We start from the raw sequence: 224,325 nt of genomic DNA on the forward strand, positions 1-224,325 counted from the left end.
GCTGATCGTATTTGCAATTTCTTGGGGCGGTACCTACGTCCTGCGCCGCTACGCGTTATCGAAAAGTTTGATGGATGTGCCAAATGAGCGCAGTTCACATACAGTGCCTACTCCTAGGGGGGGTGGTGTAGCCATAGTCATTGCGTTTCTCCTTTCCCTGCCGGTTTTGAATGGCTTGGGTCTGATTGCCAATGACGTGGTGTATGGCCTCCTGGGTGCCGGGGCGCTGGTTGCGCTGGTCGGGTTTGTGGATGATCACGGGCATGTTCCTGCTCGATGGCGTCTGCTTGGGCATTTCCTGTCGGCCAGCTGGGCGCTTTTCTGGTTGAATGGCCTGCCACCCATCAGGATTCTGGGGGTAGATGTCGATCTGGCATGGGGTGGTAATATCCTTGCCGTTATCTACCTGGTCTGGGTACTCAATCTCTATAACTTCATGGATGGGATCGACGGTATTGCCAGTGTGCAGGCAATTTTTGTATGTCTGGGGATGTGCATTAATTACTGGATTAGCGGAAACGCAAATCTACTGACTGTGCCCTTGGTTTTATCTGCCGCAGTGGCTGGATTTCTATATTGGAATTTTCCCCCAGCAAGAATATTCATGGGTGATGCCGGGAGTGGATTTCTCGGCATGATGCTGGGTGTTCTTGCAATTCAGGCTGCCCAGGCATCTCCCGAGTTGATGTGGTGCTGGATCATCCTGACAAGCGTCTTCTTTATTGATGCAACATGGACGCTGTTCAGGCGGTTGGTCAGTGGAGAAAAAGTCTATCAAGCGCATTGTTCTCACGCTTATCAGCACGCAGCCAAAGCTGCAGGATCGCACTTCAAGGTTACCATGGGTGTATTACTCATAAATGTCCTGTGGCTGCTACCTATTTCCGTTTTCGTAATGAAGGGGTTCCTGGACGGATTCTGGGGAGTGCTTGTTGCTTGGGTGCCACTCTGCACCCTCGCTATTCGATTTCGTGCAGGGAAGAGCGAGTGACCGTTTCGGTGGTTTCACACAAGTATGCTTCTTGAACGGTGGTATTGGCAGATGTTTGTGTTGACACGTTTCTTGTCGAGTGCTAGTCGGGCTTTGAATGTGTTTCGAAATCACAGCCCAAGTGGCGTGTTTGGCCTAATTATGCGAACCTAAGAGGTCGATTCGGCTGGTTCAAGATTTATGGCGCTCGCTCTTCAAACAGGTCTGAGTTGTCGAAGATATTAGAGAGTAAGAAATGATAGAGGTCAGTAACTGATGCGAGCTTTCTCATCATCACCTAAACAGATGATCCTTAGTCTTTACCTGAATCGTGGTTTGATTAGAGCATTAATCGAACGCGAGGTGGTTGGACGTTATCGAGGATCGTTCTTAGGGATCCTCTGGTCATTTTTTAATCCGATTTTCATGCTTGCAGTGTACACATTTGTATTCAGCTTCGTTTTTAAAGCCCGTTGGAATTCGGGCAGTGATTCGAAAACCGAGTTTGCATTGGTTCTTTTTGCCGGTCTGATAATGTTCAACCTTTTTGCGGAGTGCGTAAGCAAGGCGCCAAGTTTGATTCTGGCGAACGCAAACTATGTGAAAAAGGTGGTTTTCCCACTGGAGATTCTTCCTTGGGTCGCGCTGGGATCCGCGTTGTTTCACGCAGCAGTTAGCATAATAGTATGGGTGTCTGTATATGCCATTCTATTCGGAGTACCTCACGTTTCTATTCTGTTATTGCCAATGGTCATATTGCCGTTGGCATTTCTGATTCTGGGTTTGACTTGGGCACTTGCATCGCTAGGCGTATATTTGCGTGATGTCTCCCAATTTATTGGCTTGATCATTACAGTGTTGATGTTCCTTTCGCCGATATTCTATCCAGTAGAGGCCTTGCCTGAGGAATATCGTTATTTGTTGAATTTTAATCCGTTGACCCCTGTTATCGAAATGGCCAGATCAGTAATGTTTTGGGGACAAGTTCCCAATGTGATCAGCTGGTCGATCTATCTGCTGGGCTCGGTTGTTATCGCATGTTTGGGGTTTGCCTGGTTTCAAAAAACAAGGAAGGGGTTTGGCGATGTGCTCTGATGTCGCAATTAAGGTTAGCGAAGTCAGTAAATGCTTTCATATTTACGACAAGCCGCGGGATCGCCTTCTGCAAATGCTTACGCCCGACACCAAAAAATATTATCGCGAGTTTTGGGCGCTAAAGTCCGTTTCTTTCGATATAAAACGGGGAACAACCGTTGGTATCGTCGGAAGAAATGGCTCGGGAAAGTCAACCATTCTACAGTTGATTTGTGGGACGTTGAGCCAGAGTGAGGGTGAGATCAAAACGGTTGGCAGGATCGCTGCCTTGCTGGAGTTGGGCTCCGGATTTAATCCAGAGTTTACCGGACGTGAAAACGTCTACATGAACTCAGCTGTATTGGGCCTGACAAAAAACGAGGTCGATAGCCGATTCCAGGAAATAGTTGATTTTGCAGGCATTGGTTTGTTTATCGACCAGCCTGTTAAAACCTATTCAAGCGGAATGTTGGTTAGATTGGCGTTTGCGGTAGCGATCAATGTCGATCCGGAAATTCTGATCGTCGATGAAGCGCTTTCCGTCGGAGATGAGTTATTCCAAAGGAAATGTTTTGCTCGGATTGAAGAGATCAAGAATAAGGGAGCAACAATTCTTTTTGTATCTCATTCCGGGACAACAATTGTAGAGCTCTGTGATAGTGCGATCCTCCTCGACTCCGGTGAGATGCTGGCAATGGGATCTCCAAAGGAGATCGTCGCCAACTATCAGAAATTGCTATATGCCCCTGCGGAAAAGCGCAATGAGATTTGCGATGAGATTCGTCAATCGGTGGTGTTGGGCAAGGAGAGCGGCAGCTCCGCCTCGCACACTGCTGAGGTTGCGGTGCGCAATGAAGCTGACCAACTGGAGTTTTTCGATCCGCACCTGAAGTCAATTTCGACGATTGAGTTTGAATCCCATGGTGCCTATATTTCAAACCCGCATATTACGAACGATGCTTTACAAGTCGTAAATAACCTTCACCGGGGGCGAGTTTACAGATACTCGTTTGACGTAAAGTTCGATTTTGCGGCAACGGGCGTACGGTTCGGTATGGTAGTTCGCACAACGACGGGGTTCTCACTAGGCGGCGCTCATAGTTCATCCATGAAGAACTCCATGGCCAAAGTAGAGCAAGGTACCACGCTGAATGTCACTTTTGATTTTACGTGCTCGCTCAATCCTGGAACGTACTTTCTAAACGCAGGGGTGTTCGGCTGCGTGGACTCAAGTGGAGAGGAGACCGTACTCCACCGGCTAGTCGATGCGTTCGTTTTCAGAGTTTCCCCTATTCAAGATAACTTGGCGACCGAAATTATCGATTTTGGCTGTGTTTCAGGTGTGGCAAAGATATGAAAGAATTATTTTCTGATTTGTTTATTTCCTCGCCTAATGGCGGCGGGTTGTTTTTTGTTTGCGAAGGTAAAGTTGTTCAGTTGGACGGTATCAATACCGTCGGTCTGGGCTTCAGTGCTGATTATTTCTTCAGAGCAGTCCAGCCTGATCAGTTGTGGGCTCTTGGTGAAAAGACTTTTATTATCGATGAAAGTGTTGCTGATATTGGTGATATTCACGATGTCATCGCACTGAACGGGTTTTTCTATGTTGTCGGAACAACCCGAAATGAAGTCGTCAAATTCGATGCCAGTGGTCGCGAATTGCGCCGGTGGCGGATGCCCGGTGAAGAAGACTCTCAGCACCTTAATTGTTTGGCAGTATGGAATGGTAAGATCGTTTACTCCGCGTTCGGAGAGTTTTCAGAGCATCGAGGCTACAAGGGAAATACCCTTGAACAGGGTTTTGTAAAAGATCTTGAAAGCGGAGATGTGTTGATTCGAGGACTTTCCCAGCCGCACAGTGTGATTCAACATGGTCAGAATTTGCTGATTGCAAACTCTGAGATGAAAGAACTGTGTGAATTTTCCCCCGAAGGTATTCTGGTTCGCTCAAAGAATCTTGGTGGCTACACAAGGGGTATATGGGTCAAGCAAAACGTGATCTATGTGGGATTGAGTCGATCCAGGAACATTGACGCGCTCTCCTTGGATACCGCTGTCGTATTGGCATTGGATATTGGCAGTTGGGAAGAGCTTGGTCGAATCACCGTTCCTGCTAACGAGATCTACTCGATTGTCTCCGTCGAAGCGGGAACCCGACTATTGTCGACTCTGGTTAGTCTGTTCAGTCAATCTACGACGTTCTTGAGCAATCTGGCGGAGGAGAAGCTAAAAGTACAGGCCTCAGCCTATGAAGCTTTATTGGGCTTCAAAGGAAACGACGATAGTTCTAACGGTGTTCAAACGGAATTCTTTCTTTCAATGCACGAATATTTTCGAATTGAGCGTGAACAACTCATATCCGCTCAGCAACAATCTCGTATTGAAGTTGAAAAACTTTTACTTGCAAAAGCACAACTGAATAATCAAGTTCTAGAATTAACCAATAGCCGGGATTTATACCAAGGCATGGTTGATGAGATCAGAGCGTCTACAAGTTGGCGTCTGACTTCTCCACTTAGAGCTATAGTCACTTTCAAAAGGAAGGTCATTGTGGTGTTAGGAACACTGATACTGAGGTGCTACCGTGCCTTGCCAGTTAGCCAGTATCGTAAGCAAAAGCTGAAGAGTTTTGCATTTACCTATTTTGGTTTGTTTTTCCAGCGTTTTGGTGCGTACAAAACCTGGAAAGAGTTTCGTAAAGTTGACAAGCATTGGGATAATCCGGCTCCCGTCAGTTCCGGGTCGGTTAGCGATAACGTTATCGTGAGCGTTGACCTGCCACGTGCCGATGGCGTTTGGGAGTGGAAGGACTATCACTCGGTTAAACAACGCATCGTCGCTGAGAAGCGCAAGTTCATGGAGGATCGTCGGATTGAGCCGGTCGAACTGATCACTCTTGATTCCTCTACATTGGCCAGCGTCGCGACGGGCCTCCGGTTTCCGGAGCTGGTGGCAAACCCGAAAATTTCTATCATTATCCCGGTATTCAACAACCTTGCGCTTACTTTGGAGTGCTTGAGTTCTATCGCCAAATACAGTGGTTCTAAAGTTTCCTACGAAATCATAGTCGCTGATGATGCGTCAGTAGATGACACGCCACGGGTACTTGAACTGATAAAGAATATTCGTTACGTCAGAAACGAAAGTAATCTTGGCTTTTTGAGAAACTGCAATAACGCTCTTGAAATGGTGAAGGGCGAATTCACGCTATTTCTTAATAACGACGTTCAGGTAACAAAAGACTGGCTTGACACACTGCTAGCGACTTTTGTTGATTACCCTAATGTCGGAGTTGTCGGGCCAAAATTCGTATATCCGACAGGCCATTTGCAAGAGGCCGGTGCAGCACTGATGTCCGACGGAAGTTCGGTGATGGTGGGCTTGAATCAGGATGCGAGTCTGCCGAGATACAATTATATTCGTCGTGTCGATTATGTTTCTGGTGCTTGCCTTCTGTTACCTACGCCGGTGCTGAAGGAGATTGGAGGATTTTCGGAAGAGTTTCTGCCTTGCTATTGTGAAGACAGTGATCTTTGTTTGAGTGTCAGGGCTAAAGGCTATGATATTTACTACAATCCATTAGCAACAATTGTTCATCACCTGTCCAAAACGACTGACAGTGTCAATGAAGAATTTAAGCGGTCCTGCATTGCAAACAATATCAATACATTGCAGGCAAAATGGGGGCCAACACTCGAGCAGCACTCGACTCCGAGAATCATCAGCTTCTACCTGCCGCAATTTCATCCGGTAGCAGAGAATGATCAATGGTGGGGCAAGGGGTTTACGGAGTGGACTAACGTAAGTAAGGCTCGTCCAAACTTCGAGGGTCACTATCAACCTCGATTACCTGCTGATATCGGCTATTACGACCTGCGCTTGCTGGAAATTATGGAGCAGCAGGCTGAACTGGCGCGTAAATACGGCCTGCATGGTTTTTGCTTCTATTATTACTGGTTTGATGGAAAGCGTTTGCTTGAACGTCCGGTCGAACAGTTGCTTGAAGATAAAACCGCCGATGTTCCGTTTTGCCTGTGCTGGGCAAACGAAAACTGGACACGTCGATGGGATGGTCAAGAAAATGAAGTCTTGATGGCGCAAGCACATTCCGAAGAGGATGACAAAGCAGTTATCAGTGACTTGATCCGGTTTTTCCGCGATGAACGCTACATAAAAATCGATGGTCGCCCGCTGATATTGGTGTACCGAGTCACGCTGTTTCCTAACTTCGCGGAAACAGCTGCGAGATGGCGACAGGTATGTCGAGAGCAGGGGCTTGGCGAAATCTATATCGCTATGGTTGAGTCTTTCGAACTGGTTAGTGCCGGCACGCCACCTGCGCAATTTGGTTGTGACTCCGCTGTGGAGTTTCCGCCTCAGGGCTTGGCCGAACAGAAGAAACCTTCAGGAAAGTTGCTGAATCCGGATTTCAAGGGAAGCACGGCGGATTATCGCGATTTGGCAGTGAGGTACGCAACCAGACAAGCGCCTGCTTATACCCGATTCAAAGGGGTGATGCCGGGTTGGGATAACACTGCACGTCGTCAGGATAATAGCTTCTGTTTCGAAAATGCCTCTCCGGGAGCATTCCAAGCCTGGCTTGAAGATGCACTTGAGGAAACCAGGCATCAGAATTTTGGAGATGAGCAGATCGTTTTTGTAAACGCTTGGAACGAATGGGCTGAAGGTGCGTATCTGGAACCTGATCGTCGCTACGGGCACACATATCTTGAAGCTGTGAAGAATGCTACCGACGCATCGCTTTTGTTGAAAAAATAACAGACTGGTTAATATTATGACGCGTACTAGTGTGGTTAAAGATGATGTATGTCTGGTGGGGCATCCCTATGCTCCTATTGGTATGGGCGAGCATATTCGCGCTTCCTTCCGGTCTTTCAAGCGAGTTCATCAAACTCCAAATCTGATTGATATATATCAGATTGAAGCGCCCTCTGACGTGGAGTTGGAGGAATTTTCGGGGGTTATCGCTAAACGATTGGCACCCATCAATATTTTTCATATCAATGGGAACGAAGTTGAGCAGGCTCTTAAGCACCTTGCCAATCTTCATGAGATCTCCGGATACAACGTTATCTATCCGCTCTGGGAGTTGCCCAATTATCCAAAAGTCTGGGCTGACTACCTGGATAAGTTCGATGAAATCTGGGCACCTTCGAAGTTTATCCTGGATGGATTGTCAGAGGCTTGTTCCAAGGACGTCTATCACATGCCATTGTCGTGTGAGATCAGCCTTGATGGCTTTCTAGGCCGGCGGTATTTTGGTATCCCTGAATCGGATTACACCTTTCTGTTTTTTTACGACCTCCGCTCGTACTCGACCCGAAAAAATCCAGAGGGCGTGGTGGCAGCGTTCCGCAAACTCCTCGAGCAACGTCCCTATTCCAAAGCTCATCTGGTTATCAAGGTTAATGGGGTCGAAACCAATCCGGAGGCTTTCAAGGAGTTAAGCGAGCAGGTCAAGGACCTTCACCAGCAAGTCACACTGATTCACCGCGGTATGAGCAGTAACGAGGTGAAGAATCTGGCCCGATCGTGCGACTGCTTTGTTTCGCTGCATCGATCTGAAGGGTACGGCTTTGGAATTGCTGAAGCTATGGTTCTGGGCAAGCCGGTAATTGCCACCTCATACTCGGGGAACCTTGATTTCATGAGTGATGATGTTTCTTTGCCGGTTCAATATTCGCTAATTCCTGTCCTCGAAGGAGAGTATCCTTTTTACGAGAATCAGGTTTGGGCGGACCCGGATATCGAGCAGGCAGCAGATTACATGGTGAAACTTGTTGATAACCCCGGCCTTGGACGTGATGTGGGCAAGAAAGCCAGCACTCATATGCGTACTCACTTCAGTTACCGACAGACCGGTCTTCGCTATGCGGAAAGGCTGGCTCAGATTCGGAAATTAATCTCCTGACCTGATTGGTACAGGTTGCCGATGTCATGTGCCGAGAGGCACATGACAAAGAAATAATCAGGCTGAGAGAAGGGTGATGATAGTAAATCCGTTTGGCGACAGGTTCAGTATTTCCTTGCCATATTTATTGCTGATTGCAGCAATGCTGTTTTTTGGTTTCTCGGTTGTCGCGGGCACACCGATATTCGCATCTGATGAGTATGTTTACTTTATCAGCGGGAAATTTTCCTCTGATCTTCAAATGATTCATGAAAGAGATCCATCTCTCCAACAACTAACAAATGTACTGTATTTTTCGATCGTTCGTTTTTTTTATAATGTTTTCAATGAACAGTTTGTTATTGGTTACAGGCTTGTACATATCGCAGAGTATCTGACTGCCGCGGTTGTCTTGTTCAAGACGGTGTCACCGACTCTAGGTCGCAATTATAGTGTGTTGGGAGTGTGCGCATTTTTATTGCTACCGTCCCAGATATACATTTACGCCGTAATGCCCGAAGTCGAACTGGTACTGCTTTCTTCGATTCTCGGATATGTGATGGTACGTGGCTACACAAGTCGTCCATATCTGGCATGTGTGCTGGCGGGCGTCCTGGTGGCGGTTGCGATTCTGATTAAACCCCATGCTCTGGCGATTATGCTTGCCGTAATCGGGGCTATAGCGGTATACCGGATCTCTATTGATAAAATCGGTTACCTGAAACGCAGTGCGTTCCATGTGCTGATTTTTATCGTGTTCGCTTATTTAACGACTGTTCTTATATGGGGAATGCTAAGCGGGGTGTGGAGTTTCAATCCATCCAACGCACTGGGGCTTTCGTTTTATGGGCAGTATATCGAGCCCGCATCTGGAAAAGTCACCCTCCTAGGAAAAATTATTCTTTTCGGTTTGTATTTTTCGCTGCATGCAGTTGTTATTTGCATGGTTTTTGCGCCGGTGATTTATTGGGCGGTAGCCGGTACTTTTCGAGGATTATCCAGACCGGCCGATTCGCTATCCTCAGAATCTGCAAAGCTGATGCTGGCAGTCTTTGCTCTGGCTCTGATCGGGGTGCACGTGGCGATGACGGCGTGGTTCACCGCCGGCGCAGCCTTGTTAAAGGATAGTGAAGCCTTTCGTTTGCACGGACGTTACTTAGGGCCCGCAATAGTGTTACTGCCGGGACTTTATTTTTATGCGGTTGCTCAATGTCCCGAGAAAAATCGGAAATTAATGCTTGGCATTTCGTTATTGGCAGTAGTTCTGTCGTTGTTCTTGGTCAATGGGCTTATCAAGATCTACCCGTGGGATAACCCGCTGCTCTTTGCTTTCTTTAATAGCAAGAACTGGTATCTCTGGAACTATAACTCTCAGTTTGGACATTGGGGGTATGTGCTGTACGCGGGCCTGCTTGCTGGAATTGTTTATTGTGTAAGCCGGACGCGACTGTTTTTTCGAGGCTACACAATATTCTTGTTTGCAATATTGGTTGTCGGCTTGTTGCAGAATTACTCTTGGCTTGTTAAGCACTTATCAAATAATAAAGATGTATCGAGTAAAACCCGGGTATTAGGTCAATTGATAAATGCCGGTGATTATGGCGATGGCGTGCTGGTATCTCAAGAAAGGTTCGGCCGAGAGTCCTACGCGCTGTTTAATCTAGGGAAAGCAGTTCGGCCTCTTGATCGGTTACCAGGGAGTGTAATTACCGGTCAGGACATCGCAGGGGCAGACTGGCTCGTGGTTGATGGGGATTATGATCTGCAAATGAAAACCACGTTAATCGCGGATCTAAAGCCACTGAGATTTTATTTGATTGAAAGTGAAGGAACTCTTGCCGCAGGCGAGAAAATCTCGATAGACCTCAAGAAAGCCGGCAACCGAAGCGTATTCCGCGGGTTCAACGAGGCTGAAGAATGGGGGGTATGGACATCGGAGCGGGAAGCTTCGATCAAACTGTCCAAAGAGGTTTCTGGAAAGCTCAAGGTCAAAATTTCCGGATGGGCCCTCAAGGAGAATACCGTGGAGCCAGTTGAGATCAGGATCGGTGGAACGGTAACTCCTATAAAGATGAGTGATGTCCGGGAAGATTATGAGTTCTCCGTTGATGTTAAGGAGCCAACACAACATATTTTGGTGTCGTCAAAACCCTTGAAACCGCTCGGGTCGACCAGAGCGTTAGGTGTAGCACTCTCCTCGCTTTCAGTAGAAGTGATTTCAGTGCACTAAACTCACTTGTATATTTAGATGATGAGAGTGTCATGAGCAAAAATCGAGATAAAATAGCTGTCGTTATTCCTTGCTATAAGGTGCGAGCGCATATTGAAAAAGTCATTGCCGGTTTTGGTGACGAGGTCTGGCGGATTTACGCAGTAGATGACAAATGCCCGGAAGGTTCCGGCGATTACATCAAAGAAATATGTACAGATCCACGCGTAGTTGTTTTATACAATGAAATCAACCAAGGGGTTGGTGGTGCTGTAATGACCGGCTATAAGCAGGCGATTGCTGATGGCGCGGCGGTAATAGTAAAAGTTGATGGTGATGGGCAGATGGACCCGTCTCTTGTATCGTTCTTTGCTGAACCTATCCTCGCAGGTGAAGCGGATTACACTAAAGGTAACCGCTTCTATGACCTTGAAGAACTGCGGGCTATGCCGGGTATCCGGATTTTCGGTAACGCTGTCCTTTCTTTTATGACGAAGTTCTCATCGGGCTACTGGGATCTATTCGATCCTACCAATGGATATACCGCTATCCATGCTGATGTTGCTAAACACCTGCCGTTTGAAAAAATCAGCAAACGCTATTTTTTTGAAACGGATATATTGTTCCGTCTGAATATTCTTCGGGCGGTAGTTCAAGATGTTCCGATGGATGCGACTTACGGCGATGAAGTCAGTAATTTGAAAATATCGAAAATTGTTGGCGAGTTTTTGATGAAACATTGCCGAAATTTTTTCAAGCGAATTTTCTACAATTACTACCTGAGGGATTTGTCCATAGCTTCTTTCGAGCTACCCATCGGTGTCGCATTGATGGTGTTTGGTGTTGTGTTCGGTCTAGGGGAGTGGATCTCGTCGATCAATAAGGGAACGGTCACGCCAGCAGGGACGGTTATGCTTTCTGCCCTTCCAATCTTGACGGGCTTGCAATTGATACTGGCATTCATTTCTTATGATATTGCAGCAGTCCCTAAAAAACCTTGGCATCGCAGATTGCTGGATCGATATAAAACAGATGATGCCAAATAATGGGTTGCAAGTGCTGCTGATGGCGTGCAGGTAGGCTGTTGTTATTTAGTTAGCCCTGGAAACCCGGGCTAACTAAATATTCTTTTACTTTCTTCCGTATATATCATCAAACCGAACGATATCATCTTCTCCGAGATAACTTCCGGATTGTACTTCAATTAGCTCCAGCGGTAGCTTTCCTGGATTATGAAGGCGATGTACAGAGCCTAATGGTAAGTACGTGCTTTGGTTCTCTGATAGTAACAGCACTTTGTCGTCGCAAGTGACTTCTGCAGTGCCTGAGACGACTATCCAGTGTTCAGCCCTATGATAGTGTTTCTGCGAACTCAGAGAGGCACCAGGTTTGACAATGATTCTCTTCACCTGGAATCGCGCTCCAGAGTCGATTGAGTTGTAACATCCCCAAGGGCGATAGACGATTCGGTGAGAAAGATGCTCGGTACGATTCGATGCTTTAAGTTTGTCTACAATTGACTTGACGTGCTGCACCTTGTCTTTGGCAGCGATCAGTGTCGCATCAGGTGTCGACACAACGATTAAATTATCAATTCCCACAGTGGCGATCACATGACGGTCATGGCTCATGATCATACTGGCTTGGGTATCAATAGTGATAACGTCACCCTTGATGTGGTTCTGGTTTTCGTCCTTTGGTAGAACTTCCCAAAGAGCCGACCATGATCCGATATCATTCCAGCCACACTCAACTGGAATAACTGCCGCTTTCTTTGTTTTTTCCATCACCGCGTAATCGATGGATACGTCTGGCGAACACTCAAAAGAGGCTTGTTCCAGCCGGATGAAGTCCATGTCTTTGTCGGAATTCTTTACCGCATTGCTGACATTGGTTAATACATCCGGCGCATAGCGGGCAATTTCACTTATGAAATCAGCAGCCTTGAACATGAATATTCCGGAGTTCCAGTCGTAATCGCCGGATTCGAGGTATTCAATGGCTTTGGGCAAGTCGGGTTTTTCTACAAATTTATCAACTGCAAAAGCCGAAAAGCCAATGGTTTTTCCGCGACGAATGTATCCAAATCCTGTTTCTGGAGCTTGCGGGCGTATACCGAAAGTTAATAGATGCCCTTTCTCAAGCAGTGGATATGAATCTGTTACTGCCTTTATGAAGCTGTCGCTATCATAGATTATGTGGTCGGCCGGAAAAACGATGATGTTGGCGTTGCTGTCGATTTCTTGTGCCAACAACGCAGCCGCGGTGATTGCAGGCGCGGTATTTCTTGCGACAGGCTCCAGAATAATGGCAGCTGGTTTGCCTTCCAGTTGAGCCCGTGCTTGTTCGGCCGCTACGAAGCGATGCGTTTCACTGCAAACAATAATAGGCGCTTGCGCTTCAGGGAGACGGGACGCTCTTGCCAACGTTTGCTGAAAGAGCGTCTGCTCTTCATCAACCAGTGCCAGAAACTGCTTTGGTAAGTCCCTGCGGGACAGTGGCCAAAGCCGCGTTCCGCTTCCGCCACTCAAAATTATTGGAATTAACATCTATTTATCCCTGAGATTTGCTTCTCTAGCAGAAAAAGCTTCGGAGGTTGCGCGTACCATTAAAGCGCACGGTTGCGAAGGGCGGCGTTTTTCGATTGCTCCCTCCAATAGTTTAGAAGCGATCCTAGCGCATCCTCAATCGACTTCTCTGGGTGCCAACCGATATCAGTGGTTATCCTGTTGTTGCAGCCCACGGCAAACGGTATATCGGAAGGACGAAGCCTTGCGGGATCAAGTCTAATATCAATACTTGCATCGCTTTGGCTGAGCATCATTTCAAGCAGCTCTCTGATTTTGTAAGCCCTTCCTGAGCATATATTGTAAGTATTGTGCGGCAGGTCGTTTTGCTTCGACTCTAACAACTTGATATATGCACGACAGACATCGTGTACATCCAGAAAATCTCTATTGGCATCGAGATTTCCTACGTGGATGACTGGTTCTTGTTTGGAGTTTTCAATCATGGCGATTTGCTTGGCGAAAGAAGCCGTCACAAACTCGGGGGATTGCCCTGGGCCGATATGATTGAAAGGGCGCGCGATTATCCCTCTCAGGGATGTTGCGAAGTATTGACCAATCGCCGCTTCAGTGGCTAATTTGCTAGCCGCATATGGATTGAGTGGCAGGCATTTGCTCTCCTCATTCAAGGGGATGTTACTTTTGAATGCTGATCCATAGACTTCTGAAGAACTTACAAATAGCGAAAAACAATCTGGCGCTTGGGTTTTGATCGCTTCCAGAATGTTAATTGTGCCGAGGACGTTTGTTTCCCATGTCAGATAGGGGGCACTGAAACTGGTGGCGACATTGGAAATGGCTGCTAAGTGGATAAGGTGTGTCGGCTTTACTTTTCTGACGGCAGCCTCGACTGCTTTACCGTCACGAATGTCAAGATTGATGGATTCGTAATCGCCTGACTGTGATTTAGCAGGTGATGTGGTCGTGCAGGTTACCTGATATCCCGCATTGAGCAGGTGCTCAAGTAAAACGTTACCGACGAATCCGTTGGCGCCCGTTAAAAGTAGCTTTTTCAATGCTTGTCACCTCTGGATTAAAGCCGGCTGGCTCACCTCATGACCTTTCCAGGAGTGATGAGCCAGAAGAGGGCACGGTTTTCTCTTAGAACGAAAATCCTATCTGATTTCTTTTCATATCCGCTTCAACCATCATGCGGCACAGTTCTTCCAGAGATGTTTTTGCTTCCCAGCCGAGGGTTTCCTTGGCCTTGGTGGCGTCGCCCAGTAACAGATCTACCTCGGTAGGGCGGTAGAACTTCGGGTTCACCGATACAATCGTATTGCCTGTAGCTGTATCGATACCTTTTTCCTGCTCGCCGTTTCCTTCCCAGGCAAGATTGATATCTACGGCTTTACAAGCCAGAGAAACGAAGTCACGGACCGTTTCTGCACGATTAGTTGCCAGAACAAATGTGTCCGGTGTCTCCGCCTGGAGCATTCTCCACATGCCTTCGACATACTCCTTGGCATAACCCCAGTCGCGCTTGGCATCCATGTTGCCAAGTTCTAGAGTTTTTTGTTTACCAAGTTTGATTTTAGCAACGGCATCGGTAATTTTTCGAGTCACGAACTCTCTGCCACGAAGCGGGGATTCATGATTGAACAATATTCCGCTTGTCGCAAAAATATCATACGACTCTCTGTAGTTGATGGTCATCCAGTGTGCGTATAGTTTGGCAATGCCATACGGGCTTCTTGGATAGAAAGGCGTGTCTTCTTTTTGCGGAATAGCTTGAACTTTACCAAACATCTCCGATGTCGACGCCTGGTAGTAGCGAATTTTCTTGTTAACGATACGGATAGCTTCGAGCAAATTCACTGCGCCCAAGCCTGTAATCTCTGCTGTAGTGAGAGGCTGGTCGAAAGACACTCCAACAAAACTTTGTGCCGCCAAGTTGTAAACTTCAACAGCCTCGGTGGATTCCAGCAGGCGAATGCTTGCGGAGAGGTCAGTCAAATCATATTCGACCAAATGCAGATTCGGATGATTTTCGATGCCTAGTTCTTCAATGCGCCAAAAATTGACAGAACTGGTCCTGCGATAGGTGCCAAATACGGTATAGCCCTTTTCAAGCAGGAGCTGCGCCAGGTAGGCGCCATCCTGACCAGTGATTCCTGTAATAACGGCTTTCATTTGTGGTCTCCAGACACGAGGTACTTTCCAAAGCTTTTTTTAACATTATCGCGTTAGCTAAAATGTTCATCGGTTCAATCCGACTCGACCTTCGATTTTACGATATGCAGGAGGCTATTGCACTGTTCGAATGAATTTTTAGCCTTCAGGAGGCTAACGGAGGGAGGTGTTTCGGACCTGTGCAAGTGATGTCAAATTTTCGGCGGCGAACGAGGCTGTTTTTCTGAAGGGAGAGGGCTGTTCTGGAGGCGTTACAGCCCGTTCTGTCAGCAGGTTCTGTCAGAGTTTGTTCAAGATCGTTGCAAGGGCCAGGCTGATATTGCCCGCCACGGTTTGTCGATATACACCGGACTTTACGATGAGTGCGATCCGCCCAAATAAATGGCTGTTTCTTGCTTGTTCAAAAATCTCAAGTGTGGCTTTGTTCTGCTCGGTTAATAATGTTTTGAAGGAATTTATTATGACCAGATTGTGATCATTCCATTCGATGAAACTACCACTCAGCACCTTTCTCAATCGGCTCACACGTTCGCGCAGGTTCATGTTTCCGCCTATCAAATTGTTTTCGTGTTGCCGGTAGAGAACAGTAGGCTCGGGATCATAGACCACATGGCCGCCACATCCACTTACGACCAGATAAGTAATCCAGTCGTGGGAGATGATCTTCTGGTTGCTGTCGATACGCTTCAGCAATTCACGACTTTGTTGATTGATGAGCATGGTGTTGCCACCGGCCAGGCTTTGTACCAAAGCATTTTTGAAACTCGGTAAGGCTTGAAAAAGCGGAGACATTTCGCTTTTGGTTTGCGTGCTTCCAAATAATAACGTGCGTGAGCAGTATAAATTGGGTGCATTGCCAGGAGTGTTTGAGAGGAGATGTAAGCTTCTTTCGAGTTTGTCCTTGAGCCAAATGTCGTCCTGATCGGAAAATGCAAAATAATCTGCGTCAATTTCTTCGCGATTGATCAATGACAGGAAGTTCTTGGCGAAACCGTCTTGAGGGCCCTGGAAGATTTGCAGTCGCTCTTCGCCTAGTTGCTTTTTATAGCTTTCAAGTATTTGGAGAGTATCATCAGTTGAGCCGTCATCAGAGACGTATATCTTCCAGTTCTCATGGGACTGATCGATGATCGAGTCGATTTGCTGAGAAAGATATTGCTCACCATTGTATGTGCAGAGCAACACCCCGATTACTGCTTTAGAGCGCTGAGGAGGTGGCTTGCGGTCGGGGGCGTTTAGAAATGACTGATTTTCCAAAGGTGAGTCCGTTGTCCCTGAATTTTATGGAGATTGGCCTTGTTTAAACGGCATGGTTAGTGATTATACAGGTCTGATTGCTCCCACGCACCGCACTGCAAAATGTAATGGTTGTATCTATAGGGGACGGGTAGACACAGCTTTGAATAAATTAATGTTCCTGCGTTGGAGTGCCATCTTTACCAATGATTCTCCTGTTTATTGTACAACTGCCCCCAGTGACGCTTGAGCAGAAGTAGCGAGTCCTCCCCCTGGCATACCATGCTTGTGGTGGCAGTACGCTCGGGGAGGGTTGATGTGTGAAATTGACCAGACTAGGCTTTCAATGCTTCTTCATTGAATAATCTAACAATTTTTTTCGCTACTTCCGACGCATGGATACGTAGCTCAGGGACGGCGGTCGCTTCCCATAGATTCGCTTTCAGCATCGGCCCTACATAACTCAGCCAGGAAGAAGCATTTCCTGTCTGATCAATGACTGCCAGATCCTGAGTTACGTTGATTCCGAGTCCGTATGCGTCAATGCTGATCAGGTTTTCAAGCACCAGGTTTTTGATCAACTCTTCATTTATAAGCGAAGGGTTTGAATTCGGGCCGGTGCAGTTGATGATGTAATTAAAGGTCATATCTGTCAGATGCTGCTCACCTCGTAATCTGACCGATACTTTGGCGCCGGATGCGATCTCTTCAGCGCAATGCAAGCGGCCTGCGAGAGTCCTTATTTTTTTTACTTTAAGGCTCGCATCAAATACCTCATATGTCGCAGGCGCCACACGGTGGCGGTGCACATCCCAGTAGGGTTGCAGGTGGCGTAAGAATCTACGGCGCTCCTTGTCGGGAAGGTTCAGCCAGAGTTTGGGCGTTATAGGACGAATCGCCGCGATTACATCTCGCCAATTCATTTCAGGGTTGCTGCTTATATAACTTCTGATCGTGCGGAAATAACCCAGAATGTCGGGGACTTTTTGCGTCAGTTCCAGAGTAAGCTCAGGATGCGAGTGTGTCGAACCTCTGCTGACTCTGTGTGGAATGGGGAGCAAACCACGCCGGGAAAGCATTGTTATTTCGCCTGTGTGGTTCGATTTTTTTAAACTCGAGATCACATCCAGCGCCGTCAGTCCTCCACCGACCAGCAAGACTGGCGAGTCACTGTCCCGGAGCTTCGATATATCGTTCGACCAAGGATCTTTGATGAAGCACGGAGAATCCTGTAGCGGACGCAATGCTGCGGGTGACAGTGGCGGAAAATGCCCGAGCGCAAGAATGATCTGGTCCGCAAGTATTACTTCCCGGGTATCCAGTTCGATCCTGGCGCCTGTCTCAAACGGGGAAATGCGCTTGGCATTGCCGGTGATCTGCTTGAAATCAACGCGTCCACGCGCATCTGACTCCGCTTTGGTCAGCAAAGACTCCAAATACTCGCCATACATTTTTCTAGGCGTAAAGCAGTTCGAAGTGATGTCCTTGTCCTGAGATTTGCAGTAATCAAGATACGAGTCAGGTTCGGTGACAATTGCTGACATATTGCCAGCAGGTACATTCAGAAGATGTATCGCACTGTTAGTGCCATAAGCAAGGCCTCTGGCCAATTGTCCTGAACGATTGAGAATAAGGAGTGTGGAACCCTCAGGTGCTGTACGTAAAAATTCAATCGCTGCCACGGTCCCGCTAAAACCGGCTCCGATAATTACGAGAGACTTCATATGTACACTTCTTTCAGATACTTGAGGATTTGCGCTACGCAAGTATTCACATCATGTTCGAGTGTGTTGATGCGAATTTCAGGATTTTCAGGGGCCTCGTAAGCAGAATCGATGCCGGTGAAGTTCTTGATCAATCCTTGCTCTGCTTTTTTGTAGAGCCCCTTGGGGTCCCTTCTCTTGCACTCGGACAGCGGAGCGTCGACGAAAACCTCTATGAACGACTCATTGCCGACTACTTCCCGCGCCAACTGCCTGTCTCGGTGGAATGGAGAAATAAATGCAGTGATGACAATCAGGCCGGCATCGATGAAGAGCTTGGAAACCTCGGAAACTCGCCGGATGTTTTCCACTCGGCTGTCGTCGCTGAATCCCAGATCCCTGCACAACCCCATGCGCAGATTATCCCCGTCAAGCAGATAGGTGTGGTTGCCTGCTTCACATAGCGCCAGCTCCAGTGCATTGGCCACTGAGGATTTTCCGGCTCCACTCAGTCCAGTCAGCCAAATTACGACAGGGCGCTGATTTTTTAATGAGCTTCGACGCGCCGCGTCCACAGACTGTGTATGAACGGTAATATTTTTGGACATTTTGGCTCGTGAATTCGATTGGGTTTTCAATTGAAGTGCGACGGGGCGGTCATAAATGTCAGCGAAACTCGTCAGCGGAAACTCCGAAGTACTGCCCGACGCGTCAATTTTACGACAATTTCCTTGTGCCGCTTAGGTTACGATTGTAGCGAGGCTTTACGTAAAATGCTCGCTCGCTGGATGAAGCAAAAAGCGTACCGGCCAGCGCGCTTGTCCGGATAGTGCTTTATTCGTTTCTGCTTGTTCCAGCGAGGTGAGTACAATGAAGATCGCTGTGATTAAGGAGTGGGCGTCACGCTCAGAGAGGGGTAATGGATAAGGTACGGACTTTGTTGCTTGGCCTGCCTCGCAGGCAGAAAAGGCTGATTCAGGTCGCGACGGATGTCGTGCTCGTATGGCTCGCGCTGTGGTTGGCCTTTATCGTACGTCTCGGCATCGACGATATGTACAACCCGTTGAAGGTCCACTTCTGGCTTTTTGTCTGTGCGCCGGTCATTGCAGTGCCTCTTTTCATCCGGTTCGGCATGTACCGGGCGGTCATGCGTTATTTCGGTAACGATGCGCTCATTGCCATTATCAAAGCGGTCAGTCTGTCTTCATTGATTCTCGCCCTGGTGGTTTATTGGTACAGCAATCATCAGGCTGTGATTCCTCGCTCGATCATTTTCAATTACTGGTGGCTCAGCCTTGTCATCATCGGCGGATTGCGTTTGTGCATGCGCCAGTATTTCATGGGCGACTGGTTCGATGCCGCTCAACACGTTCCGTTCACGAGTCGGGATGACGGGCTTATCAAAGTCGCTATCTACGGCGCGGGTGTGGCCGGGAATCAGCTTGTCGCGGCGTTGCGAATGGGGCGTGTCATGCGCCCCGTAGCTTTTATCGATGACGATGCCGGGATTGCCGATCGGTCCATTTCCGGACTTCAGGTCTACAAACCCAAGCATATTCAACAAATGATCGATGAAACGGGGGCGCAGGAAATACTGCTGGCCCTACCGTCTTCGACAAGAGCACGCCGCAGGGAGATTCTGAATCTGCTGGAGAGTTTTCCGCTCCATGTGCGCAGTGTTCCCAACTTCACTGATTTGGCCAGCGGCAGGGTAAAGGTCGAAGACATCCAGGAGGTTGATATTGCCGACTTGTTGGGTCGCGATGCAGTCCCTGCGCAGCCTGATCTGCTTGAGCGTTGCATCAAAGCAAAGACCGTCATGGTTACGGGAGCTGGCGGTTCGATAGGTGCCGAACTCTGTCGGCAAATATTCGCGCTGAATCCGACCACACTGATTTTGTTCGATCACAGCGAGTTCAACCTCTACAGCATTCTTTCCGAGCTCGAACAGCGTGGGCGTCGGGAGTCAACGCCTGTCAGGTTGCTGCCGATTCTCGGGTCTATTCGTGATCAGCACAAATTGCTCGATGTGATGGCCACCTGGCAGGTCGAAACGGTGTATCACGCCGCCGCTTACAAGCATGTGCCGATGGTTGAGCACAACGTTGCTGAAGGCGTACTGAACAATGTGATAGGTACCCTCAATACTGCGCAGGCAGCTTTGCAGTCCGGGGTTGCCAACTTTGTCCTGATCTCGACCGACAAGGCGGTACGGCCGACGAATGTGATGGGCAGTACCAAGCGCTTGGCGGAGCTCACGCTTCAGGCGCTCAGTCGCGAAGTCGCACCGGTGCTATTCGGTGACAAGGCCAATGTCTCGCGAGTGAATAAAACGCGTTACACGATGGTGCGCTTTGGCAATGTGCTGGGTTCCTCCGGATCAGTGATCCCTCTGTTTCACAGCCAGATCAAAGCAGGTGGTCCGCTGACCGTCACCCACCCGAAAATCACCCGTTATTTCATGACCATTCCGGAGGCCGCACAACTGGTTATCCAGGCCGGTTCGATGGGGCAGGGTGGAGATGTTTTCGTGTTGGACATGGGGGAACCGGTGAAAATCGTTGAACTCGCCGAGAAAATGATTCACCTGTCTGGTCTGAGCATTCGTTCCGATCGCAATCCACAGGGTGATATCTCCATTGAGTTCACAGGGCTGCGTCCTGGCGAAAAGCTCTACGAGGAGCTGTTGATCGGCGACAACGTTGCCGCCACACCCCACCCAATGATCATGACTGCCAATGAAGATCACCTGCCGTGGGAAATATTGAAAGCACGGTTGAGCGAACTGCTTATGGCGGTTGAGGAAGATGATTACGCCAGGGTCCGTCAGCTTCTGCGCGAAACGGTCAGTGGCTACACGCCTGACGGTGAAATCGTCGACTGGATCCATCAGCAGCGCCGGCTGGAGCCTTGATTGTTTCACATTCTGTAACTCACGCATTTTTGACATGCGCCTGCCATGACCTAAGTTTGAGGAGCAGCTTCGGAAAAGCTGCTTTCTCAAACGATGACATGGAGCTTCATCAATGCGTACGGGTTACTTTTATTCGCTGATTTTTGCCTTTCTCAGCAGTGCTTCAATCGCCACTATTGCGGCGCCTGTCGCACCTTTGGTATCTGAAAAGGCGCCTTTGGTTACGCATTCTGCCGCGATTTCACAGAGTACAAAAATCGATCTTAACGACGCCGATGCGGCAACCTTGCAGAAAGAATTGTCCGGCGTAGGTGAGGCCAAGGCGAAGGCGATTGTTACGTATCGCGAAACAAATGGTCCCTTTGCCTCGGTCGATGAGCTGCTGGAAGTAAAGGGGATCGGCAAGGCCATTCTGGATCGCAATCGCGAGAAGCTGGAAGTCAACTAAGCTGATTATTCAACGCCAGGGGGCCGGTCATTGACCGGCCTTTTTGTTTTGCCTGATAGGGCACAACGGGAAGACACGCGGATGTTGGTCGGATCAGTAAAAATTACGGCTATCATATTGAGCTGAGATTATGCCTATAATAATTTGGCGTCTTCTGCATCGATTACACATCAGAGATTGTTTGTCCTCTCAGGTATTTCAGGAGCATTGTCATGAATTCTGTCCAGTCTCAAGGTACGGCAGTGGTAACGGGGGCATCTTCCGGTATCGGTGCGATTTACGCTCAGCGGTTGGCCGCACGCGGTTTTGATCTATTGCTGGTCGCTCGTGATCAGGAGCGTCTGGACAACACCGCGAGTCAATTGCGTGATGCCCACAGTGTTCAGGTTGAGGTACTCAAGGCGGATCTCACGCACAAGGATGACGTGGTCAGGCTGGAGCAGCGTCTGCGCAGCGATTCGAGTATCAGTTTGTTGGTCAACAACGCGGGTGTTGCCGCGGATGGTCTGCTGGCCAATGCCGATCCAGAGAAGCTGGAGCGTTTGATTCAGCTCAATGTCACCACGGTCACCCGATTGGCATCGGCTGCTGCGGCAGGTTTTGCCAAAGCCGGTCGCGGCACGATCATCAACATCGCCTCTGTGGTGGCGCTGTTTCCGGAGCGCTTCAACGCTACCTACAGCGCCAGTAAAGCTTATGTACTGAGCCTCACCCAATCACTGAACAGCGAACTCGAAGGCACCGGAGTACAGGTCCAGGCCGTGCTGCCGGGTGTGACCCGCACCGAAATCTGGGAACGCTCCGGTATCGATGCCAGTGCTATTCCGGCAGAAATGGTCATGGACCCGGACGAAATGGTCGATGCGGCGCTGGCCGGTCTGGATCAGGGCGAGTTGATCACCATTCCTTCGCTGCCTGATGCAGGCGAATGGCACGCCTTTGTTGCTGCTCGCCATGTCATGGCGCCGAACCTTTCCCGCAGCTCGGCAGCTCAACGTTACAAGTCCGGAAATTGAATTGATCAGAGGTCACCACGGTATGGATTCGCGTCGAATAGTCGTCACGGGCATGGGCCTGGTTTCACCCTTGGGCAGCGATCTTGAAGTCGTATGGCAGCGTTTGCTGGCCGGGCGTTCTGGTTTGCGTAACCTGCCTGAAGCAGTGGTCGCTGATTTGCCCACGCGAGTTGGCGGCGCGGTGCCGACGCTGGAAGAGGACGCTGAAGCAGGATTTGATCCGGATCGCGCCACGCCACCCAAGGAACAGAAGAAGATGGACCGCTTCATTCTGTTCGCCATGGAGGCTGCCCGGCAGGCGCTGGAGCAGGCTGGCTGGCATCCGTCAGAGAGCAAACACCAAGAGCGTACCGCAACGATCATCGGTTCCGGTGTCGGTGGTTTCGGTGCGATTGCCGACGCTGTACGCACCACCGACAGCCGTGGTCCTCGGCGTTTGTCGCCGTTCACCATTCCGTCGTTTCTGGTCAATCTCGCGGCAGGGCACGTGTCCATTCAACACGGCCTCAAGGGGCCTTTGGGTGCGCCGGTGACGGCGTGCGCTGCGGGTGTTCAAGCGATTGGCGATGCGGCGCGATTGATCCGCGCCGGCGAAGCGGATATTGCCGTGTGCGGCGGCGCGGAAGCCTGCATCGACCGCGTCAGTCTGGCCGGTTTTGCGGCAGCGCGGGCACTCTCGAGCGGTTACAACGACACCCCGGAGCGCGCGTCGCGACCGTTCGACAGCGGGCGTGACGGTTTTGTCATGGGCGAGGGCGCGGGCCTGTTGGTGATCGAATCCCTTGAGCATGCCCTGGCTCGTGGTGCGACACCGCTGGCGGAACTGGTCGGTTATGGCACCAGCGCTGACGCCTATCACCTGACCGCCGGGCCTGAAGATGGCAGCGGGGCGCGGCGGGCAATGACGCTGGCGCTGGCGCAGGCAGGTATTGCGCCGGATCAGGTGCAGCATCTTAATGCTCACGCAACTTCGACTCCGGTGGGCGACCTCGGCGAACTGGCGGCGATCAAAGCGTTGTTCGGCACGCAGAATAAAATCGCCGTGACCTCGACCAAGTCAGCCACCGGTCATTTGCTCGGCGCTGCAGGCGGGCTTGAAGCAATTTTCACGCTACTGGCGATTCGTGATCAGGTGGTACCACCGACGCTTAATTTCGACAATCCGGATCCGGCGAGTGCCGGTGTGGATATCGTCCATGGCCAGTCGCGGTCAATTCCGATCGAATATGCACTGTCCAACGGTTTTGGCTTCGGCGGGGTCAATGCCAGCGTATTGTTCAAGCGCTGGCAGGCTTAGTCCCGGTTCTTGAGGTGATCGCGGGTGACATCGAGGATGCGTTGCGCAAACTCGACATCCGCGACGCTGCGTGACAGCAGCAGCGCGCCGACCAGTGTCGACATGATAACGATGGCGCGGTCAGCGCTGTTCTTACCTTCGAGGCTGTTCTCGATCTGCTCCAGCCGTGCGTTGAGGACCACGTCACTGGTGGGACTCGGTTGCCCACGCAGGCCCAGCTCCGAAGAGATGGTCAGTAACGGACAGCCTTCATGGGGCGACGTTTGATGCCATTCGGACAGGTACGTCTCGATGAACACATCAAGCGGGTTGTCCTGTGAAAAAATCTCCGCACACAACCCGTCGACCTGGTTGCCGGCTTCTTGCAAAGCCTTCTCGACCAACTCGTCCTTGGATTTGAAATGTGAATAGAAACCGCCATGGGTCAAGCCCAGCGCTTTCATCAGGGGTTGCAGACCGGTAGCGCCGATTCCGTCCTTGCGAAAGCGTGCCGAAGCCTCCTTGATGATGCGCTGATGGGTCTGGGCTTTATGATCCTGCGAATAACGCATTTGAAACTCTCCGCAACAATGTCCCCATCTTAACCAAGGAAAATTAGATGGTGACTGTACTTCTACTTCTTAAAAGCGTGCAGATAGGTCCAATGGCTATAAAAAGCACAAACCCCGCCGATCAGGCGGGGTTGTGTTCAACGGTCTTGTGCATCTTTGGCATCAGCTTCGGCATTGCGTTGGGCAACGCGTCGGCGTTCTTCATCGGTCAGATCGACCTTGTTGGCGGTGTCGCGCAACATCATCAATCCGCCGACGATCGAGCCGATTGCTACCACCAGAATCAACCAGGCATACCAAGGCATAACGGCTCTCCTTAAGGGCAGGTCGACGGGCGAGGATTTCGCCGTGCGACGCTGCATACCACGTTTGAGCGAAGTGACTTCGCAGTGGTTCCATTCTAGGCCGCTTGCACCCGGTACACCCGAAATCCCTCAATTACCTGTCAGCATCGCATCGGCCGGTGCGTTGGCACGCAGTTGTCCGGTCAACAGGAAGTAGCCGAAACCGACTGCCATGAAGCCGAGGAAGATCAACCCGATCAGCGCGTTGAACCAGGCCATCGCCACCAGACACACCACCGCCAGCACCAATGCAATCAGTGGTATCAACGGATAGCACGGCGCGCGGAAAGTACGCTCCAGATTCGGTTCCGATTTACGCAGTTTGAACAGGCTGAGCATGCTCATGATGTACATCACGATGGCGCCGAACACGGCCATGGTGATCATCGCGGCGGTGAGGGTCATGCCGCCCAGGTTGATCAGACCGTCGCTGTAAATCGCGGCGATGCCGATGATGCCGCCGACAATGATGGCGCGGTGCGGCGTCTGGAAGCGTGAGAGTTTCGCCAGCGAGGCCGGTAGATAACCGGCGCGGGCCAGAGCGAAGAACTGCCGCGAGTAACCAAGGATGATGCCGTGAAAACTCGCCACTAACCCGAACAGGCCGATCCACACCAGCATGTGCAACCAGCCGGAGTTGTCGCCAACCACGGTTTTCATGGCTTGCGGCAGCGGGTCGTTGATGTTGGCCAGGGTGCGCCAGTCACCGACACCACCGGCAAAGAACATCACGCCCATCGCCAGCAGTACCAACGTCAGAATGCCGCTGATGTACGCCTTGGGAATCGTGCGTTTCGGATCCTTGGCTTCTTCGGCAGCCATTGCCGCACCCTCGATGGCGAGGAAAAACCAGATTGCAAACGGAATGGCCGCGAACATCCCGGCAATCGCCGGCGCGCCAAACACGTCAGATCCCGCCCAGCCATTGAGGGCGAAGTTGCTGAAGCTGAACGCAGGGGCGACCACGCCCATGAACACCAGCAATTCAGCCACGGCCAGCACGCAAACAATCAACTCAAAGGTCGCCGCCAGTTTCACCCCAAGAATGTTCAGGCCCATGAACACAATGTAGGCGCCGACGGCTGCGTGTTTCGGATCGAGTGCCGGAAACTGCACATTGAGGTAGGCGCCAATCGCCAGGGCAATGGCCGGTGGTGCGAAGACGAATTCGATCAGCGTCGCCAGACCGGCAATCAATCCACCTTTTTCACCGAAGGCGCGGCGACTGTAGGCAAACGGCCCGCCTGCGTGAGGAATCGCGGTGGTGAGTTCGGTGAAACTGAAGATGAAACAGGTGTACATGGTCGCGACCATGAACGAGGTCACCAGGAAACCCAATGTCCCGGCGACGCCCCAGCCGTAACTCCAGCCGAAATACTCCCCGGAAATCACTAGCCCCACCGCAATGCCCCACAGGTGCAACGTGCCCAGCGTGGGTTTGAGTTGTGTGTTCATGCGTTTGCTCCCTGAACGGTTTGGAAAGCTCAGCGGAGGGCGTTTGCAGCGGGCGTGCCATTGCGGTGAAACAAGTCGTAATGAGTTGAAAGCTGTCGTATCGGGGATGTTCGCGGGGGAATCGCTGCTTTTAGTGCGCCAGTTGAGTGCGATGTTGCTCGTTATGCCGTCTTCGCGAGCAGGCTCGCTCCCACAGGGGAATGCATTTCAAATTGTGGGAGCGAGCCTGCTCGCGAAGAGGCCCGGCCTGACGGCGCAAAAACCTGCTGTAACGCCCGCATAAACTCACTCTTTACGCTTTCTTTATGCCCAGCCAACACCCTCGCTCTCGTTCCTTTACAGCCTCCTTTCCGACAATGCCTCCACACGCGGCAATACGCCGTAACACGGAGATCTTCCATGAGCGTTCTGGACGGGGTGTCACTGCTATTGGCAGTGGGGCTGTTCATTTATCTGTTGGTTGCGCTGTTGCGCGCGGATCGGAACTAGGAGCGGCTATGCACAGTTATGACTATTGGCTGATCCTCGCGTTTTTCGCGCTGGTCTTGCTGCCGGCGCCGTTCCTCGGGCGCTTCTACTACAAAGTGATGGAAGGCCAGCGCACCTGGCTGACCCCGATTCTCGGCCCGGTCGAGCGCGGTTGCTACCGTATCGCCGGAGTCGATCCGCAGGCTGAACAGAGCTGGCAGAAGTACACGCTGGCACTGCTGGCGTTCAACCTCGCCGGTTTCCTGCTGCTGTTCGCGATCCTGTTGTTTCAGGATCACTTGCCGCTGAACCCGCAAAATCTGCCGGGCCAGGAATGGACGCAGGCGTTCAACACGGCGGTCAGTTTCATGACCAATACCAACTGGCAGTCCTACAGCGGTGAAGCGACCCTCAGCTACCTGAGCCAGATGGTCGGCCTCACCGTACAGAACTTCGTCAGCGCCGCTACCGGCCTCGCCGTGCTGGTTGCGCTGTGCCGTGGCATCGGCCGCAAGTCGACGAAAACCCTCGGCAACTTCTGGGTCGACATGACCCGAGCCACCCTCTACGGCTTGCTGCCGCTGTGCTTGTTGCTGGCGCTGTATCTGGTCTGGCAGGGCGTGCCACAGACCTTTGCGCAGTATGTGAACGCGGTGACGATGCAAGGCGTTGATCAAGTGATCCCGCTCGGCCCGGCGGCCAGTCAGATTGCGATCAAGCAACTGGGCACAAACGGCGGTGGCTTCTTCGGCGTCAACTCGGCGCATCCGTTCGAGAACCCGACCGCGTGGAGCAACTTGTTCGAAGTCGCTTCGATCATTCTGATTCCGGTGGCGCTGGTGTTCACCTTCGGCCACTACGTCAAGGACCTGCGTCAGAGCCGCGCGATCATCGCCTGCATGCTGGCGCTGTTCCTGATCGGCGGCGCGACCTCGCTGTGGGCCGAGTATCAGCCGAATCCGACCCTGAACAACGCTGCCGTTGAACAGACGGCACCGCTGGAAGGTAAGGAAGCGCGCTTCGGCACCACCGCCACCGTGCTGTGGTCGGTGACGACGACGGCGGCTTCGAACGGCTCGGTCAACGGCATGCACGATAGCCTCAACCCGCTCAGCGGTATGGTCGCGCTGGTCAACATGATGGTCGGCGAAGTGATCTTCGGCGGCGTCGGTGCCGGGCTCTACGGCATGTTGCTCAACGTGCTGATCGCGGTGTTCCTCGCCGGTTTGATGATCGGCCGTACGCCGGAATATCTCGGCAAGAAACTCCAGGCGCGTGAGGTGCAATTGCTGGTGGTGACCCTGCTGGTCATGCCGGTCGGCGTGCTGGTGCTTGGTGCGATTGCTGCAGCGGTTCCCAGTGCTGCGGCGACCATCAGCAACCCTGGTCCACACGGTTTCAGTCAGTTGCTCTACGCCTACACCTCGGCCAGCGCCAACAACGGCTCGGCATTCGGTGGTCTGAGCGCCAACACCCCGTTCCACAATCTGATGCTGGGCCTGGGCATGTTGATCGGTCGCTTCGGTTACATCCTTCCGGTTCTGGCCTTGGCCGGCAGCCTGGCGATGAAGAAAACCGCGCCGATCGGGCAGAACAGTTTCCCGACTCATGGCCCGCTGTTCGTGACCCTGTTGACCGTGACCATTTTGCTGGTGGGCGGCCTGACCTTCCTGCCAACCCTGGCGCTCGGCCCGATTGCCGAACACCTGAGCATGGGCTTCTGAGGACTGAATGATGAATATGCCCGCAATCAAACCCGCCGCCGTCAAGGCGCCGGAACAAGCGAAAACCGCGATCTCGGCCCTGTGGCGGCCGGCGCTGGTGCAAGCCTTCGTCAAGCTCGACCCTCGGCAACTGAAGCGCTCGCCGGTGATGCTGGTGGTTGAGCTGACGGCGATTTTCACCACCGTGCTGTGCTTCATTCCCGATGCCGACGTGCCGACCTTCGTCGCTGCGCAAATCGCCTTGTGGCTGTGGTTCACCGTGCTGTTCGCCAACTTCGCCGAAGCCTTGGCCGAAGGTCGTGGCAAGGCCCGCGCCGACAGCCTCAAGGCGGGTAGTGAAGGCCTCAGCGCCCGCCGCAAACTGGCCAATGGCAGCTTTCAAGTGGTGCCAGCCGCGAGTCTGCGCAAAGGTGATGTGGTGCGTGTCGAAGCGGGGGAGATGATCCCCGGTGACGGCGAAGTCATTGAAGGCATCGCGGCGGTCAACGAAGCGGCGATCACCGGTGAATCGGCGCCGGTGATTCGCGAGTCCGGCGGCGACCGATCGGCCGTCACCGGCAACACACGACTGGTGTCCGACTGGCTGCTGGTGCAGATCACCGCCAATCCCGGTGAGTCGACCCTCGACCGCATGATCGCACTCGTCGAAGGCGCCAAACGCCAGAAGACCCCGAACGAAGTGGCGCTGGATATCCTGCTGATCGGTCTGACCCTGATCTTTCTGCTGGTGGTCGTGACCCTGCAACCATTCGCCCATTTCGCCAACGGCAGCCTGCCGCTGGTGTTTCTGGTGGCGCTGCTGGTCACGCTGATTCCGACCACCATCGGCGGTCTGCTGTCGGCGATCGGTATTGCCGGGATGGATCGTCTGGTGCGCCTTAACGTGATCGCCAAGTCGGGTCGCGCAGTGGAAGCGGCGGGTGACGTGCATGTGTTGTTGCTGGACAAGACCGGCACCATCACCTTCGGTAATCGTCGTTGCAGCGCGGTGTATGCCGCGCCGGGTGTGAATGGTCGTGATCTGGCTGAAGGTGCGTTGTTTGCCTCGCTGGCCGACGAAACCGCTGAGGGTAAATCCATCGTTGAATACCTGCGCGGTCTGCACCCGCAGTCTGAGCCGGCGCTGGAAACCCTGACCGCGGTGCCGTTCAGCGCTGAAACGCGGTTGTCCGGCGTCGACTATCAAGGTCGTGTCTATCGCAAAGGTGCGGTGGATTCGCTGTTGAGTTTCCTCGGCCAGAAACGTTCGGATCTGGCCCCGGCCCTGTCGCGGGAAATCGACAAGATCGCCCAGAGCGGCGGCACGCCGTTGCTGGTCTGTGCCGACGGCAAACTGCTTGGCGCGATCCACCTCAAGGACGTGGTCAAACCGGGTATTCGCGAGCGCTTTGCCGAGCTGCGCAAGCTGGGGATTCGCACCGTGATGGTCACCGGCGACAACCCGCTGACTGCGGCTGCCATCGCTGCAGAAGCGGGCGTCGATGACGTTCTCGCCGAAGCCACGCCGGAGAAGAAACTCGCGCGCATTCGTCACGAGCAGAACGATGGTCGTCTGGTTGCGATGTGCGGTGACGGTGCCAACGATGCCCCGGCGCTGGCCCAGGCTGACGTTGGCATGGCGATGAATGACGGCACGCAAGCAGCACGCGAAGCGGCGAACATGGTCGACCTCGACAGCGACCCGACCAAGCTGCTCGACGTGGTGCAGATCGGCAAGGAATTGCTGGTGACCCGTGGTGCGCTGACGACCTTTTCCATTGCCAACGACGTGGCCAAATACTTCGCGATCCTGCCGGCGCTGTTCGCCTCGATCTATCCGCAATTGGGCGTGCTGAACATCATGCAACTGACCAGTCCGCAGAGCGCGATTCTCTCGGCGATTGTCTTCAATGCCTTGATCATCGTCGTGCTGATTCCGCTGGCGCTGCGCGGGGTTCGCGTGCAGGCAGCGAGTGCGGCGGCCTTGCTGCGACGCAATCTGTTGATTTACGGGTTGGGCGGGATTCTGGTGCCGTTCGTGGGGATCAAGGCGATCGACATGCTGCTCACGGCGCTGCATCTGGTGTGAGGCTGATATCGCAGCCCCTCACCCTAACCCTCTCCCGGGGGGAGAGGGGACTGACCGAGGTGTTTACGAGAGCTACACCGACCTGAAATATCGAGCCGAACTCAGGTTTTGAAAAGCACAGAAATCGGCTCCCTTTCCCCCTCGCCCCCTCGGGGGAGAGGGCTGGGGTGAGGGGGAAAAGATCTTCCTGACACCCCGCAAAAGTTTGCCCAACGAATTCGAGGATCCTGAAATGTCCACAATGATACGTCCGGCCCTGAGCCTGCTGGTGCTGATGACCCTGGTCACCGGCGTCGCCTATCCACTGGTGGTAACCGGTGTCGCACAAGTCGCCTTTCCCGAACAAGCCAACGGCAGCCTGGTGCACGACGCCGATGGCAAAGTCCGTGGTTCCTCCCTGATCGCCCAGGATTTCGTCGGCGATGCATGGTTCCACCCACGTCCTTCCGCCGGTGCGTTTGCTACCGTTTCCAGCAGCGCCAGCAACCTCGCGCCGAGCAATCCGGCACTCGCCACGCGGGTGATCGATGACGCCAACAAATTGCAGGTTCCCGGCCAGGGTCCGGTGCCGTTGGCCTTGCTGACCACCTCCGGCAGCGGCCTCGATCCGCACTTGCCACCGGCAGCAATTGCCTATCAACTGGCGCGTGTCGCGCAGGCGCGAAACCTGCCAGTGTCGACCTTGCAGCAACTGCTCGATGCGCATATCGAACAGCCGCTGGTAGGGCCGCCGGTGGTGAATGTGCTGGCGCTGAACATGGCATTGGAAAAATTGTAGATCGGCGGCGCGGCCATTCGCGAGCAGGCTCGCTCCCACAGGGATATGCGTTCCAAATGTGGGAACGAGCCTGCTCGCGAATAGGGCCGAAAGAACACCGCATAACTATCAGCAAGAGAGAACATCAAGCATGAGCGACTCCGGCCGCGCCGACGCACTGTTAGCAGACCTGCCCCGTGACGGCCGTGGCCGCCTGAAGGTTTTCCTCGGCGCCGCCCCCGGTGTCGGCAAAACCTACGCCATGCTTCAAGCCGCCCACACGCAGCTTCGCCAAGGCGTGAAAGTCCTCGCCGGCGTGGTCGAAACCCACGGCCGCGCCGAAACCGAAGCGTTGCTCGGTGGCTTGCCGCAGCAGCCGCTGGTGCGCTCCGAATACCGTGGCGTGATGCTCGAAGAAATGGACCTCGACGGCATTCTCGCGGCCAGGCCGAAGCTTGTGCTTGTGGATGAACTGGCCCACAGCAACGCCCCCGGCAGTCGTCACACGAAACGTTGGCAAGACATTCAGGAATTGCTCGCCGCCGGCATCGACGTGTTCACCACGGTCAACGTCCAGCACCTGGAAAGTCTCAACGATCAGGTGCGCGGCATCACCGGTGTGCAAGTGCGCGAAACCCTGCCGGATTGGGTCCTGCAAGAAGCCTACGAGCTGCTGCTGATCGACCTGCCGCCACGCGAATTGCTCGAGCGTCTGCGCGAAGGCAAGGTTTACGTGCCGGAGCAGGCGCGTGCAGCGATCGATGCATTTTTTACCCAGACCAACCTCACCGCATTGCGCGAACTGGCGATGCAAACCGCCGCCGCGCAGGTCGATAACGATCTCGCCCAAGGCTATCGCCAGCTCGGTCAGGCTGCCCCGGCGGTGCGTGGCCGATTGCTGGTTGGCGTCGATGGCGATGCACAGGCCGAACGCCTGGTTCGGCATGCCTGTCGAGTTGCTCAGCGCCGGCATCTGCCGTGGAGTCTGGTGCACGTCGATAACGGCGCGGTGCGCGACGAGCAATCACGTCTGCGTCTGCAAAGTGCTCAGCAACTGGCTGAGCGCCTCGGGGGGGAAGTGGTTTTACTACGCGCCGGTGAAGTCGCGAAAACCTTGGTCCAGCACGCCGCCGAGCGCCGTGCCAGTCTGGTGCTGGTCGGCCAGTCCCGGCCGAGTTGGCGGCGTCGACTGTTCGGTGGTGGCTTGGCCGCGCGTCTGTTGCGTCAGGCACATGGTCTGGAAATCAACGTCCTCGACAATGATCATGAACGCCCGCAATCGCGGCCGCGAAACCCGCTGACACTGGTGTGGTTCGACTATGCGCTGGCGCTGGTTGCCACAGTGTTGGCCAGTGCTCTGGCGTGGGCGGTGTCGAGTGTGCTGCCGCTGCCGAACATCTCGCTGGTGTTCCTCGCGGCGGTGTTGCTGGTGGCGGTGCGCAGCAGTCTCGGCCCGGCGCTGGCCTGTGCGGCGTTGTCGTTTCTGACCTACGATTTTCTGTTCATTCCACCGAATTTTTCCTTCAGCATCCAGCGCGAAGAAGACGTGCTGACCTTGCTGTTTTTCCTGCTGATGGCGGCGCTCACCGGTAACCTCGCGGCGCGTCAGCGTCGGCAATTGCAGGCCTTGCGCGATACCCAGGAAGAAACCACCGAGCTGCTCGACCTGTCGCGCAAACTCACTGCCGCTACCGATCGCCAAGCCGTGGTCAGCGCCGCCGCGCAACACCTCAACGGCTGGAGCGATCTGCAATTGTGTCTGCTCAATCGTGACGGGCAGGGCGGCTGGAAGGTCGAGACCGGCGGGCCGTTGGAGTTTACTGAGTCCGAACGCGCCGCCGCTGACTGGGCCTGGCAACACGATCAACCGGCGGGCATGGGCACCGGCACGCTGCCGTTCGGGCGCTGGTGGTGGTGGCCGTTATCGGTTGAGGACGGGCCGCTGGTGCTGCTCGGTGTCTGCGCCAAAGAAGGCCAGACTTTGAGTGGCCAGCGTCGACGCTTGCTCACCGCGTTGAGTCAGCCGCTCGCCCAGGCGCTGGCGCGCGCGCAGTTGGCCGATGATCTGGAAGCCGCGCGCCTGCACGGTGAAACCGAACAACTGCGCAGTGCGTTGCTGGCGTCGGTATCCCACGACTTGCGCACGCCGCTGACCGCCATGCGCGGCAGTATCGACAGCCTGTTGGCCCTCGGCGAAGCAATCCCGCTGGAAGATCGGCGTGAACTGCTCGAAGGCACTCGCGATGAAGCCGAGCGCCTCGACCGCTACATCCAGAATCTGCTCGACATGACGCGCCTTGGCCACGGTGCGCTGAAGCTCGCGCGGGACTGGGTGTCGCCCGCCGACATCGTCGGCAGTTCGCTCAATCGTCTGCGTGCAGTGCTGGCGCCGCTGCAGGTCAGCACTGATGTGCCGGCCGAGTTACCGCTGTTGTTCGTGCATGCGGCGCTGATCGAGCAGGCGCTGGTCAATGTATTGGAAAACGCCGCACGTTTCTCACCCGCTCACGGTCGCTTGCAACTGAACGCAGGCGCGAGTGACCAAGAGATTTTCTTCTCGGTCAGCGATGAAGGGCCGGGGATTCCCGAGGACGAGCGGGCGAAGATTTTCGACATGTTCTACACCGCTGCCCGGGGTGATCGCGGCGGTCAGGGCACCGGCCTCGGGCTGGCAATCTGTCAGGGCATGGTCGGTGCGCACGGCGGGCGCATCAGCGTCGCCGACGGCATCGACGGACGCGGCACTTGCATCACCCTGCATTTGCCCTTGCAGACGCAACCGGGGATGGACGATGAAGCCTGATGGCGACTGCGCTACTCTCTTGCCACTCTTTTATGTTGATGTGAATTCATGAGCCAGACCGCGACCATTTTGGTGATCGACGACGAACCGCAGATCCGCAAATTCCTGCGCATCAGCCTCGCTTCCCAAGGCTACAAAGTGCTCGAGGCTGGCACCGGTGCCGAAGGGTTGGCGCAGGCGGCGCTGAACAAACCGGATTTGCTGGTGCTCGACCTCGGCTTGCCGGACATGGACGGCCAGCAAGTGCTGCGCGAGTTTCGCGAGTGGGCAACGACGCCGGTGCTGGTGCTGTCGGTGCGCGCCAGCGAAGGGCAGAAAGTCCAGGCGCTGGATGGCGGCGCCAATGACTACGTGACCAAGCCGTTCGGCATTCAGGAGTTCCTCGCTCGGGTTCGCGCCTTGTTGCGTCAGGCCCCCGCGGGGGAGGCCCAGCAAGCCGCGTTGAATTTCGGTCCGCTAACGGTGGATCTGGCCTATCGGCGGGTGTTGCTCGACGGCGTCGAAGTGGCGCTGACCCGCAAGGAATACGCGGTGCTGGCGCAACTGGCGCGGCATCCGGGGCGAGTGATTACCCAGCAGCAATTGCTCAAGGATATCTGGGGGCCGACCCATACCGAAGACAGCCATTATCTGCGGATTGTGGTGGGGCATTTGCGGCAGAAACTGGCGGATGATCCGACGCGGCCGCGGTTTATTGTCACTGAAGCCGGGGTTGGTTATCGGTTGTTGAGTGAGAACGGCCTGTAGTTTTGTATTGGCCGATCTGGCGCTTTCGCGAGCAAGCTCGCTCCCACAGGGGAGTGCATTCCAATTGTGGGAGCGAGCTTGCTCGCGAAGAGGCCCTCAAATTCAATGAAGAATTTTAGCCAGTCATCCCTGCTCACTGTCATACCGATCCAGCGTATCCCGCGCAATCTCCCGTCCCAATGCGATCAACTCCGGCGCCTTGTAAAACTCGAAAAACCGGCACACCCGCTTCGGCACGTTAATCAGAATATCCGGCGGATACCCGGCAATCTTGTACTGCGCCAGCGAGGTCTGCATCACCTCGAAACTCTGGTTGATCAAATCCAGCAGCGAGGCTGGCCCGACGTTATCGATGATGAACGAACCGGTCGCCGATTTCGGTGCGCCTTCACGTTCGGGTGCGGCGGCGGGTTGCTGGCTCTCCGGCTCGGCGCCTTCAAGCCATGGATTGATATCCGCCGCCTCGGCGCGCAGCGCTTCCTGCTCAAGCCGTAACAGTTGCTCGGCCTGTGTTCGGCGGAACGGCATCTTCGATCCCAGCGAACTGATCAGGCTGTCGAAGCGCGAACGAAACGCGGCCGGGCGCTGGATCACCGGCAATTTGTAGTGACGCTGGTTGGTCGAGTTGAGGTTGACCGCAATGATCAGATCACAGTGGCTCGACACCACCGGCACAATCGGCAGCGGGTTGAGAATACCGCCGTCGACCAGCATGCGATTGCCTTGCATCACCGGCGTGAACAGACTCGGAATCGCCGCCGAGGCGCGCATCGCCTGATGCAGGCAGCCTTCCTGGAACCAGATTTCCTGTTGGTTGGTAAGGTCGGCGGCGACGGCGGTGTAGGGGATGCGCAAGTCTTCGATGTTGATCTCGCCGACGATCTTGCGGATCTGCCCGAAGACCTTTTCGCCGCGAATCGCGCCGAGTCGGAAACTCACGTCGACCAGCCGCAGCACATCCAGATAGTCGAGACTTTCGATCCAGTTCTTGTAGACGTCGAGTTTGCCGGCGGCATAGATCCCGCCAACCACCGCGCCCATCGAACATCCGGCAATGCAGGCGATGTCATAACCGCGTCGTTCGATCTCTTCAATGACTCCGATATGGGCATAACCCCGGGCGCCACCGGAGCCCAGCACCAGTGCGACACGCTTTTTCATCAAACTTCCTCCCGACAAGGTTGCACAATGCACCCATCGTCGGGCTGGCTCAATCGCCGAGGTCGTTGAGTGCGGCGGTGACGTCGTTTTTTCGATACTGCATGACCCTTCAGCGCTATCCTTCTCAGTTGCGCGGTTTCACCCGCCGGCAAGGCACTTTTTCGCAGCCTTACCGTCTTACCTGCACGACTGTTGACCTATTTTGAGGTGTGAGTGATGAAAGCCTGGATCTGTGTGCCGTTGATGGCTCTGGTATTGGCCGGTTGCGCCGGTAAAACCGCTTACCGCGACAGCTGCGGCAGCCAGCTCGATGCGGCGTGGCACGAGCTCGATCTGGCCAAGGCCGAAGGTTTTGCCGGCACGGTCAGCTATTCCAAAGCCCTGTCGTTGCTGACCGCTGCCAAGACTCAGCAACAATTCGAGGGCTTTGAAGGTTGCAGCAACAAAGCCGAGAAAGCGCGGTTCTACATTCGCGAATCCCGCGCCGGCCGCTAAGCTGCTGACGTGAAGCAAGGAGGCTGCGTTCACGGGACGGCAGCATGTTCTTCACAGCCATTTGAATCAGGAGCAAGTGATGTCTGCGTTGGTTGACCGGTTGGTGGCTCATGTCCTGAGTCTGGAGGTGCGGCTGCTGGCCTGTCAGGCGCGATTGACTGCGCGCACCGACCCCGAAGCGCTGCATGATCTTCGCACCACGGTGCGGCGCTTGCGCAGCCTGTTGCGGCCATTGCGCGGTTTGCCCGGTGTCGAGCAACTGGAAGACGCCGCCTCGGCGGTCGGCCAATTGACCACGCCATGGCGTGATCGCGAGGTACTGGCAGCTTATCTGCTCAAGCATGATCAACCCGACGCGGCGCAACGGCGCATGGCGCAAATGGCCGAAGCCTATCCGGCGTTGGCGGCGAGTGCCGAGGTGGCTTCGCTGTTGATGATCCTCGACGCTTTCCCGCGCTTCCTGCGTGCCTCACAGCGTCAGGGCTTGCTCAAGGGCTTGGCCAAACGCATCGAAAAACGTTTGGGCAAGCAATGGCAGAAACTTGATGAGGCGCTGCACGATCCCGCTCACGACCGCCATCGCTTGCGTTTGTTGATCAAGCGCGTGCGTTATGGCATCGAAGCCTATCCCGAACTGGATCGCTTGCCCGAGCCTGCACTGGCACGATTGAAGTCCGCGCAAGGTGCGTTGGGTGACTGGCATGATTGCTGGCAGTGGCTGGCGAAGGCTGAGCTGGAGGCGGATCTTCAGCCCTGTGTCGCGACATGGCAGGCGACCATGATCAAGGCCGAAGCCAAGGCTGATCGCGTGCTCGAAAAACTCAGTTCAGCCTGCTTTAAATAATCCTGAATCACCACAAATCCCCTGTAGGAGTGAGCCTGCTCGCGATAGCGGTCTGACAGCCAACACAGTTGTTGAATGTCAGACCGCTATCGCGAGCAGGCTCACTCCTACAAGGGATCTTCAATGTGGCGGATATAGGTGTAAGGCCTTTCTGTCAGCCTCTTTGACCGGAATAGACGCTGCAGCGCTGTGCAGGTCTGGTTAAGATCCCTGCATTCCTTTCTCGCTTTCTGAGGTTGCCCCATGCGCTTTAGCGATCTGCTCGATGCGGTCCGCCGCCAACCGGAACTGACGATTCCCGCTGAATGGGGCCAGGGCCGTGCCAGTTTCGGTGGTCTGGTGGCGGCGCTGCAATATGAAGCCATGCGCGCGCAAGTGCCGGCGGATCGCCCGGTGCGTTCGCTGGCGATCACCTTTGTCGGCCCGGTCGAGCCTGAAGTCCCGGTGAGCTTCGAAGTGGATGTGCTGCGTGAAGGCAAAGCCGTCAGCCAGGTCATGGGCCGGGCGATGCAGAATGGTCAGGTGGTAACCATCGTTCAGGGCAGCTTCGGTGCTTCGCGGCCTTCGGAGGTCGCAGTCGAAGCGTATCCAGCCCCATCAATGAAGCACTGGGACGAATGCCAGGAGTTGCCGTACATCAAAGGCGTGACCCCGGAATTCATGCGTCATCTGGCGATGCGCTGGAGCGTCGGCGGCATGCCGTTCACCGGCAATCAATCGCGACTGATGGGCGGCTGGGTGCGGTTACGCGGTGATGTCAAAGAAGAGCCGGTCAAAGAGGCGCATCTGCTGGCCTTGGTGGATGCATGGCCGCCGGCGCTGTTGCCGTATCTGAAGAAGCCTGCACCCGGCAGCACGTTGACCTGGACGATCGAATTCGTTCAGCCGCTACGCGACTTGAGCACGCTGGACTGGTGCCAATACCTGGCCGACATCGAATACGCAGCCGACGGCTACGGCCATGTCGCCGCCAAGCTGTGGAGCGCAGAAGGCGAGTTGATTGCGATGAGTCGCCAGACCGTTACGATCTTCGCCTGACTCAATGCCTACGGTGGCGCTCACGCCAGGCGCGCCACCAGCCGCCACTGAGCAAGAAGCGCGGAAAGGTCAGGAACTGCTCGACCAATAAGCGCGAGATGGCATCTTTGCGATCACTGAATGGCTCTGAGGCTTGCGCCTCCAGGCTGTGGCCGTGGCGCTGCAAAGCCAGCGCCGCAACGATACCGATCACACCGATGGCCACACTGGCCAGACTCAGGCTGAACACCCCGGACACGATCAGCAGAAACGCCACGATGAACAGTGGTACGGCGATCAGGTGCAACACCAGATTGGCCGGATGCTGATGATTGCCCGGGTATGCGCGCCACTGCCACGCAGGAAGATTGGGGTGACGTTTGCCCATGTTGACTACTCCTTGATCCATGTTGAACACATGCTTGAAGAATAGGCCCGGGCAGGGGGGCCGGCGAATCAAGGTTGGCTATTGCAGCGATAGGCGTCATCGCCGGATTCGATGCTGAATGGCCTGACGCCTTCGCGAGCAAGCTCGCTCCCACAGAGGATCTATGAGCGCCCCAGATCCAATGTGGGAGCGAGCTTGCTCGCGAAAGGGCCTTCAGAGTTTCAATTGACCTATGGCCTTGCTCAACTCTCCAGCCAGCGTCGCCAGCTCATTACTGGTCGTCGCCGAATCCACGGTCTGCTGCACGGTGTTCTCGGTCACATCGCGAATACTCACCACCGCCCGGTTCATCTCTTCGGCAACCTGGCTCTGCTGCTCCGCCGCCACGGCAATCTGCGTGTTGCTCTCGCGCATTTGCGCCACCGCGCCGGTGATTTCCGCCAGTGCCGCACCGGCCTCTTGCGCTTGCTGCACGCAATCGTCGGCCTTGTTCGAACTCTCCTGCATGAAGTCCACCGCGTCGCGGGTGCCGGCCTGCAACGCCGAGACCATGGTGGTGATCTCGTCAGTCGAAGTCTGTACTCGTTTGGCCAGATTGCGCACTTCATCGGCGACCACTGCAAAACCGCGGCCCATCTCACCGGCACGAGCGGCCTCGATAGCCGCGTTCAGGGCGAGCAGGTTGGTCTGTTCGGCGATGCTGTGAATCACGCTGACCACGCCATTGATCTTCTGACTGTCCTCGGCCAGGCGCTGGATCATCTCGGCCGTCTGCTGCACTCCGCTGGAGAGTCCGGCAATCGAATGTTGCACCCGGGCGACCACTTGCTGACCACTGCCAGCGAGGCCATCGGCGGTCTGCGACAAGTCGCGGGTGGCGCCGGCGTGCTGGGCGATGTGATAGACCGTGGCGGTCATTTCGTTGATCGCGGTAGCGGCCTGATCGGTTTCGCTCTGCTGACCGAGCATGCCGTGGCGCACTTCGTTCATGCTCGACGCCAGCCGCGCCGCGCCGACATCCAGTTGCCGCGCCGTGTTGGCTACCGTGGTTACCACGCGTTGATAACCGGCCTGCATCGCGTTGAACGCATTGGCCATCTGCCCGACTTCGTCTTTGCCGGCCAGTGGCACACGGGCCGAAAGATCACCGCTTTTTTCGACGTGGAGCATCACGTCTTTCAGCGTGTTGAGCTGGGTGAGCAGGAAGCGGATCAGCAACTGCGAGGCGCATAGCATGGCGAACATCAGAATGAACACTGCCACTGCATAGTTGGCAAAACGTTCGCTGAACACCTGTGCCAGGCTCGGGCCAAAGGCAATCACTGCGACTTGCTGGCCATCGGCGCGGCTGAATACTTCGGCGCCCATCAACGGGTTGTCGCCGAACAGCGGCAGGTGATTGATTTCGTTCCAGCCGTTGCTTTCTGTGATTTCCAGCAGTGGTTGATCATTCAGGCGCGGGGCTTCACCACGTTTGAAGGTCAGCACCTGGTCGGTTTTTGGCAGCGCCTGTCCGGCCGGCCAGGCTTTGAGCAATTGCGCCTGCGTCTGGGCGGACACTTGCGCGGCGTGACTGCGCGCCTGTTGTTCGAGTTGCACGGCGTACAGCACCAACAGCAAGGTGGTGACGAAGGCGACCGCGTTGACCGCCCAGAATTTGTATTTCAGCGAGATATTGCTAAGCCAGGCACCCATGGAGGTCTTCTCTGATAGCGGAAACAGTTTTGGCAAGGTGCCATTATTGTGCCGCTATGCAGGTCGGAAGATCTTGATATGAGTCAACAGACGAAGCGGTTCCCCCCTGTAGGAGTGAGCCTGCTCGCGATGGCGGCAGCCCATTCGACATTTAGGCGACTGACACACCGCTATCGCGAGCAGGCTCACTCCTACAGGGGGCAATTATGGGGTGTCAGGAGAGCGTGGGGAGGTTGTAGAACGCACGGGCACACGCGGTGGTGTGTGCCGCCAGATCCTCCTCGGTTTCGCCACAATGCAACGCCACTTCACGCAGCACTTCAGTCAGATACGCCGGCTCATTGCGGCCGTTCTTCGGCTTCGGTCGAAGAGTGCGCGGCAGCAAGTAAGGCGCGTCACTTTCCAGCATCAAGCGCCCGCGTTTGATCTCTTTGACCAGCGGATGCAAATGCGTGCCCCGGCGCTCATCACAGATCCAGCCGGTGATGCCGATATGCAGGTCCAGATCGAGGTAGCTGAACAAGGCTTTTTGCTCGCCGGTGAAGCAATGCACCACAGCGGCGGGCAATTGATCGCGGAAGTCTTTCAATATTTCCAGCAAACGCTGGCTGGCATCGCGCTCGTGCAGGAACACCGGCAATTGCAGTTCAACGGCCAGCGCCAAATGTTCTTCGAGGACTTTTTCCTGCTGCGGGCGTGGCGAGAAGTCACGGTTGAAATCCAGCCCGCATTCACCCACGGCAACTACGTTTTTTTCTTGCAACAGGCTGCGCAAACGACGGGCGCTGTCAGCGTTCCAGTCACTGGCCGAATGCGGGTGAATACCGGCGGTGGCGAACAGCCGCTGGCCACTGTCATCGAGTTGCTGGCACAGCTCCAGGGCTTGCTCGCTGCCCTCGACGCTGGTGCCGGTCAGCACCAATTGGCACACGCCGGCGGCATAGGCGCGTTCGAGTACGGCCTGGTGTTTGTCGGCGAAACTGGGGTTGGTCAGGTTGACGCCGATATCGATGAGTTGCATGGTTGCTACCTCGGGCCGAAGGCCGGAAAGCATACCAGAGCTGTAGATTCATAAGAAAAGCCAAGAACTACAACGAGTTATAGCTGTCTGTTGATGCCGCGACGCAGACCGGTTTGGTAGAAGTGCCATTACTGTGCCAGTCTCTCGCACGTTGCCAGCGCTCATGGCGCTCTGTTTTCGTCGGTGATTTCGACATTTTAAAGATGAAATCGCCCTGTATTCTTTCCGGAGAGTGGATGGTTCGTCCCTCGGTTTTGCTCCTGTTGTGTGGATCGTTACTGCTGCCGATGACGGCGGTTGCGCGCCTGCCCGGGCCGTTGCAAGCCGTGCCGGCCACCAAGGTGCGCGACCTGGCCGAGATTCGCAGCAGTCGCGTGTTGCGCGTGCTGGTCAATCAGAGCCGCAACAGCTCCGGTGAAGTTCAGGGCCAGGCCATCGGCGTCGAATACCATCGCCTGCGCGCCTTCGAGCAATACCTCAACGGCCACGCCCGCGACGGCCAGGAAATCACCCTCAAGATCATTCCCAAAGCCAAGGATCAACTGCTTGGCGCCTTGCAGCGTGGCGAGGGTGATCTGGTGGCGCCGGGCGAATTGCTCGATCTGCAACCGGGCTATGCCGTGGCCAGCAGCGAACCGATCGCCAGCAACGTACCGCTGGTGTTGGTCGGGATCAAAGGTGAGCGGCGCTATACCAAGGTCGAGCAGCTTTCCGGCAAAACCCTGGCGTTGCCCACCGGCAGTGCGGCGGGGGAGGCGGTCAGTCAGCTCAATCAGAAACTTGCGTTGCACAAACTGGCGCCGATCAAGATCGAATGGGTCGATCCGACACTGGCCGTCGAAGACGTATTGGAGATGGTTCAAGGCGGGATTTTTCACCTGAGCATCGTCGAGCAACCCATCGCTGAGCGCTGGGGCAAGATCCTGCCGAAGCTGCGTTTTGACCGGCAACTGATGATCAGCGAACCGGGCGAGGAGTATTGGTTCGTACGCCGTGATGCTTCCATGCTACGGGCGAGCATTGATCGCTTCCTTGGCGGTTACAAGAAGCCGTCCAACGAAGACGTGGCGTTTCTGCGTATTTATCGACGCCTCTATCAAGTCCACTATCCATTGGCCAAGGCTGATCGCCAACGTCTGGAACAACTGCGCCCGACTCTGCAAAAGCACGCCGCCGCGCAGAACATGGACTGGCTGAATCTGGCCGCACTGGCGTTCAAGGAATCACGCCTGCAACCCAATGCCCGCAGCGGCAGTGGTCCGACCGGGCTGATGCAGATCACCCCGTCCGCCGCGCAGCGTGTCGGCGTGAACAACATTCAGAATCTCGATGCGAATGTGCAGGCTGGGGCCAAATATCTGGCGATGATCCGCCGCAAGTTCTTCAACAGCCCCAAGCTCAATGAGCGCGAGCGTATGGCGTTCACACTGGCGGCCTACAACATTGGCCCCGAACGCGTGCAGGGCATGCGCGCAGAGGCCCGGCGGCGCGGGCTGAATCCTAACCAGTGGTTCTTCCAGGTCGAGCGCATTGCCATGGAGCAGGTAGGAATGGGGCCGGTCAGCTATGTTAATAGCGTGAACAAGTATTACTTGGCGTTCGACCGGGAACGGGAGTCGTTGGAGCCCGGGGCGCAAAAAGTCGTCTCACGGAAATGATCTAATAAATTGATTGTTATGGCGGAATATTTGCGCTTTTAACATGAGATTTACTGATTAATATAGCGGCCAACCAACACACAAAACTTCTCGCAAAACAAGGAATGCCCCATGAGCTCTCTGATCAACAAAGTACTGTTCACCCGCGCTGGCTACGGTCTGACCATCCTGCGCATTGCGGTCGGCGTAATCTTCGCTGCGCACGGTTCGCAAAAGCTTTTCGGTCTGTTCGGTGGTTATGGTCTGGCGGGCACGGCGCAGTACATGGACAGCCTTGGCCTGCACCCGGGCTACCTGATGGCGACGCTGGCGGGCGGTACTGAATTCTTCGCCGGCCTGGCCTTGATCATCGGTCTGCTGGTGCGTCCGGCGGCGTTGGGTCTGACCTTTCTGTCGCTGGTGGCGATCTTCACCGTACACATCAGCAACGGTTTGTTTATGGCCAACAACGGTTACGAGTTCGCTCTGGCCCTGCTCGGAGGCAGCCTTGCCGTAATGATCGAAGGCGCCGGCAAGCTCTCGGTGGATCGCGCCATCGCCGGTTAACCGCTCTGGCTCAAGGAAAAGGCCCGCATTGTGCGGGCCTTTTTTGTTGCGGCTGATTCTTGACACTGATCGGTCACGTTCTCTAGGATGTTGCCCATGCGCCGATTTAAACAGCTACTTGCGGGGCGCCAGGTGACTTCAACAGTTGCCGTCAGAAGCCGGAACAGGGCTTCGAAATACCGCTAAAGCGCTGGTTCGGTGTTGCCTCTCACCTGCCATGCAGACTTTTGAGGCAGAGACACGACACGATGAATGCACTACGCCCTCCAGCACGTCCCGCGCCGATCACTGCGCATATCACTCAACGCAACCCGAAAATTCTCCTTGGCGGCAAACATCAGCCGACGCTGTTGCGTTATCTCGATGGCTGGCCACGTCGCAGCGGCGGTCCTGCCGCGTTCCTTATCCAGTTTGTCGAAGACGGCGAGTCGCTGGCACGTTTTGCCAGTGACAGTTTTGATCTGGCGGTGATTCAGGCGCCGATCGCTGAGGATGCGCCGGAGATGATCAAGCAACTGGTCCGCGTTGCGCGCCAGGGTTTGATCACCCGCCGCTGACAGGCTTTACGGATAGTCGATGGCGACGATGTAAACGAACTGCTCACCCGTCGGTGTCTGCACCCTGACTTCTGCATCCAGCGCCTTGCCGATCAAGGCGCGGGCGAGTGGCGAGTCGATGCTGATCAGACCCAGTTTCAGATCCAGTTCATCCGGGCCGACGATGCGGTAGCGCGATTGCTTGCCGTCTTCGTCTTCAATGGTCACCCATGCGCCGAAGTAGACCTTGTTCGGGTCACTGGGTTTTTCACTGACGACTTTCAATGCTTCCAGGCGTTTGGTGAGAAAGCGCACGCGACTGTCGATCTCGCGCAGCATCTTCTTGCCGTAGGTGTATTCGGCGTTCTCCGAGCGATCGCCCTGAGCCGCCGCCTCGCTGACCGATTGCGTGACTTGCGGGCGGCGCACATGCCACAACTCATGGAATTCGGCGCGCATCCGCGCTTCACCCTCAGGGGTGATCAGCGCGGTGCCGGCGGGGCGGGGAGGGCGATAACGGCTCATGGCAACTTCTTGTGATCAAGACCGCTTGAGTCTATCAACCCTCGCGCAACACTGTCAGTGGACTTGCGTTGAGCGCCCGGCGCGTGCCGAACACACCCGCACCACCAATCAGCGCCGCGCCAATCAACGGTAGTACCAGCAGCCATGGATGCGGGTGCCACGGCAGATCGAAGGCGTAGCGATACAGCACCAGACTCACCACTTCCGAGCCGATCGCTGCGAGCAAGCCGCTGACCGCACCAAGCAAGCCGAACTCGATGCGCCGCGCCTTGATCAGCAACTGTCGCTCTGCGCCCAGTGCACGCAAAAGCGCACCTTGGCGAATGCGTTCATCCAGCGTTGCCTGCAAACCGGAAAACAGCACGGCCATCCCCGCCGCCAAAACAAACAACAGCACATATTCGACCGCCAGAGTGACTTGGGCGAGGATGCTGCGCAATTGTTCCAGCAGTGCTTCGACCTGAAGAATGGTCACTGCCGGGAAGGTGCGTGACAGTTCGACGATCTGCTGGTCATGACCTGGCGCCAGATAGAAACTGGTCAGGTAGGTCGCTGGCAGATCCTTCAACGTGCCGGGCTGGAAGATCATGAAGAAGTTCGGCTGGAAGTTGTCCCAGTTGATTTCGCGCAGGCTGGTGACCTTCGCCTCGCGATTGACCCCGCCGACGCTGAAGACCATGTGATCGCCGAGTTTGAGCTTGAGGCTTTCGGCGACTTTGCCTTCCACCGATACGCCGGGAACCACGTCGGTTGGCTGATCCTTCCACCATTCACCGGCGGTGAGTTTGTTGCCCGCCGGTAAATCAGCGGCCCAGGTCAGACTCAAATCTCTTTGAACTGCGCGGTCGCCCGCCGAATCCTTGCTGACAATTTGCTGCACGGCGTCGCCGTTGATGCTGATCAGCCGTCCCGGTACCACCGGATACAGTGGCGCCGCTTGCGCGGACACTTTGATCAGGTGATCTGTAAAGGCCTGTTTGTCTGCCGGCAGAATGTTCAGGGCAAAATAGTTGGGAGCGTTTTTCGGTAGCTGGTTTTGCCAGGTGTCGAGCAGTTCGCCACGCAGCAGGGCGATCAAGGCCATCGACAACAGAATCAGACCGAACGCCAACGACTGACCGGCCGCTGCCAACGGATGACGCAGCAACTGGCCCAGGCCCAGGCGCCATGGCAGCGAAGCACGGGCGAGCATCCGCCGCAGGCTTTGCAGGAGCAACAACAGCAGGCCACCCAGTACCAACGCGGCGACCACGCCACCACCGAGCAGGGCGAAGGTCAGCAGCAGGTCCAGACTCAGGCGCCACATGATCAGGCCGAGCGCACCCAAAGCGGCGCCATAAACCATCCACGTACTCGACGGAATCGGTAGCATGTCGCGGCGCAATACACGCAGTGGCGGTACTCGGCCCAGTGCAGCGAGTGGCGGCAGCGCAAACCCCGCCAAAGCTACCAGCCCGGTGCCGATCCCGGCGATGGCTGGAAACAGCCCGCCGGGAGGAACGTCGCTTGGCAATAAATCATGCAGCAGTGCGAACAAACCCAGTTGCGCCAACCATCCGAGCAAAGCCCCGCTGAGCGCGGCGAGCAGCCCGAGCACGGTCAATTGCAAACTGAACAGCACCATGGTTTCCCGCCGCGACAATCCGAGGCAGCGCAGCAAGGCACTGGCGTCGAAACGGCGACTGGCAAAACGGTTCGCCGACAACGCCACCGCCACCCCGGCCAACAGCACGGCGACCAGACTGGCCATGTTCAGATAACGCTCGGCTTTGCCCAGTGCACCGCCAATCTGCCGGTTGCCATCGCGCGCATCCTGAATCCGCTGATTGGCGGCGAGCCCGGGTTTGATCAGTTGCCGATAGGTTTCCAGCGCCTGCGGTTCACCGCGCCACAGTTCGCGATAACTCACGCGGCTGCCGGGTTGCACCACGCCGGTGGCGGCGAGGTCGTCGAGGTTGATCATCACCCGTGGCGTGAGGCTGTAGAAGTTGCCGGCGCGATCCGGTTCGTAGGTCAGCACTCGGGCCAGTTTCAACGTCTTCATGCCGACATCGATGCTGTCGCCGATCTTCAGATCCAGTGCGGTCAGCAGACGTGCCTCGACCCAAGCTTCGCCGGGTTGCGGTTCACCGCCGGTTTCTTCGGTGGCGAAAGGCGCTGGCGCGCTCTTGAGTTCGCCGCGCAACGGATAGGCGCGGTCGACGGCTTTGATGCTCGACAACTGAATGCCATTGTCGGTGGCGATGACACTGGAGAACTCCACCACTTGCGCATGATTCAGGCGAAGTTCGGTGCCGCTGCGAATCTGTTCTTCACGGGCCGGGGAGCTGCCTTCGAGAACCAGATCGGCACCGAGAAATTCAGTCGCGCGCAGCATCATGGCGCCGTTCAGACGGGCGCCGAAATAACCGATGGCGGTACTCGCCGCCACCGCCACGACCAGCGCAAAGAACAACACGCGCAATTCACCGGCGCGGGCATCGCGCATGAGTTGGCGTATGGCGAGACTGAACAGGCGCAACAGCGGCAAACGTGCCATCAAGGCTCCAGAGGGGCGACCAACAGCCCGGCTTCAAGACGGATCAGGCGCCGGCAGCGATGGGCCAGGCGTTCGTCGTGGGTCACCAGCACCAGGGTGGTGTCGCGTTCCTTGTTCAATTCGAAAAGCAGATCGCTGATGCGCTCACCGGTGTGGCTGTCGAGGTTGCCGGTGGGTTCGTCGGCGAACAGCACGTCAGGCTCGGCAGCAAACGCACGGGCAATCGCCACACGTTGTTGCTCACCACCGGAGAGTTGACGTGGCGAGTGCGTCAGACGCTGGCCAAGGCCGACGCGCTGGAGCAACTCCGTCGCCCGTTCACGGGCGTCTTTGCGGCCATCAAGTTCCAGCGGCAGCATGACGTTTTCCAGCGCATTGAGGCTGTCGAGCAACTGGAACGACTGGAAGACGAAACCGACATGCTCGGCACGAATGCGTGCGCGCTGGTCTTCATCAAGATTGCTCAGGCCCTGGCCGGCGAGAATGACTTCGCCGCTGCTCGGCAGGTCGAGGCCGGCGAGCAAGCCGAGGAGGGTGGACTTACCGGAACCGGACGCGCCGACGATGGCCAGGCTGTCGCCCTTGTTCAGTTCCAGGCTGAGTTCGTGCAGGATAGTCAGTTCACCTTCCGCGCTGGGAACCACTTTGCTGAGGTTCTTCGCGGTGAGAATGCTTGCGCCCATGGAGAATCCGATGCGTGTATGGTTTTTGAGTGCTGGCCTGGCCTTGATGTGCATGGCCCAGAACGCAGCGGCGGGTACTGTCCTGATCGTTGGCGATAGTATCAGCGCCGGTTTCGGACTGGATACCCGCTTGGGGTGGGTGTCGTTGCTCGAACAACGGCTCAAACAGGAGGGTTTCGACGACAAAGTGGTCAATGCTTCCATTAGCGGCGACACCAGTGCCGGAGGCCAGGCGCGGCTGCCCGCGCTGCTTGCAGAGCATCAGCCGGAACTGGTGATCCTCGAACTCGGCGGCAACGATGGCTTGCGCGGAATGCCGCCAACTCAATTGCAACAAAATCTTGCCTCGATGATCGACAGCTCCCGCCAGAGCGGTGCCAAGGTGCTGTTGCTCGGCATGCAATTGCCGCCCAACTACGGCAAGCGTTACACCGATGCCTTTGCCGAGGTGTACGGCAAACTCGCTGACGATAAAAAGATCCCGCTGGTACCGTTTTTCCTCGACGGCGTGGGCGGTCATCCGGACCTGATGCAGGCCGATGGTCTGCACCCGGCGGCCGGGGCTCAGGGCAAGTTGCTGGAAAATGTCTGGCCGACGCTAAAACCGCTGTTATGAGGCTTTTCTAAGGGCAGGCTTTCGGCTAATGTGGCGCCCCCTTATTTGGAGCCCCCGATGTCGCGTTCTGCCTGGTCCCTGTTTGCCTACCAACTGATCGAGCCTGACGAGCAGCTGGATCTGTTCGCCTGCCAGGAAGTGCGGGTGCATCTGGTGACGCGGCAACTCGAACTCGGTGGCTCGGCTGATCGTACCCTGTGCGGCAGCCTGCTGCCGGCGCAACCGCGCTGGTCGAGCGTGGATCGTCGGGTGTTTCAGGATCAGCGCCTGTGTTCGTTGTGCCGGGCGATTCTGGAATCGCAGAAGCGTGGGACTTCGCCGATCTGGCCGGAGCTGCGATTCGAGCTCTGATTCTGTGGGAGCCGAGCTTGCTCGCGAAGAGGCCATGTCAGTTAACATTTTCGGTGACTGACCCAGCGCTTTCGCGAGCAAGCTCGCTCCCACCTGGAACACCTTGTCGCCTGCATAGGGGTGATCTCCCCGAATATTCAAAGTGCGGTGTACAATCGCGCTCTTATACCCTTGTTGATCATGCGAAGGATTTTCCGGATGTTGCCGCGCTTTCCTGCCGTCACCCGCTGCCTGTCACTTGCCGCCCTGTGTGTGGCCGGTCCCGTTGCTGCATTGGAGTTTCCCCTGCCACCACCCGGTGAAGACATCATCGGCCAGGTGCAGGTGATCAAAGCCAAGTACGAAGACACCTTCGCCGATCTGGGTACGAAGTACGATCTGGGATACTCGGAGATGGTCGCGGCCAACCCGGGGGTTGATGCCTGGTTACCGGGCGCCGGCACCGAAATCGTCTTGCCGACCCGTTTCATTCTGCCGCCGGGCCCGCGTGAAGGCATTGTCATCAACCTTGCCGAATACCGCCTCTACTACTTCCCGAAAGGCCGCAACGTGGTGTACACGTTCCCGTTGGGTATCGGTCGTGAGGGTTGGGGTTCACCGATCGCACACACCTCGATCACCGCCAAAACGCCTAACCCGACCTGGACGCCTCCCGCGTCGATCAAGGCTGAACACGCCGCTGATGGCGATCCTCTGCCAAACGTAGTACCGGCCGGCCCGGACAACCCGTTGGGCCCGTTCAAGTTCACTCTGGGTACGCCGGGCTACCTGATTCACGGTTCGAACAAGAAGTTCGGTATCGGCATGCGCACCAGCCACGGCTGCTTCCGCATGTTCAACAACAACGTACTGGAAATGGCCAGCATGGTCCCGGTCGGGACGTCGGTGCGTATCCTCAACGATGCGTACAAGTTCGGCAGCAGTGGCGGCAAGGTTTATCTGGAAGCGCACACGCCGATCGACGACAAGGGCAACCCTTCGGTGGTCGACAAGCACACTGCAGTGATCAACGCGATGCTCAAGCGTGAAGATGTCACCAGCAACCTGCGCGTGAATTGGGATGTGGTGAGGGATGTGGTCGCGGCCGAAGATGGTCTGCCAACGGAAATCGGCACGCCGAATACTTCGGCACCGATTGTTGCCAATACACCGATCGACCTTCAGCAGTAAGTCGTACCCCGGAACCCGCCGATGCGTGAAGCGTCGGCGGGTTTTTTATTGCCTGAACAAAACGGTGGGCAATAAAAAAGCCGACCCGATAAATCGGGCCGGCTCGATAACAATCCCGAGGGATTATTACTTGCGGCTAGCTTTGTCCAGCATGCGCAGAGCACGCTCGTTAGCTTCGTCAGCAGTCTGTTGTGCTTTTTGAGCAGCAGCCAGAGCTTCATCAGCTTTACGGTAAGCTTCGTCTGCACGAGCCTGGGAGCGAGCAGCTGCGTCTTCAGTAGCGGTCAGACGTGCTTCGGTTTCTTTCGATGCGCTGCTGCAACCGGTAGCCAGAACTGCGGCCAGAGCCAGAGCAGAGAATTTCAGAACGTTGTTCATCGTGTTCCCCTTCAAGGACTTTCAATTAAGTGGCTGTCTCCTCACGATTGAGGAAATAGCCGGCGTACATACTACCCATTACTTGTAGTAAGTAAACTGACGTAAGGCAAGAAGCAAAAAAAATTGTAGGCGTTGATTCTTTTTCGAGCAACTTTTAACTGCGCTGCTTAAAAAATACCCAGCTGCAAGCCCCGAGCTGAGCGAGTTAATGAGAAAAAGTTCCCGTTGCCACGTGCTGTTTTTGCAGTCTTGGCTAAAGTCTGTCTAGATGAATTCGTCCACACTTTTGTTCCGATTTTGCGTGCTGCTTCGCTTATCTTTGTGCATGTTGAGGTGACTTTAAAAAAGGCTGCACGTCTTAAGTCTCAACATCCGGCAATGTTCAGGTGAATGGCCCGGGAAGATCTTCTCCCCAATCACCTCTGCGTCCATCGGAGCAACCCCCGTCAACCCGCTTGATGACGAGCGTACCTTGAGCATTTTTGCCAATGGTGCCTACTATTTATCAGGTGCCAGGTTGCGCGAGATCGGTGTGGCTCTTCTCGGTGTCCATCAGGCACGGGGTGGCGTAGATGTTCCTTCGCCGGAAAAACATCGGTAAGGTAGGGGTCAGAATTCAAGACCCGCGAGGAGTAGTGATGAGCGAGGCGTTGTCCATCCACCATGACCAGGCTGGTCATCAGTTCGAGACCAATGTGGACGGTCATCGTGCCTACCTGACCTATATGGATCTGGGAAAACAGACCCTGGATATCTATCGCACGTTTGTGCCCAACGCCCTGCGTGGCCGTGGCATTGCCGCAGCGCTGACCGAGAGTGCGTTGCAGTACGCCGAAGAGATGGGTTACACGGTGATCCCGTCATGCTCTTACGTCGAGCGCTACATGGAGCGCCATCAGCGCCGCGCCGCCAAGATCTGAATCGCACACAGAAAAACGCCGGGCATTGCCCGGCGTTTTTTTATGCCTGTAAAACATGTATCAGCTGCGCTGGCGCTTCGGCAACACGTCCTTGAGCTTGGCGTGCATGCTGCGCAGGGTGTTCTCGGTGGCGGACCAGTCGATGCAGGCATCGGTGATCGACACGCCGTATTGCAGGTCGGCGAGGTCTTTCGGAATCGCCTGGCAACCCCAGTTCAGGTGACTTTCGACCATCAGGCCGATGATCGACTGGTTGCCTTCGAGGATCTGGTTGGCGACGTTTTCCATCACCAGCGGTTGCAGGGCCGGGTCCTTGTTGGAGTTGGCGTGGCTGCAATCGACCATGATGTTCGGCTTGATCTTCGCCTTGTCCAGCGCCTGTTCGCACAGGGCAACGCTGACCGAATCGTAGTTCGGCTTGCCGTTACCACCGCGCAGCACCACGTGACCGTAGGCGTTGCCTTTGGTGGTGACGATCGACACGCCACCTTCCTGGTTGATGCCGAGGAAGCGGTGCGGGCTGGAGACCGATTGCAGAGCGTTGATCGCCACGGTCAGGCCGCCGTCGGTGCCGTTCTTGAAGCCGACGGCCGAGGACAGGCCGGAGGCCATTTCCCGGTGAGTTTGCGATTCAGTGGTACGAGCGCCGATGGCCGACCAGCTGATCAGGTCCTGCAGGTACTGCGGGGAGATCGGGTCGAGGGCTTCGGTCGCGGTCGGCAGGCCTTTTTCGGCCAGATCCAGCAGCAACTGACGACCGATGTGCAGACCGTCCTGGATCTTGAACGAGTCGTCCAGATACGGATCGTTGATCAGGCCTTTCCAGCCGACGGTGGTGCGTGGCTTCTCGAAATACACGCGCATGACCAGATACAGAGTGTCGGAGACCTCCGCAGCCAGCACCTTGAGGCGATCGGCGTATTCGTGGGCAGCCTTGATGTCGTGGATCGAGCACGGGCCGATCACTACGAACAGACGGTGGTCGGTGCCATCAAGAATGTTGCGAATGACTTCGCGGCCCTTGGTGACGGTGCGCAGGGCAGCATCGCTCAGAGGGATATCACGCTTGAGCTGATCGGGAGTGATCAGGGTCTCGTTAGAGGCGACGTTTAGGTCGTTGATCGGTAAATCAGCCATCGTTTACTCGTCAGGTCACGGGTGCCGGCCGCCAGCGATCCCCGCGCGGCGGAGCACAGCAGATTTAAGCGCGTCGGGGAGCGGAACCTTAGCGCGTAAAGCGCCTGCTCGACAATGGGCAAAAGGTGCTTTAGTCCAGCGCTGGCTGCGCAAAAGCCTTGCGCACGCTGTCGTGGGAGAACTCGTCGGCGTGTTGCTCGACCCATTGCAGGGCCACCGCCTGAATTTCTTGCAGGTCATCGTGGGTGTCATGCATGCGGCAATAGCGCTCTATCTGACACACCTGCTCACCCATTCGCGCACTGAACAGCGTCTGCTCATCGGTGAAGGCGATGCCCACCAGGTAGCCTTTTTTGCGCCGCAGGCACCACGCCACATAGCCCGGATAACAGATGTCGGCGTTGAGTGACGGCATGCGCACTTGCAGCGCTGTGCCACGGCGCCAGGCACGGTGGTAATTGCAAGCGATGCCGCCGAGGCTGATAGTGTGCAGCTGTTGCCTGGAAATGCACTCAGGCTTGAGCAAGGTTAATTCAACCGGCACCTCGTCCGGATGAGGAATGAAACGTCCCATGAGCACAGACTCCCTGTGTCGGCCATTTGACATTGTTTCCCCAGTATAGTGGTCGAATCCGAACTGACCGATTTCGACGCCGATCAACGGCTATTGGCGATGAGCGGCGTTTCGCTGGTGATTTTCACCAGTGTCGGTTGCGCCAGTTGCCGTTATGCCCGCGAAGTGTTGCCGGATATGGCGTTGGCCATCGATCGCCTGTGCTGGATCGATGCCGGCGACAACGGCGGGTTGGTGGAGCGCTATCAGGTCTTTCATTTGCCGGCGCTGTTTGTGGTGCGCGACGGCGAGTTCTTTGGGGCATTGCACACGCGCCTGACGGCCGCTGCGCTGAACGCAGCGCTGGCGCAGGCACTGGGTCGAATTGCAGAGGAGTTGCCATGATGGGGGCAGTGAATAAACCGGTCGTAGGAATTATCGGCACCGGCGCGATTGGTGGTTTTTACGGTGTGATGCTGGCGCGTGCCGGTTTCGACGTGCACTTTCTGTTGCGCAGCGAGTTTTCGGCAGTGGCTGAGCGTGGTTTGCAAATCAACAGCGCGGTGCATGGCCCGCTGACGTTGCATCCAGCGCAGGTCTATTCGTCCGCCGAAGACATGCCCAAGTGCGACTGGTTGCTGGTGGGGGCGAAAACCACCAGCAACGCAGGTCTCGCGCCTTCAATTATTCAAGCGGCCAAACCGGACGCGAAAGTGCTGGTGCTGCAAAACGGTCTCGACGTCGAAGACAGCTTGCGTGAACTGCTCCCCGATTCCCTTCATCTGCTGGGCGGTTTGTGCCTGATCTGTGTGCATCGCGAGGGGCCTGGACAAGTTACCCACCAAGCCTTGGGCGCAGTGAACGTCGGTTATCACAGTGGTCCGTCCAGCGATGACGCCGCACGTATGGCGATTGTCGAGGAGGGTTGCGGGTTGTTCCGCGCTGCCGGGATCGATTCCCAGGCAATGCCCAATCTGCGGCAGGCGCGCTGGCAGAAACTGGTGTGGAATATTCCCTACAACGGACTCTCGGTGTTGCTCGGTGCAAGCACCACGCCGTTGATGGCCGATGCCGACAGCCGCACGTTGATCCAGGCGTTGATGGCCGAAGTGGTTCAGGGCGCCAAAGCTTGCGGCCATGACGTGCCGCCGGGGTACGCCGACTATCTGTTCATGATGACCGAGAAAATGCCCGACTACTGGCCGAGCATGTACCACGACTTTTTACACAAGCGGCCGCTGGAGCTGGAGGCGATCTACGCTCGGCCACTGGCAGCGGCGAAAGCGGCGGGCTGTGAGCTGCCGCGCATCGAAGCGCTGTATCGCAATTTACGTTTTATCGACCGGCGCAACGTTTAAGCCGGTCGCTTTGGGGGAAGGCAATGGCCAAAAACATCGATGACAAACTGGTGCTGGCGATTTCGTCGCGCGCCTTGTTCGACCTGAGCGAGAGCCACAAGGTCTACCTGTCGAGCGGCGTCGAAGCCTATCGGCAATACCAGATCGAGCATGAAGACGAAATCCTCGCACCTGGCGATGCTTTCCCGCTGGTGGAAAAACTCCTGAAACTCAACAGTCGTCTTGGCCGTGCGCGGGTCGAGGTGATTCTGGTCTCGCGCAATAGCGCCGACACTGGCCTGCGCGTGTTCAACTCGATTCATCATTACGGTCTGGCGATTTCTCGCGCGGCGTTTGTTGGTGGGCGCAGTCCGTATCCGTATCTGAAAGCCTTTGGTTGCGACCTGTTTCTGTCTACCCATGCCGAAGATGTGCGTGCGGCGCTGGATGCCGGTTTCGCCGCTGCGACGATTCTTTCCGGCGGAGCGAGCCGTGCGGCCAGCGATGAATTGCGCATCGCCTTCGACGGCGATGCGGTGATTTTTTCCGACGAGTCGGAGCGCGTCTATCAGTCCGGCGGGCTGGAAGCGTTTCAGGCCAAGGAGCGCGAAGCCGCGCGCGAGCCGTTGCGTGGTGGGCCGTTCAAAGGCTTTCTGGCGGCGCTCAATCTGTTGCAGCGCGAGTTTCCCGATGACGATTGCCCGATTCGCACAGCGCTGGTCACTGCACGATCGGCGCCGGCCCACGAGCGGGTGATCCGTACCTTGCGCGAGTGGGACATTCGTCTCGACGAATCACTGTTCCTCGGTGGACTGACCAAGTCGGCGTTTCTCGAAGCGTTTGCTGCCGACGTGTTTTTCGACGATCAGGCCGGCCACTGCGAGCTGGCCCGCGAAGTGGTCGCCACCGGTCACGTGCCTCACGGCATCAGCAATGAGCCGCCCATCTAAAGCCCTGTGCTTCAAGACGTTGCGCTGCACGTCGTACTCGCCAAGGCACTGCTAAGCTGAATCAAATCTCCGCCATTGTTGGCTTGCGAGGAGGTCATATGATTCGTTCGATGCTGTATGCCACTGACCTCGGTCTGTACGCACCGTTAGTGATGCAGCATGCCTTGGCGTTGGCGCGAACGTTCAATGCCGATTTGTATGTGGTGCACGCGGTGGAGCCGATGGGGCTGTTTGCCGAATCGGTGTTGCAAAGTTATCTGGACGAGCAGGCATTGAACGAATTTCACAGCCAGGGTCTGAAAACTGTCATTGCCAATATCGAGCAGCGGGTGCTGGACAGTTTTCGCGAAGAACTCGGGGATGAAGGTGAGCAGGATCTGCAGCGGATTCGCGCGGTGCGCGTGCTGCAGGGCGATCCGTCACAGGTGATCCTCGACCAGGTGCAGAAACTCTCTGTCGATCTGCTGATCGTCGGCAGTCACAGCCACGGGGTAGGCGCGGAAACGCCGTTGGGGCGCACGGCGGCGCGGGTCCTGCAATTGGCCAAGGTGCCGGTTTATCTGGTGCCGTTAGTGGAGCGTCGGCGGCGGGAGGATCGCTGAAGCAGGAATAATGGCGCCTTGACAAAAAAGTTCTAGATTTATTCGTCAAACCATTAATATAGTTATATACCGTCGCTGATGCCCGTGGCGTCTACCTGCTTTGAGGGATACATATGAAGCTTCAACAATTGCGCTACATCTGGGAAGTGGCGCACCACGACCTCAACGTTTCCGCTACAGCCCAAAGCCTTTACACCTCGCAACCGGGCATCAGTAAACAAATCCGCCTGCTGGAAGATGAACTCGGCGTCGAAGTGTTTGCCCGCAGTGGCAAGCACCTGACCCGCGTGACCCCGGCCGGCGAGCGCATCATCACCACCGCCGGTGAGATTCTGCGCAAGGTCGAAAGCATCAAGCAGATCGCCCAGGAATTCTCCAACGAGAAAAAAGGCACCCTGTCGATCGCCACCACCCATACCCAGGCACGTTATGCGCTGCCACCGGTGATCAGCAATTTCATCAAGCAATACCCGGACGTGGCGCTGCACATGCATCAGGGCTCGCCGATGCAGATCGCCGAAATGGCTGCTGACGGCACCGTCGATTTCGCCATTGCCACCGAAGCGCTGGAACTGTTCGGCGATCTGGTGATGATGCCGTGCTACCGCTGGAACCGTTGCGTGGTCGTGCCGCAGGGCCACCCGCTGACCAAGCTGCCGAAGCTGACCCTCGAAGCCCTGGCCGAATACCCGATCGTGACTTACGTGTTCGGTTTCACCGGTCGCTCGAAACTCGACGAGGCCTTCAGTCATCGCGGTCTGACGCCGAAAGTGGTGTTCACTGCGGCCGACGCCGACGTGATCAAGACTTACGTGCGCCTGGGCCTGGGTGTGGGCATCGTCGCTAAAATGGCGGTCGACACCAAACTCGACAACGACCTGGTGGTGCTGGATGCCAGCGAGTTGTTTGAATCGAGCATCACCAAAATCGGCTTCCGTCGTGGCACCTTCCTGCGTGGTTTCATGTGCGACTTCATCGAGAAGTTCGCCCCGCACCTGACTCGCGAAGTGATGGCCAAAGCCATCCAGTGCCACAACAAGCAGGAACTGGAAGAACTGTTTGACGGCGTCGAACTGCCGGTTCACTGATCAGTTGTTTCAGAGCACCTCGGTGACAGCGAACTGTTGCCGGGTGCCCGCCACCAGAATCTCCACCTCATCGCCTTCGCACTTGCCCAGCAGACCTTTGCCCAGCGGTGAGCGCGGGGTGATGACGGTAATCGGCTGACCGACCACATCGACTTTCAGGCCTGCCGCATCCGGCGCCAGAAACAGCCATTGCTCACGTCCCTTTTCGTCTTCCAGGCCGAGCAGGGCGCCGACTTCGATACCGCGATTCTCGTCATAGGCCCGCAGCGTCAGGTTTTGGCACAGCGCCAGTGACTGACGGATTTCCTCGACCCTTTTTGCCTGACCCGCTGCCAGATACGACGCTTCCAGACCCAGCGTGTCGTACTTGTTTTCAGCGATGTTTTCTTCGTGCGTCGCGGTTTCGTAAGCGGTTTGCGCGGCGCGTTCGGCGATGTCGAGGTCGATGCGCAGTTTGTCGAGAATCAGTTGGTGGACGATGTGCTTGTTCATGATCAATCGCAGAATTGCAGAACGTTGGCGCGGCTCTTTTCGCTCGGCGCGGTTTGATCCTGTTGCAGCCAGAACTGACACTTTGGATTCGACAGATTACGCGTGCTGCCGCGCGCCTGATCCAGCCGTGCCTGCTGCTCGTTCTTGCGCAGATTTTCCTCGTATTGCTGGAACAACGGGCTCTGCGGTGGAATATCCGGCTGCACCTGAACAGCCGCCGGCGGATTGGCCAGTTGCTGCACCGCTTGGGCAGCCGGTGCCAGTTGTTCTTTGAACAGGAAATGAGAAAACAGCCAGCAGGTCAGTGCAATGGCAAGGAAGCCCAGCCACATACCCAAGGCAATGCTGCCGGTCAGATGCAGCGCGCTAAGCTGAACGGGCAACGGGCGACGCGGGTTGGGACGATAGGGCATGGCTGCCTCCTGGCGGATGATTGCGGGCAAGTGGCGATTGTCGCACGAAGATTAATCGCCGTCGGCTCTTCTGCGCGAGGTCATTTATGCGGACAATCGATGCTTTTGCCAACGGGAGTCTTGAATGCCGCAATTGAAAACCCGCTGGGATATTTTCTGTACCGTCGTCGACAACTTTGGTGACATCGGTGTGACCTGGCGCCTGGCCCGGCAACTGGCGGCCGAACATGGTCTGGCGGTGCGCCTGTGGGTCGATGATCTGCGCGCATTCGAGCGTATTTGCCCCGAGATCGATAGCAACGCGGCACAGCAATGCCAGCAGGAAGTCGAAGTGCGCCACTGGCCGGCCGAGTGGTCGCACACCGACGCCGCCGATGTGGTGATCGCCGCGTTTGCCTGTCAGTTACCCGGTGATTACATGGACGCGATGGCCGCGCGCGAACAGCCACCGCTGTGGATGAACCTCGACTATCTCAGCGCCGAAGACTGGGTGATCGGTTGCCACGGGTTGCCGTCGGTCAAATACAAAAACGTGCAGAAAATCTTCTTCTTTCCAGGCTTTCAGCCGGGTACTGGCGGGCTGTTGCGTGAGCGCGGATTGCTCGAGCAGCGTCGGCAATTTCAGCGGGATGCCAAGGCTCAGCGCCAGTTCCTGCAAAGTCTCGGGATCGATCCTGCGCCTGACGCCCAGCTGATTTCGCTGTTTGCCTACGAGAATGCCGGGTTGGCCAGTTGGCTGGACGTTTTGGCGGCGGACGCTGTGCCGACCCATCTGCTGGTGCCGGAAGGGCGGATTCTTGGCGATGTCGCACGCTGGCTCGGCGTGGAAACACTGGCGGTCGGCGCGATACATGAACGCCAGTCGCTGACTGTGCAGGTATTGCCGTTCGTCCGTCAGGATCAATATGACCACTTGCTCTGGTGCTGCGATTTCAACGCGGTGCGCGGTGAGGACTCATTCGTCCGCGCGCAATGGGCGGGGCGGCCGATGCTCTGGCACATCTATCAGCAGGACGAAGACATCCATCTGGACAAGCTCGACGCCTTCCTTGCGCTCTACACGAAAAGCCTGTCGCCGGCCGCTGCCGAGGCGATGAACGGTCTCTGGCGGGCCTGGAGTGCCGGTCAACCCATCGGCGAACACTGGCTCGCGGCTCGTAATCATTGGCCAGAACTGCAGGAAAATGCCGAAAAATGGTGTCTGGAACAAGGCTTGCAGGCCGATCTTGCCGCAGCGCTGGTACAGTTTTACCTAAATTGGATATGATATGCGGCCTAGATTTTTGTAAATCCCATCCAAATTCGGATATTCGCAATGAAAACTGGTAAAGAACTGAAACCCGGTACCGTGATCCGTCTCGAGAACGATCCTTGGCTGGTTCAGAAAGCTGAATTCACCAAGTCGGGCCGTAACAGCGCGATCATGAAGACCAAGCTGAAAAACCTGCTGACCGGTTACAAGACCGAGATCGTTTACAGCGCTGACGACAAACTGGACGACGTAATCCTCGACCGCAAAGAAGCGACCCTGTCCTTCATCAGCGGCGACACCTACACGTTCATGGACACCACTGACTACACCATGTACGAGCTGAACGCTGAAGACATCGAAGCCGTTCTGCCTTTCGTTGAAGAAGGCATGACCGATGTTTGCGAAGCGATCTTCTTCGAAGAGCGTCTGGTTTCCGTAGAACTGCCGACCACCATCGTGCGCGTAGTTGACTACACCGAAGGTTCGGCTCGTGGCGACACTTCCGGCAAAGTCATGAAGCCAGCCAAGCTGGCCAACGGTACTGAGCTGCAAGTTGCTGACTTCATCGAAATCGGTGACAAGATCGAGATCGACACCCGCGAAGGCGGTTCCTACAAAGGCCGTGCCAAATAAGCATCGGTTTTTGCGGAAAGAAAAAGCCCGACCATTGAGTCGGGCTTTTTTGTGCCTGCATTTTGCGCTCCACACCTATCCCCTGTGGGAGCGAGCCTGCTCGCGAATGCGCTCTTTCGGCCAGCACATCACCGGATGACACACCGCTTTCGCGAGCAGGCTCGCTCCCTCGGGGATTTGTGTCTGGTTTCAGACGGTGGTGTGCAGACGCACATCGACGTTGCCACGGGTGGCGTTGGAGTACGGGCAAACCTGGTGAGCCGCATCGACCAGCGCTTGCGCATCGGCTTGTTCCAGACCCGGAAGGCTGATATGCAGATCGATGTCCAGACCGAAGCCGCCAGGAATCTGGCCGATGCCGACGTGGGCGGTGATCGAGGCATCGTCAGGGATTTTGCGTTTGGTCTGGCTGGCGACGAATTTCAGTGCGCCGATGAAGCAGGCCGAGTAGCCGGCAGCGAACAGTTGCTCAGGGTTGGTCGCCGCGCCGCCGGCACCGCCGAGTTCTTTCGGGGTGGCGAGTTTGACGTCGAGGATGTTGTCGCTGGAGATCGCACGACCATCACGGCCGCCAGTGGAGGTTGCGATTGCGGTGTAGAGAGTTTGCATGGTGTGAGCCTCATTGGGTGTGTTTTTGTGCGCTAATTGTTTGCGCGCTAACTAAGTGCGAGATGAATGTATCTCGCTAATATTTTGCGCGCAAGATAAATTTTCGAAAAATCTGCGTTTCGGCAAAACGGCGTACCGCTCGGTTAGCCTGAAAAGTGCGATTTAGAGGGGATGGCGGGGAAATCAGGTGTTGAAAAATATTCTTTAGACAACGAGATCAAATGTAGGAGTGAGCCTGCTCGCGATAGCGGTGGTTCAGTCGACTTCTGAGTTGACTGGCACACCGCTATCGCGAGCAGGCTCACTCCTACAGGGATTGGTGAGCCTTAGATAAGGCTTTCTTGTAGATGGCGGCGCAGCGCCTGCAACTCTGATTGCAGCGTTTGCAGGCGTTCCAGGGTGAAGCCGCTGGCGCCGAGAATGCATTGCGGAATGGTCTGTGCCTTGTCGCGCAACGCGCGGCCTTGCTCGGTCAGCTCGACAATCACCACGCGCTCATCGTCACGGCTGCGCGTACGGCTGAGCAAACCTTCGCCTTCCAGGCGTTTGAGCAGCGGGGTAAGCGAGCCGGGATCGGTCAGCAACCGCGAGCTGATTTCTCCGACGGTCAAACCATCCTTCTCCCACAACACCATCATCGCCAGGTACTGCGGATAGGTCAGGTTCAAGGCTTGCAGCAAAGGCTTGTAGACCTTGGTCATCATCAGTGAAGTGGAATGCAGGGCGAAGCACGCCTGGTTATCCAGCAGCAGGTCGTCGCAGGTGTCGCGTACTGAAGTCATGTCAAAAGCCTTGTTCGGTAATGGTCATGAATCTAGCGCTCGAATCTTTAATGCGCCAGATAATTTTCCAGCGCTAGTGCCGGCCCAGATCTCGCTGTAGCGCCAGATCCCATGGCGGCACGGGACTGAATCGGGTCTTCAGGTATTCGAGGAGCAAACGGCTGCGCGAATGGGTTTGCTGTTCCATGCGCAGCGCGTAAATGCCAGTGGACTCGGGGCTTGGCAGGCCGTTTTCGCAGAACAATGGCAGCAGTTCGCCGCGCAGCAGGTACTCACTGGCCAGCCATGTCGGCAGATGCGCGATGCCCAAGCCAGCCAAGGCTCCGCAGACCAACGCCTCGGCATTGTTGGCGCTCATGCGGATGCGCGCCGGGCGGTGCAATTGCATCTGCCCGTCCTGCTCGAAGCGCCAGGCGAAGGGCGGTGCGAGGCCGTCCCAGTCGAGGCCGTCATGCTCGCTCAGTTGCGCCGGACTGCCAGGCACACCACGGCGCTTGAGGTAGTCAGGACTGGCGCAGGCAATACGCACCATGCTCGCCAAGGGTGTGGCCACTAATCGGGTATCAGCCATTTGTCCGGCGCGCAGCACCAGATCGACTTTGCCCAGGTTCGAACCGCCCATGTCGACGAAGCTGTCGATCAGGTGCAGTTGCACATCCAGTCCCGGATACAGAACGAGAAAGTCAGCAATCACCGGCGCCAGATGCCTTCGCCCGAAAGCGGCGGGGGCATCGATGCGGATCAAGCCTTCGGGCGCACTGCTCAGGGACACCGCTTCTGCGCGGGCCAGTTGCAACTCGGCAACAATCCGTCGCGCGCGTTCGGCAAACGCCAGGCCTGCCGGCGTTGCGCGCACGGCATGGGTGCTACGGACAAACAACTGGCTGCCAACGGCGCTTTCCAGGCTGTCGATCCGTCGGGCGACGGCCGAAGGAGTCAGTGGATGACGACGCGAAGCGGCGGAAAAACTGCCACTCTCCAGTACATCGAGAAACAACCCGAGTTGATCGGTCAATTGATTGGGATTCATATCGGTTCAACGCTTGTGCGAAATCGGCATAGCCATTGTGCGTTGCTGTGCGTTTCCCCGCCAGCCGCGACTGCGTAGGATGATTCGCCTGACGTGAGAGGAATTTGGCTGTGATGGAGTTTTTGTTGTACCTGTTGTTCGGCGCCGCCCTTGGCACACTGGGCGGCATTTTCGGCATCGGCGGCGGCTTGATCGCCATTCCGTTGCTCGGCGTGTGGTTTGGTCTCGATCAGCAGATTGCCCAAGGCACGGCGCTGGTCATGGTGGTGCCGAACGTGATGCTGGCGCTGTGGCGATATCACCAGCGCAATCGCATCGAGCTGCGGCATGCGCTGCCCTTGGCGGTAATGGGTTTCTGCTTTGCGTGGATCGGTTCGATCTGGGCGGTGGGCATTGATGCGCAAACCATGCGCATCGGTTTTGTCGCATTTCTGGTGGTGCTCTCGGCCTACAACCTGTTGAAGATGTTCGGCAAGCAGCCCGCTGCGACTTCCGAAATGCGCTATTCCTGGCCATGGCTTGGCGTGCTTGGCGCGGCATCCGGAACCATGGGTGGCTTGTTCGGTGTCGGTGGGGCGGTGGTGGCGACGCCGGTGCTGACCAGCCTGTTCGGCACCACGCAAGTGGTTGCTCAAGGCTTGTCGCTGGCGCTGGCCTTGCCAAGCACCGGCGTGACTCTGGTGACTTACGCGGTACACCACGAAGTCGACTGGATGATCGGTCTGCCACTGGCGATCGGCGGTCTGGCGAGCATCAGTTGGGGGGTGAAAGTCGCCCACGCGATGCCGGAAAAGCTCCTGCGTGGGCTGTTCTGCGGTTTCCTGGTGCTGTGTGCAGTGATGCTCGCGTTTAAAGTTTGAAGCCTTCGACGATGTGCTCGGCCAGGCACTCGGTGATCGGCGACGGATTGTTCAGGTTGCGGATCAGCATGATGCTGGCCTCGGGCAACAGCGGCAGATCTTCGGCGGCGCCGAGGATGCGCATGTCCGGGGTGATCAGGCTCTCCAGTTGCGCGGTGATCGCCAGACCCGCGCTGACCACGGCCATCAGCGCCGACAAACTGGTGCTGTTGTAGGCAATGCGGTAATCGCGGCCCATCGCGTCCAGCGCATTGCACGCCCACAAGCGGCAGAAACAATCACTGTTGAACATCGCTAGCGGCAGCGGCGTTTGTTCGTGGGCACTGAAATTCTGCGCTTCGGCCCAGACGAAACGCTCCTTGCGCAGTAGTTGGCCGATCTCGTTGCCCGGTTCGCGGGTGACAATCGACAAATCCAGGTCGGTGCGCTGCAGCAGTTGTTTGGTCGACTCGCAGTGCACTTCGATCTGGATCAACGGATAGAACTGCGCGAACCGCGAGAGGATCCCCGGCAGAAACCTCATCACGTAATCGTCCGGCGTACCGATGCGTACCGTGCCGACCATGTGCGGCTCGCGCAAGGTGTTGAACACTTCGCTGTGCAACTTGAGGATGCGCCGCGCGTAACCGAGCAACACCTGGCCCTCGGCGGTCAGGCGCACCTGGCGTCCGTCGCGCTCGAACAATTGCCGCTGCAACACGTCTTCTTCCAGACGCTTCATCTGCATGCTCACCGCCGATTGCGTGCGGTTGACCATTTCGCCGGCACGGGTAAACCCGCCCTGATCAGCGATGGCGACAAAGGTGCGCAGTACATCGGTATCGATACTGGGGTAGGCCGACAATTGATGAATCTCCGTGATGCATGCCATCAGAAACATTCGTTGGATTGATCTTAGCGCTGGCGCGAGACTTGAGCCATCCACAAAGGAGGCAACACGATGAAAGGTCAAAGAGAGTATGTAGACGAAGCAAAATTTTCCGGCCACGGCCATATCGTTTCCGACCTGCTGCACAAGTTTAGCCGCTGGTACGAACTGCACCGTGAACGTGAGTTGCTCGCCAGTCTGAGCGACGAAGCGTTGAAGGACATCGGGGTCAGTCGTGCCGACGTTGAACACGAAGCCGTGCGGCCGTTCTGGGATGACCCGATGCATAAGTGATGAATCCAGTGCTACACAAACCCTCTTCCGGTGAGGTAGGTTGCGAGCAGACAAGGAGATGCTCATGCCCGCAACAGTATCCTTTTCCCTCAAACAGGCGCGACGACTGGCGCTGGCTGCCCAAGGCTTCAACGGGCGCCAGCCGCCGACTGTCAAAGCCGCGCACGTCAACCGGCTGATCGAACGGCTGGGTCTGCTGCAAATCGACTCCGTCAATGCCGTGGTGCGCTCGCACTACCTGCCGCTGTTTTCCCGTCTCGGTGCCTACTCTGCTGATTTGCTCGACCAGGCTGCCTGGAGTTCGGGGCGACGTCGCACGCTGTTCGAATACTGGGGGCATGAAGCGTCGTTGCTGCCGCTGTCGATGTATCCGCTGATGGCGTGGCGCATGCAGCGCGCCAGGCGCGGCGAGGATATCTATCAGCAACTGGCGAAGTTCGGTCGCGAGCAGCAGGACGTGGTTCGCCGGGTGTTGAGTTCGGTTGAAGAGCAGGGCGCGTTGGGCGCCGGCAGTCTGTCGACCCGCGAAGACAAGGCCGGGCCATGGTGGGACTGGAGCGCGGAAAAGCATGCGCTGGAGTGGTTGTTCGCCGCCGGTGAAGTCACGGTGGCGGGGCGGCGTGGTTTCGAGCGTTTATATGATTTGCCGGAGCGGGTGATTCCATCTTCGATCCTGCAACAAGCGTTGCCTGATGAAGCCGAAGCGCAGCGCGAGCTGTTGTTGCATGCGGTACAGGCGCTGGGCGTCGGCACCGAAAAAGACCTGCGTGATTACTTTCGCCTGAACCCGGCGGATGCGCGCCCACGTCTGGCGGAACTGGTCGAGGCGGGGCAGTTGCAGAGGTGCGAGGTCGCCGGTTGGCTGCAAATCGCCTATTGCCTGCCGGAGCCGAAAGTCCCGCGCAAGGTCGTGGCCAGTGCGTTGTTGTCGCCGTTTGATTCGTTGATCTGGGAGCGCAGCCGGACTGAGCGCTTGTTCGATTTTCGCTATCGGCTGGAGATTTATACGCCGCAGGACAAGCGGGTCTACGGCTATTACGTGTTGCCGTTTCTGCACAACGAGCGGATTGCCGCGCGGGTTGATCTTCGCTCGGAGCGGGCGGCGGGACAGTTGGCGGTGCATGCGGTGCACGAGGAAGAGCCGGGGCTGGATGAGGAGGGGATGTTGGCGCTGGCGCTGAACTTGCGGCAGATGGCGGATTGGCTGGGGCTGACGCGGGTGCAGTTGAATTGTCCGCGAGAGAGTGCGGCGCGGTTGCGGGTGGCATTGGCAGAGATTGGCGGTGTCTGAGCCGGCCTTTTCGCGAGCAAGCTCGCTCCCACATGGGTTTTGTATACGACACAAATCCAGTGTGGGAGCGAGCTTGCTCGCGAAGGTGGCGACTCGGTCTAGCGGCGGACTTGTTTCAGCGTTTCGGCTATGAGGAACGCCAACTCCAGCGACTGATCAGCATTCATCCGTGGATCACAATGGGTGTGATAGCGATCCGACAAGCCGTCTTCAGTAATCGGCCGCGCGCCACCAATGCACTCGGTGACATTCTGCCCGGTCATCTCGATGTGAATGCCGCCCGCGTAACTGCCTTCGGCTTCGTGCACCTGGAAGAACTGTTTAACCTCACCGAGGATCTGCGCAAAGTCGCGGGTCTTGTAACCGCTGCTGGCCTTGATGGTGTTGCCGTGCATCGGATCGGAACTCCACAGCACCTGTTTACCTTCACGCTGCACCGCGCGAATCAGCGCCGGCAAGTGATCGCCGACCTTGTTCGCACCCATCCGCGCGATCAGATTGAGGCGCCCCGGATCGTTGTCCGGGTTGAGCACGTCGATCAGGCGGATCAGATCGTCGGGGTTCATGCTCGGGCCGACTTTCACGCCGATCGGGTTGTTCACGCCACGCAGGAACTCGACATGCGCGCCGTCAAGCTGACGGGTGCGGTCGCCGATCCACAGCATGTGCGCCGAGCAATCGTAGTAATCGTTGGTCAGGCTGTCGCGGCGCACGAAGGCTTCTTCGTAGTTCAGCAGCAGCGCTTCGTGGGCGGTGAAGAAACTGGTTTCGCGCAGTTGCGGCGAGCTGTCCATGCCACAGGCGCGCATGAACGCCAGGGTTTCATCGATGCGGTCGGCGAGGTGGCTGTACTTCTCGGCCAGCGCCGAGTTGGCGATGAAGTCGAGGTTCCACTTGTGCACCTGATGCAGGTCGGCAAAACCGCCCTGAGCAAAGGCACGCAGCAGGTTCAGGGTCGCGGTGGACTGGTGGTAGGACTGCAGCAGACGTTCCGGATCCGGGACGCGGCTTTTTTCGTCGAAGCCGATGCCGTTGACGATGTCGCCACGGTAGGCCGGCAGGGTCACGCCGTCGATGGTCTCGTCGTTGGCCGAACGCGGTTTGGCGAACTGACCGGCCATGCGCCCGACCTTGACCACCGGGCAACCGGCGGCGAAGGTCATGACGATCGCCATTTGCAGCAACACTTTAAAGGTGTCGCGAATCTTCGCCGCGGAGAACTCGGCGAAGCTTTCCGCGCAATCGCCGCCCTGCAGCAGGAATGCCCGGCCCTGAGTGACTTCGGCAAACTGCCGGCGCAGTTCGCGCGCTTCGCCGGCAAACACCAGCGGCGGATAGCTGGCCAGCGTCTGCTCGACCTGGTGCAGATGCGCAGCGTCAGGATATTGGGGTTGTTGCTGGATCGGCAGGGCGCGCCAGCTGTCAGGGCTCCACGGTTGGCTCATCACGGTCTCTAATTGGTTCTACGCACGGGAAGCCCATGGTAGCAGCAATTAGTGCGTGACCTGCTCCCGCCCCATCACCGACAATCGCCGCTTTGCCACGGCGCCACAGCGGTGCCATCGCGTCACCGCGCCCGGTGACCATCAGGAGACGAAATGACTGAGGAGCGCGTCGAGCATCTGCTCGCCGAAGTACAGGATGAGTTCGGCGTGATTCGCGTGCTGGAAGTGGCCGATTACCGCTTTCTCGAGTTCGGCGATGCGATCGAGCAGAGCTGCGTGTTCACCGCTGATCCGAGCTGGCTGGAGTACGACTACACCCGGGCGATGCTGATCGGTGCGTTGTGCCATGAACGGCCGGAGAGTGCGCTGTTTCTCGGGCTCGGTGCCGGGACGCTGACTCAGGCCTGCCTCAAGTTTTTGCCGCTGGAAGATGTCGAGGCGATTGAATTGCGCCCGGATGTGCCGCGTCTGGCGATAGAATACCTTGGGCTGGATGATGATCCACGGCTGTACATTCGCGTCGGCGATGCGCTGGAACTGCTGCCGACTGCTGAGCCGGCGGACCTGATTTTCGTCGACCTGTACACCGATGTCGGGCCGGGCGTCGGGCATCTGGCCTGGAGTTTTCTCGGCGACTGCCAGAAGCGACTGAATCCCGGCGGCTGGCTGGTGATCAATCAGTGGGCCACCGATGACGGCAAGCCGTTGGGTGCGGCGTTGTTGCGCGGGCTGTATCACCGGCATTATTGGGAGTTGCCGGTGAAGGAGGGCAATGTGATTCTGATTGTCCCGGCGGATCTCGATCAGGTGCCGGACATGCAGGCGCTGACGGCCCGGGCCGAAGCGCTGGCGCCGCGGTTGGGGTATTCGTTGCAGTCGTTGATCAACAGTATTCGCCCTGCCACCTGAGGCATCTGGCCTTGCTGGCCCTATCGCGAGCAGGCTCACTCCTACATTGAAATGCGTTCCCTTGTAGGAGTGAGCCTGCTCGCGATGGCGTCATGGCAGGCGCCAAATTTTTCAGATCCCCTTGAAGACTCCAGGTCGCCGCTCCACCAACGAGCGCACTCCTTCCTTGGCATCCTCACTGGCCAACAACTTCTTCACCAGCGCCGGCAACCCTTGCGCCGCCGCCGTCTCACCCTCATATCGCGCCTGTCGCGCCGACATCAATGTCGCCTGCACGCCCAACGGCGCCTGCCGGGCAATCCGCTCGGCCAGTTCAATCGCCCGTGGCAACAGATCTTCACTGGCCATGACTTCCTGCACCAACCCCAGATGCAACGCATCGTGGGCATCAAACTCATCGCCGGTCAGCAACCAGCGCATGGCATTACCCCAACCGGCAATCTGCTGAAAACGTAAAGTCGCGCCGCCAAAAGGAAAGATCCCACGCTGCACTTCCATCTGTGCGAAGCGGGTATTGCTCGCACAGAGGTTGATATCGGCTGCCAGCATCAGCTCGATGCCAATGGTCAGGCAATAGCCCTGTGCGGCGACAATCACCGGTTTGCTCACCCGTGGCCCGACGAAAACGCCCCATGGGTCGCAACCACCGGTCGGAACCTGCCAGCCTTGAGCGAGTGCGCCGCTGGCATTCACCAGATCCAGACCAGCGGTAAAGTGTTCGCCATGGCCGAACACCACTGCTACCCGCGCCTCGCTGTCGGCCTCGAACTCGCCGTAGGCCAGGCTCAGCTCATTGAGCAGGTCGAGGTCGAAAGCGTTGCGTTTGGCCGCTCGATCAAGACCGATCAGGTGGACGTGGCCACGGCGTTCACGGCTGACGCGGCCGGGGCAGGGCTGATTCATGGCTGGATCCTCGGGCGGGAAGGGCGGGTGCGGCGACGGAATGCCGCAGGTCGGTGAATCGTTTAAGCGTCATCGCCCGCAGGGCCGGGCCTTTGAAAAATAGACCTTGGCGCGATTATCCGCAAAACCCCGTTACACAGCGGTGACACCAGCATTCAGACGATAAAAAAAGCTCCCTTTTTGGGCAAAATCCGGTATAGTGCGCGCCGGCCTTTAACCGGGCCGCGTTTGGGTAGCGCAATTCCCCGAAGTCAGCTTCGGCTGCACGTCCGCATTGCGGGCTCTTCCCGGACGATTCTTTTTTTCATTCATTCGTTTTCGCAAATCCCCGCCGACAAAGCTGCCAGGGCGACTCTTGAGTCTCAACACGGCATGCGCAGCTTTGGAGCATGGGTCTTTGCGGATGCACTTAGAGGCAGACCCATGACCCAGGAAACCGGCGGATTCGCCGCTTTTAATCTTAACCCGAATATTCTTGCAGCCGTCGCAGCGACTGGCTACGAAGAGCCTTCGGCGATTCAGCAGCAATCGATCCCGATCATCATGGCCGGCCAGGACATGATTGGCCAGGCGCAAACCGGTACCGGTAAAACCGCCGCGTTCGCACTGCCTATCCTGCACCGCATCGATCCTGCCAAGCGCGAACCGCAAGCCCTGATCCTGGCGCCAACTCGTGAGTTGGCGCTGCAAGTAGCAACCGCTTTCGAAACCTACGCCAAGCAAATGCCGGGCGTTACTGTTGTGGCCGTTTACGGCGGCGCGCCGATGGGCCCGCAACTGAAAGCAATCCGTAATGGCGCACAGATCGTTGTCGCCACTCCGGGCCGTCTGTGCGACCACCTGCGTCGTGACGAAAAAGTGCTGTCGACCGTGAACCACCTGGTTCTCGACGAAGCTGACGAAATGTTGAAACTGGGCTTCATGGATGACCTGGAAGTCATCTTCAAGGCTCTGCCAGCGACCCGTCAGACCGTTTTGTTCTCGGCTACCCTGCCGCAGTCGATCCGCGCCATTGCCGAACGCCACCTGCGCGATCCGCAACACGTGAAGATCCAGACCAAGACCCAGACCGTTACCGCAATCGAACAGGCTCACCTGTTGGTTCACGCTGACCAGAAGACTTCGGCCGTTCTCAGCTTGCTGGAAGTGGAAGATTTCGACGCTCTGATCATGTTCGTGCGCACCAAGCAAGCGACCCTGGATCTGGCCAGCGCCCTCGACGCCAAAGGCTACAAAGCCGCGGCGCTGAACGGTGACATCGCCCAGAACCAGCGTGAGCGCGTGATCGACTCGCTGAAAGATGGCCGTCTGGACATCGTTGTTGCGACCGACGTTGCTGCTCGTGGTCTGGACGTTCCGCGCATCACTCACGTGTTCAACGTTGACATGCCGTACGATCCAGAGTCCTACGTTCACCGTATCGGCCGTACCGGCCGTGCCGGTCGCGAAGGTCGTGCACTGCTGCTGGTGACTCCACGTGAGCGCCGCATGCTGCAAGTGATCGAGCGTGTAACCGGTCAGAAAGTCGCTGAAGTCCGCCTGCCGGACGCTCAGGCTGTTCTCGATGCGCGCATCAAGAAACTGACCAACAGCCTGTCGCCGCTGGTCGCTGATGCCGAATCGACTCACGGTGAGTTGCTCGATCGTCTGACTGCAGACATCGGCTGCACTCCGCGTGCTCTGGCTGCTGCGCTGCTGCGCAAAGCCACCAACGGTCAAGCGCTGAACCTGGCTGCGATCGAGAAGGAACGTCCACTGGTGCCGAACAACGCACCGCGTGGCGACCGTCCTGAGCGCACCGGTGATCGTCCTGATCGTGGTGACCGCGAGCGTCGCGCGCCAATGCCTCTGGGCGAAGGCCGTGCTCGTTGCCGTACCGCGCTGGGTGCGCGTGACGGTATCGCTGCGAAAAACCTGCTGGGCGCCATCCTCAACGAAGGCGGTCTGGCCCGTGAAGCGATCGGTCGCATCCAGGTGCGTGACAGCTTCAGCCTCGTCGAGCTGCCGGAAGATGGTCTGGACAAACTCCTGACCAAACTGAAGGACACTCGCGTTGCCGGTAAGCAGCTGAAACTGCGTCGCTATCGCGAAGATTGATCCGCCCTTGGGCTGATTGATCGAACATAAAAAATCCCCGACTGGTTCGGGGATTTTTTTTGTCTGCCTGAAAGATCAAAAGATCGCAGCCTTCGGCAGCTCCTACAGAGGGAACGCATTCCAAATGTAGGAGCTGCCGAAGGCTGCGATCTTTTGCTTTTAACCAAAGCGATAGATGTCCATCCCTAACGCACCCATCGTGAAGCCTTTATGCTCCACGCTGAACTCACCACCCGCACCCCGGGCAAAATACAGCGGCAACAAATGCTCATCACTCGGATGGCTACGCACTGCATTCGGCGCCTGCTGGCGATAATCATGCAGCGCCGCCTCATCGTCCGCCGCCAACTTCTCGATCACCCAGTCACGGAAATCCCGCGCCCACGGCTCGACACTTTCCGGGCCGGCGTGCCAGTCCAGTTCGCGCAGGTTGTGGGTGATGCTGCCGGAGCCGATCAGCAAAACTCCCTGATCCCGCAGACCCGCCAGCGCTCGGCCGACCCGGGTTTGCAGCGCCGGGCCCGCGCGGCTCGGTAGCGAAACCTGCACCACTGGAATATCCGCCTGCGGGTACATCAGCGACAGTGGCACCCAGACGCCGTGATCAAACGGACGTTGCGGATCGAGACGGGCAGGCAAGTTGTTGGCATTCAACAGATCGGCTACCTCAGCCGCCAGTTGCGGATCTCCCGGCGCCGGGTACTGCACTTCAAACAGTGCGCGAGGGAAGCCGCCGAAGTCGTGCCAGGTTTCTGGTTGCGCATGGCTGCTGACCAGCAGTTCGTGGCTCTCCCAGTGGGCGGAGACGATCACGATCGCTTTGGGTTTGGGTAATTCGGCGGCCAGACGCGCCAGCGCCGGGCCACTGGCACCGGGCTCCAGTGCGAGCATGGGAGAACCATGGGAGATAAACAGGCTGGGAAACATGGACGGGTTCCTGAGCGTTAAGATGATTCATCTTCAGTCAGATCATTGATCTAAATCTAATATAAGTTTTAACGCTTTTTGATCGAATTATTGGGAGTGAGACATGCAGCCTGAGTTTTGGCACAAGAAGTGGGATTCGGGGCAGATCGGTTTTCACCTGCCCGAGGTGAATCCGTATTTGCAGCGGCACTGGGCGGTACCGGAAACGGCACGAGTGCTCGTGCCTTTGTGTGGGAAAAGTCTGGATCTGGCGTGGCTGGCCGGACGCGGTCATCAGGTGCTCGGGGTCGAACTCTCGGAAAAGGCCATTGAGGAATTTTTCAGTGAGCATCAGGTACAGCCGCAGATCAGTGAGAAAGGCGCATTCAAGGTCTATCGCAGTGATGCCATCGAATTGTGGTGTGGGGATTTCTTTGCGCTGACAGCGAGTGATGTGGCCGATTGCACGGCGATATACGACCGTGCCGCGCTGATTGCCTTGCCGGCACCGATGCGTGAGCGGTATGCGGCGCATCTTCAGCGGATTCTGCCGCAGGATGTGCACGGGTTGTTGATCACGCTGGATTACGACCAGGCGCAGATCTCCGGGCCGCCGTTTGCGGTGGGGGATGATGAGGTGCAGCGCTTGCTGGGGGATGTCTGGCAGGTGCAGGTACTTGAGGAGCAGGATGTGCTGGGGGGGAGTGGAAAGTTCCTGCAGGCGGGCGTGACGCGGTTGGAGGAGCGGGTCTACCGGGTTTCTCCCCGATAGTTTTTGTCGCCTTTACCGGCCCCTTCGCGAGCAAGCTCGCTCCCACAGTGATTTGTGCTGTGTCACAGATTGTCTAAGTACCGCATAACCCTGTGGGAGCGAGCTTGCTCGCGAAGAGGCCGGCACTGTCGACCCATAATCCAAAGATATGAAAAAGGCCCGCATCACTGCGGGCCTCTTGTTTTTACGCCATGCTGATCAACCGCGACGACGCAACGCGTCGATACGCTCTTCCAGCGGCGGGTGGCTCATGAACATGCGGGCAAAGCCCTGTTTGATGCCACCGTTGATGCCAAAGGCGTTCAGGGTGTCGGGCATGTGCACCGGCAGGCCCTGTTCGGCGCGCAGGCGTTGCAGTGCGCCGATCATCGCGCTGGTGCCGGCCAGACGTGCGCCGGCTTCGTCGGCACGGAATTCGCGCTTGCGCGAGAACCACATGACGATCGCACTGGCCAGAATACCCAGCACCAGTTCGGCGAAGATGGTTGCCACGTAGTAGGCGATGCCCTGGCCTTCTTCGTTCTTGAAGATCACTTTGTCGACGAAGTTGCCGATGATCCGCGCAAAGAACATCACGAAGGTGTTCACCACGCCCTGGATCAGCGCCAGGGTGACCATGTCGCCGTTGGCGACGTGACCGATTTCGTGGGCCAGTACAGCTTTCACTTCATCGGGCGAAAAACGCTCGAGCAAGCCCTGGCTGACCGCGACCAGCGCGTCGTTCTTGTTCCAGCCGGTGGCGAACGCGTTCGCTTCATAGGCTGGGAAAATACCGACTTCGGGCATCTTGATCCCGGCTTCGCGGGACAGTTGCTCGACGGTTTGCAGCAGCCATTGCTCATGCCGGGTACGTGGCTGGCTGATGATCTGGGTGCCGGTGCTCATCTTCGCCATCCACTTGGAGATGAACAGCGAGAACAGCGAGCCGGCGAAACCAAAGACTGCACAGAAAACCAGCAGCTGACTAAGGTCGAGATCAACCCCGTTGGCCGCCATGAACCCGTTGAAGCCGAACAGGCTCAGGGTGATGCTGGCTATCAGCACGACCGCCAGGTTAGTGGCCAAAAACAGCAGGATGCGCATCATGGTTGTAGAAATCTCCTCAAGCTAAAGATGTAGCGTACTGCGGGGTATATAAGGTGCCGAACCGGGCTATTCAACTGAGTGACTATTTCAAACTGTGTCCTACAGCGGATTCTTCAGTGCTCGGCACATTTCCCACAACGGATAACGATAGGGATGACGACCAGCCGCGACCCGTCGCCATTACGCCGGACGCAGGTAACCAGTATGAATCGCAAGTGTAGAAGGCGTGCGCGGAGGTGGAACGCAGAAGTGTTGCTGAATCAGACAGTGCGCAACGTTTGGCCGTTGCGCACTGCTGGCCAGTTACTGGCGGTACGACTTGAGGAAGTTGCCGATGCGGCCGATGGCCATTTCCAGGTCGTCGACGCGGGGCAGGGTGACCACGCGGAAGTGATCCGGCCACGGCCAGTTGAACGCTGTGCCTTGCACCACCAGCAGCTTCTCGGAGAGCAGCAGGTCGAGGACGAATTTCTCGTCGTTGTGGATCGGGCAGACTTTCGGATCGATTTTCGGGAACGCATACAGCGCGCCCATCGGCTTGACGCAGCTCACACCCGGAATGTCATTGAGCAGCTCCCAGGTGCGGTTGCGCTGTTCGAGCAAACGACCCTGCGGCAGCACCAGATCATTGATGCTCTGATAGCCACCCAATGCGGTCTGGATCGCATGCTGGCTCGGCACGTTGGCGCACAGGCGCATGTTGGCCAGCATGTCGATGCCTTCGATGTAGCTCTGGGCGTTGTGTTTCGGCCCGGAGATGGCGATCCAGCCAGAGCGGAAACCGGCTACGCGGTAGGACTTCGACAGACCGTTGAAGGTCAGGCAGAGCAGGTCCGGCGCCAGCGACGCGGTGCAGATGTGCACGGCATCGTCGTACAGAATCTTGTCGTAGATTTCGTCGGAGAACACCACCAGGTTGTGCGCACGGGCGATTTCCAGCATGCCCAGCAATACTTCCTTCGAATACACCGCGCCGGTCGGGTTGTTCGGGTTGATGATCACCATGGCTTTGGTGTTCGGGGTGATCTTGGCCTTGATGTCGGCCAGATCCGGGAACCAGTCGGCACCCTCGTCGCACAGGTAATGCACGGCGTTGCCACCGGCGAGGCTGACGGCAGCGGTCCACAGCGGGTAGTCAGGGGCCGGCACCAGCACTTCGTCGCCGTTGTTGAGCAGCGCCTGCAGCGACATCACGATCAGTTCGGACACGCCGTTGCCCAGATAGATGTCTTCGATACCGACACCTTCGACATTCTTTTGCTGGTAGTACTGCATCACCGCTTTGCGCGCGCTGAACAGGCCTTTGGAGTCGCTGTAGCCTTGCGCGGTCGGCAGGTTGCGGATCACGTCCTGAAGGATTTCGTCCGGCGCTTCGAAACCAAACGGCGCCGGGTTGCCGATGTTCAGCTTGAGGATGCGCTGGCCTTCCTCTTCCAGTCGTTTGGCGTGCTTGAGCACCGGGCCGCGAATGTCGTAGCAGACGTTGGCGAGCTTGTTCGATTTGCTGAACTGCATGGCGATGTGATCCCGAAAATGAACGATCCAGGCGGCGAATGGACAACCGTGCTGGGATTCCTGTGTTTTCACACAGGCGGACGTCTTGAGCCGTGGCTCCCATAATCCGTTTGAATGCGCCCGGTCTGGCTGCCAGACTGGTGCGTGACGAGGCGCAATCATACGTGCCGCCCGATCCGTGGAAAAGGTACAGATCGGGCTTTTTCAGCCGCTGAGGTGTGATGATGGAAAAGTTGGAAAAAACCCTGGAAGAATGGCGTGAAATGCTCGACCCCGAGCAGTACAACGTTTGCCGTCTGAGTGCCACCGAGCGCCCGTTCTCCGGCAAATACAACGACACCAAGACCGACGGTGTCTACCACTGCGTTTGCTGCAATGAGCCGCTGTTCGACTCCAAGACCAAATTCGACTCCGGCTGCGGCTGGCCGAGCTTCTACGCGCCGATCGGCGAAAGCGCCATGACTGAAATCCGTGACATCAGTCACGGCATGATCCGTACGGAAGTGAAGTGCGCGCGCTGCGATGCGCATCTGGGCCATGTGTTCCCGGACGGCCCGCCGCCGACTGGTTTGCGTTATTGCATCAATTCGGTTTGCCTGGATCTGGTTCCACGCGCATAAACGAATGAAGGCGACCTTCGGGTCGCCTTATTATTCGATAATTGAATTGCACACAATTTAATTGCTCGCTATGTTTGATCTTTCTTGACTGTCTGCGGAGCCCGACGCCATGAGCGACAACCTGTTGAACATTCCGTGCACCACCATCAAGGGGGAGCAAAAGACCCTCGCCGATTTCGCCGGTAAAGCGGTTTTAGTGGTCAACACCGCAAGCAAATGCGGTTTCACTCCACAGTACAAAGGCCTCGAAGAACTGTGGCAGACCTACAAGGATCAGGGGCTCGTGGTTTTGGGCTTCCCGTGCAATCAGTTCGGCAAGCAGGAGCCAGGTAACGAAGGGGCGATCAGTGAGTTCTGCGAGCTGAACTTCGGCGTCAGCTTCCCGCTGTTCAAGAAGATCGACGTTAACGGTGGAGACGCGCATCCGCTGTTCGTGCAACTGAAAAAACGCGCGCCGGGCCTGCTTGGCTCCCAGGGCATCAAGTGGAACTTCACCAAGTTCCTGATTGGCAAGGACGGAAAACTGGTCAAGCGTTTTGCCCCGACCACCAAGCCGCAGGAGCTGAGCGGCGAGATCGAAGCCCTGCTCAAATGAACAGCTTGCCGGTCGATTCGCTGAAGCTCGACAACCAGTTGTGCTTCAAGCTGTACGCCGCCTCTCGGGCGGTGATTCGTGCCTACAAACCGATGCTCGATCAGCTCGGCCTGACGTACCCGCAATACCTGGCGATGCTGGTGTTGTGGGAATGGCAGGACGCTGCGCCGGAGCAACCGACGGTCAAGGCGTTGGGCGAGCGTCTGGCGCTGGACTCGGGCACGCTGACGCCATTGCTCAAGCGTCTGGAACAGTTGCAATGGGTACAGCGCCAGCGTTCAACGCGTGACGAGCGCGAAGTGCACCTGAGTCTGACGCCGGCAGGCCAAGCCTTGCGCGAGCAGGTCGGGCCGCTCAAGGCCCGATTGCTGTGCGACAGCGGGGTGGATCTGGACCGTCTCAATGCGTTGCGTGACGGCCTCGATCACTTGCTGGGGCAGATCAAAGCGCTGTCGTAGTCGGGATCCATTGATCGAGCAGTGCCGCGAGTTCTTCACGGCGAAACGGCTTGGCCAGATAGTCGCTCATGCCGGCTGCGCGGCAGCGTTCGCGTTCTTCGGACATGGCGTTGGCGGTCAGAGCGACGATGGGCAGGCTCGGCCAGCGCCCGCTTTGACGGATCTGTCGGCTGGCTTCGTAGCCATCCATCACGGGCATGTTGCAGTCCATCAGCACCAGATCGAATTCGTGATACTCCAACTGATCCAGCGCTTCGGCACCGTGGGCGGCGACGATGACCTCGCAGCCCAGTTTGCCGAGCATGCCTTTGGCCACCAGTTGATTGACCGGGTTGTCCTCGACCAGCAACACCCGCCCGCGCCGCACCGAGGGAGACGTTTCCAGCTGCGCATCGTTAACGGCGACCACATCCGGTTGCAGGGTACGTCGCAGGTTCTGGTACAGCGCATTACGCGCCAATGGTCGGGCCTGTTGCTGCAGAGGTGCGAGTGCGGCGGCTTCTTCGCTGGGCAGGAAACTGCCGTAGGCGGTTACCAGCAAAATCGGCGCCCCAAGCGTCGGGCGCAAACCGAACAGACACTCCGGACAATCGGTGATCACCACGTCCGGCGTCAGGCCCAGCAGTGAGTCATCGATGGTGCGCTGCTCATATGTAAGTCCCCACACCGGCAGCAGGCTCTGCAACAGTTCCGCCAGTCCACTGCTGGCAGCGGTGATGGCGAGGATTTTTCCGTGCAGCGGCGCCGGAACCAGTGCGCGGGTATGACACGGCAATGGCAGCTCGGCACAGAACTGACTGCCGAACCCGGTTTCGGAACTGATGGTCAGACGCCCCTGCATGGCTTCGCAGAGGTTGTAGGTCAGCGCCAGACCCAGCCCGGTGCCGCCGTATTGTCGAGTAATGCCGGCGCCCGCTTGAGTGAACGGCTGGAAGATTTTCAGCTGCGCGTCCTGGGCGATCCCGATGCCGGTGTCGCAGACCTCGACGCGCACGCCATCCTTGTAGGACGACAAGCGCACATCCACCCGGCCGAAGCGGGTAAATTTCAGCGCGTTGGACAGCAGATTACTGACGATCTGCCGCACGCGGGTCGGATCGCCCAGCACCAGTGCCGGGAAGTGCGGGTCGATCAGGCAGGTCAGTTCGACGCTCGGCGCGGCATTCTGCGACAGCAGATTGGCGGTGTCTTCGATCAATGAGCCGAGATCGAACGGAATGTGTTCGAGTTCCAGTTGGCCGGCATCGAACTTGGACAGGTCGAGGATATCGTTGAGCAGCTCAACCAGGACCTTGCCCGAGTCGTGGGCGATCGACAGTTGTTGCTGCTGCTCGGCGTTCAGCGGCCCGTCGAGCGACAGCGCGATCATCCCCAGCAGACCGTTGAGCGGTGTACGGATCTCGTGGCTCATATTGGCGAGAAACGCCGAACGGGCTTCGGCCATTTCCAGCGCGGTGCTGCGAGCTACTTCGAGTTCCTGATTGGACTGGCTCAGCCGTGCGTTGATCGCCTTGAGTTCAGCGGTGCGCGCCGAGACGATGTTTTCCAGTTGTCCGAGGTAGTCGGTCAGACGGTCTTCGGCGTTGCGCCGCTGCTGGATCTCGGTGGCGATGTTCTCGAATTGTTGATTGGCGACTTTGACCAATACGCCGATTTCATCATTGGCGTGCCCGGCCGGACACTCCAGTGTGGTCGGTTCGGCACTGCGCGGATCGCGTCCGCTGAGCTCACGGATGACCCGCACCAGCGGCTTGGTCAGCATCACGTAAAACAGTGCCAGCAAAAGGCCGGTGAGGATCAGGCTGCGGGCGAAACCGTTGAGCAGGGTGACTTCGGCCCGGCGCAGGAAGCGGCTGCCGAATGCGTAGGTGTCGACTTCCAGGCTCAGCACACCGAGGGACTCGCTGGGCAGATGGTCGAGATAGAGGCGATCCTCGAACTGGCGTTTGGCACCGAACAGAAAGTCGCTGATCACCCGGTAGCCGCTTTGCAGTTCCGGGCGTTTGACGCTGGCCAGCACAGTATTGTTGTTATCGGTCAGTCGTGCAGAAATGATCGCCGGTGAGCGCAACAGGCCCAAGGCGAGTTCCTGAGCGAGTTCGGCATCGATGTTGTAGGCGATACGTGATGCCGGGTTATGGCTGATTTCCAGCAAAGACAGGATTTCCCGGTTGATGGAAGCGTCTTCACTGGCATAATCGATGCCGATTTGCAGCAGGCTGAGCAGCGTGCCCAGAATGAACCCGACCAGCACGGTAAGCCTGGCTTGCTTGTAAGACAGCCGGTGGGTGAATTTGATATCCATGGGGTGTTGAACCACTTCCGTTTCCCTTCGCTGCTCAAGCATAGTCGATCATGTATGGATACCGAGGTTCCCGAATCGCCTTGTAACAAGGCTTGGTAGGGTGATTTTTATCTGTGTGTCGTCGCTGGATCGTCATCATCACTGTGAACGTGCCCGAGGAGAAGACGTGGATTCCCGATTGAATGCTTTTCTTGAACGCGCCGAGTCGGTTCTGGCGCGGATCGAACCGTTGTTGCCGGCACCACGGCCGGTGATCGACTGGGGCACTTGTCTGGCGGCGCGCTGGCAGCGCGACGGGCGCAGCGGCTACTTGTTGCCGCTGGAAGTCAGCCTCGACATGCGCCTGTCCGACCTGATCGGTGTTGACCGTCAGCTCGAACAACTGGGGCGCAACACCCAGCAATTTCTCGATGGCATGCCGGCCAACCATGCGCTGCTGTGGGGTTCGCGCGGTACTGGCAAGTCCTCGCTGGTGCGGGCGTTGTTGGCAGAACACGCCGCCGCCGGCCTGCGCCTGATCGAGATCGAGCGCGATCATCTGGCGGATCTGCCGCGTGTGGTCGAGCAGATCGGCAAATTGCCACAACGTTTCGTATTGTTCTGCGATGACTTGTCGTTCGAATCCGGTGAGGGTGATTATCGCGTGCTCAAAAGCGTGCTCGACGGCTCGCTTGAACAGGCGCCGGACAACGTTTTGCTGTACGCCACTTCCAACCGTCGCCACCTGGTGCCGGAGAAGGAAAGCGACAACGAAAACTGGAAACGCGTCGACGGCGAACTGCACCCCAGCGAGGCCGTTGAAGACAAGATTGCGCTGTCGGACCGTTTCGGTCTGTGGCTGTCGTTCTACCCGTTTACCCAAGAACATTTCCTTAACGTCGTCGAACACTGGATCGGCCAATTGGCGGCCAAGGCCGGCCTGAGCTGGCAGCGCGATGACGAACTGGACATCCTCGCCGTGCGTTGGGCCACTGGCCGCGGTAATCGCAACGGACGTTGCGCGTACCAATTCGCCCGTTACTGGGTGGGACTGAAATTGTTGGAGCAAAAGGCATGATTGATTTGCAACAAAGCGGCCAAGGCCTCGAAGGCTATGGCATGTTGGCCGCACAACTGGAATCGCTGCTGGCGGACGAGCGCGATTTCATCGCCAACGCCGCGCAGTTTTCGGCGTTCCTGTTCAACCAGCTCGATGACCTGAACTGGGCGGGTTTTTATCTCAATCGCAACGAGGAGCTGGTGCTCGGCCCGTTCCAGGGCCAGATCGCCTGCGTGCGCATTCCGTTCGGTCGTGGTGTGTGCGGTGCGGCGGCGGCCAGTCGGCAAACCCAGCGCGTCGAAGACGTGCATGCATTCCCCGGCCATATCGCCTGTGACAGCGCTTCGAACAGTGAACTGGTCGTGCCGTTGGTCAAGGAAGGGCGCCTGATCGGTGTACTCGACCTCGACAGCCCGAAACTGGCGCGTTTTGCTGAGCAGGATCAGGCCGGTATCGAGCAACTGGCGGCAATTTTCCTGCGTCTGACCGACTGCTGATCACGCGCTGAGGCCAGCCTTGTGCAACAGGCTGGCCGGATCGACCTTGTCGATCTGCGCGGGATCGAGAAAACGCATGGCGTATTGCATGTAAACGCCTTCGTTGATGAACAATCCAAACAGCTCGGCATCGATGTGCGCCTCACGGCACATGGTGGCCATGATCGCCAACGCCTCACTCAAGGTTTTCGCTTTCTTGTATGGGCGATCGGCTGCGGTCAGCGCTTCGAAGATATCGGCAATCGCCATCATCCGCGCCGGCAGGCTCATGTCTTCACGCTTCAGGCGTTTCGGGTAACCGCTGCCGTCCATTTTTTCATGATGACCACCGGCGATTTCGGCAATGCTGTCGAGGTGGCCGGGGAAGGGCAGGTGGCTGAGCATCATGATCGTCTGCACCATGTGATGATTGATCACGTAACGCTCCTCGCGGGTCAGGGTACCGCGGCTGATGCTCAGGTTGTATAGCTCGCCACGATTGTATTTGTAGCGCGGCACATCCAGCTTGAAGCCCCACGGATTGTCTTCGGGAATCAACTCGTTCGGGTCCCGTTCGAGCAAGTGCTCGGGCTTGTCCGCCAGAAGCTTTTCACTGATCGGCAAGATCGGTGGGGGCGTGCGCGCCTGACGCCGGTTCTCTTCCCAGGACACGCCCAGACGGTCATCGAGGGTGCGCATCCAGGTGCGCCCGGCCAAACGGTCAAGGCGTTGCAGATCCGCTTCGGCCATGGCTTCACTGCCCAGATTACAACGCGCGACAAACGCAAAGTCGTCGTCCAGCGCCGTCAGTGTGGCGTCGCGCAGCGCAGCCAATGCGGTTTCATCACCGCCCAAGGTCCGAGCCTGCCAATAGCCGATCCAGGCGTCGCGCTTGAGCACTTCGAAACGGGTGCGGATCTCATGAATGCGGTCGCTGATGGTTTCCAGTTTGGTCGCCTTGTCGACCACGTATTCCGGCGTCGTTACCTTGCCGCAATCGTGCAGCCAAGCGGCAATGTGCAAGGCTTCCCATTCATCCTCGCTCGGCTGATAGGCACTGAATGCTGGTGCCTGACTGGCGGCCGCTGCCTGGGCGAGCATCAGCGTCAGCTCTGGCACGCGCTGACAATGGCCGCCGGTATAAGGACTCTTGGCGTCGATGGCGCCGGCAAGTAATTGAATAAAGGCGTCGAGCAACTGCTTCTGGCGGGCTTGCAGGCGCTGGCTTTCGATGCTCACTGCGGCAGCGCCTGACACCGCCTGCAAGAAAGCGATACGGTCAGGGCGCAGTTTTTCCAGGTCGGCTGCCGTGCCGCTGTCGTTCACCAGCAGGATCAACAGACCGATGGTTTCGTCGTGGCGATTGTGCAGGCGGATGCCGATCAGATGAACCCGTGGCGATTGCATCACCAACAGGACTTTTTGCAGATCGGCGGCCTGATCGACGCCGAAATTGCTCACGACATTGTTGGCGCTGACCAATTGTTCGAACCACACCGGGCCTCTGCTTTGTTGCAGATCGTGGCCCTGAATGTCGAACGCTTCCAGTGCCTGAGGCGTGCCATTGATCACTAATCCGTATGGCTCCATACGGCTGCTGTCGCTTTCACGCAGATAGATCAACCCTGCCTGCGCCTGGGCGATCTGCACCGTTTCGAACAGTACCCGTTGCAGCAATGGGGCGAATCGGGTTTCGGCGCCCAAAGTGTCGGTGATGCGGAAGAAACTCGCCAGCGTGTCTTTCATGCGCGCCATCGACACGCTCAACTGGTCGACTTCCAGTACCGGCGAGCGTCGAGCCAGCGGAAAGTTGAAATCGAAGCTGCGGATCGCGTCGGCTTCCTTGACCAGCGCATGCAGCGGTTTGACCAGAATCCGCGAGATTACCCAACCCAGTGGCAGGCACAACAGCAAGGTGGCCAAGGTAATCAACGCGCCTTGCCAGCGCATGCGATAGGCATCGACCAGCAATTCGTCTTCCGGGACCAGGAGTGCCAGCTGCAAGCCTTTGGGGCCACCTTCCTCAATGCTGCTGCGAGCGACTATCCATTGTCGGCCGTCGACTTCCAGTCGCTTGCCTGTGTGCTCTGCGGACAGCAACGCGTGCAGGCTCGGGCTCAGGTCCGTCGCTTTGGCCAGATGCGTGGAGCTGTCGTCGACGATCAGACGGCTGCTGTCGGGGTATGCCACGGCGTTACCGTCGGCATCGAACAGGGCAATGTCGGTGGAGGGCGTGACGACATGTTTGCTCAGGGTCGCAGAAAGTGCAGCCAGCGTCAGGTCGGCACCGATTACTGCGTTTTCACCACTGCGCCGGGCCAGTGTGGTGCCGACATTGTGGGTTGAAAAAAACACGTAGGGTTCGGTGGTGATCTGTTCGGTTTGCTGGCGGGCATTGATGAACCAGGCGCGGTTGCGCGGATCATAAGGGTCGCCGGTATTTTCCTGATGGCCGATCGGGGTCAGGGCCTGATCGAAGAACAGCGATTGCGAGCGCACTTTCCCTTGCGGGTCATGCTCGATGCTCCAGACCTGATACAGCGCCGCTTCCGGAGCCTTGAGCAGGGCTTTCATCGCCGAGGTGCGAAGCGGGCGCACCATGAAGAAATCACCGTTGGCATAACCCAGATACAGCGAGGCCAGGTTCGGGTTATCACTGAGCGACTGGCTGAATGGCCTGAGCAGCGGCAATCGTTGTTCCAGGGCCAAAGCCTGTGTAGCGGGATTGACCGCCAACAGGCTCAACAAATGGCGGATCGGCTGATAGGTGGCGGACAGGTCGAGCCGCACGTCCTGTTCGATCCGGCTGAACAACTTGTCGCTGCTCGACAGGATGATCTGCGTGGTCTGGCGATAATTGAACAACCCCAGCACCACGCCGGTGAGCAGCAGGAGAAACGTGAACATGACACTGATGTGCACGTGCAGCGGGAACCGGCGCTGTTCCGGGCGCAGTGGGCTGGGCATTTCAGGTTCTCCATGATGTTTAACTCACTGCTCAGCGCCAAGCATAGTTAAGGCACGCTCATCGTGCCTTGATCGGACAATGCCAATTGTTGCTGCAAGGCTTGCTCCAGTTCGAGTATCGCCCGGTTGATCGCCTCGCAACGACGAGCGATCTCATTTGTCGCCAAGTCTTGCGTGCAGGCGAGCTCCAGGGCATCGCAGCATTCGATCACCCGTGATGCCTGAGCGATGCGTGCAGCCCCCTTGATCTTGTGAGCGACTACCGCCAAGGCTCCGCGATCATCCTGCGGCGACAGCGCGAGCAGTTCCTGTCGGTCGAGGCGGCTGCTCTTGAGCAGTTCAACCAGCAAACGCCGGGCCTGGGCGGGGTTGCCGCCCGTCAACATGTTCAGACTTCGCAGGTTGAATGGCGGTGTGGACGACGTCGCTGCGATGCCGTCGATCCATTGGCTGAGCAGACTCAGGCTCAGGGGCTTGAACAGGCAGTCGTTCATGCCTGCCTGTTTGCAACGCTGGATTTCCTCAGGTTGCGCATTCGCCGTGAAACCCAACACCGAGCAAGGTGGGAGGCGGTTCTGCAGCTCATGCTGGCGAATGGCGCGCGTCAGTTCATAACCGTTCATCAAAGGCATGTTGCAATCGACAATCACCAGATCGAAGGCGCCTTCTTTCCACCGCTCGAGTCCGCTACAGCCATTCTCGGCGATGCTGAAGTGATGGCCGAGAAACTCCAGTTGCTGACACATCAACAAACGATTGGCCGGGTGATCATCCACCACCAGAACGTGTAGCGGTGTCTGCGAGGTCTTGATCGCTGGCTCATCCCTGGCCGCGCTCGCCTGTGCCGGCAAGCTGTCCAGGGGCAGGGAAACGCAGACCTGCGTTCCGATGCCGGGCTGGCTGCTCAATTGCAACTGGCCGCCCATCATTTCACACAGGTTGCGACTGATCACCAATCCCAGACCTGCGCCACTTCGGGCTTGCTGAGGGCTATTTTCCGCCTGGGCAAAGGGCTCGAACAATTGTTGCTGATCCTCTGCACAGATACCCACACCGCTGTCTTGTACGGTCAATTGCATCAGAACCCGCCCTGGCACATCCGTGGTCATGAGGTCGACGCTGATTCTGATGTGTCCTTGCTCAGTGAATTTGATGGCGTTGCTGATCAGATTGGATAGCACTTGCTTGAAACGCAGTGGGTCCAGGTATACATCGACCGCTAGATCCGGCGGATTGAAGATGACTTGCAAAGCGAGATTCTTCTGCCGGGCCAGGCCGTCGAAGATTCTTGCGACAGACGCTACTGTGTCCACCAGGTTGACCCGTTCCGGGCACAGGCTCAGGCGTCCGGATTCGATCCGTGCGATGTCGAGGATGTCGCCGATCAAACCCAGCAGATCCTTGGCCGAATGGTAGGCAGTGTCGATCGAAGAGCGATCCGGATGGTGTTGATCGATGCGTTTGAGCGTCAGTTCAAGCATGCCGATCACCGCATTCATGGGCGTACGGATTTCATGGCTCATGGTGGCCAGGAATGTACTTTTCGCCCGGTTGGCGTCATCTGCCTGTTCCTTGGCCGCACGCAGTTCCTCAAACAGCTGTCGGCGTTCGCTGATGTCGATCCAGCCACCGATGATGCCTTTCACGTCGCCGCTGGAGTCCCGATACGGCAGTATCCAGTGATAGATCGTCAGGCGTCGTTTGCCGATGTGCAAAGGCCGGTCGAGCACCAGCGCAGTGCCTTCGGTGACCACTCGCTGATAGTCGGCATGAAAGGCCTGAGCCTCGAAAGCGTTGCTCAGGGTGCCCTGCATGACGCTTTTGCCTATCACGTCCTCACGCTTGGCATTGAACACTTCGAGATAACTGTCATTGCAACTCTGCAGCAGACCCTGCCGATCGCGTACGTAGATCGGATGCGGCGTACCGTTGACCAGCGAGCGCATGAATTCGAACTGATCGTTCAAGGCCCGCTCAGCCGCCTGGCGCTGTTTGATCTGGTGTCGCATGTAGGCGTTCCAGGCAAGCAAGAGCAACAGCAGCAGGCAGGCGCCAATGATCACCTGATAGAACAGGCGCTGGTAATTGCGCCAGATGTTTTGCGAGGCGCTGGAGTATCCACGCCAGCGCCCGTTGATGACGCCGAGTTCTTCCGGGGAAATGCTCAGAAGCGCTTTGTTGATGATCGAGCCCAGTTCCGTGTTGTCACGTGCGGTTGCCAGAGAAAACTCGGCCTGACCGGTGCCGATGGTGGTAGTGATCTGCAGCGCCCGCTCGAAGATTTGCGACGAAATGAAGTAGTTGGCGATCACCAGTGAATTCACCGCACCGTCGACATGGCCTTTGGCGAGCAGCGAGACGGCGCTGAAGGTATCTGCGGTTTCGATCAACTGGATCCGTGGAAATTCGCGTCGCAGGTACTCGACCAGTGGATTGCCTTGGGCGATCGCCAGTTGCTTGCCTTTGAGCTGACCCAGGTTAGTCGGACTGTCGGCACTCTTGCGCGTCAGCAGCACATAGGAGTTTTCCAGATAGGGCCGACTGAAACTCAGGGTTTTTTCTCGCTCGGCGGTCGGCAGCAAGGCCGCGATGAGATCGGCTTGGTGGTCATTGATCTGTTTGATCATCTCGGCGTCGTTGCGGCTGCGATGGACCTCGAAGCGCAGGCCGGTGCGCAGGCGAATCAGTTCGAGAAGATCGGCGCTGATCCCGCGAAAATTGCCAGCGTCATCGAAGAACGTCAGCGGCGCATAAGCCTCATTCACCACCACGCTCACTACCGGATGCTGCTGCAGCCATGTTTCTTCGCGTTCGGTCAGTAGCAGTTTCTGGTCGGTGAGCAGCAGGTCGCTGCCGGCGCTCCAGCGTTTGGCGATGTTCTCGCGTTCGCTCCGCGGCACCGCTTTAAGCACGGCGTCGACGATATTCAATAACTGCGGATTGTTTTGACGCACGGCGAAGCTGAATCCCTGGGCTTCCTGTTTGCCGAAATTGGCCATGCGCACGTTATTGAGGTAGCCCTTGTTGATCATGTAGTGGGTGGAAATCGTGTCGCCGAGAAACACATCGGCCTGGTCGAACGCCACGGCGTTAATGGCATTCTGGTAGGAGGGATAGCAGGTGATGAGCGCTTTGGGATACAGCGCCTTGACCTCGTGCAGAGGCAGATAGTGATAGACCATGCTCAGGCGCAATCCCGCCAGGCCTTTACTCAGGCTGCGGGTTTCACCTTCGCGGGTAACGAGCACAGGTTGATCGTTGGCATACGGTTCGGACAGCGCAAGGTTGGCATTGGCGGCTTCATAGCCGTTGGCTGTCCCGAGCAGGTCAATCTGACCATCGACCAAAGCGCGAATGGCAGCCTCCCGGGAGGCAAAACGTTTGACCCTGATCGGCAAACCGGTGGCTTGAGCGACAAGCCCGACATAGTCGGCGGTGAGGCCTTCATAATCACGACCGCTGACGGTCATGTCGAAGGGTGGATAGTCAGGAGCGGAGGTTCCGAGTATCAACTCGTCGCGTGTTTGCAGCCACTGTCGTTGAGACTGTTCCAATACAACCGGCACCGGCTCGCCTGCCGATCGGCTGAGCAAGGCATAGTCCGGTGAATCAACGGGCATGGCAAACACATTGGCACTCAGGTACAGGCCTGTGCTCAATGCAATTAAATAGTCTTTTAAACGACTGGGCATGCGGGGTCTCACACGAGTGCGTTGCGTTTGGCCATCTCGATAAGTTCTACAAGGGATTTGGCTTTGAGTTTTTGCATCAGGCGTTTTTTATAGGTACTGACCGTTTTATTGCTGAGAAACATGCCCTTGGCTATTTCCTTGTTGGTACGGCCTTGGGCAAATAACTGCAAAACCATTAATTCGCGATCATTGACGGATTTGAAAAGTTCCAGTTCCGCATAACGGATATCGTCGCTGCGAACCGGATTCAACGCCTGGCTGGGGAAATAGTTGTAACCGGACAGCACCGCTTTTATCGCACTGACCAGTTCGCTCAAGTCTTCCTGTTTACAGACATACCCGGAAGCACCGGACTGCATGCAACGAATACCGAATAACGTCGGACATTGGGCAGTCAGCACCAGGGTTTTGAGCGGCGAACTCATGGCGTTGAAACGGGCAAGAACCTCCAGGCCATCGAGTTTGGGAATGCTGATGTCGAGAATGATCAGGTCCGGCATGCACTCGCGCACCATTTGCATGGCATCGACCCCGTTGTCGGTTTCGCCGACGACCTTGTAGCCTTCATGTTCCAGCAGCATTCGAACGGCGAGACGGATGACCGGGTGATCGTCGACAATAAAAACGTTTTGTGGACAGACATCTCTTTGGTGTCAAAAGCCCTTAGGCTTTGAGCTGCACCTGCACCTGCACCTGCACCTGCACCTGCACCTGCATTAACAAGCTTAAGCTCTGCTTTCGATAGGGAGTGCTCTTAGCTTGGTGTTACTGACACACCACTATCTATGGCATACCCCGGAAGCCGGTTTGCTTTTGACCCCCTAAACCGGCCCATATCGATGCATAGTCGATCTCGCCAGTTCAAGCCTGTTAGGGGGGGGCGATACTGGGGAGCTTTGGCCTGGCTTACGAACCCCTCACGATCCATAAAGATCGCGACGGATATGGGCCAGCGGATTTCACAATGCAGCGCAATGACGATAGTATTGTGCCATTACTCAGGGACACCCGGATGCCCAGTAGCCCTCGCCTAGCGGGTGAGGAGGGCGATAGGAGCTCGGCATGGATCAGCTACGCCACAGAAACGCAGGCAGACAATCATCATATCCCGAGGCCGGTAGTTGGGATTCTTCGTCGTGCCTGCGATTTGACGAGCGTCCGCTTGAAAGCCCGAAATCCTAGAAGCCCAACAATTCAAGAACCCAGACGAATTACCCATACGAACAATATCTCAATAACCTAGGTACTCATGCATGAGTGAGCAGGAACAGGGACAGGAAAACGGACAGGAACAGAAGCAGGAATACGTTTTTCATCCCGCTGATCTGGTCGAATACGCAATGGATAAGCCCATTGGAGCAGCCCGTGCGGCGCTCACAATTGGGCTGGAAGGCGCTGATGTTTACCCTGATATCATCATTGGTGAACTGGTAGGGAACATGGAGTTGAATCAGCGTTTCCTGAAGAAGCTCACGAGTGCTTTGCGGAATAATCCGAGCAAAATTATTGGTGATATGCCAAATCGTATCCTAGCTCTTCAGTTGGAGCGCGACCTCGGATTATGATGTTTTCATATAGTAATTCAGCAATCAGAGTACCTTTCCGGGGGTGCTGCTAATGCCAATTGGTGAAAAACCCATCAAGATTCCTCCGGCCCCTGCGTTCGAGCTTACGGCATTAGATGTGGAGAAAGGTGCACCAGTCCAGCCACTAGATCGTCTGCAGATCATGTCAGCGCCTGAATGGGAGGTTTTTACTTCCGAATTCGTATCCTACCTAGATAAGGATTATGAATCGGTAACGCTGTGTGGCGGCGGGGGGGACATGGGGCGGGACGTCATCGCCAAGTTCGCGACAGGGTGGGATAACTTTCAATGTAAGCACTACAAAGATAAGTTGAGTATTGCCGACGTTGTTGCTGAATTGGGCAAGCTCGTTTACTACACCTGGAAAAAAGAGTACACCCTGCCACGTAAATACCGCTTTGTGACCCCGAAAGGGTGCAGCGCGCCTTGCATGGGTATATTTACCAAGAAGTCTCGCATTCAGGGTGAGATAATTAAGCGCTGGGATAAGACGTGCAAAGATAAAATCACTAGCAAGGAATCAATTTCTCTAGAAGGCGAATTTCTAAGTTACCTAAAGACCATCGACTTTTCATTTGTTGATGAGATGTCCTCGATTGAATTGATAAAGCTGCATGCCCTGACGCCTTACCACACGTCTCGATTTGGGAGCTATCACCTAAAACGTCCAGTAGTTCCAAGCGTCAAGCCAGGGGCCGTTGCTGATAACGAGAAAGTCTACATCGGGGCTCTCTTGGACGCATTTTCGGAGGCCGATGGAGCTGAGTATTCATTTGAAAGCATCGTCGAAAGTGAGTACAAGAAGGTTCTGGAACGGGCTAGGATCAACTTCTTTAGTGCTGAGTACTTAGAAGTGTTTTCGCGAGATGGGTTTCCTACAGAGTGCTATGACAAACTCAAAGAAGAATGTCATGAGGGTATTGACAGTGTTTTGCACGAAAAGCACGATGATGGATACCAGCGTTTTCTTAAAGTGAGCACGCACTCTGTGCTTATACCATACGACTCTCATCCGCTCCGCCATTTCCTGCAGACCTCTGATCGTAAGGGGTTGTGCCATCAGTTAGTGAATGACCGCGAATTCACTTGGGTGAAGAAGAAAAAATCATGAAATCAAAGGATTTATACAATAGCCCTGTGGAGATAGGGGCGCGTATTGTTCTGTTGCTTGCTGGCCTTACCCGGACGCTTGATCTGGATGAGCTGATCTTCTTGGACTACGCATCGATTTATAGTGGTGATTTTCAAGGGGGGGCAAGCTTGCATCCAATGATGGTAAGTCGTCTGACTGAGCTGGTTCGTCGACGGGAAATTTTTCCTAGCGCTATCAAGCTTTTTACCTCAAAGGGCTTGATAAGTTCTAAAATTGATGAGCAAGGCGTTCGATATTCAGTCACTGACGAGGGCAGGGCATTTTCCACCAAGTTGACTACTGAGTATCACGCGGATTTTAGACGGCGCGTATCTTGGGTTGAGGAAAACATTGATCACCTCACGGTTCAACGTCGCACCATCTATAAAGTCGATAGGGCGGTCTGATGTTTATTGAAAGTGTTATTGTGAGTGGCCCTGAGCTTGCAGATGCTGCTGTTTTTTTTGAGAAAGGCGCGAACGTTGTTCAAGGTGGCTCTAATACCGGTAAGTCATACATTGTTCAGTGCATAAAGTTTGCCCTTGGTGCGACCAAGCCACCGAAGCTCATTAAAGAATCGCGAGGGTATACCACCGTCAAGGTTAAGTTTGTGCACGATGATGGGCGTTTCTTCACAATCGTGAGGGAGCTCAGTGCTAGCTCCAAGCCGAACTTTTATGATGAAGAAGGTAAGGCGCAAACCCTGGGAGTCAAACACAATCCTAGAAATATGAGTTCGGTCTCCAATCAGTTTTTGAACCGGTTGGGATTGAATGGCAAGCTTTTGCTGAGAGGCACAACTTCTCTAAGCAATGCTTCTTTCACACTTCGCGACTTCGAAAAAATTTTTTTGATGGATGAGACGCGAATTGTGGCTGATTACTCTCCTCTAGGTACAGGCCAGAATAATGAGGGCCCTAAAGAGAAATCCATCCTGAAGCTACTGTTAACGGGAAAAGACGATGCCGGGGTTAAACAGGCTAAAAAGGAGTTGGAGTCAAAGGGAGCATTGAGACATAAGGCTACTGCTGTAGAAGGTATTATCAAGCAGTTTTATCCAGGAAATGATGCCGCTGAAAGTCTTGAACTTCAGAAGCTCAGTTCGTTTGTCGACCAGGTCGCGCTTCGGCTGAAGCTGGCTGAGCAGGAACTGGAAGGCGCGTTCCATTCAAGTGAAGATCTGTTCACCCAGAAGGCCAACCATATCTCCGCACTGGAGTTGATAGAAGGCAAAATTGCTGAAGACAAGGCTCTGCTTAGCCGATTTGACATGCTTGGCCAGAAGTACGAATCAGATCGCCAGCGCCTTCAGGGCATTGAGCAGGCGGCAGTTCTGCTTGATGGTGCAGACGCGGTGCTTTGTCCAACTTGTGGGAATCATTTCGACTCCGAGTCATGCACGACGGACGTAGATGACATCAAGAAAGGTGTTTCCTTCGAGTTGGATCGGATTTCGAAGAACATCCACGAGCTCGCGGAAGCCCAGGGATCTCTGACGGCAGCGATTGAGCAGAACACCTCAAGTGCTGAGAGCACCAAGACCTCCATAGCGACAGTAGAGAAGCTTATTACCTCGGAGCTCCAGGGGCTGGTTCAGGCAGTAAGTGATCTGAAGGAGCTTGGTGCGTGCCTAAAGCAAGATCACTCGGCGCTGGATAGACTCGTTAAAGATAAGGCCAAGCTGAGGGAGGAGTTGAACCGACTGGGTGTTCTGCTGCTTGAAGAGCAAAACACCTACACCCCTGAAAGCTTTGAGGAGTCTGCGAAGCCTCTGGTGAAAGAGATTGAGGATATCTTGCAGCGCTGGAGCTTCCCGAACCACTCCCCTGTGGAATTCGATTTCGATGCACGAGACATCACCATTGGTGGGAGTGCAAGGGGCAACTTCGGTAAAGGGTATCGAGCGATTGCTTCCTCCGCATTTGCTCTGGGCCTGATGAATCTGCTGAAGCTTTCTGGGCGCCACCCCGGGTTTGTAGTGCTTGATTCGCCACTGACCACATACAAGGAAGGGGATCCAGAGCCTGAAGAAGATGATGAGGAAGTAGCAGCGGACGTGATTTATGCGTTCTATCAGGATATCGCTGATAACTTCAAAGACTCTCAAGTCATTATATTTGAGAACAAGGAGCCTGATATGGCGCTCATCCCTCATATGAATTATCAGCATTTCACGAAAAGCAAAAAGATTGGGAGATATGGTTTCTTCCCACTAAAAGGCTGATTCGATCGTGTGAGTTGTCGGTCACCCGCCCATGGCGTGGTGATCGGCTTTCTCATCCTTTGGCCTGCAGCAGCGTAGTCTCAGGTCGGTTCGAACGGTATCGGTTGATGCCCATCGGGCCCAGTAAGATCAAGCTGTAAACTCAAAAAATGCACTGTAAACCGCCATGCTTTACAGGTCATTTTTTTGGTTTACACCCCTCCCATCATGACTTGTGCCTGTGCCTGACTAGCAGTCCAGAAAAGCGTCTGATCGTGCGGCAAGCCCTGATTCATGGGGCCGTGTACAACGAGTACCGCTCAAACAGCGAGCGATAGAATCCAATCAGCACCTCCTCGGCATTGGGCTACAGGAGCTCGGAAGCCCCAAACCGGTAAACCTCGTACCCCACCAGCCTCAGAGCCCTGTCAGCGGCCATCATCTCGGCGTAGAGGCGGGGGCTTGAGCGTCCGTCAGGGTCGGAGTAATGGTGCTTGCCATCAACCTCGATGACAACCCGTACCCACCAGGAAGCAAAAGAAGGAAGTCCATGCGCGACCTCAGCAAGGCCTCCTTGCCGCGTCGTGAGACCGTTTGGGGATCCCAGTGAAACCAGACCTCAGGCAGCAAGACTGGAAGATCAGGAATCGCTGTCGTGAAGGCTTTGAAGAAGCTGCTAAAGGCCAGCACTTGAGGGGGCGATGATTTCGGCAAGCTCGCTTCCAGACGTCGATACAGGCTTTTTTTGGCTTGGCTTCGTGAACCTCAAAGCCAATCAGCTCTAAGGCTTTTTGAGCAGCAGCCACCCGCTGTGCATCACTCGCGTCTTCTACCGCTTTCTCAAGATGACGCCTTTTTGAGTTGTACTCGGTACAATCATCGAGACCCAACGAGAAGAGCAGCTCTGGGATTCGCGTATCAGTGTAATGGTCTTTCTGCTTGCCAAGGAGCTGGCTGAAGGTGCCTCTAAGGCTGGTGAGGTTTTGCTGGGTTCGAGGCATGCGCAAGGGGTCGGACTGATGTCGTTCTGGACGATGCTAGCACTTACAGACGCAGCGTTAAGCCAGGCCCAGTTGTCAGCGCCTATGCCCGGTTACGACTCAGGCACGATGAGGTGTATCGTGCTGAAGATTCTGCCCATGAAGGTTTACCTCTTTTGCCAGTACCGTTGAACAGTCGATGTAGGCAAACCTAGCTCGCGCGCAGCTTCGGCTTGTGTCAGGCCCTGCTTTTTCAGTTCTACAACGGCACTCACCCTCTGAGCATCCGCTCGAGTTCCTCGAGAACGTTTTTTCAATGCGCCGTCTTGAATCTGATCCTCCATGATTTTAAGGCCACCCGACTCGATGAAGCCTTGAAGCTCTTTCTGCGCATTTTTTATCAAATGTTCAGGTGCCTCTTTGTCACGTATCGCCAAGCACAACGCCAATAGAGTCAGAAGGTTGATATCGAGCGTTTCGGCGATCTTGACGAGGGTCGGTAGCGTCGCCTGGATTTTCCCTTGTTCGAGCAAGCTAAGGTTGCTCTGGCTGATGGTTCCCGACAGGGCCTCATAACCCAATCCTTTCATTTGCCGGATGGCGCGCAGCGTGACGGCTAGCTCTTCCTTCACGTTCAATTTCTCAAAATGAAGGATAGAGCCATACTCGCATCGACCCACCAAATATCTTAAATTGTTAATGGTGGGATTTTTGCTTATGATGGCCATTCAACAGGATGCATAGCGCCAAGGAATCGCGTGCCTTTCGGCAGCATCCCTATCCGGTTGCCAGATGCATGAGCAGGGTCAATCGAAGGCTGCCTTACGCTGAGCTTATTCAAAGCCTGGTAGGGTTTGAAATAGGGTTTATCCGAAGTGTTTGTAACCAATAGCAGCAATTTGCAGGGTCAGTTTAGAACTCCAGACGGTATTCGAATGCTCTGGAAATCCATGGATATCAGTCGGTGCGAGTACTCGTTTCTGATTGAGGGAATGGGATTAGAGGATGGTGGCTTTAGTCCGGTTGCTCACCTAGTTACGGATGTGGAAACCGTTCAGATGATGCGTGCAGCGGAGCAGGGTGAGTTCATGATCGTGACGAACATTCATCTCATCCTTCCACCTACAAAGCGCGAGCAGGGGTCATACGCAATGGAGCTTCTCTCTGAAATTCGCATTCAACCTGGCACCGAGGAACACCCGGTCTACGAGTTCATAACCGGAACGGGCCATATCTACACCAGTGCACGCACATGATGGTTCAAACACTGGAGGCGCCATGTCAGTAACACTTGATGAGATTGCTCAGTTTTTTTACGGAAGTGGGGAAGTCGTTCTTGGTTGGCATGGCGAGCAAGAAGAAATAATAGGGCTCGCCGAAAGGACTTTTCCGGGGAAGCCTTTCTGCCTAGTGAAGCAATGGATCATCGCTGATCTCCAGCTCACTCAGGCGGAGCAGAATCGACTCGCATCAATGGGGCTGCTACCAAAAGCTGTCTACTCCCATGAGGTCGTCCTTGACAGCCGCCGACGTTTTTCTCCCGGCCACTGGGTACGCACCAATTTCGGAGTTTCGCATGACCACCCGTACATGTTTGAAACTAAGAGCACGGTCTACCTATTGCTTGGTGATGGTGTGAGAAAGCCCGCAGCACTGAGTACCGTCTTCTCGTTTCGAGCGTAACTGACTCAACACTTTCACCCACGCTGCCATTCAGGCAGAGCGATTGACTACGCCTTTAAAAAATAGCAGGAGCACGTTTTGATTCGATTTGATTGCCGGCAGGTCACTGGAGTGATCGAGAAGCCACGAGTGATTGCTGCTGAGCAGGGGACTGTGACCGCGCGCATCGTTATCGATGGGCAGGTATTGCCGAATGTTTTGCTGCCAGGAAAGATTTTTGAGGAGATCGAGGCGGGGGAGCGAGTGACCCTGTACGGCATCTTCACGAAGAAAAAAGACAAGACTGAAAACAAAGCCACCATTTACGCCATGAAGGGCGCGAACAGCAAGCTGGTGGCGGCAAGGCAGTACCAGATCAAGGTACCGATGATGTTGATGGTCTACGCAGTGCCGTTGATGATCTTGGCATTCATTGCCGGGTGCTTCCTTTCTCCCTATCCGATTCATCTAGTTTCCGGAAGCGTTGACCCTGATTACCTGGTTCGGACGACCTTCGTTTGGGCGTTCTGGGAGGGGATCTTGGCAGGGCTGGTCATGGTGGGGATTGCGATCAATTGGATCGTGAAAAGCAATGACCCGGAGAGCTGGGCAGTGATCGATGCTGTGACGCTTTCCCAGCGCTTCAGTAAGGCGTTTAAGTAAACGCTAGATAGCCTGGCTTTCCCTTTGGTGAAGGCTTTCTAAGCGAAGGAGAGGTGGCACGTGCAGACCGATGAGCTTGAGCGTGAGCGACGTCGCAAAGCGGTGGCGGAGGTTCTTGGCTGTCAGGCACTCGAAGGTGTGAGGCCTTCCTCTACGCACCTTGCTGAGATGCAGCGATATGCGGATGGCCTGGTCAGTCTTGACGAGCTACTGATGGAGTTGATTGAGTCCATACGGCAGCGCTCTCCACGGTAAGCAGTTAACTTCCAGGAGGGCTGGCTTTGAGAAATCTTTACCATGCTTGATTTGTACTGCCCGACAAGCAGCCGGCTGACGCCGAATGATCGAGTTCTATTTCTCGATTTTGATGGGGTGCTGCACCCGGACGACGTTTACCGTACCCAGAGTGGTTTGGAATTGCGCGCACCCGGGCAACTCATGATGCATGCCGGAATCCTTGTCGAGATACTGAAGGAGTTTCCTCAAGTCAAAATCAGCTTATCGACAAGCTGGGTGCGCATCCTCGGTTACCGCCGTGCACGCGCTGCATTACCGCCAGAGCTGCAAGCTCTAACGGTGAGCAGTACATGGCATTCAAGAATGCCCAAGGCGCCGCTTGAGGGCTATGACATGTACAGCCGCTATCAGCAGATCCGTGCTGCAGTGACTAGGGCAGGTCTGACGAATTGGATAGCCTTGGATGATGATCCTTTTGAAAGCTGGCCAGATCACGATCGACGGTTGATTCGCACTGACTCCAACCTGGGCCTTAGCTCAGCGCCGACTCAGGAGGAGTTACGGTTCAAGCTGAGAGCCTCGATGGGGACGTAAAGACATTCCCCGAGACGCTTTGGAATTGCTGCTAAAGCACGAGTTTATTGCTTCAGTAACCGTATTCGTTCAGCAATTTGCGCAGGAATTCACGCCGCCTTTGAGCGACGCACAGAATGAGGTAATCACGCTCGTAGTCCTTGGTCGAGAGGTGTCCGGCATCCACAAGGCCATGAATGTAGCCTTCTGCTTTGCCTCTCGCTTCGAGCAATGCCTCTATTGTGGTGCTTTGGTAAATGTCTGCTGCCAGCAGTCGCCACCGTTTCTTCTGGTGCTGCCCGACTGGGTCGTTCGAAAATTTCGGTGCGTTGATCAGGGTGCTGAAATCAGCATGTGCGTCGGGTGTGTTCATAGCGGATTCTCAGAGCAGTTATGGCTGTGCCGAGGCTATCATGCGCACATTTAATGGCTTGCTGTTGGCTGGATTTGTAGGCGCTGGCGCGAAGGAACGACTTCAATGATGGCGCAGGTTTTCGATAGCACCTTTGAAGCCTGGAGTTGGATATGGGACACCTCAGCCTTGAGGAAATTTACCCCGATGACGTAGAAAAATATGGACATATGCGGGTAGGAATGACCGACCTCTACGTTAAAGACAATCATGCCTTTTATGGTGTGATTACGCGTGGCAAATATCGCGAGCTGACCAGCAGGTTACTGCGTGACGAGGCCGTGCAAATGATCATCAGCGCTAAGCTCGCCGCGTTGCCCGAGGACTACGATCCGTGGATCAGGAGGATCGAGCGCAATCGCGCCCTGCGCGCTAGGTATGGGGACAAATTCGATCCCTGGGGGGACAACTGACAGACCTGACGTGAATCAAATTGCAACGCCTTCATACTTACTGAGCGCGCTAAGCTGCCAATGGCTAGATGGCGACCTCAGTTCGTCGCAGTGGTAGTGCCTGGAGCGGGGCCTTCGCTGAACGTGTAGTTGATGACAACGTCATTGCGGATCAAGACGTCGAGCGTTTTCTGAATGCCCGTAGTCGTCACCTTCATGGTGACCACGTAGCTCTGGGCATGGGCTGAGCCATTGGTGTAGGTGTAGATCCACTTCTCGTCAGTCTCGCTGACTGCACTCTTGGCGTAGGGCTCACCGAATAGCGACTTCAATTCAGCAGTGGTGGTTTTACCCTTGGTGATGCTCGCCACACTGGCCGAAGGGAAGTCTCGGCCTGCGGTGTAGTGGGACGTAGCGCAACCGCCAAGTGCGACACAGATCCCCACTACTGCGATGAGCTTTTTCATATTCTTCCTTGATCTTAGAAAGCACCAAATCTAGCTGGCATCGAGGCTAAAAGCCATCACTAGGTGAGTCATCTGCTTTCGTGCTCGCTCAGGAACGAGAGCTGCCAGCTAGCCGCTGCCTACCGACCTTGATTACGTCTCCCTTGTGATGTAGCTCAAACTGCCTGAAACCTTGGTAAGGCAAGGAGATGTAGTTGATAGCTAGAGCGCGAACTACTATCGACATTACGAATAAACTTCTGCGCCGCCCGGTACTCAATTGACGTAGTCACTGAAGGATTGCACATGATTGCTCGTTGGCGTTGGGTAACGAATCAACTTACCAAACGGCTGTGGTTCAGAGCCTCCCTATTCTCCCTTCTAGGGGTGGCTACGGCACTGCTCGCTGTTGTATTTAAAGACTTCATCCCTGAGTCGTTGCCAGCGCGCATCGGCGCAGATGCCGTAGACAAAATTCTGGGGATCATTGCCTCCAGCATGCTGGCCGTGACAACCTTCTCGTTGAGCACGATGGTCACCGCTTATGGCGCAGCGAGTAGCGGAGTGACGCCGCGCGCAACCACTTTGGTGATGGAAGACACCACGACCCAAAATGCCCTTGCCACGTTTATAGGCTCATTCCTGTTTAGCCTGGTAGGCATCATCGCGTTGAGCACGGGTGCTTATGGCACGCAAGGTCGAGTGCTGCTGTTCGCAGTAACGATAATTGTGGTCATCCTGATCGTTTACACCCTCCTGCGCTGGATCGATCACCTGTCAAAGCTCGGAAGGGTTGGGGAAACCATCGACCGCGTCGAGAAGGCGGCGATTGAGGCAATCACTCAACGAGTCCAGTGGCCCTACTTGGGTGGCTCAGCTTACCCGACCGATCTGTCGCTACCTGCTGGCGCAATCACACTGAAAAGTGAGACAACAGGCTATGTGCAACACATCGATGTGAGCGCACTTGGAGCTATCGCGCATGACGATCAAATACAGATTTATCTGGAGGTGCTTCCGGGGACATTTGTGCACGAGGGAATGCCACTCCTCCAAATTATGAGCTTGGGCAACACGATGGCCGGTGACGCCGATACTGCAAGAGAGAAGGTTCTGGCGACCCTGACCATTGGCGTTCGTCGAACCTTTGAAAATGATCCACGCTTCGGACTTTGTGTGCTATCGGAAATCGCTTCTCGCGCCTTATCGCCTGCGGTGAACGACCCGGGAACAGCCATCGATGTCATTGGCCGGGGAGTGAGGACACTGACTTGCTGGAGCAAGCCTCACGTCTCTGGCTCGCAAACAGACCAAGGGTGTAAACAGGTCTTTCTCCGAGGGTTGACGGTTGATGATCTGTTCGATGATTTTTTTGCCCCGATCAGCAGGGACGGTGCAGCTTTGCTGGAAGTTAACGTGCGCCTGTTGAAAGCCCTCATCAGTCTCGCTGAAATAAGCCCAATGATATTTAAAGATGCATGCGACAGGCACGTGGCTCTTCTCATCACTCGTGCAGAGACCACGCTAGCTTTGCAGCATGAGAAGGATCAACTGAACTCTCTGGCTAGAGCGATGACACGATAAGGTCTATCGAGCTGGATTCTTTGGCGCGGCAGCAGGTTTTGCACTCTCGAGAAAGCCTCGCGCCAATTGCTGGTACAACTCAGGCCCCATTCTTGAGCTGACAGCCTTGGCAATCAAAGCGACCGCCATGAGACTGATCACCATGCTGTGGCTATCAATCATCTCCATCACGATGATTGCGGAGGTGATTGGTGACTGAGTGACGGCGGCCAGAAAACCAACCATGCAGAGGGCAATAGTGGGCTGCGCGGCCAGATGGAATAGCTCTGCGGTATTGGCGCCGACTGCGGCCCCTACTGCGAGCGAAGGGGCGAAAATACCTCCTGGAATACCGGAAAAATAGGTCACTACAGTCGCCAGGAAACGAGTAATTGGGGCGTGCCATGGCAGGACTACATCGGATGCGATGACTTGAGAGGTAATGCCGTAGCCACTACCGAACGACATTCCGCCACTCAGCCAACCCAATATAGCGATGACCAATCCACAGATGCCAGCAAACCATACAGGGTGCAGGCGCCGCCATTGCCAGATGATGAAGTGTGGATGCCGCTGCGGCCATAACAACATCCGGCTAAACAAGCCACCCAACAGGCCACATCCAATGGCTATCACTAAGGCCGGGACTACTATGTCGACGTTGATGTCCTGAATGCCGAAATGACCGAAGTAGTTGTAGTTTCCCTGCAGCGCAATCGCAACCATCCCTGAAAGGATGATGGTACTGAGTAGAACGCCACTGGTTCGAGTTTCCAGCTTGCGCCCCAGTTCTTCTACCGCAAATGCAATCCCTGCCAAGGGCGTATTGAATGCAGCTGCAATACCCGCCGCACCTCCCGCCAGAATAAGATCCTCGCTGCGCACGATTCGCGCATTGGGCAGAAAGCGATGAAAGAAGTGCATGATGGATGCGGCAACTTGAACTGAGGGGCCTTCACGCCCCGCCGAAAAGCCACCCGTAAGCGCCAGAGTTCCAAGGCTTATCTTGGCGAAAGCAATGCGTAGTGAAACCAGTCGGGTAATGGGCTTACCTTGACGAGCAAGCCGTGTTGCCGCGATTACCTGTGGAATTCCGCTACCCTGAGAGCCCACGAAAAAACGCGTTGTCAGCCAGACAACGAGCATTCCAATCAGTGGGGTGTAGATGAGGGGAAGCCACGCTCGTTCAGCCGTCTGTTGAGCAAACTGCGCCAGGGCTATATCGGCTAGCCTTGCAAAAGCCACCACCAGCAGCCCGGCAATGGTTGCTGCAATCCATAGCGTGACCCTGGTGCGCCAGCGCATGGAGGCGAAGCCTCGGCGTAATAGCATTATCGGTTTGATCACCCGAGGGGTTCCCTTGAAGTCGCCATTGATCGCGAGACTAACCAAATAAGCAACTCGTTCCAAACAGCTTTGGCAGTGCCGCATGAAGGTCTTTTTTTACACCCATGGGTATTCACCTATCCTTTGAGAGGACTAACACCTCCCAAAAGCCGGTGTGATAAGTACCAGCACCGTAAGTGTCCGCCTGCCAGCAAGATCGATTTCACAATAGTTTTAGCTGGATGAAGTCCGAGTAAGCGACGGCCTTGGAACGGGAGAAACAACTTTCTTAGCTAGCCATGATCTAGGCCTCATGGCTCTAGAACGAAAATGGCGTTAGCATTCCGCCTCACTCGGCTTAAACAGCCTGTTTTTCAGATCAGGGTCGCATTGTGGAAAAGCTAAAACGCCTCGAAAGTGGAATCGAAGGGCTCGACGCTCTGCTCAAGGGCGGACTGGTAGCAGGCGCTTCATACATAATACAAGGGCGCCCTGGATCTGGAAAAACGATCCTGGCCAATCAGCTTGGGTTCCATCATGCAAGTAATGGAGGCCGGGTTCTGGTTGCCACACTGCTGGCCGAATCGCATGATCGCCTGTTTCAATTTCTTTCTACTCTGAGCTTTTTCGACGCTTCTAAAGTAGGCGCAGAAATTCAGTTTGTCAGCGCGTTTGACACCTTGGAAAACGAAGGCTTGGACGAGGTGGTGAAACTGCTTCGGCGCGAGATAAGCCGTCAGAAAGCCACAGTGATGGTGGTGGACGGTTTGCTCAATGCGCGTTCAAAAGCCGATTCGCACATCGACACCAAGAAATTCATTTCCGAGTTGCAAGGGCACGCCGCTTTCGCTGGCTGCACGGTGCTGTTTCTAACCAGCTCCCGACTCGACGATGGCAGCCCTGAACACACCATGGTTGATGGCGTGATTGAGATGGGCGAGGAGCTCTACGGCACTCGCTCAGTTCGTCGAATTCAGCTTCGCAAGACTCGCGGCAGCCCGGCAATGACCGGTCTTCACGAGTGTGAAATTACCGAAAATGGCTTGGTGGTTTACCCGCGACTAGAAAGTCTTTACAGCCACCCATCCTCTCCCGACAGCGCGGATATGACGCGTATCCCCAGTGGTATTGAATCACTGGACGACATCTTAGGCGGAGGTCTGCACAGTTCCAGTGTGTCTCTCGTAATAGGCCCCTCCGGGATTGGTAAAACTACCCTTGGCCTCAAATTTCTGGCTGAGTCGACTGTGGAAGCTCCTGGCTTGCATTTTGGTTTCTACGAAAGCCCGCAACGATTGCGACTCAAAGGCCAATCGCTGGGTATCGATATTAAAGGCATGGAAGACAGCGGCGCTCTGAGCATTGCCTGGCAGCCCACTACAGAGGGGCTTCTGGATGGACTGGGTTCACGGCTGTTGGGTCTCGTTGAAGAAAAAGGCATCAAGCGCCTGTTCATCGATAGCCTTAGCGGTATGACGCGAGTTTCGACAAATCCGGCGCGGATCACTGACTTCTTCAGTGCTCTGATGAACGAGCTGCGATCCAGGGGGGTTACGGTATTTGCCTCTTGGGAAATGCGCGATCTATTTGGCTCCGAGGTCAGCGCACCAAACTCTGACCTGTCCAGTATCGTCGACAACCTGATGCTGATGCGATTCGCTGAAAATCACTCTGAACTAAGCAGGACGCTTTCCATTCTTAAAGTGAGAGACAGCTCTTACGATCCCTCACGATTTGAGGTCGTCATCCGTGATCATGATGTTTTCCTGAAAAAGGCTTCAAGATATGAACCTTCAGTACCCACTGAGTCATCGCCCGGTTCAAGATCTTAAACCTTTGTGCGGGTTGAATTAACATGACCACCATTTTGGTCGTCGACGACGAGTATTTGATCGCTGACATCCTAAGCTTTGCGCTGGAGGATGAGGGGTTCATGGTGGTGACGGCCAGCAACGGTCGAAAAGGGCTGGAGGTACTCGATAGAGAACGGCCTGCCTTGATCATTACCGACTTCATGATGCCGGTTATGGACGGCCAGGAATTCGCCACTGCGGTAAGAGCGCTTCCCTCCGGCAAGCATTTGCCGATCATCTTGATGAGCGGTGCTCAGGCTCATCTCGGGATGCAAAGATCGGATTTGTTTGATGCGGTTTTGGCTAAGCCATTCAATATCGACCTGATCATTGCCGAAGTTAAAAAGCTTTTGGCTCGTGATTAGCGGGTGTCGACCTGCTTACTCAGACCAATTTCAAGACTCCGGCCTCACGCTAAGTGTCATCTGTCCGCCTGGCTGTATACGCAAGGTTTGTCAGCAAGGTGCTGTGCAGGTGCGAAATAGATCGTATGCGTCCGGCCAAGTCATCTACCCGACCCAGCAAAGCCAGGACATGGTGTGCACTTAAATTTAAGTGGACACCAGTTCTAGCCTTTTAAGCGGGTAATTCATGCAGCCAACACGCCGTTCCTATTCCAAATCCTTCAAGGCCCAAGTCATTCAAGAGTGTGCCCAGCCCGGTGCTTCGATTGCCAGCATCGCACTCAGCCATAACCTCAATGCAAACCTCGTCCACAAATGGATTCGGCTGCAATCGCAGAAAAGCACGGTGCTCCAACCTGCATTCATCCCGCTGCCTATACACGAAACAGCCCACGGATCCTCCGCGAATATCAGCGTTGAAATTCTGCACCCGCGCGGCACCGTCAAAGTGAACTGGCCAACCGATAATGCTGCTGCCTGTGCCGCATTCCTTCGAGACCTTTTGCGATGATCCGCATCGACGCCATCTGGCTTGCCACCGAGCCTATGGACATGCGTGCCGGAACTGAAACGGCGCTGGCCAGAGTGATCGCGGTGTTCGGTGCGGCAAAGCCGCACTGCGCCTATCTGTTTGCCAATCGCCGCGCGACTCGGGTCAAAGTGCTGGTACACGATGGGATTGGCGTCTGGCTGGCGGCACGTCGCTTGAACCAAGGTAAATTCCATTGGCCAGGTGTTCGGCAAGGCCATGAATTGCAGTTGGATACAGAGCAACTTCAGGCCCTGGTGCTCGGCCTACCTTGGCAACGGGTTGGCGTTGGCGGTGCAATCACGGTGCTTTAGAAACTGTAATTAGAATCTTGGTTTGCTGTCGCAGACGGTCTGCTTTGGTAAATCCACGGCATGACTCCCTCACCCAATCTCGATCAAATGACTCCCGACCAACTGCGTGCATTCGCTGCGCAATTGCTGTCGCAAGTCGAGACCATGGACAAGAAGATTAACCGCGATCAAACGGTGATAGAGAAGCTGACCTACGAGATCGCACAGCTCAAGCGTTTGAAGTTTGCCAAGCGCAGCGAGCAGATGAGCCCTGATCAGGCCAGCCTGCTTGATGACCTGATCGATACTGATATCGCGGCGATTGAGGCCGAGTTTCAGGCGTTGCAACTAGCACCAGCGGCGACCGAGGAAAAGCAAAAGCCCAAGCGCACGGCATTGCCGGCAGAATTTCCACGCACGTTGATCCATCACGAACCGAATAACACTCACTGCCCATGCGGCTGCGCACTGAAGCGCATCGGTGAAGATGTCAGTGAAAAGCTGGACTACACGCCGGGCGTGTTTACCGTTGAGCGCCATGTTCGTGGCAAGTGGGTTTGCGATGACTGCGAAACGCTGATCCAGGCGCCGGTGCCGGCGCACGTTATCGACAAGGGCATTCCGACGGCCGGGTTACTTGCCCACGTCATGATTGCGAAGTTCGCTGACCATCTTCCGCTTTACCGTCAGGAATCGATTTTTGGTCGTGCCGGCTTGGCGATTCAACGCTCCACGTTGGCTCAGTGGGTTGGCATGACAGGTGTGCAGTTGCAGCCCCTGGTTGATGCATTGCGGGAAGTAGTGATCGGGCAACAGGTCATGCACGCGGATGAAACACCCGTGCAAATGCTTGCTCCAGGCTCGAAAAAAACTCACCGATCTTATGTTTGGGCGTACGCCACCAGCCAGTTCTGTGAGACAGCCGCTGTCGTCTACGACTTCAGCCCCAGCCGCGCTGGCGAGCATGCTCGTAACTTCCTGCAAGGCTGGAAAGGCAAGTTGGTCTGCGATGATTTTGGCGGTTACAAGGCCAGCTTCGAACTCGGCGTGACTGAGATCGGCTGCATGGCCCATGCTCGGCGCAAGTTCTTCGAGTTGCACGCAACCAATAAGAGCCAGATCGCCGAGCAGGCCCTGCGCTATATCCAACTGTTGTACGAAGTCGAGAGCGAAGTGCGCGACCTGGAGCCGAATTTACGGCGCCGAATACGGCAAGAAAAAGCCGTACCGGTGATGGATAGGTTGCATGCCTGGATGATCGCGCAGCGTGATGTTGTGCCCGAAGGGGCGGCTATCAGTAGAGCGCTCGATTACAGCCTCAAACGCTGGGCAGCGCTGTCGCGCTACCTCGATGACGGGGCGGTTCCGATTGATAATAATTGGGCGGAGAACCAGATCCGGCCATGGGCTCTTGGGCGCAAGAACTGGCTCTTCGCCGGGTCGCTACACAGCGGGAAACGGGCGGCGGCGATCATGAGTTTGATCCAGTCAGCGCGGCTTAATGGTCATGACCCGTACGCCTATCTAAAGGATGTCCTCACGCGCCTGCCGACGCAGCGGGCGAGTGAAATTGATCAGTTGCTGCCGCATAAGTGGCGAGCGGCTTGATCGCGTAAGACGTGATACCGTACGCGTAAACTCACTTGCGAACGGTGTTCCAAGCTCTATGACACAGCCTCCAAAAGGCTCCGAGTGTATTTCCGCATTCCTGCGCTTCAAATAGGCAGCAGGTATAGCGCTACTATGTAAAAGCACCACAAGCGAAGGCTAACGACGTGCGGTGACTTTAGAGCGTTTCGATCAACACTTCTATGAAAGCACGCACAGCCGGGTTGGCGCGACGACTCTCTGGCCATATGGCGGTGATGTTGTGCCGGTCTACCGCAAAGTCGGACAGAATCGGGATTAACTCTTTGCGTTTCACCCAGGGAGCAGCCATAAAGCTGGCTGCCATTCCAATGCCTGCGCCCGCTGCAATTGCCACTATAACGGCCTCACTGGCATCAACGATCAACGGCGATGAGGGCAATATTTCAATCTCTTTATCCCCAATCCGAATCGGCCAGCGAAACGCTTGCCCTGTGCTTTGATAACGCAGATTTACCGTTTCGTGCGCCGCCAGCTCATCAGGATGCCTAGGGGTTCCGCACCTAGCCAAATAATCGGGCGATGCGTAGCAGCAGAGCCTGTATGGCGAGAGTCTGCGAGAAAGGAGAGATGAATCTGCAAGGTCACCGATCCGTATCGCAAGATCGACCCCCTCCTCAACGAGGCCCACGAAGTGGTCGCTCAGCCTCAAGTCGACCACCACCTTAGGGTAACGTTTGCGAAACTCCGTAATGGCCGGGACGATCATGTGCAGACCAATCGGGAGTGATGTCGCAATTCGTAAAGTCCCTGCTGGTTCGGAACGTGCTGACTTCGCTACCTGCTCAATCTCTTCTGCATGGCGCAGTAGCTGTAGCGCGCGCTCATGCAGGTCTCGGCCATCCGCTGTTAGCGTCAGGGAACGCGTCGTACGTGTGAAGAGAGATACGCCGAAATGACGCTCCAACCGCTGCACGCTTTTGCTTATAGCGGAGGGAGAGACCGCTAACGAGCGAGCTGCGGCAGTGTAGCTGCCTAGAGAACCAGCGCGGGCGAACGCGATTAAGCCTGTCAGGCTTTCGAGACCAATTTGTGCCTTCATGGCAACATTAAAGCGAACCAGAGCGCTATTATCAACCTCGCTGTATCATCATAACATCTGTCATCCAAGTGATTCTCTGAACGAGATTATGATGATCGACATGATGAAAGCGGTGCAACTGCACGAATTCGGTGGCCCCGAAGTCTTGCGCTATGAAGATGTTACTCGGCCCTTAGCGGGGCCCGGCGAAGTCTTGGTTCGCATAAACGCAGCAAGTCTCAACCCACCAGACCTCTACCTGCGAGATGGCTTTCGGTCGCTGCCGCCTGAATGGCAGCCGGATCCAACCTTTCCGCTGATCCTCGGCACTGATATATCGGGCGTCGTTGCGGCAATTGGGGACGAGGTGTCCGGGCTAAGCGTGGGTGATGAAGTCTACGCAATGGTGCGCTTCCCGGCAGACCTGATGAAGGGCAGTGGCGCCTATGCCGAATATGTCCGCGTCGCCGTATCCGAACTGGCTTTGAAACCAAATGGTATAGATCATGTACAGGCAGCCGGTGCGCCGATGTCTCTGCTAACTGCCTGGCAGTTTTTGATTGACCCTGGTCATGATTTGCCGAACCCATTCCAATCGTTCCGACATACACCGGTCTTACTGGAAGGCAAAACGATTCTGGTTAATGGCGCTGGGGGTGGAGTTGGGCACTTGGCAGTGCAAATTGCCAAATGGAAAGGTGCGCGAGTAATAGCAGTCGCCTCAGGGAAGCATGAAGGACTTCTTCGCGACCTAGGAGCCGATGAGTTCATCGACTACACCAAAGTTGCAGCCGAGACGGTCGCAAGTGATGTTGACGTAGTGATTGACGCTGTCGGCGGCCGGAATATGGAACGCTTTCTGAGTGTTATCAAAGAGGGAGGCTCGCTCTTCTTGGTTAACCCTCTAGGCTTCTCGGGACACGATGAAGCAGCTGGTTTAGGGGTCACTGTTTCCTCGACACAAGTGCGCTCCGATGGCGCCCAACTAGCAGAGGCAGGGCGCTTGCTTGAGGACGGTAGCATTCGTGTCGTGATCGACAGCATATTCCCATTGGCCGAAGCCTCGGCTGCCCATGCGCGAGCTTTACTGGACGGTATCCAGGGTAAGGTCGTGCTTATCACCTGAGTAACCGATTCCCCGACAAAACATTCGATGCTGCGTCGGGGTAGTCGCTGAAGGAAGCACATGCTTATAATTACCGGTTACCTCTACATCGCTCCAACTGATCTGTCCCAATTTCTGGCTGATTTTCATGTTCTTTCCGTCGCCACGCGACAGCGTGAGGGCAACATCTCTTATGACGCGGGGATAGATGATCAGCGGGCCGGACGGTTGATTTTATCGGAACGTTGGGCTGACCAACGCGCACTCAGCGCTCACCTTGGTTCCGTCGACACTGCTCAGTTCATCAATAAGTGGCAGGGGCGGATGCATGGTGATATTCGAAAGTACGACGCATCCAACGAGAGAGATCTTACGGAAGCGTAGGGGAATCAGTACGCGGCAGGCGTGTTTTTACACACGCTGGCAACACTATTGCAGTGTCGGTATCAACGTTACTGTCCGGCGAAGTCACCCTCTCGAACTAAGCTTTAAAGGCGATGGTGTTCACTTAAAAATTCGTGGACAACATCACTTCTATCGCCGAGATCGCCAGGTGCCATGGCATCAACGTTAACTTGCTTGAGAACGAATAGGTGACTTGGCCGGACGGTTACAATAGATCGCCATTCGCTCCGATTCGACCATCATGTAAAGCGCAACCGCGTCTATTGTGATTTGGATAGTTTTCGCTAAACCCAGCACTCCATCACTTCGTAATCTCTCCAGCGGCCTTGATTGGGAGCTGAAGCAGTAGAACGCGACTGTGCGTAAGTTCGGGATTTAATTTATGGTGTAACCTTCTGGTGTCAAAAACACATCGAGAATTACCATGTCCAAACTTGCCGAATTCCGCCAACTTGAAAAACACCTCGCCGAACAGCTCCAGGCTCTCGAAGCCCTCAAGGGCGATGCTGGACTCAAGAAAGAAATTGAGTTCGAAACGAAGCTGCGCGATTTGCTCGCAAAATACGGCTACAGCCTTAAGGACGTAATCAACCTGCTAGATCCACAAGTAGGCCGTCGCGCTCCAGCTGTCGAATCCAAAGCAGGCAGCCGCAAGCCTCGCCAGTTGAAGGTTTATAAAAATCCTCATACCGGCGAAGTCGTCGAAACCAAAGGCGGTAACCACAAAACGCTTAAAGATTGGAAAACGAAGCACGGCGCCGCGACTGTTGAGTCTTGGCTGACAAAGTGATTTTGGTTGAGTACAAAAGGGCCCGAGAGAGCCCTTTTTTATGGCGCAAATCACGGATGAGCGTGATACCACAACTTTTTCAAGGTAGTGAAACCGATGACTTAGGTGTGTACCAGACCCGTCTATCGAGCGTCTTTCTTAGACTACCTCCTCATGCTTAGTGCAACCCCACAGGTAGTTGCTCATGGCACATGAACCACAGCCGTCGAATCATTGATATTTGATGATGTTTTGCAGGATGAGTGGGCCGCCCAAACCCAGCAACTTTCCGCCTTCATCAATCTCACCCAAGGATATCGGGGCAAAGCCCAACTGATGCACCAGTTGGGTAACGGTCGTGTTGGCTTCCTGATCCCGGCTCCAAACAAACATCACTTGCCGCCCTCCATCGTTCGCAGGATCCTTGGCTAACAGTGCCGCAGGGAGCTGATTGAAGGTTTTCACCATCCTTGCGCCGACAAAAGCGGTTGCGACGACGTCAGTGGAAGCGCGGTCGCCAAGCTCCTGAGGCGGCACGCCATAAGTGTTCATGGCGTCGATGACGATCCTGTTCTTCCAGTTCGCGAATCGCTGGCCAATCTCTCGATGAGCGCCGAAAGGAATGGCGAGAATGACGATGTCTGCTTCCAGAGCCTGTTCAAGAGGCTGCGCCGTCACGGTGTTGCCCAACTCATTGATGAGCGGGGCGAGGCTGATCGGATCTCGGGTGTTGGCGATTGCGACGGGAATGCCATTACGGGCGAATTGGCGGGCGAGGGCGGTGCCCACCTTGCCGGAACCGATGATGGAGTAAGTCATGCTTAAGTCCTCTATTGCGGGAAAAGGAAGTGCGGGTTGTGATCAGCCGGTGATGTCAGCGATATCTTCGAGAGCTTTAGCGATGGCGGCATCTTTGACCTGCGCATTGATAGCCAAGCCCTCAGCACGAATAACCTTCGTATCGCTGATACCCAGGAACCCCAGCAACCCGATCAGGTAGGTCTCTTGATGTTCTAAGGGCGCCGCAGGACTACCAGAGGAATACACGCCACCGCGAGAAGACGCGATGTAGGCCTGTTTGTTTTTCAACAGGCCTGCGGGGCCTTTGTCGGTGTATTGGAAGGTTTTGCCGACCAATGAGATTCGGTCAATCCACGCTTTAAGCGGAGTAGGGATCGTGAGGTTGTACATGGGCGTGCCGATGACAACGACGTCCGATTCGAGCAGTTCTTGCAGATACGCAGTGCCTTTGTAGAGATCTTCCGTGAGCATTGCATCGTCACTTCCTGCACCCTGCCAAGCGGCCAGATGCTTGCCGGAAAGGTGCAGGGCCGGGTCGAGCGCGAGATCTCGGTAGATCACATTGCTGTCAGGATGCAGGGCCTTCAACCGTCCAACAATGTTTGAGGACAACTGGCGACTCACTGAAGCGGCGCCGAGAATGCTGGAGTCGAGATGGAGAATTTGCATGGTTAAGTCACCTTTATCGTGTGGATTGAACGTCACGAGAACGATGAACTTTGAGGCTGCATCTGAATAGACGGTATATTGAGATGTAAAGTATCTGCCAATGAGATGGATGGAGATTGAAATGCTCGATGGCGTATCACTCGATCAACTGCGAACCTTTATCGCTGCGGTGGATGAAGGTAGTTTCTCGGCAGCAGCTAGAAAGCTAAACCGGGTTCAATCAGCCGTCAGTGGTTGGGTCGGAAGCCTGGAGGATCAGATTGGGGTCGTACTGTTCGACCGCTCTGGACGATTCCCCAAACTGACGCCTCAAGGCGCGCTATTACTCACGGATGCACGCAACATCGTCTCTGGAGTGGACACTTTGAAGGCGCGGGCCAAACTCATGGCATCGGGCCTTGAGCCAGAGTTGTCGGTGGTGGTGGACGTATTTTTCCCCACCTCGGCAATTACCGCAGTGGTCAAAGAGTTCGCCGAACGTTTCCCGCTGACTCGATTGAAAATGTTTGTAGAAGGGCTAGGGGCAGGTTATCAACCGATATTGGATGGCCGTTGTAGCCTGGGTGTCCTGGCCACGCTGCCAATCAACTTTCCCTCCTTATCCAGCGAGCGAATTGGTGAGTTTTCACTGGTGATGGTGGCCGCCGCTAATCATCCGCTGTCCAGCCTGACGGGAAAATTATCCAAACGTGAATTGGCAAAGCACATCCAGCTGGTGCTGACAGACCGTTCGGAAATGCTGGGAGGACAGGATTATGGCGTGATGTCGCCATTGACGTGGCGCTTGGCCGATCTATCGACCAAGTACGCGTTCCTGAAAGATGGCGTTGGCTGGGGCAGCATGCCGTTGCATATGATTGAACAAGACCTAGCGGCAGGCACATTAGTGATGCTGGATGTCGAGAGCATCCCCAGAGAAGGGGTAAAGATCGATTTTTCTGCAGTTCACTCGACCAATACATTGCCCGGGCCGGCAGGGCGCTGGCTGATTGATCGCATCAAGATCAGCCCGCTCAATTAGTATTGGCTGCCAACCTCGTCCGCAATCACAGACACCGGGTAGATCGCGGTGAATGCGCCGGCATCGACGCTCAGCGCCCTACAATCAACCCCATACACCTGCGCGAGATTTTCTGGGGTTAATGTGGTTCTCGTTGGGCCGCAGCAATGCACGATGCCCTGATCAAGCATGAGCGTGTCGTCGGCGTATCGACTGGCCAGATTCATGTCATGGAAGATCGCCAGCGTGACGATTTTGTGCGTGCGTGTGTACTCGCTTACGGCATCAAGAATCTGCAATTGATTGGCTAGATCCAATGCCGATGTGGGCTCGTCCAGCAGGAGCAATTGCGGACTGCGAACGAGCGCAAGGGCAAGGGAAATCATCTGTCGTTCGCCCCCGGAAAGTCGCCCCGGCTGGCTCTCGGCGAAACGTTGCAATCCCAGTAGCTCAAGCAGTTCGGCTGCCTTGTATCGCGCCTCTGCGCTGGTCTTCCAACTGCGTGCACTGCCTTGCTGAGCGAGCAGCAAGAGCTCATAGGTCGATAGTCTTACGTCGAGATGTGCGAGATCCTGCGCGACGTAGCCAATCATCCTCGCGCGGATGGCAGGAGACATTCCCAGTAATGCCGTGCCGTTGATGCTGGCAAAACCGAGAGCGGGTACCAACCCGCACAACCCTTTCATGAAGGTCGACTTCCCCGCGCCGTTGGCACCCAGCAAAGCCAGTGTGTGGCCAGCGGCAACGTGCACGTTCAATCCCTTGAGAATAGGCTTGCCGCTCAAAGTCACCCGGTAGTCGGTGGTAGAGAAACTCATCGGGACGTCAGCCTCCGGTCGCGCAGGATAAGAATTATGAAGAACGGCAGACCGATCAGTGAGGTGACCATGCCGATGGGTAACACGGCACCGGGTACGATTAATTTGCTTGCCAGGGAGGCCAGGGTTACGAAGATGATCCCGCAGGCAATGGTCACGCCGATGGTGAAGCGCTGATCCTCGCCCACCAGCAGTCTGGCCACATGCGGCGCGACAAGGCCCACAAAGCCGATCACACCCACCACCGATGTGACAGCGCCCGCCAGCAGCGCCGCCAGTACCAACATTGTCGTACGCAGTCGGCGCACCGGAATGCCGAACACCACCGCCTGTTCGCCAAAACTTCGCAGGGCGGTTAACGCCCACGCTTGCAGGAGCACGACCGGAATTGCGATGGCTGCGATCACCGCACACAACGTAACTTTGTTCCAAGTGGCATGCAGCAGCGAGCCCATCAACCAGAACACGATGCTTTGCAATTGATCGGTGCTCGCCACGTATTGAGCCATTCCTAGCAGTGAGTTGAAGACAAAGTGCATCGCGATACCCAGCAACGTGATGGCTTGAAGGCCCACATGTCCCCTGGTAAGCAGCAGGATAATTGCGACAGTCATTAACGAGAACAAGAACGCGTTGGCGGTGACGATCAGATCGGCACTCAGTCCTGGTAACGCATGGCTGAAGAATAGGTTGAAGGCCAAAGCCAGTGACGCACCGAAACCGGCGGCTGACGAGATACCCAGCGTAAAGGGCTCTGCGAGCGGGTTGTCGAGGACAGACTGCATCATCAATCCCGAGAGCGACAAGCATGTGCCGGCCAGTACCGCCATGAGTGTCATCGGCATGCGCAGTTCCCAAAGGATTACCCGGGTGCTGGAATCGACACTGTCGGGACGCAGCAACCCGGTTATAGCTTCACCCAGTGTGAGCGTCCCGGAGCCGACGATTAAGTCAGCAGTGAATGCTGCAAGTGCCAGCACCAACAATAGGGTCAGTAACGCGCTACGTCGCCAAACGGTATGAGCGTAGTGGGCCTGGGGGGAGGGCGAGACCAGAGTACCCGGCATCGACATGGCCGCTGGTAATTCATTCATTGGCAGGCGCAGGCGAGTAGAGAACGGCAGGGACGGCTTTCAATCCAGTAAAACTGAAAAGCGTAGCGAGGCTTTTGGCCGTATCCAGGCGCTGGGCGGTGTCGGGATAGAACGCCTGATTGAGGTATTCGAGCGCGAGAATGTTCCAGGAGCTCGCGTAAAACTGGTGATAGATTCCGTACAACCGACATCAACGGCCATATGGCGCGGGACACAGACAAGCGCTTTGCGAGAGGCAAAGTAATTGGAGCAGGCATAGCACGCACTTCCTGATGATCAAGAAACTTCAAGGGCGTTTAGCGTTCATTGAGGCCGCTAAAAGATTTAAAGAGGCAGCACCGGACAATGTCGCGGCGTTGTGATCAGGCGAAGGGAGAGGCGCGTGGACTTAGGCTTGGCCACCGAATCCTGGGATGGAGCTTCGGCAGTACAGGATTTTCGAGGGAAGTGTCGGATGTGTATTGCGGTAAAAAGTGCCGGTAGTAGTTGGAGGGAAGCGCTGCCATTCCAGCATGGCCACAGCAGCAATCACCGTGCTGCATAAGCGTTTTTGAAGGAGCTTGCTGGAAAGTGTCGACTGTTTTCTTGAACCCTGGAGGTAAAGCTTGAGAACCACCTCCCGAGCAGAATCCACCCCAAAGCATCAGCTGAACATCCGGCGTCTGCATAGCACGGCTCAACGGCATGGCAAACATGTTTAGCAACACGGCCAGGCAGGCGATCCAAGGGCTTATGCGTTTCAACGAGGACATGTGCAAGGTCAGCGTAGAGGGGCGCTTATTTAGCCGGATTTATGGCGCGATGTAAAAGTTTCACACGTGCGCTATTTCGCCACAGGAGCGTTTTTTTCTTTCCCGAGATAGGTGATGGAATAATGCGTACGATTAGGCGGGGGGCGACGATTGAGATGGCCATTCAAGTCGGGCAGACTTTAGTAGTTCAACTGGCCGAGAAAAGGAGTTTACGAATGCCATTTACCCTGAAGGAGCAGCAAGCCCTTTTGGCCTTGAAGGGCGTAGGGCCAACCGTTATCGCTCGCCTTGAACAGATGGGATTTGACTCCCTAGCAATGCTCAGCAAAGCAGATGTTTGTGACATCTTGGCCCAAGCATCGGCTGCAATGGGATCTACCTGTTGGAAGAACAGCCCCCAAGCCCGAGCGGCCATTAACGCTGCTATAGAGCTCGCAAAAAACTCTCAGTCAAGCGTAGATTGCTTTTGACTTTTGGAGCTGCAGCGCTCCGCAGCTGTTACCGGTTTCAAAGTAATTTTTGGCAGTAAATGAGCGGGCCATATGGAACAGGGTACAGACAGTCGCTTTGCATGGCTTTAAAATCGATATCTTTCTCGAGACCAGCTTTATTCGTAAGGGCGTTGAGAGCCTTGAGCCATTCCGTAAGGTGCTTTTCGAGTTGGCAGGACTCAACGACTTTTGCCCTGAAAGATTTCGAATCTTTAAAACTCGACCACCTCCATGGCAGCCAAATACTTCATCGATTAAAGATTAGAAGGCCCATCAAGGTGGGCCTTCCGACAGACGTCTCTAACAATTTGGCTATTGGGACATGTCATCTTTTTTCATTTCATCTTTAGACATGTCGTCTTTCTTCATCGTGTCTTTGCTCATTGAATCTTTGGACATGTTGTCTTTCTTCATCGTGTCCTTGTGCATTGCATCCTTCTTCATGGTGTCCTTTTTCATCGTATCGTGGGACATAGTGTCCTTCTTCATCGTGTCATTGCTCATCGTATCTTCGGCGTGTACAACGGCGACGCCCACTGCCAGGCAAACACCTAGGATTGCAGTAGTTAACCTTTTCATAGTGAAGCTCCTTGAGACTCAGGTTGCGAAAAAGCGCAGCCCATGCCGCGCAATGAGGTTGCCTCGGGTGTCAGCTACCACCGAACCAGTTATAGCCCTGGTCTTCCCAGTAACCACCGGGATAGGTGTTGGTGACGAAAATCGCTTGGATGTGTTTCGGGTTCTTGTAGCCAAGTTTGGTCGGCATGCGCAGTTTCATCGGGAAGCCATATTGACGCGGTAGTACAGCACCGTCGTAAGTCAGCGTTAGTAGCGTCTGCGCATGCAGTGCCGTGGGCATGTCGATACTGGTGTAGTAGTCGTCGGCGCATTTGAAGCCGACGTACCGGGCATCGGTGTCAGCTCCCACGTGCTTGAGGAAATCACTGAAGCGCACACCGCCCCAGCGGCCGATGGCACTCCAGCCCTCGACACAAATGTGCCGGGTGATCTGCTCGGTCTGCGCCATGGCGCGCAGCTCCTCAAGCCTCCAGCTGTGCTTGTCGGCAACCAGGCCGGAGACTTCCAGACGGTAGCTGTCTTCATCGACGGCTGGCGTTTCGTCGATGCCGTAAAAGGCATTGAAGGGGAATGGCCGCGTAATCATCGACTCAGGATAGGTGGGGGCCATTGCGCTGGGGTTGAACAACCAGCCCTGTACTCTGTCATTGAAGCGCGACATGGACGACAGGGCTGTTTCAACTTGATCGTTATCGGAGATGTTGCAGCCGGACAACATCGCCACGCCGCCAAGGGTCAGACTACGCAGCAGGAAGGCGCGTCGAGAGTGATCCTCGACCTTGAGCGAAATAATTTTTCGCGCGTCCTTCAAAATGGCCGCCTTATCCAGCTCCGGGCTTTGTTCGCGCTTCTTCATACGCGCTCCTTGTGGCCGAAAATCATGGCCCACAACGTCTTTGGCACCAGTGCGACCATCAGCAGATGCACGGCGATGAACGCTACCAGCAAAGACATCGCAATGAAGTGCACGTGTCGTGCTATGTCGTAGCCGCCCAGCAGCTCGCGTAGTAGCGGAAACTGCACTGACTTCCACAACACCAACCCGGAAATCACTAGAACGGTAATGTCGAGGATCACGAACAGATACGCCACGCGCTGCACATGGTTGTAATGGCTTATATCGTCATGCCCCAGCCGACCATGCAGAGCAGACCACAGGTCATGAAAAAAGCCTTTGGGTGATACAGGGAAAAATCGTCGCCACAGCCTGCCGCTAAAAAGATTGAGAAGTAAGTAAAAAAGACCGACGAGCACCAGCGACCACATGGCCGCGAAATGCCATTGCAGCGCGCCACCCAGCCATCCGCCCAAGGTGATCGACTTGGGGAAATCAAAACCATAGAGGGGGGAGGCGTTGTAGATACGCCATCCGCTCGTGACCATGACCAACACTGCCAAGGCGTTCAGCCAATGGGTCAGCCTCAACCAGCGAGGATGGCTGTTTTTCGGATTCAGCTTTTTGGTATTGGTCGTTTCAGGCGCGCGGGGCATTGGAGGAAGCTCCAAATCTGAATAACGTCATAACCTAGATCGAGTGTAGACGCTAACCTGGGGCACGATGCCTCACTTAAGTATGGGCGGAGCGTACTGTAATCATTCTCGTGTTATCGGCTGCCAGCCAGCTAGGCTTGTAGCCTAAAGAGGGCGATGAGGTGAGGGCACGGTCATGCCAATTGCAAAAACAGCACTTGTCCTGGCCGGTGGTGGCAGCCTGGGTGCGGTTCAGGTCGGGATGCTGCTGGCTCTGGTTGAGGCTGACGTCGTTTTCGACCTGGTGGTGGGCGCGTCGGTCGGCGCCATCAACGGTGCCTACTTCGCCGCGAGACCGAATGCCCAAGGCGTAAGCGAACTTGCAGACTTCTGGCGCAGTCTGCGCAAGTCGGATGTGTTTCCGTTCTCGGCGTTCGACACAATCAAGGGCATTCTGAATCGTCGTGGGCACTTGCTGAGTGCATCCGCCTTGCATCGTTTGGTGAGCAGATCACTGCCGGTCAAGCGGATTGAAGATACCGAGTTGCCGCTTTATATCGTAACCACCAATCTGCTAAGCGGTGCCGAAGAGCTTTTATCCAGTGGCAGTGCCGAACAGGCGTTGCTCGCCAGCGCTGCAATTCCGCTGGTGTTTCCCAGCGTGCGAGTCGGCGAAAAGTTCCTCGTTGACGGCGGCGTCAGCAGCAACACGCCAATTGCCAGCGCGGTAGCATTGGGCGCAAATCGGGTTCTGGTGCTGCCCACCGGGTTCGGTTGTGCCTGCCCCTGTCCGCCCAGTGGACTCGTTGCGCTGGCCTTGCACACGCTCAACTTGATGAGCATGCGTCAACTGGTGCGTGACATCGAACTGTACCGCGCTCGCGCCGCCATTCATGTCGTCCCGCCGTTGTGCCCACTGGACGCTTCAGTGTTCGATTTCAACCAGACCGATCAGCTTCTCCAACGTGCTTATCAAACAACCCAGGCTTGGATAGAGGAGGGTGGTTTGATTCGCGACGGGATACCCGATTCGTTGCTGGCGCATACCCATCATTTTGCGGACGAATGAGTTGAGCACCGCAAACAAACTTATAAAACGGTTCTGGTGTAAGCCTCTCCAAGCGAACGCGCTTGCTCAACGTTAAGAGCCCGAGGAAGTCGCAGAGAGGTAATCAAGTCGCCGCAGCAGAATTGGTATGTGCGAGGAGGTGGGTACGATGACGGGGCCAGCTTTCCAGCAAGGCTTCCATTTCAGCATCGTTTATTAATCCAGCAGGATAACGGTGCAAAATCGCAATCCTGTATTCCACCGTCTGCCGCACCAGCATTTGGCTTCTCCAGAAAGCACTGATAACTCTCTCTCTTTCGGACGTCTGCGTTTGCAGCTAAAAGTCGAATTTTTACACGGCTCTCTGCATTCATAAGATCACCCTCCAGCGTCTTGGCCAGCGAACGCTACGGGGCTTGTGTGACAGAAATGAGACAGATTGGTGATATCAGATTAGTGGCTATTTTCTAACGCCGAGTAAGACTTGCGATAACGCCGTGTGACTGTCATCTCACCCTTCTCGAGCGGAATCAACCTGGTGATGAATCGCGTCGAGATACTGAGATTTCAATTGGCCATCGCGTTGAATAATGCTGCGGCGGAAGTGGGGAGGCTGACCACGCCGGCTCGCGATCTTGAGGTATTGATCGAAGAACTAGAGGAGAGGGGCTTTCCTGACCAGGCGCAGTTCAGGAAGGCGCAGTTGGATTCGGACTACACCAAAATTCTCAAAAGCCCGGCTCTCAAAAACCTGTTCATTCAATTGGATGAATGGCCTTCAGCCTTTCGCTTGGCTGAAATCAACGGCGGTTTGCAGCATGTCCAGCGTCAAATCGGAAAGGCGCTGATAAAGCAGATTGAACGATTGCATGCGGCGGTGGAAGACTCTGAATCAGATCGGCACGAGTTGAGGATTCTGGTCAAGCGAACCCGCTACCTGACAGAGGCGTTTCCCAAACTGTCACCGCTTTCGAGTAAGGCCGCGAGTTCTCTCAAGGCCCTTCAATCGTCCTTGGGTGCCTGGCACGACCATTATCAGTGGTGTCAAAAAGCATCGGTCGAATCAGATCTATATCTGCTGGCGGAGGTCTGGCAGCGCTGCGCCGCAACTGCGTTAGAGAAAGCTGAGGCCCAATTAGCCGACTTGGCGAAGTTGCTGCCAAAATCGTCAGGCAAAAATACGCGCCGTGTATCGACACACTTCATACCTCGATGATCGCCCATAGGCAGCTCGCGCGCGAATGATCGGCCATCGCCAAGGCTTTGCGGAAAGTTTTATTTAACGCCGTTGCCAGGTTGGTGGCTGGCGTTTAAGTGACCTTGGATTAGACGTTCAAGCGGGAATTAATCCTGCTTCCTGATAGCTTGAAATCAAATCGTCGAACAGATCGATATTCTCTCTGGTTCGAGCTATGAGCTGCGCGCCCGCCACTGCGGTGTAGATCGCAAGCGCGCGCCGCTCACAACTTTCAGCATCACCCCATTTGTCGTCAGCAAGAACGTCTGCAAGCCACTTTACGTTCACGTCTGCGAATGCCCTAACTTCCTTGGACACTTGATCAGGGAGGTCTTCAAACTCGGCGGCCATGAAGCTCGAGAGACACAACCGATTCCTGTTCTCTAGGGACTTACGGAAAATCGATGGGTAGAGCTGCAGGCACCGCTTCGGGTCAGTGTGGGAAAGCCGGAGGTTACTGAGCGCCTCCATCGTTTCCTGCCAATACCGTTGGGCAACGGCTGCACCCAGGTCAGCTTTGCTTTGGAAATGGTAGTAAATGCTCGCATTCTTGATACCTACCTCCTCAGCAATGCTGCGGAAGTTAATCCCGCCGTAACCGTGTAACTGGGCTGCAGACTTAGCTGCTGCCAGGATTCGCTCTCGAGCATTCTCGCTCATGCCACACCTTCCTCAACTGAATCCCACTGGTTATATCGCAGATCGTACTCCTTTCACTCTAACCTGCCAATTTACAGGTAGGGGGTTGACGGCGAGAAAATTCCAGCGCAATCTCAGCCTACCAACTGACAGGCAGGTAACACCTCATGACTACTTCACAACCACTCGATGACGTCTCTACCATCTCTCCAATGAAGATCTATGACTGGTTTGATGGCCCGTACCCAGCACGAGTGCGTATCGCACTTGCCGAAAAAGGGATGTTGCCGAAGATTGAGTTCGTTTCGGTGAATCTCTGGACTGGAGAGCACAAAGAGGCTGAATTTTTGGCGATCAACTACTCCGGCACCCTCCCGGTGCTTGAGCTGAAGGATGGAACACGGATCGCTGAGTGCACCGCCATCACCCAATATTTGGATAGCTTGGATGGCAACCCGACCTTGACCGGGGAAACGCCCGTTGAGAAAGGTCTGATCCACATGATGACCAAGCGTGCGGAAATCGAATTCCTCGACGCGGTTAGCGTTTATTTCCACCACGCAACGCCGGGACTTGGGCCAAAGGTCGAGCTTTACCAGAACGCCGAATGGGGCGCGAAGATGGGAGAAAAAGCGACCCGAGGTATGCGTTACTTCGACAAGCTCCTTCAGCAACAGTCCTATGTTGCCGGCGACAAGTTTTCGATGGCGGACATCACAGTCATCGGCGGGATGATCTTCGCGTCGTTGGTGAAACTGCCAGTTCCTGAAGAATGTGAAGCGTTGCGCGCTTGGTATGCAAGAATGCAAGAGCGTCCGAGCTATAAGACTTGGCGTGCTTTGGTTGACCAAGGTGCTCCTAAGAGCTGATAGCTAACGGACTCCGTATCCGCCATCTTCATTCGATGGCGGATGCGAAGTTGGCCGGCGCGTGTTGCTAGCGCTACTGCAGAATGACAGATCGTTAGATCGTATTTTTGCCCAGGGAAAATTTTCCGAGCTCCCTTGAAATCTTATCTTGGGTAACTACCTAGGGTTTTACGCGATGCCGAATGCGGGTCGCGTCTCAAATCACTTGGAGAAACTCAGGAGATTTAGTAATGGCTACTACTCTTTCGTTGGCCCCACTTTTCCGTCACTCGGTCGGCTTTGACCGCTTCAATGACCTTTTCGAATCGGCGCTTCGCAGTGAGGCCGGAACTTCCTATCCTCCCCACAACGTCGAAAAGCACGGTGATGACCATTACCGAATTGTCATCGCGGTGGCAGGCCTTGCTGAGCAGGATTTAGACATCCAAGTTGAAAAAGGCGTTTTGACGGTCACCGGTGATAAGCGAGAAAGCAACGAAGATGTCACCTACCTGCATCAAGGTATCGCTCAGCGGGCGTTCCGGCTATCGTTCCGCTTGATGGATCACATTGAGGTGCAGGGCGCGAAGCTCGCCAACGGTTTGCTGAACATTGACTTGCTCAGAGTTGTACCGGAGGAGGCGAAGCCTAAGCGCATCATGATCGGAGGGGATGGGTCTACTGACTCGAAGCCGGTCAGTGAGCAGTAGGGAGAACAATGAGGCGCTCTTCGGAGCGCCTCTTTTTTGAGGATACATCACTGACGAGCGGTAGCTCGAAAAAGTGGAACTCCGGCTCACAAACGCCAGTCAATTTTTCTGTCCAGATAGGACACATATCCCTAACCGGGAGAAAATCCATGAGTGGCACTTCAGACAAAATCAAAGGCCTGGCCAACGAAGCTATCGGTAATGTGAAGCAAGGCGTCGGCAAGGTCACAGGCAATGAGAAGCTGCAGGTCGAAGGGAAGATCCAGGAGAAGAAAGGTGAAGCTCAGCAAGTGGTTGGGAAGGTCAAAGACGCTGTAGACAAGAAGTAGCCTCAGGCGGCTATCACTTGCGATGCAATGGCTATCAGATGGTAGCCATTGTAGTTGACTTCAATATTTCCCCACGCTGCAGGTAGGTAGCCTTTAAAGATGGCGGGCAGCGTATCGTGTCGGCGTTGAGGTGAGTCATGCCATGAACATTACCCGCCAGAGTCTTGAATCCACGAAGGTCATTTGGTGTTAATCGCAGAATCAATTCGACCTAATGATTTCAAGTACAAAGACACGACTGTTCCCTTGTCTGATGCAGTCTCTACCATGACGGTGCCCCCAGCGTTTTCTGCGAACTCACGGACTTGAGATAAACCCAAGCCCGTACCTTTTCCTCTTTCCTTTGTGGTGAAAAAAGGCTCAAAAATTTTAGCCGCCAAGTCATTCGGTATTCCTGGCCCGGTATCAGTAACGCTGAGCACGACGTAACTCCCTCGAGTCAATGTAACGTCATCCTCAACCCGTACCAGTCGCGTTGAAATGCAGATACTTCCTGCTGGCCCGAGAGCATCCCTGGCATTGGTAAGAAGGTTCAACACAGCCGCATTCAACTGGGCTTCTTCACACATCACAGCGGTGTCGGGGGCTGAAAGGTCGAAAGTCAGCTCTACACTCTCGGTCGCGGTGCGAAACAACACATCGCGCATTGCGTCAAGTCGAGCATTAACGTCAATGCACACCAAATTCGGGCTGTCGAGTCGAACACACGAAAGCAGATGATTTACCAACTGACGTCCCTGTTCGACCGCCTGCAACCCGGTATCACTGAATTGCTCGACGTCCTTCGGTCGTCTGGCGCGCAAGCGGATCATCTGCAAACTTGCGCTTAGCGCTTGAAGAATATTGTTGAAGTCGTGCGCAATACTGGCCGTGACCATTCCTAATGAAGAGATACGCTTGGCGTGACGCAGCGACTCTTCGGCCACTTGATTAAGCGCATTCGCCTGGGCCAGTTCTTGTTCAAGCATTTCTGCTCGACGCTCTCGTTGATGTCTGAGCAGGCGCAATTGCAATAGCGAAGCAGTTTGTCTCGCCAACGCCAACAACGCCGTACGCTGTGGTGCTGTCAGTGTTCTCGGCTTGGTATCAATCACGCACACCGTACCCAGTGCATGCCCCGTATCGTCAATGATCGGAGCGCCCGCATAGAAACGAATGTAGGGCGGGCCAAGCACCAGTGCACTGTGTTCGAAGCGCGGATCGAGTCTGGCATCTTCGATGGTCAACACATCGGCGGGAGCCAGGATCGCGTGGGCGCAAAACGCCAGATCCCGATGCGTCTCCCTCACGTCCAGCCCGACGCATGCCTTGAACCACTGACGTTCTCTGTCCACCAGGGAAACCAGCGCGACGGGTACGTCACATAGGGTACTCGCGAGCTCGACGATATCGTCGAATTCTTTCTCCGGAGTGGAGTCCAGCACTCCGAAATGCTCCAGCGATAGGGCTCTTTCATCCTCGTTTGGAGGAAAAGGGGCAGGAATGTGGGGCATCTGAGTACGCATCGCAAGGTGGTTGGTCGATGATGCTATTTTGCTCGCTCCTACAGCAAGGGATCGTCCGACAAAAAAACTTCGATTCATCGGGATTTCGCGCCAAATGTCTTTCGCTGCCGTAATTCGGGGTAGGTCGCACATTCGTACAGTGCATCCAGCGATAAGGTGGAATCATTCCCCTAATACTAGGAATTTCAGGAAGTTTTTTAGTTCAAATGCATTAGGCAATATGGCTCATTTGGGCTAGAGGCGAACGTATATCTAATCGCCATACTCAGAATGGATAAGGCACATAGCCTTGCTCCTATAACTGAGAAAGGGCGTCTGTATGACCACTGTCTATGAAACCAATCGTTCGTTATTCCGCGTGTCTTGGAGTTCAGTATTGGCCGGTAGCGCGATTGCTTTGGTGACGTACGTAGTGCTTAGCGTTTTGGGTACCGCCATCGGTGCAAGCGCAGTATCCCCGATGCAAGCGGGTAACCCGCTCAGCGGTTTCGGCACGGGTGCTGGAATATGGTTGTTCGTTTCGACTCTGGTGGCAATTGGAGTCGGAGCTTTCGTTTCTGGCAGGACTGCACCAGATCGCGGCGGTTTGCATGGCGTGCTGACTTGGACAGTCACAACCTTACTCACGACCTGGCTGTTGGCTGGCCTAGCTGCAAGCGTGGTTGGAACTGCAGGCTCCGTTGTTGGTAAAGGTCTGTCAACTGCAGGTGCCGGCATCGCAGCTGCGGCGCCTGGTATTGGTGATAGCGTCAAAAAGCAATTGAACGAACAAGGTGTTCAACTGGACTGGTACAGCCTTCAGGGCGAACTGGATACGCTGCTTCAGCAGAGTGGCAAGCCTGAGTTAGCCCCAGAGAACGTGGAGCAAAAAGCTGATCAAGCTGCCGCTGACGGCAAGCAATCAGCCTCCAACGCAGTCGCTAATCCTGTTCAAGCTGCTGATCAGTTGAAACAGTGGTTTGAGCGTGTAAAAGCTTCCGGTGAGCCGGCGCTTAACGCAGCGGACAAGGAGGCTTTGGTCAATATTGTTGCTGCCCGCACCGGCAAGAGTAAGGAGGAGGCGACTCAGATCGTTGATAACTACGCTCAGGCCTATCAGCAAGCGATGCAGAAATTTGAGGAGCTGAAACAACAAGCTGAGCAAAAGGCACGTGAAGCCGGAGAGATTGCTGCCAAGCAAATTTCCCGCGCGGCATGGAGCACCTTGGCAATGCTGTTGTTGGGAGCGGCCCTGAGCTTCTTTGTTGGTCGCATGGCACTGACTAACCGTCGCATTCCTACAGCTTGATATAGAGAGGGGAAGGGAGGTGGGGCGAGGATGTCGCTTTCCCTTCCTTTCGAGCGGCTAGCTGACCAAACCTATGGCGATACACTGGACAGCGTATCTACATTCGCTAAAGAAAAACCGGTCGCCGAACTCGCAGTAGGTGCTGCAGTGCTGATCCTTATAAGCCGTATTTTTCGTCGCTAAACGGGCAGGAGGTGCCTCCATCTTGGTGAGACCTCCTACGTTGGTGGTATCCGGGTACTGGATGCCTTCAAGCGACACCTTCGAGATCCCAGTTTCACGTTCGAAGTACAATACAAGATGCCATGCATCGGTTGTGCTCTCAGCGTGCGGTAAATTGATTGCGGCTTTCCCGGTGATGTAGTGCTCACGAGAGACACGCTTGAGGTCAAGGTCGAGCAAGGTTTGGTTCATTGGATCAACTTCGCGCGGCGGGCCAGAGTGACCGTAAAGCTTGCCGGTCACGGACACTTGGCGCCCACCAGGAGGTATGTCTGTCATTTGTTCGGCTGCTTGTGACGAGCATACATCGCCGCTGTGCCACCTGATGTGCTTCTGGCTTGCAGTTCGAAGGCGTGCGGATGGCCTTTGATGAGGTCGCTGAGTTTTTTGTAGCCATGAGTGCGTGGATCAAACTCCGGACGTAGTTTCGTAATGTTCGCGCCCAGCGCCCCTAAGTGTGCCCATCCATCCTCGTCAGCAATGTCGTCCAAGATTTTGGCGATGAAGCCCACAGGTGCCTTAGGCTTTTTGGATGGCTCAGCAACTACTGGCTTGGCCACATCAAGGGGCGCAACAGAAGCCGTACTAGGCTCGCCATTGATAGGTACAATGACATCCTCGCGGAGCAATTCGATGTAAATGAATTTGTCGCATGCGGCCACGAAAGGCTTGGGTGTTTTCTCTTCTCCGAACCCGTAAACGGTCAAGCCCTCTTCGCGTAATCGAGAAGCCAATCGCGTGAAATCGCTGTCGCTCGATACTAAGCAAAACCCATCGAAGCGGCGAGTGTATAGCAAGTCCATGGCATCGATGATGAGCGAACTGTCAGTGGCATTTTTGCCTTTGGTGTAGGCGAATTGCTGGATGGGTTGAATCGAGTGATCAAGCAGGACTTTCTTCCAACCTCCGAGATGAGGGCCAGTCCAGTCGCCGTAGATGCGCTTCACGCTCGCGACGCCGTACTTAGCAATTTCTTCAAACAGGCCTTCGACGATTGCCGCAGGGGCATTGTCGGCGTCGATCAACACTGCGAGTCGTTTCTGGGCGTTATTGGAGGTATGTGTGGTCATGGTTCATCCTTGAGTGAGTGCGTCACCATATCTGCAAACGAGGATTCGGTCGCTCGTATTCATACCCGTTGAGGGGCACTTTATTCTGGAGGAGACGATGCCTGCTAAAGGCGTGAGGATTAATAAATCGATGTCCCAGGATTTCCTCCCAACTTAGCAATCCCCTGCTTGATATGCCCGGCATTCTCCCCAATCTTTTCCAGTGCAACACGTGCATTGTCGCAAGCTTCAGATGACCCGCGCTGCTCCTCCAGCAGGACGAGCTCCATCAGTGCCGCTTCGATCGCTAGTTGGTTTTCGTACATTCTTGCCAGTACGTCGGGAAGGGAATACTGCTCGGCCATGACTCGACTCCGTTCGGGTGAAGAGCAAAGCGTAGCAGGGGGTTGATGATGACCTAGAGGGGAGTGTTCGCTCCTTCGGGCCAATGGGCCTGGGTCACCTAATCAGCCGAGCATCTCCTTAATGATGGATGCAACGTTTCTCGCGCCATCTATTCCTCGGTCATAGGCACCTTGCCAAGCCAAGCCCAACGACTCTACCGTTTGCTTCAGTCCCTTTAGCTGATTGTCGTATAAGCCTTTATGCCATTTCCTGACGTTTAAGTGCTGCAGGCTGGAAAGTAGGGAAGGGCACACAGCGAATCCAGCATCACGCTCAAGCGGCGTTCGGATAAGCGTTCACTTGTTGACAGGGGCTGATCAGCATACGATCAAGCGCAAGTCAGGAGGGGTTTGAGTATGGATAACTATCAGAATCCAAAGCCAGGAAAGACATATATCAGCCCCGCGCTTCCCTCCTTTGGTGATAAATCGCGACTTATCCGTATCGCCTCCAAAGTGTTGCCATCGGTAGACGGCTATGAGTACGGTCGTGAGCGTGACGAAGCTGTGCTCCGGCACAAACCGGAAGCGGCAACCTATATATCGGCAAAGTTCCTCGAGGACACTCGAAGGATTCAGGTTCTGACGGTTCAAAAATTCAGTTCGGAAACCGGGCAGCCTTACGGCAGTGGTTTCTCGTTTGTCGGAGAGGAGATTGGCAGGTTCTGTGAATTTCTTGCCAATATCCAAGCGGTCGCATTTGAAGGCGGCGGCCAAATGAATATTTCCGATTCAGAGCTGAGACGAATTGCTCTGACGTCTCTACAAGCAAAACAACTAGTCACGGAAAACGAAGATCTAATTGCTGAGGTCGTGAAAAACTCATTAACAAAGCAGGATGTAGTTGCAATCGGTTACCGAAAAAAGCAGCTTGAAGTCTTTAAGTCCTTATTAGAGGATGAAGATTACTTCCAAAAATTACAATCAAGGAAAGGCTGTACACCGGAAGCCCTATGGCAAAAATTCTTTGAAAAAAATCCTTGGATATTCGGCTATGGCCTTAGCTACATATATGCGTCCGGCCTCGATGGGAAGAAGCTAGAGCAAGCGGTCAGAGGTAATGATGTCGCTCAGCCAGGGAAGAGAGTGGATGCGCTTCTGAAAACAAAGGCTTGGGCGTCTAGCCTCTGTTTTGTCGAAATCAAAACTCACAAGACGCGCCTGTTAAAAAACAAAAATTACCGTGAAGGTTGCTGGGCACCCTCGGATGAGCTTGCAGGCGCGGTCGCTCAAGTGCAGGGAACTGTGGCCCTCGCGGCAGAAACTTTGAAGGAATCAGTACGGTTGACTGACGACAATGGATATCCCACCGCTGAAGAGGTTTTCAACTATTCCCCTAGAGCATTTGTGGTGGTTGGTTCCCTAGAGCAGTTTGTTGGCGAGCACGGGGTCAATCGGGAGCATCTCAGGAGCTTTGAATTATTTCGTAGAAATACAATCCAGCCTGAGATAGTGACTTACGATGAGCTTTTTGAACGAGCAAAACACATCATCGCAGCGAATGAAGCTTAATGTTCGCATGTAAGGCATGCTCAACATTACCCAGCTGTGCTGAGATAATGCCGTTGAAGGAGGCATCGCTTCTTCGGGCTCCCGAGCCCGGCTCATGCTTTCAGGCGAGCATCTCTTTCACTATGGAAGCAACATTTGTCGCATCATCTATCCCTCGGTGGTAGGTACCGTGCCAGACCAAGCCCATGGCCTTTACCGTTTGCTTAAGTGATTTCGGTGGATTGTGATAGAACCCTGCATGCCATTTCCTGGCGCTGAAATGGGGCAAGGCCTCGAGTAGGGAAGGGCAGGCAGCAAACCCTGCGTCTTGCTCAAGCTGCCTTGCATCATAGTCACCCCGGGACGCCCAAGCAGCGTGTGGATTTCGCGCAATTACGCTCCTAGTTCGTGGCCAACCTCCGCATAGGTACCAGCACTGTCCACGTCCGCTTGTTGAATGGATGTGAGCTGTTTCCAGAAAGTCGGTGGGGAGGGTATTGATCCGGAAGCGAACGAAACGCTGGAATACATCGATGATCTCAAGCGTTTCATATCGATGACCACAAAGCAACTTCCGATCATTTTCATCTAGTCAGTATGGCTGCAAGCGGCATCGGTGATTCCGACTCGCAATTTAATCACAGACTGCCTCAAAGTCTACGCAATTGAGGGAACGGTATGACGTAGGCCGTTTTGGATGGTTTCAAGGTGAGTCCGCTTTGCTAGGATGCTCATGTCATGGAATACCATACTTGGCGTTTAGTTGGGGTTCCCTTGGGGCATCCAATGCAGCATGTGCAGTAGGCGCAGAATCACAAAGCAATGAGCAAGCGGTCAACCAATGCATTTTAGCGCTGTTCATATGCAGGCTATGGAAATGAATCTCTCGTCTGCTTTCCATTTCTCTAAGCTAAATTAAAAGTAAGGATCATCGTGGTCTTGGATTATGTTATATTCTTTCGCGATCTCTTTTATTATTTTCTTTCGATTTTTATGTTTTAGGTACTGTGGGTTGATATCTTTTTTGTAATTGTCTATTTTTTCGGAAAGCAAAAAGCAACCTCGCCACTCACCGAAGTATCCACTTGTGTATTGGTCGCCTGTCAGGTGAATTAAATTCTCTCTGCAATACCCCCCATTTTCAGTGAAGTTGTAGCTCCCGGTGACTACAGACGTTGGCGTGATGACGCCGTCGTCAGATAATGAACAAAACATCATAAATTTATGATGCATTAGGACTCGAGTATTGTATCTTTTGTGAGTGGTTCCGAATACCCGCACAGCATCAGAGTTTACGGTGTCGGGAGACATTGATTCCAGTTCGTAGTGGCTGCCGAAGACGTATTGTTCGTCTAGGTTCATTATTTTAAATTTAAGTGGCTTCAGTGAGTGGAAAGCGGTTTTGTATTCAGGGGTTGACTCGTGGGTTGAGCACTTGTCAATGATGATTGAAACGCCTCCGCTTAAATCAGCAAGAGCGTTTATTATTTTTTTACTCGTCAGCCAATTCATACATCCGATAACGGCTGTAGATTGTTGGATGTGGCTAACTACAAAGCTTTCCAAGTTGTTGAATCGAATCTGCACATCGTCTGTTCCAGATCCAACATTGTAAAATAGATCGTTTAGACCGCTCATTCGGCTCTCCGTTTGTCGAAATCGCATCTTGAATACGATGGCGATTTTAAAAGTTATCTACCAGTAGATGTAGGGAAGGAGTTTTTCTGAAAAATTGAGATTACAGCGATGATACTACCGCCAACTGTAACGGGCGGCTAGATTTTTGAGTTGCTTATCAGCTCGGCGCGACTCAAGCAAGGCTGAGGGAGCTGGCGGGGCTGTAAAAAGATCTCGCGTTGAAATGTCAATGCAGGTGCGTCGCGCCAAGCTTTAATGAAGCTTGAGCTTGCCAATCTCTAAGGTTTTTGGAGTCTGGCATATGATGTCCTGTTACAAGTTGGTGCCGAGCCTAAGTCAGAATTTTATCAATTGTATTTCGTATGTCGTTAAATTCGTGTGGAAAGCATTTGTATGCTACGCCGCAAGTTAATATTAAACATCGTTCGGCATCAAGGTTAACCTGCTCTCCCATTTCTGTGAACCCTTCGTTTTTACCAGCCTGTAAGGAATACTCCACTATTGCCATGGCTCGATTAGCATCCACCCCTAAAGCAGCTCCGAGTTTATCAGGAGCCTCGGTGCATTTATGTAACAGCCAAGCTTCCGGCCAAGTATTTCCTGCCAGATAACTGATTCGTTCTTGCAACCATTTGTCCATATCCCCTGCGCGCTCAGCCATACTTCTAGCATTCTCGATATTTTTTGGTTGGAGAATTTTCTGATCACCGTCAAATATCGCTGATATATTAATTCGATTATCTCGTGCGTAGAAGGCTGCTAACTGCCGCGCAACAACCGCTGCGGAGCCACATCGCAACCCGTCTGACAGTGAAAGGATTTACTGTCCCGTTCTGCATCGTCGGCTGGAAAAGGAATTAAAGGACGAATATGACAGGGCCCAAGCATTTAGCGAAAAGATAAGACGGGAAGCCCAGATACACCTAGCGATCTGTGAAGCTAAACAACCCCAAAAGAACGTTCTTAGCTTTCTGTACGCGGCATAGCAGTACCTTGCTATTCTAGCTATCAGGTTAGGTTGGTTGCTTTCCCTTACATTGGATTCTTGATCAACAACCGGTTCTAGCTAATGAGCCTGAATCTATTGGCGCATAGAGGACTTCTGGCGGGGCTACAGTCGTGACTATTACCCCGCACAAGTCGCCTACTTTTTCCGATCAGAATTTACTTGACTTTTTCTACTCTGCGGTTTCGAAATCAAAGCTAGCTGTCGCCATAAAGCTATCTGCCTGTAACGTCTTCCAGCCAGGAATTTTCACGGAAATAGAGCAGTCTATTCCTTGGCTACCGACCTGTGCGCGCTGGTCGGACATTCTTCGCAGATGATAGGCGCATCCGTGCATTTGAATACTTCCACTCTCCTTGTGCAGCACGTAGTCCCCTGCCAGCCAGAGTCTTTCTTCGACTTTTTTATATGGAATAAACAGTTTTATTCGATAGGTATTACCGTCAGTTATGCCTTCGATTTTTCCAGAGGGCCATTTATAAGAAGGAAAACTGTAGGATCCGGAGATCTTCCCCTCACTCTGCCTAATCCACAGCTCTCCTGAGTCTGCGCCAAGTACCGTTTCCCAAGTGCCGGATAATACGACTCTTTTTGTGTCTGTAATATCAAAGTGTGGCTTAAGCTCAACGGGTTTAGGCAGTATTTTGATCGATAAAACATTCGATTTTTTTGTTAATTCGCCTGTACGGTAAGTTGCGTAGATAGTAATTGGTTCATCTGATTCTTTGATCGCCCGAATCTTTAAATTACTTATCGTCTTAGAGCCTTCAATGCTCTCCACATCGGAATGTAGCGCCGGAATTACTTTCATGGCGTCGGAAGATGATGATATGGAAATTGTGCCCTGAGGTAGTTTTTGGATGCCGACTGGGTATATCTGTATTGTTAGATCGGTAGCGCCACCGAGATTTAGCGCGTGTTCGGTAGAATCTATCATCACTTTGGCATCTGGATTCTGAAAAGATGCCCAAACATTTTTTAACTCATTGCCATTTGTAATGCACCAGCCGCTGAATAAAGCTATTCCAAATACACACAAAGCCATCGCTTTGTATTTTTTAGGGATCAGATCGAGAAATTCTTTCATTGCCACTTTACACCGTTCGTAGCATCTAGGCGCACGGCGTTCGGAAAATAAGAGCGTCCTGAATCCCCGAATGAGAGGTTTTTTGACGGAATGTAGATCTGAGCACCCGCACCTCCATCCATCGCTAGTGCACGGTGTATTTTGAGTTCTCGCCGTTCCGCTTCACTTTTGAAGATTTTAGCGAAGTCTACTAATGTTGCCGCTTGGCCGAATGAATGGAATGTACCTACAACCAAGATGTCTCCGTCTAGGGTGTAGCCGATAGCTACTCGATTAAACTCTGAGTCTCTAAGATTCTTGTTTACATCGACCATTCCGCTGTTGATTATAATTGGTTTCGACTGTATTGCTTCCGACCACGCACCTGCTTGGGAGCGATTCTGTGCTGGGATTATTTTTATGTTGCCCTTCTTATCAGATACGAGGACGCCGCCGTGATCCCAGTCAAGCATGCGTACAAGGCGTTTGTTGTTAGCTCTGATTAAACCGATAGGCTTTTCATGTCCATCTGATCGATAGCCAAAGAAACCACCGCTTGCGATCAAGATCGTATTCTTCACCACGAGTGGGCTATAAGTCTGTTTTGCAGTCCCTTTTTTTTGAATTTCATGAACCGATAGAATCGCAGTTTTCGCAGGGATGTAGACTGATATCGTTTGATACTCACCGCAAGTACGAGTGATAGCTTCGCTACCCGCTACAATTTCGTAAGTCGTATCGATGCATTCATTTGAATTGAGCTCTTCGGCACTTAATGATTCGAGTGAGAGAGTGGTAAGCGAAAGGGCGAATGCTGCTAATAAAGTCCGTTTCATAAACTATTCTTATACTAAGTGTTATTAAGCTTTCTGATCAATGTATCCTGCCAGGAGTTTAGCCGCCAAGGTCGAAGCAGAGTTCAAGGGGCGGGGGAATTGTAAACAAAAATAATCATGGCGTCTTGCCATTAAATCGCTTTGGAGTGAGTAGATCCTGCATTCGTCGAGGAGCACCAAGTAGACTTCGCGGGTGGTGAGATAGGGGGGGGGGCAGATCATTCCGCGTTCGACTCATCATTTGCCCATAGCTAAGCTGTGCGACCTAAATGGGGAGTCGCCCGTTCGGGCCAATGCCCCGGCTCACCTAGTTAGCCGAGCATCTTCTTAAGGATGGATGCAACGTTCCTGGCATCGTCGATCCCTCGGTGATAGGTACCCCGCCAAACCAGTCCCAACGACTCTACTGTTTGCTTAAGTGATTTAGGTCGATCGTCATATAAGCCTGCATGCCATTTCTTGGCGTTGAAATGTGGCAAGCCTTCGAGCAGGGAAGGGCACCCTGCCAAATCAGCATCGCGCTCAAGCTGTCTTGCATCATAGTCTCCCCACGAGGCCCAAGCAGCGTCTGAGTATTGCGCTAGAAACACTCCTAGCTCCTCACCAATCTCCACATAGATTCCTGCGCTATCCACGTCCGCTTGTTGAATGGATATGAGTTGCTTGCAGAAATCGGTGAGGACAGGATTGATTTGAGGTCGGACGAGCGCTGGAACTCATCGACCATCTCAAGCGTTTCCAGATCCACCACAACAAGGCCAATTTCAATCGTTTCCATCTGATCAGGGACGGCTGCGAGCGGCTTTGGTGATTCCGACTCATCAACTTGATCACAGGTTGACTCAAGGTCAACGCAATAGAGGTAGCGGTATGGCGCGAAGAGGTTGTGGATTGCTTGGAGATTTAGGAGCTTTGCTTCGATGCTCATAGCATAGGAGACCTTACTTGGAGCTTGTTGAGATTAGCCCTATGGGCTCTTGCCGCCCCGCACCGGGTGATTCTGGAATTTAGGCGTCCTTGATGGCATCGGAACAAAACTGACCGCTCACTTCCTCTGCGATCAAGTCTAATAGTCAGTAAACGCCTGGATGGTGATCAAAACATCTTCGGAAGCAAAATCTGTAACTGAAGAAATACAAATGCTACGAAGAACGCGGCGCTCATTAGATAAAGCGCTATCAAGATAAGTCTACGAACCGGGTGCATTGTGTTTTGCCAAAGGGCAATTGTTTGAGCAAAAACTAAAGCCCCCGTGTGATCTGAGAACAGATGGTCTAAACCCTCAGTTTCGTAGCGAATATTCACAGAGCTTCTGCTCGGGAGATGATGAGAAATACTGAGAGCGCATCTACGCCAGTCCAGCACCAGATCTCCGACCCTCAATTTTGGGTCGTCTTGGACGTCGTACTCATCGACTGAGCGAATCGTCAGGCGGTGCATCATAGGACGGTTTCCTTCGTAGCCGTACTGTGGCGTGAACTCACGTAACTCAGAAGTGTGATCATCTCTTCGCCATATAGTGACTTTGCGCAGATTGCGGTATTCGAACAGGGCTTGCTCGATATGAGCACACGCGTAGCTATCGAATCCGGCGAATGCCGGTACTCCGTATCCAGACATGATTACGCGAGCCGTCTTATCCTCAGACATGTTCTCATCTAGCAAATCCGGGTGAGGCCACCACTCCCGCTTGCTCCACCACCGACGCAATTCGTCTTCCACCAAAGTACGAAGCCAAGTGCTGGATTGGCTCTCGAGTAGTCCTTGCTTTGAGGAAAGCGCCTGTTTTAGCAGGAGTGGGCACCAGATTTCATACCACAACACCGCTACCAAGTAGGTGAGTCCTGCCAACAACAGCCATCTGAACGGTGCCGCTGCGTCACCGTTTTCGCCGTGTAAGCCTGGAGCAGCTTGATAGAATGCGCTGACCAACCCTCCAAAAGCTGCAAATCGAACGGCAGTGGCGGTTTTCAGTTGAGCCCAGAAAATCCAGCCGGTTCGCTGCCTGAGCCAGTGATACCTTACCTCCTGCCGAGTGGAGCGTTGATCGATTCGTGGGCTCTTGTACATGTCTTGAGCCGGAAATTCGTCGAGATACCAAGCTAACGGATTCATCTCTCGAAACCTTGCTATGCGTTCCTGCCTGCGGTGTGCTTTCACCATGGCGTAGTATTGCTTTGCAGTTTGAAAGTGATGGTCAGGCTGTTCCTGGTCTCTGATGTCGCCGCTATCAACGTCAGGCATATGTATCTTCCACTGTCCAAATGAAAGATCTTACGCCGTCAACACTTGTCAGGGCGATTCAGACTCAGGTGGGGTAAAAGGAGACGTCCCATCTGATCGCTCAGTATGCTGAGACATTAGCCTGTGGAGGAATCGATCCTCCGGGCACCTGGCACCTGGCACCTGCTCAGCTCAGCTCTCAGCCAAGCATTTCCTTGACGATCGAGGCCGCATTCCTAGCATCGTTTATCCCTCGATGATAGTTACCCTGCCAAACCAGGCCCAACGACTTAACTGTTTGTTCAAGACTTATCGGCTGATCGTCGTATAGGCCTTTATGCCCACTTCCTGACGTTGAAGTGCTGCAGACCGGCGAGCAGGGAAGGGCAAGCAGCGAATCCAGCATCGCGCTCCAGCTGCCTTGCATCGTAGTCACCCCACGATGCCCACGCTGCGTTTGGATATCGCGAAATAAAAGCTCCTAGCTCCTGGCCAACCTCCACATATGTTCGTGCACTGTCCACGTCCGTTTGTTGAATGGAGGTGAGCTTCATGCAGAAGCCGGTGAGGGTGGGATGGATTTGAGGCCGGACGAATCGCTGGAACTCATCGACGATCTCAAGCGTTTCCAGATCGATCACCACCAGGTCAATTCAATCGTTTCCATCTGGGCGGGGACGACTGCTAGCTGCCTTGGTGATTCCGACTCACCGACCTCATCACAGGTTGCCTCAAGGTCTACGCAATAGAGGTAACGATATGGCGCTAGCAGATTTTGAATGGCTTGGAGGTGAAGGAGTTTTGCTTTGATGCACATGATCATGATGGCTGGCTTTGGATCGGGTCAGCATATGGTAGCTTGCGATGGTTGAGGAATACGGAATTGGGGGCGCGAATGGATATGGGTGGAATCCCAGTCGCGATTTACTCAAGGATTTCCTTGCTGGCAAAAGTCTGTCGATTGTTTTTAATTCATTGTGAGATTACCGGGATGGGTAGAGTCCAAAGGATGTGGGAAGAGGAAATGGAGCGCGGCTATTCGAGCGTTGAGGATACCTATGTCTGCGAGAGATGCATTCAAGACGCAGGGCTGAAAAAATTCGTAAGGAAAAATCGTAGTCCCGGAACCTGCTCCTACTGCGATAGATCGGTCAAAGTGTCCGCCATGGATGATGTGATAGAGCACGTGGTGAACAGCCTCTGCTTGGAGTGGGGCGATCCAGCTAATGAAGGACTTCCCTACGAGACCCGAGAAGGTGGGTGGCAAGGGAATGTTTACAACATTTATGAGCTGCTTTACGACTTTGGCCCCGATTGCCCGGAAGAGATTCTAGATACCATTGCCGGGTCAATTCATGACACCGGATGGTGCGAAAAAGACCCGTATTCTCTCCCTTTTCACAAGATATTGGTCTACGGCTGGCAGAGCTTCAGTAGATTCATCACTCACACCGCGCGGTTCGTATTTTTCAGGGCGGTCAACCCAGCATACGATCGTGACCAGCATGACGAAATGAACCCGGTTGACATCCTGGAGACGTTGGGCCGAGTTGTGGGGAGTCTAGGTCTTATCGATAGGGTTCCGGGCGGGACAAAAATTTATCGCGTTCGGATCGTCGACCAGGACGAGTTGATAACGCACGCCAAGGATCTTGGCCCACCTCCAGCCGAACGAGCAAACATGCCTAATAGGATGAGCCCAGTAGGCATTCCGATGTTCTATGGTGCGTTTGATCTCAATACAGCCATTCGCGAGATTTACGAGCCTGACAATGCGAAGGGGAAGAAGGTCGCCTCGGGCGAGTTCACTGCTCTTCGAGATCTTAGAGTAGTGGATCTATCGAAGTCGCTTCCTGTTCCCAGCCTCTTCGATCCAACACTTCAGGAGCTGCGTAACTATTACCGGTTCATGAATAACTTTATCGACGATTTCACCAAGCCGATTGAGCGCAGTGACAGGGCACATGCTGAGTATGTACCCACCCAAGTGGTGACAGAGTATTTTCGACATGTGTATCGGACGGAAGATGGCGCTCAGATAGACGGAATCATCTACCCCAGTTCAAAGACTGGTCAGAAGGCGATCGTGATTTTCGTTGATTCTGCTGCGTGCATTGATGCCGACGAAACGCAGGGTAGTGGAGCGCTTCTTAGGTTGGACAGGGCGGTCGATGTCAGCTTGGAGGCATTTGCAACTTCTGAAAGCCCACAAGACTTTTGACCAGAATAGGAGTTTGGCGCTCATTGTTAAATGCCAGGTAGGCACTCAATAGGTCGACTGGATCACTTCCGTAGCGCTGCCAGGATTCAAGTGTCCCGATTCGGCCGTCACCCTAGTGCTTCGTGCACAGATAGTCGTCTGCCATCACCCAAGGAAGATTTATGTCAAAGGTCAAGTTTTCCCCAGAATCTGAGGTCGTTTCCTGGCTAATACAGCTCATTGAGAGGGAGGAATTGCTCGACTCGATCCAAGGGCGAGAGGCGATCACCTCCTCCTTAACTGACACTGTTCCCCAAGAGTATTTCCTTCCGTCTTTTGGTATCGATTACATCTCTCGACGAGCCTCTGCTGAGGCAGCAGACCACGTACTAAGTCGCTTGAGCCTACTGGACATCATCTCCATCAATACCAGCATCTCAGTCACCACTGGGGAGGTGCTGCGTCCTGACATTCTTTGCTTCAACCCTGAGACGAAAACGCTGGTGGTTTTTGAGGTCAAGCGGGCTAGCGAAACGGAGCGGCAAACAGTTACTGAGCTTGCAGGGTACGAGCAAGAGCTTCGAAATATGCTCCCCTTCTTGGGTAATTTCGACGTGTGCTTCGTGGTCGTTGCGGCTGACTGGGCGACGCTGCTCGTCCATGCCGTGGGGAGTATGAACGCCTGGTCGGGTAAGCAGTGCTTGGCACTCAAGTTGACCAATGGTGAATCTGGATTTGGTCTGATAGCGCACCTGCCGGAGGCCTGGCATCTAACTGGAAGTACCAATCTACCCGTAGAAGCACTTCCTTCAATTGATCTTTATCTGGCTTACAAAGGTATTGATGATCTGGGAGCCGAGCAAGACGATATCGGTCTCGCTGAAGAAAACGAAGATGATGTGTCTTGGCCTCCGAGGATCGTAGTTACTGCCATGGATGTAATTGCACGTGCCGGGGATAGAGCGGGGTCGCATGGCTTTATGATGCTTTGGCGTGACGTCAATGGCTTTGGACGTGGGCGTTGGTGTATCACGCTAGCTGCAATTGATCCTTATGCAATGCATGCGTGGTGCCGAGATCACGGATTGCCGCAGCGAGAATCGGAAGCTACGACGTTCCTTCATGAGCGTAGAGATGACCTATTAGGGCAGACACCCACGACCGTCTATGACATCGCCAAAGCAGCATTCCCAATACTTAAAGAGCATTTTGATCCTGAGTTTGGCGCAGATTTCCATTGGCAGTTGAAGACCCGACAGTATCGCCATAGAGCCGTACCAATGAGATTCGATTTTTGGGGTAGCCTCGGACAGCATGCCCGAGAGTTTGTCTGCAATCCGGCTGTACGTGAGAACTACATGCCGTTTGTGGGACTTAATCAGCTGGATTGGACAGATCCTGCAGTTGCGATGACCTTGGTGGCCAATCTTTCGCTTGGGACTCCGTTTCCGGGAGGAGTGATCAAGTGCAGCGATGCGTTTTTAGCTGGTCGCGTGCTCGGGGATCTCTTGGGCGCTGCTTTCAATACAGCTCCTGATAAGAAGTTAGCAGCGAAGTTCGAGCCTTTGGTGGAGTGGGCTCAATTGGAGGCCCTGCGCTTCGCGATAGAGATGAAGCAAATGTACGACATCACTGAAGAGGTTGTAACCCCAATGCCAATGCTTTCAAGGGATCCGGCGAAGCGTGTGGAGGCCACGGTACAGCTAGCCCAATGGGTAAGCTCGGATCTCATCAGTAAGCGGCATCCATTTCACCAAGCATGCTTTGATGTAGGTTATCGGCATGCCTGGCTTTTTAACCTGCTGGATGCTCAGTCCATTGGACGAGCTGATCCGAATGAGTCGGAGGCGGCAGCCTCGATCATCCGCGATATGGTCAAAGGTTTACTGTCTCGGGCAGAGGGCAGCCAAGGCAAAATATTTCAGGCTTCTGGTTTCCTTCACTTCATAGCGTTCCTGGAATCATATCTAAGCTCTGAGATCATGCTAAGCGATGCGCAAGAAGTGAGTAAGGTGATCGATACCATTCCTACCAAAGAGCTATTGGCGGCGTTTCCGGACAGTATAGTTAAAGGTGCAGACTCCATAATTCCGGTTGTCCTCCACACCACCCGCCCCCCTTTTCCCATTTCGGTTGATTGGGAGTGGCTGAAGGGAGGAATAAGGGCACTGTTTGAGAGTGGGGATCATTGTCCAGCCATCATTTTCAGCCAAAATGGAATGGTGGGCAGTGGCCGATTGTTAGAGCCTTTTAGGCTCCTTTCTCCTATCAGTGATCCTGAAGTTGAGGTTTATGTCCTAGATGAGTCGTCTGCAATGAACATCGCGATCAAGATGACGTGGAATGAGGTAAAAAATTTTCATGCAAAGCGAAGCCAGGGGTATGTGGCTCCAGCTTAATTGAGTGTCATCCAAACCTTGTGCCCGAGGCCAAGAAATCCGCGGGCTGGACGCATCTGAACATTTGGGCCGCTACGCGCATTGACCTGCACCCCAGTCATAGCTCTGGCGGTCTATGACATTGGCAGCATGAGTACGGTGCACGTTTGATCGGGCTTACTTACCTGTGAGGAATGCCCTTCTTATCTAAGGAGGGCCGTGCTGTTGATGGAGGTATCGCTTATTCGGGCACTTGGGCCTGGCTAACGCAATCAGGCGAGAATTTCTTTCACGATGAAAGCAACATTTCTAGCATTGTCTATCCAACAATGATAGTTACCCTGCCAAACCAAGCCCAACGACTCAACTGTTTGCTCAAGTGATTTGGGGCGATAGTCATATAAGCCCGCATGCCATTTCCTCGCATTGAAATGTTGCGGCTTAGAGCGCGAGCAGGTTTTCATTGATCTTGAATAGAGGGGAAGGGAGTAGGTCTGCGTTCGACATTGTGTTTCCTCCGTGGAAGACATCAGCGTAGCAGTAGGAGGATTGTTGGATCTTTGTCGTAGGTCAGAGCACGTCACATCAGCTTTTTGCTAGCTAACGAACCGTTCATGCGGAACTGCACCATTCATTCGTGAGATAGCATCCATGCGATTGGAGTTAATGACATCGTAGCGCGTCACATGGAGATGGCTCCGTTAGTAGCTCAGAATGCTGTTGGTTCGGATTTAGACGGCAGAGGAGCGACAAGCTTCGTCCAACTGAAATTTGGCCGCTCCCAGAACCTTCTTAGGCTTTAGGCTTCTTCCCTCGCGAAGAACTGTAGTGGCCCAAAAATTTAGATGGGGAAAGATCTGTCAAATTAGGTATCGGCGACTTTGTTTGCTCTCCAAGATATTTGATATATAGAAAAATTACAGAGCGTCGGACTGTAAGAGTCGACACCTCCGTTGGATCGATTTGAGCTTCCAACAACCAAGAGTGCAGGATCTTATTCAGCTCGTAAGAGGTCATTGGATGGCTAGTGTTCTTGCTGGACGGGAACAGGTAATCGCCGTGAGCAAGCACACTTTGTTTAACGTACGTAGAAACCACAAAATCTTTGGCTGTAGTCAAAGCGCGTCGTTGCCGGTACAAACGCAATTTGGTGGCTGGGAAGTCCAGCATCACCATCTGGTCGGTGTAGTTTACGTTTTCAACTTTGAGATGCAGTAATTCAGACTGACGAATACCAGAGAGCAGCACTGAGCACAAAAATTGGTCACGTAGGTTGGCTTTGCTCTGGACTACCTTCTCAATGGCATCAAGCTCACATCTACTCAAATATTTTGCGGATGCGAGGGGCGACGCGGATTTCCAAGGCACACTTCCCGTTGAATTGAATTTTTTATGAACTACGCGTTGGGCCGCTTCTGGGATTTTATGATCTGAACGCACTACTGAGCTGTGGCTGTCTGTCTTGCCAACGTAGGGCGTTTGCTCTTGCCGAAAGCTATGGAAGGCCAAAAGTTCGTGAAGCGGGAGTAGCAACACTAAACGCTCGATATCACGGTCGTCGATACCTACGGCGTTGCTCGACTTGAGAAACTGAAATATGGATGTGCTGACGTTGTCCCTTACTTCTGCAAGAGTAGGTACAGGTGCATCCGGTGAGCAATTTTCTGATGACTTCAACGCATCGTGCAAGTCGCGATAGCCCAACCCCTGTGCCAAAATCTCTTGCGCGGTCATGAGACTGATAGCGTTAGCACCAGGCCAGTGACGACGAAGCACTTTTGCAATGTGTTTGAATCGACGTTTGGGAATTAAATCGAAGGGGAAGATCGGGACGCGCATGGCATTTCTCCAATACGTCAGGGTGTCGGCTGCCCTCTGACTATTGTCGAATGCCTACTGAGTAGATCATGACAACCTGAGGCCAATGGCCTTTTGCGAACCGACCGCTCGATCCAGGAAATCGATTTCTTAAAGCTAGCATAGCTTTGTGACCTGTCTAGGAAAACAGTCCTTCAAATGGAGCAGACTGGGAGCTAAAGCAGTTCTCGATCTTATGGTCGATTTGTGAGCCGGCGCTGACTTGAGCCTCATCGAGCGGTAACGCTGTGATGGCAGCAGAAATTAATTGCTGCTATCGCTCCTTCGGGCCTAAGGCCCGGCTTAGTCAGCCAAGAAAAGTCGGTGGTGTTGCAGGCGTTCCTGCGGGCTATGGGCCGCCTAACCCAATTAACGATATAGATTGGAATGGCTCAAGACTTATTAGATGAATTTTAGTTTTGACAAGATTTGTTCTAACTCAGAAATTCCTTTGGCTAGTTTTGGGTCGCTATATATAGTGGAGTGCATGGACAGCTCATGTATCCTGGTTTCAAGTTGTTGTATAAGTGCTTCTTTTTGTTTAGGGGAGGGCGAGGATGAACTAGCTATCGCTATCGCAAATCCCTCATCGAAATAATTTTTCAGCGACATCGGATCACGATGGCCTGTAAGTTTAGCTACTTTGGCTAAGATTCTTTTTTGGACGGCCTCCATCCATAAATCCTTCTGAGCTATATCTCGCTTTAATTCCTTTGCGATCTCATATGCTATCTGGGTAGTAATAAAACGATGTCTAAACATGGATAAGCAGACTTGTACATCTGTAAGGCCGGATAGCTCACAAAGCCTTCTGAAGTCTCGCGCCAAGGATCGTGTCTCTATGGCTTTTCCATTTTGCGCAAGCATGAAGGATGTGGCCTTTGTGGGGGGGATATTAAGATATGCTATGAAAGCTGTACGTGCTTTAAGGTATATGGATATTTCAATTGCATCCTCAAGTGATAGGGGAAATTCACGTATAGGTCTAGGTCGTTGTCGTGTTTTCAAAGTTGGAATGTACAGGGTTCTCTTTTCTAGCGGATGTTCATTCAAATTTAAGGGGATGCTGTTTAGCTCGTCAGGGCGAAGGCCGGTCATTTTAGAAATTTTAAGGGTCGCTAACCGACGGTTGTATAAATATTCGTTTTTCGCTATGTAGTCATCACGCACTTGAGAAGCAGTAGCAGCAAACAAATATCTTGGGTTGGTTTTCAGCCTATAAATTGTGTCGCTAATCTTGCCTATGAAGTTATCGGGCATGGGCTTTTTATCACTCACTGGGGGGCGAACTGTTGGAATCGCTGGGTGGTACAGAATCGGCTGGCCTTGCCTGTTGGCCTTCCATTCAATTGTCACTTGAGCGCCAGTGCCTAACTCCCCTACGAGCTTAGGTTGTGAGACAAGCCGATAATTCATTTGATACCAAATCAAAAAATCTATCACTCTTCTAATGGTATATGCGACTTGGTTTGGACTGCGAGCACCAGTAATGGCAGATTTTTTTAATTTTTTTTCTTCTAACAGATGAGTTGAAAGGCCCGAGAGGAACGTATCGTCAACTGCGAGTAAATGGGCGCCATGGTTAAAGCAGTAACGCACGTAGTGAGTCATGTGACTTGCAAACGTTTCGGCTGAGTCGCCGGTAGCCTGGACAGTCACATGCTGTAACCAGATATTAATCAGGGTGCAAGGTGAGCCGTTTGGCCAGAACATATAGACTTGATTCGAAATCGTCTTTTTTCTAACAGTTGGTGCTTCTTTTTTTCGAGAATAAACTACAGCGCCAGGCATTTTTAGCACCATGTTGGTGTTGTAAAGCTGGAACTTAGGCATCTCCTTTGCCCCCTTGTATCACGCTCCATGCTTTAGTGGGTGAATTTTGGTTTGCATAAATTCCTTCAAATCTGAGGCTTGACTCATAGAGAAAATTTGTTATCTGGGTCTTTGTAGCATAGTTAAGGCTTGTATCTGATTCTACCAATGTTTTGAAAAATCTAAATAACTCAAGGTAAGCACAGGTTGCTAACTGAGCTTGGTTATAAGCCTCATTGATTTTCATTTCTGGTGTTGGTTGGTCAATGTCGTCATTTGTTCTGGCTTTTTTAAGGGTGGCGTAGATGTTTGCTCGTAAGGAGCGCATATACTCCCAAAGATTTTCTGAAGTATGAGTTATTTCTAAGAAGGAGTGGCTTGTGCAAAAATGCTTAAGTGTGTTGTAGCTTATTTTATCAAATTCATTTTTCACCTCTAAGGTGCAAAATTTTTTCATGTCCGCCAGCTTGTCATGGTGAAGTCTTGTTGGGGTGACTCTTCCTTCCCACACTGATTGCAACCAGTAAATTCTCCCTCTGATGTTGTCAGCGGTTGAAGTTCTCATCTTTGCTCTCTCCGTATTTCAACGCTATATCAGTGTCATATACTTCAGATTCATAGGTGGTCAATCTAACAGTATAAGTGGAGATTAATAGTCCGTCGCTTGCTAGAAGAGCCTGGAGAAACTGGTCAAATTCATATTTCTTTCTTGATTTCAGAGAGGTAATGTTCAAAGTGGAGAGGATTTTTTTGTAAAGTGCTACTAGCCCTTGATTTTCAACTTCAGAAATATTTCCGGCCTCAAGGTCTGCAAGTTTGTCCTCTATATTTTCTATGTTGTATTTTAGGATTTCTTCTTCTGGTATCTCGCCGGCTAAATACTCGTGAAAGTAACGAGGGTCGTCATGTCCAGCTTGGTGTCTAATGGACTCATCAGCATAAACCTGTGAATGGTTATACATAGTCACAATAAAAAACTTGCGCATTTCATGAGTCTTGATGTACCAGCGCCGCCCGTAAATATCAACGGGAATATCGATTATGTCGCAAAATGATCGTATTGCTGAATCTATACGGATACCGAGCCTTCGCCCGCTCGGCTTATTGAAACCTTTGGAAGACGGGAAGTAGAAAAGCTGTTCTGAGTGGGGCGAAGTATCTTGATATACCTCTTTCAGGCCGTTGCCCAGTACGTTCAATAGCTGAACAGCAAGAGATGCAATGAAAGGTATGGGGCGACGTATCGTGGGCGGGATCGGCACACGTTTCTTGAGTACAGGGTGCCTAAGGAAAGCGCCCTCTTCGTTGGTCTGGTAGCTAAGCGATTTTCGAGAAATCTGGCTAAGCTCGTCAATTCTTAGAGGTTTGGTGAAACCGAGAATCAGTGCACAAGCAGCAACAAAACACTCAAGTGCGACCGCAAACGTCATATTTTTGCTGCTGCTTGTCTTCGGCGATTGGCTGGTTAGCCTCTGGATATTAATCGCAAGAGTTAAAGGTTGAGTGGGCAACCCTTCGAATGATTCCGTAGTATATGAGGATATGATAGTTTCAAAAATTTGTTGTCTTTGCCGATACCTGTCTCGTGTTTTTTTTTGCTCTTCAGGAGCTATGTCATGAAAGGCTTTGATAATTTCAATCGACGCACCTACAATAGCTTTTCCATATACCATGACCCACTCAATTGCTTTGTCCAGAGCATACATACCTATCGAGTAGGGTAGTTTCCTCGTATGACCCTCCTTTTTGACATCGTAGTTTTTTAATTCTTCACTAGGGTTGTACTCAAACCTCGGCATCAGATCGGGCAAATACGGGTTCCCCTCCGCAACTGATTTTACTAGTATCAGAAATTGAACGAGTGAGGCTTTGGTTATCTCTCCACTTGCATCTGTGTCAAAGATAGGTGCTTTGTGTGAACTGTATTGCGCCCGAATATTGATTCCGTGCACCAGGACTGGTTTTTGCAGGTTAACTTCAAACTGCCTGAGAAATGTTCGTGTGTGTACATGTTTGAACGCTGTTATGTGGGTGTTCAAGATTGTCGCTAGGTATGTTCTAGACACTAAACCAAATTCATGCTCAGTATCAATTTTGTTTTTTGTATACAAATTGTTTTTTTTCAGGTGCTCTACTATTTTTGCTATCTGGGATTGGGTTAGCTCGACTCCATTGTATACTTCACCTATCTGTTCGCAGAATATTTCGCTGAGTCTTGGAATAAGTTGGAGCGCGCCTGCCCAGCCAGATGTGCAATAGTCATTAACTAGCAGTTCACAGGCATTCTTGTTCAGTAGCTTGAAACCAAATGTTTGTGGGTGGTATTGATTTTTATAAAGGCATAGCCAGCTTGCTAGGTTTATGTAGAAACAGACGTATTTCATCCAGGTTAGATGGTCGACGCGTGGTGTAAGGTATCTTGCGCGTATGCAGAAAACTTGTTTCTGAATAGTTGCCAGCAGCAGGGCATTCGGTGGATCTGTGAGCAAGCTACCATCAGATAAAAGCTCAGAAAAACTAACTGTTACAAACTTGTTTTTATTACCGATTACTTTCCATTCGGGAGACCCGATGCCACCTTCTTTAAGCCAGGAGGCAGTGTAGGTCACAGTGTCTTCGAGGTTCTGTTTAGCCTGATCTATGAGTAGAGCCAAGGTTGCTCTAGAGGGCAAAGGCTTGAAAATTTTCTTAGGCATTAAGTTTCTCGCTCAACCATGATGCTTGCAGACAAGGTCTTCTTGGCTAGCTCGGATTTTAATTTCACGGCTTCATCATAAACTTGTTGGAAGTACGGAACAGATAGGCCTGCAATATTGCTTACAATGGGGCCGCACATGTTCGGATCTTTGCTGATCTCGTATGTGCAATGTAGAAGGTGTGCCAATGTGAGAATCGAGTCCTCGGTAAGCCCTGTACCGGGGTCTTCGTGCCGTTGGCCTGATGATCTAGTGAACATCTCAGCAAATAGAAACACGGCAGCCAGAGAGGCAGAGTCAAGTTTTAGAATCATTTTGTGATTCACTAGGTGCTCAACAAGGTTGTGAACAGCATCCTCCGTGAGTTCTGCTGCGTAACGTTTAAGATCCATCGATACTGGATCAGAGGTAAGGCTTGTCGCTGCTTCCCTGATGATAAAATTGAACAAATAACTCTCGGTTAAGAAGTCAGTTGCGGCAAAATGCCATGGCCTACCTTTCGTAGCGAGAATGATCAGCTTGGTCTGAAATGTCCGGAGTATCCGCACGTTCCACCGATATTTCAGCCAGTCTGGTATATATCTAGCCACAACGACAGCGATAGAGTTGCCCAGCGTGTTAGCAGCGGCTTGATAGGTACCCTCTTTCAGGAAGCTAATCAGTCCTTGGCTACCACGAATCCTCCTTAACGAGAAAACTTCTCTTGAAACGTCCCCATTAATAAGATCAGTTTTAATTGCCTGGTAGAGTGAGATTCCTATTGATGCTGTCAGAATTTGATCAAGGTTGCTACTCAATCCAACCCACTTTAATGACGAAGTCAAAAAAAGCTTTCTGTAGTTAATGTCCCCTTCTAGCATTAGCCTAATTCTAGCTTTCATTGTTGCCTTTACCAGCCCTATATAAATTTTAAGGCTGCGCGGAGGCAGTGCGGAGACTTTTCTAGATCTTGCCCGAGGTTTGCTTACGCTCCACATTAACTGGTTTAGGTCACTATTAAAATAGTGTATTGGTTTGTCATTTTCAGACAGATAATCAGCGCTGCGTAGCGGGTGTGGATTAAACTTCGGATTTTCAGCTATCAGAATTGCGGCTGCTGCTCCGCAGTCGCGCGCGGAAAGGTGACCGAGGAGCCGATTCAACGTTTCATTAATGTTTGAATTTGGGGCCCCAAAGTCTCCAGCAATCTCCCTAAGCTTCCTATCCATTTTTGCTTTCATATAACCATTGCGGCAGAAAGGTTCAAAAAAATGGATTTTGCTCATGGCTTTATAAGAGACTGCACTCAGTTCATCTGTAATTAGGAAATGATAGTTGATCATCGCCAAAAACCAAGCAGCGCCATCTGGGTTGTCAGGATCAGCGATGTAACGACGTCCCACGTAAAAATTGCCAGATGCTAAGAGCGCTTCAATCTGTTCTAAGGAAATGGAATTTATCAAGCTTTCGCCAATGCGTTGGCATTCCACTACTTTGTCCCAGTAGTTTTCACAAGCAGAGAGTATAGTCTGCGTACGTTTCTCGATATCGCTTTGAAGGGTATCCAGAAAATGATCTGTGCCGACGTTCAACCCCTTATCTACCAAGAAGGTCTTCGGCCAGAGGTCATTGACATCCGTCAATGGCCATAAATTTGCCTCCACCGAGTCCAACACATCAGCGCTTCTTTCATCATCCGAAATTTGTGGCCTTCTCATGGAAGGAATAGTGGTTTCCGAGGGAATAATGTACTTCTGCTTAAGACTTTTATACAGGTAACCAATTTGAGTCCATTCCACGCGCATGGATTCAAATTCTTTGTCGCCATCGCTATTCAGCTTTTCGGGGTGTGAAAGATGGTATATATAGTGCTCGTTTATAAAGACTTTCCATTCGGCACTGTTTGGATTTGGCAAGGCCCGTCCCTGGTCTGTCGCGAAGTTCAGTATTTTTCTCAGCGACCCTATCCGAGCTGAAGTTGTGTAGGGAGCAAAGCGTTGGCAAATCCTGGCTATTTCACTGCATACAGTCTCAAGGTTGGTTTGCGATGATAACGGTGGCCTCGGCAAGATCATTTTCCTACAGCCTTGCTTATTTCGCCATTCGAGGCGGAATAAGATGTGTTCGCTGGCAATTTTGAAAGAGATCATGGCCAAGGCCTCACCGTGAGTACCTTGAGACTAGACTCGTGATGGGCGGTGTCAACTATTAGGTGTCAAAACGTTAGCATAGGTGTACATAATCTGTTGATAAATAAAGTAAATACATTTTTTCGCATTGAGTATGTGTCCACAAAAAAGCGAGAGTTCATAATCAAATCCCATACAAGCACGAATAAAGCGCGCACCTTAGCTCAGTTGAATGAGCGCACGTATGAGCTGACCTGGCTCCAGTCGTGTTATCGGATTGTTCCTACAGTTAATGAGGAAAGGGACTACGATCAAACTAGGTGTGACGTAAGGAAGGGCAGGGTTTGCATCGGCTTATAGTTCGTCGTGAATGTTTTGCAAGTACTGGCTGTAAATGGATTTTTGTTCAATGTTTAAATGCTAAGGACAGTTGCTTGTTGTTTGTACTTTTCGCCGCTGCATCCCGCTACAAAATTATTCGAAATAGACGAGTGTCAATGCGGCTTCCCCGGTCAAGGAAGTGATCACTGTGCATTCAACCGGCCGACGCTATCGACGGGTTGAATGCGTTCGGATCAGTGACTGGAACGACCGGTCATCTCCAGCGCCATGTCGCTTGCGTAGCTGTCGGTCATGCCGGCGATGAAATCGATCATGCGCAAAAACGACGTATGCAAAGAACCCTGCGGATCCGGTGCGTTATTGCCGAGCAAGTCGAGGATGCGCCGACTCTTGAACGATGGCGTGCGACCGTTGTGTTGCTCCAGCGCGGCGCCGCAGAACGAGTTGAGGAGAATCTCCAGCGTCGTGTAGGCACCGATTTCGTGCAGGGTCTTGCGTTTGTCCTGAAAGATTTTCTTGCGGGCAATGTCCTTGGCGTTCAGCACACAGCGCTTGGCCGGGCCATGCATGTGCTCGACCAGATCGCCGTGCAGCGTGCCGGCGAGCAGTGCGTCCTGTTGCTCGACAAACGCCCGCGCCGCCGCGTTGGTCAAATGTTCGATGGCCTTGCCACGCAGGATTGCGAGCTTGCGTCGTCGTGAATCCTGCGGGCCGAGCTGACGATAGGTTTCCGGCAGATCATCGCCCACCAATCCGAGTAACAGCGATTCGACCTCAGCGTACTCCAGCAGCTCCATCTCAAGACCGTCTTCCAGGTCGATCAAGGCGTAGCAGATGTCGTCCGCCGCCTCCATCAGGTAGACCAGCGGATGGCGCGCCCAGCGTTGCTCTTCCAGTTGTGGCAGGCCCAGCTTTTGAGCGATTTGCTCCAGCAGCGGCAGTTCGCTCTGATAACAGCCGAACTTGTGTTTCTTGTAACCCAGGGAGTCGGCGTGACGGGCTGTCCACGGGTATTTCAGATAGGTGCCGAGGGTGGCGTAGGTCAGGCGGGTGCCGCCGTCGAACTGATGGTACTCAAGCTGAGTGAGCACGCGAAAGCCTTGTGCGTTGCCTTCGAAATTGAGGAAGTCGCCGCGCTCGGCTTCGCTCATGCCGTCCAGCCAGCCTCGTCCGGCCGCCTGTTGGAACCAGTGGCGAATGGCATCTTCACCGGAGTGACCGAACGGCGGGTTGCCGATGTCGTGGGCCAGACATGCCGATTGCACCACCATGCCCAGGTCGCTGGGGTCGCACCATTGTGGCAGGGCACCGCGCAGTGTTTCGCCGACGCGCATACCCAGCGAACGGCCGACACAACTGACCTCCAGCGAGTGGGTCAGGCGTGTGTGAATGTGGTCGTTACTGGTGACCGGGTGCACTTGGGTTTTTCGACCCAGACGCCGAAAGGCGCCGGAGAAGATGATGCGGTCATGGTCTTTGTGAAAAGGACTGCGGCCAAGTTCTTGCGGGCTGTGCAGGGGCTTTCCGAGACGTTCGCGGTTGAGCAGGGTTTGCCAATCCAAGGCTGATTCTCTCCGACAGGTGACTGGGGGCCAAAAAGTTTCCCCGCTGTGGTGTGGAAACTTAATGGCAACGCTCGCCCTAGCTTCCCGGTTCGGCTCTGAGCCTGCAAGCGCAACTACAGCCCGGCAGCATCAATGTCGATCAGCAGCAGACGTTCGCCATTGTCGAAGAACTGCCCGGCCGTCAGGCAATACTGGTTGCTGGTTGCATCGCGGTAGGTGTTGGACAGCGTCAGGCGCCGCTCCTCCCAGCCTTCAGCGAGTAAATGATAGAAGTACGGACGCCATGACCAGTTGTGCCCCAGATAGCGATTGTCGGCGATCCAGCCACTGTGCCGCCATTCCAGATTAGGTGTCAGTTGCGTGCCGTGACGGTCGCATTGATAGAACCGCAGCAGCCATGGAAAGGCGTCCAGCTGGGGCAATGCGCTCAGCGGTGCGTGGGCTTGCGCCCAGTTCTGCAGAATGGTCATCAATTCGCCCAGTTGCTGACGCATTTGCATCAAGCGGGCCCGCTCTGCCAGTTTTTGCCGGACATAGCGTTGACGCAGTTCGGCGAAGCGTTGCACAAAAGCGTCTGTGGGGTAAAAAGCTTCCTGCGCCCGAGCGAAGAGAAAACCCTGTACGTACCGCGATCCGCACTCCAGAGCGAAATTCAACTGTGCCTCGGTCTCGACGCCTTCAGCGATAATCCAGCAACCGGTCTTTTCGGCCATCTGCGCCAACGCCTTGACCACATCACTGCTCGGCCCACCGAGTGCGGCGGCCTGAAACAGGCGCATGTCGAGTTTGAGAATGTCCGGTTGCAGCGCCAGCACCCGATCCAGTTGTGAATAGCCCGCACCAAAATCATCAATGGCGATTCGTGCCCCTGCCTCGCGATAACGCGCGACCACTTCGGCCAGACGTTGGCCGTTGCCGCCCAGTTCAGTGATCTCGAATACGATGCGCTGCGGATCGACAAGGTGTCGCGCGATTTGCTTGAGACTTGGCAGCGCTTGTTCGGGGCGCAAGCGGCTGATCCAGCGCGGCGACATGTTGAGGCTGAGAAACCAGTCCGAGGGCGCTTCATGCAGGCGGCTCAAAGCATTGTCGCGGATCTGTCGGTCGAGACGGCGCAAGGCGATGGCCGGAGTGCGCGGGTCGGCGAACAGCGGCCCGACCGACACCAGTTGTCCATCGGCCTGGCGCAGCCGGCCCAGTGCTTCGACGCCGGCAATCCGGCCGGTGGCGGTATCGATGAAGGGTTGAAAGCAGGCGAGCGGTTGCCCGTCGATCACGGAGCCTCCTTAGTCGTTCTTGTTCTGGTTGAACCTGTCGACCGGATAGGCGTTCAGGATTGAACCTCTTGGTCAAAGAGGTCCATCCCGAGAAGGTTGCAAGAATGTAGCCAGATGCCGTAATTCAGCGTTTGCCGGAGTTTTGCATGACCATTTTGATCAGCGGCCCGAGACTGGTGCCAAGACGAACCAATCGGGTCAAACCACCAACGCCGCCGCTTTTGGCGCCTTTGCCGGTGATGAAACCCAGCAGCGTCACAGCCGCCACACCCCATAACGGCGCGTGCTTGATCCCCAGACCGCCCTGCAAGTTTTGCGTCATGCCGCGCATGCGTTGCAGTGGTTGCAGGACTTGCCCGGCTTCATGGCGAATTTCCTGTCGATGCATTTCCATGCGCAGGCGGATCAGCGCCTTGCGCATTTCCCGGCGAGAGCTGTTGTGTGGCAGTTCAGGCAGGCTCATGGCAGCAGGCGCTCCCGGTCGTTGGCCAGCTCTTCGAGCGTGCCGTGGAAAGGCGAGGACTCATCGAAGATTGCAGCCTTGAGGCGCAGTCCGCAGAAGATCGAGGCCAAGGTATAGAAAACGCACAGGCCGATGATCGCGGCCAGGCGATAAGTGTCCCAGAACACGATCATGACCAAGGTCGATAAACCCACCAGCAGCAACAGGGCAAAGACCAAGGCCAGACCTGCAAACAGCAACAGGCTGACGGTCCGGGATTTCTGCTCCTGCAATTCGATGCCGAACAACTCGACATGGCTGTGCAGCAGACCCAGAACGGCGGCGCCCAGGCGTCGCGTGGAAGAGGCGGTGCCCGCAGTCGGGCCGGATTCACCGATCGACATAATCAGCGCCGAGTAGCCAGCAGGCCGATCAGGAAGCCGACACCAGCAGCAATGCCGACGGCCTGCCAAGGGTTGGCCGAGACGTAATCTTCAGTGGCGGTCACCGCTGCCTGACCACGTTCACGCAGGGTGTCTTCGGTCAGTTTCAGGGTTTCGCGGGCGCGCAGCAGGCTGTCGTGAATCTGCTCGCGCAGCTCATCAGCCTGATCGCCGGCCAGAGTGGCGGTGTGCTCGAGCAACCGTTCGGTGTCGGCGACCAAAGTCTGGAAGTCGTTCATCAGGATTTCTTGAGCAGTCTTTGCCTTGATGCTGGCCATGGGTGGATCTCCGTAAGTGACGTCTGAAGCGTTCGAGTATGAGCCTTGCGCGAAGGTTCAGTACAAATGACTGGTACAACTTTTGCTGTGTCGTGGTGCGTCGTCCTGCGGTTGTGCGCTGTTGCCGGGCGTGCGCCTTGAGAAACCTTATCCCAAACAATGCCGGTTCGTGTCAGGACATCGACCTTGTGCGCCAAAGCAGTTCGCCGGACATCCGGTTCCCTGACTGCGCGGGCGCAACTTGGTGCATGAAATGTGCGCATGAACCGCTTTGGTGCCTTTTTCGCCTTTAGGTCTGCCTGCTTATGGAAAATCTGCAAAGCGCTGTGGACACCCTGGTTCACAGCTCCAATACCTTGTTCATTCTGATCGGTGCAGTGATGGTGCTGGCGATGCACGCCGGTTTCGCCTTTCTGGAGGTCGGTACCGTCCGCCAGAAAAACCAGGTCAATGCGCTGTCGAAGATTCTCAGTGATTTCGCCGTCTCGACCCTGGCCTATTTCTTTATAGGCTATTGGATCTCCTATGGCGTGACCTTCATGCAGCCAGCGGCGGTGCTGAGTGCCGATCACGGTTATGGACTGGTGAAGTTTTTCTTCCTGCTGACCTTTGCCGCCGCGATCCCGGCGATCATTTCCGGCGGTATCGCCGAGCGCGCGCGTTTTGTGCCGCAGTTGTGCGCCACGGCGTTGATCGTCGCATTCATCTATCCGTTCTTCGAAGGCATGATCTGGAACGGCAACTACGGTCTGCAAGCGTGGCTGACGGTGCAGTTCGGTGCAGCTTTCCATGATTTCGCCGGTTCCGTGGTGGTGCACGCCATGGGCGGTTGGCTGGCACTGGCGGCGGTGCTGTTGCTGGGGCCGCGCAATGGCCGCTACCGCGACGGGCGGCTGGTGGCGTTCGCACCGTCGAGCATTCCCTTTCTGGCGCTCGGCTCGTGGATTTTGATTGTCGGCTGGTTCGGCTTCAACGTGATGAGCGCGCAGACGCTGCAAGGTGTCAGTGGTCTGGTAGCGGTCAATTCGTTGATGGCGATGGTCGGCGGCACCATGGCGGCGCTGCTCGTCGGGCGCAATGACCCGGGCTTTCTGCACAACGGCCCGTTGGCCGGTCTGGTGGCGATCTGTGCCGGATCCGATCTGATGCATCCGGTCGGTGCGCTGGTGACCGGCGCGATCGCTGGCGCGCTGTTTGTCTGGTGCTTTACCGCCGCGCAGGTTAAATGGCGCATTGATGACGTATTGGGTGTTTGGCCGCTGCACGGCCTGTGCGGTGTTTGGGGCGGGATTGCCTGCGGGATCTTCGGCCAGACTGCGCTTGGCGGTATTGGCGGCGTCAGCTTGATCAGCCAGTTGATCGGCACCGCGCTCGGCGTCGCTGTGGCGCTGATCGGTGGCTTCGTCGTATATGGCGTGATCAAGGCGCTGCATGGGCTGCGCCTGAGTCAGGAACAAGAGTATTACGGCGCGGACCTGTCGCTGCACAAGATCGGCGCAGTGAGCCAGGATTAGGTCTCCTCATCGTCGGCTCCGCGGTAGAAACCGTGGAGCAGGCGATAACGGTCACTTCGCACCTGATCGACTTTTTCCTGAACCTGACGCGCCGGCAACCCGAGCATGATCAAGGCGTGAGAGCCAAGCATCAGGCTGGATTCCAATAGCTCAGGCACTACTTCGGTGGCGCCTGCGGCTTTGAGCTCCGCCAATTGGCTGTCGTCGCGGGTGCGCACCAGAATCGGCACCTGATCATTGAGGCGGCGTGCTTCCTTGAGAATGCGCAGGGCGACGTCGGTTTGATCCACGGCAATCACACAGAGTCGTGCGCGCAGCAGGCCAACGGCGGTCAGCAGATCGCCGCGCGACGAGTCGCCGTAATGCACGTCACTTTCCCCACTGGCGGCTTCCTGTACCCGGACCGGGTCATTGTCCAGCGCGATATAAGGCTGTTTGGCATTGCGCATGAAACGACCGATGGATTGGCCGACCCGGCCGTAGCCGCAAATCACCACGTGCTGGTTGAGGTCGGCGTTGAGCGCGCTGATTTCTTCGATCTGTGCCTCTTGATTGGGTTTGCGGTGCAGCACTGCAGCGATGCGTGGTGCTGCGCGCAACAACAATGGCGTCAGCAGCATCGAGCAGAACGTCGCCGCGAGCAGAAGGTTGCCAAGCCCTTCGGGCATCATGCTGTTTTGTTGCATCTGTGCCATCAGTGCAAAGCAGAACTCGCCTCCCTGGGCCAACGCCAGACCACTGCGCCACGCTGTTTCGCTGTCACTGCCGCGCCACTTCACCAACAAGGCGACGACGATGCCCTTGATCACCATCAAACCGACGGTAAGCCCGATAATCAGCAGGCTGTGACTGACGAACAGTTGCAGGTCGATCAGCATGCCGATGCTGACGAAAAACACACCTAGAAGGATGTCGCGAAATGGCCGGATGTCAGCCTCGATCTGGTGACGATAGTGGCTTTCACCGAGCAACATCCCCGCCAGAAATGCACCGAGGGCGGGGGACAGGCCCAGCAGGTGAGTCAGCCAGGCGGTCAACAACACAATCACCAGTGCCAGCAGCACGAACAATTCTGCCGAGCGTGACGCCGCCACTTCATGGAACAACCTCGGCAGTATCCAGCGACTGGCCAGTAGCAGCCCGACAAACAGCACAACGGTTTTCACCAGCGTCAGCGGTAGCGCCCAGTACCAGGCTTGCTCGCTGCTGCCGGCGAACACGGGCACCAATGTCAGCAGCAATACCGCGACAACGTCCTGAAACAGTAAAACACCAACGGCATTCTGGCCGTGGCTGCTGAACACCTCGCCAAGGCTGCCCAACTCTTTGGTCACAATCGCCGTTGATGACAGCGAAAGCCCGGCGCCGAGCAACAGCGCCGGTGTGATCGGCATGCCCAACAGCATCAATAGCAGCCCGAGCAGCGCGGTGCTGACCAGCACTTGCTGACTGCCGAGACGGAACACTACCTGGCGCAGCGCGATCATCTTCGACAGGGAGAACTCCAGACCCAGTGAAAACAACAGAAACACCACCCCCAACTCCGCGACGTCGGGCAAGTGTTCGCTCTCGTTGACCCAGTCGAACGCACTCGGTCCGACCAGCAATCCTACGCACAGATAACCCAGAACCGGTGGCAACCGCAGGCGACGGAACAGGGCAATCACCACAAGGGACGAGGCGAGGATGATCAACAGATTGGCGAACACTGGACACTCCGATGTCAGATTCAGGCTTTTCAAGCGTAGAGGCAAAAAGTCCGGGAGGATCGCGTAATTGGTTTTTCTGCGGACTGATTTGCGTCAGGGTTTTGCCTGTGAACCTTTGTCGGGACGCTGGAGCCTTTGGGCGGCGGTGGCTCGACGGGTTTTCAGGTGCGGCCTAGAATAGGCCCACTCATTTTTTGGTTGAGCAATCATGCCTCCTGAATGTCAGCTGTTCGGCACCCTTGGATGCCATTTGTGTGAAGTCGCCGAGGCCGAACTGATGCCTCTTGTCGAGCATGGCCTGCTGGTTGAATTGGTCGATATTGCTGAGGATGAGGCTTGGTATGCGGCTTACAGCCTGAGAATTCCGGTGCTGCGTCGTGTCGACACCGGGGCTGAGCTGGGCTGGCCATTCAGCGCTGATGAAGTCGTTGCATTTCTGCGTTGATCCGCATTTTCTCGTTCATTCCGCCGGTCGCCGCTGCCATCCATTTCTTGGCATTTTGCGCCTTGTTCGGTTACTGTATGTTCATACAGTAAATGCGTCAGAGGGATGAACCGTGGTCAATGTCGAACAGTTGAAGAACAGCGTGAACCGGATGTCGGTTGACGTGGTGCGCGAGGCCGTTCTCGAATTGCGCCTGGACGGGCTGGTCACGGAAGGCAAGACGCCCTTCAACAAACTGCACTTCAACACCTGCTTTGCCGAGATCGAGGCCTTGTTTCAGCGTGCCGGTTACCACAAGCAGCTGGATGTGGTCGGTTATCAGGGTTTGCTTTACGCCTTGTACGATCCGGGACGCTGGGATGCAGTTGATGTGTTGCGCTGGCTCAAGGAATTCACCGATGCCGCAGCGCTGAAAACAATCCCGGCCTGAACATTCTGCGCTAGGTTCGTTTCCCTCACTGCTGGATAATGCCGGCCTGCATTGAGGGTTCGATTTCCGTATGTCCACATCTACATTCTCTGCTGCTCAGAATCAGGCGAGCACACTTTATCTGCCGCCCGGTAAATGGCGGACCGTACTCGATTGCCTGTGCGAGCATTTCAGCGCCATTGACCGCGAACAATGGCTGGACCGGATCGCTCGGGGACGCGTACTGGACGGCCATGGCCAGCCGATCCCGGTGGACTTGCCTTACAAGGAAGGTCTGCGGATTCACTATTTTCGTGAAGTGCCGGACGAGAAGCCGATCCCGGTGGTCGAGTCGATCCTGTATGCCGACGAACATCTGGTAGTGGCTGACAAACCGCATTTTCTGCCGGTCACGCCTGCCGGCGAATACGTTGAGCAAACCTTGTTGCGCAGGCTGATTCGTCGCCTGGACAATCCGCACCTGGTGCCTCTGCACCGCATCGACCGGCATACGGCGGGACTGGTGATTTTCTCAGCCAATCCTCAAACCCGATCAGCCTATCAGTCGTTGTTTCCCACGCGGCAGATCGACAAGCGCTATGAAGCCATCGCCCCGGCGCTGCCAGATCTGAAGTTCCCTTTGGTGCACAAGAGCCGCCTGGTAGATGGCGAACCGTTTTTCCGCATGCAGGAAGGCGCCGGTGCCAGCAATACCGAAACGGCGGTGGAGGTTCGGGAAAAACATGGCGATCTGTGGCGCTACGGCTTGTTTCCGGTGACGGGAAAAAAACATCAACTACGTGTCCACATGACGGCGTTGGGCGCGAGCATCTGCAACGATCCGTTTTATCCGGATGTGTTGAAGGATGTCGAGGACGACTACGCCAATCCGCTGAAACTGCTGGCGCAGGGGTTGCGGTTCGTTGATCCGGTTACCGGCGCAGAGCGCGAGTTCGAGAGCCGGATCACGTTGCAATGGTGACGTCGAAGCCGTTTTTCGAGCGCCCATGAAAAAGCCCGCAATCAATGCGGGCTTTTCTGTATCCGGTATCGACCCAGAGCTTACAGCTCTTTAACGGTACGAACCTGATCCTTGTTGATGCGAGTTTCTTTGCCGTCCAGCTGTTTGAACTCGTAGAAGCCCGAATCGTCATCGTATTTCGGGGTGTCGACGGCCTGGATTTCGCGACCGTCATTCAAGGTGATCACTGTAGGCGACGAGCAACCGGCGAGGGTGGCAAGGCCCAGTGCGAGCATGAAAGTGGCGAGGGTCCGTTGAGTCATGGGTGTGTCTCCGAATGGGAATTCTTTTGGTTACTGAGCTTGAGACGTATACAAGGCGTGAGAGTTCCTTGAATGGTGTCAGTCTGACACAGTGTTGTGCGCATTTAACAGTTCGGGGGTGTTGAGGTTGGCCAGTCGCGGGTCATTATCGGGACATTGCAAGGCGGTGGCGCCGAGACTGCGCATTACCCGCCCGGGGCTGCGCTCCCCAGCAATCCACGCTGCCTCAAAGGCCGGCAACAGGGCTACCGGAATCACGCAGAGCAGAGGTTCCCAATGCCCGTCATGGCGCAACATTAAAGGTTTTTCAGGATTCAGATTGGCGGTTTCGCGCATGTCCTGCAGCAACGTGGCATCGATCCTCGGGACATCGCAGGGCAGTACCAGCAAGTGGGAGTGACGCGCGGCTTTCAGGCCTGCGCGGATACCAGCCAAGGGGCCCGGAAAATCTTCTTCGTCATCCCCCACCAGTTGATCTGCAAACGGTGCATAACGCTCGCGATTCCGATTGCAGGAGATGATCAAGTCATTGGTCAGCGGACGAGTCTGGCGCTGCAAGTGCACGATCAACGGTTCACCCTGCCACTGCACCAGACCCTTGTCCTGACCGCCCATACGTTGGCCGCGCCCGCCCGCCAGAAGCAGAATGGAGCAGGGCGGCAGTTGCGAATTCACAGTCATGGCAGCTCTCCAGAGGGGCGGCAAAGAAATGGGGCGCTGTGATATAACACCGGGCTGTTTCTCCTACAACTGGACGAGCCTATGAAAGCCAAGGCTGATGTACCTTTCGTGCCGCTTAATATTGCGGTGCTGACTGTCAGTGATACCCGAACCCTGGAAACCGACACCTCAGGCCAAGTCTTCGTCGACCGCTTGGCAGCCGCCGGTCACTATCTGGCGGAGCGGGTTCTGCTTAAAGATGACCTCTATAAAATTCGCGCGCAAGTTGCCAGCTGGATCGCCGACGATGTTGTGCAAGTTGTGCTGATCACCGGTGGCACCGGTTTTACTGGTCGCGACAGCACGCCGGAAGCCGTGGCGTGCCTGCTCGACAAGCAAGTGGATGGTTTCGGCGAGTTGTTCCGGCAGATATCTGTGGCTGATATCGGTACCTCGACCGTGCAATCCCGAGCGCTGGCCGGTCTGGCCAATGGCACGCTGGTTTGCTGCCTGCCAGGTTCGACCAATGCTGTGCGTACAGGATGGGATGGCATTCTTGGTGAGCAACTGGACGCCCGCCATCGACCATGCAATTTCGTACCTCATTTGAAACAGGCGGCACCTTGTGAATCGCGCGGGTAAAACGGGCAAAACGGGCTCGTTGATGCCGGTCGAGGTAGCGCTGGCGCGCCTGCTGGAAATGGCCGAGGCCTCGCCCATCGTCGAGCATGAGTTTTTGCCGCTGGCTCGGGTCGAGGGTCGAGTGCTGGCCGAAGATCTGGTTTCAACCCTGGATCTACCGCCCTGGCCCAATAGTGCCATGGATGGTTATGCCCTGAATCTGGCGGACTGGACGGGCACCCCACTGCCGGTCAGTCAAAAGGTATTTGCCGGACAATTTCCTGAACCCTTGCAGCCTGGAACTTGTGTGCGGATCTTCACCGGTGCACCGGTTCCAGCGGGTGCCGATTGTGTAGAAATGCAGGAAAACGCTGAGGTTCAGGCCGATGGCTGCGTGCGCTTCGTCGAACGGATGACAGTCGGGCAGAACATTCGCCCGCAAGGCCAGGAAACAACCGCAGGCGAGTTGATCCTGACGGCTGGCACCCGGCTCGGTCCTATCGAGCAAGGCCTCTGCGCGTCATTGGGTTGCGCTGGTGTGAAGGTGGTACGCAAAGTTCGAGTGGCGGTGATTTCCACCGGCGACGAATTGGTCGAGCCGGGTCAGCCGCTGGGACCTGGGCAGATATACAACAGCAATCGCGTGGTTCTGTGCAGCTGGTTACAACGTTTGGGCTGTGAAGTGATCGATGCCGGAATTCTCCCGGACGATCTGTCCTTGACCCGTGCCCGTTTGACGGATCTGCAGGATGTTGACCTGATACTTTCCACTGGTGGTGTATCGGTGGGTGAAGCTGATTTTCTCGGCATAGCCTTACGGGAAGAGGGCGAGCTGGCCCTTTGGAAGTTGGCCATCAAACCCGGGAAACCGCTGACATTCGGACATTTTCGCAATGTGCCGGTCATCGGCTTACCGGGCAACCCGGCATCTACGTTGGTGACCTTTGCGCTGCTGGCTCGGCCTTATCTGTTGCGTCGTCAGGGTGTGCAGGGCGTCGAGCCTCTGAAATTCCCGGTGCCGGCGGGCTTTGCCTGGCCCGTTGCGGGCAATCGCCGTGAATACCTGCGAGGACGTCTCGAGCAAGGGCGGGCGATTGTCTACCGCAATCAGAGTTCCGGTGTGCTACGCAGCGCAGCCTGGGCGGACGGTCTGGTAGAGGTCCTGGAGGGCCGCACGCTGAGCGAAGGAGACCAGGTCGCATTTATTCCGCTGAGTGACCTTCTCGGCTGATCCCGTTGTGCGTGTGCAGGTGCCGGACGACTCAGCCGACACCTGCGTGTGCAATTCGGTCAGCTGCTGACCAGTGTCACAAGCTGGTCGAATCGGCTATTCGCCACCCAACCCAACAGACCCAGCACTACCGCGGTCGCGCCTGCGGAGTAGGCCAGGCGGTGTTTGATTGTTCTGACGTCACTGCGGACTTCGTCCATGTCCCGTCGAATGTATTTCAAATGGGTTTCGAGTTCGGTCACACGAGGTTCCATATGAACTTCTCCGGTGGTCTTGGCGCTGTTTTTGAAATTGGGCTTTTGATTCGCGCGACTTTCGCCGAGAGGGGCGACCGGGTTCACTGGAATTCTGGCTTCATGGCTTGGCATAAAAACATCCACTGGTTGCTTCAAATGCATGCTGGCCGACGTTTATACGGATCGAATTGTCCTGAGCCCTAGGGGCGTATCCATTCATTGCCTGCACTTCCTTGTGTTGTTGGATTGATGATTGATACCGCCAGCACACGGTGAACCAATGGCCATGCGTGGTCAATTGAGCCGATTCCTCATGTTTTGTAAGAAAAAATACCGGTTATGTAGGACGCCGCTCTCCCGGGCTTGAATTAATTAGGCCGCAGGCGGCTCTTTTGGGTGCTTCAGCGGTCAAGATGACCTAACCGATTCAATTCAGGGAGTGACGCTATGAGTGAACGCCGGGCACTGTTGATTCTGCATGGCAAGCAGGCACTCAACGATGAGGTTCGCAGCGCGGTCGAGAACAAGCGCCAACAAGGCTGGGAACTGGCTGTGCGCCTGACCTGGGAGGCGGGGGATGCCCAGCGATGGGTGGAGCAGGCACTGGCGGAGGGTTACACACAGATTATTGCGGGAGGTGGCGACGGCACGTTGCGCGACATTGCCGAAGCACTCGCGGCGCATCCGCACAAAGCCAGCCTGGCACTTTTGCCTTTGGGAACCGCCAACGACTTTTCCCGTGCCGCGGGCATTCCGCTGGATCCGGCGGAGGCCCTTGAGCTTCTGGAGGTGGCGCCGCGTGATATTGATCTGGGTCAGGTGGGCGGGCAAATTTTCCTCAACATGGCCACCGGTGGTTTCGGCAGTCAGGTCACCGCCAATACTTCAGAGGATCTGAAAAAAGTACTCGGGGGAGCGGCATATCTGTTCACTGGTTTGTCCCGATTCAGCGAACTGCATGCCGCTTACGGCGAGTTGCAAGGCCCTGATTTTCACTGGAGCGGCGAGCTGCTGGCGTTGGGCATTGGCAATGGCCGTCAGGCCGGAGGCGGGCATGTGTTGTGCCCACAAGCGCTGGCCGACGATGGACTGCTGGATATCAGCATTCTGCCGGCGCCCCAGGAGCTTGTCGGGACCTTGAAGAACCTGCTGAGCGACGGTTTCGGCATCGACAACATGTTCGTGCGAACCCGATTGCCGTGGGTCGAAATCAAAATGTCCGAAGGGCTTTACATCAATCTTGACGGTGAGCCGCTGGAAGGCGACAGCATGCGTTTCGAGGCGCGTCCGGCGGCGCTGCAGATCCATCTGCCAAAGGACTCGCCGCTATTGACCATTAAATCGTCAATCAGTCATCAAGACTGATGATCTGCTCGCGTACGGCGAACAGCACCAGGCCTGCTACGTCGTAGATTTGCAGACGCTTCATGATCTGCGAGCGGTGGGTCTCGACGGTTTTGATGCTCAGGCCCAGTCCGTTGGCGATTTCCCGGGTGGATTTGCCACGCACGATCAGGCGCAGGATCTCCAGTTGTCGCGCGGTCAGGTTGTGCGAGTCGGCGGTTTCCGGCTGCTGCTTCTGATTGCGGGTCAATGCCTGGTTGATCACGGTGTGGGCGATGGCAGGACTCAAATAGCGCTCGTTGTTGCGCAAGGCCTCCAGTGCGTGTTCGAGTTCAGTGGCTGTGGTGTCCTTCAGCAGGTAGCCATAGGCGCCGGACTCCAGCGCCTGCATGATCAACGCCGGGTCGGTGTGCATCGACAGGATCAGCACCTTGCTTTGCGGCCGCACACGCTTGAGCCGTTGCAGGGCTTCAAGGCCGCCGGTTTCTTTCATGGATATATCCAGGAGCACGATATCGGGGCTCAGTTGCTCGACCATTTCGAGCAGTTGCGAGCCGTCATTGGCTTCGCCAATCACCGCGTAACCGGGAATATCCATAACCAGAGCACGCACGCCGGCCCTGATCAGCGAGTGGTCATCCACCAGAAGTAAGTTGCAAGTCAACGCATAACCTTATTCGTACTGGCCCGCTCGAGTGCACGGGGCGCCCAGGGGAAAAGTGCTTCGATTCGAGTGCCTTTGCCCGGCTCGCTGACGACGCTCAGGGTGCCACCCAATTGCTCGATCCGTTCGGCCATCCCGGCCATGCCCCGCTGTCCTTCACGACCAGGATTGGCCGCCGGGGCAAACCCCAGACCGTCATCGCTGATCATCAGCGTCAAGCCTTTCGGCAGGCGCTGTACGCGTATCACCAGATTCTTCGCTTGCGCATGTCGCAGGATATTGGTCACTGCCTCCTGGGTGATGCGAAAGGCGGCGACGGCCATTTCTTCCGGAATGCCGTTGAGGCGTTGCTGGCAATCAAGGCTCCAGTGCACGCTGGTATTGGCCATTGTCTTGAGCAGATGCGCACGCAGGCTCGCCTCAAGACCCAGACTGGTCAACTGGCGTGGATTGAGAATGGCCGAAACGTCGCGCACCTTGTTGAGGGTTTCTTCGAGCGTGTCGCACAGCGCTGTGCATTGTTCCTGCAGGTCATCCGGCATGCGTCGCTTGAGCCACTCGCTCTGCAGTTTGGCGGCGGTCAGCAGTTGGCCTATATCGTCGTGCAACTCTCGGCTGAGGCGGTGACGTTCGTTTTCCTGGACTTCCAGGAGGCGATCAGCGAGTTCCTGCGGCTGAAATTTTATCGATTTGCGTGACAGCCGATATTGCACCCAGACGCAGGCGGTGGCTGCAATGTTCAGCAATAGCAGCCCCAGGCAAAGTTGCGCGGAAAAACCGTAGGTCAACAGGCTCCCGAGTGTGGCTGCCACACACAGAATGAGCGTGAACCGGCGTGCGTTTTCCCGGGAGGGTGGCCATGTGGATATTGACTTGAGGCTGGCGTACATAACGGATGGAGCCAATGGATGTTCGCTGCGGGCAGACCGGCCGGTGGCTGGCGGATCTCTGTCTGAAAATGCTGTCAATTATGTTATTGATTTCAACGCGGTTCAGTAAATGTATTGGGCCGCCAACTTTGCTGGATGGCTGTCTCTGAAGTCACTGTGCCATTAACTTGAAAGCAACTAGTGGGCGGCATAATACCACTTAACATACCGTTGGTCGCGTTTGCTATATATGTCCAAAGGGTCAGGAATTACGCCATGTTGGACGCGAGTTCCATAGTGGAGAAGTCGATTAAAAGATATCGGCGTTACCTGAAGTTGTGCTCTTCAGACACAGGCAAACCCTGAGTCCGGCGAAAAATATCCGCTTGAGTCAGGCGTGATTATTTAATTCGATTTGTCGCTGGCAGGTATGAACTATTCAATAACGACATGGGCTGTGCAAGGCAACGAGTTCCTTGAACAGGCAGGCGTCCTGTCAGGCTTGTCGTTCCGCGTAGCTTGGCAGAGGCAAACGTTTGGGAGAAAGGGCTGGCTGAAATTGAGGCTGGCCGACTTGGAAGGCGAACGCTTCAATCAGCGAAATCTGCTCGCTTTCATCAAGGCTCAGCTGCCCGGTGCTCTGATCGACCAATTCAAGTTGCCAGGCCATTAACGTAAAGCAATCCTTCAAGGCATCCAGGGCTTGTTCGTGCAGGTCAACGTGGTCCTGCGCCAGATTGAGCAAGCTGTAGATGTGCAGGGAGAATTCGCAAATGGCTTCAAGCGCCAGTGCTTCAGCCCTGCTCGCGAGCTTGAGGAGGGTGCTGAGCATGCAGTCGATGGCGTCCTTGTCATTGCTGATCAACTGCAGATGGCTGAGGCATTCTTCAGACTTGGCCAGGAGCGTTTCAGCCTCGACAAGAAATTCGGGGAACCTTTGCGCCCACTCTTTACGGTCGATCGGCATGCTTATCTCCACAACGTCATGTCTGATGGGGGAATGCCATTTGTGGCGACGGTCATGGATCGTCGGGAGATCGCGCCCAGACGTGCAGGTGCACAGACTGAGGGGTTCCAGAGGGCTTGTTTCCGCTGAATTGCGATCGCACACAATAGCCTGACTCCGTTCATGCAATGAGAATGGCGTCACATTAATGGCTATTGGATATTGCGAATATCAGGTTGGGCCTGATTGTTACTAGGGGAATCCCTTAGGCGCGGGAACCTACCGTGCAAACCGAGGTCGCGCCGCAGAGAATGTAGCAGATGAAAATCACTGCGCCAGTAAAGCATGATGTTAATGTGACATCAATGCCCGATCATGGCATTTTTGACGGGGTCTGGTTTGGCAATCAAGAATCGCCATTTGCCGCCGATAACCTCACATAGTGAATTCATCAGAACAAGCCCAGGAGTCATTGATGGCCGGCATTCTCGACACGGTAGACCAACGCACGCAACTGGTGGGTGAGAATCGCCTGGAAATTCTCATGTTTCGATTGGCCGGGCGTCAGTTGTTCGCGATCAACGTGTTCAAGGTTCAGGAAGTGCTGCAACTGCCGAAGCTGACCTTGATGCCGCAGCGTCATCCGTTCGTCTGCGGCGTGGTCAATCTGCGCGGTCAGACCTTGCCAGTGATCGATCTGTCGCAGGCGATCGGCATGCGTCCATTGGTGCCGGGTCCGAACAGCACGATCATCGTCACCGAGTACAACCGCTCGGTACAGGCCTTCCTCGTCGGTGGCGTGGATCGCATCGTCAACATGAACTGGGAAGCCATTCTGCCGCCGCCGACCAGCGCCGGGCGTCAGCATTATCTGACCGCGATCAGCAAGGTCGACGATCAACTGGTGGAAATCATCGACGTCGAGAAAGTCCTCGCTGAAATCGTCCCGTACAACGCCAAAGTCTCGCGTGAAAAGCTTGAAGATCCGGTACTGGAACGCGCCCGTGGCCGTGAAGTGCTGTTGGTGGACGACTCCAACGTGGCACTCTCGCAACTGCGTGACACCCTCGGTCAGCTCGGCGTGAAAATGCACATTGCCAGCGATGGCCTGAAGGCGCTGAACATGCTCAAGGCCTGGGCCGATACAGGCGTGAACATGACCGACAAGCTGCTGATGATCTTTACTGATGCGGAAATGCCGGAAATGGACGGCTATCGCCTGACCACCGAAATCCGCAACGACCCGCGTCTGCGTGGTCTGTACGTGGTGCTGCACACCTCGCTGTCCGGCAGTTTCAACGACTCGATGGTGAAGAAGGTCGGTTGCGACAACTTCCTCTCCAAGTTTCAGCCGGACAAACTGGTCGACGTGGTGCGCCAGCGCCTGATGCTCGACGAAGTCCCGGCCTGACCATCACCCCCCACAGGGGATTTGCTTTGCACAAAACTCTGGCTTTGATTCGCGGATAAAGCTCGTATAGGGTGGCGTTTTTATCCTCCAGGGAGCTGGCCATGCTGCGTCTGAGCGCGCTTTATCGTTACCCGTTGAAATCTGGCAAAGTCGATGTGCTGCAAAACGTTGACCTCGACAAGCTGGGGCTTGATGGCGACCGACGCTGGATGCTCGTGGACGAAGCCAGCGGCCGCTTCCTGACCCAACGCGCCGAAGCGAAGATGAGTCAGTTGTCGGCGCTGTGGAATGCGCAGGGTGGTCTGACCTTGAGCGCACCTGAACACTCTCCCATCGACATCGCTTTGCCGGGCAATGACGCCGAACTGCGCGGTGTGACGATCTGGCGTGACACTTTGCGCGTGCCGGATGCCGGTGAAGAAGCAGCGCGCTGGGTCAGTGATTTCATCGGCAAGCCAACCCGTCTGGTGCAGGTGCCGCTGAACCGTGCCCGCACCACACAGGCTGGCTATGGCAACGAGGATGATCAGGTCGCGTTCGCCGACGGATTTCCTCTGCTGTTGATCGGCGAGGCGTCCCTGCAGGATCTCTCGGACAGAGTCGGTCGTCCGCTGGAAATGCTGCGCTTCCGGCCGAACCTGGTGATCGAGGGCAGCGAGGCATACGCCGAGGACGGCTGGAAGCGCATTCGCATCGGCGATGTCGAGTTCCGCGTGGTCAAGCCGTGCTCGCGCTGCATTCTCACCACTATCGACCCGCAAACCGGTGAGCGCAGTGCTGATCGTGAGCCGCTGGCAACCTTGCAGAAATATCGCGCTCAAGCCGACGGCGCGATGTTCGGCCAGAATCTGGTGAATGACAGCAATGGTCGACTCGAGGTAGGCATGCCGGTGGAGATTCTCGAGTAATCCGCCACCGTAACGAAAAATGCCCGCGTCCTTGGACACGGGCATTTTTTTTGGTGCAGTGAAACCGTTGCTTTAGCCGCGGTATTCGCACAGGTAAGCGGTGTCGACCGCCACCTTCAACTGGAACTTGCTGTTGGCCGGAACGTTGAACTGGCTGCCAGCGGCGAAGGTTTCCCAGTCGCTGCTGTCAGGCAGTTTGACGGTCAGTGCGCCAGACACCACGTGCATGATTTCACGCTGAGCGGTGCCGAATTCGTATTCGCCCGGGGCCATTACGCCGATGGTCGCCGGACCTTCAGCGGTGCCAAAGGCGATCGACTTGACGGTGCCGTCGAAGTACTCGTTGACTTTAAACATGGGCGATTCCTCAAAAGGGGCTGAAAAAGGGAGGCGGCCAGTATGCACAAGGCGTTCAACGCCGTCACCTGCCCGGCGTCTGTCCAGTGAGTTCTCGAATTGACCCTAGAGTGGCAATACCAGTGGCAACAGTCGCGCGGTGTTGCGCGCGTCCTCCAGCGCCCGATGCTGTTGACCGCTGAACTGCATGCCGGCCAATTGCAGTGCGCCGTTAAGGCCCAGCGGCCGTTCGAGGCGCCGAGCCTTGGCGAAGCGTTGTTTGAGGTTCATGTGCGGCACTTTGCTCAAGCCACTGTCGATTTGCAGACGCTGCCACTCCTGCAACAATTGCTTGCGGTCGTAATCACCCCAACTGGCCCAGCCCTCGAGACGTGATTGATGCTGGGCGAGCCAGCGTTCGAACGCCGGCCAGACTTCGGTCAGCACTTGCGCCGAGTCGATATTGGCCTGAGTGATGTGCGTCAGTTCACGACAAAAAGGCGTCAGCAACGGCCGCCGTGTCGGTTTGACGAAGCGCTGGAAGTGATCCTGCTCGCGCCCGGCGCGATCGACCAACGTGGCGCCGATCTCGATAATTTCCATTTCGGTGACCGGCCAGCCACCCTCGTCGGTAGTGGCTTCCAGATCTATGACCAGCCAGTGGGGCATCGCAGGGTTCCTGATTTCCGCGTTCTGATAACTCAGAGCGTAGTCAAAACCCGCATGGGTGTGTGGGTGACTACTCGACCTGCAACAGAACCTGACGATTTTTTACCTGATCGCCGACCTTGACCTGCACCCGCTTGAGCACGCCGTCGATGCCGGCCTTGAGCGGATGCTCCATTTTCATTGCCTCCAGTACCACCAGCAACTGACCTTTGCTGACCGGGCTGCCTTCACTGACCAATACGTCGACGATGGCGCCGTCCATCGGTGCTTTCAAGGTGCCGGAACTGACGCTGGTCTGACTGTCGATCACGGCGTGAGTTCGATCCTCCAGGCACAAGCTTCCGGGATGGGTGAACAACCAGACATGCTCGCCATTCAGGTGGTAGGCGTGGCGCTGGCGTAGACCGTCGATTTCCAGTGTCAGTGAATGCGCGTCACGGTCGATGAGTTTCAATTCAATCGTGCGTTCGCCTATCTGTACGTTGAACGGGCCTTGCGCTTGCGCGAGAAGTTGCACTGTCCAGTTCTGATCGTCGAGGCCGAGGTGATAATGCAGTGGCACGCTGGCGTTGTTGCGCCAGCCGGTGAGCGGCGCGCGGTGGGAGAGGGCGCTGGCCTGATAGAAAAGCAGCGCTGCAATGGCCAGTTCCTCGGCATCGGGAACGTAGCGATGCAGGCATTGGTGATCGCTGAAGTGCTGCGTAATGAACGCGGTACTGAATTCACCGCTGATGAATTGCGGATGTTGCAGCAGGCCGGCGAGCAAGCGTTGATTGCTTTGCACGCCCAATAACACCGTGTCCTGTACTGCGCGCAACAATTTGCGCCGAGCCTCTTCGCGAGTGGCGCCGAAAGCGATCAGTTTGCCGAGCATCGGGTCGTAAAACGCGCTGACCGATTGCCCTGCAAACAGGCCATGATCGATTCGCGCGCCGTGCTGTTGCGCTGGTGCCCACGCCTCGACCCGGCCTGTTTGCGGGAGGAAATCCTCTGCTGGATCTTCGGCGTAGAGGCGCACCTCCATGGCATGCCCGTTGAGTTGGACCTGATCCTGAGTCAGCGGCAATGGCTGACCTTCGGCAACCAATATTTGCCACGCCACCAGATCAAGACCGGTGATCAGTTCGGTCACTGGGTGTTCGACCTGCAGACGCGTGTTCATCTCCAGAAAGTAGAACTGCCCACGTGCGTCGAGCAGAAACTCCACGGTGCCGGCACCGACGTAATTCACCGCACGCCCGGCTTTCAGCGCGGCTTCACCCATGGCCTGGCGCAGTTCGGCGGTCATCACCGGGCAAGGCGCCTCTTCGATGACTTTCTGGTGGCGCCGCTGGATCGAACAGTCGCGTTCGCCGAGATAGATCAGGTTGCCGTGCTGATCGCCGAACAACTGCACTTCGACATGCCGCGGTTCGATCAATGCCTGTTCGAGGATCAATTCGTCGCTGCCGAAACCGTTCAATGCTTCGGAACGCGCGGTGCGCAGTTGCGCCGGCAGATCAGCGGCATTGTGCAGCAGACGCATGCCGCGCCCACCCCCGCCGGCACTGGCCTTGATCATCAGTGGATAGCCGATGCGCTCGGCTTCACGCAGCAGGGTGGCGTCATCCTGTTCGGCACCTTGATAACCGGCGATGCAGGGCACGCCGGCGTCGAGCATGGCGATTTTCGACAGACGTTTGCTGCCCATCAATTCGATGGCTTCGGCGCTGGGACCGATGAAGGTCAAACCAGCCTGTTCGCAGGCGCGGGCGAAATCGGCGTTTTCCGAGAGAAAGCCGTAGCCGGGATGGATCGCGTGGGCGCCGCTGCGATGGGCGGCGTCGAGGATCGCCGGAATGTTCAGGTACGACTGCTGCACAGGGGACGGGCCGATGTGAACGGCTTGATCGGCCATTTTTACGTGCAGGGCATCGGCGTCGGCATCGCTGAAGACGGCGACGGTGCGATAGCCCAAGGCCTGGGCGGTGCGCTGGATGCGGCAGGCGATTTCACCGCGGTTGGCGATCAGGATTTTGTGGATGGCGGGCATGGGCTATTTCCTCAGAAGTTGCGTCGCAGGTGCTGGCCTCTTCGCGAGCAAGCTCGCTCCCACAGGGGATTTATGAACGATACAAATCCAATGTGGGAGCGAGCTTGCTCGCGAAGCTTTTAAGAGGCCCACCGAGGTTTGCGTTTCTGCATGAATGCCATGGTTCCCTCCACACCTTCATCGCCAGTCACCGCCTCGCTGAACCACCGAGCCGCGTCATCAAGCAATTCACTCGAAGGCTGCCCGGCACTGGCCAACAACAATTTCTTGGTCATCGCATTCGCTTCCGGCGCGCAACACAGCACATGCTGCAACACCTCATCGAGCCGCTCGGCAAGCGCCTGCGCATCCTGCTCGACAAAATGCACCAGCCCCAGACGGCGCGCCTGGTGCCCATCGAAACGTGCGGCGGTCAGTGCCAACCGACGGGTTTCGGTGAGGCCGATGCGCTGCACCACAAACGGCGCAATCTGCGCCGGCAGCAAGCCGAGGCTGGTTTCCGGTAAACCGAATTGCGCCTGATGATCGGCAATCGCGATGTCGCTGACACACGCCAGCCCCAAACCGCCGCCGAGCACCGCGCCTTGCAGCACCGTGATCAGCACTTGCGGCGCGTGCTGCGCTTCTTCCAGCAGGGCGCCGAATGCCCGGTTCAGAACGCGATAAGCCTCGGTGCCTTGAGCGCGAGCGCTGGCCATGTCCTTGATATCGCCACCGGCACAGAAATGCCCACCGGCACCGCTGAGCACCAACGCCCGAACAGTACGGTCATCGCGCACAGCCGCCAGCACCGCGCGCAGTTCGCTGACCATCTGCAGGCTCATTGCATTGCGGCTTTCCGGCCGATGGAGGGTGATGTGCAGCACGCCGCCATGCAGTTCCAGCAGCAGCGTCTGGCATTGCGGCAGGCTGCTCATTTCTTTTTCCCCGGGAGGATGCCCATCAGTTTGCAGATGATTCCCAGCATGATTTCGTCGGCGCCGCCGCCAATCGAGACCAGCCGTACATCGCGATAGGCACGGGCCACCGGGTTGTCCCACATGAAACCCATGCCGCCCCAATATTGCAGGCAGCTGTCGCTGACTTCGCGGCCGAGGCGCCCGGCCTTGAGCTTGGCCATCGACGCCAGCCGCGTGACGTCCTGGCCTTTCACGTACTGCTCGGTGGCCTGATAGACCAGCGCGCGCAGGCATTCGATTTCGGTCTGCAATTCAGCGAGGCGAAAGTGGATCACCTGATTGTCGATCAGCGCATTGCCGAAGGTCTTGCGCTCCTTGCAGTAGTCGATGGTGCTGTCGACGCAGTACTCCAGGCCTTTGATCATGTTCGCCGCACCGAACAGACGTTCTTCCTGAAATTGCAGCATCTGCATCATGAACCCGGCGCCTTCGTGGCCGATGCGGTTGCGCTGCGGTACGCGCACGTTGTCGAAAAACACCTGGGCGGTTTCCGAACTGCGCATGCCGAGCTTGTCCAGGTGCGAACTGAGGCTGATCCCCGGCGTGTTCATCGGCACCATGATCAGCGACTTGTTGATGTGCGGTTTGTCGTCCGAGGTGTTGGCCAGCAGACAAATGAAGTCAGCACTCGGCGAGTTGGTGATCCACATCTTGCTGCCGTTGATCACGTAGTCGTCGCCGTCCTTGCGCGCGGTGGTTTTCAGCCCGGCGACGTCGGAGCCAGCGCCGACTTCGGAAACGCCAATACAGCCGACCTGCTCGCCGCTGATCGCTGGACGCAGGAACTCTTCACGCAATTCATCGGAACCGAAGCGGGCGAGGGCGGGGGTGCACATGTCGGTCTGCACGCCGATCGACATCGGAATGCCGCCGCAATGAATGGTGCCGAACTCTTCGGCCGCGACAATCGAATAGCTGTAGTCCAGACCCATGCCGCCGAATTTCTCCGGTTTGGAAATCCCCAGCAAACCGAGGTCGCCGGCCTTGCGGAAAATCTCGTGGATGGGAAAGCGGCCGGCCTTTTCCCATTCTTCGACGTGCGGATTGATCTCGTGCTCGACGAACTGGCGGACGGTACGACGCAGGGCTTCGTGTTCCGGGGTGAAGATCATTGTTCTTGTTCTCCGTAGAATCCGTGGCGGTCAGAAGCGGCTGACGCCGAAGCTGTTGGGTTGCAACGTGCGAATGTCGGCCTCGTGGCAGATATCCAGCAAGTAGCCGAGCAGGGTGCGCGTGTCGCGTGGATCGATCAGCCCGTCATCCCACAGATTGGCGCTGCCGTAGAGCGCGGTGGACTGGCTGTCGAGTTTTTGCGCGGTGACCTGTTCGAGCATGTCGAGCATTTTCGGGTCTGGCGTCAGGCCGTCCTTCAACTGCTTGGCTTCGGTAACGATGCGCAAGACTTTGCCGGCCTGCGCGCCGCCCATCACCGCCGTGCGGCTGTTCGGCCAGGCGAAGATGAAGCGCGGATCGAGGCCGCGCCCGCACATCGCATAGTTGCCCGCGCCATAAGAGCCGCCGACGACGATGGTCAGTTTAGGCACCCGCGCATTGGCCACCGCTTGAATCAGTTTCGACCCGTGTTTGATCACGCCTTGCTGTTCCGATTCGGTGCCGACCATGAAGCCGGTGGTGTTGTGGAAGAACAGCAGCGGCGTCTGGCTCTGATCGCACAACTGAATGAACTGTGCAGCCTTGCTTGCACCGTTCGGGGTGATCGGGCCGTTGTTGCCGATAAAACCGCAGGCGCGGCCCTGGATCTTCAATTGGCCGCAGATGGTTTGTTGATCGAACTCGCCCTTGAATTCGAGAAAGCAGGATTCGTCGGCGATGCGCGCGATGATTTCGCGTACGTCATAAGGCTTTTTCGGATCGTCGGGGATCAACCCCAGCAGTTCTTCGATTGGGTAGAGCGGCTCTTTGTATTGCGGCTCCGGCAGCCATGGCAGTTGCTCGTTCCATGGCAGCATGCGCAGGATTTCACGCACCAGACGCACGCCGTCGGCATCGTTTTCAGCGAGGTATTCAGCCGTGCCGGCGACCTGTGCGTGCATCTCGGCGCCACCGAGTTCTTCGTCGGTGGCGACTTCACCGGTGGCCGCTTTGAGCAATGGGGGACCGGCGAGAAACAGCTTGGCCTTGCCGCGCACCACCACCACGTAATCCGACAACCCCGGTTGATAAGCACCGCCCGCCGTGGCTGAGCCATGTACCACGGTGATCTGCGGCAAACCCAGTGCCGACATCCGCGCCTGATTGGCAAAACTGCGCGCGCCTTCGACGAAAATCTCGGCGGCGTAATTGAGGTTGGCGCCACCGCTTTCGGCGAGGGTGATCACCGGGAGTTTGTTTTCCTGGGCGATCTGTTGCAGGCGCAGAGACTTTTTCAAACCGCTGGGCGAGATGGTGCCGCCCTTGATCGCACTGTTATTGGCGACCACCATCGCGCGGATGCCGGACACGTAACCGATACCGGCAATCAACCCGCCACCGGCCGCGCTGCCGTCCTTGTCGTCGTGCAATTTGTAGCCGGCAAGGCTGGCCAGTTCGAGAAACGGCGCGCCAGGATCGAGCAACAGGTTCAGGCGTTCGCGCGGCAGCAGTTGCCCGCGTTTGTCGAATTTGGCTTTGGCTTCGACGGCCTTGTTCAGCAGGTTTTGTTCCAGTTGCTGTACGTGTTCAATGGCCGCGAGCATCGCCGTACGATTGCGGGCAAATGCTTCGCTGTGCGGGTCGAGTTGGGAGTGGATCTGCGGCATGGCTTACTCCTTGTCCTTGAGGACATCGGGAAGGTACGCCCGGTGGAAACCATTGAACGACTCGCTGTGAGTGGCTTTGTGCAACGGCCATGCACGGCTGCCGAGGCTGGCCGCGCCGTCGATTTTCAAGGTGCTGCCACTGATGAACGCCGCCGCCGGGCTGAGCAGAAACACGATGGCGGCGCTGACTTCCGATTCGGTGCCAATACGCTTGAGCGGTACATGTTCACGCAGGGTTGGAATTACCGCTTTGAACGCGCCTTCGTATGTGTCCATGCCGCTGGAGGCAATCCAGCCCGGCGCCACCGCGTTGACCCGCACCCCGGCATAACCCCATTCGAACGCGGCGGTCTTGGTGAAGTTGTCCATGCCCGAGCGCGCCGCGCCCGAGTGGCCCATGCCGGGCATGCCGCCCCACATGTCGGCGAGCATGTTGACGATGTTGCCGCCGTGTTTGCTCATCGACTGGTTGAACACTTCCCGCGCCATCAGAAAACCGCCGACCAGATTGGTGCGCAGCACGGTTTCGAAACCTTTCTGATTGATGGACGCCAATGGCGACGGGTACTGGCCGCCGGCATTGTTGACCAGACCATGAATCGGCCCGTGCTCGGCGATCAGCTCCTTGACCAGTTGTTTGACCGCTTCTTCATCACGGATATCGCAGGCTTTCCAATGTGCACGGCCACCGTCCTCGGCGATTTCACTGGCAACCTTTTGCAGTTTCTCCGGCTTGCGCCCGACCAGCAGCACATTGGCGCCGAGGGCTGCCAGTTCATGCGCGGTGCAGCGACCGATGCCGCTGCCGCCACCAGTGACGATAATGCTCTGGCCGCTGAACAGACCGGCGGTGAAAATCGACGCGTAAGCCATGCAAACCCTCCTCTAGTCGAGCTGTTCGGCGATGCTTTGTGGCACCGGGATCTGGATTTCCAACAGTTGCTGGGCGAAGGCTTTGCCTTGCGGGTCGATGCGCAGACTGGCCACGCCACCACCGCCGAGTGCGTTTTCCAAAAGAAAATTCAGGCTGTGGGTGCCGGGCAGGTACCAGCGCTCGACCCGGCCGTGGATCGGATCGAGCACATGACTCATCCAGTCGACCATCACCGCCGGGGTCAGCGCTTCGGCGATCCACGGCAGGTATTCGGGTTTGCGAGGCATGACGCCGATGTTGCTGTGATTACCCTTGTCTCCGGAGCGCGCGACGGCCAGTTTCACCAGCGCCACACTGGCATCGGCGCGACCCTGAGGTTTCGGCGGTTGCTGGGCAATCGGCAAATCTTCGCTGTCGAGCGCGACCAATGAGGGCAGGGCGCAAGGATGACGTTCACCCGCCAGATCAATGTGCAAGGTGCAGGCGCTTTTTTCGATCAGGAACGAAAACAGCCGGATCACCGGGTACACCGTCGGCCGCCCACCGACGATGCCGGTCAGGCCTGGTGCCATGCCGGTGGCGGCCTGGGCGATTTCCCGGGAGAACAGCACCAGTGCCTGTTTATTCGGGTGGCGCACGGCGAGTTTGATGACCACTTCACGGTTGTCGCGACGTCGGCCGTGGGGGCCGTAGGTGGCTTCGCTGCCGAGCAGCTCAATGTTGGTTTCGCTGTAGGGGCCCCAGCCGCGCAAGCTGAACATCTCAGCAGTCTTGGCGATGATTGCCTGACTGACGCGCTGCGCCTTTTCTACCGCATCAATGCCAGCGATCAGGCAAGTGGCGGTGCAGCGAAAACCGTCCGGATACGTAGCGCTGACCTTGTATTTAGCACTGGGCGGCAGGCCTTTGGCGCCGTGCACGTGCACCGCGTTTTTGCCTTGTTGCTGAAGTTTGACTTGAGTGAAATCGCAGACCACGTCGGGCAACAGATAGGCCTGCGGATCGCCGATTTCGTACAACATCTGCTCGCCGACGGTCAGCGGTGTGACCAGTCCACCGGAACCTTCGGGTTTGCTGACGATGAATTGGCTGTCAGCGCTGACCTCAACGATCGGAAAACCGATGTGTTCGTAATCCGGCACTTCACGCCAATCGGTGAAATTGCCACCGGTGCATTGTGCGCCGCATTCGATGATGTGCCCGGCCAGCGCGGCCTGGGCGAGTTTGTCGTAGTCGTGCCACGACCAGCCGAATTCATGCACCAGCGCGGCGCTGACCACGGCGCTGTCGACCACCCGTCCGGTGATGACGATATCGGCGCCCAGTCGTAGTGCTTCGACAATGCCCGGTGCGCCGAGGTAGGCGTTGGTCGACACGCACATCGGCGGCAGCGGGGCGCCGCTGAACATTTCGCTGATGCCGCTGAGGTGTTTTAGTTGTGGTTGCAGATCATCGCCGAGCAGTACGGCGATTTTCAGGTCGATGCCGGCCTTGTCGCAGGCCGCTTGCAAGGCGTTGGCGCAGGCCTGCGGATTGACTCCACCGGCATTGCTGATCACGCGGATGTTCTGCTCGGCCAACTGCGGCAGCAGGGGGGTGAGGATTTCGATGAAGTCGCCGGCGAAGCCCGCCTGCGGGTCCTTCATGCGTGCGCCGGCCATGATCGACAGGGTGATCTCGGCGAGGTAGTCGAACACCAGATAATCCAGATTGCCGCCCTCCACCAGTTGCGCGGCGGCGGTGGACGTATCTCCCCAGAATGCGCTGGCGCATCCGATGCGAACGGTGGTTGGCATTTTTATCTCCGACTCAGCAACCTGCGACAGAAGTGTCTGGAGGCTACCAAGCAAGCGCTTGGTTTGTAAACAGTTGAAACTATCTTCTGCCCAAGCGCTTGCTTGGTCGTCGTTGGCGGCTTAAATTGCGCGCAACCCTGCGGTTTCAGGGGGCAACAGACTGATCGACTGTAGGAGAGAACGGGTGGACGAGCAAAAAGCCCTGAGGGTCATGCGCGAATTGGTCGATCAAGGCCAGTTGACCGACCCGGACAGCGCCCGCGGCAAACTGCTGCAAGTGGCGGCTCACCTGTTCCGTAACAAAGGTTATGAACGCACCACGGTGCGCGATCTGGCCGGCGCAGTCGGCATCCAGTCCGGGAGTATTTTTCATCACTTCAAAAGCAAGGATGAAATTCTCCGCGCGGTCATGGAAGAAACCATCCGCTACAACACTGCATTGATGCGCGCCGCACTGGCCGATGCCAACAATGTGCGTGAGCGCGTGTTGGCGCTGATCCGTTGCGAATTGCAATCGATCATGGGCGGCAGCGGCGAGGCGATGGCCGTGCTGGTCTACGAGTGGCGCTCCTTGTCCGAAGATGGCCAGGCCAAGGTGCTCGCCTTGCGCGATGTCTACGAAGACATCTGGCTGCAAGTGCTGGGTGAAGCGAAGGACGCCGGATTTATCCGCGGTGATGTATTTATTACTCGACGTTTCCTCACCGGTGCACTGTCCTGGACCACCACCTGGTTCCGTGCAGGTGGCAGTTTGAGCCTCGATCAGTTGGCGGATGAGGCGCTGATTCTGGTCCTCGAAGAGCGTTGAGCGACTTTCTATCCTGCCGGGAAACTGGCTAACTGGGCGAAACCGCCTAGCTTGAATGCATTGATCGGTATTTTTTCGGGGAGTGGGGTGTTTTGAAGTCTTTGCCAATCCGGACGGCCGCGGGGCTGATGCTCGCAGCGCTGGCTGCATCATGGGTATTGCCCGTTCAGGCAGCGCAACTGGTTCGGGTGGGCGCGGCGCATTTTCCGCCCTACACCATTCGTCCGGAAAACGGTGCCGATACAGGCCTCTTGCCGCAACTGGTCGAGGCCCTTAATCGCCTGCAAAGCGACTATCAGTTTGTCCTGGTGCCGACCTCTATTCCGCGGCGTTTCGGGGATTTCAAGCAGGGCCGGATCGACATGGCGATTTTCGAGAACCCCGATTGGGGCTGGAAGGAAATTCCCCATACGGATGTCGACATGGGCCTTGAGGACGCGGAGATTTTCGTTGCACAACGTGAAGTCGGTCGTCAGCAGAACTATTTTGCCGACCTGACCGGCAAGCGTCTGGCGCTATTCAGCGGTTATCACTACGAATTCGCCAACTTCAATGCCGACCCAAAATTCCTCGCGCAGAATTTCAACGCCACGCTGACCTATTCCCACGACAGTAACCTGCTGATGGTGCTGCGCTCGCGTGCGGATATTGCCCTGGTGACCCGCTCGTACCTGAGCGATTACCTGCTGCGTAACGAGAAGGTGCGCGACGAGTTGCTGGTGTCGCAACGCATCGATCAGGTTTATCACCATTACGCCATTCTTCGCCCGACGGCGCCGATCACTGGTGAGGCGTTCGGCAAGATGCTGCAAGGTTTGCGCGACAACGGCCAGATGCTGAAAATTTTCGATCCGTACAAGATTGCGGTGGTGCCGGTGCTTCACCGCTGAGGCACTGATTTGTGCACCAAGCTAAATTTCCCCGCCCGGATCACGTCACTTCGTTGAACTGTCGACGATTATCGTGAGCCTGACCCATGTCCAATCTGAATGATCTGACTGCCCTGGCGTTGCCCTCGGGCAGTCAACTCCAAGCCGATGCCACCGAAAGCCGTCTGAGCTTGAGTCTGGACGGACAACCGCTGATTCGTCTGCGCCTCGACCGTGAGGCCAAAGGGCCGATCCAGCTCGATGAGCGCTTTGCGCTGCCGCCGGGCCAGGCGCTATGGGTTGCTTGCTACTGGCTGTTCGCCCGGGATCCTGAGTGCCAGCAATTGACCTGGCAACTGGATCAGCCACCGACCGCAGCCCTGCTCAGCGGTTTGCTGGTGGCGACCGACGTGGCGGGCGAGTACCGCTGCGAACGCACGTTGTTCTGGCAGCTCCCGCAGCCGTGGCTTGGTGCATCGCTGGCCGGCAGCTATCCGCAGCAAATGGTCATCAGTGCCGGCAAGCGTCATCCGCTGCGACCGCTGAAGCCGCGGGGTGAAGTCTATCGACGTTTCGACGCGCGGCTGGGGGCGTGGATTTCCTTGCGCACGGTCGAGATCGAAGAAGACTTGCCGCGATTCAACCGCTGGCAGAACAGCCCGCGCGTTGCCAGTTTCTGGCAGGAGGAGGGCAGTATCGAAAAGCATCGCGAGTACCTGAGCAAACTCGACGCTGACCCGCATACGCTGACCTTGATCGGTTGTTTCGATGATCAGCCGTTTGCCTATTTCGAAGCCTACTGGGCCAAGGAAGATCGCATTGCGCCGTTTTATGACGCCGACAATTACGATCGCGGTATTCACATGCTGGTCGGTGAAGAGGATCACCGTGGGCCGCACAAAGTGGCGAGCTGGTTATCGGCGCTGGTGCATTACCTGTTTCTCGATGATCCGCGCACGCAACGCGTGGTCGCCGAACCTCGGGCGGACAACGCGAAGATGATCGGCCATATGCAGAATCAGTGTTTCCACTGCGAGAAGGAATTCGACTTCCCGCACAAGCGCGCGGCGCTGATGATCCTGGGGCGTGAGCGGTTTTTTGATCGGTGCAAATTGGCGTGATGATCTGGCTTCAGGATTTCTGTGATCTTGAGGCCGTCTTCGCGAGCAAGCTCGCTCCCACATTGGATCTGTGTACGCAGAACCCATGTGGGAGCGAGCTTGCTCGCGAATGGCTTGACGCCGAATTCAGGTCTTAACGACGGCCCGCAATCACCGCATCCCGACGACTGCCCGAGACCTTGCGGCAGTGCACCAGCGCATCACGAATCATGAAGTTGACCAGGGTCGGCGAAACGCCCAGTTCCTTGGCGATATCCTTTTGCGGCACGCCGTGCAGGCGGTACATCTCGAACGCATAGCGAGTGCGGCTGGGCAGTTCGGTCAGTGCGTCGGCGATGTTTTCCAGGGTCGAGAAGTTGATGTGCGAGGTTTCCGGTGAAGCACCCTGGATGACCACATTCAGCCCTTCCTCTTCAGGGCCGGAGTACTTCTGTTCCAGCGCCTGTTTGCGGTAGTGATCGATGGCGAGGTTGCGCACGATCTGGAACAGATAACTCAGTTGAGCCTTGATCGACGAAGTGATCGGTGGCGCCGACTGCAGTCGGAAAAACGCATCCTGCACCACATCTTCGGCGCGCGAGCGGCAGCCGGTAATGCGGGCTGCAATCTTGACCAGAATCAGCCGATTGTCGACGAATGCCTGAAGTAGCGGTGAATCGCACCTGCTTGTGGATACTTGTTCCGTCATGGAAATCACCTTGCTGCCAATAGGTTAGTGGGACGCCTGGGGGGCGGGGCCGTCCTACACATCGAGCGACAAATTATGTTGAATGATAATGATTGTCAATTGAGAAAGAGAATTAATGATCCACAACAGTGCATTCTGAGAACTGCGACACGCCGCCACACCCCAGCCCCATTGGCGATCCAGCCTGCCGACTAATTATTTCAAGACGTCATCCGTTCTCATTGGTGAATGGTTCCGGGTGCATATCCCCGGCCAGACAGCATTCCGATGCCTTGCGCGGTCGGCACAGACCGCGCCCTGCATGCCCTTCGAAGGGTGTGACGCAGCAACCCGATTCCATTAGCAAGCCGAATTCAGGCAGGAAACCTCATGACCGACGCGTTCGAACTCCCCAGCACCCTGGTCCAAGCCCTCCAGCGCCGCGCGGCTCTGACGCCGGATCAACTGGCCTTGCGTTTTCTCGCCGAGAACGAAGAGCAGGCTGTGGTACTCAGTTATCGCGAACTGGATCAGCGCGCGCGAACGATTGCTGCCGCGTTGGAGGTTGAGGCTGAATTCGGTGATCGCGCGGTATTGCTGTTTCCCAGTGGCCCGGACTATGTCGCGGCGTTTTTTGGTTGCCTGTACGCCGGCGTGATCGCGGTACCGGCCTATCCGCCGGAGTCGGCGCGTCGGCATCACCAGGAGCGTTTGCTGTCGATCATCGCTGACGCCGAGCCGCGTCTGCTTTTGACCAGTGCTGACCTGCGCGACGCCTTGCAACAGATCGAAGGCGCGCCGCCGCTGTTGTGCGTCGACACGCTCGACAGCGCTCAAGCCGAAAACTGGGTCGAACCGAGCCTGCCGCAAGACCACATCGCCTTCCTGCAATACACCTCCGGTTCCACCGCACTGCCCAAAGGCGTGCAGGTCAGCCACGGCAATCTGGTCGCCAACGAACTGTTGATCCGTCATGGTTTCGGCATCGACGTGAACCCCGACGACGTCATCGTCAGCTGGCTGCCGCTGTATCACGACATGGGTTTGATCGGTGGTCTGCTGCAACCGATCTTCAGCGGCGTGCCGTGCATCCTGATGTCGCCGGCGTATTTCCTAGGCCGACCATTGCGCTGGCTCGAAGCGATCAGCGAATACGGCGGCACCATCAGCGGCGGGCCGGACTTCGCTTATCGCTTGTGCAGCGAACGGGTCAGTGAGTCGGCCCTCGAACGTCTCGATCTGAGCCGTTGGCGCGTGGCGTACTCCGGCTCCGAACCGATCCGTCTGGACACCCTCGAACGCTTCGCCGAGAAGTTCACCGTGTGCGGTTTCAGTGCAGACAATTTCATGGCCTCGTACGGACTGGCCGAAGCCACACTGTTCGTCGCCGGCACCCCGCGCGGCACCGGGATTCCTGCGCTGCGCGTCGACGATCAGGCGTTGGCGCAAAATCGCGCGGAGCCGGGCGAAGGCAGCCCGATCATGAGTTGCGGCATCAGCCAACCCGAGCATGCGGTGCTGATCGTCGAACCAAACTCCCTCGCAGAACTGGCCGACAACGCCGTCGGTGAAGTCTGGGCTGCCGGCCCAAGTATCGCTCACGGTTACTGGCGCAACCCCGAAGCCAGCGCCAAGACTTTTGTCCAGCACGCCGGCCGTACCTGGTTGCGCACCGGTGACCTCGGCTTCATGCGCAACGGTGAGCTATTCATCACCGGTCGCCTGAAAGACATGCTGATCGTGCGTGGCCACAACCTGTATCCGCAGGACATCGAGAAGACCGTCGAGAACGAAGTGGAAGTGGTGCGCAAGGGCCGCGTCGCTGCGTTTGCCGTCAGCCAGAATGGCGAAGAGGGCATCGGCATTGCAGCGGAAATCAGCCGCAGCGTGCAGAAAATCCTCCCCCCGGAAGCCTTGATCAAAGCCATTCGCCAAGCGGTAGCCGAGGCGTATCAGGAGGCACCAAGCGTGGTGGTGCTGCTCAATCCGGGTGCGCTGCCGAAAACCTCCAGCGGCAAATTGCAGCGCTCGGCCTGTCGCAATCGCCTGGCCGATGGCAGTCTCGACAGCTACGCGGTGTTCCCTTCGACGGCGTCTGAAAGCCAAGAGTCGACCACCAGCGCATCCGAGCTCGAAGCCTTGATCGGCAAAATCTGGGCCGAGCAACTCAACCTCAAACAGGTCAATGCCGTCGATCATTTCTTCCTGCTTGGCGGCAACTCGATCGCCGCCACGCAAGTTATCGCCCGCGTCCGCGAAGAACTCGCGCTTGAGCTGAACCTGCGCCTGCTCTTCGAAGCGCCGACTCTGGCCGCGTTCGCCGCTGCTGTCGCGCAACAACAGCAGGACGGCGGCAGCGCTCAAGGTGCAATCACCGCACTGTCGCGCAGCGAGCCGATGCCGCAATCGCTGGCACAAAACCGTCTGTGGATCACCTGGCAACTCGACCCGCAGAGCAGCGCCTACAACATTCCCGGTGCCCTGCGTCTGCGTGGCGAACTCGACGAAGACGCGTTGCGCGCCAGTTTCCAGCAACTGATCGAACGCCACGAATCCCTGCGCACACGCTTCTTCGAGCGCGACGGCGTGGCCCTGCAGCAAGTTGATGCCGCCGCCGAATTCAATCTGCAACTGATCGACATCAGCGATCTGCCGGCCCATGAGCGTGAAGCCCGCGCGCAGCAAATCCGCGAAGACGAAGCACGCAGTCAGTTCGACCTGGAAAAAGGCCCGCTGCTGTGGGTGACGCTGGTGCGTCTCGACGACGAAGATCATCAACTGCTGGTGACCCTGCACCACATCATCGCCGACGGCTGGTCGCTGAACGTGTTGATCGACGAGTTCTCGCGCCTTTACGCCGCCGCTACGCAAGGCGCGACCGCGACCCTTGCGCCGCTGCCAACCCAGTACGCCGACTACGGTAGCTGGCAGCGCCAATGGCTGGCGCAAGGGGAGGGCGAGCGGCAACTGGCGTACTGGAAAGCGCAGTTGGGCGACGAACATCCATCACTGGAACTGGCCACCGATTACCCACGATCCGCCAAGCAAACGCATAGCGCCGCGCGCCATACCGTGCGACTGGGCGTCAGCCTCAGCGATGCGATCCGCAACACGGCTCAGGCTCACGAGTCGACACCGTTCATGCTGCTGCTCTCGGCATTCCAGAGCCTGCTGCATCGCTACAGCGGTCAGCGCGACATCCGCATCGGCGTGCCGAATGCCAACCGTCCACGCCTGGAAACCCAGGGTCTGATCGGCTTCTTCATCAACACCCAAGTACTGCGCGCGCAGATCGATTCGCGTCTGCCGTTTGTTGAGCTGTTAGCCCAGACTCGCCAAGCCGCACTCGGTGCCCAGGCGAATCAGGATCTGCCCTTCGAACAACTCCTCGAAGCCTTCCCGCAGGCCCGTGAACAAGGCCTGTTCCAGGTCATGTTCAACCACCAGCAACGCGATCTGAGTGCGCTCAAGCGCCTGCCGGGTCTGCTCGCCGAAGAACTGCCGTGGCACAGCCGCGAAGCCAAGTTCGATTTGCAATTGCACAGCGAAGAAGATCGGAATGGTCGGTTGACCTTGTCATTCGACTACGCCAGCGAACTGTTCGACGCCACGACTATCGAGCGTCTGGCCGAGCATTTCAGCAACCTGTTGCGCGACGTCTGCGAACGCCCGGAGCAAGCCATCGGCGATCTGCAATTGCTCACCGTCAACGAGCACGATCAGCAAAAAAACTGGAGCGTCGCACCGTGCACCCCGGCGCAACAGTGGTTGCCGGAACTGCTCAATGAACAGGCGCGTCTGACCCCGGAACGCACCGCGCTGGTGTGGGACGGCGGCAGCCTCGACTTTGCTGAACTGCACACGCAGGCCAACCGCCTCGCGCACTACCTGCGCGACAAAGGCGTCGGCCCGGATGTCTGCGTGGCCATCGCCGCCGAGCGTTCGCCGCAACTGCTGATCGGCCTGCTGGCGATCATCAAGGCCGGTGGCGCCTACGTGCCGCTGGACCCGGATTACCCGGCCGAGCGACTGGCCTACATGCTCAGCGACAGCGGCGTCGAATTGCTCCTGACGCAAACTGAGTTGCTTGAGCGCTTGCCGGCCAGCGACGGCGTCAGCGTGATCGCCATGGATGCGTTGCACCTGGAAAACTGGCCGAGCCAGGCACCAGGCCTGCACTTGCACGGCGACAACCTCGCTTACGTGATTTACACCTCGGGCTCCACCGGCCAACCGAAAGGCGTCGGCAACACCCACGCGGCACTGGCTGAACGTCTGCAATGGATGCAGGACGCATACGCTCTCAATGAAACCGATGTGCTGATGCAAAAGGCCCCGATCAGTTTCGACGTGTCGGTGTGGGAATGCTTCTGGCCGTTGATCACTGGTGCTCGTCTGCTGATCGCCGGTCCCGGTGAACACCGCGATCCGCATCGCATCGCGCAACTGGTTCAGGAATATGGCGTGACCACGCTGCACTTTGTGCCGCCGCTGCTTTCGCTGTTCATCGACGAACCGCTGAGCGCCGAATGCACCAGCCTGCGCCGCGTGTTCTCCGGCGGTGAAGCGCTGCCGGCCGAACTGCGCAATCGCGTAATCGCGCAACTGCCAGTGGTGCAGTTGCACAACCGTTATGGCCCGACCGAAACCGCGATCAACGTCACCCATTGGCATTGCACCACTGCCGATGGCGAGCGCTCACCGATTGGCCGGCCGCTGGGCAACGTGATTTGCCGCGTGCTCGATGCCGAGCTGAATCCAGTGCCGGCCGGTGTGCCGGGTGAGCTGTGCATCAGCGGCGTTGGTCTGGCCCGTGGTTACCTCGGCCGTCCATCGTTGACCGCTGAACGCTTTGTGGTCGATCCATTGGGCGAGCAGGGCGCGCGGTTGTATCGCACCGGTGACCGCGCCCGTTGGACATCCGACGGCGTGATCGAATACCTCGGCCGCCTCGATCAACAGGTCAAGCTGCGTGGTTTCCGCGTCGAACCGGAAGAAATCCAAGCACGTCTGCTCGCCCAGGACGGCGTCGCCCAAGCGGTGGTGCTGGTACGCGAAACTGCTGGCGGTGCGCAACTGATCGGCTACTTCACCGCGACCGATATCAACGAAGATCACGACGGGCAAGTCACTCGCCTGAAAACTGCTCTGGCCGCCGAGCTGCCCGAATACATGGTCCCGGCGCAACTGATGCGTCTGGACGAAATGCCCCTGAGCCCCAGCGGCAAACTCGACCGCCGCGCCTTGCCCGAACCGCAATGGCAAGTGCGTGAACACGTCGAACCGGTCACCGAACTGGAACAACAGATTGCCGCGATCTGGCGCGAAGTACTTGGCCTGAGCCAGGTCGGCCTGCGCGATGACTTCTTCGCCCTCGGCGGCCACTCGTTGCTGGCCACGCAAATCATCTCGCGCAGCCGTCAGGCCTGTGACGTCGAACTGCCGTTGCGCGCCTTGTTCGAACACAGCGAACTCGGAGATTTCGCCGAGCAAATCCGCTTGATCCAGGTCAGCGGCCGGACCAACAAACAGCCGCCAATCGACAAGGTTGATCGCAGCCAACCAGTGCCGTTGTCCTACTCGCAACAGCGCATGTGGTTCCTCTGGCAGATGGAGCCAGACAGCCCGGCGTACAACGTCGGCGGCATGGCGCGCCTGCGTGGTGTCCTGCACGTCGAGCGTTTCGAGGCCGCACTGCAAGCGCTGATCCTGCGCCATGAAACCCTGCGCACCACGTTCCCAAGCGTCGACGGCGTTGCCCGTCAGCAGGTGCATGCCGAAACCGGCGTGCGCATGGGCTGGAAGGATTTCTCAAAACTTGCCGCCGATGTGCGCGAGCAAAAGGTTCAGCAACTGGCCGATGAAGAAGCGCATCTGCCGTTCGATCTGGAAACCGGCCCGCTGTTACGCGCCTGCCTTGTGAAAACTGCCGAGCACGAGCATTACTTCGTGCTGACCTTGCACCACATCGTCACCGAAGGCTGGGCGATGGACATCTTCGCCCGCGAACTCAGTGCGTTGTACGAAGCGTTTGTCGACGACCGCGATTCGCCGCTTGAGCCGCTGCCGGTGCAATACCTCGACTACAGCGTCTGGCAGCGCAACTGGCTGGAATCCGGTGAGCGTCAGCGCCAACTCGATTACTGGACTGCGCAACTCGGCCGTGAACATCCGCTGCTGGAATTGCCCGGCGATCGTCCGCGTCCGCCGGTGCAAAGCCATCAGGGTGAACTGTTCCGCTTCGATCTGAGCGATGACCTCGCGGCGCGAGTTCGTGCGTTCAACGCGCAAAACGGTCTGACCCTGTTCATGACCATGACCGCCGCACTGGCCACGTTGCTTTACCGCTACAGCGGCCAGACCGATCTGCGCATTGGCGCGCCAGTGGCCAACCGCATCCGTCCGGAAAGCGAAGGGCTCATCGGTGCCTTCCTCAATACGCAAGTGCTGCGTTGCCAGCTCGACGGCATGATGTCGGTCGGTGAACTGTTCGAGCAGGTGCGTCACACCGTGATCGAAGGCCAGTCGCATCAGGATCTGCCGTTCGATCATCTGGTTGAAGCCTTGCAACCGCCGCGCAGTGCCGCGTACAACCCGCTGTTCCAAGTGATGTGCAACGTGCAGCGCTGGGAATTCCAGCAGAGCCGCATGCTCGCCGGTATGACCGTCGAGTACCTGGCCAACGATGCGCGGGCGACCAAATTCGACCTCAATCTGGAAGTCACAGACCTCGATCATCGCCTCGGTTGCTGTCTGACCTACAGCACTGATCTGTTCGATGAGTCGACCATCGCGCGCATGGCCAAACATTGGCGCAATCTGCTTGAAGCGCTGATCGCCGATCCGCAACAGCGTCTCAGCGAATTGCCGTTGCTCGATCAACCGGAGCAACAGCAGCTGCTCGGCAGCCTTGGCATCGAGCCGGGCGAGCATCGTCTCGACCAGTGCATTCATCACCTGTTCGCCGAACAGGCGCTGGCGCGCAAAGACGCGCCAGCCCTGACCTTCGCCGGGCAGACCCTGAGCTACGCCGAACTCGACGCCCGTGCCAATCGTCTGGCTTGGGCTTTGCGTGAACGTGGTGTCGGCCCGCAAGTGCGCGTTGGCCTGGCGCTGGAGCGTTCGCTGGAAATGGTCATCGGCCTGCTGGCGATTCTCAAGGCCGGTGGCGCGTACGTGCCGCTGGACCCGGAATACCCGCTCGACCGTCTGCATTACATGATCGAAGACAGCCGCATTGGTTTGCTGCTCAGTGATCGCGCGATGTTCAAAGCCCTCGGCGATCTACCGCCAAGCGTGGCGCGTTGGAGCCTGGAAGATGACAGCGCGGCACTCGCCGCTTACCCGGCCAGCGAGCTGCCATTTATCAGCCTGCCGCAGCATCAGGCCTACCTGATTTACACCTCGGGTTCGACCGGCAAGCCGAAAGGCGTGGTGGTCTCCCACGGCGAAATCGCCATGCACTGCCAAGCCGTGATCGAGCGTTTCGGCATGCGCCCGGATGACTGCGAACTGCACTTCTACTCGATCAACTTCGACGCCGCCACCGAGCGCCTATTGGTGCCGTTGCTCAGCGGTGCGCAAGTGGTTTTGCGTGCGCAGGGTCAGTGGGACGCAGAAGAAATCTGCGGCTTGATCCGCACGCATAAAATCAACGTGCTCGGTTTCACCCCGAGCTACGGCAGCCAGTTGGCGCAGTTCCTCTCGACGCAAAACGAAATTTTGCCGGTGCGGATGATCATCACCGGTGGCGAAGCGCTGACCGGCGAGCATCTGCAACGGATTCGCGCGACGTTCAAACCGGCGATGTTCTTCAACGCCTACGGCCCGACCGAAACCGTGGTCATGCCGCTGGCCAGTCTGGCGCCGGAAGTGCTGGAAGACGGCGCTGGCAGTGTGCCGATCGGTAGCGTGATCGGTGCGCGCGTGGCGTACATTCTCGACGCCGATCTGGCGCTGGTGCCGCAAGGCGCGACCGGTGAGTTGTTCGTCGGCGGCGCCGGTCTGGCCCAGGCCTATCACGACCGTCCGGGCATTACGGCTGAGCGCTTTGTCGCTGACCCGTTCGCCACCGATGGCGGGCGCATGTACCGCACCGGCGACCTGGTGCGCCAGCGTGCCGACGGTTTGGTGGAATACCTGGGCCGGATCGACCATCAGGTGAAAATCCGTGGTTTCCGCATCGAACTGGGCGAAATCGAAACGCGCCTGCTCGATCACGACTCGATCCGCGAAGCCGTGGTGCTCGCCCTCGATGCGCCGAGCGGCAAACAACTGGTGGGCTATTTGGTCACCGAAATCGCCGAGCAAAACGAAGCCAATCAGGCTGAACTGCGCGACGCGCTCAAGGCGTACCTCAAGGCACAACTGCCGGATTACATGGTGCCGACCCACCTGATTCTGCTGGCGAGCATGCCGCTGACCGCCAACGGCAAACTCGATCGTCGTGCGCTGCCGGCGCCGGATCCTGAGTTGAATCGTCAGGACTACGTCGCGCCGAGCAACGAGCTGGAGCAGACCCTGGCGCAGATCTGGTGCGAAGTGCTCAACGTTGAACAGGTCGGCCTCAACGACAACTTCTTTGAACTCGGCGGTGACTCGATTCTGTCGATCCAAGTGGTCAGCCGTGCACGCCAGCAAGGTATTCATTTCAGCCCGCGTGATCTGCTCCAGCATCAGACCGTGCAGACCCTGGCCGCTGTGGCCAGCCGCACCGAACAAGTGACGGCCGAGCAAGGTCTGGTGGTCGGCGAATCGCGCCTGACGCCGATTCAGCATTGGTTCTTCGATACCGAAATCCCTGAACGTCAGCACTGGAATCAGGCGTTGTTGCTGGAGCCGAACGTGACCCTCGAACCGCAGCGTCTGGAGCAGGCGCTGCTGGCGGTGGTCGAGCAGCATGACGCCTTGCGTCTGCGCTTCAGTGAGGTCAATGGCGAGTGTCAAGCGGCGCACCAACCGGTGTCCGATGCCGCTGTTCTCTGGCAAGTACGCGTCACCTCGATGGACAAGTGCGAAGCGTTGTTCGCTGATGCCCAACGCAGTCTTGATCTGGAAAACGGCCCGCTGCTTCGCGCCGTGCTGGTCGATGGCCCTGAAGGTCAACAACGCCTGTTTATCGCCATCCATCACTTGGTCGTCGACGGCGTGTCGTGGCGCGTTCTGCTCGACGATCTGCAAACGGTGTATCGCCAACTCGACGCCGAACAAGCGGTGAAACTGCCGGCGAAAACCAGTGCCTTCAAAGACTGGGCCGCGCGTTTGCAGGCCTACGCCGGCAGCGAATCCCTGCGCGAAGAACTCAACTGGTGGCAGACCCAACTGGCCGGTCAGAACGCCGACCTGCCTTGCGAAAATCCGCAGGGCGGCCAGCAGAATCGTCACGCGCAAACCGTTAGCGTGCGCCTCAATGCCGAGCACACCCAACAGCTGTTGCAACAGGCGCCAGCCGCATACCGCACGCAAGTCAACGATTTGCTACTGACAGCATTGGCCCGCGTACTCTGCCGCTGGAGCGATCAACCGTCGGCGCTGATTCAGCTGGAAGGCCACGGCCGCGAAACCCTGTTCGACGAGATCGACCTGACCCGCACTGTCGGCTGGTTCACCAGCGCTTACCCACTGCGCCTGACCCCGCACAACATCGAAGAAGCAGCAGGGCAAGGCGCTTCGATCAAGGCAATCAAGGAGCAACTGCGCGCGGTGCCGCACAAAGGTCTGGGTTATGGCGTGCTGCGTTATCTCGCCGATGACCTCAGCCAGCGCAGCATGGCCGCGCTGCCGCAGGCGCCGGTGACCTTCAACTACCTTGGCCAGTTCGACCAGAGCTTCGGCAGCGATGCGCTGTTCCGTCCGCTGGATGAGCCCGTCGGTGCCGCCCACGATCCGCAGGCACCATTGCCGAACGAGCTGAGCATCGACAGCCAGGTTTACGGCGGTGAATTGCTGCTGCGCTGGACCTTCAGCGCCGAGCGTTACGACACGCAGACCATCAACGATCTGGCCGACGCCTACCTCGGTGAACTGCAAAGCCTGATCGCCCATTGCCTGCAAGATGACGCCGGTGGCCTGACCCCGTCGGACTTCCCATTGGCCAAGCTGACTCAAGCGCAACTCGATGCCTTACCGGTGCCGGCCGCGCACATCGAAGATGTCTATCCGCTGACGCCAATGCAGGAAGGCATGCTCCTGCACACCTTGCTCGAACCGGGCACCGGTCTGTACTACATGCAAGATCGCTACCGCATCAACAGCGAACTCGACCCCGAGCGTTTCGCCCAGGCGTGGCAAGCGGTGATTGCTCGCCACGAAGCGCTGCGCGCGTCGTTCTGCTGGAACGTCGGCGAAGACATGCTGCAAGTGATTCACACCCCGGGTCGCACGCCGATCGAGTATCTGGACTGGAGCGCCATTGCCGAAATCGAGCAGGAACCCAATCTGCAAGCGCTGCTGAAAAAAGAGCGCGAGGCCGGTTTCGATCTGCTCAATCAGGCACCGTTTCACCTGCGTCTGATCAAGGTCGGTGCGGCGCGTTACTGGTTCATGATGAGCAACCACCACATCCTCATCGATGCCTGGTGCCGTTCGCTGTTGATGAACGATTTCTTCGAGATTTACACGGCCATGGGCGAGGGTCGTGAAGCGCAACTCGCCGTGCCGCCACGTTATCGCGATTACATCGGCTGGCTGCAACGCCAGAGCCTGGCCGAAGCGCGGCAGTGGTGGCAGCAGAACCTGCAAGGCTTCGAGCGCACTACGCCGATCCCGAGCGATCGTCCGTTCCTGCGTGAACATGCTGGCGAAAGCGGCGGGATGATCGTCGGCGACCGCTACACCCGCCTCAATGTCGAGGACGGCGCGCGTCTGCGTGAACTGGCGCAGGCCCATCAATTGACCATCAACACCTTCGCTCAAGCGGCGTGGGCTTTGGTGCTGCGGCGCATGAGCGGCGATCGTGACGTGCTGTTCGGCGTGACCGTGGCCGGGCGTCCGGTGGATATGCCGGAAATGCAGCGCACCGTCGGTCTGTTCATCAACAGCATCGCGCTGCGGGTGAAAATGCCAGAGGACGATCAGCGCTCAAGCGTGCGTCAGTGGCTCAGTGCTTTGCTCGACAGCAACATGCAACTGCGCGAGTACGAATACCTGCCGCTGGTGAACATCCAGGAACAAAGCGAAATACCGAAAGGCCAGCCGCTGTTCGACAGCCTGTTCGTCTTCGAAAACGCCCCGGTGGAAGTCTCGGTGCTGGATCGGGCGCAGAGCCTCAATGCGACCTCGGACTCCGGTCGTACCCACACCAACTTCCCGCTGACGGCGGTGTGCTACCCGGGCGATGACCTCGGTCTGCACCTGTCGTATGACCAGCGCTATTTCGACGAATCGACCATCGAGCGCATGCTCGGCGAGTTCAAGCGTCTGCTGTTGGCGCTGGTCGACGGCTTCCATGGCGACATGGCCGATCTGCCGCTGCTGGGGGGCGAGGAACAGGACTTCCTGCTCCACGGTTGCAACCAGAGTGCCCACGATTATCCGCTGGAGCAGAGCTACGTTGCGCTGTTCGAAGCGCAGGTTGCCGCGCATCCGCAACGTATCGCTGCCACTTGCCTTGATCAGCAACAGAGCTACGCCGAACTGAACCACAACGCCAACCGTCTCGGCCATGCACTGGTCGCGGCCGGGGTGCAGATGGATCAACCGGTGGCATTGCTCGGCGAACGTAATCTCGATCTGCTCGGCATGATCATCGGCAGCTTCAAGGCTGGCGCGGGTTATCTGCCGCTGGATCCGGGACTGCCGAGCCAGCGTCTGCAACGCATCATCGAGCTGAGCCGCACGCCGGTGCTGGTGTGCTCCAAAGCATGCTTTGAACAAGCGCAGACGTTGCTGGACGAATTCAGCTGCGCCAATCGTCCGCGCTTGCTGGTGTGGGAGGAGATTCAGGCGGCAGCGACGTTGGCGCAGGACATTGGCATTTACAGCGGCCCGGACAACCTCGCCTACGTGATCTACACCTCGGGCTCCACCGGCCTGCCAAAAGGCGTGATGGTCGAGCAGCGCGGCATGCTCAATAACCAGTTGAGCAAGGTGCCGTATCTGCACCTGAGCGACGCCGACGTGATTGCCCAGACCGCTTCGCAAAGCTTCGATATTTCGGTCTGGCAGTTCCTCGCCGCGCCGCTGTTCGGCGCTCGCGTGGACATCGTGCCGAATACGATTGCCCACGATCCGCAAGGTTTGTTGGTGCATGTGCAGGCGCAGGGCATCACCGTGCTCGAGAGTGTGCCGTCGCTGATTCAGGGCATGCTCGCCTCGGAGCGTCTGAGTCTCGATGGCTTGCGCTGGATGTTGCCGACCGGTGAAGCGATGCCGCCGGAGCTGGCGCACCAGTGGCTGCTGCGTTACCCGGACATCGGTCTGGTCAACGCCTACGGCCCGGCGGAATGCTCTGACGACGTGGCGTTCTTCCGCGTCGACATGGCGTCGACGCGCGGAAGTTACTTGCCGATCGGTACGCCGACCGACAACAACTTGCTGTATCTGGTCGACGGCGCGCTGGACCTGGTGCCGTTGGGTGCGGTGGGCGAGTTGTGCGTGGCGGGGACCGGCGTCGGTCGTGGTTATGTCAGCGATCCGCTGCGCACCGCGCCAGTGTTTGTGCCGAACCCGTTCGGTGCGCCGGGCGAGCGTCTGTACCGCACCGGCGATCTGGCGCGACGCCGCAGCGACGGTGTGCTGGAGTACGTTGGCCGCGTCGACCATCAGGTGAAGATTCGCGGTTATCGCATCGAGTTGGGTGAGATCGAAGCGCGCCTGCATGAACAGCCGGAAGTGCGCGATGGCGCGGTGGGTGTGCAGGAAGGCGTCAACGGTAAACACTTGGTCGGTTATCTGGTGGCTGCTGATAGCGCGCTGAGCCCGAGTGAACGACTGGAGCGGATCAAGCAGCGCCTGCGCGCCGAACTGCCGGAATACATGGTGCCGCTGCACTGGTTGTGGCTCGATCAGTTGCCGCTGAATGCCAACGGCAAACTCGATCGCAAAGCCTTGCCGGCGCTGGAGATCGGCCAGTTGCAGAGTCAGGATTATCTGGCGCCGCGCAATGATCTTGAGCAGACGCTGGCGGACATTTGGGCCGAGGTGCTGAAGGTCGAGCAGGTCGGTGTGCGCGATAACTTCTTCGAACTGGGCGGGCATTCGTTGCTGGCCACGCAGATCGCCTCGCGGGTGCAGAAATCCTTGCAACGTGATGTGCCGCTGCGAGCGATGTTCGAGTGCAGCACGGTGGAGGAACTGGCCGAGTACATTGATGGATTGGCGGCGAGTGATATCACCGAGGAGAAGGTCGATCGCCTGAATGATCTGATGGCGGAGTTGGAGGGCCTTTGATTCTTTAGTGCCTGCACTGGCCTCTTCGCGAGCAAGCTCGCTCCCACATTTGGTCCTGTGTACGCAGAACCAATGTGGGAGCGAGCTTGCTCGCGAAGGCGGCATCAGCATCACACAAACCGCATCATTTCCAAGGTTGACGACCAGCAACCGGCAGCTCAGTCTGCCGGTTCTCTTTTTTGTCGCGGGGGTGGTCGATGCCTTTTTTCACGGTGGACGGACAAGCGCTGCATTACATTGATCAAGGCACAGGCCCGGCGGTGTTGCTGGCTGGCAGCTACCTGTGGGATCACGCCATGTGGGCGCCACAGATTGCCGCGTTATCGCCGCACTATCGGGTGATTGCTCTGGAACTGTGGGGGCACGGTGAGTCGGGGAAGTTGCCTGAAGGCACGACTTCACTGGACGACATCGCCCGTCAGGCGCAGGCCCTGCTCGATCATCTGGACATCGATCAGGTCACCCTCGTCGGGCTGTCGGTTGGCGGCATGTGGGGCGTGCGCCTGGCGTTGTCGGCACCGCAACGGCTCAACGGTCTGGTGCTGATGGACACGTATGTTGGTGTCGAGCCTGAGCCGACTCGTCAGTACTACTTCTCGCTGTTTAAACAGATCGAAGAAACCGGCGAAATTTCCGAGCAATTACTGGATATCGTCGTGCCGATCTTCTTCCGTCCGGGCATTGATCCGCAGTCGGCGCTGTATCAGGATTTTCGCGCGAAACTGGCGGCTTACTCGTCCGATCGTTTACGCGAAAGCATCGTACCGATGGGGCGTATCACCTTTGGTCGCGATGACTTGTTGCCACGGCTGGGTGAATTGAATGCGCCGACCACGCTGGTGCTGTGCGGCGATCAGGACAAACCACGACCACCGTCGGAAGCGCAGGAAATGGCTGAGTTGATCGGCTGCCCGTGGGTCTTGGTGCCGGAGGCGGGGCATATCTCCAATCTGGAGAATCCGCAGTTTGTCACCGAGGTGCTGTTTACCTTCCTCAGCGAGCGCAACCGTTAAACCGGGTGTCCGTTCTTCGCGAGCAGGCTCGCTCCCACAGTCAACATGATCCCTGTGGGAGCGAGCTTGCTCGCGAAGAGGCCGGTTCAGGCAATAAAGAATCCGAAGCTACTTAGGCCCGAGAATCTTCCCCAACTTGTCCGGCGAAGGCGCGCCTTGCTGCTGCTGCAGTTCACCCTTGTCATCCATATAGAAGATTGCCGGCGTCGCCTGCAAATCGAGGTCTTCCATCAACTGCATGTTCGCCGCCAGTTTGCTCTGCACGGCCACCGGAATATCTTTCAAGGCTTTGAGCGAGCTGCCCTTGCCAGCCTTTTCGTGATCTTCCAGCGCCTTGGCCGGATCCTTCGCAGCCAGCAACGCGGCCGATTTACCCGGACTGTCTTCACGAATAATGCCGACCATGATGTGGCGCAGTTGCACCTTGCCGGCCTTGACCCATGGTCGCGCCTGTTCCCAGAACATGTTGCAGTAAGGACAGTTCGGATCGCTGAACAGGTACACGGTGCGCGGTGCATCCTTGTTGCCGTCCTGAATCCAGTTGCTCGCCTCGAACTTGGCCCAGGTTTCCTTGGCCATCGGCGCGTAAACCAGTTTTTGCAGTGGCTCGCTGCTCAGATCCTTGCCGTCAGCGTCGTACAGATTACCGAGCAACACGTGTTTGCCATCCGGGGTCAGGTACAGCGCCATGCCGCGGTTCTGATACTGCGCCGCATAACCGCGCAAGCCATCAGGGGCGTCGAACTGGCCGACGATTTTCGCGCCTTTGGCTTCGATCTGTTTGATCGCCGCAGGCAACTCTTCAGCGGCCTGCACCAACGGCAAGTGCAGCAGGGCGGTGCCCAGAGTCAGCGTCAGCAGGTGGCGGAGGCGGGGCATGGCAGTTTCCTTGCAGAGGTGGCCGGTGCAGTGGCCGGGTTCGAATTCGGGGTCGGGGTGGCGAAGTTTTCCAGCGCGCGCGCCAGGCTGGCGTTCGATAGTTCGCCTAAGTGACTGCTCAGCAGTCGACCGTCAGGGCTATAGAACAGCGTAGTCGGCAATGCCATGGAACCCACGGCCTGACCTAGCCGACCGCTGCGGTCGAACAGCACGTTGTTGAGGCTCAGGCCCTGGGTTTCGAGAAATGTCGCCACGCTTTGCATGCTTTCGGCCTGATTGACGAACAGGAAGGTCAGGTCGGGTCGTTGCTGCTGGGCGTTTTCCAGCACCGGCATCTCGCGCCGGCACGGTGGACACCAGGTCGCCCACAGATTGATCACTAGCGGGCCACCCTGATAGTCGCTGAGCTGGATGGTTTCTCCGGCGGCATTGCGCAGGGAGATGTCCGGCAATCGGGTGCCTTGTTCATAGATGTTCAACGACAGCGTCGCCAACAGCCAGAACGCTACACCGCTGGCCACCCCAAAACCCAGCGGGCGGCGCAAGCCCGGACGGCGCCAGCCGCGATACAGCGCCACCAGCAGCAACACAATCACACCCGGCCAGGCGAGGAAACCGCCATCACGCAAATCGATGATCTGCCACGGATCATTGCGATAGTGCGACCAGTACAGCAGCACAAAGGCAACTCGCGCTGCGAGCATGCCCAGCAGAAACAGGCTGAACAAGGCCGACTCGGGGTTATCGCCGCCACGCTTGGCCACCCGCCAGCCGACAAAGGTTGCCAGCGCCAGGGCACTGATCAGCAGCAGGTGGTTAAGCGCGATGGCAAAGGTGCCGAGGGTTAATGTCAGCATTAATTGGCGTCCCGGGTAGAGGCCCAGCGTTGCAGGAACGTGTCGGCATCGACTTCGCCGGTGATGCGCTGGCTGCGGCGTTCTTCGCCATCGGTGCCGATCCAGACGAAACTCGGTGGACCCGGCACCTTGTAGCGGCTGAGCAATTCACGGCTGGCGGCTTTGTCGGCGGTGACATCGAGCCGCAGCAGGCGCACGTCGCTCAACGCCTGCATGACCTTGTCTTTGCCGAATACCTGTTTCTCCATGACCTTGCACGACACACACCAGTCGGCGTAATAGTCGAGCAGTACCCACTGACCCTTGGCTTTGGCGGCATCGAGTTCACTTTGCAGTGCCGCCGGTTCCTTGATCGTGACGAATGCGTCATGCGCCGATGGCGCCGCCGTGCCGGCACGACCGGCACTGTAGACCTGCAACGGCTGATACGGATCATCGCTGCCGCCCGCTGCACCGATCACCAGCAGACTGCCCCATAACCCGAGCAACAACGAACTGGCGCCGAACAACTGCGCAACGCGGCCAAAACCTTCGGACTGTTTCCAGGCGCAAAACGCGGCGATCAACAGCAATGCACCGCACAGACCCAGCCACAGCGAAGCATCGAGCACCGGGCGCAACATCAACAGCGCGGTGGCGAGAAAGAGGAAGCCGAACACGCCTTTGAGCAGGTTCATCCAGGCGCCGGGTTTGGGCAGGAAGCGATTGCCCACGGTCACCAGCAACAACAACGGCACACCGATGCCGATGCCCAGCGAGAACAGAATCAAGCCGCCGTGCAGTGCGTTGCCGCTCTGTGCGATATACAGCAACGCCCCCGCCAGCGGCGCGGTCATGCAAGGTCCGACCAACAAACCGGACAAGGCACCGAGCACCCCGGCACCGATCAGGCTGCCACCGCTGCGACTGCGCGAGGCGTGTTCGAGGCGGTCGCGCATGGCCACCGGCAGTTGCAGTTCAAAGAAGCCGAACATCGGCAAGGCCAGCACCACGAAGATCGCGGCAAACGTGCCGAGCAGCCACGGATTCTGCAACCACGCCTGCAGATTCGCGCCGAGCAGCGCGGCAATCACACCCATCGCCGCATACACCAGCGCCATGCAGATCACATAACTGCCGGCCAGCGCAAAACCGCGACGCGGGGTGGCACCACTGCCGACCACCATGCCGGCCAGAATCGGCAGCATCGGCAATGTGCATGGGGTGAAGGCCAGCAACAGTCCGAGGCCGAAAAACACCAGCAGGCTCCAGCCCAGCGCCCGTTGTTGCAGGCTGCTGGCCAAGGCCTGATCGGGTGCTTCAGTGCTTGCCGCAACCGCCGCTTTACCACCCAGATCGATGACCCGGGTTTGCGGCGGATAGCACAGGCCGGCATCGGCACAGCCCTGATAGCTGACCTTGATCTGCCCTGTGGCTGCCGCCGGGATTTTCACTTCCAGCCCTTGGCGATAGACCGGTTGCTCTCCGAAAAACTCGTCGCTGTGGGATTCGCCTTCAGGCAGCGCGGGCTGCTGTTCGGCGCTCAGTCCATCGAATTTCAAGCGTTTCTGATACAGGTAATAGCCGTCGGTGATTTGCCAGAACAGCTGGGTTTCACCGGATTCCAGGCGTTCGGAGGTGAGCACGAACGCCTTGTCGACCGGCAGAAACTCCGGTTTGGTATCAAATGGGCTGTTCCCGGCCTGGGCCAGGCTGGAAATGAGCAGAGCAAACAAAAGAAAAAAATGACGCATGGAGGAGCCTTGTCCCTGTGCAAGTGATGTGCAGAATGGGCGGCGGCGATTAACCGATAATTAACCCTATCCTACAAGGCCCTCCGGTTTCGGCCAATCAGCCGCGCAGCAGTCCCGGCCAGTTCTGGTCGTTGATGGTTTGCGGGCCGGAGACCAGACGGTCGGACTGAATGTTGTAAGTCAGGTATTGGTTATTGGTCAGGAAAATGTACCAGTAGCTGTCGGCGAAAGTCCGGTCATTTTGCGCTGCCGTGATGATGCGGTTCTTGTACGGTTTCAGCGCACCAAGTTGATAATCTCCGAAGGATTTGTAAGTCAGGGTCTTTGCCTTGTAGTTAAACGATAGATAGTGTCCGTCGTTCAGGATGAACCTGAACAGAAACGGGTGACCGGTCAGTTGGAACCAGGTACCGGCGATGATCTTGTCGAAGTAGGGTAGTATCGGCTTCCAGATCGAATCGGCAACTTTATAGAATGCATCGACCTTGTCCTCGTCCTGGTTGTATTTACACACCACGGGTGTGGTTCCCTGATAGAAGAACAACCAGGCAATATCTTCATCGGACGAGGTGTTCCAGCCGAATGAAGTGGTTGTCAGTCCGAAACGCAAGTCTTTGGCATGGGGGCCAAAGCTGTCCCAGTTACCGCCGACCAATGCCGGATAGTTGGCGGATACTTTATTGTCACCGATATCGAATCGGGAATAGGTGTTGCTGTCCTTGAAGAAGAAATAAATACGATCAGGGCCGGAACGCCAATCGATCGCGACGAAGTTTGTTAGGTTAGGCATGTTTGTTAAATCCCTTTAAAGTTGTTGGTGTTTACCAGTCGAAAACTAAATGATCGAAGGGTTATTACATAGGGAGAAAGTGTTTCTTTATTAGTGGGAAAGTTTCAGCGCCGAGTGAGTCCCAGCGTCAGGTGGCGCCCCGATGTTTTTGCCCGGCTATGCGTAAACACCGGTGACGGCCATAATTGCCGCTTAATCCTCGCCTGCTTCACTCGCCTTTTTTATCCACGGAGCACCCATGCACGTACTGGTTTGCGAAGACGATGAGCTGATTGCCAGTGGCATCGTTGCCGGTCTTACGGCTCAGGGTTTGACCGTCGAGCACGTCAACACCGCGTCGAAAGCGCGGGCGATGCTCAAGGTTGCAGAATTTGACGTGATGGTGCTCGATCTCGGCTTGCCCGACGAAGATGGCCTCAAGTTGCTGCAACAACTGCGGCAGAGCGGCCTGGAAATTCCGGTGCTGATCCTGACCGCGCGCGACTCGGTCACCGACCGCGTTGACGGTCTGCAGGCCGGGGCCGACGATTACCTGCTCAAACCGTTCGATCTGCGTGAACTGTTCGCCCGTCTGCAAACCCTGTTGCGCCGGGTGGCCGGGCGCAGCGTCAACCTGATCGAGCACGGCGCACTGACGTACGACCCGAGCAGCCGCGAAACCAGGTTGGCCGGCAAACCGGTTGACTTGTCTCGGCGCGAACAGTCGTTGTTGCAGGCATTGCTGCACAATCGTGGCCGGGTGCTGTCCACCGAGCAGTTGAAAGACAGCGTCTACGGCTTCAACGATGAACTGGAAAGCAACGCGCTGAACGTGCACATCCATCATCTGCGCAGCAAACTGGGCAAAGGCATCGTCGAAACCGTGCGCGGTCTGGGCTATCGCCTCGGCCCGGCCGATGCTGGAGAGCAAGACAAGTGATGAGCCTGCGACTGCGCCTGAGCCTGACCCTCGGCGCTGCGTTTGCGCTGATCTGGGCGCTGGCGGCGGCCTGGATGCTCAGTGATCTGCGCAATCAGATGATGTTTTCCCTCGACCAGCGGCTGGTAGCCTCGGCGCGCATGGTCGCCGGGCTGCTGGAACAGTTGCCGACTTTGCCGAGCAAAGGCGAGGGCACCCATTTCAGTGCCGAACAACTGAATATCCCCGGTGGCATGGCCTGTCAGGTCAGCTCGTTGCGCGGGGAAATTCTTGCGCGCAGCCACAACAATCCCGAACAGGCGCTGGAAGCCGAGAAAATGGGCTTCCATGACCAGATGATCGACGGTGCACCGTGGCGCAGCTTCACCCTCGCCCGGGGCGATGTGCGCATCACCACGGCCGACCGGCAGATCGAGCGCGAAGCCCTGAACATGTCGATTCTGCTGGCGGCCTCGGTGCCGGTGGGCGTGGCGTTGCTCGGCTGCCTGTGCCTGTTGTGGCTGGGCATCGGCCAGGGGCTGGCGCCGCTCAATCGTCTGCGTGAGGCGCTGATGCGGCGCAATGCCGACTCGCTCGAACCGCTGCAGATCCAGACCTTTCCCAGCGAATTGAAGCCGCTGCTCGAAACACAGAACCAATTGTTCCAGCGCATCGGCAAGACCATTGAGCGTGAGCGCCGTTTGACCGGTGACGCGGCCCATGAACTGCGCAGTCCGCTGACGGCGATCAAGACGCACCTGCAAGTTGCGCGCATGACCGACGGCAATGCCCGCGATCAGTCGCTGGCGCGGGCCGAGGAGGGTGCCGATCGCTTGCATCGCACCCTCGAGCAATTACTGTTGCTGGCGCGGGTCGAGGGCAGTCTGTCGTTCGATGACGGTTCGCAATGCAGCGCTGAGCAAGTAGCCCGCCTGGCGATTCAAGACGCCACGGGTGGCGAGCGTCTGCGCATCAAACTGCAACTGCCGGCTGAGCTTTCTGCTGCTCCGCTACAGATGCCGGCCGTGCTGTCGATTGCGGCGCTGCGCAATCTGCTCGACAACGCCCTGCGTCATACCCCCGAGGACTGTGCGGTTGAGCTGAGTCTGGAAACCATTGGCAACCGTGTACGTTTTGTCGTGCGCGACCACGGGCCGGGGATTGCGCCGGATGACTTGCAACACCTGACCCAACGCTTCTGGCGCAACGGCCAGAGCACCGGTTGCGGCCTCGGCCTTGCGATTGTCCAGGCGATCGTTCAGCGTTGCGACTGCGCCCTGCATTTCGACAGCCGCCCGGATGGCTTGCGGGTCGAGCTGACCATGCCGTTGCAGCCTGTCTGATTCCAGCACAGCCTGTGTAGGAGCTGCCAGACACATCAAATGTAACTTCTAGACGTTCGCTATCCGGCTGGGGTGGGGGTAAGGTCGACGCAGCTTTGACTCAATGGATTGAGGGAACTGCGCCATGGAAGCACTCATCTGCATTCGTCCGGCCAAACTGGCCGACGCCGGCATCATCAGCCGCATCATCGAGCGTTCTATCCGTATCGGTTGTGCGCTCGACCACCGTAACGATCCGCCACTCGTCAGCACATGGATCGGCCAGCAATCGGCCGACTTCATCAGTGTGCGGCTCGCCGACCCGTTGTTCTACCTGTGTCTCGCTTTGCTTGAGGACAAACCGGTCGGTGTCGGCATGGCCCAGGCCGGTGGCGACATTTCGTTGTGTTACGTGCAGCCGGAATCCTTTCGGCGCGGCGTCGGGCGGGCGCTGATGCAGGATCTGGAGGGCTGGTTGCGGGTTCGCGGAGTGCTTCACGCTGACCTCAACAGCACGCGCACCGGCCGCGCTTTTTATCGGCGTCTGGGTTATCGCGAGTCTGCGCCGCCCTTCGAATACCAAGGCTTGCAAACCCTGCCCATGCACAAGCCGTTGGCATTGCCGGGCTGACAACTCGATCACGGGCTAAATCCTCGAGCCCCTTAAGCGTTTCCAGAACAGGAAAACCTGCAAGTGCGCCCCGTGATCGGAATGCGCACCTGTCCGGTGTGCTGTTTTGGTCACTATCCATAGCCAATTGAGGGGTCGAGAGATGTCAGTCGCCACCAGCCTTATCGAAGAGTCGTCGGCCCGGGTTATTTCGGCACCGGCCGAAACGTTGTACCAGTTCAATGAATCGCCATTGCTGGCCCGTCAGGCTCAACAGGAATCCAACGCGCGCAGCTATCCACGGCGCATTCCGCTGGCCCTGAAGCGCGCCAAAGGCTTGTATGTCGAAGACGTCGAAGGGCGCACCTTCATCGACTGTCTGGCCGGTGCCGGCACGCTGGCGCTGGGGCATAACCACCCAGTGGTGATCGAAGCGATCCAGCAGGTGCTGGCCGATGAATTGCCGCTGCACACCCTCGACCTGACTACGCCGGTCAAGGATCAGTTTGTCCAGGATCTGTTTGGCCTGCTGCCTTCCGCCCTCGCGGCTGAAGCGAAAATCCAGTTCTGCGGGCCGACCGGCACCGATGCCGTGGAAGCGGCGCTGAAGCTGGTACGCACGGCGACCGGGCGTAGCACCGTGCTGTCGTTCTCCGGTGGTTATCACGGCATGAGCCAGGGTGCGCTGAGTCTGATGGGCAGCCTGGGGCCGAAAAAGCCGTTGGGTGCCTTGCTCAGCAATGGCGTGCAGTTCATGCCGTTCCCGTATGACTACCGTTGCCCGTTCGGCCTCGGTGGCGCAGCAGGCGTGAAGGCCAACCTGAGTTACCTGGAAAACCTCCTCAACGACCCCGAGGCCGGCGTGCAACTGCCCGCTGCGGTGATCGTCGAAGCGGTGCAGGGTGAGGGCGGCGTGATTCCGGCGGATATCGAGTGGCTGCGCGGCTTGCGCCGGATCACCGAGAAGGCCGGTGTGGCGCTGATCGTCGACGAGATCCAGAGCGGTTTCGCCCGTACCGGCAAAATGTTTGCCTTTGAACACGCCGACATCACCCCGGATGTGGTGGTGTTGTCCAAAGCCATCGGCGGCAGCCTGCCGTTGGCCGTGGTGGTCTATCGCGACTGGCTCGACACCTGGCAACCGGGTGCGCACGCCGGCACCTTCCGTGGCAATCAGATGGCCATGGCTGCCGGTTCTGCGGTGATGCGTTATCTGGTTGAGCACAAGGTCTGCGAGCACGCTGCTGCCATGGGTGAACGCCTCAGCGAGCACCTGCGCATCCTGCAACGCGACTTCCCGCAACTGGGTGATATTCGCGGTCGTGGCCTGATGCTCGGCGTCGAACTGGTCGAGCCGAACGGCACACCGGATGCGCTCGGTCATCCACCGGCGTTTGCGCGGCTGGCGCCGCTGGTACAGCGCGAATGCCTCAAGCGTGGGTTGATTCTGGAACTGGGCGGTCGCCATGGTGCGGTAGTGCGTTTCCTGCCGCCGCTGGTGATTACCGCTGCCGAAGTCGACCGTGTCGCGGAAATCTTTGGCCGTGCTTTGGCCGCCGCAACCGCAGCGCTGTAAATTTTTCGCCGCGCCGAACGTTCTTTCTACATACCCGGCTGCACCCCGCGTGCAGCCCACCCTTACAACGATGGAGAACCAGCATGACGTCAGTATTCGACCGCGAGGACATCCTCTTTCAGGTCGTGGTCAACCACGAAGAGCAATACTCGATCTGGCCGGATTACAAAGCCGTGCCGCAAGGCTGGCGCACCGTGGGCAAGAGCGGCCTGAAAAAGGAATGCCTGGCCTACATCGAAGAAGTCTGGACTGACATGCGTCCGCTGAGCCTGCGCCAGAAGATGGAAGGGCAGGCCGCCGTGCAATAAGCGGCCGAGCAAAAAGAAACCCGCTGGACTGGTGACAGTCAGCGGGTTTTTTATTGCCTTGGATTTGTGTTGGCTGGGCTGGCCTCTTCGCGAGCAGGCTCGCTCCCACATGGGATCTGTATCGTGCACAAACCCCTGTGGGAGCGAGCTTGCTCGCGAAGAACGATAACGCGGTTTCAGCTGAAATTAAGCCCCGCTCAAACCCTTAAGCAGCAAATCAACATTGCCTTGCAGCTCCGCCACCGGATCCGCCGCATCGGTGCTCAACACCACCAGATGGCTACCCGACTCGGCAATTGCCGCTTTCACCGGCTCCGACGGCTGCCGATGATGCAGTACCACCGCCACCTCATTGTCCTTCAACGTTGCCGTGAGTTTTTTCAGATCCTCAGCCGTCCACTCGGTATCAGGTCGTGGATCCTCGCCGATCAGCTCCAGATTGAGGCTGCCGATCAGATAGCCGAAGTGATCGCTCAAACTCATCACACTCAGATTGTCAGCGCTGGCCAGACGCGCTTCGCTATCGGCGCTGAGCTTCAGCAAACGTTGCTTCAACGTCGCCAGATTCGCCTCGATCGCAGGCTTGGCACTTGGTGCCAGGCGCACCAGATCCGCCGCCAGCACATCCGCCATGCGTCCCATGTTGTTGCTGGCCAGCCATGGCTGACTGTTCAAGCCATCGACCTTCAGATCCGGTTGTACGGCAATGCCCGGCAGGGCACCGTCGACCGGGCGCGCCGCATCGACTTCAACGATGCGGATATTGCTGCGGCGGGCAATCGGGTACAACTGATCATCCGGCCACAGCGAGCGCACGCCAATCACGGCGTCGGCAGCAGTGGCCAGTTTGCTCAATGCCGGAGCGCCACGTCCCGTGAAATAGGCGCTCTGACGACTGCCCGGCAGGTTCGCCGGCGCCGCCCGTTCAAGATTGACATCGGTGCCTTTAAGCAGCGCTTCCGCCAAGCCAAAGGTGATGGGCAACGAGGCCAGCACCCGCAGCGGTTTGGCGCTTTCGGCAGCCATCAATGGCGTGCAGATCACGCCGCACAGGGTCATGGCCAGGGTCAGTTTGCGCAGTGAAAAAGTCATTTATCCAAGATTCCCTTTCAGGCTCGGGACAACCCCGCGCGCAATGGCGGCGAGGGCGAAGGCAATGCCGGCGACCAGAATGATCGCGGCGCCGGATGGGATCGGCAGATCGAACACGATGGGCGCAAGAATCCCGCACAACGTGCTGACCGTGGCGATCAGCACCGAACACCAGAAGAAGCCCTTGAGCGACTGGCTGAGCAAACGCGCCGCCGCCGCTGGAATCACCAGCAGTGCACCGACCAGAATCGCACCAATGACTTTTACTGCTGCCACGGTGATCAGCGTCACCAGAATCACGAACAGATAATCCAGGGTCTTCACCGCCACCCCGCGCACGGCCGCCAGTTGCGGGTTGAAGCTGGCGAGCATGATGCGGTTGTACAGCGGCAAGGCGAGGGCCATGACCAGCGAACCGACAATGGCCAGCACCGCCAGATCGTTGCCATTAACCGTCAGCACTGAGCCGAATAACACGTTCTCGAGAATGTGCACATTGATCTTGCCCGCCAGAATCAGCAGCAGACTCGCGCCCAGTGCCAGCGACACTGAGAGGAACACGCCGATCAAGGTGTCCGGCGCCAGACCAGTACGGTTGCGCAGATAATTGAGCAGGATGCCGAACAACAGGCAGTAACCGAACAGACTGCCGTACGGTCCGGTGTAAGGCTCGCCAAGCAGAATGCCGATGGCCACACCGGTCAATGCTGCGTGGCCCACCGCTTCGGAAAAAAATGCGAAGCGCTTGACCACCACCAGCGTGCCGAGGCCGCCGAGTACCGGGCCGATCAGCAGCCCGGCAAGTAGCGCATTGACCACAAAACCGTAGGCCAGCGCTTCCGGCAGATAGCCGGACGAGGCCCAGCCTTGCACCATCAAACGAAAGGCTTCGTAACTCATCAGGCAGCGCTCCGTGGATGGGTGGAAAACAGCGTGAGCAGACGTTCCGGGGTCAGCGCCTGTTGTGGCGTGGCGTCGAACAGCACGCGACGGTTCAGGCCGGTAACGCGACTGGCCAGACGCCCGACCGCCTCCAGATCGTGCTCGATCCACAACACCGTGATGCCCGCCGCACGCCAGTCATTGAGCAGGCGCTCGAACACCTGAATCCCGGCTTCATCGAGGGCTGACATCGGCTCATCCAGCACCAGCAGTTGCGGTGCCGGAATCAAGCCTTGTGCAAGCAGAACACGCTGCCGCTCACCGCCGGACAACGCGCCCATGCGCCGCTTGCGTTTGTCCTGCATGCCGACGCGTTCCAGCGCTTCGCCAATGGCGCCGGCGTAACGCTTGCTCAAACCGAGAAACGCCGGTCGTCGTTGACACATGGCGGCCATGAAATCGTCGACGGTCATTGGCAGGCCGCGATCGAACTCCAGCGCCTGCGGCACATAACCGATGGTGCCGGGTTCGCCGGGCCATTGCAGGCTGAGCTGGCCCTGATGGGGCATCTGCCCGAGCAGGGTCTTGATCAGTGAACTCTTGCCGCCACCGTTGGGGCCGACCAGCGCGTGCACACTGCCGGGCTGCACCTGGAAGGTGACCTTGTCGAGAATGGTTGTGCGGCCGAGCGTCAGACTGACTTCCGCAAATTCTAGCGTCGGCCCACAGACCTGTGGGAGCGAGCTTGCTCGCGAATGCGGTGTGTCATTCGATAAGGATGTTGGCTGACCCGACGCCTTCGCGAGCAAGCTCGCTCCCACAGGGGACTCGGTGTTTTCGGGGGAAAGGTTTTCTCTGGAAGTCATGCGCCAGACTCCTGAATCGCCCGCACCACGGTGTTGAGGTTGCCGGTCATTTCCTTTTCGTACTTGTCGGCGGTGTATTCGCCGTAGGAAATGTGCGACAGCGGGTACAGTTTGACGCCGGATTCACGCTGAATCGTTTCGACGTAGGTGGAGGGGAAATCCATCTCCGAGAAGATCACTTTCACATCGAGTTCGCGCAGTTGATCGATGGTTTTTTTCAACTGACTCGGGCTTGGCTCAATGCCGTGCGCCGGTTCGACCACAGCGGTCACTTCCAGGCCGAATTCACGCAGCAGATAGTCGTAAGCCGCGTGTACCGTGGCCACGCGCAGTTCGGCGTTCGGCGCCTGAGTCAATTTGGCCAGGGCATCGGCGCGCATCTGCCGCAGGCGTTTGCCGTAGGCGCGGGCATTCTGCGTGTAGGTCTTGGCGTTGTCCGGATCGAGCTTGCCCAATTCGCGGGCAATGTTGTTGACCTGGGCGATGGAGGCGCTGATCGACAAAAACGTGTGCGGATTGACTACTTTGCCGGCGCCGCGTGCGGCAACCCCGGTGGCGGCCAGCAGCGGTACATTTTCGTTGGCTTCGATGGTCTTGATGTTCGGCGTTTCGCTGGCGGCGATCATGCGGTCGGCGAAGTCGTCATGACCGACACCGTTGAGCACGATCACATCCAGCCCGCTGATGCGTTTGATGTCCTCGGCGCGCGGCTCGTAGGCGTGCGGGTTGAAACCGGCAGGAATCAGCGGCACTACCTCGGCCTTGTCGCCAACGATGTTCGCCACATAGCTGTAATAAGGGTGCAGGGTGATGCCGATGCGCAGGCGTTTGGCCTGATCGGCGCTGGCCAGTGGACTGAGGAGGCAGGCGCAGAGGCCGAGCAGGAACAGACGCAACAATGGACGGCGAGGCGATGAAATAGACATGGGCAAGCGGTCTTCTCTCGGATGAGGGCGAGGAATCAATGGCGATGTTCGCGGGTAACCCCGGCATCGTATTGCGCGACGATCTGTTTCCAGCCGGCGGCGGACAGCGCGGCTTCGGTCAATTCGGTGGGCGCTTGCAGGCTGGCATCGCGGTTGAGCCAGATATCTGGCGCAGCCTTGTCATCGCTGTTCAGCAGCATGACGAACGAGCCGGCGATGGCCGGGTTTTGGCTATGGCCGAAATAGGCGGTGTTCGCCAGTAGCTGCCAGGCATGACCACCACGGCTGACCGAACTCGCGTCCTGGGCAAACGGCGCGAAGCCTTCGTCGGCCAGATTTTGCGGTGTCGGCAGCGCTTGCTGTTCTTCGCGCAGCAAGCGGATTTCGTCGAAGGTCACCCGCAGGTCGGCGTAGATGCCTTGCTCGGCAGCACTGAGGTCGCGGCGCGCGTCGAACTGGTGGCTGGCGACGGGATCCGGTTCATGGGAAACCCCACGCCACGCGACGACAGAGCCGGCGACCGCGAGGATCAACAGGCACAACAGCAGGACATTGAGGGTTTCATGGCCGGCACCGGCCGGGCGCACGATTTGTGTGGTTGGCGTACTCATGGGGATTCGATATCCGCTTGGTCGATTTCAACCACGTGGCCTGGGCCTGCGTCGAACAGCACATAGAACTCGGCGCCAGGTTTCTTGAACGTCAGGGTCGAGTCGCTGCCAAGCTTGCCCGGCACCAGAATGGTTTCGTCGTAGCCGATCACATCCAGAGTCACCCCCGGCGCACCGCTGCCGTCGGAAAAGCCACCGGTGCATTTGATCTGCTCGGCATCGATGGCTTTGCATTCGCACATCGGGTTGTGGGCGAGGGCGCCGGCGCTGAAGCCGGCGCTCAGCACCAGCAGCGCAGCACTGAGGTGCAGGCGCAAAGGGCGGTGAGAGCGGGTCATGGTTTGGCTCCTTGTTTGTTCAGCCAGGCGATGGTGGCGGGGGAGGCCTGACTCAGGGGAATCGAGGCTTGATGCATGCTGCCGTCCCAGCCTTCCATGGTGATCCACAGTTCGGCGTCGGCCGGGGTTTTTACCGGGACCGGCAGTTGCGTACCCATGCGGTAAGGCGTGCCGAAGAAAATCACCCCGGCGGCGCGCAGGCTGCGCGGTTTGCCAATACGCAGGTAAGTTGCCTTGACCGGCTCGACGCAGGCGGTGCATAGCGCGGCGCTGAAGGCTTTCAGGTAACCGGCGGGGCCGTCGGAGCGTGGCGCTTCATTGCGCAGTTCGGCCAGACGCAGGCTCCACGGGCCGACCTGTATTTCACCGATTTCACGCTCGCCCAGGCCGGCGTCGCCGCGAAACAGCGCCGCGTCGGCGAAGTATTTGGGCATGAATCCTAGTGGGATCAGCAACAACAGAACGTTGATGTGAAAGCGCCATTTGTGCCAGAACAGGTTCAGTCGTGAAGGCTGAGGGGCGGTGGTGATCTTGCTCACAGGCTGGCCTCCGAAGGTTCACGGTTGACGAGTGGTTGCGCCTTGGCGCGTTGCTTCTTGTTCTCGCGTTTGAGCGCGTTGGCGGTGGCCAGGGCGGTGCGTTTGGTCCAGATCAACAAACCGCTGAGCACCATCATGCTCAGGATCAATCCGAAGAAGAACCAGATCAGCTTGATCCACAGTCCACCAAAATCACCGGTGTGCAGCGGGCGCATGGATTCGGTGACAAATTCCAGCGAGGAGCGGTCGGACAGCACTCGAGAAGACGCCATATCGCCGCTGTAGGGATTGAGTGTTGCACTCTGGAACATCAGGGGATACCAGCCGCGACCGCGGATATCGAGGTGGCTGTAGGCATTGAACGGCATGTTGATGTCACTGGCTTCCAGCCCGGGGATTTTTTGCTGGGCGATTTCGATGGCGCGATCCAGGTTGATCCGGGCGGGTGGCAGACCATCGACGGTCAATGGCACGCTGTCACGGGCCATGGCTGGAATGATCGCTTCGCTGGAAATGGAAATGTGGTTGTCGGACAGCACCGCTTCAATCAGAAACCAGGTGCTGGTGATGGAAATCACCGCGATGAACCAGATCGACCAGATACCGCTCAGGCGATGGAAGTCACCCCAGAAAATCCGCGCACCGTGACGAAAACGCAGCGTTGGGCTGAAAAAGCCTTTCCAGAACCGTTTATAGACCACCAGCCCGGTAATCAGCGATGCCAGCAGCGGAAAGCTCAGGGCCGATACCAGATACCAGCCCCAGCTGTAACCGTTGGTGAAAGGCACCAGCCACCAGCCATGCAGGGCGCGGGTGAATGCCTGGAAATTGAATTGCGGTGCCGTACCCTGAATAACACCCGTATACGGGTTGACGTAGGTCACCAACGATCGCCCGTCCGGATAGCTGAGCGTGACATCAAGAGCGAAATGGGATTCGTCCGGGCGGCTGATGCGTTGCACCAGTGCCAGCGGTTCTGCGGTTTTGATGGCCGTTATGATTTCCTCATAACCGAGTCGCGGCGCATCGTCCGCTGGCTGGCTGGCACGCATCTGCGGGTTGGCCAGCCAGACGATCTCCTGACTGACCACCGCCAGGGTGCCGGTGACGCAGACGATCAGGACAAAGAACCAGATCGGTAATGCCAGCCAGCTATGAACGAGGAACCACAGTTTGGAGCGGGATTTCTTCGACATGATTGCGCGTCTTGATAGCGGTGAAAGGGCGCGTAGCTACGGGCTTCGCAGCACGGGAGTCCCCGGAGGACCGGACGTGGCTTTTGCCTACGCGAACGGCCTGCATCTCTATAGGACGGATGAGCGAGGTAAATCCCGAAAGATGATATGAAAGCAAATGTTTCCCAATTCCCCGATCACCACAAATCCCCTTGTGGGAGCGAGCTTGCTCGCGAAGGCGCCGGGTCAGTCACTTCATCCGTTGCCTGATCCACCGCTTTCGCGAGCAAGCTCGCTCCCACAGGTTTTTGCTGCGTGCATGGGATCAAACACGATTCATGATCCACGCCATCACTGTCAGGCAATTGATGGCGGCTGCGCGCTGCCTATGATGGAAATCACCCTGATTGCCTGAGTGAGCGCCCTGATGACCGCCAGAACCCTCTACGACAAACACATCGATTCGCACACGGTGTACCGCCTCGACGATCAGGGCCATGTCCTGTTGTACATCGATCGCCAGGTGATCAACGAATACACCAGCCCGCAGGCCTTCAGCGGTTTGCGCGCGGCCAAGCGCGATGTCTGGCGGCCGGGCACGGCGCTGGCGGTGGTTGATCACGTCAACCCGACCACGCCTGTGCGCATCGCGGCAATGCCTGATGCGGGCGGCGCGCGGCAAGTCTCGTATCTGGCGGAGAACTGCCGGGACTTTGGCATCGAGTTGCTGGACATTCTCGATAAACGTCAGGGCATCGAACATGTGATCGCGCCGGAGCAGGGTTTCATTCTGCCGGGCATGGTCATCGCTGCTGGCGACAGTCATACCACCACCTATGGCGCGCTCGGCGCCTTCGGTTTCGGCATTGGCACATCCGAGATCGAGCATCTGCTGGCCTCGCAGACGCTGGTCTACAAATGTCTGAAAAGCATGCGCGTGACTGTCGACGGCGATCTGGCGCCGGGCCTGACCTCCAAAGACGTGATCATGGCCCTGATCGGTCGCATCGGCGCTTCCGGGGCCAGCGGTTACGCCATTGAATTCTGCGGCTCGACCATCAATGCCTTGAGCGTTGAAGCGCGCATGACCATCTGCAACATGGCCGTCGAGGCCGGCGCGCGCGGCGCATTCATGGCGCCGGACGAAAAAGTCTTCGCCTATCTCAAGGGCAAGCCACGCGCGCCGCAAGGTGAGCTTTGGGAACGGGGCGTGAAGAAGTGGCGTGAATTGCGCAGTGATCCGGGCGCGGTGTTTGACCGCGAGATTCATCTGGATGCCAGCGTGCTGGAACCGATGGTCACCTGGGGCACCAGCCCCGATCAGGCCGCCGCCATCGGAGCGCGGGTGCCGGATCCGCAAGCGATCAGCGACCCGATCCTGCGTCAGGACATGCGTCGTGCCCTCAACTATATGGGGCTCGAAGCGGGCATGGCGCTCAGTGATATCGTCATCAGCCACGCCTTTATCGGCTCGTGCACCAATGCGCGGATCGAAGACTTGCGCGATGCCGCCAGCGTCGTGCGCGGTCAGCAAGTCGCCGAACATGTGCGGGCGATGATCGTTCCCGGTTCCAGCGAAGTTCGCGCGCAGGCCGAAGCCGAAGGGTTGGCGCAGATCTTTATCGACGCCGGTTTCGAATGGCGGCAGTCCGGCTGCTCGATGTGCCTGGCGATGAACGACGACGTGCTCGCGCCCGGCGACCGCTGCGCATCCAGCACCAACCGCAACTTCGAAGGCCGGCAGGGCGCCGGCGCCCGCACCCATTTGATGAGCCCGGCAATGGTCGCTGCGGCGGCCATCAGTGGTCGACTCACCGATATCCGCCACTTTGGAGAACGCCCATGAGCCTGCAACCTTTCACTGAAGTCAGCGGTCAGGCCGCGCCGTTATTGGCGGCCAATGTTGACACTGACGTAATCATGCCCAAGCAGTTTCTCAAAGGCATTGACCGGCAGGGACTCGATCACGGGCTGTTTTTCGATCTGCGCTTTCTGCGCGATGGCCAGCCCGACCCCGACTTCGTGTTGAACCAACCGGCGTGGCAGGGCGCAAGTTTCCTGGTTGTCGGGCCGAATTTTGGCTGCGGTTCCAGTCGCGAACATGCGGTTTGGGGTTTGCAGCAGATGGGTATCCGCGCGTTGATCGGCAGCAGTTTCGCCGGGATCTTTTACGACAACTGCCAGCGTAACGGGGTGTTGTTGATCACCCTGGAAGAGGCGCAGGTGCAGCGCATCGGGCGGCTTGTCGGTGAGCCTGAGACGGCGCGGATCAGTATCGATCTGGAGGCGCAGCAGATTGGTTTGGCGGATGGCAGCGTGATCGATTTCCAGATCGATACCCTGCGCAAAACTGCACTGCTGCTCGGCCTGGATGCCATCGGCAGTACCCTGCAACGGCGCGAACAGATCAAAGCCTTCGAACGCCAACATCTGGCCAACAACCCTTGGCTCTCCTGACCCACCGCTGATCCCCCTGTAGGAGTGAGCCTGCTCGCGATAGCGGCGGATCAGTCAGAATTGTTGTATCTGACACACCGCTATCGCGAGCAGGCGAAGGCCTACAGGGTTTTGTGTGGTTTCGGGTTACAGCGACAAGCCTTTGAAATGCGCCTGCAAAAACTCCACACACGCGCGCAACTTGCCGGAATGAGCCAGCCGCGTCGGGTACACCGCCCAGACATTGGCGCTCTGGCTGTAATCGTCCAGCACCTGCACCAACCGCCCTTGTTCCAGCAACGGCTTCACATCCCACAGCGAGCGCAACAACACCCCGCGCCCGTCCAGCGCCCATTGCAAAACAATCTCGCCATTGTTGGACGACAACGGCCCGCTGACCCGCACGTTCTCTTGGCCGCCATCGCGATCCAGATTCCAGATACCGAAGGCATTGTCGCGCTCCTTGATCACCAGGCAATCGTGCTGCTGCAGGTCGTCCAGCGTTTGCGGCGTGCCACGCCGTTGCAAATAACCGGGAGCGGCGCACAGCACCCGCCGGTTACTGACCAGACGCCGGCCGATGTGTTGGCCGGGAATGTCATCGCCGACGCGGATCTCCAGGTCGAAGCCTTCGTTGATGATGTCCACGACGCGGTCAAACAGGTCGAGGCGAATCCCCAGTTGCGGGTAACGTTCGGCCAGCAACGACACCGCCGGCGCGACGTGATTGCGCCCGAAACCGAAACTGCTGCAGATGTGCAAACGCCCGCGCGGGCTGTCGTGGGCGTCGCAGAGTTCGTCGTGCAGTTGCTGGAAGTCATCGAGAATGCGCAATGCCCAGCGCTGCACGCGTTCGCCATCCTCGGTCAGCGAGACGCGACGGCTGGTGCGGTGCAACAGGCGAGTTCCGAGGGTGGTTTCAAGAATCTGGATGCGTTTGCTGACGTAGGCCGGTGACAGGCCCAATTCATCCGCTGCGGCGGCAAAGCCGTTCTTGCGGATCACGGTAAGCAGCACACGCAAGTCTTCGGGCAGGGGCACGGTGTCTTTCTTCTGGGACATGTCAACACGAACACTGGCGGCAGAAGCCGCCAGCATAGCACCGGGATCCAGTGGTTCCGGTCAGCGCAAAAAGGCCAGGGCTTCGGCAAGCAACAGTTCGGGGACTTCTTCGGCAAGGTAATGGCCGGCGGGCAATGCCTGACCGCTGACGTTGGCCGCCACTTGCTGCCATTCCTCGAGCGGATCGAAGCAGCGCCCGACCGTGCCTTCGGCGCCCCACAATACGCGCAGTGGCAGATTCAGGTGATGCCCGGCGGCGATGTCGGCGCGGTCGTGCTCAAGGTCGATGCCGGCGCTGGCGCGATAGTCCTCGCAGATGCCACGGGCGCTGCCCGGTTGTTGCAGGCAACGCAGGTATTCATTGAAGGCTGCATCGGTAAACGGCTTGAGTCCGGCGCTGCGGCTGCCCATCACGCTGCGCAAATACGCTTCGGGATCGGCTTCGAGCAAGGTCTCCGGCAGTGGCGCCGGACGGATCAGGAAAAACCAGTGCCAATACGCGCGGGCGAAGGCTTCGTTGGTCTGCGCGTACATCGATAGGGTTGGCGCGATGTCGAGCAGCATCATGCGCTGCACGGCGGCGGGGTGGTCGAGCGCCAAGCGGTGGGCAACCCGTGCGCCACGGTCGTGGGCGAGAATCGAAAACTGCGCGAAGCCCAGCGACTGCATCAGCTCGACATTGTCGCGGGCCATTTCGCGTTTCGAGTAATTAATGTGCAACTCATCGGCCGCCGGGCGACTGCTGTCACCGTAACCGCGCAGGTCGGCGGCGACCACGGTGAAGTGTTCGGCCAGTTGTTCGGCAATCTTGTGCCAGATCACGTGGGTCTGCGGGTGGCCGTGCAACAGCAACAGGCCGGGGCCGCTGCCGCCGAGGCGGTAGGCGATGTCGACGCCATTGACGTGACGCTGGTCTTTGCGGAATCCGGCAAACATCGGGCTGATCCTTGTTCAGGGTTCTGGTTGGCTGCATCCTGAAATCGTCCGGCGTTTGCGGCAAGGGGCAAAGCGTGGTGGGCAGGTTCATGAAGTGTGTTGATGAGGTTTTTCATTGTCTGTGCCGGCCCCTTCGCGAGCAAGCTCGCTCCCACAGTTGGAATGCGTTCCCCTGTAGGCCTTCGCCTGCTCGCGATAGCGCCATTGCAGACACTGCAACTCTCAACCCTGCTGAAACATCTCCATCGCCCGCTGCTTGATCTGCTCTTCAGTCAGATCTTCCTTGCGCGTGGCCAGAAACCACAGATGCCCATACGGATCCTTCAACGTCCCGCTACGATCACCATAAAACTGATCCTTGACCTCGGACACCGTCGTCGCGCCGGCATCCAGCGCTCGTTGAAACGACTTGTCGACATCGGTCACATACAAATGCAAACCAACCGAAACTGCTTGGTCCGGGTTGCTCAACGGCCCCTGATCGCACGGCGAGCCGAGCATGATCGCGCTGTCGCCAATGCGCAGTTCGGCGTGGCCGATGCCGCCGTCGGGCATGGCCAAACGCATGACTTCGGTCGCGCCGAAGGCTTTTTTATAGAAGTCGATGGCCTCGGCGGCTTTGTGGATGCCGAGGTACGGGGTAATGCTGTGATACCCCTCGGGAATGGGTTTGACGCTCATGACGTTCTCCCTGACTTTTTGTTCTATGAGATGTGGCTCCACCGGATTTGTGGAAGATTCACTATAGAACTGTCCTCGCCGTGCAAATTTTTGCCCGACGAGCGTCAGTCTTTGGGAAAGTGCGGCCCCGGTCCCTGTTCCCCCAGCACATCGCCCTGATTGCGCAGCGGACAGGCCTCCATCGACAAACACCCGCAACCGATGCAGCCATTGAGCCGGTCGCGCAGTAGCATCAACTGCTCGATCCGTTCGTCCAGTTCCCGTCGCCATTGCTCCGAGAGGATTTTCCAGTCTGCTGCCGTCGGTGCGCGATCGTCCGGGAGCATTTTCAGCGCCTCGCCAATTTCCGCCAGTGGAATCCCCAACCGCTGCGCAACCTTGATCAAGGCCACCCGGCGCAGCACTTCGCGCGGATAGCGCCGCTGGTTGCCGGCGTTGCGCTGGCTCTTGATCAGGCCTTTGGATTCATAAAAGTGCAGGGCGGTGACGGCTACACCACTGCGTGCGGCGACTTCACCGACGGTGAGTTGCTTGTGCACGGTTTCCTTGGTGATCATTGCAAAAATGCTCTTGACCTTGACTTAACTAGAGGTTTTACCCTGCAGCCCTTCGAGTCGCAAGGCTCGTCTTACGATGAGTGGGGGCTTTCCATGAACAACCGCAGTTTTACCCAATTGATCGAATTTGAAATCGAACCCCGACAGCAACCCGCCCTGGTCACTGCGCTATCAATGCAGACCGAGCGCCTGGCTCAGCGCTACGACGGTTTTGTCAGCGCCAGCGTGCAAGCCAGCGATGACGGCCGGCGCGTGTTGAGTTTTCTGCAATGGCAGACCCGCGAGGCGGGGGAGGCGGCATTTCGCAGCTTCGAGAGTGGCGAACAGGATTTCTGGCAACTGATCCACACCCATCAGGCGAAAACCGTGACCTTCAATTCGTTCCAGGTGCTGAGCAGCATCGCCCGCAGTCACGACGATGCGCTGCACTGCAACCTGGTCGGTTAGATCGATAACTGGATCAAACGCCCACCTTGCAGGTTTTCCGTGAGTCGCCGCTTGTTCACTGCCAGTTCGCCGATTTTGATCAAACGCGTGCGGGTGACGTTGCGGCTCAGACCGAGCAGCGCTGCGGTGTGCACCTGGTTGTAATGGCAAAAGCGATACGCCGCGCGCAGCAAGGCGTCTTCGACCTTTTCGTGCAAAGCGCCGGCTTGTTGCGCAAACAGTTTTTGAAAGGCCTGTTCCAGCAGCGCCTCCGGTGAATCGTCGGTGCCGGCATGATCGTCGGGGCGTTCGATGCGCAGGTTCGACAGGCGCAGATCGTCGCGTTCGATCACGCCGTTGCGGCAGATCAGCAACGTGTGATGGATGACGTTTTCCAGCTCGCGAATATTGCCCGGCCAACTGTAAGCGCGCAGCTTGTGCTCGGCGCCGGGGCTGATACTCACGCGTCCATAGCCGAGGCGCTGACTGTAGGCTTCGATGAAGTGACGAGTGAGCGGGAGGATATCGCCGGGACGCTCGCGCAACGGGCTCAGTTCCAGATTGACCACGTTGAGGCGGTAATACAGATCCTCACGAAAGTTGCCGGCATTGATGGCTTTTTCCAGTTGCACGTTGGTTGCCGCCAGTACCCGTACGTCGATGGGTATGCTTTTGCGCGAGCCAAGCCGCACCACTTCGCGTTCTTGCAAAACCCGCAGCAATTTCACCTGAATCGCCATCGGCAGGTCGCCGATTTCATCGAGAAACAACGTGCCGCCGTCCGCTTCCTCGAACCATCCGGCCTTGGCGCTCAGCGCGCCGGTGAACGCGCCTTTTTCATGACCGAACAACTCCGCTTCCACCAGCGATTCGGAAAACGCCCCGCAATTGACCGCAATAAACGGCCGATGACGGCGATTGCTCAGGTTATGAATATGCCGCGCCACCAGCTCTTTGCCAGTCCCGGTTTCGCCGATGATCAGCACACTCGCTTCACTCGGCGCGACCTGTTGCAAATGCGCGAGCAGGGCCTGGGACTTCGGGTCTTCGAAGACCTGCGCGGTGGCGCGGATCGACGTGGCGAGCGCGGGGGAGGGCGGTAGGGTCAGCAGTTGCATGGGCTCGTCCTTCTTTTCAGTTCAAATGCAGGCAGGTCAGGAATAGAAGGTCGGCACCGGCAGCGACTGATTCAGCGCCCAGTCGCCCAACTCATGGAGTTTGTAATCCAGCGGGTCGTGCAAAGTTTGCGTGCGCAGGTTGCGCCAGTGGCGGTCGAGGCGCAGGGAGGCGTGGGTCGAACGCGCGCCGGTCACTTCGAACAAACGGCTGCAAATTTCCAGTCCCTGACGGCTGGCAGCGACTTTGGCGGTGGCAATCGCGGTGGCGACATGGCCGCGCTCTTCGGCGCTGAGGTTCGCGCCTTTGGCCCAGGCCTCATCGAGCAATGCCGCCGCGTGTTCGACCAACAGACGAATGCCTTCCAGCGCCACCCAGAACTCGCCGTAATGCGCGAGCACGTACGGATCTTCACGCACATCGCGCGCCGAGGATTTGTGCCAGAGACGGGTTTCACTGAGGGTGTACTGCCGCGCCTCTTCGAAAGCACCTTCGGCAATCCCGAGAAACATGTGTGTGAAGGTCAGCTGTGCGATCAGTGGCCGCAAACAGGCAAACGGCGTGCTCAACGGGCCGGGATCGAGGAGCAGTTCCGACTCTTCAACGCGTACTCGTTCAAACGTCGCGCTGCCACTGTCGGTCTGGCGCTGGCCGATGTTGTTCCAGTCGTTGTGCAGGGTGATGCCACTGCGCCCGCTGGGAATCGCCGCGATCAGCAACTTGCCGCCGGCGCTTTCATCGACGGCGGAGGCGATCAGCATCTGTGAATCGCTGGCGCCGGAACAGAAGCTTTTCTTTCCGGAAAATTCGCGCCAGCCGCCGAGATCCTTGACCACGGTGCGGGTGTCCAGCGGGTTGAGCGCATTGCCCCAGAACCAGTTCTGCCGCGCGGTCTGTTCGAACCACGGCTGCCATTGTTCCGGTCGCGAGAACAGGCGCACGGTGGCGAGCATCAAATGATGAAAGCCGAAAACGTGGGCGATCGAACTGTCGACCTTGGCGAACTCGCGAACGACTTGCAGGGTTTCGCTCCAGCTCGCGCCGAGGCCGCCGTAGCGGGTGGGAATGCTCAGGGCCAGCAGGCCGCTGTCACGCAGGGCATCGCGCTCGGCCTTCGGCGTGCCGCCACGCTCGTCACGCTCGACGGCGGTCAGGGCAAACTCGGCGGCCAGTTGGCGGGCGGTCTGCAGCGGGGATAACAATGTACTTTGCGGTTTGGCGGTCACACGGTGTTCCTCAAAGAATCAACTCAGCCCCCTGTGGGAGCAAGGGATCCGGTTCAGGCACTGGCTTTTGTGGGCAACACATCATTGGCAATCATTTCGCCAAACGGCCCGGTCAGATTGGTCACGCCACGCCCGGCCAGACTCGCGTAAGGCTCGGGCAGCAACGGGAACACCAACTCGGCAAAGCGGTAAGCCTCTTCCAGGTGCGGGTAACCGGAGAAGATGAAACTCTCGATGCCCAGATCCGCGTATTCCTTGATCCGCGCCGCAACTTGTTGCGGATCGCCGACCAATGCCGTCCCGGCACCGCCGCGCACCAGGCCGACACCGGCCCACAGGTTGGGGGCAATTTCGAGGTTGTCGCGACGGCCATCGTGCAACGCCGCCATGCGCCGCTGGCCTTCGGAGTCGAACCGCGAGAAAGACTTCTGCGCCGCTTCAATGGTCTCGTCGCTGATGTGTTCGATCAGTTTGTCCGCGGCTTTCCAGGCCTCTTCGGCGGTCTCGCGCACGATTACATGCAGGCGAATGCCGAACTTGACCTTGCGCCCATGCCGCGCCGCGCGTTCGCGCACATCGGCGAGTTTTTCCGCGACGGCGGCCGGTGGTTCGCCCCAAGTCAGATAGACATCGACCTGTTCGGCGGCCAGATCATGCGCCGCATCGGAGGAGCCGCCGAAGTACAGTGGCGGATAGGGTTTTTGCACCGGCGGATACAGCGCTTTGGCGTTCTGCACCTTCAGGTGTTTGCCGTCGAAATCCACCGCCTCGCCCTGCAACACGCGGCGCCAGATCTTCAGGAATTCATCGGTGACTTCATAGCGCTCGGCGTGACTGAGGAAACTGCCGTCGCCACGGTTTTCATCCGGATCGCCGCCGGTCACGACGTTGATCAACAAGCGCCCGTTGGACAGTCGATCAAGGGTAGCGGCCATGCGCGCCGATACCGTCGGCGAAATGATCCCCGGACGGATCGCCACCAGATAACGCAGACGCTCGGTCAACGGCACCAGCGCCGAGGCGATGACCCACGAGTCTTCGCAGGAGCGCCCGGTGGGAATCAGTACGCCGTGGTAGCCGAGGCTGTCAGCCGCTTGGGCGACTTGTTTCAAATAGTTGAGCGTGACCGGGCGTGCGCCTTGGGTGGTGCCCAGATAGTGGCCGTCGCCGTGGGTCGGCAGGAACCAGAAAACATCCATGAACGGCTCCTCAGGCGATTTTCAGCAAGGGTTTGATTTGTGTGGCGAACAGCGGCGCCGCGCGTTCGGCGGCCAGACGGATGCGCGCCTTCAATAGTTCGCTGGTGATCTGGTAATCGGCGAAGTCGGCTTCAGTGGCGTACACGCCGATCGGCAAGGTCATGGCCTGGAAGAAGCTGAACAGCGGGCGCAACTGGTGATCGAGGACCAGCGCATGGCGTTCGCTGCCGCCGGTTGCGGCCAGCAGCACCGGCGTGTCGATCAGTGCGTTGAGGTCGATCAGGTCGAACAAATGCTTGAGCAGGCCCGGGTAGGAACCGCGATAAACCGGCGCGGCAACGATCAGCAGATCGGCCTGTTCAATGGCCTGCAACTCGGCTTCAACCTCGGCACTGAGCTCCTGACGCGACAGCGCGCCGCCGAGCGGCCGAGCGATATCACCGAGTTCGATCAAATGGCTTTCGATGGTCAAGTGCCCGGCCAGTTCGGCGAGCAAGGCCTGGGTCAGCACCAGAGTGCGCGACGGACGCCAGGTGCCGCCGGAGAGGGCGACGACTTTCAGGGGACGCGACATGATCAGTTCCTTTTTTCAACAGTTGCTCAGCGAGCAGTGAATGAGTCACCGGGTCTGAGCAAACGCTGTACCAATTCCTGGAAGCCCCGGTTTAAAAGGCGTTGAGCGTCAGCGTGGCGTTCGCCCCTGTGAGTAGCGGGGCGCTTTGCTGATTCAGTGTTGGCTGAGCAACAGTTGCTGGAGCAACAGTGCGCAGCGCATGGATGGAGTTATAAAGGCAGTTTGTTATTCCGTAAAAGAACGTTAATTGATATTTATAGATCGTTAGGAGATATGCGGCATTTTGTGTCGAATTCCTGATAGCCACTATTGAAAGCGTTGATTTCTGCGTGAGCGTGCCCGGGCGTAGCCTTTGTCCATCGACTCCCCATTGCTCGCCAGGACGCTCCCATGAATCGTTTACTGACTGTTTCCCTGTTGCTCGCTGTCTCCGTGCTCGCCGGTTGTGCCGGACATGTTTCGCCGGAGCTGCGCCCTTACACCGATGAAGAATCCCGCGAATTGGCGATGGAAGCACTGAACCGCAGCGGCTTGTCTTTCGATGAATACCACGCGAAAAAAGCCCAACTGCTCGGTCAGACCCGGTTCGACAAAAAAGCTGAAATGAGCGCCGAACGTGCCGTACAGCTGCACGGTCGTCCTAGCTGAAAACAAACTGTACTGCTGGAAGTTTTACCCAACTGTCCGTGGGCTTGCCGGGCGGCGTGGGATAGGGTCAACACCTGAATGACCCTGATGGATTGCCTGCCATGAACCTCTCGCTTGACCTGCTGTTGGGCTTTGCCCTGTTTGCCCTTGTCACCTCGATTACGCCGGGGCCGAACAACACCATGTTGCTGGCATCGGGGGTGAATTTTGGCTTCAACCGCACCATCCCGCATATGCTCGGAATTACCTGTGGCTTTTTCGTTCTGGTGGTGGCCGTGGGCTTTGGCCTCGGCGCGGTGTTTCAGACCTACCCGATTCTCTATACGGTTCTGCGCTATGTCGGCGCGGCGTATCTGCTGTATCTGGCGTGGAAAATCGCTCACTCGGGGCCTGTCGGCGACAGCGCCGAAGGCGAGGCGAAGCCGATCAGCTATCTCGGCGCCGCTGCCTTTCAGTGGGTCAATCCCAAAGCCTGGATCATGGCCATCGGCGCCATCAGCACGTACACGCCGATGCAGGGCTACTTCACCAATGTCGTGGTGATTGCTGCAGTGTTCGCCATCATCAACCTGCCGAGCGTCGGCGTCTGGGCCGCCTGCGGGACGTTGTTGCGCAATGTGCTGAAGGATCCGCGCTGGTTGCGCGTGTTCAACTGGGGCATGGCCGCATTGCTGGTGATTTCGCTGTACCCGTTACTTCTCGAAAGCTTTAGCTGACGCATCGCTTCAACCGCAGGCCGGATGCCTGTTAAGCTCGGCTTCAGGAGCGTTCCTACGCACTTTTAAATGAAGTTGTTCTTCTTTAACGGCATCCGATCAGGTATTGATGACGCTCTCGAACCGACGCGCAGCTCACAAGGCTGCGCCGTGCCGTTTGCAGACACGAGCCTCCTGATCCCGGAACACGCTCTGCGAGTCTTTTATGAACACACGTCCGCTGTATTTCGATTACGCCGCCACCACCCCGGTCGACGAGCGGGTCATCCAGGTGATGATCGAGTGTCTGGGGTTTCACGGTAACTTTGGTAACCCGGCGTCCAGCTCCCATGCTTTCGGCCAGCAGGCCCGGCACACGGTCGAGCAGGCCCGCGGGCAGGTCGCCGAACTGGTGGGCGCGCAAGCCCAGCAGATTGTCTGGACCTCCGGTGCCACCGAGTCCAATAACCTCGCCCTCAAAGGCGTAGCTCAGGCGCGCGGGGTATCCGGCGGCCACATCATCACCAGCCAGATTGAACACAAAGCGATCCTCGATACCGCCCGCCAATTGCAGGACGCCGGCATCGCCGTAACCTATCTGGTGCCGGACGCCAATGGCCTGATCACCCCGCAAGCAGTCAGTGAAGCCATGCGTGAGGACACCTTTCTGGTGTCGCTGATGCTGGTCAACAACGAGTTGGGCACGGTCAACGATGTTCAAGCAATTGGCGATGTGGTGCGCAGTCGCGAGGCGTTGTTCCATGTCGACGCGGCGCAAGGCGCCGGTAAAGTGGCTATCGATCTGCAGCAATGGCCAGTGGATCTGATGTCGTTTTCGGCGCACAAACTTTACGGCCCCAAAGGCATCGGCGCGCTGTACGTCGGCCCACGCGCGCAACAGCGTTTACAGGCGCAGATTCATGGCGGTGGGCACGAGGGCGGCCTGCGCTCCGGAACCTTGGCAACGCACCAGATTGCCGGGATGGGCGCCGCGTTTGCCTTGGCCGCCGAGGCCTTCGAGGCCGAGAAAAAAACCATCGCCGAATTACGCGAACGCTTGCTAGAACAACTGCTCAGCCTGCCGGGCGTACGCCTCAATGGCTGCGCCACTCAACGCATCCCGCACACCTTGAGCCTGACCTTCAGTGAGGGCGAATTCAACAGCGCGGCGCTGAGTCATTCGATTGCATTTTCTGCGACCTCGGCCTGTAACTCGGCGAGTAACGCGCCATCCCACGTGTTGTTGGCGCTGGGACATGACGCACATCTGGCCGGTCGCACCATTCGGCTGAGCCTCGGCCGCTTCACCACCGCCGAAGATATCGACAAGGCTGTTCAACTGATCAAGACCGCCTGCGCCAGTGCTCCGGCATTCTGGGCGACAGGGCTTTAAACGAGCCGCCCCAACGGCTACGAACAATAACGATGAAGTGATTAGCAGGAGACATGATGAGTACCCAGACCTCGACCGACGGATCGGTGCCCCAGCGCCTGGCGCACACCCGCGAACTGATGTGCCGCGAAGGCATTCACGCACTGCTGGTGCCGTCCGCCGACCCGCATTTGTCGGAGTATCTGCCGGGTTACTGGCAGGGCCGGCAGTGGTTGTCGGGCTTCCATGGTTCGGTTGGCACTTTGATTGTCACCGCTGATTTCGCCGGCGTCTGGGCCGACAGTCGTTACTGGGAACAGGCGACCAAGGAGCTCAAGGGCAGCGGCATTGAACTGGTCAAATTGCAACCGGGTCAGCCGAGCCCGCTGGACTGGCTGGCCGAGAAGACACCGGAAGGTGGCGTGGTCGCGGTTGACGGTGCGGTGATGGCCGTGGCATCGGCGCGTACCCTGAGCAGCAAACTGGAAGCACGCGGTGCACGTCTGCGTACCGACATCGATCTGCTGCAAGAAGTCTGGAGTGATCGTCCAAGCCTGCCGAATGCACCGATCTATCAGCATCTGCCACCACAAGCGACGGTCAGCCGTGGCGAAAAACTCGCCAAACTGCGCGAAACCTTGCAAGAGCGGGGCGCTGACTGGCATTTCATCGCCACCCTGGATGACATTGCCTGGCTGTTCAACCTGCGCGGCGGCGATGTGTCGTTCAACCCGGTGTTTGTTTCGTTTGCGTTGATCGGTCAGCAGCAGGCCACTTTGTTCGTAGCGTTAAGCAAGGTTGACGCGGATTTGCGCGCGGTGCTCGAGACGGACGGCGTGACGCTGCGTGATTACAGCGAAGTCGCCGATGCCCTACGTGCCGTGCCGAGTGGCGCGAGCCTGCTGGTCGACCCGGCGCGAGTGACCAGCGGTTTGCTGGATAACCTCGACAGCGGTGTGAAACTGGTCGAAGGCTTGAACCCGACCACGCTGGCCAAGTCGCAGAAAAGTGAAGCCGATGCTCGGCACATCCGCAAAGCGATGGAGCAGGACGGCGCGGCGCTGTGCGAGTTTTTTGCCTGGCTGGAATCGGCCTGGGGCCGCGAGCGCATTACCGAACTGACCATCGACGAGAAGCTCACGGCTGCTCGCGAGCGTCGTCCGGATTATGTCTCGCTGAGCTTCAACACCATCGCCGCGTTCAACGCCAATGGCGCGATGCCGCATTACCACGCGACCGAAGAAGAACACGCAGTCATCGAGGGTGACGGCTTGCTGCTGATCGACTCGGGCGGCCAATACCTGGGCGGCACCACGGATATCACGCGGATGGTGCCGGTCGGTACACCGACCGAAGAGCAGAAGCGCGATTGCACGCGGGTGTTGAAGGGCGTGATTGCCCTGTCGCGAGCGCAGTTCCCGAAAGGCATTCTGTCGCCGCTGCTGGACGCCATTGCCCGCGCGCCGATCTGGGCCGACAGCGTGGATTACGGTCATGGCACCGGTCACGGTGTTGGCTACTTCCTCAACGTTCACGAGGGGCCACAGGTCATTGCCTACCAGGCCGCGCCTGCGCCGCAAACGGCCATGCAGCCGGGGATGATTACTTCGATCGAGCCAGGCACCTACCGTCCGGGTCGTTGGGGCGTGCGGATCGAAAACCTGGCGATGAACCGCGAGGCGGGCAGCAGCGAATTCGGTGAGTTCCTCAAGTTTGAAACCTTGACGCTGTGCCCGATCGACACGCGTTGCCTGCTGCCGGCGCTGCTGACGGAGGAAGAGAAACAGTGGTTCAATGACTACCACGCGCAAGTGCGTGAGCGCTTGAGTCCATTGCTTGAGGGTGCTGCGCTGGAATGGTTGAATACTCGCACTGTCGCTATCTGATCCGTTGCAATTCAGGCGCTGTTAGCAGCGCCTGAATGATCGCTTAGCCTTGGCGCAAGGCTTCCTCAACGAAGTCGAGCCGATCCTGGCCGAAGAACAGCTGATTGCCGATAAACATACTGGGTGCCCCGAACACACCGCGTTTAACCGCGATTTCGGTGTTCTCCTTGAGCTTTGCTTTGACGGATTCGTCATTGGTCAGCGCTAATACTTCCTGCGGATCGAAGCCGTGTTTGCTCAGCACGGCGGCGACGGTAGCGGGGTCGTCGAGGCTGCATCCTTCAACCCATAGCGCCGTGAACAGACAATCGATAAACGCCTGAAAGCGTGCTGGCTGGCGCAACTGGATGCCGGTAACCGCACGCATCAACATCAGAGTGTTGATCGGGAAATGCGGATTGAATTTCAGCGGCACCCCGTAGCGTTTCGCGTAGCGGTCCAGATCCTCAAACATATACCGACCCTTCGCCGGAATCATCGCCGGTGATGCGTTGCCGGTTGCCTTGAATACACCACCGAGCAACATTGGAACGTAGATCAGCTCACTGCCCGTCGCGGCGCAGATCTTTGGTAATTGGGTGTAGGCCAGGTAGGTGGCAGGGCTGCCAAGGTCGAAATAGAACTCCACGGTTTTGGTCATTTTCGCGTCTCTGTCGTTATTGTTATGGAGGGCTTACCAGCGTTCGTTCCAGGGACGCAGGTCCAGCTCGAACGTCCAGGCATCCCGTGGCTGACTGTGCAGATACCAGTAGTTCTCGGCGATGTGCTCGGGATTGAGGATGCCATCCTGATCTTTGGTGGCGTACTTCTCGGGGAAACTGTTGCGAATGAAATCGGTGTCAATGGCGCCGTCGACCACCACATGGGCGACGTGGATGTTCATTGGCCCCAGTTCCCGCGCCATGCTTTGCGCCAGTGCGCGAATACCGTGCTTGGCGCCGGCGAATGCGGCGAATCCGGAAGCGCCGCGAAGTCCGGCGGTGGCACCGGTGAAAAGAATCGTGCCGCGATTGCGCGTGACCATGCGTTTGGCCACTTCACGAGCATTGAGGAAACCGGAGAAACAGGCCATTTCCCAAATCTTGAAATACTTGCGCGCGGTTTCTTCAAGAATGCTGCACGGCACGTTGGCGCCGATATTGAACACAAAGGCTTCGATCGGACCGACGCGAGTTTCGATGTCTTCAATCAGCGCGGTGACGTCTTCTTCCTTGCGCGCATCGCAGGCAAAGCCGTGGGCTTCGCCGCCTTCAGCCTTGATCGCGTGCACCAGTGGCTGCAATTTGTCGGCGCTGCGGCGGGTGACGCAGGCTATGAATCCTTCCTTGGCAAAACGCTTGGCAATCGCGCCGCCCGTGGCATCACCAGCGCCGACAACCAATACGACCTTCTTGTTATTCATGGGTGAGCCCCTTTATCAAACGATCGTTAAGTGAACGAACGTTATGCTAGGATCCAGACAACGTCAAGGCAGTCGATTCGAGGGCAAATACATGCGTTACTCCGCCAATCACAAGCTGGAAACCCGGGAAAAGCTATTGCAGAGCAGCGCGCTGTCAGCAAAGCGCTCCGGGTTTTCCACGGTGGGCGTCGATGGTTTGATGAAGGCTATTGGATTGAGCGGTGCGGCGTTTTACAGCCACTTTTCGTCGAAAGATGCGTTGTTCACTGCCATTGTCGAGCGAGAGTTATGTCAAAGCCTCGAGCGACTGGGAGGCGAGGGCGCGAAGGATCGTGAGCGTCTGGAGCGCTGTCTTAAACATTATTTGAATATGGCCCATGTTGAGCAGCCTGAATCGGGTTGCGCGTTGCCGGCCTTGGGCGCGGAAATCGCCCGTTC

The 224,325-nt window shown here is 56.4% G+C and carries 211 protein-coding genes (2 of these 211 cut by a window edge); 102 read left to right on the forward strand and 109 right to left on the reverse strand.

The features are described from left to right. From HUW52_RS10175 to HUW52_RS10205, 7 genes are all read left to right on the forward strand, one after another. Window positions 1-991: the 3' portion of a glycosyltransferase family 4 protein gene (locus HUW52_RS10175; protein WP_016986944.1), read on the forward strand. Its footprint begins 20 nt before the window's first position; 991 of the gene's 1,011 nt are visible here — the last part of the coding sequence; its start codon lies beyond the left edge, outside the window; its stop codon occupies window positions 989-991. A 255-nt stretch (window positions 992-1,246) separates the two neighbouring features. Further along, on the forward strand, window positions 1,247-2,065 hold the full coding sequence (locus HUW52_RS10180; protein WP_175553541.1) for an ABC transporter permease: 819 nt from the start codon (window positions 1,247-1,249) through the stop codon (window positions 2,063-2,065). Then, a complete protein-coding gene (locus HUW52_RS10185; RefSeq protein ID WP_175553542.1) occupies window positions 2,055-3,401 on the forward strand; it encodes an ABC transporter ATP-binding protein in 1,347 nt (448 codons plus the stop codon). Before HUW52_RS10180 ends, HUW52_RS10185 begins: the two co-directional genes overlap by 11 nt. Beyond that, the gene (locus HUW52_RS10190) at window positions 3,398-6,823 is read left to right on the forward strand and encodes a glycoside hydrolase family 99-like domain-containing protein (protein WP_016986941.1); all 3,426 of its coding nucleotides are present in this window, start codon (window positions 3,398-3,400) and stop codon (window positions 6,821-6,823) included. The genes HUW52_RS10185 and HUW52_RS10190 overlap by 4 nt, the downstream gene beginning before the upstream one ends. A 16-nt stretch (window positions 6,824-6,839) precedes the next feature. Next, window positions 6,840-7,976, forward strand: a complete 1,137-nt coding sequence (locus HUW52_RS10195) for a glycosyltransferase family 4 protein (protein ID WP_026000734.1) — start codon at window positions 6,840-6,842, stop codon at window positions 7,974-7,976. A 76-nt stretch (window positions 7,977-8,052) separates the two neighbouring features. Continuing rightward, complete coding sequence (locus HUW52_RS10200; RefSeq protein ID WP_175553543.1) at window positions 8,053-10,185, forward strand: glycosyltransferase family 39 protein; 2,133 nt, start codon at window positions 8,053-8,055, stop codon at window positions 10,183-10,185. A gap of 32 nt (window positions 10,186-10,217) precedes the next feature. Beyond that, complete coding sequence (locus HUW52_RS10205; protein ID WP_016986937.1) at window positions 10,218-11,210, forward strand: glycosyltransferase family 2 protein; 993 nt, start codon at window positions 10,218-10,220, stop codon at window positions 11,208-11,210. Between the two features lie 84 nt (window positions 11,211-11,294). Here the strand turns inward: HUW52_RS10205 and HUW52_RS10210 are convergent, their stop codons facing one another. The 6 genes from HUW52_RS10210 to cysC all read right to left on the reverse strand — a co-directional run bounded on the left by HUW52_RS10210 (window position 11,295) and on the right by cysC (window position 18,411). Beyond that, complete coding sequence (locus HUW52_RS10210; RefSeq protein WP_016986936.1) at window positions 11,295-12,713, reverse strand: mannose-1-phosphate guanylyltransferase/mannose-6-phosphate isomerase; 1,419 nt, start codon at window positions 12,711-12,713, stop codon at window positions 11,295-11,297. A 59-nt stretch (window positions 12,714-12,772) separates the two neighbouring features. Then, on the reverse strand, window positions 12,773-13,747 hold the full coding sequence (locus tag HUW52_RS10215) for a GDP-mannose 4,6-dehydratase (protein ID WP_016986935.1): 975 nt from the start codon (window positions 13,745-13,747) through the stop codon (window positions 12,773-12,775). Between the two features lie 85 nt (window positions 13,748-13,832). After that, entirely contained in the window at window positions 13,833-14,864 is a 1,032-nt protein-coding gene (gene gmd, locus HUW52_RS10220) for a GDP-mannose 4,6-dehydratase (protein WP_175553544.1), read from the reverse strand. Window positions 14,865-15,143: 279 nt separating this feature from the next. Then, the gene (locus HUW52_RS10225) at window positions 15,144-16,121 is read right to left on the reverse strand and encodes a glycosyltransferase family 2 protein (RefSeq protein WP_246376023.1); all 978 of its coding nucleotides are present in this window, start codon (window positions 16,119-16,121) and stop codon (window positions 15,144-15,146) included. 314 nt (window positions 16,122-16,435) lie between these two features. Further along, window positions 16,436-17,824, reverse strand: a complete 1,389-nt coding sequence (locus tag HUW52_RS10230; RefSeq protein WP_175553545.1) for an FAD/NAD(P)-binding protein — start codon at window positions 17,822-17,824, stop codon at window positions 16,436-16,438. Further along, on the reverse strand, window positions 17,821-18,411 hold the full coding sequence (gene cysC / locus HUW52_RS10235) for an adenylyl-sulfate kinase (protein WP_016986931.1): 591 nt from the start codon (window positions 18,409-18,411) through the stop codon (window positions 17,821-17,823). The genes HUW52_RS10230 and cysC overlap by 4 nt, the downstream gene beginning before the upstream one ends. 311 nt (window positions 18,412-18,722) lie before the next feature. On the opposite strand from cysC, the gene HUW52_RS10240 reads away from it, so the two are divergent. The 4 genes from HUW52_RS10240 to fabF all read left to right on the forward strand — a co-directional run bounded on the left by HUW52_RS10240 (window position 18,723) and on the right by fabF (window position 23,478). Continuing rightward, the gene (locus HUW52_RS10240) at window positions 18,723-20,717 is read left to right on the forward strand and encodes a nucleoside-diphosphate sugar epimerase/dehydratase (RefSeq protein WP_016986930.1); all 1,995 of its coding nucleotides are present in this window, start codon (window positions 18,723-18,725) and stop codon (window positions 20,715-20,717) included. A 112-nt stretch (window positions 20,718-20,829) separates the two neighbouring features. Beyond that, window positions 20,830-21,165 carry a ComEA family DNA-binding protein gene (locus HUW52_RS10245; protein WP_016986929.1) on the forward strand — a complete coding sequence of 112 codons (336 nt, stop codon included), beginning with the start codon at window positions 20,830-20,832 and terminating at the stop codon, window positions 21,163-21,165. Between the two features lie 212 nt (window positions 21,166-21,377). Next, window positions 21,378-22,181, forward strand: coding sequence for an SDR family oxidoreductase (locus HUW52_RS10250; protein WP_175553546.1), 804 nt, complete (start codon window positions 21,378-21,380; stop codon window positions 22,179-22,181). Between the two features lie 22 nt (window positions 22,182-22,203). Further along, window positions 22,204-23,478 (forward strand): beta-ketoacyl-ACP synthase II, encoded by a 1,275-nt coding sequence (gene fabF / locus HUW52_RS10255; RefSeq protein WP_016986927.1) that lies wholly within the window; start codon window positions 22,204-22,206, stop codon window positions 23,476-23,478. Here the strand turns inward: fabF and HUW52_RS10260 are convergent. The 3 genes from HUW52_RS10260 to eat form a co-directional block, all read right to left on the reverse strand. After that, a complete protein-coding gene (locus HUW52_RS10260) occupies window positions 23,475-24,029 on the reverse strand; it encodes a TetR/AcrR family transcriptional regulator (protein ID WP_175553547.1) in 555 nt (184 codons plus the stop codon). The genes fabF and HUW52_RS10260 overlap by 4 nt on opposite strands. Before the next feature lie 137 nt (window positions 24,030-24,166). Continuing rightward, entirely contained in the window at window positions 24,167-24,334 is a 168-nt protein-coding gene (locus HUW52_RS10265) for a DUF2897 family protein (RefSeq protein WP_007908505.1), read from the reverse strand. Window positions 24,335-24,463: 129 nt separating this feature from the next. Beyond that, window positions 24,464-25,828 carry an ethanolamine permease gene (gene eat, locus HUW52_RS10270; protein WP_007908507.1) on the reverse strand — a complete coding sequence of 455 codons (1,365 nt, stop codon included), beginning with the start codon at window positions 25,826-25,828 and terminating at the stop codon, window positions 24,464-24,466. Between the two features lie 399 nt (window positions 25,829-26,227). On the opposite strand from eat, the gene kdpF reads away from it, so the two are divergent. The 6 genes from kdpF to HUW52_RS10300 all read left to right on the forward strand — a co-directional run bounded on the left by kdpF (window position 26,228) and on the right by HUW52_RS10300 (window position 34,395). Beyond that, a complete protein-coding gene (gene kdpF / locus HUW52_RS10275; protein WP_007899818.1) occupies window positions 26,228-26,317 on the forward strand; it encodes a K(+)-transporting ATPase subunit F in 90 nt (29 codons plus the stop codon). An 8-nt stretch (window positions 26,318-26,325) separates the two neighbouring features. Further along, window positions 26,326-28,020 carry a potassium-transporting ATPase subunit KdpA gene (gene kdpA, locus HUW52_RS10280; RefSeq protein WP_175553548.1) on the forward strand — a complete coding sequence of 565 codons (1,695 nt, stop codon included), beginning with the start codon at window positions 26,326-26,328 and terminating at the stop codon, window positions 28,018-28,020. A gap of 10 nt (window positions 28,021-28,030) precedes the next feature. Further along, window positions 28,031-30,088 (forward strand): potassium-transporting ATPase subunit KdpB, encoded by a 2,058-nt coding sequence (kdpB, locus tag HUW52_RS10285; RefSeq protein ID WP_175553549.1) that lies wholly within the window; start codon window positions 28,031-28,033, stop codon window positions 30,086-30,088. Between the two features lie 232 nt (window positions 30,089-30,320). Beyond that, window positions 30,321-30,866 carry a potassium-transporting ATPase subunit KdpC gene (gene kdpC, locus HUW52_RS10290; protein WP_026000637.1) on the forward strand — a complete coding sequence of 182 codons (546 nt, stop codon included), beginning with the start codon at window positions 30,321-30,323 and terminating at the stop codon, window positions 30,864-30,866. Between the two features lie 130 nt (window positions 30,867-30,996). Then, window positions 30,997-33,648, forward strand: a complete 2,652-nt coding sequence (locus HUW52_RS10295) for a sensor histidine kinase KdpD (protein WP_175553550.1) — start codon at window positions 30,997-30,999, stop codon at window positions 33,646-33,648. A gap of 48 nt (window positions 33,649-33,696) precedes the next feature. Next, a complete protein-coding gene (locus HUW52_RS10300; protein ID WP_175553551.1) occupies window positions 33,697-34,395 on the forward strand; it encodes a response regulator in 699 nt (232 codons plus the stop codon). Between the two features lie 123 nt (window positions 34,396-34,518). Here the strand turns inward: HUW52_RS10300 and HUW52_RS10305 are convergent, their stop codons facing one another. Next, window positions 34,519-35,556, reverse strand: coding sequence for a patatin-like phospholipase family protein (locus HUW52_RS10305; protein ID WP_016985518.1), 1,038 nt, complete (start codon window positions 35,554-35,556; stop codon window positions 34,519-34,521). 216 nt (window positions 35,557-35,772) lie between these two features. Here HUW52_RS10305 and HUW52_RS10310 point away from each other — a divergent pair, with 216 nt between their 5' ends. The 3 genes from HUW52_RS10310 (at window position 35,773) to HUW52_RS10320 (ending at window position 37,933) form a co-directional block, all read left to right on the forward strand. Further along, window positions 35,773-36,051, forward strand: a complete 279-nt coding sequence (locus tag HUW52_RS10310) for a hypothetical protein (protein ID WP_016985517.1) — start codon at window positions 35,773-35,775, stop codon at window positions 36,049-36,051. 79 nt (window positions 36,052-36,130) lie between these two features. Continuing rightward, window positions 36,131-36,895, forward strand: coding sequence for a CHAD domain-containing protein (locus tag HUW52_RS10315; protein WP_016985516.1), 765 nt, complete (start codon window positions 36,131-36,133; stop codon window positions 36,893-36,895). A gap of 243 nt (window positions 36,896-37,138) precedes the next feature. Next, window positions 37,139-37,933 carry an acyl-CoA thioesterase II gene (locus HUW52_RS10320; RefSeq protein WP_175553552.1) on the forward strand — a complete coding sequence of 265 codons (795 nt, stop codon included), beginning with the start codon at window positions 37,139-37,141 and terminating at the stop codon, window positions 37,931-37,933. A gap of 1 nt (window position 37,934) precedes the next feature. On the opposite strand, the gene HUW52_RS10325 is transcribed toward HUW52_RS10320, so the two are convergent. The 3 genes from HUW52_RS10325 to HUW52_RS10335 form a co-directional block, all read right to left on the reverse strand. Beyond that, entirely contained in the window at window positions 37,935-38,300 is a 366-nt protein-coding gene (locus HUW52_RS10325) for a terminase (RefSeq protein ID WP_016985514.1), read from the reverse strand. 213 nt (window positions 38,301-38,513) lie between these two features. Beyond that, on the reverse strand, window positions 38,514-39,995 hold the full coding sequence (locus tag HUW52_RS10330) for a methyl-accepting chemotaxis protein (protein WP_175553553.1): 1,482 nt from the start codon (window positions 39,993-39,995) through the stop codon (window positions 38,514-38,516). A gap of 214 nt (window positions 39,996-40,209) precedes the next feature. Next, complete coding sequence (locus HUW52_RS10335) at window positions 40,210-41,016, reverse strand: TatD family hydrolase (protein ID WP_175553554.1); 807 nt, start codon at window positions 41,014-41,016, stop codon at window positions 40,210-40,212. Between the two features lie 236 nt (window positions 41,017-41,252). On the opposite strand from HUW52_RS10335, the gene HUW52_RS10340 reads away from it, so the two are divergent. From HUW52_RS10340 to HUW52_RS10350, 3 genes are all read left to right on the forward strand, one after another. Continuing rightward, window positions 41,253-42,674: a transglycosylase SLT domain-containing protein gene (locus HUW52_RS10340; RefSeq protein ID WP_175553555.1), complete on the forward strand. Its 1,422-nt coding sequence runs from the start codon at window positions 41,253-41,255 to the stop codon at window positions 42,672-42,674. A gap of 111 nt (window positions 42,675-42,785) precedes the next feature. Further along, window positions 42,786-43,220, forward strand: a complete 435-nt coding sequence (locus HUW52_RS10345) for a DoxX family protein (protein WP_003226822.1) — start codon at window positions 42,786-42,788, stop codon at window positions 43,218-43,220. Window positions 43,221-43,468: 248 nt separating this feature from the next. Next, on the forward strand, window positions 43,469-43,777 hold the full coding sequence (locus tag HUW52_RS10350; RefSeq protein ID WP_175553556.1) for a class I SAM-dependent methyltransferase: 309 nt from the start codon (window positions 43,469-43,471) through the stop codon (window positions 43,775-43,777). Window positions 43,778-43,783: 6 nt separating this feature from the next. On the opposite strand, the gene greB is transcribed toward HUW52_RS10350, so the two are convergent. Genes greB through HUW52_RS10365 form a run of 3 tightly spaced genes read right to left on the reverse strand, consistent with a single transcriptional unit; the run spans window position 43,784 to window position 47,503 of the window. After that, window positions 43,784-44,281 carry a transcription elongation factor GreB gene (greB, locus tag HUW52_RS10355; RefSeq protein WP_016985509.1) on the reverse strand — a complete coding sequence of 166 codons (498 nt, stop codon included), beginning with the start codon at window positions 44,279-44,281 and terminating at the stop codon, window positions 43,784-43,786. A 34-nt stretch (window positions 44,282-44,315) separates the two neighbouring features. After that, a complete protein-coding gene (locus tag HUW52_RS10360) occupies window positions 44,316-46,820 on the reverse strand; it encodes an ABC transporter permease (protein WP_175553557.1) in 2,505 nt (834 codons plus the stop codon). Continuing rightward, complete coding sequence (locus HUW52_RS10365) at window positions 46,820-47,503, reverse strand: ABC transporter ATP-binding protein (RefSeq protein WP_175553558.1); 684 nt, start codon at window positions 47,501-47,503, stop codon at window positions 46,820-46,822. Before HUW52_RS10365 ends, HUW52_RS10360 begins: the two co-directional genes overlap by 1 nt. A 10-nt stretch (window positions 47,504-47,513) precedes the next feature. Here HUW52_RS10365 and HUW52_RS10370 point away from each other — a divergent pair, with 10 nt between their 5' ends. The 3 genes from HUW52_RS10370 (at window position 47,514) to HUW52_RS10380 (ending at window position 49,640) form a co-directional block, all read left to right on the forward strand. Continuing rightward, window positions 47,514-48,119, forward strand: a complete 606-nt coding sequence (locus HUW52_RS10370; RefSeq protein WP_175553559.1) for an arylesterase — start codon at window positions 47,514-47,516, stop codon at window positions 48,117-48,119. A gap of 57 nt (window positions 48,120-48,176) precedes the next feature. Then, window positions 48,177-48,470, forward strand: coding sequence for a hypothetical protein (locus tag HUW52_RS10375; RefSeq protein WP_007908575.1), 294 nt, complete (start codon window positions 48,177-48,179; stop codon window positions 48,468-48,470). Between the two features lie 198 nt (window positions 48,471-48,668). After that, window positions 48,669-49,640 carry a L,D-transpeptidase family protein gene (locus HUW52_RS10380; protein WP_016985506.1) on the forward strand — a complete coding sequence of 324 codons (972 nt, stop codon included), beginning with the start codon at window positions 48,669-48,671 and terminating at the stop codon, window positions 49,638-49,640. 126 nt (window positions 49,641-49,766) lie between these two features. Here HUW52_RS10380 and oprI read toward each other — a convergent pair whose 3' ends face one another. Then, window positions 49,767-50,018 (reverse strand): outer membrane lipoprotei OprI, encoded by a 252-nt coding sequence (gene oprI / locus HUW52_RS10385; RefSeq protein WP_003199355.1) that lies wholly within the window; start codon window positions 50,016-50,018, stop codon window positions 49,767-49,769. 638 nt (window positions 50,019-50,656) lie between these two features. Between oprI and HUW52_RS10390 the strand changes: the two genes are divergently transcribed. Next, on the forward strand, window positions 50,657-50,938 hold the full coding sequence (locus tag HUW52_RS10390) for a GNAT family N-acetyltransferase (RefSeq protein ID WP_003226804.1): 282 nt from the start codon (window positions 50,657-50,659) through the stop codon (window positions 50,936-50,938). A gap of 60 nt (window positions 50,939-50,998) precedes the next feature. Here the strand turns inward: HUW52_RS10390 and HUW52_RS10395 are convergent, their stop codons facing one another. Continuing rightward, a complete protein-coding gene (locus HUW52_RS10395; protein ID WP_016985505.1) occupies window positions 50,999-52,075 on the reverse strand; it encodes a 3-deoxy-7-phosphoheptulonate synthase in 1,077 nt (358 codons plus the stop codon). A gap of 130 nt (window positions 52,076-52,205) precedes the next feature. Next, the gene (locus HUW52_RS10400) at window positions 52,206-52,649 is read right to left on the reverse strand and encodes a PilZ domain-containing protein (RefSeq protein WP_175553560.1); all 444 of its coding nucleotides are present in this window, start codon (window positions 52,647-52,649) and stop codon (window positions 52,206-52,208) included. 48 nt (window positions 52,650-52,697) lie between these two features. On the opposite strand from HUW52_RS10400, the gene HUW52_RS10405 reads away from it, so the two are divergent. The 5 genes from HUW52_RS10405 (at window position 52,698) to cysB (ending at window position 56,605) form a co-directional block, all read left to right on the forward strand. Beyond that, window positions 52,698-53,033: a co-chaperone YbbN gene (locus tag HUW52_RS10405; protein ID WP_175553561.1), complete on the forward strand. Its 336-nt coding sequence runs from the start codon at window positions 52,698-52,700 to the stop codon at window positions 53,031-53,033. Next, window positions 53,030-53,986 (forward strand): putative 2-dehydropantoate 2-reductase, encoded by a 957-nt coding sequence (locus HUW52_RS10410; protein ID WP_026000636.1) that lies wholly within the window; start codon window positions 53,030-53,032, stop codon window positions 53,984-53,986. Before HUW52_RS10405 ends, HUW52_RS10410 begins: the two co-directional genes overlap by 4 nt. A gap of 23 nt (window positions 53,987-54,009) precedes the next feature. Next, window positions 54,010-54,915: a 5'-nucleotidase gene (locus HUW52_RS10415; RefSeq protein WP_175553562.1), complete on the forward strand. Its 906-nt coding sequence runs from the start codon at window positions 54,010-54,012 to the stop codon at window positions 54,913-54,915. A gap of 98 nt (window positions 54,916-55,013) precedes the next feature. Then, window positions 55,014-55,517, forward strand: coding sequence for a universal stress protein (locus HUW52_RS10420; protein WP_016985500.1), 504 nt, complete (start codon window positions 55,014-55,016; stop codon window positions 55,515-55,517). A gap of 113 nt (window positions 55,518-55,630) precedes the next feature. Then, window positions 55,631-56,605 (forward strand): HTH-type transcriptional regulator CysB, encoded by a 975-nt coding sequence (gene cysB / locus HUW52_RS10425; RefSeq protein WP_007908591.1) that lies wholly within the window; start codon window positions 55,631-55,633, stop codon window positions 56,603-56,605. A gap of 9 nt (window positions 56,606-56,614) precedes the next feature. Here cysB and HUW52_RS10430 read toward each other — a convergent pair whose 3' ends face one another. Together HUW52_RS10430 and HUW52_RS10435 are read right to left on the reverse strand one after the other, a co-directional pair. Continuing rightward, complete coding sequence (locus HUW52_RS10430) at window positions 56,615-57,097, reverse strand: GreA/GreB family elongation factor (protein WP_034155245.1); 483 nt, start codon at window positions 57,095-57,097, stop codon at window positions 56,615-56,617. A 2-nt stretch (window positions 57,098-57,099) separates the two neighbouring features. Next, the gene (locus HUW52_RS10435) at window positions 57,100-57,510 is read right to left on the reverse strand and encodes a hypothetical protein (RefSeq protein ID WP_175553563.1); all 411 of its coding nucleotides are present in this window, start codon (window positions 57,508-57,510) and stop codon (window positions 57,100-57,102) included. A gap of 124 nt (window positions 57,511-57,634) precedes the next feature. Between HUW52_RS10435 and earP the strand changes: the two genes are divergently transcribed. Then, on the forward strand, window positions 57,635-58,777 hold the full coding sequence (earP, locus tag HUW52_RS10440) for an elongation factor P maturation arginine rhamnosyltransferase EarP (RefSeq protein ID WP_175553564.1): 1,143 nt from the start codon (window positions 57,635-57,637) through the stop codon (window positions 58,775-58,777). A 48-nt stretch (window positions 58,778-58,825) separates the two neighbouring features. Then, window positions 58,826-59,395, forward strand: coding sequence for an elongation factor P (locus HUW52_RS10445; RefSeq protein WP_007908599.1), 570 nt, complete (start codon window positions 58,826-58,828; stop codon window positions 59,393-59,395). 189 nt (window positions 59,396-59,584) lie between these two features. Here the strand turns inward: HUW52_RS10445 and HUW52_RS10450 are convergent, their stop codons facing one another. The 3 genes from HUW52_RS10450 to HUW52_RS10460 all read right to left on the reverse strand — a co-directional run bounded on the left by HUW52_RS10450 (window position 59,585) and on the right by HUW52_RS10460 (window position 61,816). Then, a complete protein-coding gene (locus tag HUW52_RS10450) occupies window positions 59,585-60,004 on the reverse strand; it encodes an organic hydroperoxide resistance protein (RefSeq protein ID WP_016985496.1) in 420 nt (139 codons plus the stop codon). Window positions 60,005-60,330: 326 nt separating this feature from the next. Then, entirely contained in the window at window positions 60,331-60,786 is a 456-nt protein-coding gene (locus HUW52_RS10455) for a MarR family winged helix-turn-helix transcriptional regulator (protein ID WP_175553565.1), read from the reverse strand. A 73-nt stretch (window positions 60,787-60,859) separates the two neighbouring features. Then, the gene (locus tag HUW52_RS10460; protein ID WP_175553566.1) at window positions 60,860-61,816 is read right to left on the reverse strand and encodes a LysR family transcriptional regulator; all 957 of its coding nucleotides are present in this window, start codon (window positions 61,814-61,816) and stop codon (window positions 60,860-60,862) included. Between the two features lie 110 nt (window positions 61,817-61,926). Between HUW52_RS10460 and HUW52_RS10465 the strand changes: the two genes are divergently transcribed. Continuing rightward, a complete protein-coding gene (locus HUW52_RS10465; RefSeq protein WP_175553567.1) occupies window positions 61,927-62,676 on the forward strand; it encodes a sulfite exporter TauE/SafE family protein in 750 nt (249 codons plus the stop codon). Here the strand turns inward: HUW52_RS10465 and HUW52_RS10470 are convergent. Further along, on the reverse strand, window positions 62,666-63,520 hold the full coding sequence (locus HUW52_RS10470; protein ID WP_026000633.1) for a LysR substrate-binding domain-containing protein: 855 nt from the start codon (window positions 63,518-63,520) through the stop codon (window positions 62,666-62,668). The two genes, HUW52_RS10465 and HUW52_RS10470, sit on opposite strands and share 11 nt — an antisense overlap. A 96-nt stretch (window positions 63,521-63,616) precedes the next feature. On the opposite strand from HUW52_RS10470, the gene HUW52_RS10475 reads away from it, so the two are divergent. Together HUW52_RS10475 and HUW52_RS10480 are read left to right on the forward strand one after the other, a co-directional pair. Continuing rightward, window positions 63,617-63,838 carry a DUF1127 domain-containing protein gene (locus tag HUW52_RS10475; RefSeq protein WP_016985493.1) on the forward strand — a complete coding sequence of 74 codons (222 nt, stop codon included), beginning with the start codon at window positions 63,617-63,619 and terminating at the stop codon, window positions 63,836-63,838. Window positions 63,839-63,902: 64 nt separating this feature from the next. Next, a complete protein-coding gene (locus tag HUW52_RS10480; RefSeq protein ID WP_175553568.1) occupies window positions 63,903-65,129 on the forward strand; it encodes a winged helix-turn-helix domain-containing protein in 1,227 nt (408 codons plus the stop codon). A 98-nt stretch (window positions 65,130-65,227) separates the two neighbouring features. On the opposite strand, the gene HUW52_RS10485 is transcribed toward HUW52_RS10480, so the two are convergent. Beyond that, window positions 65,228-66,574, reverse strand: a complete 1,347-nt coding sequence (locus tag HUW52_RS10485; RefSeq protein ID WP_016985491.1) for a class II 3-deoxy-7-phosphoheptulonate synthase — start codon at window positions 66,572-66,574, stop codon at window positions 65,228-65,230. A gap of 153 nt (window positions 66,575-66,727) precedes the next feature. Here HUW52_RS10485 and HUW52_RS10490 point away from each other — a divergent pair, with 153 nt between their 5' ends. Next, entirely contained in the window at window positions 66,728-67,483 is a 756-nt protein-coding gene (locus tag HUW52_RS10490; protein WP_175553569.1) for a spermidine synthase, read from the forward strand. A gap of 111 nt (window positions 67,484-67,594) precedes the next feature. Here HUW52_RS10490 and HUW52_RS10495 read toward each other — a convergent pair whose 3' ends face one another. Continuing rightward, window positions 67,595-68,386 (reverse strand): crotonase/enoyl-CoA hydratase family protein, encoded by a 792-nt coding sequence (locus tag HUW52_RS10495; RefSeq protein ID WP_175553570.1) that lies wholly within the window; start codon window positions 68,384-68,386, stop codon window positions 67,595-67,597. A gap of 423 nt (window positions 68,387-68,809) precedes the next feature. Between HUW52_RS10495 and HUW52_RS10500 the strand changes: the two genes are divergently transcribed. Further along, window positions 68,810-70,483, forward strand: coding sequence for a DEAD/DEAH box helicase (locus HUW52_RS10500; protein ID WP_008088238.1), 1,674 nt, complete (start codon window positions 68,810-68,812; stop codon window positions 70,481-70,483). A gap of 159 nt (window positions 70,484-70,642) precedes the next feature. On the opposite strand, the gene HUW52_RS10505 is transcribed toward HUW52_RS10500, so the two are convergent. After that, window positions 70,643-71,410: a class III extradiol ring-cleavage dioxygenase gene (locus HUW52_RS10505; protein WP_175553571.1), complete on the reverse strand. Its 768-nt coding sequence runs from the start codon at window positions 71,408-71,410 to the stop codon at window positions 70,643-70,645. A gap of 103 nt (window positions 71,411-71,513) precedes the next feature. On the opposite strand from HUW52_RS10505, the gene HUW52_RS10510 reads away from it, so the two are divergent. Further along, the gene (locus tag HUW52_RS10510) at window positions 71,514-72,161 is read left to right on the forward strand and encodes a thiopurine S-methyltransferase (protein ID WP_175553572.1); all 648 of its coding nucleotides are present in this window, start codon (window positions 71,514-71,516) and stop codon (window positions 72,159-72,161) included. Window positions 72,162-72,359: 198 nt separating this feature from the next. Here the strand turns inward: HUW52_RS10510 and htpX are convergent, their stop codons facing one another. Then, window positions 72,360-73,247, reverse strand: a complete 888-nt coding sequence (htpX, locus tag HUW52_RS10515) for a protease HtpX (RefSeq protein WP_007908619.1) — start codon at window positions 73,245-73,247, stop codon at window positions 72,360-72,362. Window positions 73,248-73,550: 303 nt separating this feature from the next. Further along, entirely contained in the window at window positions 73,551-74,762 is a 1,212-nt protein-coding gene (locus tag HUW52_RS10520; protein ID WP_007908620.1) for a pyridoxal phosphate-dependent aminotransferase, read from the reverse strand. Between the two features lie 224 nt (window positions 74,763-74,986). Here HUW52_RS10520 and msrB point away from each other — a divergent pair, with 224 nt between their 5' ends. From msrB to HUW52_RS10535, 3 genes are all read left to right on the forward strand, one after another. After that, entirely contained in the window at window positions 74,987-75,382 is a 396-nt protein-coding gene (msrB, locus tag HUW52_RS10525) for a peptide-methionine (R)-S-oxide reductase MsrB (RefSeq protein ID WP_016985486.1), read from the forward strand. A gap of 109 nt (window positions 75,383-75,491) precedes the next feature. After that, window positions 75,492-75,977, forward strand: coding sequence for a glutathione peroxidase (locus HUW52_RS10530; protein WP_016985485.1), 486 nt, complete (start codon window positions 75,492-75,494; stop codon window positions 75,975-75,977). Continuing rightward, complete coding sequence (locus tag HUW52_RS10535) at window positions 75,974-76,435, forward strand: MarR family winged helix-turn-helix transcriptional regulator (protein WP_016985484.1); 462 nt, start codon at window positions 75,974-75,976, stop codon at window positions 76,433-76,435. Before HUW52_RS10530 ends, HUW52_RS10535 begins: the two co-directional genes overlap by 4 nt. Here the strand turns inward: HUW52_RS10535 and HUW52_RS10540 are convergent. Further along, a complete protein-coding gene (locus tag HUW52_RS10540) occupies window positions 76,419-78,740 on the reverse strand; it encodes a response regulator (RefSeq protein WP_175553573.1) in 2,322 nt (773 codons plus the stop codon). The genes HUW52_RS10535 and HUW52_RS10540 overlap by 17 nt on opposite strands. Window positions 78,741-78,906: 166 nt before the next feature. Here HUW52_RS10540 and HUW52_RS10545 point away from each other — a divergent pair, with 166 nt between their 5' ends. Both HUW52_RS10545 and HUW52_RS10550 read left to right on the forward strand, forming a co-directional pair. After that, on the forward strand, window positions 78,907-79,797 hold the full coding sequence (locus tag HUW52_RS10545) for an ATP-binding protein (RefSeq protein WP_175553574.1): 891 nt from the start codon (window positions 78,907-78,909) through the stop codon (window positions 79,795-79,797). Further along, window positions 79,794-80,276 carry a GAF domain-containing protein gene (locus tag HUW52_RS10550; RefSeq protein WP_175553575.1) on the forward strand — a complete coding sequence of 161 codons (483 nt, stop codon included), beginning with the start codon at window positions 79,794-79,796 and terminating at the stop codon, window positions 80,274-80,276. Before HUW52_RS10545 ends, HUW52_RS10550 begins: the two co-directional genes overlap by 4 nt. Here HUW52_RS10550 and HUW52_RS10555 read toward each other — a convergent pair whose 3' ends face one another. From HUW52_RS10555 to HUW52_RS10565, 3 genes are read right to left on the reverse strand one after another with little or no spacing between them, the layout of a single operon-like run. Then, window positions 80,277-83,222, reverse strand: a complete 2,946-nt coding sequence (locus HUW52_RS10555) for an HD domain-containing phosphohydrolase (RefSeq protein WP_175553576.1) — start codon at window positions 83,220-83,222, stop codon at window positions 80,277-80,279. Between the two features lie 47 nt (window positions 83,223-83,269). Continuing rightward, complete coding sequence (locus tag HUW52_RS10560; protein ID WP_175553577.1) at window positions 83,270-86,914, reverse strand: transporter substrate-binding domain-containing protein; 3,645 nt, start codon at window positions 86,912-86,914, stop codon at window positions 83,270-83,272. 8 nt (window positions 86,915-86,922) lie between these two features. Further along, window positions 86,923-87,534: a response regulator transcription factor gene (locus HUW52_RS10565; RefSeq protein WP_256668506.1), complete on the reverse strand. Its 612-nt coding sequence runs from the start codon at window positions 87,532-87,534 to the stop codon at window positions 86,923-86,925. A gap of 633 nt (window positions 87,535-88,167) precedes the next feature. Between HUW52_RS10565 and HUW52_RS10570 the strand changes: the two genes are divergently transcribed. From HUW52_RS10570 to HUW52_RS10585, 4 genes are read left to right on the forward strand one after another with little or no spacing between them, the layout of a single operon-like run. After that, window positions 88,168-88,479, forward strand: coding sequence for a hypothetical protein (locus tag HUW52_RS10570; RefSeq protein ID WP_175553579.1), 312 nt, complete (start codon window positions 88,168-88,170; stop codon window positions 88,477-88,479). 52 nt (window positions 88,480-88,531) lie between these two features. After that, window positions 88,532-89,611 (forward strand): ABC-three component system protein, encoded by a 1,080-nt coding sequence (locus tag HUW52_RS10575; RefSeq protein ID WP_175553580.1) that lies wholly within the window; start codon window positions 88,532-88,534, stop codon window positions 89,609-89,611. Then, window positions 89,587-90,039 (forward strand): ABC-three component system middle component 2, encoded by a 453-nt coding sequence (locus tag HUW52_RS10580; RefSeq protein ID WP_256668108.1) that lies wholly within the window; start codon window positions 89,587-89,589, stop codon window positions 90,037-90,039. Before HUW52_RS10575 ends, HUW52_RS10580 begins: the two co-directional genes overlap by 25 nt. Then, window positions 90,039-91,856, forward strand: a complete 1,818-nt coding sequence (locus tag HUW52_RS10585) for a hypothetical protein (protein WP_175553581.1) — start codon at window positions 90,039-90,041, stop codon at window positions 91,854-91,856. The genes HUW52_RS10580 and HUW52_RS10585 overlap by 1 nt, the downstream gene beginning before the upstream one ends. Before the next feature lie 1,126 nt (window positions 91,857-92,982). Here HUW52_RS10585 and HUW52_RS10590 read toward each other — a convergent pair. Then, a complete protein-coding gene (locus HUW52_RS10590; RefSeq protein WP_175553582.1) occupies window positions 92,983-93,543 on the reverse strand; it encodes a helix-turn-helix domain-containing protein in 561 nt (186 codons plus the stop codon). Window positions 93,544-93,750: 207 nt separating this feature from the next. On the opposite strand from HUW52_RS10590, the gene HUW52_RS10595 reads away from it, so the two are divergent. The 5 genes from HUW52_RS10595 (at window position 93,751) to HUW52_RS10615 (ending at window position 95,971) form a co-directional block, all read left to right on the forward strand. Then, a complete protein-coding gene (locus tag HUW52_RS10595) occupies window positions 93,751-94,071 on the forward strand; it encodes a hypothetical protein (RefSeq protein ID WP_175553583.1) in 321 nt (106 codons plus the stop codon). A 22-nt stretch (window positions 94,072-94,093) separates the two neighbouring features. After that, window positions 94,094-94,498 (forward strand): hypothetical protein, encoded by a 405-nt coding sequence (locus HUW52_RS10600; RefSeq protein WP_175553584.1) that lies wholly within the window; start codon window positions 94,094-94,096, stop codon window positions 94,496-94,498. Between the two features lie 78 nt (window positions 94,499-94,576). After that, window positions 94,577-95,140, forward strand: coding sequence for a hypothetical protein (locus tag HUW52_RS10605; RefSeq protein ID WP_175553585.1), 564 nt, complete (start codon window positions 94,577-94,579; stop codon window positions 95,138-95,140). Between the two features lie 102 nt (window positions 95,141-95,242). Next, window positions 95,243-95,395, forward strand: coding sequence for a hypothetical protein (locus HUW52_RS30740; protein WP_371929259.1), 153 nt, complete (start codon window positions 95,243-95,245; stop codon window positions 95,393-95,395). Window positions 95,396-95,437: 42 nt separating this feature from the next. Then, on the forward strand, window positions 95,438-95,971 hold the full coding sequence (locus HUW52_RS10615) for an HAD domain-containing protein (RefSeq protein ID WP_175553587.1): 534 nt from the start codon (window positions 95,438-95,440) through the stop codon (window positions 95,969-95,971). Between the two features lie 52 nt (window positions 95,972-96,023). Here HUW52_RS10615 and HUW52_RS10620 read toward each other — a convergent pair whose 3' ends face one another. Then, window positions 96,024-96,323, reverse strand: a complete 300-nt coding sequence (locus HUW52_RS10620) for a hypothetical protein (RefSeq protein ID WP_175553588.1) — start codon at window positions 96,321-96,323, stop codon at window positions 96,024-96,026. A 152-nt stretch (window positions 96,324-96,475) separates the two neighbouring features. On the opposite strand from HUW52_RS10620, the gene HUW52_RS10625 reads away from it, so the two are divergent. Then, a complete protein-coding gene (locus HUW52_RS10625) occupies window positions 96,476-96,775 on the forward strand; it encodes a hypothetical protein (RefSeq protein ID WP_175553589.1) in 300 nt (99 codons plus the stop codon). Window positions 96,776-96,852: 77 nt separating this feature from the next. On the opposite strand, the gene HUW52_RS10630 is transcribed toward HUW52_RS10625, so the two are convergent. Then, complete coding sequence (locus tag HUW52_RS10630; protein WP_175553590.1) at window positions 96,853-97,221, reverse strand: hypothetical protein; 369 nt, start codon at window positions 97,219-97,221, stop codon at window positions 96,853-96,855. Window positions 97,222-97,506: 285 nt separating this feature from the next. On the opposite strand from HUW52_RS10630, the gene HUW52_RS10635 reads away from it, so the two are divergent. Continuing rightward, window positions 97,507-98,784, forward strand: coding sequence for a DUF2254 domain-containing protein (locus HUW52_RS10635; RefSeq protein WP_175553591.1), 1,278 nt, complete (start codon window positions 97,507-97,509; stop codon window positions 98,782-98,784). A gap of 3 nt (window positions 98,785-98,787) precedes the next feature. On the opposite strand, the gene HUW52_RS10640 is transcribed toward HUW52_RS10635, so the two are convergent. Next, window positions 98,788-100,110, reverse strand: a complete 1,323-nt coding sequence (locus HUW52_RS10640; protein ID WP_175553592.1) for a chloride channel protein — start codon at window positions 100,108-100,110, stop codon at window positions 98,788-98,790. Between the two features lie 368 nt (window positions 100,111-100,478). Here HUW52_RS10640 and HUW52_RS10645 point away from each other — a divergent pair, with 368 nt between their 5' ends. The 5 genes from HUW52_RS10645 to HUW52_RS10665 all read left to right on the forward strand — a co-directional run bounded on the left by HUW52_RS10645 (window position 100,479) and on the right by HUW52_RS10665 (window position 104,776). Continuing rightward, the gene (locus HUW52_RS10645) at window positions 100,479-101,921 is read left to right on the forward strand and encodes an ATPase domain-containing protein (protein ID WP_175555663.1); all 1,443 of its coding nucleotides are present in this window, start codon (window positions 100,479-100,481) and stop codon (window positions 101,919-101,921) included. 23 nt (window positions 101,922-101,944) lie between these two features. Further along, entirely contained in the window at window positions 101,945-102,307 is a 363-nt protein-coding gene (locus HUW52_RS10650) for a response regulator (protein ID WP_175553593.1), read from the forward strand. A gap of 226 nt (window positions 102,308-102,533) precedes the next feature. Continuing rightward, a complete protein-coding gene (locus HUW52_RS10655) occupies window positions 102,534-102,857 on the forward strand; it encodes a transposase (RefSeq protein ID WP_175553594.1) in 324 nt (107 codons plus the stop codon). Further along, window positions 102,854-103,189, forward strand: a complete 336-nt coding sequence (gene tnpB, locus HUW52_RS30295; protein ID WP_122864106.1) for an IS66 family insertion sequence element accessory protein TnpB — start codon at window positions 102,854-102,856, stop codon at window positions 103,187-103,189. Before HUW52_RS10655 ends, tnpB begins: the two co-directional genes overlap by 4 nt. A gap of 60 nt (window positions 103,190-103,249) precedes the next feature. Further along, window positions 103,250-104,776 carry an IS66 family transposase gene (locus HUW52_RS10665; RefSeq protein ID WP_175553596.1) on the forward strand — a complete coding sequence of 509 codons (1,527 nt, stop codon included), beginning with the start codon at window positions 103,250-103,252 and terminating at the stop codon, window positions 104,774-104,776. Between the two features lie 178 nt (window positions 104,777-104,954). Here the strand turns inward: HUW52_RS10665 and HUW52_RS10670 are convergent, their stop codons facing one another. Then, a complete protein-coding gene (locus tag HUW52_RS10670) occupies window positions 104,955-105,857 on the reverse strand; it encodes a LysR family transcriptional regulator (RefSeq protein ID WP_175553597.1) in 903 nt (300 codons plus the stop codon). Between HUW52_RS10670 and HUW52_RS10675 the strand changes: the two genes are divergently transcribed. From HUW52_RS10675 to HUW52_RS10685, 3 genes are all read left to right on the forward strand, one after another. Next, the gene (locus HUW52_RS10675; protein WP_256668117.1) at window positions 105,856-106,962 is read left to right on the forward strand and encodes an NADP-dependent oxidoreductase; all 1,107 of its coding nucleotides are present in this window, start codon (window positions 105,856-105,858) and stop codon (window positions 106,960-106,962) included. The genes HUW52_RS10670 and HUW52_RS10675 overlap by 2 nt on opposite strands. A 60-nt stretch (window positions 106,963-107,022) precedes the next feature. Beyond that, entirely contained in the window at window positions 107,023-107,325 is a 303-nt protein-coding gene (locus HUW52_RS10680; RefSeq protein ID WP_175553598.1) for a putative quinol monooxygenase, read from the forward strand. 445 nt (window positions 107,326-107,770) lie between these two features. Beyond that, window positions 107,771-108,136, forward strand: a complete 366-nt coding sequence (locus HUW52_RS10685; protein WP_175553599.1) for a histone-like nucleoid-structuring protein, MvaT/MvaU family — start codon at window positions 107,771-107,773, stop codon at window positions 108,134-108,136. A 210-nt stretch (window positions 108,137-108,346) separates the two neighbouring features. On the opposite strand, the gene HUW52_RS10690 is transcribed toward HUW52_RS10685, so the two are convergent. Together HUW52_RS10690 and HUW52_RS10695 are read right to left on the reverse strand one after the other, a co-directional pair. Further along, window positions 108,347-108,934, reverse strand: coding sequence for an NADPH-dependent F420 reductase (locus HUW52_RS10690; protein ID WP_175553600.1), 588 nt, complete (start codon window positions 108,932-108,934; stop codon window positions 108,347-108,349). A gap of 42 nt (window positions 108,935-108,976) precedes the next feature. Next, window positions 108,977-109,585: an FMN-dependent NADH-azoreductase gene (locus tag HUW52_RS10695; RefSeq protein ID WP_175553601.1), complete on the reverse strand. Its 609-nt coding sequence runs from the start codon at window positions 109,583-109,585 to the stop codon at window positions 108,977-108,979. Window positions 109,586-109,706: 121 nt separating this feature from the next. Here HUW52_RS10695 and HUW52_RS10700 point away from each other — a divergent pair, with 121 nt between their 5' ends. After that, entirely contained in the window at window positions 109,707-110,606 is a 900-nt protein-coding gene (locus tag HUW52_RS10700; protein WP_083366168.1) for a LysR family transcriptional regulator, read from the forward strand. On the opposite strand, the gene HUW52_RS10705 is transcribed toward HUW52_RS10700, so the two are convergent. From HUW52_RS10705 to HUW52_RS10715, 3 genes are all read right to left on the reverse strand, one after another. Then, entirely contained in the window at window positions 110,603-111,403 is an 801-nt protein-coding gene (locus HUW52_RS10705; protein ID WP_175553602.1) for an ABC transporter ATP-binding protein, read from the reverse strand. The genes HUW52_RS10700 and HUW52_RS10705 overlap by 4 nt on opposite strands. Then, window positions 111,400-112,497, reverse strand: a complete 1,098-nt coding sequence (locus HUW52_RS10710; RefSeq protein WP_175553603.1) for an iron ABC transporter permease — start codon at window positions 112,495-112,497, stop codon at window positions 111,400-111,402. The genes HUW52_RS10705 and HUW52_RS10710 overlap by 4 nt, the downstream gene beginning before the upstream one ends. Window positions 112,498-112,859: 362 nt before the next feature. Then, a complete protein-coding gene (locus tag HUW52_RS10715) occupies window positions 112,860-113,249 on the reverse strand; it encodes a DUF2946 domain-containing protein (protein ID WP_175553604.1) in 390 nt (129 codons plus the stop codon). Window positions 113,250-113,464: 215 nt separating this feature from the next. On the opposite strand from HUW52_RS10715, the gene HUW52_RS10720 reads away from it, so the two are divergent. Next, on the forward strand, window positions 113,465-113,719 hold the full coding sequence (locus HUW52_RS10720; protein ID WP_175553605.1) for a helix-hairpin-helix domain-containing protein: 255 nt from the start codon (window positions 113,465-113,467) through the stop codon (window positions 113,717-113,719). A gap of 333 nt (window positions 113,720-114,052) precedes the next feature. On the opposite strand, the gene HUW52_RS10725 is transcribed toward HUW52_RS10720, so the two are convergent. The 3 genes from HUW52_RS10725 to HUW52_RS10735 all read right to left on the reverse strand — a co-directional run bounded on the left by HUW52_RS10725 (window position 114,053) and on the right by HUW52_RS10735 (window position 115,810). Further along, a complete protein-coding gene (locus HUW52_RS10725; RefSeq protein WP_175553606.1) occupies window positions 114,053-114,319 on the reverse strand; it encodes a pentapeptide MXKDX repeat protein in 267 nt (88 codons plus the stop codon). A 70-nt stretch (window positions 114,320-114,389) separates the two neighbouring features. Next, a complete protein-coding gene (locus HUW52_RS10730) occupies window positions 114,390-115,175 on the reverse strand; it encodes a molybdopterin-dependent oxidoreductase (protein WP_175553607.1) in 786 nt (261 codons plus the stop codon). Continuing rightward, complete coding sequence (locus HUW52_RS10735) at window positions 115,172-115,810, reverse strand: cytochrome b/b6 domain-containing protein (RefSeq protein WP_175553608.1); 639 nt, start codon at window positions 115,808-115,810, stop codon at window positions 115,172-115,174. Before HUW52_RS10735 ends, HUW52_RS10730 begins: the two co-directional genes overlap by 4 nt. Window positions 115,811-115,985: 175 nt before the next feature. Here HUW52_RS10735 and HUW52_RS10740 point away from each other — a divergent pair, with 175 nt between their 5' ends. Continuing rightward, window positions 115,986-116,858: a patatin-like phospholipase family protein gene (locus tag HUW52_RS10740; RefSeq protein WP_175553609.1), complete on the forward strand. Its 873-nt coding sequence runs from the start codon at window positions 115,986-115,988 to the stop codon at window positions 116,856-116,858. 103 nt (window positions 116,859-116,961) lie between these two features. On the opposite strand, the gene HUW52_RS10745 is transcribed toward HUW52_RS10740, so the two are convergent. Beyond that, window positions 116,962-117,117: a hypothetical protein gene (locus HUW52_RS10745; RefSeq protein ID WP_175553610.1), complete on the reverse strand. Its 156-nt coding sequence runs from the start codon at window positions 117,115-117,117 to the stop codon at window positions 116,962-116,964. Between the two features lie 261 nt (window positions 117,118-117,378). On the opposite strand from HUW52_RS10745, the gene HUW52_RS10750 reads away from it, so the two are divergent. Beyond that, the gene (locus HUW52_RS10750) at window positions 117,379-118,053 is read left to right on the forward strand and encodes a CHAD domain-containing protein (protein WP_175553611.1); all 675 of its coding nucleotides are present in this window, start codon (window positions 117,379-117,381) and stop codon (window positions 118,051-118,053) included. A gap of 117 nt (window positions 118,054-118,170) precedes the next feature. On the opposite strand, the gene HUW52_RS10755 is transcribed toward HUW52_RS10750, so the two are convergent. Next, window positions 118,171-118,734: a TetR/AcrR family transcriptional regulator gene (locus HUW52_RS10755; RefSeq protein WP_175553612.1), complete on the reverse strand. Its 564-nt coding sequence runs from the start codon at window positions 118,732-118,734 to the stop codon at window positions 118,171-118,173. 191 nt (window positions 118,735-118,925) lie between these two features. On the opposite strand from HUW52_RS10755, the gene HUW52_RS10760 reads away from it, so the two are divergent. From HUW52_RS10760 to HUW52_RS10770, 3 genes are all read left to right on the forward strand, one after another. Beyond that, entirely contained in the window at window positions 118,926-119,582 is a 657-nt protein-coding gene (locus HUW52_RS10760; protein WP_175555665.1) for a glutathione S-transferase, read from the forward strand. A gap of 230 nt (window positions 119,583-119,812) precedes the next feature. Continuing rightward, window positions 119,813-120,271, forward strand: a complete 459-nt coding sequence (locus HUW52_RS10765; protein ID WP_175553613.1) for an Hsp20 family protein — start codon at window positions 119,813-119,815, stop codon at window positions 120,269-120,271. A gap of 149 nt (window positions 120,272-120,420) precedes the next feature. Beyond that, entirely contained in the window at window positions 120,421-120,600 is a 180-nt protein-coding gene (locus HUW52_RS10770; protein ID WP_175553614.1) for a CsbD family protein, read from the forward strand. A gap of 179 nt (window positions 120,601-120,779) precedes the next feature. Here HUW52_RS10770 and HUW52_RS10775 read toward each other — a convergent pair whose 3' ends face one another. Then, window positions 120,780-122,093 (reverse strand): sensor histidine kinase, encoded by a 1,314-nt coding sequence (locus tag HUW52_RS10775; protein WP_175555666.1) that lies wholly within the window; start codon window positions 122,091-122,093, stop codon window positions 120,780-120,782. Between the two features lie 331 nt (window positions 122,094-122,424). On the opposite strand from HUW52_RS10775, the gene HUW52_RS10780 reads away from it, so the two are divergent. Further along, complete coding sequence (locus HUW52_RS10780) at window positions 122,425-123,393, forward strand: hypothetical protein (RefSeq protein WP_175553615.1); 969 nt, start codon at window positions 122,425-122,427, stop codon at window positions 123,391-123,393. Window positions 123,394-123,450: 57 nt separating this feature from the next. Here HUW52_RS10780 and HUW52_RS30745 read toward each other — a convergent pair whose 3' ends face one another. From HUW52_RS30745 to HUW52_RS10795, 3 genes are all read right to left on the reverse strand, one after another. Further along, window positions 123,451-123,864 carry a hypothetical protein gene (locus HUW52_RS30745; RefSeq protein WP_371929247.1) on the reverse strand — a complete coding sequence of 138 codons (414 nt, stop codon included), beginning with the start codon at window positions 123,862-123,864 and terminating at the stop codon, window positions 123,451-123,453. Window positions 123,865-123,890: 26 nt separating this feature from the next. After that, a complete protein-coding gene (locus HUW52_RS10790; protein WP_175553616.1) occupies window positions 123,891-124,685 on the reverse strand; it encodes an NYN domain-containing protein in 795 nt (264 codons plus the stop codon). Window positions 124,686-124,804: 119 nt separating this feature from the next. Continuing rightward, a complete protein-coding gene (locus HUW52_RS10795) occupies window positions 124,805-125,029 on the reverse strand; it encodes a hypothetical protein (protein WP_175553617.1) in 225 nt (74 codons plus the stop codon). Between the two features lie 396 nt (window positions 125,030-125,425). Here HUW52_RS10795 and HUW52_RS10800 point away from each other — a divergent pair, with 396 nt between their 5' ends. Next, window positions 125,426-126,580, forward strand: coding sequence for a Shedu immune nuclease family protein (locus tag HUW52_RS10800; protein ID WP_175553618.1), 1,155 nt, complete (start codon window positions 125,426-125,428; stop codon window positions 126,578-126,580). Window positions 126,581-127,474: 894 nt separating this feature from the next. On the opposite strand, the gene HUW52_RS10805 is transcribed toward HUW52_RS10800, so the two are convergent. From HUW52_RS10805 to HUW52_RS30310, 8 genes are all read right to left on the reverse strand, one after another. Continuing rightward, window positions 127,475-128,197 carry a hypothetical protein gene (locus HUW52_RS10805; protein ID WP_175553619.1) on the reverse strand — a complete coding sequence of 241 codons (723 nt, stop codon included), beginning with the start codon at window positions 128,195-128,197 and terminating at the stop codon, window positions 127,475-127,477. A 331-nt stretch (window positions 128,198-128,528) separates the two neighbouring features. Beyond that, a complete protein-coding gene (locus HUW52_RS10810) occupies window positions 128,529-128,858 on the reverse strand; it encodes a hypothetical protein (RefSeq protein ID WP_175553620.1) in 330 nt (109 codons plus the stop codon). A 517-nt stretch (window positions 128,859-129,375) separates the two neighbouring features. After that, window positions 129,376-130,290 (reverse strand): hypothetical protein, encoded by a 915-nt coding sequence (locus HUW52_RS10815; protein WP_175553621.1) that lies wholly within the window; start codon window positions 130,288-130,290, stop codon window positions 129,376-129,378. Continuing rightward, the gene (locus tag HUW52_RS10820; RefSeq protein WP_175553622.1) at window positions 130,287-131,105 is read right to left on the reverse strand and encodes a phosphodiester glycosidase family protein; all 819 of its coding nucleotides are present in this window, start codon (window positions 131,103-131,105) and stop codon (window positions 130,287-130,289) included. Before HUW52_RS10820 ends, HUW52_RS10815 begins: the two co-directional genes overlap by 4 nt. A gap of 311 nt (window positions 131,106-131,416) precedes the next feature. Continuing rightward, window positions 131,417-131,797, reverse strand: coding sequence for a 3'-5' exonuclease (locus tag HUW52_RS30300; RefSeq protein ID WP_306150412.1), 381 nt, complete (start codon window positions 131,795-131,797; stop codon window positions 131,417-131,419). Next, on the reverse strand, window positions 131,698-132,033 hold the full coding sequence (locus HUW52_RS30305) for a hypothetical protein (protein WP_256668130.1): 336 nt from the start codon (window positions 132,031-132,033) through the stop codon (window positions 131,698-131,700). Before HUW52_RS30305 ends, HUW52_RS30300 begins: the two co-directional genes overlap by 100 nt. A gap of 167 nt (window positions 132,034-132,200) precedes the next feature. Next, window positions 132,201-133,349, reverse strand: coding sequence for a hypothetical protein (locus tag HUW52_RS10830; RefSeq protein ID WP_175553623.1), 1,149 nt, complete (start codon window positions 133,347-133,349; stop codon window positions 132,201-132,203). A 314-nt stretch (window positions 133,350-133,663) separates the two neighbouring features. Beyond that, window positions 133,664-133,972, reverse strand: coding sequence for a 3'-5' exonuclease (locus HUW52_RS30310; protein ID WP_256668131.1), 309 nt, complete (start codon window positions 133,970-133,972; stop codon window positions 133,664-133,666). A 380-nt stretch (window positions 133,973-134,352) separates the two neighbouring features. On the opposite strand from HUW52_RS30310, the gene HUW52_RS10840 reads away from it, so the two are divergent. Both HUW52_RS10840 and HUW52_RS10845 read left to right on the forward strand, forming a co-directional pair. Next, complete coding sequence (locus HUW52_RS10840) at window positions 134,353-135,549, forward strand: HEPN-associated N-terminal domain-containing protein (protein ID WP_256668510.1); 1,197 nt, start codon at window positions 134,353-134,355, stop codon at window positions 135,547-135,549. Between the two features lie 161 nt (window positions 135,550-135,710). Beyond that, entirely contained in the window at window positions 135,711-137,927 is a 2,217-nt protein-coding gene (locus HUW52_RS10845; protein WP_175553624.1) for a hypothetical protein, read from the forward strand. A gap of 771 nt (window positions 137,928-138,698) precedes the next feature. Here HUW52_RS10845 and HUW52_RS10850 read toward each other — a convergent pair. From HUW52_RS10850 to HUW52_RS10895, 10 genes are all read right to left on the reverse strand, one after another. Continuing rightward, window positions 138,699-139,745, reverse strand: coding sequence for a tyrosine-type recombinase/integrase (locus HUW52_RS10850; RefSeq protein WP_175553625.1), 1,047 nt, complete (start codon window positions 139,743-139,745; stop codon window positions 138,699-138,701). Between the two features lie 420 nt (window positions 139,746-140,165). Next, window positions 140,166-141,596 carry a hypothetical protein gene (locus HUW52_RS10855; protein WP_175553626.1) on the reverse strand — a complete coding sequence of 477 codons (1,431 nt, stop codon included), beginning with the start codon at window positions 141,594-141,596 and terminating at the stop codon, window positions 140,166-140,168. Next, on the reverse strand, window positions 141,589-142,140 hold the full coding sequence (locus tag HUW52_RS10860; protein ID WP_175553627.1) for a hypothetical protein: 552 nt from the start codon (window positions 142,138-142,140) through the stop codon (window positions 141,589-141,591). Before HUW52_RS10860 ends, HUW52_RS10855 begins: the two co-directional genes overlap by 8 nt. Then, on the reverse strand, window positions 142,121-144,271 hold the full coding sequence (locus HUW52_RS10865) for a hypothetical protein (protein ID WP_175553628.1): 2,151 nt from the start codon (window positions 144,269-144,271) through the stop codon (window positions 142,121-142,123). The genes HUW52_RS10860 and HUW52_RS10865 overlap by 20 nt, the downstream gene beginning before the upstream one ends. Further along, window positions 144,271-146,400: a hypothetical protein gene (locus HUW52_RS10870; RefSeq protein WP_175553629.1), complete on the reverse strand. Its 2,130-nt coding sequence runs from the start codon at window positions 146,398-146,400 to the stop codon at window positions 144,271-144,273. The genes HUW52_RS10865 and HUW52_RS10870 overlap by 1 nt, the downstream gene beginning before the upstream one ends. A gap of 554 nt (window positions 146,401-146,954) precedes the next feature. Then, window positions 146,955-148,283, reverse strand: a complete 1,329-nt coding sequence (locus HUW52_RS10875; protein ID WP_175553630.1) for a deoxyguanosinetriphosphate triphosphohydrolase — start codon at window positions 148,281-148,283, stop codon at window positions 146,955-146,957. Window positions 148,284-148,399: 116 nt separating this feature from the next. Then, window positions 148,400-149,563: an EAL domain-containing protein gene (locus HUW52_RS10880; RefSeq protein WP_016985476.1), complete on the reverse strand. Its 1,164-nt coding sequence runs from the start codon at window positions 149,561-149,563 to the stop codon at window positions 148,400-148,402. Window positions 149,564-149,687: 124 nt separating this feature from the next. Further along, window positions 149,688-150,026, reverse strand: a complete 339-nt coding sequence (locus HUW52_RS10885; RefSeq protein ID WP_016985475.1) for a hypothetical protein — start codon at window positions 150,024-150,026, stop codon at window positions 149,688-149,690. After that, on the reverse strand, window positions 150,023-150,409 hold the full coding sequence (locus tag HUW52_RS10890) for a phage holin family protein (protein WP_016985474.1): 387 nt from the start codon (window positions 150,407-150,409) through the stop codon (window positions 150,023-150,025). Before HUW52_RS10890 ends, HUW52_RS10885 begins: the two co-directional genes overlap by 4 nt. Window positions 150,410-150,411: 2 nt before the next feature. Continuing rightward, window positions 150,412-150,726, reverse strand: coding sequence for a YqjD family protein (locus HUW52_RS10895; RefSeq protein ID WP_016985473.1), 315 nt, complete (start codon window positions 150,724-150,726; stop codon window positions 150,412-150,414). Window positions 150,727-151,031: 305 nt separating this feature from the next. Here HUW52_RS10895 and HUW52_RS10900 point away from each other — a divergent pair, with 305 nt between their 5' ends. Then, window positions 151,032-152,240: an ammonium transporter gene (locus HUW52_RS10900; RefSeq protein WP_175553631.1), complete on the forward strand. Its 1,209-nt coding sequence runs from the start codon at window positions 151,032-151,034 to the stop codon at window positions 152,238-152,240. On the opposite strand, the gene HUW52_RS10905 is transcribed toward HUW52_RS10900, so the two are convergent. Continuing rightward, window positions 152,237-153,949, reverse strand: coding sequence for a monovalent cation:proton antiporter-2 (CPA2) family protein (locus tag HUW52_RS10905; protein ID WP_016985471.1), 1,713 nt, complete (start codon window positions 153,947-153,949; stop codon window positions 152,237-152,239). The two genes, HUW52_RS10900 and HUW52_RS10905, sit on opposite strands and share 4 nt — an antisense overlap. Before the next feature lie 208 nt (window positions 153,950-154,157). Between HUW52_RS10905 and HUW52_RS10910 the strand changes: the two genes are divergently transcribed. From HUW52_RS10910 to HUW52_RS10920, 3 genes are all read left to right on the forward strand, one after another. Continuing rightward, window positions 154,158-154,394: a glutaredoxin family protein gene (locus tag HUW52_RS10910; protein WP_016985470.1), complete on the forward strand. Its 237-nt coding sequence runs from the start codon at window positions 154,158-154,160 to the stop codon at window positions 154,392-154,394. 112 nt (window positions 154,395-154,506) lie between these two features. Beyond that, window positions 154,507-154,824, forward strand: a complete 318-nt coding sequence (locus HUW52_RS10915; protein WP_016985469.1) for a transcriptional regulator — start codon at window positions 154,507-154,509, stop codon at window positions 154,822-154,824. Window positions 154,825-154,894: 70 nt separating this feature from the next. After that, on the forward strand, window positions 154,895-155,785 hold the full coding sequence (locus HUW52_RS10920) for a pseudouridine synthase (RefSeq protein ID WP_016985468.1): 891 nt from the start codon (window positions 154,895-154,897) through the stop codon (window positions 155,783-155,785). Window positions 155,786-155,865: 80 nt separating this feature from the next. On the opposite strand, the gene HUW52_RS10925 is transcribed toward HUW52_RS10920, so the two are convergent. Then, window positions 155,866-156,087, reverse strand: a complete 222-nt coding sequence (locus HUW52_RS10925; protein WP_007908660.1) for a YgdI/YgdR family lipoprotein — start codon at window positions 156,085-156,087, stop codon at window positions 155,866-155,868. A gap of 78 nt (window positions 156,088-156,165) precedes the next feature. After that, a complete protein-coding gene (gene mobA, locus HUW52_RS10930; RefSeq protein ID WP_175553632.1) occupies window positions 156,166-156,768 on the reverse strand; it encodes a molybdenum cofactor guanylyltransferase MobA in 603 nt (200 codons plus the stop codon). A gap of 81 nt (window positions 156,769-156,849) precedes the next feature. Between mobA and moaB the strand changes: the two genes are divergently transcribed. Then, window positions 156,850-157,389 (forward strand): molybdenum cofactor biosynthesis protein B, encoded by a 540-nt coding sequence (gene moaB, locus HUW52_RS10935; protein ID WP_016985466.1) that lies wholly within the window; start codon window positions 156,850-156,852, stop codon window positions 157,387-157,389. Beyond that, window positions 157,373-158,599: a gephyrin-like molybdotransferase Glp gene (gene glp / locus HUW52_RS10940; RefSeq protein ID WP_016985465.1), complete on the forward strand. Its 1,227-nt coding sequence runs from the start codon at window positions 157,373-157,375 to the stop codon at window positions 158,597-158,599. The genes moaB and glp overlap by 17 nt, the downstream gene beginning before the upstream one ends. A 59-nt stretch (window positions 158,600-158,658) precedes the next feature. On the opposite strand, the gene HUW52_RS10945 is transcribed toward glp, so the two are convergent. Next, the gene (locus tag HUW52_RS10945; RefSeq protein ID WP_016985464.1) at window positions 158,659-158,967 is read right to left on the reverse strand and encodes a hypothetical protein; all 309 of its coding nucleotides are present in this window, start codon (window positions 158,965-158,967) and stop codon (window positions 158,659-158,661) included. Window positions 158,968-159,282: 315 nt separating this feature from the next. Here HUW52_RS10945 and yegS point away from each other — a divergent pair, with 315 nt between their 5' ends. After that, window positions 159,283-160,200 carry a lipid kinase YegS gene (yegS, locus tag HUW52_RS10950; protein WP_175553633.1) on the forward strand — a complete coding sequence of 306 codons (918 nt, stop codon included), beginning with the start codon at window positions 159,283-159,285 and terminating at the stop codon, window positions 160,198-160,200. On the opposite strand, the gene HUW52_RS10955 is transcribed toward yegS, so the two are convergent. From HUW52_RS10955 to HUW52_RS10965, 3 genes are all read right to left on the reverse strand, one after another. After that, window positions 160,184-160,843: a response regulator transcription factor gene (locus HUW52_RS10955; protein WP_016985462.1), complete on the reverse strand. Its 660-nt coding sequence runs from the start codon at window positions 160,841-160,843 to the stop codon at window positions 160,184-160,186. The genes yegS and HUW52_RS10955 overlap by 17 nt on opposite strands. Further along, complete coding sequence (locus HUW52_RS10960; RefSeq protein WP_016985461.1) at window positions 160,840-161,733, reverse strand: sensor histidine kinase; 894 nt, start codon at window positions 161,731-161,733, stop codon at window positions 160,840-160,842. The genes HUW52_RS10955 and HUW52_RS10960 overlap by 4 nt, the downstream gene beginning before the upstream one ends. Before the next feature lie 475 nt (window positions 161,734-162,208). Beyond that, on the reverse strand, window positions 162,209-162,679 hold the full coding sequence (locus HUW52_RS10965; RefSeq protein WP_016985460.1) for a hypothetical protein: 471 nt from the start codon (window positions 162,677-162,679) through the stop codon (window positions 162,209-162,211). Between the two features lie 454 nt (window positions 162,680-163,133). Between HUW52_RS10965 and HUW52_RS10970 the strand changes: the two genes are divergently transcribed. Continuing rightward, on the forward strand, window positions 163,134-164,069 hold the full coding sequence (locus HUW52_RS10970; protein WP_007908676.1) for a chemotaxis protein CheV: 936 nt from the start codon (window positions 163,134-163,136) through the stop codon (window positions 164,067-164,069). Window positions 164,070-164,170: 101 nt separating this feature from the next. Further along, window positions 164,171-164,977, forward strand: a complete 807-nt coding sequence (locus tag HUW52_RS10975) for an MOSC domain-containing protein (protein ID WP_175553634.1) — start codon at window positions 164,171-164,173, stop codon at window positions 164,975-164,977. A 72-nt stretch (window positions 164,978-165,049) separates the two neighbouring features. Here the strand turns inward: HUW52_RS10975 and HUW52_RS10980 are convergent, their stop codons facing one another. The 8 genes from HUW52_RS10980 to HUW52_RS11015 form a co-directional block, all read right to left on the reverse strand. After that, entirely contained in the window at window positions 165,050-165,334 is a 285-nt protein-coding gene (locus HUW52_RS10980) for a pyrimidine/purine nucleoside phosphorylase (protein ID WP_003226701.1), read from the reverse strand. 105 nt (window positions 165,335-165,439) lie between these two features. Next, on the reverse strand, window positions 165,440-165,982 hold the full coding sequence (locus HUW52_RS10985; protein WP_175553635.1) for an exonuclease domain-containing protein: 543 nt from the start codon (window positions 165,980-165,982) through the stop codon (window positions 165,440-165,442). A 70-nt stretch (window positions 165,983-166,052) separates the two neighbouring features. Then, a complete protein-coding gene (locus tag HUW52_RS10990; protein WP_175553636.1) occupies window positions 166,053-168,014 on the reverse strand; it encodes an acetyl/propionyl/methylcrotonyl-CoA carboxylase subunit alpha in 1,962 nt (653 codons plus the stop codon). 119 nt (window positions 168,015-168,133) lie between these two features. Further along, window positions 168,134-168,931, reverse strand: a complete 798-nt coding sequence (locus tag HUW52_RS10995) for an enoyl-CoA hydratase/isomerase family protein (protein WP_016985456.1) — start codon at window positions 168,929-168,931, stop codon at window positions 168,134-168,136. Next, entirely contained in the window at window positions 168,928-170,085 is a 1,158-nt protein-coding gene (atuD, locus tag HUW52_RS11000) for a citronellyl-CoA dehydrogenase (protein WP_175553637.1), read from the reverse strand. The genes HUW52_RS10995 and atuD overlap by 4 nt, the downstream gene beginning before the upstream one ends. Before the next feature lie 30 nt (window positions 170,086-170,115). Continuing rightward, on the reverse strand, window positions 170,116-171,732 hold the full coding sequence (gene atuC, locus HUW52_RS11005; protein WP_175553638.1) for a geranyl-CoA carboxylase subunit beta: 1,617 nt from the start codon (window positions 171,730-171,732) through the stop codon (window positions 170,116-170,118). 3 nt (window positions 171,733-171,735) lie between these two features. Beyond that, on the reverse strand, window positions 171,736-172,605 hold the full coding sequence (locus HUW52_RS11010) for an SDR family oxidoreductase (RefSeq protein ID WP_175553639.1): 870 nt from the start codon (window positions 172,603-172,605) through the stop codon (window positions 171,736-171,738). Between the two features lie 12 nt (window positions 172,606-172,617). Continuing rightward, window positions 172,618-174,402: an acyclic terpene utilization AtuA family protein gene (locus HUW52_RS11015; RefSeq protein WP_175553640.1), complete on the reverse strand. Its 1,785-nt coding sequence runs from the start codon at window positions 174,400-174,402 to the stop codon at window positions 172,618-172,620. Between the two features lie 184 nt (window positions 174,403-174,586). Between HUW52_RS11015 and HUW52_RS11020 the strand changes: the two genes are divergently transcribed. The 3 genes from HUW52_RS11020 (at window position 174,587) to HUW52_RS11030 (ending at window position 177,200) form a co-directional block, all read left to right on the forward strand. Further along, entirely contained in the window at window positions 174,587-175,210 is a 624-nt protein-coding gene (locus HUW52_RS11020; RefSeq protein ID WP_016985451.1) for a TetR/AcrR family transcriptional regulator, read from the forward strand. Window positions 175,211-175,302: 92 nt separating this feature from the next. After that, window positions 175,303-176,100, forward strand: coding sequence for an ABC transporter substrate-binding protein (locus HUW52_RS11025; protein ID WP_049802137.1), 798 nt, complete (start codon window positions 175,303-175,305; stop codon window positions 176,098-176,100). 86 nt (window positions 176,101-176,186) lie between these two features. Continuing rightward, a complete protein-coding gene (locus tag HUW52_RS11030) occupies window positions 176,187-177,200 on the forward strand; it encodes a GNAT family N-acetyltransferase (protein WP_175553641.1) in 1,014 nt (337 codons plus the stop codon). Window positions 177,201-177,333: 133 nt separating this feature from the next. Here HUW52_RS11030 and HUW52_RS11035 read toward each other — a convergent pair whose 3' ends face one another. Further along, window positions 177,334-177,888 carry an RNA polymerase factor sigma-70 gene (locus HUW52_RS11035; protein WP_016985448.1) on the reverse strand — a complete coding sequence of 185 codons (555 nt, stop codon included), beginning with the start codon at window positions 177,886-177,888 and terminating at the stop codon, window positions 177,334-177,336. Window positions 177,889-178,257: 369 nt separating this feature from the next. Here HUW52_RS11035 and HUW52_RS11040 point away from each other — a divergent pair, with 369 nt between their 5' ends. Both HUW52_RS11040 and HUW52_RS11045 read left to right on the forward strand, forming a co-directional pair. Beyond that, the gene (locus tag HUW52_RS11040) at window positions 178,258-191,256 is read left to right on the forward strand and encodes a non-ribosomal peptide synthetase (protein WP_175553642.1); all 12,999 of its coding nucleotides are present in this window, start codon (window positions 178,258-178,260) and stop codon (window positions 191,254-191,256) included. A 197-nt stretch (window positions 191,257-191,453) separates the two neighbouring features. Further along, window positions 191,454-192,269, forward strand: coding sequence for an alpha/beta fold hydrolase (locus tag HUW52_RS11045; RefSeq protein ID WP_175553643.1), 816 nt, complete (start codon window positions 191,454-191,456; stop codon window positions 192,267-192,269). Between the two features lie 108 nt (window positions 192,270-192,377). Here HUW52_RS11045 and dsbG read toward each other — a convergent pair whose 3' ends face one another. From dsbG to HUW52_RS11065, 4 genes are all read right to left on the reverse strand, one after another. Next, window positions 192,378-193,148: a thiol:disulfide interchange protein DsbG gene (dsbG, locus tag HUW52_RS11050; protein WP_175553644.1), complete on the reverse strand. Its 771-nt coding sequence runs from the start codon at window positions 193,146-193,148 to the stop codon at window positions 192,378-192,380. After that, window positions 193,124-194,005: a TlpA disulfide reductase family protein gene (locus HUW52_RS11055; RefSeq protein ID WP_175553645.1), complete on the reverse strand. Its 882-nt coding sequence runs from the start codon at window positions 194,003-194,005 to the stop codon at window positions 193,124-193,126. The genes dsbG and HUW52_RS11055 overlap by 25 nt, the downstream gene beginning before the upstream one ends. Next, window positions 194,005-195,738 carry a protein-disulfide reductase DsbD gene (gene dsbD / locus HUW52_RS11060; protein ID WP_175553646.1) on the reverse strand — a complete coding sequence of 578 codons (1,734 nt, stop codon included), beginning with the start codon at window positions 195,736-195,738 and terminating at the stop codon, window positions 194,005-194,007. Before dsbD ends, HUW52_RS11055 begins: the two co-directional genes overlap by 1 nt. A gap of 97 nt (window positions 195,739-195,835) precedes the next feature. Beyond that, window positions 195,836-196,528, reverse strand: a complete 693-nt coding sequence (locus HUW52_RS11065) for a hypothetical protein (protein WP_175553647.1) — start codon at window positions 196,526-196,528, stop codon at window positions 195,836-195,838. A gap of 238 nt (window positions 196,529-196,766) precedes the next feature. Between HUW52_RS11065 and HUW52_RS11070 the strand changes: the two genes are divergently transcribed. The 5 genes from HUW52_RS11070 to HUW52_RS11090 all read left to right on the forward strand — a co-directional run bounded on the left by HUW52_RS11070 (window position 196,767) and on the right by HUW52_RS11090 (window position 201,242). After that, complete coding sequence (locus HUW52_RS11070) at window positions 196,767-197,447, forward strand: response regulator (protein ID WP_175553648.1); 681 nt, start codon at window positions 196,767-196,769, stop codon at window positions 197,445-197,447. Next, complete coding sequence (locus HUW52_RS11075; protein ID WP_175553649.1) at window positions 197,447-198,769, forward strand: ATP-binding protein; 1,323 nt, start codon at window positions 197,447-197,449, stop codon at window positions 198,767-198,769. The genes HUW52_RS11070 and HUW52_RS11075 overlap by 1 nt, the downstream gene beginning before the upstream one ends. A 124-nt stretch (window positions 198,770-198,893) precedes the next feature. Continuing rightward, entirely contained in the window at window positions 198,894-199,379 is a 486-nt protein-coding gene (locus HUW52_RS11080; protein WP_016985439.1) for a GNAT family N-acetyltransferase, read from the forward strand. Window positions 199,380-199,521: 142 nt separating this feature from the next. After that, window positions 199,522-200,934 carry an aspartate aminotransferase family protein gene (locus HUW52_RS11085; protein ID WP_175553650.1) on the forward strand — a complete coding sequence of 471 codons (1,413 nt, stop codon included), beginning with the start codon at window positions 199,522-199,524 and terminating at the stop codon, window positions 200,932-200,934. An 83-nt stretch (window positions 200,935-201,017) separates the two neighbouring features. After that, window positions 201,018-201,242: an MbtH family protein gene (locus tag HUW52_RS11090; RefSeq protein ID WP_160058863.1), complete on the forward strand. Its 225-nt coding sequence runs from the start codon at window positions 201,018-201,020 to the stop codon at window positions 201,240-201,242. A 186-nt stretch (window positions 201,243-201,428) separates the two neighbouring features. On the opposite strand, the gene HUW52_RS11095 is transcribed toward HUW52_RS11090, so the two are convergent. The 8 genes from HUW52_RS11095 to HUW52_RS11130 are packed head-to-tail and all read right to left on the reverse strand — an operon-like array spanning window position 201,429 to window position 207,692. Next, entirely contained in the window at window positions 201,429-202,334 is a 906-nt protein-coding gene (locus HUW52_RS11095; protein WP_175553651.1) for a metal ABC transporter solute-binding protein, Zn/Mn family, read from the reverse strand. Then, window positions 202,335-203,234, reverse strand: a complete 900-nt coding sequence (locus tag HUW52_RS11100) for a metal ABC transporter permease (protein ID WP_007917717.1) — start codon at window positions 203,232-203,234, stop codon at window positions 202,335-202,337. Then, entirely contained in the window at window positions 203,234-204,082 is an 849-nt protein-coding gene (locus HUW52_RS11105; RefSeq protein ID WP_016985435.1) for a metal ABC transporter ATP-binding protein, read from the reverse strand. The genes HUW52_RS11100 and HUW52_RS11105 overlap by 1 nt, the downstream gene beginning before the upstream one ends. Continuing rightward, window positions 204,079-205,008, reverse strand: a complete 930-nt coding sequence (locus HUW52_RS11110; RefSeq protein ID WP_034155183.1) for a metal ABC transporter substrate-binding protein — start codon at window positions 205,006-205,008, stop codon at window positions 204,079-204,081. Before HUW52_RS11110 ends, HUW52_RS11105 begins: the two co-directional genes overlap by 4 nt. 35 nt (window positions 205,009-205,043) lie before the next feature. Continuing rightward, complete coding sequence (locus HUW52_RS11115) at window positions 205,044-205,619, reverse strand: DUF6162 family protein (protein ID WP_016985434.1); 576 nt, start codon at window positions 205,617-205,619, stop codon at window positions 205,044-205,046. Then, on the reverse strand, window positions 205,616-205,957 hold the full coding sequence (locus tag HUW52_RS11120) for a hypothetical protein (protein ID WP_175553652.1): 342 nt from the start codon (window positions 205,955-205,957) through the stop codon (window positions 205,616-205,618). The genes HUW52_RS11115 and HUW52_RS11120 overlap by 4 nt, the downstream gene beginning before the upstream one ends. Further along, a complete protein-coding gene (locus HUW52_RS11125; protein ID WP_016985432.1) occupies window positions 205,954-206,496 on the reverse strand; it encodes a hypothetical protein in 543 nt (180 codons plus the stop codon). The genes HUW52_RS11120 and HUW52_RS11125 overlap by 4 nt, the downstream gene beginning before the upstream one ends. Then, window positions 206,493-207,692 (reverse strand): PepSY domain-containing protein, encoded by a 1,200-nt coding sequence (locus HUW52_RS11130; RefSeq protein WP_175553653.1) that lies wholly within the window; start codon window positions 207,690-207,692, stop codon window positions 206,493-206,495. The genes HUW52_RS11125 and HUW52_RS11130 overlap by 4 nt, the downstream gene beginning before the upstream one ends. A gap of 406 nt (window positions 207,693-208,098) precedes the next feature. Here HUW52_RS11130 and leuC point away from each other — a divergent pair, with 406 nt between their 5' ends. Beyond that, window positions 208,099-209,517, forward strand: coding sequence for a 3-isopropylmalate dehydratase large subunit (gene leuC, locus HUW52_RS11135; RefSeq protein ID WP_175553654.1), 1,419 nt, complete (start codon window positions 208,099-208,101; stop codon window positions 209,515-209,517). After that, a complete protein-coding gene (gene leuD, locus HUW52_RS11140) occupies window positions 209,514-210,128 on the forward strand; it encodes a 3-isopropylmalate dehydratase small subunit (protein ID WP_175553655.1) in 615 nt (204 codons plus the stop codon). Before leuC ends, leuD begins: the two co-directional genes overlap by 4 nt. A 126-nt stretch (window positions 210,129-210,254) precedes the next feature. Here leuD and HUW52_RS11145 read toward each other — a convergent pair whose 3' ends face one another. From HUW52_RS11145 to soxR, 4 genes are all read right to left on the reverse strand, one after another. Beyond that, complete coding sequence (locus HUW52_RS11145; RefSeq protein WP_016985428.1) at window positions 210,255-211,205, reverse strand: LysR substrate-binding domain-containing protein; 951 nt, start codon at window positions 211,203-211,205, stop codon at window positions 210,255-210,257. Window positions 211,206-211,229: 24 nt separating this feature from the next. Further along, window positions 211,230-212,105 (reverse strand): alpha/beta fold hydrolase, encoded by an 876-nt coding sequence (locus tag HUW52_RS11150; RefSeq protein ID WP_175553656.1) that lies wholly within the window; start codon window positions 212,103-212,105, stop codon window positions 211,230-211,232. A 222-nt stretch (window positions 212,106-212,327) separates the two neighbouring features. Further along, window positions 212,328-212,786, reverse strand: coding sequence for a VOC family protein (locus tag HUW52_RS11155; RefSeq protein ID WP_175553657.1), 459 nt, complete (start codon window positions 212,784-212,786; stop codon window positions 212,328-212,330). 104 nt (window positions 212,787-212,890) lie between these two features. Then, a complete protein-coding gene (gene soxR, locus HUW52_RS11160) occupies window positions 212,891-213,343 on the reverse strand; it encodes a redox-sensitive transcriptional activator SoxR (protein WP_175553658.1) in 453 nt (150 codons plus the stop codon). A 93-nt stretch (window positions 213,344-213,436) separates the two neighbouring features. Between soxR and HUW52_RS11165 the strand changes: the two genes are divergently transcribed. Continuing rightward, complete coding sequence (locus tag HUW52_RS11165) at window positions 213,437-213,790, forward strand: antibiotic biosynthesis monooxygenase (RefSeq protein WP_175553659.1); 354 nt, start codon at window positions 213,437-213,439, stop codon at window positions 213,788-213,790. On the opposite strand, the gene HUW52_RS11170 is transcribed toward HUW52_RS11165, so the two are convergent. From HUW52_RS11170 to msuE, 4 genes are read right to left on the reverse strand one after another with little or no spacing between them, the layout of a single operon-like run. Then, the gene (locus HUW52_RS11170) at window positions 213,787-214,887 is read right to left on the reverse strand and encodes a sigma-54-dependent Fis family transcriptional regulator (RefSeq protein ID WP_175553660.1); all 1,101 of its coding nucleotides are present in this window, start codon (window positions 214,885-214,887) and stop codon (window positions 213,787-213,789) included. The genes HUW52_RS11165 and HUW52_RS11170 overlap by 4 nt on opposite strands. A gap of 36 nt (window positions 214,888-214,923) precedes the next feature. Next, on the reverse strand, window positions 214,924-216,111 hold the full coding sequence (locus HUW52_RS11175; RefSeq protein ID WP_175553661.1) for an acyl-CoA dehydrogenase family protein: 1,188 nt from the start codon (window positions 216,109-216,111) through the stop codon (window positions 214,924-214,926). Between the two features lie 53 nt (window positions 216,112-216,164). Then, a complete protein-coding gene (gene ssuD, locus HUW52_RS11180; protein ID WP_007949711.1) occupies window positions 216,165-217,310 on the reverse strand; it encodes an FMNH2-dependent alkanesulfonate monooxygenase in 1,146 nt (381 codons plus the stop codon). A gap of 10 nt (window positions 217,311-217,320) precedes the next feature. Further along, window positions 217,321-217,884, reverse strand: a complete 564-nt coding sequence (msuE, locus tag HUW52_RS11185; RefSeq protein WP_016985421.1) for an FMN reductase — start codon at window positions 217,882-217,884, stop codon at window positions 217,321-217,323. 390 nt (window positions 217,885-218,274) lie between these two features. Here msuE and HUW52_RS11190 point away from each other — a divergent pair, with 390 nt between their 5' ends. The 4 genes from HUW52_RS11190 to HUW52_RS11205 all read left to right on the forward strand — a co-directional run bounded on the left by HUW52_RS11190 (window position 218,275) and on the right by HUW52_RS11205 (window position 222,485). After that, window positions 218,275-218,532 (forward strand): hypothetical protein, encoded by a 258-nt coding sequence (locus HUW52_RS11190; protein ID WP_016985420.1) that lies wholly within the window; start codon window positions 218,275-218,277, stop codon window positions 218,530-218,532. A gap of 101 nt (window positions 218,533-218,633) precedes the next feature. Further along, on the forward strand, window positions 218,634-219,248 hold the full coding sequence (locus tag HUW52_RS11195) for a LysE family translocator (RefSeq protein WP_034155169.1): 615 nt from the start codon (window positions 218,634-218,636) through the stop codon (window positions 219,246-219,248). Window positions 219,249-219,453: 205 nt separating this feature from the next. After that, the gene (locus HUW52_RS11200; protein WP_175553662.1) at window positions 219,454-220,620 is read left to right on the forward strand and encodes an aminotransferase class V-fold PLP-dependent enzyme; all 1,167 of its coding nucleotides are present in this window, start codon (window positions 219,454-219,456) and stop codon (window positions 220,618-220,620) included. Window positions 220,621-220,676: 56 nt separating this feature from the next. Then, complete coding sequence (locus tag HUW52_RS11205; protein WP_175553663.1) at window positions 220,677-222,485, forward strand: aminopeptidase P family protein; 1,809 nt, start codon at window positions 220,677-220,679, stop codon at window positions 222,483-222,485. Window positions 222,486-222,528: 43 nt separating this feature from the next. Here the strand turns inward: HUW52_RS11205 and HUW52_RS11210 are convergent, their stop codons facing one another. Continuing rightward, window positions 222,529-223,125, reverse strand: a complete 597-nt coding sequence (locus tag HUW52_RS11210) for a 2-hydroxychromene-2-carboxylate isomerase (RefSeq protein ID WP_175553664.1) — start codon at window positions 223,123-223,125, stop codon at window positions 222,529-222,531. A 33-nt stretch (window positions 223,126-223,158) separates the two neighbouring features. Continuing rightward, the gene (locus HUW52_RS11215) at window positions 223,159-223,887 is read right to left on the reverse strand and encodes an SDR family oxidoreductase (RefSeq protein WP_175553665.1); all 729 of its coding nucleotides are present in this window, start codon (window positions 223,885-223,887) and stop codon (window positions 223,159-223,161) included. A gap of 91 nt (window positions 223,888-223,978) precedes the next feature. Here HUW52_RS11215 and HUW52_RS11220 point away from each other — a divergent pair, with 91 nt between their 5' ends. Then, a protein-coding gene (locus tag HUW52_RS11220) for a TetR/AcrR family transcriptional regulator (RefSeq protein ID WP_175553666.1) crosses the window boundary here: on the forward strand, window positions 223,979-224,325 show its 5' portion. Its footprint extends 217 nt past the window's final position; the window shows 347 of its 564 coding nt (coding positions 1-347); the start codon lies at window positions 223,979-223,981; its stop codon lies off the right edge, out of view.

Origin of the sequence: Pseudomonas sp. 43A (genome assembly GCF_013363935.1) — a bacterium.
GTDB classification, from domain to species: Bacteria; Pseudomonadota; Gammaproteobacteria; order Pseudomonadales; family Pseudomonadaceae; genus Aquipseudomonas; species Aquipseudomonas crudilactis.

Excerpts from the sequence above, each read along its gene's own strand:
- HUW52_RS10180 (WP_175553541.1), top strand. The coding sequence starts at position 1,247 with ATGCGAGCTTTCTCATCATCACCTAAACAGATGATCCTTAGTCTTTAC.
- HUW52_RS10185 (WP_175553542.1), top strand. The coding sequence starts at position 2,055 with ATGTGCTCTGATGTCGCAATTAAGGTTAGCGAAGTCAGTAAATGCTTT.
- HUW52_RS10190 (WP_016986941.1), top strand. The coding sequence starts at position 3,398 with ATGAAAGAATTATTTTCTGATTTGTTTATTTCCTCGCCTAATGGCGGC.
- HUW52_RS10195 (WP_026000734.1), top strand. The coding sequence starts at position 6,840 with ATGACGCGTACTAGTGTGGTTAAAGATGATGTATGTCTGGTGGGGCAT.
- HUW52_RS10200 (WP_175553543.1), top strand. The coding sequence starts at position 8,053 with ATGATAGTAAATCCGTTTGGCGACAGGTTCAGTATTTCCTTGCCATAT.
- HUW52_RS10205 (WP_016986937.1), top strand. The coding sequence starts at position 10,218 with ATGAGCAAAAATCGAGATAAAATAGCTGTCGTTATTCCTTGCTATAAG.
- HUW52_RS10210 (WP_016986936.1), bottom strand. The coding sequence starts at position 12,713 with ATGTTAATTCCAATAATTTTGAGTGGCGGAAGCGGAACGCGGCTTTGG.
- gmd (WP_175553544.1), bottom strand. The coding sequence starts at position 14,864 with ATGAAAGCCGTTATTACAGGAATCACTGGTCAGGATGGCGCCTACCTG.
- HUW52_RS10230 (WP_175553545.1), bottom strand. The coding sequence starts at position 17,824 with ATGAAGTCTCTCGTAATTATCGGAGCCGGTTTTAGCGGGACCGTGGCA.
- cysC (WP_016986931.1), bottom strand. The coding sequence starts at position 18,411 with ATGTCCAAAAATATTACCGTTCATACACAGTCTGTGGACGCGGCGCGT.
- HUW52_RS10240 (WP_016986930.1), top strand. The coding sequence starts at position 18,723 with ATGGATAAGGTACGGACTTTGTTGCTTGGCCTGCCTCGCAGGCAGAAA.
- HUW52_RS10245 (WP_016986929.1), top strand. The coding sequence starts at position 20,830 with ATGCGTACGGGTTACTTTTATTCGCTGATTTTTGCCTTTCTCAGCAGT.
- HUW52_RS10250 (WP_175553546.1), top strand. The coding sequence starts at position 21,378 with ATGAATTCTGTCCAGTCTCAAGGTACGGCAGTGGTAACGGGGGCATCT.
- fabF (WP_016986927.1), top strand. The coding sequence starts at position 22,204 with ATGGATTCGCGTCGAATAGTCGTCACGGGCATGGGCCTGGTTTCACCC.
- HUW52_RS10260 (WP_175553547.1), bottom strand. The coding sequence starts at position 24,029 with ATGCGTTATTCGCAGGATCATAAAGCCCAGACCCATCAGCGCATCATC.
- HUW52_RS10265 (WP_007908505.1), bottom strand. The coding sequence starts at position 24,334 with ATGCCTTGGTATGCCTGGTTGATTCTGGTGGTAGCAATCGGCTCGATC.
- eat (WP_007908507.1), bottom strand. The coding sequence starts at position 25,828 with ATGAACACACAACTCAAACCCACGCTGGGCACGTTGCACCTGTGGGGC.
- kdpF (WP_007899818.1), top strand. The coding sequence starts at position 26,228 with ATGAGCGTTCTGGACGGGGTGTCACTGCTATTGGCAGTGGGGCTGTTC.
- kdpA (WP_175553548.1), top strand. The coding sequence starts at position 26,326 with ATGCACAGTTATGACTATTGGCTGATCCTCGCGTTTTTCGCGCTGGTC.
- kdpB (WP_175553549.1), top strand. The coding sequence starts at position 28,031 with ATGAATATGCCCGCAATCAAACCCGCCGCCGTCAAGGCGCCGGAACAA.
- kdpC (WP_026000637.1), top strand. The coding sequence starts at position 30,321 with ATGTCCACAATGATACGTCCGGCCCTGAGCCTGCTGGTGCTGATGACC.
- HUW52_RS10295 (WP_175553550.1), top strand. The coding sequence starts at position 30,997 with ATGAGCGACTCCGGCCGCGCCGACGCACTGTTAGCAGACCTGCCCCGT.
- HUW52_RS10300 (WP_175553551.1), top strand. The coding sequence starts at position 33,697 with ATGAGCCAGACCGCGACCATTTTGGTGATCGACGACGAACCGCAGATC.
- HUW52_RS10305 (WP_016985518.1), bottom strand. The coding sequence starts at position 35,556 with ATGAAAAAGCGTGTCGCACTGGTGCTGGGCTCCGGTGGCGCCCGGGGT.
- HUW52_RS10310 (WP_016985517.1), top strand. The coding sequence starts at position 35,773 with ATGAAAGCCTGGATCTGTGTGCCGTTGATGGCTCTGGTATTGGCCGGT.
- HUW52_RS10315 (WP_016985516.1), top strand. The coding sequence starts at position 36,131 with ATGTCTGCGTTGGTTGACCGGTTGGTGGCTCATGTCCTGAGTCTGGAG.
- HUW52_RS10320 (WP_175553552.1), top strand. The coding sequence starts at position 37,139 with ATGCGCTTTAGCGATCTGCTCGATGCGGTCCGCCGCCAACCGGAACTG.
- HUW52_RS10325 (WP_016985514.1), bottom strand. The coding sequence starts at position 38,300 with ATGGGCAAACGTCACCCCAATCTTCCTGCGTGGCAGTGGCGCGCATAC.
- HUW52_RS10330 (WP_175553553.1), bottom strand. The coding sequence starts at position 39,995 with ATGGGTGCCTGGCTTAGCAATATCTCGCTGAAATACAAATTCTGGGCG.
- HUW52_RS10335 (WP_175553554.1), bottom strand. The coding sequence starts at position 41,016 with ATGCAACTCATCGATATCGGCGTCAACCTGACCAACCCCAGTTTCGCC.
- HUW52_RS10340 (WP_175553555.1), top strand. The coding sequence starts at position 41,253 with ATGGTTCGTCCCTCGGTTTTGCTCCTGTTGTGTGGATCGTTACTGCTG.
- HUW52_RS10345 (WP_003226822.1), top strand. The coding sequence starts at position 42,786 with ATGAGCTCTCTGATCAACAAAGTACTGTTCACCCGCGCTGGCTACGGT.
- HUW52_RS10350 (WP_175553556.1), top strand. The coding sequence starts at position 43,469 with ATGAATGCACTACGCCCTCCAGCACGTCCCGCGCCGATCACTGCGCAT.
- greB (WP_016985509.1), bottom strand. The coding sequence starts at position 44,281 with ATGAGCCGTTATCGCCCTCCCCGCCCCGCCGGCACCGCGCTGATCACC.
- HUW52_RS10360 (WP_175553557.1), bottom strand. The coding sequence starts at position 46,820 with ATGGCACGTTTGCCGCTGTTGCGCCTGTTCAGTCTCGCCATACGCCAA.
- HUW52_RS10365 (WP_175553558.1), bottom strand. The coding sequence starts at position 47,503 with ATGGGCGCAAGCATTCTCACCGCGAAGAACCTCAGCAAAGTGGTTCCC.
- HUW52_RS10370 (WP_175553559.1), top strand. The coding sequence starts at position 47,514 with ATGCGTGTATGGTTTTTGAGTGCTGGCCTGGCCTTGATGTGCATGGCC.
- HUW52_RS10375 (WP_007908575.1), top strand. The coding sequence starts at position 48,177 with ATGTCGCGTTCTGCCTGGTCCCTGTTTGCCTACCAACTGATCGAGCCT.
- HUW52_RS10380 (WP_016985506.1), top strand. The coding sequence starts at position 48,669 with ATGTTGCCGCGCTTTCCTGCCGTCACCCGCTGCCTGTCACTTGCCGCC.
- oprI (WP_003199355.1), bottom strand. The coding sequence starts at position 50,018 with ATGAACAACGTTCTGAAATTCTCTGCTCTGGCTCTGGCCGCAGTTCTG.
- HUW52_RS10390 (WP_003226804.1), top strand. The coding sequence starts at position 50,657 with ATGAGCGAGGCGTTGTCCATCCACCATGACCAGGCTGGTCATCAGTTC.
- HUW52_RS10395 (WP_016985505.1), bottom strand. The coding sequence starts at position 52,075 with ATGGCTGATTTACCGATCAACGACCTAAACGTCGCCTCTAACGAGACC.
- HUW52_RS10400 (WP_175553560.1), bottom strand. The coding sequence starts at position 52,649 with ATGGGACGTTTCATTCCTCATCCGGACGAGGTGCCGGTTGAATTAACC.
- HUW52_RS10410 (WP_026000636.1), top strand. The coding sequence starts at position 53,030 with ATGATGGGGGCAGTGAATAAACCGGTCGTAGGAATTATCGGCACCGGC.
- HUW52_RS10415 (WP_175553562.1), top strand. The coding sequence starts at position 54,010 with ATGGCCAAAAACATCGATGACAAACTGGTGCTGGCGATTTCGTCGCGC.
- HUW52_RS10420 (WP_016985500.1), top strand. The coding sequence starts at position 55,014 with ATGATTCGTTCGATGCTGTATGCCACTGACCTCGGTCTGTACGCACCG.
- cysB (WP_007908591.1), top strand. The coding sequence starts at position 55,631 with ATGAAGCTTCAACAATTGCGCTACATCTGGGAAGTGGCGCACCACGAC.
- HUW52_RS10430 (WP_034155245.1), bottom strand. The coding sequence starts at position 57,097 with ATGAACAAGCACATCGTCCACCAACTGATTCTCGACAAACTGCGCATC.
- HUW52_RS10435 (WP_175553563.1), bottom strand. The coding sequence starts at position 57,510 with ATGCCCTATCGTCCCAACCCGCGTCGCCCGTTGCCCGTTCAGCTTAGC.
- earP (WP_175553564.1), top strand. The coding sequence starts at position 57,635 with ATGCCGCAATTGAAAACCCGCTGGGATATTTTCTGTACCGTCGTCGAC.
- HUW52_RS10445 (WP_007908599.1), top strand. The coding sequence starts at position 58,826 with ATGAAAACTGGTAAAGAACTGAAACCCGGTACCGTGATCCGTCTCGAG.
- HUW52_RS10450 (WP_016985496.1), bottom strand. The coding sequence starts at position 60,004 with ATGCAAACTCTCTACACCGCAATCGCAACCTCCACTGGCGGCCGTGAT.
- HUW52_RS10455 (WP_175553565.1), bottom strand. The coding sequence starts at position 60,786 with ATGACTTCAGTACGCGACACCTGCGACGACCTGCTGCTGGATAACCAG.
- HUW52_RS10460 (WP_175553566.1), bottom strand. The coding sequence starts at position 61,816 with ATGAATCCCAATCAATTGACCGATCAACTCGGGTTGTTTCTCGATGTA.
- HUW52_RS10475 (WP_016985493.1), top strand. The coding sequence starts at position 63,617 with ATGAAAGGTCAAAGAGAGTATGTAGACGAAGCAAAATTTTCCGGCCAC.
- HUW52_RS10480 (WP_175553568.1), top strand. The coding sequence starts at position 63,903 with ATGCCCGCAACAGTATCCTTTTCCCTCAAACAGGCGCGACGACTGGCG.
- HUW52_RS10485 (WP_016985491.1), bottom strand. The coding sequence starts at position 66,574 with ATGAGCCAACCGTGGAGCCCTGACAGCTGGCGCGCCCTGCCGATCCAG.
- HUW52_RS10490 (WP_175553569.1), top strand. The coding sequence starts at position 66,728 with ATGACTGAGGAGCGCGTCGAGCATCTGCTCGCCGAAGTACAGGATGAG.
- HUW52_RS10495 (WP_175553570.1), bottom strand. The coding sequence starts at position 68,386 with ATGAATCAGCCCTGCCCCGGCCGCGTCAGCCGTGAACGCCGTGGCCAC.
- HUW52_RS10500 (WP_008088238.1), top strand. The coding sequence starts at position 68,810 with ATGACCCAGGAAACCGGCGGATTCGCCGCTTTTAATCTTAACCCGAAT.
- HUW52_RS10505 (WP_175553571.1), bottom strand. The coding sequence starts at position 71,410 with ATGTTTCCCAGCCTGTTTATCTCCCATGGTTCTCCCATGCTCGCACTG.
- HUW52_RS10510 (WP_175553572.1), top strand. The coding sequence starts at position 71,514 with ATGCAGCCTGAGTTTTGGCACAAGAAGTGGGATTCGGGGCAGATCGGT.
- htpX (WP_007908619.1), bottom strand. The coding sequence starts at position 73,247 with ATGATGCGCATCCTGCTGTTTTTGGCCACTAACCTGGCGGTCGTGCTG.
- HUW52_RS10520 (WP_007908620.1), bottom strand. The coding sequence starts at position 74,762 with ATGCAGTTCAGCAAATCGAACAAGCTCGCCAACGTCTGCTACGACATT.
- msrB (WP_016985486.1), top strand. The coding sequence starts at position 74,987 with ATGGAAAAGTTGGAAAAAACCCTGGAAGAATGGCGTGAAATGCTCGAC.
- HUW52_RS10530 (WP_016985485.1), top strand. The coding sequence starts at position 75,492 with ATGAGCGACAACCTGTTGAACATTCCGTGCACCACCATCAAGGGGGAG.
- HUW52_RS10535 (WP_016985484.1), top strand. The coding sequence starts at position 75,974 with ATGAACAGCTTGCCGGTCGATTCGCTGAAGCTCGACAACCAGTTGTGC.
- HUW52_RS10540 (WP_175553573.1), bottom strand. The coding sequence starts at position 78,740 with ATGGATATCAAATTCACCCACCGGCTGTCTTACAAGCAAGCCAGGCTT.
- HUW52_RS10550 (WP_175553575.1), top strand. The coding sequence starts at position 79,794 with ATGATTGATTTGCAACAAAGCGGCCAAGGCCTCGAAGGCTATGGCATG.
- HUW52_RS10555 (WP_175553576.1), bottom strand. The coding sequence starts at position 83,222 with ATGCCCAGCCCACTGCGCCCGGAACAGCGCCGGTTCCCGCTGCACGTG.
- HUW52_RS10560 (WP_175553577.1), bottom strand. The coding sequence starts at position 86,914 with ATGCCCAGTCGTTTAAAAGACTATTTAATTGCATTGAGCACAGGCCTG.
- HUW52_RS10570 (WP_175553579.1), top strand. The coding sequence starts at position 88,168 with ATGAGTGAGCAGGAACAGGGACAGGAAAACGGACAGGAACAGAAGCAG.
- HUW52_RS10575 (WP_175553580.1), top strand. The coding sequence starts at position 88,532 with ATGCCAATTGGTGAAAAACCCATCAAGATTCCTCCGGCCCCTGCGTTC.
- HUW52_RS10585 (WP_175553581.1), top strand. The coding sequence starts at position 90,039 with ATGTTTATTGAAAGTGTTATTGTGAGTGGCCCTGAGCTTGCAGATGCT.
- HUW52_RS10590 (WP_175553582.1), bottom strand. The coding sequence starts at position 93,543 with ATGGCCATCATAAGCAAAAATCCCACCATTAACAATTTAAGATATTTG.
- HUW52_RS10595 (WP_175553583.1), top strand. The coding sequence starts at position 93,751 with ATGCTCTGGAAATCCATGGATATCAGTCGGTGCGAGTACTCGTTTCTG.
- HUW52_RS10600 (WP_175553584.1), top strand. The coding sequence starts at position 94,094 with ATGTCAGTAACACTTGATGAGATTGCTCAGTTTTTTTACGGAAGTGGG.
- HUW52_RS10615 (WP_175553587.1), top strand. The coding sequence starts at position 95,438 with ATGCTTGATTTGTACTGCCCGACAAGCAGCCGGCTGACGCCGAATGAT.
- HUW52_RS10620 (WP_175553588.1), bottom strand. The coding sequence starts at position 96,323 with ATGAACACACCCGACGCACATGCTGATTTCAGCACCCTGATCAACGCA.
- HUW52_RS10625 (WP_175553589.1), top strand. The coding sequence starts at position 96,476 with ATGGGACACCTCAGCCTTGAGGAAATTTACCCCGATGACGTAGAAAAA.
- HUW52_RS10630 (WP_175553590.1), bottom strand. The coding sequence starts at position 97,221 with ATGAAAAAGCTCATCGCAGTAGTGGGGATCTGTGTCGCACTTGGCGGT.
- HUW52_RS10635 (WP_175553591.1), top strand. The coding sequence starts at position 97,507 with ATGATTGCTCGTTGGCGTTGGGTAACGAATCAACTTACCAAACGGCTG.
- HUW52_RS10650 (WP_175553593.1), top strand. The coding sequence starts at position 101,945 with ATGACCACCATTTTGGTCGTCGACGACGAGTATTTGATCGCTGACATC.
- HUW52_RS10655 (WP_175553594.1), top strand. The coding sequence starts at position 102,534 with ATGCAGCCAACACGCCGTTCCTATTCCAAATCCTTCAAGGCCCAAGTC.
- tnpB (WP_122864106.1), top strand. The coding sequence starts at position 102,854 with ATGATCCGCATCGACGCCATCTGGCTTGCCACCGAGCCTATGGACATG.
- HUW52_RS10665 (WP_175553596.1), top strand. The coding sequence starts at position 103,250 with ATGACTCCCTCACCCAATCTCGATCAAATGACTCCCGACCAACTGCGT.
- HUW52_RS10675 (WP_256668117.1), top strand. The coding sequence starts at position 105,856 with ATGGCAACATTAAAGCGAACCAGAGCGCTATTATCAACCTCGCTGTAT.
- HUW52_RS10670 (WP_175553597.1), bottom strand. The coding sequence starts at position 105,857 with ATGAAGGCACAAATTGGTCTCGAAAGCCTGACAGGCTTAATCGCGTTC.
- HUW52_RS10680 (WP_175553598.1), top strand. The coding sequence starts at position 107,023 with ATGCTTATAATTACCGGTTACCTCTACATCGCTCCAACTGATCTGTCC.
- HUW52_RS10685 (WP_175553599.1), top strand. The coding sequence starts at position 107,771 with ATGTCCAAACTTGCCGAATTCCGCCAACTTGAAAAACACCTCGCCGAA.
- HUW52_RS10690 (WP_175553600.1), bottom strand. The coding sequence starts at position 108,934 with ATGACTTACTCCATCATCGGTTCCGGCAAGGTGGGCACCGCCCTCGCC.
- HUW52_RS10695 (WP_175553601.1), bottom strand. The coding sequence starts at position 109,585 with ATGCAAATTCTCCATCTCGACTCCAGCATTCTCGGCGCCGCTTCAGTG.
- HUW52_RS10700 (WP_083366168.1), top strand. The coding sequence starts at position 109,707 with ATGCTCGATGGCGTATCACTCGATCAACTGCGAACCTTTATCGCTGCG.
- HUW52_RS10705 (WP_175553602.1), bottom strand. The coding sequence starts at position 111,403 with ATGAGTTTCTCTACCACCGACTACCGGGTGACTTTGAGCGGCAAGCCT.
- HUW52_RS10710 (WP_175553603.1), bottom strand. The coding sequence starts at position 112,497 with ATGAATGAATTACCAGCGGCCATGTCGATGCCGGGTACTCTGGTCTCG.
- HUW52_RS10715 (WP_175553604.1), bottom strand. The coding sequence starts at position 113,249 with ATGTCCTCGTTGAAACGCATAAGCCCTTGGATCGCCTGCCTGGCCGTG.
- HUW52_RS10720 (WP_175553605.1), top strand. The coding sequence starts at position 113,465 with ATGCCATTTACCCTGAAGGAGCAGCAAGCCCTTTTGGCCTTGAAGGGC.
- HUW52_RS10725 (WP_175553606.1), bottom strand. The coding sequence starts at position 114,319 with ATGAAAAGGTTAACTACTGCAATCCTAGGTGTTTGCCTGGCAGTGGGC.
- HUW52_RS10730 (WP_175553607.1), bottom strand. The coding sequence starts at position 115,175 with ATGAAGAAGCGCGAACAAAGCCCGGAGCTGGATAAGGCGGCCATTTTG.
- HUW52_RS10735 (WP_175553608.1), bottom strand. The coding sequence starts at position 115,810 with ATGCCCCGCGCGCCTGAAACGACCAATACCAAAAAGCTGAATCCGAAA.
- HUW52_RS10740 (WP_175553609.1), top strand. The coding sequence starts at position 115,986 with ATGCCAATTGCAAAAACAGCACTTGTCCTGGCCGGTGGTGGCAGCCTG.
- HUW52_RS10745 (WP_175553610.1), bottom strand. The coding sequence starts at position 117,117 with ATGCTGGTGCGGCAGACGGTGGAATACAGGATTGCGATTTTGCACCGT.
- HUW52_RS10750 (WP_175553611.1), top strand. The coding sequence starts at position 117,379 with ATGAATCGCGTCGAGATACTGAGATTTCAATTGGCCATCGCGTTGAAT.
- HUW52_RS10755 (WP_175553612.1), bottom strand. The coding sequence starts at position 118,734 with ATGAGCGAGAATGCTCGAGAGCGAATCCTGGCAGCAGCTAAGTCTGCA.
- HUW52_RS10760 (WP_175555665.1), top strand. The coding sequence starts at position 118,926 with ATGAAGATCTATGACTGGTTTGATGGCCCGTACCCAGCACGAGTGCGT.
- HUW52_RS10765 (WP_175553613.1), top strand. The coding sequence starts at position 119,813 with ATGGCTACTACTCTTTCGTTGGCCCCACTTTTCCGTCACTCGGTCGGC.
- HUW52_RS10770 (WP_175553614.1), top strand. The coding sequence starts at position 120,421 with ATGAGTGGCACTTCAGACAAAATCAAAGGCCTGGCCAACGAAGCTATC.
- HUW52_RS10775 (WP_175555666.1), bottom strand. The coding sequence starts at position 122,093 with ATGCCCCACATTCCTGCCCCTTTTCCTCCAAACGAGGATGAAAGAGCC.
- HUW52_RS10780 (WP_175553615.1), top strand. The coding sequence starts at position 122,425 with ATGACCACTGTCTATGAAACCAATCGTTCGTTATTCCGCGTGTCTTGG.
- HUW52_RS10790 (WP_175553616.1), bottom strand. The coding sequence starts at position 124,685 with ATGACCACACATACCTCCAATAACGCCCAGAAACGACTCGCAGTGTTG.
- HUW52_RS10795 (WP_175553617.1), bottom strand. The coding sequence starts at position 125,029 with ATGGCCGAGCAGTATTCCCTTCCCGACGTACTGGCAAGAATGTACGAA.
- HUW52_RS10800 (WP_175553618.1), top strand. The coding sequence starts at position 125,426 with ATGGATAACTATCAGAATCCAAAGCCAGGAAAGACATATATCAGCCCC.
- HUW52_RS10805 (WP_175553619.1), bottom strand. The coding sequence starts at position 128,197 with ATGAGCGGTCTAAACGATCTATTTTACAATGTTGGATCTGGAACAGAC.
- HUW52_RS10810 (WP_175553620.1), bottom strand. The coding sequence starts at position 128,858 with ATGGCTGAGCGCGCAGGGGATATGGACAAATGGTTGCAAGAACGAATC.
- HUW52_RS10815 (WP_175553621.1), bottom strand. The coding sequence starts at position 130,290 with ATGAAAGAATTTCTCGATCTGATCCCTAAAAAATACAAAGCGATGGCT.
- HUW52_RS10820 (WP_175553622.1), bottom strand. The coding sequence starts at position 131,105 with ATGAAACGGACTTTATTAGCAGCATTCGCCCTTTCGCTTACCACTCTC.
- HUW52_RS30305 (WP_256668130.1), bottom strand. The coding sequence starts at position 132,033 with ATGAGCATCGAAGCAAAGCTCCTAAATCTCCAAGCAATCCACAACCTC.
- HUW52_RS10830 (WP_175553623.1), bottom strand. The coding sequence starts at position 133,349 with ATGCCTGACGTTGATAGCGGCGACATCAGAGACCAGGAACAGCCTGAC.
- HUW52_RS10840 (WP_256668510.1), top strand. The coding sequence starts at position 134,353 with ATGGAGCGCGGCTATTCGAGCGTTGAGGATACCTATGTCTGCGAGAGA.
- HUW52_RS10845 (WP_175553624.1), top strand. The coding sequence starts at position 135,711 with ATGTCAAAGGTCAAGTTTTCCCCAGAATCTGAGGTCGTTTCCTGGCTA.
- HUW52_RS10850 (WP_175553625.1), bottom strand. The coding sequence starts at position 139,745 with ATGCGCGTCCCGATCTTCCCCTTCGATTTAATTCCCAAACGTCGATTC.
- HUW52_RS10855 (WP_175553626.1), bottom strand. The coding sequence starts at position 141,596 with ATGCCTAAGTTCCAGCTTTACAACACCAACATGGTGCTAAAAATGCCT.
- HUW52_RS10860 (WP_175553627.1), bottom strand. The coding sequence starts at position 142,140 with ATGAGAACTTCAACCGCTGACAACATCAGAGGGAGAATTTACTGGTTG.
- HUW52_RS10865 (WP_175553628.1), bottom strand. The coding sequence starts at position 144,271 with ATGCCTAAGAAAATTTTCAAGCCTTTGCCCTCTAGAGCAACCTTGGCT.
- HUW52_RS10870 (WP_175553629.1), bottom strand. The coding sequence starts at position 146,400 with ATGATCTCTTTCAAAATTGCCAGCGAACACATCTTATTCCGCCTCGAA.
- HUW52_RS10885 (WP_016985475.1), bottom strand. The coding sequence starts at position 150,026 with ATGAGCCTGCCTGAACTGCCACACAACAGCTCTCGCCGGGAAATGCGC.
- HUW52_RS10890 (WP_016985474.1), bottom strand. The coding sequence starts at position 150,409 with ATGTCGATCGGTGAATCCGGCCCGACTGCGGGCACCGCCTCTTCCACG.
- HUW52_RS10895 (WP_016985473.1), bottom strand. The coding sequence starts at position 150,726 with ATGGCCAGCATCAAGGCAAAGACTGCTCAAGAAATCCTGATGAACGAC.
- HUW52_RS10900 (WP_175553631.1), top strand. The coding sequence starts at position 151,032 with ATGGAAAATCTGCAAAGCGCTGTGGACACCCTGGTTCACAGCTCCAAT.
- HUW52_RS10910 (WP_016985470.1), top strand. The coding sequence starts at position 154,158 with ATGCCTCCTGAATGTCAGCTGTTCGGCACCCTTGGATGCCATTTGTGT.
- HUW52_RS10920 (WP_016985468.1), top strand. The coding sequence starts at position 154,895 with ATGTCCACATCTACATTCTCTGCTGCTCAGAATCAGGCGAGCACACTT.
- HUW52_RS10925 (WP_007908660.1), bottom strand. The coding sequence starts at position 156,087 with ATGACTCAACGGACCCTCGCCACTTTCATGCTCGCACTGGGCCTTGCC.
- mobA (WP_175553632.1), bottom strand. The coding sequence starts at position 156,768 with ATGACTGTGAATTCGCAACTGCCGCCCTGCTCCATTCTGCTTCTGGCG.
- moaB (WP_016985466.1), top strand. The coding sequence starts at position 156,850 with ATGAAAGCCAAGGCTGATGTACCTTTCGTGCCGCTTAATATTGCGGTG.
- HUW52_RS10945 (WP_016985464.1), bottom strand. The coding sequence starts at position 158,967 with ATGCCAAGCCATGAAGCCAGAATTCCAGTGAACCCGGTCGCCCCTCTC.
- yegS (WP_175553633.1), top strand. The coding sequence starts at position 159,283 with ATGAGTGAACGCCGGGCACTGTTGATTCTGCATGGCAAGCAGGCACTC.
- HUW52_RS10960 (WP_016985461.1), bottom strand. The coding sequence starts at position 161,733 with ATGTACGCCAGCCTCAAGTCAATATCCACATGGCCACCCTCCCGGGAA.
- HUW52_RS10965 (WP_016985460.1), bottom strand. The coding sequence starts at position 162,679 with ATGCCGATCGACCGTAAAGAGTGGGCGCAAAGGTTCCCCGAATTTCTT.
- HUW52_RS10970 (WP_007908676.1), top strand. The coding sequence starts at position 163,134 with ATGGCCGGCATTCTCGACACGGTAGACCAACGCACGCAACTGGTGGGT.
- HUW52_RS10975 (WP_175553634.1), top strand. The coding sequence starts at position 164,171 with ATGCTGCGTCTGAGCGCGCTTTATCGTTACCCGTTGAAATCTGGCAAA.
- HUW52_RS10980 (WP_003226701.1), bottom strand. The coding sequence starts at position 165,334 with ATGTTTAAAGTCAACGAGTACTTCGACGGCACCGTCAAGTCGATCGCC.
- HUW52_RS10985 (WP_175553635.1), bottom strand. The coding sequence starts at position 165,982 with ATGCCCCACTGGCTGGTCATAGATCTGGAAGCCACTACCGACGAGGGT.
- HUW52_RS10990 (WP_175553636.1), bottom strand. The coding sequence starts at position 168,014 with ATGCCCGCCATCCACAAAATCCTGATCGCCAACCGCGGTGAAATCGCC.
- HUW52_RS10995 (WP_016985456.1), bottom strand. The coding sequence starts at position 168,931 with ATGAGCAGCCTGCCGCAATGCCAGACGCTGCTGCTGGAACTGCATGGC.
- atuD (WP_175553637.1), bottom strand. The coding sequence starts at position 170,085 with ATGATCTTCACCCCGGAACACGAAGCCCTGCGTCGTACCGTCCGCCAG.
- atuC (WP_175553638.1), bottom strand. The coding sequence starts at position 171,732 with ATGCCGCAGATCCACTCCCAACTCGACCCGCACAGCGAAGCATTTGCC.
- HUW52_RS11010 (WP_175553639.1), bottom strand. The coding sequence starts at position 172,605 with ATGGCTTACGCGTCGATTTTCACCGCCGGTCTGTTCAGCGGCCAGAGC.
- HUW52_RS11015 (WP_175553640.1), bottom strand. The coding sequence starts at position 174,402 with ATGCCAACCACCGTTCGCATCGGATGCGCCAGCGCATTCTGGGGAGAT.
- HUW52_RS11030 (WP_175553641.1), top strand. The coding sequence starts at position 176,187 with ATGTCCAATCTGAATGATCTGACTGCCCTGGCGTTGCCCTCGGGCAGT.
- HUW52_RS11035 (WP_016985448.1), bottom strand. The coding sequence starts at position 177,888 with ATGACGGAACAAGTATCCACAAGCAGGTGCGATTCACCGCTACTTCAG.
- HUW52_RS11040 (WP_175553642.1), top strand. The coding sequence starts at position 178,258 with ATGACCGACGCGTTCGAACTCCCCAGCACCCTGGTCCAAGCCCTCCAG.
- HUW52_RS11045 (WP_175553643.1), top strand. The coding sequence starts at position 191,454 with ATGCCTTTTTTCACGGTGGACGGACAAGCGCTGCATTACATTGATCAA.
- dsbG (WP_175553644.1), bottom strand. The coding sequence starts at position 193,148 with ATGCCCCGCCTCCGCCACCTGCTGACGCTGACTCTGGGCACCGCCCTG.
- HUW52_RS11055 (WP_175553645.1), bottom strand. The coding sequence starts at position 194,005 with ATGCTGACATTAACCCTCGGCACCTTTGCCATCGCGCTTAACCACCTG.
- dsbD (WP_175553646.1), bottom strand. The coding sequence starts at position 195,738 with ATGCGTCATTTTTTTCTTTTGTTTGCTCTGCTCATTTCCAGCCTGGCC.
- HUW52_RS11065 (WP_175553647.1), bottom strand. The coding sequence starts at position 196,528 with ATGCCTAACCTAACAAACTTCGTCGCGATCGATTGGCGTTCCGGCCCT.
- HUW52_RS11070 (WP_175553648.1), top strand. The coding sequence starts at position 196,767 with ATGCACGTACTGGTTTGCGAAGACGATGAGCTGATTGCCAGTGGCATC.
- HUW52_RS11075 (WP_175553649.1), top strand. The coding sequence starts at position 197,447 with ATGAGCCTGCGACTGCGCCTGAGCCTGACCCTCGGCGCTGCGTTTGCG.
- HUW52_RS11080 (WP_016985439.1), top strand. The coding sequence starts at position 198,894 with ATGGAAGCACTCATCTGCATTCGTCCGGCCAAACTGGCCGACGCCGGC.
- HUW52_RS11085 (WP_175553650.1), top strand. The coding sequence starts at position 199,522 with ATGTCAGTCGCCACCAGCCTTATCGAAGAGTCGTCGGCCCGGGTTATT.
- HUW52_RS11090 (WP_160058863.1), top strand. The coding sequence starts at position 201,018 with ATGACGTCAGTATTCGACCGCGAGGACATCCTCTTTCAGGTCGTGGTC.
- HUW52_RS11095 (WP_175553651.1), bottom strand. The coding sequence starts at position 202,334 with ATGACTTTTTCACTGCGCAAACTGACCCTGGCCATGACCCTGTGCGGC.
- HUW52_RS11100 (WP_007917717.1), bottom strand. The coding sequence starts at position 203,234 with ATGAGTTACGAAGCCTTTCGTTTGATGGTGCAAGGCTGGGCCTCGTCC.
- HUW52_RS11105 (WP_016985435.1), bottom strand. The coding sequence starts at position 204,082 with ATGACTTCCAGAGAAAACCTTTCCCCCGAAAACACCGAGTCCCCTGTG.
- HUW52_RS11110 (WP_034155183.1), bottom strand. The coding sequence starts at position 205,008 with ATGTCTATTTCATCGCCTCGCCGTCCATTGTTGCGTCTGTTCCTGCTC.
- HUW52_RS11115 (WP_016985434.1), bottom strand. The coding sequence starts at position 205,619 with ATGAGTACGCCAACCACACAAATCGTGCGCCCGGCCGGTGCCGGCCAT.
- HUW52_RS11120 (WP_175553652.1), bottom strand. The coding sequence starts at position 205,957 with ATGACCCGCTCTCACCGCCCTTTGCGCCTGCACCTCAGTGCTGCGCTG.
- HUW52_RS11130 (WP_175553653.1), bottom strand. The coding sequence starts at position 207,692 with ATGTCGAAGAAATCCCGCTCCAAACTGTGGTTCCTCGTTCATAGCTGG.
- leuC (WP_175553654.1), top strand. The coding sequence starts at position 208,099 with ATGACCGCCAGAACCCTCTACGACAAACACATCGATTCGCACACGGTG.
- leuD (WP_175553655.1), top strand. The coding sequence starts at position 209,514 with ATGAGCCTGCAACCTTTCACTGAAGTCAGCGGTCAGGCCGCGCCGTTA.
- HUW52_RS11145 (WP_016985428.1), bottom strand. The coding sequence starts at position 211,205 with ATGCTGGCGGCTTCTGCCGCCAGTGTTCGTGTTGACATGTCCCAGAAG.
- HUW52_RS11150 (WP_175553656.1), bottom strand. The coding sequence starts at position 212,105 with ATGTTTGCCGGATTCCGCAAAGACCAGCGTCACGTCAATGGCGTCGAC.
- HUW52_RS11155 (WP_175553657.1), bottom strand. The coding sequence starts at position 212,786 with ATGAGCGTCAAACCCATTCCCGAGGGGTATCACAGCATTACCCCGTAC.
- soxR (WP_175553658.1), bottom strand. The coding sequence starts at position 213,343 with ATGATCACCAAGGAAACCGTGCACAAGCAACTCACCGTCGGTGAAGTC.
- HUW52_RS11165 (WP_175553659.1), top strand. The coding sequence starts at position 213,437 with ATGAACAACCGCAGTTTTACCCAATTGATCGAATTTGAAATCGAACCC.
- HUW52_RS11170 (WP_175553660.1), bottom strand. The coding sequence starts at position 214,887 with ATGCAACTGCTGACCCTACCGCCCTCCCCCGCGCTCGCCACGTCGATC.
- ssuD (WP_007949711.1), bottom strand. The coding sequence starts at position 217,310 with ATGGATGTTTTCTGGTTCCTGCCGACCCACGGCGACGGCCACTATCTG.
- msuE (WP_016985421.1), bottom strand. The coding sequence starts at position 217,884 with ATGTCGCGTCCCCTGAAAGTCGTCGCCCTCTCCGGCGGCACCTGGCGT.
- HUW52_RS11190 (WP_016985420.1), top strand. The coding sequence starts at position 218,275 with ATGAATCGTTTACTGACTGTTTCCCTGTTGCTCGCTGTCTCCGTGCTC.
- HUW52_RS11195 (WP_034155169.1), top strand. The coding sequence starts at position 218,634 with ATGAACCTCTCGCTTGACCTGCTGTTGGGCTTTGCCCTGTTTGCCCTT.
- HUW52_RS11200 (WP_175553662.1), top strand. The coding sequence starts at position 219,454 with ATGAACACACGTCCGCTGTATTTCGATTACGCCGCCACCACCCCGGTC.
- HUW52_RS11205 (WP_175553663.1), top strand. The coding sequence starts at position 220,677 with ATGAGTACCCAGACCTCGACCGACGGATCGGTGCCCCAGCGCCTGGCG.
- HUW52_RS11210 (WP_175553664.1), bottom strand. The coding sequence starts at position 223,125 with ATGACCAAAACCGTGGAGTTCTATTTCGACCTTGGCAGCCCTGCCACC.
- HUW52_RS11215 (WP_175553665.1), bottom strand. The coding sequence starts at position 223,887 with ATGAATAACAAGAAGGTCGTATTGGTTGTCGGCGCTGGTGATGCCACG.